The sequence below is a fragment of the Bradyrhizobium stylosanthis genome (assembly GCF_001641335.1).
GTDB lineage: Bacteria > Pseudomonadota > Alphaproteobacteria > Rhizobiales > Xanthobacteraceae > Bradyrhizobium > Bradyrhizobium stylosanthis.
Genome location: NZ_LVEM01000002.1, coordinates 728,379 through 956,404, shown reverse-complemented (window position 1 = coordinate 956,404; position 228,026 = coordinate 728,379). Strand labels below are relative to the sequence as shown.

The window sequence follows — 228,026 nt, the reverse complement described above, 5'->3', positions numbered from 1 at the left end:
AGAACCTCGCGCGCGATCTCGAACGCGGCGAGCTCGACCTTGCGCTGTTCAAGCGCGCGGCCGGCGAGAAGGGCGCGATCGCGGTGTGGCCGGAACGGGTGCACTGGGTCACCAGCAAGAGCCATCCGGTCGATTTCGACGCCGCCTCGGTGCCGCTGATCGGCTTTCCGCTCGGCTGCCTTTATCGCGCCGGCGCCATCCACGCGCTTGAAAGCGCCGGGCGCGCCTGGCACATGGCCTATTCGTCGTCGAGCCTCGCCGGCATCCAGGCCGCGGTCGCCGCCGGCATGGGCTTGAGCATCTTGTCGGAGATGTCGATCCAGTCCGACCATCGGGTGCTGACGGCGAAGGACGGCTTTGCGCCGATCAACAAGACGGAAGTCGCGCTGATGGCCTCGCCCGGCGCGAGCCCGGCGACGCTGCGGCTGGCGGACCGGCTCGCGGAGTTCTGCGAGGACGTGCAGGCGAAGGCGGCGTGACGGGGGTACGTAGGGTGGGCAAAGGCGCGCAGAGCCGTGCCCACGTAACAGATCGTGGGCACGCTACGCTTTGCCCACCCTACGGGAGCGCGCCTCAATAACACCGCGACGCGGCAATCGCATGCACGCGGCGGTCGCCGAGGAGATGCGCCACAAAGCCGTTCTTCGGAAAGATCTTCGCGAACGCGGCGTCGCGGATGCTGAGGCCGCCGGCATAGGCGCCGAAGGCGGGCATCACGGCGCGCATCCCGTCGCTGGCGAAGCAGCGGCGTTCCATGGAACGGCCGCGCGCGGAGACGCGGGCCTTGGGATGCAGATGGCCGGCGATCTCGCCCTGCGCGCCCGTCGGCTCGTGGCGGAAGGTGATCGGTCCAATAGCGACTTCGTCGGCGATGGTGCCGCCGAGATCGCGCGGCAGCATCGGATCGTGATTGCCCGAGATCCAGATCCAGTCGCGGCCGGTCTGGAGTGCCGCCACGGCGTCGCGATCCTCCGCCGAGAGGCGCTCGTGCGCAGTGCGGTCGTGAAAGCTGTCGCCGAGGGCGATGACGGTACGCGGGTCATGGCGGGAGATGACAGCAGCGAGGCGGCTGAGCGTCGCCAGCGTGTCGTAAGGCGGCAGCAGCACGCCGCGCGTGGCGAAGCTGGAGCCTTTCTCCAGATGCAGATCAGAGACGATCAGCAGGCGCTGCTCTTCCCAGAACAGCGCGCCGGAGAGATCGGTGTGGAGCGACACGCCGGCGATGTCCAGTGCCAGCGTTGACGTAATCGATAGAGCAACATTCTCCGTCATGGCCGGGCGCAGCCGTTCGAAGAACGGCGTCGCTTCCGCTCGCCTATGCCCGGCCATCCACGTTCTTGGCTCCGCAAGAAAGACGTGGATGCCCGGGTCAAGCCCGGGCATGACGATGGGGATGGGTTTGCGCGCCTCACTGGCAAATTCTCTACGACATCGCCTCTTTGACCAGCTCGTCGGCGGCTTCCGCCAAAAGCTCGTCTGCAGCTTCGCCATAGACTGACTCGCGGCCGATTTCCAGCATCACGGGGACGGCGAGCGGCGAGACGTGGTCGAGTTCCCGATGGGTGATGCGGCCCTGGATGCGCATCAGCATGTCGCTGAGGCGGCGCAGATCCAGCAGGCCGGTGGCGGCATCGGCGCGCGCGGCGCGCAGCAGGACATGGTCGGCCTGGTGCTTTCGCAGCACGTCGTAGACGAGGTCGGTCGAGAACAGCACCTGCCTGCGGCTCTTGTCCTCGCTGGTGAAACGGCGCTCGATCAGGCCTGAAATCAGCGCACAATTACGAAACGTGCGCTTCATCAGCGCGGATTCGGCGAGCCAGGCTTCGAGATCGTCGCCGAGCATGTCCGGATTGAACAGCGTGTCGAGATCGAGTTCGCCATGGCGGATCATGGAGGAGGCATCGCCGAGCCCCCAGATCGCCACCGCATATTCATTGGCAACGAAGCCGAGCGGCCGAGCGCGGGCGCGCTCCAGCCGCCGCGTCAGCAGCATGCCCAGCGTCTGGTGCGCGAGGCGGCCTTCGAAGGGATAGCAGATGAGGTAATGCTTGTTGCCGCGAGGAAATGTCTCGACCAGCAGCTCGCGCACGCCGGGCACTCTGCTGACGTCCTTTTGCAGCGACAGCCAGTCGCGCACCTGCTCGGGCAGCGCATTCCAGGCGCGCTTGTCATCGAGGATGCGGCGCACGCGCTCGGCGAGATAGGTCGAGAGCGGAAACTTGCCGCCCATATAGGACGGCACTTTCGGGTCCTTGTCGTTGGCGCGGGAGACGTAGACCTGGTCCTCGGCCAAGGCTTCGTAGCGCACCACCTCGCCGCCAAAGACAAAAGTATCGCCGGCGGTCAGGCCTTCGATGAAATATTCCTCGATCTCGCCGAGCACGCGGCCGCCGCGGGCGATGGGGCCGGTCGAGCCGCTGCCGGTGGAGCGGCCGCGCACCAGCCGCACCTTCAGCATCGGCTCCTCGACGATGGTGCCGACATTGAGGCGATAGCTCTGCCGCACCTTCGGATTGGCGACGCGCCAGCGGCCCTGCTTGTCCTGCTTGATGCGGGCGAAGCGTTCGTAGGTCTTCAGCGCGTAGCCGCCGGTGGCGACGAAATCGACGACGTCGTCGAAGTCCTGCCGCGCAAGATTTGAGTAAGGCGCCGCCGTGAGCACTTCCTCATAGAGTTCATCACTGAGGAACGGCTCGCCGCAGGCGCGGCCGAGCACGTGCTGGGCGAGGACGTCGAGCGCACCGGTCCGCAAGGGCGGAGTATCCTGCGCATTCTCGGCGATGGCGTCGATCGCCGCGCGGCATTCCAGCACCTCGAAGCGGTTCGCCGGCACCAGCACCGCGCGCGAGGCCTCGTCGAGGCGGTGGTTGGCGCGGCCGATCCGCTGCATCAGGCGCGAGGATCCCTTGGGGGCGCCGATATTGACGACGAGATCGACATCGCCCCAGTCGATGCCGAGATCGAGCGAGGACGTGCAGACCACGCCACGCAATCGCCCCGCCGACATGGCCTCCTCGACCTTGCGGCGCTGGGCGACGTCGAGCGAGCCGTGATGCAGCGCGATGGCGAGGCCGTCCTCGTTGATGCGCCAAAGATCCTGGAACAGCATCTCGGCCTGGCTGCGGGTGTTGACGAAGACGAGCGTGGTCTTGTTCTGCTTGATCAGCTCGTAGACTTCGGCCAGCGCGTGGCGCGCGCTGTGCCCGGCCCAGGGCAGCCGCTCGCTCGTGTCGAGCATCTCGACCTGCGGCGGCGCTGCGCCGCCGGCAATGACGATGTCGGCGGCGGCTTCATTGCCGCCGGGTTGCGGCACCAGGAAGCGCGCGAGCTGGTCCGGTTCGGCCACCGTCGCCGACAGGCCGATCGCGCGCACCTGCGGCGCAAGACGCCACAGCCGGGCAAGGCCGAGCGAGAGCAGGTCGCCGCGCTTGGAGGTCACCAGCGCGTGCAGCTCGTCGAGCACGATGCGCCTCAGGGAGGAGAACAGGAACGGTGCATCGTCGGAGGACAGCAGCAGCGCGAGCTGCTCCGGCGTCGTCAGCAGGATATCAGGCGGATAGCGCCGCTGGCGCTGGCGCCGCGACACCGGCGTGTCGCCGGTGCGGGTCTCGACCTTGATCGGCAATCCCATCTCGGCGATGGGACGCTCGAGATTGCGCGCGATGTCGACGGCGAGCGCTTTCAGCGGCGAGATATAGAGGGTGTGGAGACCGCCGCTGCGCTGCACGGAGCGACCGGTGGAGACGAGGTTTTTCTTCGTACCCTCGCTGCGTTCGGCCGGCTGCGCCGACAGTTCCACGAGCGTCGGCAGAAATCCGGCCAGCGTCTTGCCGGCGCCGGTCGGCGCGATCAGCAATGCGGAGCGGTCTTCGCGCGCCTTTTCCAGCAGCGCGAGCTGATGCTCACGCGGCGCCCAGCCGCGGCCTGCGAACCATTTCTGGAAGCGGACGGGCAGCAGCAGTGCGGCCGGCTCGGCCGGGGTTTTGAGGATGCGGGGCGGCACGGCATCACAGGTAAGCCGTGGGCGCGGGTTCGTCGAGGGGTGGGCCTTCAGCGACATGCATCTCCGTCGTCATGGCCGGGCTTGTCCCGGCCATCCACGCTCTTGCCGCGGAAGCAAAGACGTGGATGCCCGGGACAAGCCCGGGCATGACGAGTTCGTGGAGGCAGAGCGAGTCCAACTGTCGCCGTCCCCGCGGAGGCTCCCCCTCACCCTACCCTCTCCCCGCAAGCGGGGAGAGGGGAAGAGGCAGCGGCGTTAGCCTCGCCCCTACTCCGACATCGGCTTGTCGGAGATGTCCCAGTCCTTGCCGCTGAAGGTGGAGATGAACAGCGTCTTCATCGGCGTGTAGTCGTCGGGCGTGTAGTCGTAGGTGACGCCGTCGAGGAAATAGGGCGAGTGGAAGCCCTTGAGGTTGGACGCCTGCTTCAGCACGTTGGCGCGGGTGAGGTCGTCGCCGCAGCGGCGCAGGATCTCGCCCATGGTCACCGCCTGGCCGTAGCCGGCGAAGGCGATGGTGTTGTCCTGATCGATGGCCGGCGTGTACTTCTTGCGCAGCTCCTCGAACGCCATCACGTCGGGATCCTTCTCCCATTTGGGCAGGCCGACCTCCTTGTTGTAGCGGATGGCGACGATGCCGGTGGCGTTCTCGAGGCCCGCGGCGTTGAGGATCGAGCGGCCGGTCGAGCCCGCCGACAGCAGCTGCAGCGGCTTCCAGCCGAGCTCGGCCACTTTACGGATCGACTGCGACGTCGCCTTGCCTGTCGTGATGTTGTAGAAGACGTCGGCGCCGGACTTCGAGAGATTGATGAGCTGGGAATCGACCGTGGGATCGGTGAGATCGTAGGTCTGCTCCATGATGACAGATGCGGTGCCGCCGGCATCGGCCAGCACCTTCTTGAACGGCCCCAGGAAGTCACGGCCGAAATCGTCGTTCTGGTAGAGGATGCCGACCTTGGCATTCGGCTTCGTCGCCACGACATGCCGGGCCAGGATGCGCGCCTCGGTCGGATAGAGCGGCAGGCCCGCCATCGTCCACTTGAACTCTTTCGGGTTGTTCCACTTCGAGGCGCCGGTGTTGAGCAGCAGTTGCGGCACGCCCTTGGAGTTCAGGTATTTGTGCACGGAGGTCTGCGGCGCGGTGCCGAGCGAGCCGTACAGCGCAAGCACTTCCTCCTGCTCGACCAGGCGCCGCGTCGCCTCGACGCATTTCGGCGCGCTGTAGGCATCGTCCATGGTCAGGAACTTGACCTTGCGTCCGTTGATGCCGCCCTTCTCGTTCAGCATCTGGAAATAGGCTTCCCCGATGCGGCCGAGCACGCCATAGAGCGAGCCGGGACCGGAATGCGGCACGGTCTGCCCGATCTTGATCTCGGTGTCGCTGGCACCGGCATCATATTTCTTCTCCGCGGCCCAGACATAAGGCGCGGGCAGAGTGGATGCAGCGATGGTGGCGAGCGCGCCGGCGCTGAAATCGCGCCGCGATGGATTCTTGGTCATTTTTGTTTTCTCCCTAATGCGCGCATTGTGCTGGCACGGCCGCACCGCTCGCAAGTGGGAAGTCATCGCTTTGCGACGCAATGACGCTGAAATTGCAGTGAGTTAGCGCCTAGACTCAAGTTTTCTCGGCGACCACGACGAGACCGCGCACCGGCTCGTTGTTCTCGTTGCGCGGCGATGCGGGCTCCAGCGTGAGAAGCTTGAGTCCGGCTTTCGCAATCGCGCCGCGCACATATTCCGCCGAATGGGCATAGCGCAGGCCTTCGCCGAGCACGATGCCATCGCCCGCATGCGTCTCCAGCGTGAAGGCGAGCACGCCGCCCGATACGAGCACGCGCTTGGCTTCGCCGAGCACAGGCGCCAGATCGGAGAGATAGACGAACGCATCCGCCGCGACGACCAGGTTGGCGCTGGCATCCGCCTTGCTGCGCAGGCCCTCGATCATGTCGGCGACCTCGAGCTCGGCATAGAGGTTCGTCGCGCGCGCCTCCTTGATCATGCCGGGCGACAGATCAATGCCGATGAAATGATCGACCTGCTTGGCAAAGGCCGCGGCCGCGAGCCCGGTGCCGCAGCCGAGATCGATGGTGCGCTTGAAGAAGGCCGGCTTCTTCGCGGCGACACGTGCAGCCAGCACCGCCTTGAAGATCAGAGCGGGGGCGCGATAGCCGAGATCGTTGATCAGCGCGTGCTCGAAGCGCGGCGCGTACTGGTCGAACAGCGCCTGCACATAGGCCTTGGGCATCTCGGCCACTTGCGTATCGCCGAGCCGCATCAGATGCAGGCCGGCGCCGTGCTGGTCCTCGGGGTCGCATCGCCGCGCTTCTCGAAACGCCGCGATCGCCTTGTCGCGCTCGCCGAGCTGCTGGCGGATCTCGCCGAGCGTGAACCAGGCCGAAGTGAAATTGGGCGCGAGCTCGAGCGCCTGCTCGATGAGATCGGCGGCGGCGGGCAGATCGCCCTTGAGCTGGAGGTCGCGCGCGAACTCGAAGCGGCGGTCGGCCATGAGATCGCCGGAGGTCACGAACAGGCGGAGCGGCATTGGAGGAACCGATTGTCATTGCCGGGCTTGACCCCGGCAATCCATCAAAAAAGCAACTCTTTAAGAGGATGGGTGCGCGGGTCAAGCCCGCGCATGACGGCTTAATTTGGAGCGGCCCCTGCCTATATGACAACCATGCGCCCGCAAGACATCCTGCTGCCAGCTGCTGCCGGCCTGTGCTGCAAGCCCGGCGGCTTCCATATCGACCCCGTCCGTCCCGTGGAGCGGGCCGTGATCACCCACGGCCATTCCGACCATGCCCGCGCCGGCCATGGCGCGGTGCTGGCGACGCAGGAAACGCTCGACATGATGCGGCTGCGTTACGGAGAGAACTTTGCCGGATCGACGCAGGTCATCAGCTATGGCGAGGAAATCCGGCTGGGCGACGTCAAGGTGAAGTTTCACCCGGCCGGCCATGTGCTCGGCTCGGCCCAGATCGCGGTGACGTGCAAGGATACCTGCATCGTCGCCTCCGGCGACTACAAGGACGCACCCGACCCGACCTGCACGCCGTTCGAACTGGTACCCTGCGACGTCTTCATCACCGAGGCGACCTTCGGCCTGCCGGTGTTCCGGCATGGCGACGCGAGCGACGAGGTGAAGAAGCTTCTCGCCTCGGTCGCGCTGTTTCCGGAGCGCGCGCATCTGGTCGGCGCCTATTCGCTCGGCAAGGCGCAGCGCGTGATCGCGCTGCTGCGGCAGGCCGGTTACGACGCGCCGATCTATTTGCACGGCGCTATGGAGAAGATCACCGAATATTACCAGAGCCGCGGCATCGAGCTCGGCGAGCTCAGGCCGGTGCAGGGCGTGAAGAAAGCGGCGCTCGCCGGCACCATCACGCTGGCGCCGCCTTCGGCCACCTCCGACATCTGGACGCGGCGTTTTCCCGATCCCGTCACCGCGTTCGCTTCGGGCTGGATGCGTGTGCGCGCCCGCGCGCGGCAGCGCGGCGTCGAGCTGCCGCTGGTGATCTCCGACCACGCCGACTGGGACGGCCTCACCGCCACGATCGCGGCGACCGGCGCAGGCGAGATCTGGGTCACGCACGGCCAGGAGGACGCGCTGGTGCATTGGTGCCGGAGCAAGGGCCTCAAGGCGCAGCCGCTCGATCTCGTCGGCTATGGCGACGAGGAGGAGAGCGAGACGCCGGTCGCAGGCGAGGCCGAAGCATGAACCGCTTCGCCGAGCTGCTCGACCGCCTCGCCTACGAGCCCGGCCGCAACAACAAGCTGCGCCTGCTCACCGGCTATTTCCGCGAGGTCGGTGATCCCGACCGTGGCTACGCGCTGGCCGCGCTCACCGGCGCGCTGAGCTTCAAGCACGCCAAGCCCGCGCTGGTCCGCGATCTGATCTCATCGCGCACGGATGAGGTGCTGTTCGGCTTGAGCTACGACTATGTCGGCGATCTCTCGGAGACGGTGGCGCTGATGTGGCCGAAGGCCGAGCTCACCGCCCACAACAACCCGCCGCCCCCTACCCTCACCGAGGTCGTCACCACGCTGCGCACGCTCGGCAAGACCGAGCTGCCGAAGCAGCTCGAGCGCTGGCTCGACGAGCTCGATGAAACCGGGCGCTGGGCGTTGCTGAAGCTCGTCACCGGTGCGCTTCGCATCGGCATTTCCGCGCGGCTGGCCAAGACCGCGGCCGCCGCGCTCGGCGACAAGGATCCGCACGAGGTCGAGCTGATCTGGCCGGGCCTGTCGCCGCCCTATCTCGACCTGTTCGCGTGGCTCGAAGGCCGGGCCGACAAACCGGTCAACCGCGATCCCGCACCGTTCCGCCCGGTGATGCTGGCGCATGCGATCGAGGACGGCGATTTCGCCGCGCTCGATCCCGCCGACTACATCGCGGAATGGAAATGGGACGGCATCCGCGTGCAGGCGGTGGCGGGGCGCGACGAGCACGGCCACATCACGGCGCGGCTCTATTCGCGTACCGGCGAGGACATCACCGGCAGCTTTCCGGACCTCGTGCCGTCGCTGCGCCTGCCCGGCGCCATCGACGGCGAGCTCTTGATCCTACGCGAGGGCCGCGTGCAGAGCTTCAACGTCCTGCAGCAGCGCCTCAACCGCAAGGTCGTCTCGCCGAAACTGATCAAGGAGTTTCCGATCCATTTGCGCGCCTACGACCTGCTCGGCGACGACGAGAACGATCTGCGTGAACTGCCCTTCGCGGAACGGCGCGAGCGGCTGGAAAGCTTCATCGCAAAGCTTGGCGATCCCCGCATCGATCTGTCGCCGACCGTCCCCTTCGCAAGCTGGGAGGCGCTCACCGCCGCGCGCGCCGATCCCGCGAGCGCGGGCGCCGGCGAGGACGCGGACGCCGTCGAGGGCGTGATGCTGAAGCGGCGCGATGCGCCCTATCTGCCGGGACGGCCGAAGGGACAATGGTGGAAGTGGAAGCGCGATCCGCACATCATCGACGCCGTGCTGATGTATGCGCAGCGCGGCCACGGTAAGCGCTCGTCCTATTATTCCGATTACACCTTCGGCGTCTGGACGGCAGGCGCTGACGGCGACGAGCTGGTGCCGGTCGGCAAGGCCTATTTCGGCTTCACCGACGAGGAGCTGTTGCAGATCGACCGTTTCGTCCGCCGCAACACAACGGAAAAGTTCGGTCCCGTCCGCCATGTCGTGCACGAGGGCGACAAGGGGCTGGTGCTGGAGGTGGCGTTCGAGGGCCTGCAGCGCTCGCCGCGGCACAAATCCGGCGTCGCCATGCGCTTTCCCCGCATCAGCCGCCTGCGCTGGGACAAGCCGCCGCGCGAGGCGGACAGGCTGGAAACGCTGGAGCGGATGTTGAAGGAGGAGGCGGCGGAGATCGAGGCGTGAGGCGTGTGCTGAGCCGAACTTTGGCGCCGCCTGGGCGCACGCCTCGTCCTTCGAGACGACCGCTCCACGGCCTCCTCAGGATGAGGTTCATCGGCATCGGTCGTTCGTCGAAACTGCTGCCGCGCACTCCGCCCTCATCCTGAGGCGCCGGCCCAAAGCAGGCGTCTCGAAGGATGGCCGCAAGGGATGAGAGGCCAGTCCGCCGCCCGAATTAAACTCCCGTAACCCGATTGACGCCCGGTTGCGGGTTCCCCATTTGCCTCGCCGTGCCCTATAATGGGGTCGAATCCTCCTGAGGAGTTTGAGATGGTCCAAGACGTCAGAGATTTGCCGGCCGGCCGCAGCGATGGGCTGAACCGCTTTCTCGGCGGCTCGCCGCTGGCGGTCGCGTTTCGCCTGGTCCTGCTCTCGATCCTGGTCGGCGTCGTGCTCGCGGCGATCGGCTTCGATCCCTGGAACATCATCTACAGCATCCGCCTGCTGTTCCAGCGGCTGTGGGATCTCGGCTTCGACACCATCAACTGGCTGTGGCGCTACTTCCTGCTCGGCGCCGTCATCGTGATCCCGATCTGGCTGCTCTCGCGCGTGTTCGGCGCGCCACGCGGCCGCTGACCGGCAAGGAGTTCGGCAGCCGATGCAACTGCGTTTCGTCGGCTGCGGTGATGCCTTCGGCTCCGGGGGCAGGCTCAACACCTGCTTCCATGTTTCCGGGCGCGCCGCGAACTTCCTGATCGATTGCGGCGCGTCGGCCCTGCCGGCGCTGAAACGGCTCGAGATCGAGCGCGACGACATCGACCTCATCCTCATCACGCATTTCCACGGCGACCATTTTGCCGGCCTGCCGTTCTTTCTGCTCGACGCGCAGTTCTCGCGGCGAACGCGGCCTCTGACGATCGCGGGCCCGCGGGGCATCGAGACACGGCTGCGCGAGGTGATGGAAACGCTGTTCGAGCATTCCTCGAAGACCAAGCAGCGGTTCGAGCTCAACGTTGTCGAGCTCGCGCCGGAGCAGAGCCGGAGCTTTGGCGCAGTGAATGTGACGCCCTACCCGGTCGTGCACGGCGAATCCGGCGGTCCGTTCCTCGCCTACCGCGTCGAGGCCGAGGGCCGCACGCTTGCCTACAGCGCGGACACCGAATGGACGGAGACGCTCATTCCGCTGGCGCATGGCGCAGACCTTTTCATCGCCGAAGCCTATATGTACGAGAAGGTGGTCAAGAACCATCTCAGCCTGAAGACCTTGGAACAGCATCTGCCAGAGATCGGCGCGAAACGCCTCGTCCTCACCCATATGAGCGACGACGTGCTGTCGCGCCTGGACGGCATCGCGCACCTCGCCGCCGAAGACGGCATGGTGCTCGTGTTCTGACATGCACGCCCCCGTCCCCCTCAAGATCGGCTCCCGCCAGGTGTTCGCCATCGCCGGTCCCGCGATGGTCGCGAACCTGACGACGCCGCTGATCGGCGTGGTCTCGACCACCGCGATCGGCCGCCTCGACGATGCCGCGCTGCTCGGCGGCGTCGCGATGGCCTCAGTGATCTTCGACTGCCTGTTCTGGCTGTTCGGCTTCCTGCGCATGAGCACGCTCGCCTTCACGGCGCAGGCGCTCGGCGCCGGCGAGACGCGCGAGCAGACCGTGATCCTGGTGCGCGGCTTCATCGTCGCCGGCCTGATCGGCGCTGCGCTGATCGCGCTGCAACTGCCGCTCTCCGTCGCACTGTTCGACCTGATGGGCGGCAGCGAGGGCGTGACGCGTGCGGCAAAGACCTATTTCATGATCCGGATCTGGTCGTCGCCATTCGCCTTCGCCAATTACGTCATCCTCGGCTGGCTGGTGGGACAGGCCCGCGCCAATCCGGCGTTGTTGTTGCAGGTCATCATCAACCTCATCAACATGGCGGCGACGATCCTGCTGGTGCTGGTCTACGACACCGGCATCGCGGGCGCCGCGATCGCTGCATTGCTGTCGGAGGGCATCGGCTTCGCGCTTGGTGTCGTCGTCTGCCGGCGCTTTACCGTTGGCGGCTTTGCCGTTCCCCGCGCGATCCTGTTCAATCGCGAGAAGCTGATGCGGCTGCTGGCTGTCAACACCGACATCCTGATCCGCACCGCGGCGCTGATCACCGTGTTCCTGTTCTTCACCGCCAAGGGCGCGCGCGCCGGCGACGTGACGCTGGCGGCGAATTCCGTGCTCAACAATTTCCTGCTGGTCAGCGCCTTCTTCCTCGACGGCCTTGCCAATGCGGCCCAGCAACTCTGCGGCCGCACCTATGGCGCGCGCGACGCCAAGGGCTTTGCCGATTCGACGCGGCTGGTGCTGCTGTGGGGCCTCGGCTTCGCCATGGTCGTCGCCGTGCTGTTCGCGACGTTCGGCCCTGACATCATCAATTTCATGACCGCGAGCGAGGACGTCCGTCGCGCCGCGCGCGAGTTCCTGCCGTTCATCGTGCTGGCGCCGATCCCCGGCGTGTTCGCGTTCGGCTTCGACGGCATCTATGTCGGCGCCACCTGGGCACGCGAGATGCGCAATTTGATGCTGGTGTCGCTGGCGATCTTCTTCGGCGCCTGGCTGGCGCTGCAATCGTTCGGCAATGCCGGACTGTGGTGCGCGCTGATCGCGTTCTACGTGGCACGCGGCGGATTGCAGGGCACAAGGTATCCGGCGCTGTATCGGGCGACGTTCTCGAAATCGTAGCTCTCGTGTCCCGGACGCGCTGCAGCGTGAAACGCTGCTGCGCAGAGCCGGGACCCAGAATGTCGCCACATGGGCCCCGGCTCTGCAGCGCACCGCTGAAGGAGCGCCGCGCTGCGTCCGGGGCACGAGACCGTCTTACATCCCCGGCCAGTCTTCCGCAGTCAGCGTCGCGGCATCCGCACCGACGATATCCGAGAGCGAATCCCGGCCCGTGCGCAGCAGCGTCGAGGTGAGATCGCGCTTGATCTCATCGACGAGGCCGAGGCCCTTGTAGACCAGCGAGGAATAGAGCTGGATCAGGCTCGCACCGGCGCGGATCTTGGTCAGCGCCGCGCCGCCGGAATCGACGCCGCCGACGCCGATCAGCGGGAAGGCGCCTTCGACGCGCACATAGGTCTCGGCGACCATGCGCGTCGACAGGCGGAACAGCGGCCGGCCGGACAGGCCGCCCTGCTCCTTGGCGCGCATCTCCTCCCGCAGCGTGCTCGGCCGCGCGATGGTCGTGTTCGACACGATCATGCCGTCGACCTTGCGCGAGCGCGCGACCTGCACGACGTCGTCGAGCTGGGCGAGGCTGAGATCCGGCGCGATCTTGAGCAGCACCGGCGTGTCGCCGGCCTTCTGCCTGACACGCTCGCGGGCGTCGATCACGCGCGCGAGCAGATCGTCGAGCAGCGCGCCTTCCTGCAGGTTGCGCAGGCCCAGCGTGTTCGGCGACGAGACGTTGACGGTGAAATAGCTCGCGACCGGCGCAAAGGTCTCGATCAGCTTGACGTAATCGGCGACGCGATCGGGCGAGTCCTTGTTGGCACCGACATTGACGCCGACGATGCCGCCGTGCTGCGCGCGCGCGGCGAGCCGGCGCAGCACGATCTCCGCGCCGTCGTTGTTGAAGCCCATGCGGTTGATCACGGCCTCGTCGCGCTCGAGACGAAACAGCCGCGGCCGCGGATTGCCGGCTTGCGGCTTCGGCGTCACCGAGCCGATCTCGACGAAGCCGAAACCGAGCCGCAGCAGCGCGTCCGGCACCTCCGCGCTCTTGTCGAAGCCGGCGGCCATGCCGATCGGATTGGGAAAATTGAGACCGAAGGCGCGCACCGCGAGCTTGGCATCGTCCGCACGCGGCTTGACCGGCGGCAGGAAGCGCAGCCCCTGGATCGCCAGGCGATGCGCATCCTCCGGATCGAGCCAACGCAGCACCGGCAGCGAGAAAGCGTCGAAAGCGCGGATCACGGGAGAAGCTCCGGAACGTCGTGCCCGCCATCGGAGCGCATGTTGAGGTTCATCACCGAGATGACGGCGCCGAGATCGAGCTCGCCATAGAGATGCGGAAACAGCTCCTCGTTGCGGGAGCGCTCCCAGCGCAGCTCGCTGCCGAGCGCATCGCCGTCGACCTCGACCAGGAACAGCGCGCGCTGCCCAAGATAGTGCTTGCGCAAGGTCTCGGGAACCTGGGCCGCCGTCGAGAAATGGATGAAGCCGTCGCGCGAATCGTCCGCGCTGCCCTGGTACACGCCGTGCCGTTCCGCCTCGCGCCAGGCCGAGGCCGGACAAATTTTGTAGATCTTGACCACCGCCTACGCAGCCCTGTTTGCTCTTTGAGACAGCTCGTTGAGTCTCTTGGGTTTTTCCGTCTCTCGGGGGTCCCTGAACCCCGGCGGCGACCGTAAAGGCCGCCCTCTCCGAACTCAAGACTTAGAGCCAATTCCGCCGCGATGAAATCGGAACGAGCCCCCCAATTCCGGTTTTGCCGCGTTTTCCCTGCGCCGAGCGGTATCCACCGCGCTTGCAAACCCTGTCCCCGGCGCCTCTTGCGCGAAAAACGGAAAACCGGTTGATTTGAGGACAGTTTTCCTGGGTTGCGACGGGCTGGACCTTCCATGGTCAGACAAGCCAAAGCGCAGAGGATACTGACCCACGACCAGATCTGGGTCGCGCTGGACCGGCTGGCGGCGCGCGCCGGCCTGTCGCCGTCCGGTCTTGCCAAGCGCGCCGGGCTCGACCCCACCACCTTCAACAGGTCGAAGCGCGTCACCTCGCACGGCCGCGAGCGCTGGCCCTCGACCGAATCGATCGCCAAGGCGCTGGCGGCGACCGGGGCCTCGATCGACACCTTCGCAAGGCTTGTCGACGACGATCAAGGCGGCGGCCGCTCGGTGCCGCTGCTCGACTTCGCGCTGGCCGGTGCGAGCGGCGCGTTCGACGAGGCCGGCCTTCCATCCGGCAAGGATTGGAGCGAGATCGCGCTTCCGGCGGCCGACGACAGCCAGACTTTCGCTCTGGAGATATCCAGCGATGCGCTTGCGCCGGTCTATCGCGACGGCGACGTCATCCTGGTCTCGCCCGACGCGCCGGTCCGCAAGGGCGATCGCGTCGTGGTGAAGACCACAGCGGGCGAGGTGATCCTCGCGATGCTGAAGCGCCGCACGGCAAAGGCGCTGGACTTGCAGCCGCTCGATGCCTCCCTCGCCGAACGGACGATGGCGACCAGCGACGTCGGCTGGATCATGCGGATCGTGTGGGCGAGCCAGTGACGACGTGACCGGACCATGACACGGGTGCGTGCCGCAATCGCCATTGCGACTCACGAACCCTCTCGCCTAGGTTGCGCGCGCATCACCGATCAAATTGATCTCGAGGGGGACTACGATGAATCGCCGCCACGCATTGAAAGCACTCGCGGGTCTTGCGCTTTGCCCGCTGTGCAAGCCGGCCTTCGCCGCCGAAGGCGTGCATTGGGGCTATGAAGGCGCCGCCGGCCCGGGCAAGTGGGGCGACCTCGACGCGGGCAACAAGGCCTGTGCGGTCGGCCTGCAACAATCGCCGATCGACATCGAGGCGACGGTCAAGTCGCAACTCCCCGCGCTGAGGCTGAACTGGAGCCGGAACGCCGACACAATCGTCAACAACGGGCACACTATCCAGCTCAACTTCGCCGAGGGCAGCACGCTTCTTCTCGGCGACGTCAAATACAAGCTGCTCCAGGTGCACTTCCACCGGCCGAGCGAGCACATGATCGGCGGCAAGAACTTTCCGATGGAGGCGCATTTCGTCCACCGCAACGATGCCGGCGGGCTCGCCGTGGTCGGCGTGCTGATGGCCGAGGGCAAGCCGAACCCGGCCTTCGGCAAGATCATCAAGACGATGCCCGCGGCGGAAGGCCCCGCGGTGAAGGCGGATGCCAGCATCGATCCGCTCTCCCTGCTGCCGCCGAAGCTCGGCTATTACCGCTATTCCGGCTCGCTGACGACGCCGCCCTGCTCGGAAGTGGTCGAATGGCTGCTGCTGACCGATCCGATCCAGGTGTCGGCGGGCGACGTCGCGGCGTTCGCAAAGCTCTACCCGATGAACGCAAGGCCGGTGCAGAAGGACAACCGGCGTTACGTGCTGCGGTCGATTTGAGAAGGCAGCCCGTCGTCCCGGCGAAGGCCGGGACCCATACCGCGTGATCTATCGAAGCACCACAGTCGTCGTACCGACGGAAGCGCAACTGCGAATCTTCGCCTCACTTCTCCCTGTGGTTATGGGTCCCGGCCTTCGCCGGGACGACGGAGAGAGTTGGCGATTGAATAAAGGTCCGTAGCCCGGATGAGCGCAGCGACATCCGGGGCCGCTGGTGCGGCGCGCGAAGACCCCGGATGTCGCCTTGCTCATCCGGGCTACGACGCTACGCGTTCACGACGTGCCTCACGCACTCCGCGCCAGCGCGCCGTCGATCATGTTGACCGCGTTCTGCACGCCGTAGACCGCGACGAAGGAGCCGAAGCGCGGACCCTTCTCCTGGCCGAGCAGCACCTGGTACAGCATGTTGAACCAGTCGAGCGTGACGCCGGGACGGCCGTCCTTGCCCTTCTTGACCTGGTCGAGGAACGGCTCGCGGCGGCCGATCTCGTAGACGACGTTCTGGATGTCCTCCGCGGACGCCTCCTGCGGAAGCTGCGACAGCGCCTCGCGCAGATCCTGCAGCGCGGCGCGCTCGGTATCCGTGGGCACGCGGAACTGCTTCGTCGGCGCGACGAAGTCGCGATAATAGTTGATGGCATAGCCGACCATCGCATCGAGCTTGGGATGCGTCTTGGGGCTCACGCCTGGACGGTAGCGGCCGATAAAACCCCACAGCGTCTCGGCATTCTCCGCATTCGACGACGACACCAGCGTCAGGAGAAGCTGGAACGTGACGGGCATGTCGCCCTGCGGCGGCTTGCCGTTGTGGATGTGCCAGACCGGATTGCCGAGCTGCTGCTTGCCGTCCTGCTTCGCAAAGCCGTCGATGAATTGCTGGTAGTCGTCGACCTGGCGCGGGATCACGTCGAAGAACAACCGCTTCGCCGCCTTCGGCTCGCGGTACATGAACAGCGACAGCGATTCCGGCGAGGCGTAGCGCAGCCACTCGTCGATGGTGAGGCCGTTGCCCTTCGACTTCGAGATCTTCTGGCCCTTTTCGTCGAGGAAGAGCTCGTAGTTGAAGCCTTCAGGCGGCGCGCTGCCGAGCGCCTTCGCGATCGCGCCGGACAGTTTTACGGAATCGATCAGGTCCTTGCCGGCCATCTCATAGTCGACGCCGAGCGCGACCCAGCGCATCGCCCAGTCGGCCTTCCACTGGCATTTTACATTTCCGCCGGTGACGGGCGTTTCGACTTCTTCATTGGTATCGGGGTCGACATAGGTGACCGTGCCGGCCGCGACATCGCGGCGGATCATCGGCACCTGCAGCACGACGCCTGTGGTCTTGCTGATGGGAAGGAACGGCGAATAGGTGGCGCGACGATCGGGCCCGAGCGTCGGCAGGATGATCTCCATGACCTTATCGTAGGCGGCGAGCATCTTGAGCAGCGTCGCATCGAAGCGGCCCGACTTGTAATAGACGGTCGAGCTCGCAAACTCGTAGTCGAAGCCGAAATGATCCAGGAAGGCGCGCAGCCGCGCGTTGTTGGCATCACCGAACGACGGATGCTCGTTCGAGAACGGGTCGGGCACCGCGGTGAGCGGGCGCCCGAGATATTGCGCCAGCAGCTCCTTGTTCGGCACGTTGTCCGGCACCTTGCGGAAGCCGTCCATGTCGTCGGAGAACGCGAGCAGGCGAGTCTTGATCTTGTCCTCGGTCAGCACGCGGAAGGCATGCCGCACCATCGAGGTGCGCGCGACCTCGCCGAACGTGCCGATATGCGGCAGGCCCGACGGTCCGTAGCCGGTCTCGAACAGCACCTCGTCCTTCGGGCTTTTCTTCAGCCGCGCGACAATGGCCTTCGCCTGCTCGAACGGCCAGGCGTTGGATTGTTCGGCGAGCGCACGCAGATCGCTCGGGCTCATGCTGGGATCGATAACGGACATCAAGGGGCCTCCGGGCCGCGGAAAATAGCGATTTCCCGGCAGAATGCAATTTGTGGGGCGACGCGTCGTCTCCACCGTCATTGCGAGCGAAGCGAAGCCATCCGGAATCTTTCCGCGGAAACGTTCTGGATTGCTTCGTCGCGGAGCCTGTCATCCGGCCCGCCGAAGGCGGGACCGGGTGGCTCCTCGCAATGACGATGGAAAGGCAGCGGAATTAGAACGGGCTCACCGAGAAATAGCGCAGCCACAGATCGGTGTAGCGGCCCTTTTCCCAGACGCGGAACAGGGCCCAGTTCAGGGCCTGGCGCAGCACGTCGTTGCCCTTGCGGACGGCGATGCCGATGCCTTCGCCGAAGAAGCGGCTCTCCACGAAGGGGCCGCCGGAGAAGGCGCAGCAATCGCCGGAATCAGTGCCGTTGATCCAGAACGCGAGCGAGATGGCGTCGCCGAAGATGAAGTCGACCTCGCCCTTGCGGAGCGCGGCGCGCATCGCATCGTCGTTGGGATAGGGATGCAGTTCGGCGTCGGTGAACATCGCCTTCAGATACGCCTCGTGCGCAGAGCCGGCGATGGCGCCGACCTTCTTGCCTTCGAGATATTCGGGGCGGATCTCCGGCATCACCGCGTCCTTGCGTGAGACGAAGCGCGCCGGCACCCGGTAATAGGGATCGGTGAAGTCGACGCGGGCGCGCAGCTGCGGGCTCACCGCCATCGAGGCGATGATGGCATCGCCCCGGTTGGAGGTGAGCGCGTCGACCAGGGTCTCGAAGCGGCGCATCTGCACCGTGCAGGTGACCTTGATCTCCTCGCACAGCGCGCGGGCGAGATCGACGTTGAAGCCGGCCGGATTGCCGTCGGCGCCGGTGTAGTTGAACGGCGGATAGTCGGTCTCGGTCAGGAAGCGGATCACGGTCAGGCGCGACAGGTCCGGCCGCTCAGGCCGCCGCCGCGGGTCCCAGAAGCCCGGCACGGCCTGGGGAGCCGCCTGGGGCGCGACCTGCGGGGTCGCCTGCGATGTCCCTTGGGCTGCCGCCGGGGGCTGCTTGGCCGGGGCCTGGGCCTGCGCGCCGGGCAGGCCCGCGAGCAGGCACAGGCCGGCGGCCAGCCCTGCCAGCAAGCCACGGACGGATTTGAACGATTTCGCCTGTTGCGATGGAGCCATCGGCCGGAAAGCAAAGAATTTCGTTGGGATCAGAGGGCCTTATAGACCATCCACCCGGGAACGCGAGGGGGGAATGTTGGCCAGGGTGAAGGTCTCTCAGCCGTCATGCCCGGGCTTGTCCCGGGCATCCACGTGCTTTAGCGCCTACCCCAAGAACGTGGATGGCCGGGACAAGCCCGGCCATGACGATGTGGAGGGTGTTGTGCCCGCGACGGGCCGTCAGAGATACCGCTTCAGATCCGTCGCGGCCTCTTCGGGCGTGCGCTTCAGGTTGAACGGCGAGACGAAGCGGCCGTCGCGGTCCATCAGGTAGATCAGGGCGGTGTGGTCCATGGTGTAGTCACCGTCCTTGGTCGGGACCTTCTTGGCATAGACCCGGTAGGACGTGATTACCTTAGCGGTCTCGGCGGGATCGCCGGACAGGCCCTCCAGATGCGGATCGAAGCTGGACAGATAGTCCTTCATCGTCGCCGGGGTGTCGCGCTCGGGATCGACCGAGATGAAGACCGCGTTGACCTTGTCGGCGTCCTTGCCCAGCGCGCGTAGCACCTCCGAGATCTCGAACAGCGAGGTCGGGCAGACGTCGGGGCAATGGGTGTAGCCGAAGAAGATCAGGGTCGGCTTGCCCTTCAGGCTCTTGTCAGTGACGGCCTTGCCGTTCTGGTCGGTGAGCTGGAACGGGCCGCCGATCGCGGCCGGCTGCGCCACCTTGCTGACCCCGCCCATGGCCCAGAACATGATCAGGAGCCCGAGGACGAGGCTTGCAGCGAAGGCGGTCGCGATCACCAGCGGACGGGCGGCGGAACTCATGAGCGGATAACTTCCTGTCGGAGATCAGAAGCAGGCAGCGAAGCCGGTCCTGATCATTTCGAAGAACACCTGGCTGCCGTAGTGGAACCAGAGCGCCAGCACGCCGAGCACGACCAGCCCGCCGACGCCGGCGCCAGCCAACAGCAGCACGGATGAGGCCCGGCCGGCAGTGGGCGAATTGTCCTGTACGGGATGGGCGGGGTGCAGTGGTTGAGCCATGACAACAATGGGGGCGAAGGCCCCGGTTCCCTGGCTTTCAGATAGGCTTTAGACCGCCTGCGGGCAAGGCGCCGCGGGCACGGAAGGCACCGCGGGCGAGCCAGACGATCTCGTCTTGCCGGGGAACGTCAGTGCAGCAGTTGGCCGCGGGCGGTCTCGAGCTGCTCCGCCTGCGGTAGGGGCCGGCGTGCCGGCTTGATCGCCGACGCCTGTGCGTCCAGGTAGCAAGGCTTGTACATGGCCTGGAGCTGCTTGCCCCGCAGGAACAGCATGTGGGGGGTCAGGCCACCGCGCTGGCTAATCCAGCGCTTCACCTGCGAGGGATACATCGCATAGAGCATCTGGGTGGCTTCGGGATTGGTGACGGCGCGGCCATTGGTGCCGAAATCCCAGGCGGCGTGGAAGCCGAGTGTCGCGCTCGAGGTCACGCAGATGCGGTCGTGCGGGATGGCGCCGAGGACGATCGTGCAGGCCGAGGCGCAGAGCCCGTCGATGATGACGGTCTCACCCGATTGCCTGAGGTCCTGGTATTTGTCGACGTAGGTTCCAATCCGGCCGCCGCGGTCATCCGCGATCCGAACCACCGCGTGAGAAGCCCCCATGCCCGCGATCAGGAGAACCGCCGCAAGCAACCCCGTCAGAAACTTCATTGTCCCCCGCCCCAGTCGAATTCGAATCTGCGTGTCCGGTGGTGATGCACAGCTAGCGTCTGTCGTAACCAAGGTTTTGTCTAGGCAGGCCGGCTGACTCAAAACAAATTCAAATCCAGTGTTGCGTCGGCGCTGCACTCGGACGGACTTAATCCCAAACTGGAACAAGTTAACGAGGTCTTACGCGCCACGCCCTTGATCTCAGTTGCAACCGCTGGCTTCAATCCGGACAACTACAGGGGGGAACCGATGGAGGGGGAAGGACATGGCTGAACAGACCGACGTCATCGTCGTCGGCGCGGGACTGTCGGGCCTCGTAGCCGCGACGGAGATCGCCGATGCGGGCAAGCGCGTGATCGTGGTCGACCAGGAAGGCGAGCAGTCGATCGGCGGCCAGGCGTTCTGGTCGTTCGGCGGATTATTCCTGGTCGATTCGCCGGAGCAGCGCCGGCTCGGCATCAAGGACTCCTTCGACCTCGCAATGCAGGACTGGCTTGGCACCGCCGGCTTCGACCGCGACGAGGATTTCTGGCCGCGCAAATGGGCCGAGGCCTATGTCGCCTTCGCCGCCGGCGAGAAGCGCGGCTGGCTGCGCGCAATGGGCCATCGCATCTTCCCCGTGGTCGGCTGGGCCGAACGCGGCGGCTACGACGCGATGGGCCACGGCAATTCGGTACCGCGCTTCCACGTCACCTGGGGCACCGGCCCCGGCATCGTCGAACCGTTCGAGCGCCGCGCGCGCGAGGCCATGAAGAGCGGCCGGCTCAGCTTCAAGTTCCGCCACCGCGTCGATGCGCTCTCCATCACCAACGGCACCGTGGACGGCATCAGCGGCGCGATCCTCGCCCCCGACACTATCGAGCGCGGCAAGAGCTCGTCGCGCAACGTCGTCGGCGAATTCGCGCTGAAGGCGCAGGCCGTGATCGTGGCGTCCGGCGGCATCGGCGGCAATCACGAGCTGGTTCGGCAGAACTGGCCGAAACGATTGGGCGAGCCCCCGAAGTTCATGATCTCCGGCGTGCCCGAGCATGTCGACGGCCGCATGATCGGCATCACCGAGAAGACCGGCGCGCGGCTGATCAACCGCGACCGCATGTGGCACTACGTCGAAGGCATCCAGAACTGGAATCCGATCTGGCCGCGCCACGGCATCCGCATCCTGCCCGGCCCCTCCTCGATGTGGTTCGACGCCACGGGCACGCGGCTGCCGGCGCCGCTCTTCCCCGGCTCCGACACGCTCGGCCAGCTTCAATACATCATGTCCACCGGCTACGATTATTCCTGGTTCGTCCTGACCCAGAGCATCATCAAGAAGGAGTTCGCGCTGTCGGGCTCCGAGCAGAACCCCGACCTCACCGGCAAGAGCTGGCGCATGACGATCAAGCGCGCCACCAACAAGGGCGCGCCGGCGCCGGTCGAAGCCTTCAAAAGCCATGGTGTCGACTTCATCGTGCGTGACAAGATCGAGGACCTTGTGGCGGAGATGAACAAGCTTGCCGGCAACGACCTGCTCAAGCTCGAGCACATCAAAATGCAGATCGAGGCGCGCGACCGCGAGATCGCCAATCCCTACGTCAAGGATGCGCAGGTGATGAACATCCACAATGCGCGGCGCTATATCGGCGACAAGCTGATCCGCACCGCCTCGCCGCACCGCATCCTCGATCCCGCGCAGGGGCCGCTCATCGCGGTCAAGCTCAACATCCTCACCCGCAAGACACTGGGCGGCTTCGAGACCGATCTCGACTCCCGCGTGTTCGGCGCGGAGGGCAGGGTCATTCCCGGCCTTTACGCGGTCGGCGAAGCCGCGGGCTTCGGCGGCGGCGGCGTGCACGGCTATCGCTCGCTGGAAGGCACTTTTCTGGGCGGCTGCCTGTTCTCGGGCCGCAATGCCGGGCGCGCGGCGGCGAAGGCGGTGGGATGATGATGCGGCGGTGGATTCAGATCGGGGTGTGCCTTGCGGCGTTGACCGCAGCCTCGGTCGCATCCGCCGACACCATCGACGTCAACGGCGTGAAGCGCTCCTATACGTTGCAACTGCCGGCGAAGCGGCTGGTGCCGCTGGTGGTCGTGCTGCACGGCAAGACCCAGCGCGGCGCCGACATGGTCGCGCGCACGGCGTGGCCGCAGGTCGCCAAGCGCGAAGGCTTTGCCGTGGTGTTTCCCGACGGCCTCAACCATGCCTGGGCCGATGCGCGGACCAAGGCGGGCCCCGCGCTCCGCGGCCCGCCCGTGGGCACCGACGATATCGGCTTCATCGCAAAGCTCGTCGAGAAGCTGGTGGCGAACGGCACCGCCGATCCAAAGCGCGTCTATGTCGCCGGCATCTCCAACGGCGGGGCGATGGCGATGACTCTCGTCTGCGCGCGCGCCGACCTGTTCGCGGCCGGCGCCAGCGTGATCATGAACCTCACCGACGAGGCCGCCGTCACCTGCCATCCGTCGCGGCCGCTGCCGATGCTGCTCATGAACAGCACCGCCGACCCGCTGGTCCCCTATGCCGGCGGCCGCGGATCGAGCTATTATGCCGCAGACGGATTCTGGTCGACCGAGGACACGCTGGCGTTCTGGCGCAAGCTCAATGGCTGCGAGACGGACGATGCCGCCACCGTCGACCTGCCCCACAAAAATCCCGCGGACCAGTCCACGGTCACCCGGATCACCTCGCGCTGCCCTGCGGGACACGACGTCGTGCTCTACCGTGTCAATCATGGCGGCCACCGCATGCCCGGCTTTGCGCCGGATGCTCGCTTCCCGCGGGTCGCCACCAGCCTGCTCGGGCCGCAGAACGCCGACATCGACGGCGCCGAGACGATCTGGGCATTCTTCAGCCATTTTCCGTGAGCGGCGCATGCGTTGCCAGCGACGCAAGCATGCCGGGGCAACGCATGCGTGCCCGGCAACGCATGCGTGCCCGGGGTGGCTGATCGCGGCGCGCTGCGCTAGACAGGGCCGCCATTCCAGCAGGAGATCCCCAATGAGCATTCAGCGTTTCGAAACCGGCCCGCGCATGAGCCAGGCCGTCGTGCACGGCAACACCGTCTATCTTGCCGGCGTCGTCGCCAACAATGCGGCCGGCGAAAGCGTGACCAAGCAGACCCAGGACATCCTGAAGACGATCGACGGCCATCTCGCCAAGGCCGGCACCGACAAGTCGAAGCTGCTCTCGGCCACGATCTACATCACCGACATGAAGACCTTCGGCGAGATGAACGCCGTGTGGGACGCCTGGGTCTCCCCCGGCAACACTCCGGCCCGCGCCACCGTCGAAGCCAAGCTGGCGGCCGCGCAATACACCGTCGAGATCATGGTGACGGCGGCGAAGTAATCTAGCGCCGAGTTCTCCGCCGAAGGGCGGCGAGGGTAACCAATGAAGAAGCCTCGTGAAAACGAGGCTTCTTCTCTTTCTTCGTGCCGATCCCCGACAGTTCTTCGATAGAGTGGTTCATTTTCTAGCTAGTGAATTTAGAAAACGCTGAACCCTTTGGCTCAATTCTTTCGCCCGCTTTTTCTCCCTTTCCGACATCTGCAGAAGTTCGATTACATCGCGCATGTTTTGCAACCATCCCGTCTGAACTTCCGGCACAGCCATCTTGTCGGAGAGCACGCGCTCATACACGCACGATACATCGACCCACCCTTGTTGCTTGAGTATCTCCTCGAGATCGACCGGGAAGATGCGCATGGACGCTTTGTCGCCGCCGACTCCCTGCTTGGAGAGAAACTCAGCCGCGAGTTCGGAGCAGAAGAAGCTCCGCAGGAAGAACCGTCGAATACCGGGCAAATTGCGAAATATGAAGACGGAGTTGTATTTTGCTCCGTAAACCGACTGCGCTTCCTCAAACACGGGAAGTCCGAGATAAGTTACCTTTGGCGAACGATATGCCTTCATCCTGCCGTCGCCAAATTGCCTTGCAGCAAAAAGCGTATCCCATCCCTCGATAGTCACGCCCTTCTTGGGAATCGAATGCAGCGCGCCGGCCTGGCTGATCGTAATCATGACATGCGACCATTTCGCCCTGCGGCCCCGAAGCAAAGACTGGGTGGCTAAGACAAGACGATCGTCGGAGGTAAAGATAATGTCGCCGTTAATGGGAAAATCGCGCGGCATCGTCACACCGAAAATGCACAGACTATTTTTGCACGTTTAACACGATTATTTTGTATGAACAATCTAAAGGAGTGGCGCCTCCATGTCGTCGCCGCGCCGAAGTAACGCCCGCATTAGACCGGCGCGCCGATGACCTCCGAGGTAATCGATCCGCGTGCGCGAACCTTCGATAGTGACGGTCAGCCGGACACGGCGTCATCGAAGGAGAGCAACATGACCGACCACATCGCCATCGCCCACTGCTATATCGATCTCTGGAACGAACGCACGCCGAGCCGCCGGCGCGAGCTGCTGAGCGAGACCTGGACGGCCGATGCGAGCTATGTCGACCCGCTGATGAAGGGCGACGGCCCCGATGGCATCGACGCGCTGATCTCGGGCGTGCAGCAGCGTTTTCCCGAGTTCAAGTTCAAGCTGATCGGCGAGCCCAACGGCTACGGTGACCATGTGCGCTTCTCGTGGGGGCTCGGCCCTGACGGTGTCGACAGCCCGATCAAGGGGACGGACTTCGCCGTACTGAAGGACGGGCGGATCAGGAGCGTGACGGGATTTCTGGACCAAGTGCCCGCGGGGGCGTGAAGGGCGGGTAAGCCGCCTCAAATTCAGTGGTCGTCCCGGCGCAGGCCGGGACCCATAACCCCAGGGCGTAGTTTGGCGAAGGTTAGTCGTTCGGTACGCCCGCCTCGGCAACCCGAGAGATCACGCGGTATGGGTCCCGGCCTTCGCCGAGACGACACCTGTGATTGGGCGCGAGCATTGCGCCCAATCACATCATCCCACCGGCAACCGATACGCAGCCTTCGCATTCGCCCCGAACGCCTTCTCGCGCACGGCCGGGCCGAGCTTCGCCAGGCACGCGTCCAGCGCGCCCTTGATCTCGCCGTAGCTGCCTGCCAGCAGGCACACCGGCCAGTCCGAGCCATAGATCAAACGATCCTCGCCGAAACATTTTGTCGCATGCGCGACGAACGGAAACAGCTGATCCGCATCCCAGTCGTTCCAGACCGCTTCGGTCGCGAGCCCGGAGATCTTGCACCAGACATTGCCGCAGGCAGCGAGCGCTGCGATGCGCTCGGACCATTCGGCGCTGCCGCCATCGGCGATCGGCGGTTTTGCCGCGTGGTCGAGCACGAAACGCGCCTGGGGGAAGGCCTGCGCTGTCGCGATCGCGGCCGGAAGCTCGCGGGTGCGGACGAGGAAATCATAGGCGAGATCGCGGGCGAACATCGCGGTGAGGCCGCGCTGGACGTCTTCGCGCAGAAGCCAATCCGCATCAGACTCGTCGTGGACCTGGTGGCGAATGCCGACGAGCTTGTTGCCGCCGGGCGCGGCAAGCAGCCGGTCAAGCGTGTCGCCGAGATCGCCGTCGGTCAGATCTACCCAGCCGACGACGCCGATGACAGACGGCGTCACATGCGCGATCCGCAAAAATCCCTCGGTCTCCTCCAGCGCGGAACGGCACTGCACGACGATGCTCGCGTCGATGCCGTTCGCCTTCAGCAGCGGCGCGAGATCGGCGGGACCGAAAGCGCGGCGGATCGGCGCGAGTTCGGGCGCGTTCATCCAGGGATAGTCGGCGCGCTCGGGATCCCAGAAATGCTGATGGGCGTCGATGATCATGGTCTACGCACCGCCCGGCAGCGGCGCCCGGGCATCGACGAGGTTTCGCGCACGCAGCTCCTGCCAGAACGACGCCGGCACCGCTCTCTCCGACATCGCGATGTTGTCGGCGACCTCGCCGGCGTTGCGTGCGCCCATCACCGCGACCGTCAACGCCGGATGGGCCATGCAGAACTGCAGCGCGGCCGCCTTCAGCTCGGTGCCGTGCTTGCGGCAGAGCTCGTCGAGCGCGAGCGCACGTGCGACGAGTGCTGCATCCGCATCCTGATAGTTGAACTTCGCGCCTGTCTGCGGATTCGCCAGGATGCCGCTGTTGTAGATGCCGCCGAGCAGGATACCGATGTTCTTCGCCTTGCAGACCGGAAACAGCCCATCCAGCGCGCCCTGGTCCAGCAGCGTGTAGCGGCCGGCGAGCAGGAAGCAGTCCACCGGCACGGCCTCCGCAAAGCGGACCAACATCTCCGACTGGTTCATGCCGGCGCCGATCGCCTTGACGGTGCCGTCGGAGCGCAAGCGCTGGAGCGCGCGGAAGGCGCCGGACACGGCCTCGTCGTAATGGTCGTCGGGATCGTGCACCAGGAGCACGTCGACGCGGTCGAGCCCGAGGCGAGCCAGACTCTCCTCCACCGAGCGCATCACGCCGTCATAGCTGAAATCGAACACGGGCCGCTCGCGCGACGTGCCCTTGTAGTGCTCGTCCTCCGCGCCGCCGCTGTCGGGGGCGCGCAGCAGGCGGCCGACCTTGGTCGAGATCGCGTATGACTCGCGCGGCTGTTGCCGCAGGAACGCGCCAAGCCGCCGTTCCGCGAGGCCAAAGCCGTAGAGCGGCGCTGTATCGAAGAAGCGGATGCCGGCCGACCAGGCGCGCGCGACCGTCGCTTCCGCATCGGCATCGCTGACGGGACTGAACAATCCGCCGAGCGGGGCGGAACCGAGCCCGATCGAGGTGACGTCGAGAGTGCCGAGCCGTGCGCGCTTCATTCCCATTGCCTTACTTCATTCCAATCGTCCAAACCATCTCCCCCGCTTGCGGAAATCGCAAGCGGGGGAGGCATGCAGGAGCGCGGGGGCTGGCGAGCGCTCCTACTTCAACATCTGCGCGACGTTGTCCTTGGTCACGAGGTCGAGGCCGGTGTAGACGATCTCCGGCACCTTCTCGCCCTTCTTGATCGCGAGCAGCGTGTCCATCGCCTTCTCGCCCATCTCGAACGGGCGCTGGCCGACCAGCGCATTGGCATAGCCGTCGCGCAGCAGCTCGAGCTGCATCTTCAGCGTATCGGCGACGACCAGCGTGAACTTGCCGGAATCGATGTCCTTCTTGTTCCTGCTGGCGAACGCCTTGAAGCCTTCGGGCGCGAACATCGGCCAGCCGCCGATCGGCACGATCGCGGCGAGATCGGGCGTCGCGGTCCGCATGTCCGTCATCTGCTGGACCGCCAGCGCCGGATCGTCGTTGCAGAAGGTCGGCGAGCCCGCGACCTCGGTCCATTTCGAGCCCTTCAGCGCCTCGCGCACGCCGTCGACGCGCTCGGCGAGGTTCTTGGCACCGGGACCGCCCGAGACCATGGCATATTTGCCGCCGTCGGGCCGCATCTTCAGGAGCTGCTTGCCGAGCGCGACGCCGAACTCCTTGTTGTTGGTGCCGATATAGGCGATGCGCTTGGAGCCGGGCGCATCGGCATCGAAGGTGATGACGGGAATGCCGGCCGCGGTCGCCGCCTCGATCGACTTGGTCATGGCCGCGACGTCGGCGACCGAGATGGCGAGGCCGTCGACCTTCTGGGTGACGAAGTCCTGGATGATCTGCGCCTGCGTCGCCGGCTCGTGCTCCACCGGCCCCTTGTAGATGCACTCGATGTTGCCGAGCTCCTTGGCGCGCTTCAGGCAGCCGTCGCGCGCGAAGTCGAAGAACGGATTGTTCATCGCCTTGGGCACGATCACGAAGCGGTAGTTCGCGGCGAACGCCGGCGTCGCCATCATCGCAACGGCGATGCCGGCCAGCAGAAGTTTCCTCATTGTCTCCTCCACCCTTGTTTGGTGCCTATCCTCTCGAAAGCGCCCGGGAAGCGGACAGGCGGCGTTTTCGTTGCCTCCCCGGGATGATCTCACGTCAGGTCATTCGCGAACGAATGCGGTCGACCAGCACGGCCAGGATGATGATCACGCCCACCAGCGTCTGCTGCCAGTAGGAGGAGACCTGCGCCAGCACGAGACCGTTGCGGATCACCTCGAGCAGCACGCAGCCGACGATGGCTCCGAGCGGGCCGCCGATGCCGCCGGCAAGGTTGGCGCCGCCGATCACGGCCGCCGCGATCACGTTGAGCTCATAGGAGGTCGCCATGTTGGCCGGCGCCGATCCGAGCCAGCCGGAGATGATGATGCCCTGGAGGCCTGCGGCGAGCGCGCAGATCACATAGACCTCGATCTTCACCCGCACCACGGGGATGCCGGTGAGCTCGGCCGCCTTCTCGTTGCCGCCGAGCGCGAAGACATGGCGGCCGAACGCACTGTGGTGCAGGACGACGGCCATCGCCAGCGCGAGGATCACGAGATAGATGAACGGCGCGGGCACGCCGAGCACGTCGCCCGAGGTGAGCGCGTAGAAATAGTCGGCATCCGGCCCGCCCGGGAAACTGCCGCGGCCGTTGGAGACGACGTAGCCGAGCCCGCGCACGATCGAGAGCATGCCGAGCGTGGTGACGAAGGGCGACAGGCCGAGCACGGCGATGCAGAAGCCGTTGACGAGGCCCGCGATCAGCGCGACGCCGAGGCCTGCGAGGATCGAGATCAGCAGGATCAGGCCGGGCACGTTGGCCAGCACCGTCTTGCCGTCGGCGGCCATATGCACCAGCGGCGAGCCCGGCGCCGACAGCTCGGTCATCACCATCGAGGTGATCATGGCGGAGAAGCACATCATCGATCCCACGGACAGATCGATGCCGCCGGTGATGATGACGAAGGTGACGCCGAGCGTGGCGATGGCGATGAAGGAAAAATTCTTCGCCACGTTCTGCATGTTGCCTTGGGTGAAGAAGTAGGGGCTGGCGAAATGCATGATCACCAGCAGCACCGCCAGCGCGAGCAGCACGTAGCCGGTCTGCGAGGCGAAGATGCCGCGCTGCCACCATCTGATCTTGCCGACATTGGAGAAGGTGATCGGGGATTCCATGGGCATGGCCATCACGCCGCCTCCTTCGCGCCGGTGATGAGGGCGGTGACTTCCTCCGGCGAGGTCTCGTGGATCGGCTTGTCGGCGCGCTTCTCGCCGCGGCGCATGACGATGACGCGGTCGCACACCGCGAACACGTCGGGCATGCGGTGCGAGATCAGCATCACGGCGACGCCCTGCTCCTTCAGCCGGTGGATCAGCCCGAGCACCTGCTCGACCTGGCGCACCGAGATCGCGGCGGTCGGCTCGTCCATCATCACCAGCCGCGCATTGGAGAGCCTGGTGCGCGCGATCGCGACCGCCTGGCGCTGACCACCGGACATCTGCTTGACGAGATCGTCGGGGCGCGTCTCCGAGCGCAGCTCGCCGAACAGCTCCAGCGCGCGCGCCGCCATCGCCTTGTGGTCGAGCAGCGCGATGGGACCGAATCTGCGCTTCAGCTCGCGGCCGAGAAACACGTTCGCCGCCGCGGTCAGATTGTCGGCGAGTGCGAGGTCCTGATAGACCACCTCGATGCCGACAGCGCGGGCATCGACGGGGCGGTTGAAATGGACCGCGCTGCCGGCAAAGCGCATCTCGCCATGGGTCGGGCGGAAATTGCCGGCGATGATCTTGACCAGCGTGGACTTGCCGGCGCCGTTGTCGCCCATCAGGCCGACCACCTCGCCCGGAAGGACCTGCATGTCGACATCGTGCAGTGCGCGGATCGCGCCGAACTCCTTGCCGATGCCGGAGAGCTCGAGGACCGGTGTTGCGTCAGCGCTTGCCATCAGCGGCCTTCCTCAGACGTAGCGGTTGACCAGGGATTCCAGATATTCCTGCCGCCCCGAACGCGGCTGCGGATCGAATCCGGCGCCCATCGCGCGGTCGGCGAGATCGGCGAGCGAACGCTGGCCGCCGAGAATGGCGCGGCCCTCGGGGCCGGCCCATCCGTCGTAGCGCGTGGCGAGCGGCGCGGTCAGGGCCCCTGCATCGAGCATGTCGGCAGCGGCGAGGAACGCACGCGCGCAGGCATCCATCGAGCCGACATGGGCGTGGATCAGATCGTCAGGATCGATCGACTGGCGGCGGATTTTTGCGTCGAAATTGAGCCCGCCCGTGGTGAAGCCGCCGCGGTTCAGGATCTCGTGGAACACCAGCGCCAGCTCGCCGACGTTCATCGCGAACTGGTCGGTGTCCCAACCGAGCAGATCGTCGCCGCGGTTGATATCGAGCGAGCCGAACACGCCGAGCGCCTCGGCCAGCGCGACCTCGTGATGGAAGGAGTGACCGGCGAGGATGGCGTGGTTCTGCTCGATGTTGAGCTTGACGTCCTTGAGCAGGTCGTAGCGTTCGAGGAAACCGTAGCAGGTGGCGACGTCGAAATCATATTGATGCTTGGTCGGCTCCTTCGGCTTCGGCTCGATCAGGAGCGGCCCCTTGAAGCCGATCTTGTGCTTGTGCTCGACGACGAGCGAGATGAAGCGGCCGAGTTGGTCGAGCTCGCGCTTCAGATCGGTGTTGAGCAGCGTCTCGTAGCCTTCGCGGCCGCCCCACAGCACATAGTTCTGCCCGCCCAGCCGGTGCGTCACCTCCAGCGCGGCGCGGACCTGGCCGGCCGCGTAGGTGAAGACATCGGGGTCCGGATTGGTCGCGGCGCCCGCCATGTAGCGGCGATGCGTGAACAGGTTCGCGGTGCCCCAGAGCAGGCGGACCTTAGCTGATGCCATCTTCTGCTCGAAGACATCGGCGATGGCATTGAGGTTGGCCACGGATTCGCCGAGCGAATTGCCTTCCGGCGCCGCATCGACGTCGTGGAAGGTGAAGAAGGGCACGTCCAGCAGGCGGAACAGCTCGAAAGCGATATCGGCCTTGGCGCGCGCCATGGCCATCGCATCGGTGCCGTGGTGCCAGGGCCGCAGGAAGGTCTCGCCGCCGAAGGGATCGCCGCCCGGCCAGCACAGCGAATGCCAGTAGCAGACCGCAAAGCGCAGGTGATCCTCCAGCCTGCGGCCGTGGATGATGCGGTCCTTATCGTACCAGCGGAAGGCATGCGTGTTCGCCGCATCCTTGCCGGCAAAGGCGATGGGCGTGGTTGCATCGAAGAATTTGGATGACGCGTTCACTTAAAGAGTCTCCTTCAATGCGGGATAGAGCGCGCGCCAGCGGCGATAGGCGTCGTCATAGGCGGCGGTGACGGACGGGCGAGGCGCGAAGCTCGCAAGCCGCCGCGGGCGGGTGCAGACTTCGGCGGGATCTTCTCCGGTAGCGGCAAGTCGGCCGAGCCTGGCGGCGCCGAGCGCAGCGCCGACCTCGCCTTCCTCGACGCGATGGACGGGAATGCCGAGCACGTCGGCGCAGATCTGCGCCCACAACGGCGAGCGCGAGCCGCCGCCGACGAGATCGACTTCGCCGATCGGCCCGCTCGCCGCGCTCAAGGCTGCCAGATTGTCGCGCGCCGCGAAGGCGACGCCCTCGAGCACGGCCTGGACGAGCTGGTTGCGGGAGGTCGCTCCACGCAGGCCGACGAAGGCGCCGCTGGCGGCGGCATCGTTGTGCGGCGTACGCTCGCCATCGAGATAGGGCAGGAATTTGACCGGGCTCGGCCCGTCGACACGCTCGCCGAGCGGCGCCAGCAGCGCAGCGGCGGGCGTCTCCATCACGCCGGAGAGCCAGGCGAGCGAAGCCGCCGCCGACAGCATCACGCCCATCTGGTGCCAGAGCCCGGGCAGCGCGTGGCAGAAGGCATGCACGGCGGACGCCGGCGCCGGCGCGAAGCGGTCGGTGACGCGGAACAGCACGCCAGACGTTCCCAGCGACAGGAAGGCATCGCCCGGCGCAATCGCACCAAGCCCGATCGCGCTCGCCGCGTTGTCGCCGGCGCCGCCGGCCACCACAACGTTCTTCGCCATGCCCCAGCGCTGCGCGTAGTCCGGCGCGAGCACGGCGCTGACCTCGCTGCCCTCGACGAGGCGAGGCATGTGATGCAGATCGAGGCCAGTCGCGTGCAGCAGCAGCGCCGACCAGCGGCGCTCGCCGACATCGAGCCACAGCGTGCCGGCGGCATCCGACATGTCCTCGACCATCTCGCCGGTCAGGCGATAGCGGACATAGGCTTTCGGCAGCAGCACCTTTGCGACGCGCGAGAAGATTTTCGGCTCGTGTCGCGCGACCCAGAGCAGCTTTGGCGCGGTGAAGCCGGGCATCGCCAGATTGCCGGCGATCATGTGCAGCGACGGACAGCGCCGTTCCAGCGCGACGCATTCGGCCTGCGAACGGCCATCGTTCCAGAGGATGGCGGGACGCAGCGGCCGGCCATCCTCGCCGAGCAGCGTCGCGCCGTGCATCTGGCCCGACAGCCCGATGCCGGCGACCGCAGCAACCTCGCGCGGATGGCGGCTGGCGAGATCGTCGACCGCGCCGATCACGCCCTCGACCCAGGCATCGGGATCCTGCTCGGACCACAGCGGCGCCGGATGCGACAGCGCAAGCTCGCGCGACGCCGTCGCGATCACCGCGCCGGCTTCGTTGACGAGCACCGCCTTCACACCGGATGTGCCGATGTCCAGTCCGAGATACACACCACCCTCCCTTTTGCCTGTCGCGATGGGCGGGCTTGGTGCCGCCTTCCCCGCAAATTGCCGTTCGACATTCCGCCGCTAAGGCAGATTGTCCCGCATCACGATGTCGATCCTGATCTTCTCCTGCTCGCGCAGGATCGGCTCGCCGCGGGCGAGCGCCAGCAGCACGCGCACGGCGGCGCGCGCCTCGTGTCCCGGATTCTGCGAGATCGCGGCATCCATCACACCCTGCAACAGCAGCCGGCGCGTCAACGCAGTGACGTCGTGCCCGACAAAGACGACCTTGTCGCGGCCGGCCTCGCTCAACGCCTGCGCGACGCCCTGCGTGCCGGCGCCGACGTTGTAGAGGCCGACAATGTCAGCATGCCTGCCCAACAACCTCGCCAGCACTTGCTCCGAACGCGAATCCTCGTCGCGCCCTTCGAGCACCGGCAGCACGCTGAGATCGGGGAATTCGGCGGCCATCACCTGGTTGAAGCCGAAGATGCGCTCGGCATGGTCACGCAGGCCCTGCGATCCCGCGACGACGGCAACCTTGCCCGCGCGCCCGCCGGCCAGCCGGCCGACCAGCGCGCCGGCGGTGCGCCCCGCCGCGATGTTGTCGATGCCGACATAATGGTGGCGGCGCGACGACGGCACGTCCGAGACCAGCGTGACCACCTTGGTGCCGGCATCGACGAGGTCGTTGATCGCGGCGCGGACGGTCGGATGATCCAGCGCCACCGCGGCAACCCCGTCGTAGTCGCCGGACAGCGCCTCCAGCGAGGCCGCCAGCACGGACGGATCGAACACGTCGGTGGCGATCATCTCGACCTTGAGGCGGCGGGCCGAGAGCCAGCCCGACATCTCGCCGAGATAGGCCTCGATCTGCTGCATGAACGGGTTCGGACCCGACGGCATCACGAAGGCGAAGCGGCGGGCCCGGCTGCGCGCGAGCTCCGCGGCGGCCACATGCGGCTGGAAGGCGTTGCGGTCGATCGCCTCCCTGACGCGGCGGACCGTGTCCGGCCGTACGCCCGGGCGGTTGTGCAGGACGCGGTCCACGGTCGCGAGACTGACGCCCGCCTCGCGGGCGATGTCCTTCAGCGTCAGCGCGGTGGTGGTGAGCGTCTCGGCCATGGCTGAAGGCTAGCAGAGGTGTTTTGAGGTACGCAACTCATTTTGAGGGACGAGAGAACGTTTTCGTGCCCGGGTTGAATCAGGCCAGCCGGGCCCGCGGATCAGCCCGCGGTCAGGTCGAGCGTCAGGTACAGACTGTTGGGGTCGTCGACATAGCCCGCGAACGGGCCGCAGGGCACAAAGCCATGCGCCTGGTAGAGCGCGTGCGCCGGCTTGAAATAATCCCACGAGCCGGTCTCGAGGCTGAGCCGGCTCAAGCCGCGCGCGCAGCTCTCCGTGATGATGTGGCGTAGCATCTGGCCGCCAAAGCCGCGCCGCCGGGTGGTCTGCAGCGTGTGCATCGACTTCACCTCGCCGTGGCCGGTCGAAAGCGTCTTCAATGCGCCGGTGGCGACCAGCGTCTCGCCGTCCCAGCCGGTCCAGAACTCGACGTCGCTGGCGCGAAGGCCCGCCAGATTGAGCGCATGCGCGCTGCCCGGCGCGGTCTGCGCCCGTGCGGCCGTGACGTGATAATCGAGCAGCGCGATGACGCGCGGATCGAAAGTGTCGCCGGTGCGGATCTGCATCGTCATGGCTTGACGTCACCTGCCAGTTGCTTCTGCATCAAGACCATATCGAGCCAGCGGCCGAACTTGCTGCCGACTTCGGGCATACGGCCGACCTCGGCAAAGCCAAACGAGGCGTGCAGCGCAATCGAGGCGGAATTCGAGGCCTCGATCGCCGCAACCATGATGTGCTTGTTCAGCAGCGTGGCGCGCTCGATCAGCGCGATCATCAGGCTGCGGCCGATGCCCGCCCGGTGGTGCCGCTGGTCGACATAGATGGAGTTCTCGACCGTGTGGCGATAGCCGGGAAAGGGACGGAAATCGCCGAACGACGCGAAACCGACCACGTCCCTGCCCTTCATCGCGACCAGCACGGGGTAGCCGGCCTCCTGCCGCGCGGACATCCATGCGCGCCGCGAGGCGAGATCGGCCGGGCCGTCGGTCCAGACCGCCGTGGTGTGGACCGCGGCGTAGTTGTAGATGGCGAGAATATCCTCCGCATCTTCCAGCGTGGCATCCCGTACGACCAGCGGCATCACATTTTCCCGTAAGAAGTGCCGCGCCGCGTGATGATGACGTAGCGCGCATCCTGTTTGGTTTCGTTCTCGAAGGTCACGGCACGCATCACGTCGAAGTCGAGACAGTCGCCGTCGCGCAGGCGCACGGTCTTGGCGTCGATATGCACACAGACCGCCCCCTCCAGCATCAGGAGCTGCTGGGTGAAGGCGCTGCGGCCCCACGGGCTGTAGGACACGCGCGCGCCGGCCGGCAGGTCGACGACGATGATCTCGATGCCGCTGGCCGCATCCGGCGGCGAGGCGTGACGCCGGCGGTAGCCGCTGTCGGGATCGCGCCAATGCGGCTGGTCGGCTAGCCGCATCAGGCGCTCCGGCGGCTTCTCCGCGAGCGCTACGACGTCGCTGAGGGTCACGTCGAGCGCCGCGCAGAGCTTGTTCAGCAGCGCCGCGGTCGCGCTGCTCTGCGCCCGCTCCACTCGCCCGATCATGGCCCGGCTGACGCCGGAGCGCGCTGCAAGTTCATTCAACGTCATGCCCGCCTGTGTCCGGAGCGTTTTCAAGCGACGACCGATCGCGCGGTCGAGTTTCTGCTGGTCCATGATTGTCATCCGAACATTGCCCGACACGAGGACCGCACCCGTCAGGGCGAGGGCAGCTTAGGCCGGGCGAGGCGCACGTGCCGGGCGCAAGAAGCTAATATATTGGAATCTTAGCGCGACGCGGGACGGCCGCAAGCCGGATGCCGTCACCGCCCGCGCGATTCCAGCGTCGCATTCGGCCAGCGGCAGGCATTCGCAAGCCTGGCGCGGACACTGTCGAGACCGGCGAGGTCGAAGGTCGCGCTGATGGTGCGCCCCGTGCCGTCGGTCACGGCAACCGACATCCGCCCGCCGTCGAGCGCGCGGATCAGATCGACCGGATCGTCGGTCATGAAGGCGGTGCGGCCATCGACCGCCAATCGCCAGCGCAGCGCTCTTGCCGCCGCCTGATCGGAGGACATCACGACCTCGACGTCACCGCCGCGCGCGGCGCGCCAGACGCCGTTGGCGCCGAGCGACATCTCGGTCCGCTGGTTCCGGCATCGCAGGACCAGGGTCTGGGGCGCGTCGGCGGGAACAGGAAGAAGCGCGTACAGCTTCGCCACGAACAGCGGCGAGAAGTCCCGCGGCGACGTGGTCTCGCTGATCAGCCATCCCCGTGCGGCCGGCAATGCTGCGGTCTGATCATCCTGATTGGGACGCGCCGCCGCCGCCGGCGGCTCGGATGCGGCCGGCCCGGGCGGCGCACGGACGCGCGGCTTCGCAGGCACTTCGCCAGTCGGCGCGGCCTCGTCCTTGCCGGCAAACAGACGATCGAGGCATTGCTTCTCCGCGCTGTGCGCCTTCAACCTGCAGGCAAGACGCGCCGCGTTGTCGCTGCCGGCCTGATCGCAGGCAGCCTCGGCGTTGCGCGTCTGCGCGAAGCACTCGTCGAGGCCCTTCAGGGTGCTGGACGCGGATTGACCGTGGGCTTCCGCGATCTCGATCATGGCGAACAGGAGAGCGGCGAGCCGCTTCATGGACGCGCCGTCCGATTGGCCATCTGCGGATCCCGCCAGCTCTCGGCCGCCTTCAGGCGCTGCAGTCCGGGAACACTGGCCTGGGGATCGGCATCCTTCCATTTCGGATCGAAGCCGGACACGCGCAACTCGTCGAGCCTGCCGAACAGCTCGTTCACGAAGGCGGTCACACGATCATGGCGCGGCGAGCCCGGGGTCCAGTTATAGGCGACCAGAACGGTCGGCACCGCGATCGTCTCGATCGTTTCCCCCGCCGGCACCAGTGCCGGATAGTCGGCCGACGTCAGCGCAGCGGGCACGTAATAATCGATCAGTCCAGGGCCAAAGGGTACCGGCAGGAACTTGAAGCCCTCGTCCCATTTGCGCTTCACGAACGCGTCCACCGGCTTGGAGGTGACGAAGACCACGGCCGCCATCTCACCCTTGCGCATCTGCTCGAGTGCAACCGGGTGCGGCACGAAGGTCTTCTCGACGGCGATACCGAGGCGGCTGAAAATGAGCGGACCCGAATAGGCGGCGGCGGTGCCCTGCGTGTTGAAGTTAACCTTCTTGCCGGCGAGGTCGGCGAGCGACTTGATTTCCGGGCGCGCGAAGACGTGCAGCTCCGACGGAAACAGGTTCATCACATGGACGATACGGGTTCCGATTTCCGGCACCTGGGCGCGGTACTCATCGAGCGAATCGCTGTTGATGATCGCGACGTCGATCCCCTTGAGATAGAGCAGATCGTTGACGTTCTCGGTCGGCCCGCGCGTCACGATCGGAAGCACCTTCACCTTGCCGCCTTCGTTGACGACGCGCGAGATCTCGGTGGCGAAACGGAGCGGCGCGCCTTCCAGCAACCCGGCGGCAAGGCCGACCGAGCCGGCATTGACGCGGTCCCTCACCTCGGCTTCCGCGCTGCGCGGTTGAACGGGTTGCGCCGCGCGCCTGACGCGCGCCGGCGCAGGTGCAGCGCGCTCGACGGAGCGTCTTTCACCGCCGGCCCTGTTGGCATTTTGCGCGGAAGCGGGCAGCGCGAGCAACGACAAGGCCAGTATGAACAGAAGCTTGCGCATCATCGCGGCCTCCCATGCTTCGCCTGTCTACGGCCGGACGTAGCTCCAGCCCTTCTCCTGCAACTCCATCATGTGGACGACGCCGGAGGGCACCATGGAGGCCTCCGGCAGCAGCTCCAGCGGCTTGCCTTCCTTCTTTTCCATCCCTTCCCTGGTGACGCCGCATGCGGCGAAGCGGATCTTGCTGGGGAAGGCGAGCTCGTTCATGGCGTGAATGCGGTCGGCGACCGGCGTCGTGTCCTTGCGCAGCATGTGCAGCCCGGGGCCGAACGCCACGATCTCGACATCGGCGTCCTCGCCCTTCTTGCGGTAGTAGTCGAGCACGTTGGTCGCGTTGTTGAGCGCCAGATTCATCACGGCGGGATCGTTCTGGTTGACCTGGATCACAAGCCGGTGCGGCGCCGGCCTGGCCGGGCGGACGGCTTGCTTCTTCGGGACCATGGCCCGCGCCGAGATCGCCGAACCCTGCTGCTGTTGCGTCGGGGTCATCGGATACGCCGGGCTGATCGCGAATGTGGCAATCATGGCTGTGACGATAGGAATTCGTACATCAGGCATGGACCATCTCCCGTCCTGGCTTTTGCGCTTTACATGCGGTGCAACTCGTTCGATCTCGATGCGGCTGTTGTGCCGGCCTGTTGATGCTGCGCGTGGATTTGCGTGGGCGACGCCCGACCACGGACCATGAACTCCGCGGTGGGCCGCCGACAGACTGCAGTTCGTGCTAAGCGCAATGGATTAAGCGCGGGGGACATCAGCGCGACGTGCCGTTGCGCTCGGGTTCAAAGCCGCGAGGAGATTTCAGGTCACAAGACCCAAGGGCCGATCTGGCGATTGCGCCGGAGTAAACGGCTTGGAGCGGGCGAAGGGAATCGAACCCTCGTATGCAGCTTGGGAAGCTGCCGTTCTACCATTGAACTACGCCCGCAGATGCGCTTCGCGCCTGTCCTGATTAGCCGAGACGGCGCGCCTCGCCAAGCGGTTTGGCGCGGGCAGCCGGATGCTTCTTAAGGTTTTGGCAAGATTTTGGGTGCGCCGGATTGTGGCAGTGTTATGATCCAGCCGTCGGGGGAAAAACGTGCACTGAGTGGGGCGTGTGCATGGTGGGGCGCGGCTATACGATATTCAACACGGCGATAGGGCGCTGCGGCATCATCTGGAGCGGCACCGGCGTCGTGGCCGTGCAGTTGCCGGAGGCGCGGGAGATCGATACCCGCCGCCGGATTTTCCAGGTCCATCCCGAGGCGCGCGAGCAGCAGCCGCCGCTCAATACCGAGCTTGCGATCGAGGGCATCGTGGCCTTGCTGCAAGGCAGCGATCCCGATTTCTCCGAGGTCAGCCTCGATGCCGGCGGCGTGCCGGGCTTCAACCGGCGGGTCTATGAATACGCCTGCACGATCCCGCGCGGGGAGACGCGCACCTATCACGAGATCGCCAGGGCGCTGGGCGCCTCCGGCGCCGCGCATTCGGTGGCGCAGGCCATCGCCAAGAATCCCTACATGCTGATCGTGCCCTGCCACCGCGTGCTGGAGGCCGGCAATTACACCGACCGGCTCTCGCCCTATGGCGGGGTGATCTCCAAGCGGCGGCTGTTGTCGCTCGAGGGTGCCCATCCGATCGCCAGCAAGACGCTGTTCGACGTGCTGCTGCCCGTTGCCCCGCCACGCGCGCCCAGCTGAGGCGCGATCCTGATCGCTGGCTTTGATTTTTTGGGCATGATCTTGCCGGACAACCGCTACACACTTGCCCGGATCATCCCTAGATAACGCGGCATGGATGCCACCACGCTGCTGACGACACGATCGATGACCGTCTCCGAGTTTCGCTGCGATGCGGGACCGGACGACACGCCGTTTGCGGAATGCCGCACCGGCCATTCCATCGCCTATGTCCGCTCCGGCAGTTTCGGCTGCCATTGCCGCGCCGGCTTCTTCGAGCTGGTGGCGGGCTCGATGCTGGTCGGCGCACCCGGCGAGGAATACACCTGCACGCACGAGCACGTCTCGGGCGATGTCTGCCTGTCGTTCTTCCTCAGCGAGGACATGGTCGACGCGCTCGGTGGGCGGCGCGACGTCTGGCAGGTCGGCGCGACGCCGCCGCTGCCCGAGCTGATGGTGCTGGGCGAGCTCGCCCAGACGGCAGCAGATGGCAACAGCGACCTCGGCCTCGACGAGGTCGGACAGATCCTGGCCGGCCGCTTCGTCGAAATCGTCTCCGGCAAGACGCGCAAGCCCGCGACACCGACCGCGCGCGACCGCCGCCGCGCTGTGGAGGCCGCGCTGTGGATCGACGACAATTCGCATGCCGAGGTCGACCTCGAACAGGCCGCAAAGCAGGCCGGCCTTAGCCCGTTCCATTTCCTGCGGCTGTTCTCGGCCGTGCTCGGCGTCACCCCGCATCAATATCTGGTGCGATCGCGGCTGCGCCACGCCGCGCGCAGGCTCACCGAGGACGACATCGCCGTCACCGACATCGCCTATGACGTCGGTTTCGGCGACCTCTCCAACTTCGTCCGCACTTTTCATCGCGCCGCCGGAGTGTCGCCGACGAAGTTCCGGCAGGCCTCAAAGGGCGAGCGCAAGATTCTCCAAGAGCGGTTGGCTGTGAACTGACGCTAAGCCTTCGTTGACCAGACGCGAAGGAATAGATCGCCGCTTGCGGCACATGGCGTTAGCGTTCGGCCGGAGTGCACGACGAGACGCAGCGTGGAATGGATCCTCATCATCGGTTTCGGTGCCTTCGCCTGCTATCGCATGAGGCGCGCGCATGAAAAGGCGGACGAATATGCTGCAACCGGTATGGCGCGATCACCGCTGTACTGGTCGACCGCGGCGCTCACCATGACCCTGCTCGGCCTCTCCCTGTACATGGCTCACCTTGGGCACGAAGGGCCGATCCCATGGCCCTATTGGCCGATCGTGGTTGTCCTGTTCATCGTGATCTTGCTGCTGCGCCGTGCCTTGAAATGGCGCTATCCGATCTAGCCCGACCCACGGGCTGGTGTTCACCGGCGAGGATGCGCAAGATTCTCCAAGAGCGGCTTGCCCTCTACTGACTAGGGTCGTCTCCGGCGCGCGCCACGTTCGGCGCGCTTTGCAATGGAGACGATCATGTATGACCACATCGGACTGCGCGTTGCCGACCTCGACGCCGCCACGCGCTTCTACACCGCGGTGCTGGCGCCGCTCGGTTATGTCCTGTGCTCCAGCGGCGACGGCTATGCCGGCTTCGGGCCGAAGGGCGAGCCGGCGCTGTGGCTGCATCTGAACAAGGGACGCAAGGCCGACGGCGCGCATATCGCCTTTCGCGCCAAGGACCATGACGCGGTCAAGGCGTTTCACAACGAGGGCCTCAAGAGCGGCGGCCGCGACAATGGCGGCGCCGGGCCGCGTAGGGATTACAGCCCGACTTACTACGCGGCGTTCCTGATCGATCCGGATGGGAACAATGTGGAGGCAGTTTGCGTGTGAGCCGCAACGGCCGGCCGCCGTCATTGCGAGGAGCTCTTGCGACGAAGCAATCCAGACTGCCTGTGCGGAAAGATTTCTGGATTGCTTCGCTGCGCTCGCAATGACGGTGTTTATTGCGACCACCTGATCAGATCAAAGGACATCTCCATGGCTTCCATCCACAACGACATTCTTCTCAATACCCCAGCCCGCGACGTCTGGGATGCGGTGCGCGATTTCGGCGCGCTGCCCGAGCGGCTTGCGCCGGGCTTCGTCACCGCCTGCACGCTCGATGGCGATGAACGTATCGTCACCTTCGCCAACGGTTCGGTGGCGCGCGAGGTGCTGGTCGATTGCGACGACGCGCGGCAGCGCCTCGTCTATGCCATCAGCAACGAGCGGCTGAAGCACTACAGCGCGTCGGTGCAGGTGATCGCCGAAGGCGAGGCGCGGTGCCGGCTGGTCTGGATCATCGACATGCTGCCGAACGAGCTCGCCCCTTACGTCCAGGGCCAGACGAAGGACGCCGTCGCCGCCATCCACCGCGCGTTCCCGGCGGCGGCTGCGTGATATTTCTCACAGAGCCGCACCCTTCCCGGCCGTAACCATGCCCGCGTGCGTCCGGTTGGCTCTGCTCTCCCGGCAGCGCCACGCACGCGAGGAGCATGCGATGAGAGGTGCGGACAAGGTGATCTGCCAGGCAGCCGCCGTGCTGCTGCTGTTTTCGATTTCGAGCGTGCCGGCAAAGGCGCAGTTCCTCGGCGGCGGAGGTGCCGGCGGCGAGGACATGATGACCCAGATGGCGCCGATGCTGGAGATGATGAAGGCGAAGATGGGCAAGCGCCGCTTCGCCATGCTGATGCAGACCATGGGCCCGATGATGAGCCGCATGATGGAGAACGGTGGCGGCGGGCTCAGTGGCATGATGGGCGGCGGCGGAGGTCTTGGCGGCCTCGGCGGCGGCAATCTCGGCGGCGGCTTCGGCGCGCCCAATTACGGCGGCTACGCGCCGATGGGCGGCGGCACGATGCCGACCGGTTTCGGCGGCATGGGCGGCGGCGATATCATGGGCATGCTCGGCGGCGCCGGTGGCGGCGACATGATGGCGATGATCCCGCAATTGATGCGGCTCGCCAATGTCGGCGGCGGCGGCCATCGCCGTCACAAGCATCGCTAGAACGAAGCATATCGCCGCAAGGATGGATCCCCGGATCGCGCTGCGCGCCATCCGGGCTACGAGACCTGCCGTGCAGACAACGAGGCAACCACCCTTCGCGGGGCACGAAGGATGGCTGCACCTGGCCGGCGAGTGGGGGCGTCGCCGGTATCAGATCCGATCGTTGAGAAGGACGCCGGACACCGACGCGTTTGCAGTCGCCGCATCGGTCGATCCTGCGTCGTAAGTGTGGTCGGCGAACGAGTCCTGCAGCGATTGGAGAAATTGCTGCAGCAGCTCCGTCGCCGACGTGGTGCTGGACGAACCCTTCGTGTTGCTCCCGGTCGTCGTGTCGCTCGATCCGGTCGTGCTGGACGAGGTCGAATCGGTGGACGAGCTCGTCAGCGACTGAAGGAATTGCTGCAGCAGATCCACCAGCGGATTGCCGCTCGACGAGCTGTCCGTGCCGCCGGCCGAAGATCCGCCAGACGGCGGCGGTCCGGGCGGCGGGCCACCGGCTCCGCCGGGTCCACCCGGACCATGGGAGAACGCCGCCTTGAACACACCCTGCAGCTCGGTGGCCTGCTGGTCGGTCAGCTTGCCGCTCGACACTTCCTGCTGGATGAGATCGTCGATCCTGGAGGCGAACTCGTCCGGCGACAGCCGGGTGCCGCTCGACTGATCGCTCGTCCTGCTCGATTGCAGGGCGGAGTCGATGTCCCCGAGCGCAGACGACAACGCCGACTGATCGGTCGAGCTGATCGCGCCGGAATCGACTTCCGCCTGCAGTTCGTCCTGCAATCTTTGCAATGGTGACGCGTGGTGATGAGAGGAGAGCGCCGAAATCGAGGTCATGGTGGCTTTCCGTGCTGATGAACTCGCGGCGAAATTGTCGCCAGGAGCTGGCGCGGAGCCTTCGGCAAGGCACGGCTTCGGTTACCCGGCATTGCCAGGCAGCAAGCAGAAACATTTGGAAACAAAAATCCGGCGAGCGCGTCCTAATCCGCCGCGCTGGATAGGGCCGGCCTGATCGCGGGCTTGCTCACGCGCGGGCCCCAGCGCGTCAGCAGGACGCTGGAGCACGACAGCAAGCCGAGCACGACCATCGAGCTTGCGGCCAGCCAGAAAAAGCTCTGCGCGGTGGCGTCATGCGTCGACAGCCACCAGCCGACCGCAGAGATGTAGATCAGCCGCGCGGTCTGCGCCAGCACCGGGCCGATCACCTTCGCCGCGCCCTGCGAGGAGAAATACATCACCGTCGCAAGGCCGAAGAACGCGTAGAACGGCCCGACCGTCGAGAGATATTGATGGCTCGCCGCGCGCACGGCCGCGCTGTCGGTGAAGATGTTGACCCAGAGATCGGGGTAGATCGCAACGAGGGACGCGGGCGCGCCGACGGCGACGAAGGCGGCAACGCTTGCGGTCCAGGCGATGCGCCGGGCCCGCGCGATGCGGCCGGCGCCGATCGCCATCCCGACCATCGGCACGCAGGCAATGCCGAACGAGAACGCGATCGAGGTCAGCAAAAATTCCAGCCGGGCGCCGACGCCGTAGCCGGCGAGGATCGCCGTGCCGAACTTCGCCAGCATGTGGGTGAAGATCGAGATCGTCAGCACCGATTGCAGCGGGGAGAAGCAGGCGATGGCGCCGACCTTCAGGATGTCGAAGAACATCGCCCACTGGATGCGCAGGCCGCGCAGCTTCAGTGCGATCCGCGCCCGGCCGGAGAACAGGTACCAGCCCATGATCGTGATGTTCATGCAATAGGCGATCAGCGCGCCGGCCGCGACGCCGCGCATGCCGAATTGCGGCACCGGGCCGAGCCCGAGGCCGAGCGTGCCGCCGAGCACGATCTGCCAGGCCGCGGAGTTGAGGATGAGGAACGACGGCAGCTTCATGTTGCCGGTGCCGCGCAGGATGCCGGCCATGGTGTTGAGCAGCCAGGGCAGCACGGCGCCGCCGAAGAACACCTGCGTGTAGGCGATCGCATGCGTCAGCACATCACCGCGGCCGCCGAGCATTTCGAGCACCGTGGGGCCGAAGATCAGCATGCCCAGCATGAAGACGAGGCCGAAGCTGATGCCGATCAGCATGGCGTGCATGGCGAGCGTGCCGGCCCGCTTGCGGTCGCCGGCGCCGAGCGCACGCGCGATGGACGACGCGACCGCGCCGCCCATGGCACCGCCGGACATGGTCATGGTCAGGATCACTGTCGGAAACACCAGCGCCATCGCGGCCAGCGCCTCGACGCCGAGCCGGCCGATATAGGAGGTCTCCGCGATCACCGTGCAGGTGCCGGCCGACAGCGCGATCACGTTCGGCCAGGCCAGCGAGAGCAGCGTGCGCAGGATCGGCCCGTCGGTCAGCGCGCTCCTGATGGGACGCGGCGGCGGCGGCAGCGGGCGCTCTTGCTCATCGACCGGGATCTCGGCGATGTCGGACATGTCCTCTCCCGGGCAGGGACGCCATTCGCGGCGCGGCAATCACTTGGTGTGCCAATAAATCCGTTCGCGCGCAGGGCGCGGTGCGGGCTTGTTAGCACGGCGATTGCCGATTCCTCCTGCGCCGGATGCAGGCGTGCCCTGCGGCAGCGCATTTCAGCCCGTGGAATTGCGGCTCTTCTCCCTCTCCCCGCTTGCGGGGAGAGGCAAAGCTTCGGCCGCATCCGCATCACCCGATCGTCCAGACCAGCGGCGGACGGCCGCCCGCAGCGGTGCGCATCTGCACGCCGATATGCCGGCCGCATCCCGCAGCCAGTCCTTCGAACAAACCCTCCAGCACCTTGGCGCAGGCGCGGTGATAGTCGGCGACGTCGTCCATCAGCTTCCAGCTCTGCTGGCGGATTTCGAACGCGCCTTCGGACTGTATCGTCTCGGCGGCGTCATCCTGCGCGGCGAACAGGGCGTCCAGGAACGCTGCGAACTCGCTCGCGCCACCGCGGCTCATCGACAGCGCCGCGGCAACCTCGTCGAAATATTGCATCCCGATCAGCTTGCCGGTGAGGTGCAGCAAATAGCCGGCATCCTCCGGACCGAACAGCTGCACCATCACAGGCGCGGCGGTGCGGACATATTCCATCGCGTAGTTGCGATACGCCTTTTCCAGCCGAGGCTTCGGCCAGCTCGCGACCGGCAATGCCGGCGCAGTCCTGGCATCGAACAGCGGCGCCTCCAGATGGCGTGCGAACACGAGGCGCTGGTCCGGTTCGAGTGGATGGTCGTACTGGTGATAGTAGCCTTCGAGCCCGTCCTGGCCGTCGACGCTCTGCTTGGTGCAGACGAAGCCGAGCCTGGTATCGCCGAGCGCGACGCCGTTGTTGGCGTGCCAACCGCGCAGCATCGCGCGCGAGACTTCGCCCGGCACGCCGCAGATCGCGGTGCCCTTCCAGATCCAGCGCGGCGGCGGATAGCGGATCCAGGCCTTGGTGTCGCTCTCGTACATGTATTCGACGTGGACGCCGCCGATCCAGTTGGAGAGATAGTGATATTGCGCGGCGGCCACCGCCGGCGGCAGATGATCGATCCCGAGCTTCTTGAGCCCCGGCAGGAAGCGCTCCTGCTGCTGGCGGCGGAACACGCGGAAGACGAATTCGGCGGCATCCGCCGTGCCGCGGCGCGTGACGACGGTGAGGATGAGGCCGGTGAAAAAAGCGTGGTAGAGGTCGGCAACCGCGCGCCAGCGCTTCCATTGGGCTTCCTGCGCGGTGTCGCCTGGCGTGGTCATGTTCGCTCCCGATCGTTGTTGCAATCGAGTGTGTCACCGCCTCCGCCGACAGGCAACATGACGCGCGCGCAAGGCTCTCTGCGCGGCGGCCCGTCAATTCCGCATCACGAATTTTGTGCAGCCTTCGCAGCGCGATCGCGCTCGACGCGTTCGGTGACGTCGCGCGCCATCGCGACCGATCCCTGCACCGCGCCGCCGGCGTCGCGCACCAGCGCGAAGGTCATCTCGATGTAGAGCTTGCGGCCGCTCTTGTGCAGCGCGCGGGTCAGCGTCGGCTTGCCCGCAAGCTTCATCGTGCCGCTCGCGAGCGCAGCCTCAAAACCTTTCCAGTGCGCGGCGCGCAGATGCTCGGGAATGATGAGGTCGAGATTCTGGCCGAGCGCTTCGTCGGCAGCGAAGCCGAACAGTGCCGCCGATGCGCGATTCCAGCGCGTGATCGTGCCAGCGCGATCCGAATAGATCAGCGCGTCCGCGACATCGTCGAGGATGTATGCGTCGAGCTGGGATTGGTCCACCATCTCATCACCCCACATGATGCCGGATTTGGTTAGGCATCCTGCCACACATTCGGTGTCATCGCCCGACTTGATCGGGCGATCCAGTAGTCCGAGGCAGCAGTGATCGAACGCGAGGTCGCGGCGTACTGGATGCCCGGTCGAGCCGGGGCATGACAGTAGGGTGTAGGACTACACCCGGAAATGCTTCGATAGTTTGAGGCCCTGGGCCTGGTAATTGGAACCGATGCGCTGGCCGTACATCGCATCGGGGCGCGCCAGCATCTTCTCGTAGACGAGGCGGCCGACGATCTGGCCGTGCTCGAGGATGAACGGCACCTCGCGCGAGCGCACTTCGAGCACCGCCCGCGATCCAAGCCCGCCCGCACCGGCATAGCCGAAACCGGGATCGAAGAAGCCGGCATAGTGCACGCGGAATTCACCGACCAGCGGATCGAAAGGCACCATCTCCGCGGCGTAATCCGGCGGCACCTGCACCGCTTCCTTGGAGGCGAGAATGTAGAACTCGCCGGGATCGAGGATCAGGCTGCCGTCGGGACGCGCCGAGATCGGCTCCCAGAAATCCTCGACGGAATAGCCGGCGCGCCGATCGACATCGACGACGCCGGTATGGCGCTTGGCACGATAGCCGACGAAGCCGTTCGCCTTCTCGCCGGAGAGATCGACCGAGACGGCAACGCCGCCCGCGAGATCGGCATCGTCGATATCGACGAGACGCTCGGCGGCATGCAGCGCATCGAGCTCGTCGGCGTTGAGGATGGCATCGCCGGTGCGGAAGCGCACCTGCGACAGGCGCGAGCCCTCGCGCACCAGAACCGGGAACGTCTTCGGGCTGATCTCGGCATAGAGCGGGCCGTGATAGCCGGCACCAATCATGTCGAAGCGGCGGGTGCCGTCTGCGATGACGCGGGTGAAGACGTCGAGGCGGCCGGTCGAGCTTTTAGGATTGGCGGCCGCGACGATCTCCGGCGGCAGCGCCAGGCTTTCCAGCAGCGGCACGATGTAGACGCAGTTGGTCTCCAGCACCGCGCCGTCGGCAAGGCTGAACTCGTGCAGCTTCAACTCGTCGATGCGCTCGGCGACGGTGGCACCGGGACCGGGCAGGAAGCTGGCGCGGACGCGATAGGCGATGTCGCCGAGACGCAGATCGAGGCTCGCCGGCTGGATCTGGCTTTCGACGAAGTCGTAGGCGGGCAGGATGAGGCCCGCCTCCGCCATCGCCGCGATCATGCGGTCGGGCAGGATACCATTGGCGTCGGGCGCGACCGTGAACGTCAACCGAGGGTCCTCATCAGGGGTCAAGTACATCCGGACATGCGGGAAATACTAGCCTTTTACGGCTATCCGATGGACGCCTTGACGAAAAGGGCAATGCGGAATATGAGCATCACTTATCCCGTGGTGATTTGAGCCGGCCGGCTTGCAGCCACGTTAAATAAGTCGCTAAACAGGCCGGGGACCTCTGTGATCCCGGCCCGTGGTTTTATCCAGGCCGGTTTTTTTGTGGCCGTTTTCGACGAGACGGTCATATCGGAGGGTCCTATGTCGAAGTCGCCTGCTGCCTACCGCCCCGAAACCCGCCTGGTCCATTCCGGCACCCTGCGCTCGCAATATGGCGAGACGTCCGAGGCGCTGTTTTTGACGCAAGGGTATGTCTACAACAGCGCCGAGGAGTGCGAGGCGCGGTTCAAGGGCGAGGACCCCGGCTTCATCTATTCGCGCTACTCGAACCCGACGATTGCGATGTTCGAGCGCCGGATGATCGAGCTCGAAGGCGCCGAAGCCGCCCGCTCGGCGGCAACCGGCATGGCGGCGGTGACGACCGCGATCCTGGCGCCGCTGAAGGCCGGCGATCACGTGGTCGCCTCGCGCGCACTGTTCGGCTCGTGCCTCTATGTGATCCAGGACCTGCTGCCGCGCTACGGCATCGAGACCACGCTGGTGGACGGTGCCAATCTCGATGAATGGCAGCGCGCGGTGAAGCCCAACACCAAGACGTTCTTCCTGGAGAGCCCGACCAACCCGACGCTCGACGTGCTCGACATCCCCGGCATCGCCGAGATCGCGCACAAGGGCGGCGCTCGGCTCGTCGTCGACAACGTGTTCGCGACCCCGATCTGGCAAAGCCCGCTCGCGCTCGGGGCCGACGTCGTCGTCTACTCCGCGACCAAGCACATCGACGGCCAGGGCCGCTGTCTGGGCGGCATCATCCTGTCGTCGGAAGCCTTCATCGCCGAGCACATCCACAATTTCATGCGCCAGACCGGCCCGTCGATCTCGCCGTTCAACGCCTGGGTCCTGCTCAAGGGCCTGGAAACGCTGGGCGTGCGCGTGCGCGCGCAGACCGACACGGCGGCGCGGGTCGCCGAGGTGCTGGCGAGCCACCCGAAGATCTCGCGGCTGATCTATCCCGGCCGCGCCGATCATCCTCATGCCGCACTCGTGAAGAAGCAGATGCGCGGCGGCTCGACGCTGGTCGGCTTCGAGGTCAAGGGCGGCAAGGCCGCGGCGTTCCGCGTGCTCAACGAGCTCAAGCTTGCGAAGATCTCCAACAATCTCGGCGACGCCAAGAGCCTCGTGACGCATCCGGCCACCACGACGCATCAGCGCCTGAAGCCGGAAGACCGTGCCGCGCTCGGCATCAGCGAAGGTTTCATCCGCTTCTCCGCGGGGCTGGAGCATGCCGACGATCTGATCGAGGATCTGACGGCGGCGCTGGAGAAGGCGTGAGGTGCGCTTCGTAGGGTGGATTAGCCGAAGGCGCAATCCACCTCTTCTGCATCTGCGGAAACAGACAGTGGTGGGTTACGGCTTCGCCTAACCCACCCTACGGCACTTCGCCGGGACGACCCATCACATCGGCCGGTACGTCCGCACATCCGCGGGCACGTTCACCCCGAGCTTGATCTGGCCGACGGAGCGGATGATGTCGTCGCCGAGCAACTGGGCGAAGCAGGCGTAGCCCCAATCGTTCATGTGCAGGCCGTCGGCGATCACGAAGCTCTCGACCGGGATCGACTGGTTCTCGTGCCAGTCGCGCATCACCTCGAAGCGCGGGAAGATGCCGACCTTGCGCAGCTCGGCGACCTTGCCGAGCAGCTTGATCATCTTGCCGGCGCTCTCCGCGCGCTGATTGACGGCCGGCGAATATTGCGGATCGACCAGCACGATGTCGGCGCCGCCTGCGGCCTGGATGCGGGCGATGCCGTCCTCGACGAGCTTGGCGGTGTCGCCGGGATCGAGATTGCGCAGCACGGCGTTGGTGCCGACCTGCCAGATCACCATGTCCGGATGCACGTCGATCACCTGCGTCTGCAGGCGCTTCATCATCTCGGGCGCGTCCTCGCCGCCGACGCCGGCATTGATGACGGTGATGTCGGCGGTCGGATAGTGCCGGCGCAGCTGCGCGGCGAGGCGGTTCGGATAGTTGAAATCAGGCGAGCTCGCGCCGTAGCCGGCGGTCGACGACGAGCCGAACGCGACGATCACGACGGGCTTACCGGCAACGAGCTTGGCGGCGACATGCGGCAGCGAGCCCATCGCCTTCGCACTGCCCTTGTTCGCGTCCTTGGGCGGCAGGCAGGGCACGCGGCTGAAGATGTCGCCGGCGGATTTCGCGACCTGCTTCACCTTGTCGATGGCGCGCGAGGTGATGCCACGCTGCTCGGGCGACGTCGCCGCGACCGTGGTCTGAGAGGACGGTGCGGGCGCGGGATTAGCGGCTTGCGCCGGTGAGGGCGTCGCCTGCGCGGCCTGCGCCTGCGCGCGCGACAGCGAGGCCGGCGTCAGCAACAGCAGCGCGGCTGCTGCCGATACAGTCAGCCATGCCGTCAAGCCAAAAGGGCGGAGAGAACTCATTAACGCTAGACCTCAATTTTGCTGCTGGGCCGGCCCCAGATGGGCTGCGTCGAACACGAACTGCGCCAACGCCCGGCCAAGGCAATCATGGACCTGTTTCGCCAGCTCTGGCCCGCGGGACGGGCTGAACAGGTCGAACTGACCCTGATCATTCCACTGCCGCATGATCGCGAAACGGTCGAACAGCGGGATGTCGTGCTCCTGCGCCACCACACGCATATTGTCGAGGTAAGGCGGCACCGCGATCATGGTCTCCGTACGCGGGCTGTACTGCAAGTTCATCAACACGACGTCAGCCCCTGCCTTTTGCAGCGCAGTAACCCCTTCGGTCACAGCGCCGCGAAAATCATCGGGATCGATGGCTCGGATAGCATCCACGGTCCCGGTCTGCCAGATGACCAAAGTAGGCCTTTTTGCTTCCACCAGCTTAACGAAGGTAGCGGCGGCCTCCTCTGCCGTCTTCTTGCTCTGTATTTCTACGGAGACGTGCAAGGCCTCCGACGGCGGCAGCTTGTCCTTCAGGATGGCCTGCATGCGCGCCGGATAGGAAGCGTCCTCGGAGGCCGGAATCCTCGTCGAACCGCTGCCGATGACCAGAACCTCGAGTGGCTTGCCTGACCTGACGGCCTCGGCGACCCTGGGAAGCTGGCTTTCGCTGGTGAGCAGATAGGACGGCAGTTCGCACGCGGGAGGCACGGCCGGAGCAGCAGGCGCAGCATCGCCCGCGCGCGCCTGGGGCGCGGCGAGGACACCGCATAGCAGGACAAGGCTCAGGAGAACCTTCGCCTTCATCAGCCCCCTCCCGCCAGATCGGCGTTGCCGACGGCGTTTTTCGTTTTTGCACCGCTCTTGTCAGCCACGCGCTTGTACCACGAAATCACCCAGGCCACGCCCCACATGATCAGGATTCCGGAGAGACTAATCAGCGCATGCATGGCTGCGCCGCCTGAGACTTCGGCCAGGATGAAGTGGCCGGCGAAGGCGAGGAAGACGCCGAGGCAGAAGATCTCCAGGGAATGGGAGCCGCACAGGATCAGCGGCCGCAGCCACGGCGACTTCAGGCCCGGCCAGTCGCGCGGCAGGAAGCGCACGGTAAGCGCAGCCAGCGCCAGGAAATGCGTGAAGCGCAGAACGTCGAGGTTGGTCTTGTCGATCGGATACATCCACTGTTCGAGCAACTTCGGCATCAGGTGGGGCACCCGCGGCGCATACCAGGTCAACGTCACGTAGAACGCCGCCACGATATAGGCGATCGCGATCCACATCGTTACCGGCGACGCTAAAATACGCGACATGCGCCGCGCACCGCCGAGCGCACACCATGCGCCGAACACAAACAGCAATTGCCAGGCAAAGGGATTGAACGCCCAGAACCCGTTCGGATAGGCCGACAAATAGAGGTCCCACTCCCAGGTCACCGCATAGAGCACGGTCGAGAGCGCCAGCGTGACGTCGGGCTTCCACTTCATCGACCACAGGATCAGGGGCAGCGCGAGCATCAGGACGATGTAGAGCGGCAGCACGTCCATGTTGACGGGACGGAAGCGCAGCAGCAGCGCCTGCACGATGGTGACGTCGGGCTGCTTGAGGAAGTCCATGATCCCCATCTCTTCGGTGTAGAGCGGGTTCTCGAAACTGGTCGCCACGTAGGAGATCTCGGCGAGGAAGATCGTGAACAGGAAGACGTGCGCGACATAGATCTGCCAGACCCGCCGCAGGATGCGCGCGGTGGCGATGACGAAGCCGCTCTCCAGCATGGCACGGCCGTAGACGAAGGCGGCGGTGTAGCCGGAGATGAAGATGAAGATCTCGGTGGCGTCGCTGAAGCCGTAATTGCGGATCGTGAACCAGGTCAAAAGGCTCGGCGGCAGATGGTCGATGAAGATCAGCCACAGCGCCAGCCCACGGAACAGGTCGAGGCGGAGCTCGCGCTCGCCGATGGCGGGCAGCGAGATGGCCGGCGCGGCCGCACGCGGCTTGGTCTCCGCGGGATTGGCGGTTCCCGCGATGGTCGATCCCGTCACTTGGTCGGCAATGGTCATCGGGGCCTAAAAACCCTCACCCAAATCGCGACGTTACATGGAGTGTACCGGTCCGGCCGTCGTCTCGCAAAGCGGCCGGATCACATCGGGGTGCTTTTCCCTTTGGGGACGCCCTTCCCTTGGGGTGTACTTCCTCGCCAATTCTGGCGGGACGATGTCGCCAAGACCGGCTCCGGCGTTTGGTTCCGGACCGGATTTCGGTATGATGTCGGCCATGTATCGCGCCGTGACCCGCCAGATCGAAGTAACCGTCGAGCCGAACTTTGTTCCGGAGCAGTCGTCGGCCGACCGCTCCCGCTATTTCTGGTCCTACACCATCGTCATCACCAATTCCGGCGAGGAGACCGTGCAGCTCAAGACGCGGCACTGGATCATCACCGACGCCACCGGCCGGCAGCAGGAGGTGAAGGGCGAGGGCGTGGTCGGCGAGCAGCCGACCCTGGCCCCCGGCGAACGGTTCGAATACACCTCCGGCGTGCCGCTGACGACCGCCTCCGGCTTCATGACCGGCCGCTACCAGATGGTCAGCGAAACCGGCGAACGCTTCGAGATCGACGTGCCTACGTTCTCGCTGGACAGCCCGGACAACAAGCGGGTGTTGAACTAGGGGCGCCCAAGCACAGGTGCCGTAGGGTGGGCAAAGGCGCAACGCGCCGTGCCCACCATTCTCGATTGCGGCACGAGGTGGTGGGCACGCTTACGCTTTGCCCACCCTACGATGTCCGGGCTTGTGACGAGCTACGACGCCGATTACGCGTCCTCGACGCCCGCCTCATCCGGCGTGAACTGGTACACCGATGAGCAGAACTCGCAGGTCACGACCACCTTGTCGTCCTTGACCATGGCGGCGCGGTCGTCGGACGAGAAGCTCTTCAGCATCGAGGCGACCGCGTCGCGCGAGCAGGAGCATTGCGCTTTCAGCGACAGCGGATTGAACACGCGCACGCCGCGCTCGTGGAAGAGGCGGTAGAGCAGCCGCTCGCCGGAGAGCTCCGGATCGATCAGCTCGACGTCCTCGACGGTGTCGATCAGCGAGCGCGCCTCGACCCAGGCGTCGTCTTCCGCGACGCTGTGCACCTCGGCGCCTTCGGGCGCGTCGCCGGGATGCAGGTCCGCCTGCCGCGCGCGCTCGGGCGCCTTCGGCAGGAATTGCATCAGCATGCCGCCGGCGCGCCAGCGATGCTTGCCGCCGTCGCTCGATCGCCACTCTTCGCCGACGGCAAGGCGCACCTTGGTCGGGATCTGCTCGGAGCGCAGGAAATATTCGTGGGCGGCGTCTTCCAGGCCGCCACCGTCGAGCGCGACCAGGCCCTGATAGCGGCTCATGTCGGGGCCCTGGTCGATGGTCATGGCGAGATGACCGCGGCCAAGCAGCGTTCCGGAATCCTTGGTCGTGCCGAGGCGCGAGGCATCGTAGCGCGCATAGGCGCGCAGATGATCCGGCGCCTTGTAATCGACGACCAGGAACGACACCGGACCGTCGGTCTGGGCCTGCAGGATGAAGCGGCCCTCGAATTTCAGCGCGGAGCCGAGCAAGGTCGCCAGCACGATAGCCTCGCCGAGCAGCTTGCCGACCGGCGCGGGATAATCGTGCTTGGTCAGGATCTCGTCGAGCGCCGGACCGAGCCGGACCAGCCGCCCGCGCACGTCGAGCGCGTCGACCTCGTAGGGCAGCACGGCGTCATCGATCGGAACCGCGGATGGAGCGCGAACCGGGCCTTCAGGCCCGGTTTTCATGTCAGGGGATTGGGAAACCATGGCGCTTTATCTGGGGTCGGAGGGCGGAAATGGAAGGGGTGCGGGTGGTGTGTGTTCCGGGTGCAGAATGGATCGCACAAAGCACGACAAACTCAGTGTCGTCCCGGGGCGCGCGGAGCGCGAGCCCGGGACCCATAACCACAGGATTCCGTTGTAAGCGGCGATGACAACTCCGAGTCCTCGCCAAACTCAGTCCTGTGGTTATGGGTCCCGAATCTGCGCTTCGCTTGTCCGGGACGACGGCAGCGTGTGCGGCGACAGCCACCCCACCGCACGCGCCGCTACTTCACCGCGTCGAAGCACCAGGCCAGAATGCCCTTCTGCGCGTGCAGGCGGTTTTCGGCCTCGTCGAACACGACCGATTGCGGGCCGTCGATCACCTCGTCCGTGACCTCCTCGCCGCGATGTGCGGGCAGGCAGTGCATGAACAGCGCGTCGGGTTTTGCCAGCGACATCAGCTTCGAATTGACCTGGTAGGGCTTGAGCACGTTGTGGCGGTGCTCGCCCTCCTTGTCGCCCATCGACACCCAGGTGTCGGTGACGACGCAGTCGGCGCCCTTCACGGCGGCCTCGGGATCGCTGCCGAGCACGATCGGCGCGCCGGTCGCCTTGATCCAGTCGCGCATCGCCTTCTTCGGCGCGAGTTCCGGCGGCGTTGCGACGTTGAGCTGGAATTTGAAGCGCTCGGCCGCATGCGCCCAGGACGCCAGCACGTTGTTGTCGTCGCCAGTCCAGGCCACCGTCTTGCCCTCGATCGGGCCGCGATGCTCCTGATAGGTCAGCAGGTCCGCCATCACCTGGCAGGGATGCGAGCGCCGCGTCAGGCCGTTGATGACCGGCACGGTCGCATTCGCCGCAAGCTCCAGCAGCGCATCGTGGTTGAGGATGCGGATCATGATGGCGTCGACATAGCGCGACAGCACGCGCGCGGTGTCGGCGATGGTCTCGCCGCGGCCGAGCTGCATCTCGGCGCCCGTGAGCATGATGGGCTCGCCGCCGAGCTGGCGCATGGCGACGTCGAACGAGACGCGGGTGCGCGTCGAGGGACGCTCGAAGATCATCGCCAGCGTCTTGCCTTCGAGCGGCCTGACCGGCTGATGCGCCTTCTGCTTCGCCTTCATGGCCGAGGAGGCGTCGAGCATGCTCTTGAGCTCCGACAACGGGAGCTCGTTGATATCGAGAAAGTGCTTCGGGGACTTGCTCATCAGCTTGCCGCCCGCTTGTTGCCCGTGAGCGCAGTGCAGGCGCGCTCCAGCCGTCCGACGCTGTCCTCGATCTCGGCTTCGGTGACGATCAGAGGCGGCAGGAAGCGCACGACATTGTCGCCGGCACCGACCGTGAGCAGCTTTTCGTTGCGCAGCGCGGCGACGAGATCGCCGGAGGGCACGACAGCCTTGATGCCGATCAGGAGGCCCTCGCCGCGCACCTCGCTGACGACGTCAGGGTGACGGTCGATCACAGAGGCGAGCTTCTGCTTGAGCAGCAGCGACATCTTCTGCACGTGGTCGAAGAAGCCGGGCTTGAGCATGACATCGAGCACGGCGTTCGCAGCCGAGATCGCCAGCGGATTGCCGCCGAAGGTCGAGCCGTGCGAGCCGGGGCCCATGCCGGAGGCCGCTTCTGCTGTGGCCAGCACCGCGCCGATCGGGAAGCCGCCGCCGAGCGCCTTGGCCAGCGACATCACGTCAGGCGTGACGCCGTAGCGGCGATGCGCGAACAGATCGCCGGTGCGGCCCATGCCGGTCTGCACCTCGTCGAAGGCGAGCAGCAGGCCCTTCTCGTCGCAGAGCTGACGCAGTGCCTTGAGGAACGCCGGCGTCGCCGAGCGCACGCCGCCCTCGCCCTGGATCGGCTCGATCAGGATGCCGGCGGTCTGCGGGCCGATCGCCTTCTTCACGGCCTCGATGTCGCCATGCGGGAGCTGGTCGAAACCGTCCATCGGCGGACCGAAACCTTCGAGATATTTCGGCGATCCCGTCGCGGCCAGCGTTGCCAGCGTGCGGCCGTGGAAGGCGCCTTCGAAGGTGATGATGCGGTAGCGCTCCGGATGGCCCTTGGAGAAGTGATGATGACGGACCAGCTTGATCACGCCTTCCAGCGCCTCGGCGCCGGAATTGCAGAAGAACACGAAGTCCGCGAAGCTCTCGCTGCACAGGCGCGCGGCAAGCTTCTCGCCGTCCGGGCTCTGGAACAGGTTCGACATGTGCCAGAGCTTGGTCGCCTGCTCCTGCAGCGCCTTGACCAGCGCGGGATGGGCGTGACCGAGCGCGTTCACCGCGACGCCGGAGGTGAAATCGAGATAGCGATCGCCATTGGTCGCGATCAGCCAGCAGCCTTCACCACGCTCGAAACCGAGGTCGGCTCTGGCGAAAACGGGGAGCAAATGCGGCGCTGCGCTGTTAGTCATGACGATCACTTGAATGTTGAGGACGGCCCGGGCGCGCTCACGCAGCGCACCATTGACCAGCCCGGAAAACGAAACGTGCCGCCTTTTAAGGGCGGCACGTGACACTATCTTATGCCGGGTAGAACGGGTGTCAATGCCGCCCGAAAGCCTCGCGAAACGCTGAATCCGTAGTCTTGCGGTGCCGAATTAGCGCGGTTTTAGCCACGGAACATGTGGAAGCGAGTCGGCGGACTCTTGCGCGTGAGTCACGCCATATTGTAGCGTTTGGCTTGTCAGATACGACATCTCGTGCAGCAGTTCTGATCCTCTAAGTCCTCATGTACCGGCGTAGACGTTCGGGCGTTCTGGTTACGCCCGGCGAGCCTTAAGGGATTCTGGCGGCACGGGTTTTTCGAGGCTTAGGCATTCGCCGCAGGGCGCCAGGACGGCAGCCGCGCGGCGAGGGAAAGGGTGCAATGACGGTTTTGACCTGGTCCGACGATCGCGTCGAGCAGTTGAAAAAGCTCTGGGAGGCCGGCTTGTCGGCCAGCCAGATCGCAGCCGAGCTCGGCAACGTGACCCGTAATGCCGTGATCGGCAAAGTGCACAGGCTCGGCCTGTCCGGCCGCGCCAAGAGCCCCTCCTCGGCAGCTCCGCGGCCGCGCAAGGCGCGTCCCGCGCAGCACATGATGCGGGTCAGCCGCCCCATCGCCCGCGGCAACACCGCGCTGGCGCAAGCCTTCGAGGTCGAGGTCGAGGCGGAGCCCGTGACCTACGACAACGTGGTGCCGATGAGCCAGCGGCTGTCGCTGCTGGAGCTGAACGAGGCGACCTGCCACTGGCCGATCGGCGATCCCTCGAGCCCGGATTTCTTCTTCTGCGGCGGCAAGGCGCTCTCGGGCCTGCCCTACTGCGCGCAGCACTCGCGCGTGGCCTATCAGCCCGCCGCGGATCGCCGGCGCGCGCCGGCCAAGCCCGGCACGCGCTGAGCACGGTTTTAAGCGACACCGTCCCGACGTGAGGCCGGGACGATGATCGAGGCATAAAAAAGCGCGCCATGTGGCGCGCTTTTTATTTGGCTTGCCTGAAGCCGCTCTCAGGTCTGCTCGGCTTTCGCAAAGCGGTCGTCGAGCGCGTAGCCCGCACCGCGGACGGTGCGGATCGGGTCCTGCTCGCGGCCGAGATTGAGCAGCTTGCGCAGGCGCCCGATATGGACGTCGACGGTGCGCTCGTCGATGTAGATGTCGCGGCCCCAGACGCTGTCGAGCAGCTGCTCGCGCGAGAACACGCGGCCCGGATGCTCCAGGAAGAACTCCAGCAGGCGATATTCGGTCGGACCGAGATCGATCGGCCGGCCCGAGCGCGCGACGCGGCGCTTGTCGCGATCGAGCTCGATGTCGCCATAGGCGAGCACGGTGGCGAGCCGCTCGGGGCTGGCGCGGCGCAAGAGGCCTTTCACGCGCGCCAGCAGCTCCGGCACCGAGAACGGCTTGACGATGTAGTCGTCGGCGCCGGTGGCAAGCCCGCGCACCCGCTCGCTCTCCTCGCCGCGCGCGGTGAGCATGATGATCGGGAGCTGCTTGGTCTCGGGGCGGGTCCGCAGCCGCCGGCACAGCTCGATGCCTGACAGGCCCGGCAGCATCCAGTCGAGCACGATCAGATCGGGAATATGTTCCTTGAGACGGGTGTCGGCATCGTCGCCGCGCATCACCGTCTCGACGTCATAGCCGTCGCCTTCGAGGTTGTAGCGCAGAAGCTCGGTCAGAGCTTCCTCGTCCTCAACCACCATAATGCGTGCGCCCATGGTGTCGTCGCTCCTTAAGTCTTCAGGTATTCGGAACCGTCGTGGCGAAGGTCGTCATGTCGCCCTTCGGCCGCTTGTCGGTGATCGCCTGGCCCTCGATCATGTAGAACACGGTCTCGGCGATGTTGGTGGCGTGGTCGCCGATGCGCTCGATGTTCTTGGCGCAGAACATCAGGTGGATGCAGAACGAGATGTTGCGCGGATCCTCCATCATGTACGTGAGGAGCTCGCGGAACAGCGAGGTGCAGATGGCGTCGACTTCCTCGTCGCCCTTCCACACCGCCATCGCCGCCGGCAGATCGTGCGCGGCATAGGCGTCCAGCACCGACTTGACCTGCTGCTGCACGAGGTCGGTCATGTGTTCCAGGCCGCGGAACAGCTTGAGCGGATGGAAGTCCGTCTCCAGCGCCGCGACGCGCTTGCCCATGTTCTTGGCGAGGTCGCCGATGCGCTCGAGATCGGTCGCGACGCGCATGGCGCCGACGATCTCGCGCAGGTCTACCGCCATCGGCTGGCGGCGGGCGATGGTGAGAACGGCACGTTCCTCGATCTTCTTCTGGAGCGCGTCGAGCTCGGCGTCGATGGTGACGACGCGCTGGCCGAGCGCGACATCGCGGCGGATCAGCGCGCCGACGGAATCGACGATCATGCGCTCGGCGATGCCGCCCATCTCGGCGACCAGGCGGGTGAGCTCCTGGAGGTCGGTGTCGAAGGCTTTTGCGGTATGTTCAGAACCCATGTCCCGTCTCCTCAGCCGAACCGGCCGGTGATGTAATCCTGCGTGCGCCGATCGGTCGGCGACGTGAAGATCTTGCTGGTGTCGTCGAACTCGATCAGCTCGCCGAGATACATGAAGGCAGTCTTGTCGGAGACGCGCGCCGCCTGCTGCATGTTGTGGGTGACGATCGCGATCGTGTAGTTCTCGGACAGTTCCTGGATCAGCTCCTCGACCTTGGCGGTCGAGATCGGGTCGAGCGCCGAGCAGGGCTCGTCGAACAGGATCACCTCGGGCCGCACCGCGACGGTGCGGGCGATGCAGAGGCGCTGCTGCTGGCCGCCGGAGAGCGACAGGCCGGAGGCGTTGAGCTTGTCCTTGACCTCGTTCCACAGCGCGCCGCCGCGCAGCGCCTTCTCGACCCGGTCGTCCATCTCGGACTTCGAGATCTTCTCATAGAGACGGATGCCGAAGGCGATGTTCTCGTAGATCGTCATCGGGAACGGCGTCGGCTTCTGGAACACCATGCCGACGCGGGCGCGCAGCAGGTTGAGGTCCAGCTTGGGGTCGAGAATGTTGGTCTGGTCGAGCATGAGCTGACCGGTGACGCGCTGGCCCGGATAGAGATCGTACATCCGGTTGAAGATGCGCAGCAGGGTGGACTTGCCGCAGCCCGACGGACCGATGAATGCCGTGACGCGGTTGGTACCGAGCGTCAGGTTGATGTTCTTCAGCGCGTGGTGCTCGCCGTAATAGAAGTTGAGGTTGCGCACCGTCACCTTGGCGGGCGCTTCCGGCAGCACCTGCTGCGAAGCCAGATGGGCGTTCGAACTCACGGATACGGAAAGGTCGGTCATTTTGCAGTCCTCTCGGCGCCGAGGATGCGCGCGCCAATGTTCAGGGCAAGCACGGTGATCGTGATCAGCAGCGCGCCGCTCCAGGCGAGCTGCTTCCAATAGGCGTAGGGGCTCTGGACGAAGTTGTTGATGGTGACCGGCAGGTTCGCCATCGTCTTGTTCAAGCCGAGGCTGAAGAACTGGTTCGACAGCGCGGTGAACAGCAGCGGCGCGGTCTCGCCGGCGACGCGGGCGGTGGCGAGCAGCACGCCGGTGATGAGGCCCGAGCGGGCCGCACGATAGGCGATGCGCTTGATCACCAGCGAGCGCGGCAGGCCGAGCGCGGAAGCCGCCTCGCGCAGCGCGTTCGGCACCAGCAGCAGCATGTCCTCGGTCGTGCGCAGCACCACCGGGATGACGATGACGGCCAGCGCGAGGCTGCCGGCGATCGCCGAGAAGCCGCGCATCGGCACCACCACCGCACCGTAGATGAACAGGCCGATGATGATCGACGGCGCCGAGAGCAGGATGTCGTTGATGAAGCGGATCACCGAGGTCAGACGGTCGTTGCGGCCGTACTCGGCGAGATAGGTGCCGGCGAACAGGCCGAGCGGAGCGCCGATGCCGACGCCGATCACGGTCATGATCAGCGAACCGACGATCGCGTTGCGCAGGCCGCCTTCGGTCGAGCCCGGAGGCGGCGTATCTGCGATGAACAGATCCAGGTTCAGGCCGGCGATGCCGTTGTAGAGCAACGTCGCCAGGATCAGCGCGAGCCAGGTGACGCCGAAGGCGGCGGCGGCGATGCAGAGCCCGCGGATCACGATGTCCTTGCGGCGGCGGCGTGCGTAGATCGGGTTCATGTCACTTCCCCGCCTTCTTTTCAAGGCGCAGCAGCATCAGCCGCGCGGCTGCGAGCACGAAGAACGTCAGCACGAACAGCAGCAGGCCGAGCAGGATCAGGCCGGACTGGTGCAGGCCGTCGCTCTCGGCGAACTCGGACGCGATCGCCGCCGAGATCGTGGTGCCCGGGGCGAAGATCGACGATGAGATGCGGAACGAGTTGCCGATGATGAAGGTCACCGCCATGGTCTCGCCGAGCGCGCGGCCCAGCGCCAGCATGACGCCACCGATGATGCCGACGCGGGTGTAGGGGATCACCACGCTGCGGACGACTTCCCAGGTGGTGCAGCCGACGCCGTAGGCGGCTTCCTTCAGCACCGGCGGCACGGTCTTGAACACGTCGACCGAGATCGAGGTGATGAAGGGCAGCACCATGATGGCGAGGATCAGCGCGGCGTTGAACAGGCTGAGATAGGACGGGGGACCCGCGAAGATCGCACCCAGCACGGGGACGCCGTCGAAAATCTTGATCATGAAGGGCTGGAAGGTGTTGGCCAGGAACGGGCCCAGCACGAAGAAGCCCCACATGCCGTAGATGATCGAGGGAATGCCGGCGAGCAGCTCGACCGCCATGCCGATCGGGCGGCGCAGCCATTGCGGGCAGAGCTCGGTGAGGAAGATCGCAATGCCGAGACCGACCGGGATGGCGATCAGCATCGCGATGAAGGAGGTGACGAGCGTGCCGTACATCGGCCCGAGCGCGCCGAGCACGGGCGGATCGGCCGACGGCGCCCAGCGCTGCGTCCACAGGAAGGCGAAGCCGTATTCCTTGATCGCCGGGAAGGCGCCGACGATCAGCGAGAGGATGATGCCGCCGAGAATGAGCAGCACCGAAATCGCGGACAGCCGCGTGATCCAGTAGAAGGTGAGATCGCCGAGCTTGAACGCGCTCAAGGCCTTGGCGCGGTCATACGGTCCGGCAGCATCAATTACGTTGCTCTCGACAGCCATCTCAGCCACGCCGATCCCCTGTAGCCGTTTTATACATGCTTGTTGTTGGTGGCGCGCTCCGGATCTGGCGCGATGCCGATCCGGAGCGGAGGTCTTGGATCATCCCGGCACCCCGTCCGGGACGGGGAGTGCCTTAGCTCTTGATCTCGGCAGCCCAGGTCTTCTCGATCAGGGTCACGACGCCCTCGGGCATCGGGATGTAGTCGAGCTCCTCGGCCGCCTTGCCGCCGTTCTTGAAGGCCCAGCGGAAGAACTTGATGGCTTCCTGCGAGGCCGCCTTGTCGGTGGCGTCCTTGTGCATGAGGATGAAGGTCGCAGCCGTGATCGGCCAGGACTTCTCGCCGGGCTGGTCGGTCAGGATGACGTAGTAGCCGGGAGCCTTGGCCCAGTCGGCGTTGGAGGCGGCCGCCTGGAAGGCCTCGACGGTCGGCTGCACCGGCTTGCCGGCCTTGTTGACGAGACCGGTGTAGGTCAGCTTGTTCTGCTTGGCATAGGCATACTCGACGTAACCGATCGAGTTCTTGGTCTGGCTGATGTTGCCCGACACGCCTTCGTTGCCCTTGGCACCGACGCCGACCGGCCACTCGACCGCGGTGCCCTCACCGACCTTGCTCTTCCAGTCGGCCGAGGCCTTGGAGAGGTAGTTGGTGAAGTTGAAGGTGGTGCCCGAACCGTCCGAGCGGCGGACGACGGTGATCGCCTCCGACGGCAGCTTCACGTTCGGATTGAGCTTCTTGATCGCGGCGTCGTCCCACTTGGTGATCTTGCCGAGATAGATGTTGGCGAGGGTCTCGCCGTCGAACACCATCTCACCGGGCTTCACGCCCTCGATGTTGACGACGGGAACGATGGCGCCCATCACCATCGGCCACTGGACGAGGCCGTCCTTCTCGAGCTGCTCGGCCTTGAGCGGCGCGTCGCTGGCGCCGAAGGTCACGGTCTTGGCCTGGATCTGCTTGATGCCGCCGCCCGAGCCGATCGACTGGTAGTTCAGACCGTTGCCGGTCTCCTTCTTGTAGGCGTCAGCCCACTTGGAATAGATCGGGAACGGGAATGTCGCACCGGCACCCGTGATATCGGCGGCAAAGGCCGCCGTCGTCGTTGCGGCGACCAAGCCGGCAGCGACGATCGTTTTGATGAAATTCATGCTGGTCTCCATACAGGGGAGCGAAGCGCCATCCGCGCCCGATCGCGCTCCCCGCGCCGCCCCTTTAGGAGCAGACGGCTGTGCTTTTACGAAGGTTTCGTGACAGTCGGATGACAGCAACAAGCGATTGAAATCGCTTGAGTTTCAGGCTGCGGCAGGAGCCTTGACCTGGGGAAAACAGGCGGTGAAGGTGGCACCCTGGCGGGGCACACTTTCGATCAAAAGCCGGCCGCGATGCCGGTTAAGAATATGTTTCACCAGCGATAATCCGAGTCCGGTTCCACCCTGCGAGCGGCTGTCGCCGACATCGACCCGGTAGAACCGCTCGGTCAGCCGCGGCAGGTGCTCGGGCGCGATGCCGGGACCGAAATCCCGGACCATGACGCGGATTTCCTGGGTTCCCTCGGTAGCGCCGCCCGAGGTCAGCGACACGATGACACGTCCGCCCGAGGCGCCGTATTTGAGCGCATTCTCGATCAGGTTCTCGAACAGGCGGAGCAGCTCCTCGCGGTCGCCCGCGATCATCACCGGCGGGTCCGGCAGGTGGATCTCGACCTCGACCTGGCGCTCGCGCGCCAGCGGCTCCAGGCCGTCCGCGACCTGGCGGATGATCGGCAGCAGATCGACCAGGGTGTCCGGCCGGACATGGGCCGACAGCTCGACCCGCGACAGCGACAGCAGATCGTCGATCAGGCGCGCCATGCGGGTGGCCTGGTTGTGCATGATGCCCAGGAAGCGCTCCCGCGCCTTGGGATCGTCCTTGGCCTGGCCCTGCAGCGTGTCGATGAAACCCGACAGGGCGGCCAGCGGGGTGCGCAGCTCGTGGCTGGCATTGGCGACGAAGTCGGCCCGCATCTCCTCGACCCGGCGCAGCGGCGTCTGGTCGTGGAAGGTCATCAGCATGCATTTGTCGGCCCCGCCGAAGGTGGTCGGCACCGGCACCGGCGTGATGATCAGCTCCATCCAGCGATCAACCGGGACATGATCGAGATAGGTCGCGCGCCGCGGCTCGGTGGTCGCGATCGACTCGCGCAGCGCGGTTATGATCTCCGGCGAGCGCAGCGCGAACTGGGCGAGCTCGTTCCGGCGCAGCGCCGGCGCGAGCTGGGCCGCGGCAGCATTGAGGTGGATGACGCGCCCGGCGCGGTCGAGCAGCACCGCAGGATCGGGCATGCCGGCGACGACCGCGGCGACCGCAGCGCTCTCGACCGGGTTGATGCGGCGGACATCGTCGCGAGAGGCGGCGGTATCGTGCAGCCGCCAGGGGATCAGCGCCGCGGCGGCGATGCAGAAGAACACCGCAACGGCATGCAGGACCGACAATTCGCCGAGCGAGACCACCACCGACAGCGCCAGCGCCGCGGCGATCAGGATGACGGTCGAGTGCCGCAGCCGGTCGGACCAGGGCGTGGCGGCGGGAGAAGAAGGGGCGTCAATCGCCATCTGGGCGGGCTTCTCCTGGAGGACTTGCCCCGTGAGCTGTGTCTGGGGTCGTGTCCTGGGACTTGTCTTCGGAACTTGTCTTTGGACCTTGGCGCCGGTCAGGCGCCGCTATCGCTGCGCTCTCTCACATAGGCGGCTTCACGGGCCGGACCGGGGTCAAGCTTGAGCGCCGCCTGCTGCAAACGCTTCGATCGGGCCCCGATTATAACTTCGCGAAACGTCAGCAAGATTACAGATATGACGAAGGGGGACAGATAATAGAGCACGCGGAACAGGAGCATGCCGCCGAGCAGCTCCTCGCGGTCCATTTGCCAGAGGCCGACCAGCATGGCCGCGTCGAACACGCCGAGGCCTCCGGGCGAATGGCTGGCGAAGCCGAGCAGGGTGGCCGAGACGAAGATCACGGCGACCACGACGAAGCCGAGATTGGGCTCGTCCGGGACCAGCACATACATCGCGAGCGCGCAGAAGCCGAGGTCGATGATGCCGATGGCGATCTGGAGCAGCGTCAGCGGGCCGCCCGGCAGCACCACGGTCCAGGGCCCGCGGCCGACCACGCGCGGCTGGGTCCAGACCCAGACCACATAGCCGATCAGCGCCACGATGATCATCAGCGCCAGCGTCCGGTTCAGCCATGCCGGGAGCTGGTCGATCGAGGCCGCTGCCTCCGGATGGTAGGAGATGCCGAGGCCGAGCACGGCGGCGTTGCCGAGCCAGAAGGTCAGGCCGGCAAGGAAGCAGATCTTGGCGACGTCGATCGCGTTCAGCCCATAGGCCGAATAGATGCGATAGCGCACCGCACCGCCGGTGAAGACGGATGCGCCGACATTGTGGCCAATCGAATAGCTGGTGAAGGCGGCGAGCGCGTTGATGCGGTAGGGCACGTGGGCGTGGCCGATCGCGCGCACGGCGAACAGATCGTAGAATGTGAGGGTGAAATAGCCTGCGGCGACGAAAAGCCCGGCCATCGCGATCTGGCTCGGCTCGGTGCTCTTGATCGCTTCGAGGACTTCGTTGAAATCGATGCCGCGCAGCATGTGGTAGAGCACATAGCAAGCGATGCCGATGACCGCGACGCTGATCACAACTCCAAGCTTATGCAGGATTTGCTTCTGGCGCAGAAACGTCATCGCCCTGCGTATGGCTTCCAGCATCTAGACCTCGAACAACGCTTCAGCGGCCAGGACGGCCAGCGAACAGGCGGACGACGCACAGGCACTTGACGAACCCTCGCCGCCGGCTCCGGTATCGCGCACGCCCCACGCTCCTCTAGCGCGTTTCGACGCGGAGTGGAATTCGCCAATTCGAACAAAAACACGTGCCTTCAATGTTTTAGGCAGGCTGCGGGCTCCCGGTGCACGGTTTGGCGCTTTCGGCGGCAAGCTTGACGCGAATCTCCGCGGCAATCCTGCGCAGGCGCCATGAAGTTTTGATGATTTCGGCCGCACAATGTTCCGTCACGCCTTAAGCCGAAATCAATCTATGGGCCGCGTCCGCCTCTTGAAAGAGGGGCGGCCCCCCGACCTTGGGTCAACGTATTTGGGATGCGCCGGGGACAACCCCGGACCCCACGGTCTGGGTGCACAGCAACATCACGGAGCGGCGGGCGGCGCGGTGCGCGAGACCACCCGGTCGCGCAACCAGGCGCCGATCGTGCAGCCGACGAGATAGCAGGCGAACATGATCAGGCCGAGGTCGAGCCAGTAGCCGAAGCGGCCGGGGACCACATGCGCGAACGATGCGGCGACCAGCCCCGCGGCAAGCACAGCGAGCCAGCGGGCGGTGACCTTCGAGGTGCCGTTGCCGCGCTGGACCACCGAGATCCAGCCCATGCAGAAGCCGAGCAGCACCGAACCGATCAGCCAGCCCATATGGAACGAGACGAGATAGGGCATGGTCACCTCACCAGAAATTCGATGCGGCGGTTCTGCGCCTTGCCTTCGTCGGTATCGTTGCCGGCAAGAGGCTGCGTGGCGCCATAGCCGACCGCGGTGAAGCGGGCGGCGGGCAAACCTGCCTTGACGAGGTAGTCGATCACCGCCTGCGCCCGCTTTTCGGACAGCGCCTGGTTGAAAGCGTCCTCCCCGTCGGCGTCGGTGTGGCCCGCGACCTCGATATTGGCGTTGGGGCAGCGCAGCGCCGTCTCGATCAGATGGTCGAGCACGCCAGCGGAGTCCGGATCGATGTCGGCGCGCTTGGGCGCGAACCGGATCTTGCCCTTGCCGAGGAGCTCGGAGAACAATTGCTGGCAGACCGTGCCGTCAACCGGGCCTGCCGCCGGCTTCACCGTGATCTCCGGCTTGTACTGCCAGTTCTTCGGAAAGTCCTTGCCGAGACCGGCGCGGATATCGTTGGCGGCCCCTTCATAGAGCGCATCGCCCGACAGCTTCACCTCGCGATCGGAGACGACGAGCGTCCCGGTCGACAGCCGCGACAAAGCACCGAGCGCCGCAACCACGGCGGGGTTGAAGGAGGCGGGTGCGCCAATGCTGGCCTTGAGATTGTCGACGACCTTTTCGCCAAAGAATTTTCGCGAGGCGCTGGTGGCGATCGCCGCGTGGACATTGTTGTCCGGAACGTATCCGGTCAGCGTCACCGTCGCGGCCACCGGATCCTTGTAGGCCTGGAAGATGTAGGGCGGCGCCTTGATCTCGTTGGCGGCGATCGTGAAACCCTCGGGCAGATTCTTCAGCGCGGCCGCAATCGCCTCGCGACCGCCGAGCTCGCGCGCCATGCCCGACAGATTGACCTTGGTGTCCGTGATCGTGATCTTGCCGTCCTTGAGCTTGCCGATCTGGTCGAGCAGCAGCATCGCGGCGGCCTCGAAACGCGGCGGCGCACCCCGGGCGAGACCCATCTGGTCGGCGACCTCGACCCCATTGACCTCCTTGCGCGCCGCCTCGGTCAGGCGTGCCTTCATCGAAGGCAAGGGCGCGGCGCCGGATAGCGTCACCCGCACCACGTCGCGCTCGGCGTTCCAGACGAAGGGTTTGGCTTCGGGAACGAGGCGGGTCCGGTCGTCGACCAGGCGCACGCCCGGGACCAGCTCGACCGCCATCACGGCGTCGCGCCGACCCTCCTCGGAAAAGGCGTCCGCTGCCAGACTGACGTCGCGGCCGTCCACCGCGATCCGGGTCTTGTCCAGAACGGTATCCTTTAGCGCCGCCGAGCTGCGGGCGGACAGGTCCGCCTCGACCGGCAAGGTATTATTCCAGGCCGCAAATCCCCACATGACGGCCAGGGGGATGAGCCCCGGCCACCATTTGCTGGCCCACCTGAAAAGCTTCTGCATTCGACGACCCGAACTCTGGAACCGGAGACAAAACAAACCCTTGGCGGGCTGTCAAACCGGAAATGGCGTCCTTCCGAAGGCCATGCATGGACAATTGGAATAACTTTTTCTTCAAGGGTTCTTCCGTAAGTTGAGGGCGGAATGCCAAGGTCCGCCAGCCGGTCATGAAACAACTGCGCAACAACGTCATCCGTGCCGGGCTGGGAGCACTTTACTTCAGCGGGGCGCACCACCTGCTACGCCCGCTTCTGTCGGGCGTCGGCGCCATTTTCATGCTGCACCACGTGCGGCCGGCCCGAGAGGGCGCGTTTCAGCCCAACCGGCATCTGGAAGTTACCCCCGAATTCCTGCGCGCCACGCTGAGCCACCTGCGCTCGCGCGACATCGACATCGTCAGCATGGACGAGCTGCACGCGCGGATGGTGCAAGGCCGCTTCGACCGCCGCTTCGCCGCCTTCACGCTCGACGACGGCTATCGCGACAATCTCGACTATGCGCTGCCCGTGCTGCGCGAATTTGACGCGCCTCTGGCGGTCTATGTCGCCAGTGATTTCGCGGAAGGCACCGGACGGCTGTGGTGGACCGCGCTGGAGGCTGTGATCGCCAAGGCCGATCAGATCGAGGTCAGCATCGGCAATTCCGTACTACGGCTCGATGCGACGACGCCGGCCGCGAAACAGGCGACGTTCGATCGCCTGCACGACTGGCTGCGTGCGCTGCCCGGCGAGCACGACCTCAAGCGCGAGATCGAGGCGCTCTGTGCTCGGCACGGAGTGGACATGGAAGCGCTGTGCCGCGGCCTCTGCCTGTCCTGGGACGAGACGAAGCTCTTTGCCGCCGATCCGCTCGTCACGATCGGCGCCCATACCATCAGCCATTGCAATCTGGCGCGGCAGAGCGAGGAGATCGCCGCGCAGGAGATGGCGGTGAGCCGCGCGCGCATCGAGCAGGCGCTGGAGCGTCCTGTGCTGCACTTCGCCTACCCCTATGGCGACCGCAATGCCGCCGGCGATCGGGAATTCGCGCTGGCCGCCGCCGCGGGATTCAAGACGGCCGTAACGACGCGCCCCGGCATGCTGTTCGCCGAGAACGCCGGCCACATGACCGCGTTGCCGCGTGTCTCGCTCAACGGCAACTACCAGGACACGCGCATCCTGCCGGTGCTGACCTCGGGCGCCGCGACCGCGATGTGGAACGGTTTCCGCAGGATCGCGGCGGCGTAGGCCACAAACCTAACCGTCGTCGCGCCACACGCCCGCGCTTCCTTGACTCCCCTGCCCGCGCCGCCCACAACGGGCGCCAACCAAGGGAGGCACCATGTTCAACGATCTGTTCTCGCTCAAGGGCCGCGTCGCGCTCGTGACCGGAGGCTCGCGCGGCATCGGCAAGATGATCGCGGCGGGATTCCTCAGCGCCGGCGCGGCGAAGGTCTACATCACCGCGCGCAAGGCCGGGCCGTGCGAAGCGACGGCGCAGGAGCTTTCCGCGCAATATGACGGCGAGTGCATCGCGCTGCCGATCGACATCTCCAACGTGGAAGGCTGCAACAAGCTCGCCGGCGAAATCATCCGCCTGGAGCCGAAGCTCGACATCCTCGTCAACAATGCGGGCGCGGCCTGGGGCGCGGAGTTCGACGAATTCCCGGAGAGCGGCTGGGACAAGGTGATGGACCTCAACGTCAAGTCGCTGTTCTTCCTGACCAAGGCGCTGGCGAAGCCGCTGCGCGCGGCGGCGAGCGCGGAGCGCCCGGCGAAGGTGATCAACATCGCCTCGGTCGACGGCATCTTCGTCAATCCGAGCGAGACCTATTCCTACGCCGCCAGCAAGGCCGCGGTGATCCATCTGACGCGGCGCATGGCGACGAAGCTGGTCAAGGACAACATCAACGTCACCGCGATCGCCCCTGGTGCGTTCAAGTCCGACATGAACCGCGCCGCGCGCGACCATTCGGACGAAGTGGCGAAGCGCATTCCGTCGCGGCGCATCGGCACCGACGATGACATGGCGGGCGTGGCGATCTATCTCGCCTCGCGCGCGGGTGACTACGTGGTCGGCAACACCATCGCGGTGGACGGCGGCGTGGTGTATGCGAATGCGGGGCTGGAGATCGCGGGGTAGGCGGCAGGCTGCGCGGCGCGGACAGCGCGTCACACTCCGGTGTCGTCCCGGCGAAAGCCGGGACCCATACCGCGGAGTCTATCGATCACGGTCGGTATGAGTACCGAACGACCAATCTTCGCCAAACTACTCCCTGGGGTTATGGGTCCCGGCCTTCGCCAGGACGACAGGTGAGTTTGTGGCGCGGCCGTCGCGCCTCGCGAGTGGCTACGACTCGATCTTCACGTACTCGAAATCACCCGGCTTGTTGTCGATGCCGACCTTCGGCGGCGAAATCCACGACGCGAACTTGCCTTGCTCGGTGACGGGCTGCATCAGCGAGGTGATGAAGTCGCCGTCGGCGGTCGAGGGCAGCCACTCGTCCTTGCGCTTCGCCCAGGTCGCATCGTCGATCAGGATCCCGTCGGGCGTGGCGTGGACGTCCTTGAACTCGCCGATGTGGCGGTGGAAGGCGACGTTGGGCAGCTTGAGCTGGAACTGATAGCCGGCGGTCGAGATCACCTTGTTCCAGCGCAGCATGCCCTTGACGCAATCCTGGCTGTAATCGTCGCGCAGGCGCATGTTGAGCGCGGTCAGCGCCGGCTCGTCGACCAGCTTGATCTCGCCGTTGATCAGCTTGAGCACCGGATAGGTCGAGTTCTTGAGCTGGTGATCGTCGTCGATCTGGGTCTCGTGATAGCGGCCCTTGATGCCGGTGTTGAAGGCGTTGGCCGCGTTGGTCGAGACCTCGGAGCCGAACAGGTCCAGCGACAGCGTGTAGTGCAGGTTCAGCTTCTTCTGGATGGTCGGCAGGTCGATCACGCCGAGCGCACGGACCTTGGCGATGTCGGTGGGATCGGTGATGCCGGCCTCGCGCATCGCATCGCAGGTGCGCTGCACGACGCGGGTGATACCGGTCTCGCCGACGAACATGTGGTGCGCTTCCTCGGTCAGCATGAAGCGGCAGGTGCGCGACAGCGGATCGAAGCCCGACTGCGCCAGCGAGTGCAGCTGCATCTTGCCGTCGCGGTCGGTGAAGTAAGTGAACATGAAGAAGGACAGCCAGTCCGGCGTCGCCTCGTTGAAGGCGCCCAGCATGCGCGGCGCATCGGCATCGCCGGAGCGACGACGCAGCAAATCATCGGCCTCTTCGCGGCCGTCGCGGCCGAAATATTTCTGGAGCAAATAGACCATCGCCCAGAGATGACGGCCTTCCTCGACGTTCACCTGGAACAGATTGCGCATGTCGTAGAGCGAGGGCGCGGTCTTGCCGAGATGGCGCTGCTGCTCGACCGAGGCCGGCTCGGTGTCGCCCTGGATCACGATCAGGCGGCGCAGCATGGCGCGATATTCGCCGGGCACTTCCTGCCAGGCCGGCTCGCCATAATGCTCCCCGAACGGCACGACGCGGTTCTCTTCCTGCGGCGCAAGCAGGATGCCCCAGCGATATTCGGGCATGCGGACATAGTCGAACTTGGCCCAACCGCGCGGATCGACCGAATAGGCGGTGCGCAAGTAAACGAGCGACTCCTGGAAGCCCTCAGGGCCCATGTCGCTCCACCAGTCCATGTAGCCGGGATGCCAGCCCTCCAGCGCCTTCAGCACCTGGCGGTCTTCGGCGAGATTCACGTTGTTGGGAATCTTGGTCGAGTAGTCGACGTTCATGATGTTCATGTTCATGGCCGTGCTCCTTGCGATCTCTTTCCGTCATGCCCGGCCTTGTGCCGGGCATCCACGTTCTTGCTTGCTCGAGCGAAGGACGTGGATGGCCGGGACAAGCCCGGCCATGACGCAGTGAAAGTCATCAAACCCGCGTCATATCGAATTTCGGCTTCTGGCCGCTGCCGTAGCGGCGCAGCGCGCCTTCCTCGCCGACGGCGTTCGGGCGCTGGAATATCCAGTTCTGCCAGGCGGTGAGGCGCGCGAAGATCTTCGACTCCATCGTCTCGGGGCCGACGAAGCGCAGGCTCGCTTCCATGCCGGTGAGACTGTCGGGCGAGAAGCTGGCGCGCTCCTCCAGGAACACGCGAACCTCGTCGTCCCAGTCGATGTCGTCGAGGGCGAAGGTGACGAGGCCGAGCTCTTCGGCCTGCTCGGCATCGAGCGCGGTGCCTAGCGTGGCTTCTGCGCGTTCCACATCGGCCGGGTCGGCCTGGAAGCGCGACTCCAGCCGCGTTAGGCCGTGGCTCATCGGATAGGGACCGAAATTCATGGCCGACAGCTCGATCGACGGCGGCGGGCGGTTGTCGCCCTGGCGCGTGCCGATCAGCATGTAGGAGCGGTCGGCGGCGAAGACGAGCTCGGCGAGCGTGCCGGCGAAGCAGGAGCCGGGCTCGACCAGCGTCACCAGCGTGCGCGAGGTGACGTCGATCCGCTTGAGCACGCGCTTCCAATAGTGCCTGATCTCGTTGACCAGCCAATGCGCCTTGTTGACTTCGAGGAAGGCGTCGGACGCCAGCACATGGGCGCGGTCGCCATGGCTCTTGAACACCAGCATGGCGATCTCGAGCTCGTTGATGCGGAGATGCAGGATGGCGTCGTCGATCTCACGCGCCACTTGCAGGGGCCAGAACGAAGCGCCCTGCGCCAGCATGCCGTCGATATCAGCGGGCGGCGCCACTTCCGGAGCCTTGATCGAGATGGTCGCGATGCGGGCCGCGCGGTCGATGTCCACAGTGACAAAACCGTAGCGGATGCTCGTGTCGTCGATGACGCGCTTTATCGGCGTCAGCGCGATGCCCTTGCCGCTGCCCTTGCGCTTCGACGCCGCCGCAAATTCCTTGGCGCGCTCGGCGATCTTGGCCTCCAGCTTCGAGTTCGGCGCGATCTCGTCGACGAGGCGCCATTGCACGGCGCGCTTACCTTTCACGCCTTCCTCGATGGTGCAGAAGAAGTCGGCGTGGTCGCGGCGCACCTTGCGCTTGTCGACGACGCGGGTGAGGCCGCCGGTGCCGGGCAGCACCGCGAGCAGCGGCACTTCGGGCAGCGCGACGGCGGAGGCACCGTCATCGGCGAGGATGATGTGGTCGGTGGCGAGCGCCAGCTCATAGCCGCCGCCGGCGGCCGAGCCGTTCACGACCGTGATGAAGCGCTGGCCGGAATTCTCCGAAGAGTCTTCCATGCCGTTGCGGGTCTCGTTGGTGAACTTGCAGAAGTTCACCTTGTGGGCATGGGTCGAGCCCGCGAGCATGCGGATGTTGGCACCCGCACAGAACACGCGGCTCTTGGCCGAGCGCATCAGCACGACCTTCACCTCGGGATGCTCGAAGCGCAGGCGCTGAATCGCGTCGGCGAGCTCGATGTCGACGCCGAGATCGTAGGAATTGAGCTTGAGCTGGTAGCCTTCGAACAGCCCGCCATTCTCGTCGACGTCCATGGTCAGCGTTGCGACATCGCCGTCGACCGCGAGCTTCCAGTGCTTGTAGCGGGACGGTTCGGTCTGGAAATCGATGAATGTCGCGCCGCCTGCGAGGCGCCGATCTTCCCCGGCCATGGGCCCATCCTTGAGCTTGATTATGCGTTATGGCGTTAACCGTTAGATGCACAATAGTGCATCTTTTGGAAGGCGTCTAGCCCTTAACCGCCAAGGCATGCACTTTGTTTCATGCGAGCCGCTAGGACCGCACTATGGCGCCAAGGGCAATCCAGTCGGCCTTGGAGAGCTGGGGACGACCGAGCTTGGCCTGGAGCAGCGCGGTCAGCGCCGGCACCGGAAAGCTCTCGACAAAACCGTCGCCGCCGGCCGCCGCCTTCCGCGACCTCAGCGCCCGCAGCTCCACCTGGGCATCGCCGAACAGCCGCGCCGCCGAATGCGACCGCTGCATTCGGAGTCGCAGATTCGCATTGGAGACGTGAATGCAGGCGCGCAGCAGAATGCGCTCGCGGCCGCCCTGGGGCGCGGCAGCCCACACGGCCTCGAGCACCTCCTGCGATTCCCAGAAATAGCCGCGGTCGTTCAACGCAAGCCCGTAGCGCAGCGCCGGATGGCGCGCCGGCACGTAGCCGCGGAAGGCCGAGGGCACCAGCGCCTTGGCTTTGTCGAGCGTCTCGTAATCCGCCTCGACCCCGCCGGTCTGACCTGGCACATAAGCCCATCGCGGCCACGGCAGCGGGCCGCTCGCATGTGAAGGCACATTCATGGATGTGCCTCCGCATGTTCATGCGGCGTGGATCTGAAGTCCCTGATCGTCGCGCAGGGCCGCACTTGCAAATTGCTCAATCGCGTCAAGCGTCGCCCCCGGCGCTTCACGATGCGGGGAATGGCCCGCCTCTGAAATGATTTTAATATCGACAGGACAATAGCACTCTTCCTGCGCAATTTCGACCTGGCGCAGTGTCCCATATTGGTCGCCGGCCCCTTGCAGGATCATGATGGGAACGCGGATATAGGCGAGATATTCCGAAATATCCCAGTCGCGGAACTTGGGGTCGAGCCAGGCGCCGTTCCAGCCGTAGAAGGCGTTGTCGACGTCCTTGTGCCAGCGCGCGAGCTTGGGCTTGAGGTCCGTGGTCTCGAAGCTGGTCTTGATCGCGGCGATCGATGCGACCGAGATGTCCTCGACGATGAAATGCGGCGCGATCAGCACCAGGCCCTGCAGCCGGTGATCCTGGTGCGCGCCGGCATAGATCGTGGCGATCGAGGCGCCGTCGGAATGGCCGAGCAGGAGGCCGCGCTTGAAGCCGATCGCATCGAGGACCTTCGGCAGCACGTCCAGCGCCTCGCGCTGCATGTAGTCGAGCGGCCGCGGCAGCGCCGCCGGGCCCGACTGGCCGTAGCCCGTGCGCGAATAGACGAAGATGCCGGCGCCGGTCGCCTGCTGAAGCTTTTCCGGGAAATCGCCCCAGAGGCCGACGGAGCCGAGGCCCTCATGCAGCATGACGATGGTCGGCGCATCGGCTGTTTGCGGCGCGAGCCATTTGTATTCGAGGCTGGCGCTGCCGATGCTGAGGAAGCCGGTGGGGGTGAGGCTGGTCATGCTTGCGCTCTTCTCTCTCCGTCGTCATGCCCGGGCTTGACCCGGGCATCCACGGCTTCCCTCAATGGCGGATACACGTGGATGGCCGGGTCATCTTGCTTAAGACGCGCTGCGCGCTTTTGCCCGGCCATGACGACCTATTGCTAGTTTGCGCCCTCGCGCAGCTTGAACCGCTGGATCTTGCCCGTCGCGGTCTTCGGCAGGGATTCCACCACGTCGATCCAGCGCGGATATTTCCACGGGCCGATCTTCTGCTTGACGTGCTCCTTCAGCATCTCCTGCAGCTCCGTGGTTTTCGCGCCCGGCCGCAACACGACAAAAGCCTTCGGCTTCAACAGGCCTTCCGGATCGGCCTCGGGCACGACGGCCGCTTCGAGCACGGCCGGATGCGTGATCAGCGCGCTCTCGACCTCGAACGGCGAGACCCAGATGCCGGAAACCTTGAACATGTCGTCGGCGCGGCCGCAGAAGGTGTAGCGGCCATCGGTGTCGCGAACATATTTGTCGCCGGTGCGGGTCCAGGGTCCTTCAAACGTGCGGCGGCTCTTGTGGCGCTGGTTCCAGTAGCCTTCGCCGGCCGAAGGCGCATCGACCAGGAGCTCGCCGACTTCGCCGTCGGCGACATCCTGGCCGGCCTCGTTGACGAGCCGCACCGCATAGCCCGGCACCGGCTTGCCTGACGAGCCGTATTTGATGTCGCCGGGCGCGTTCGACAGAAAGATGTGCAGCAGCTCGGTCGAGCCGACGCCGTCGAGAATGTCGACGCCGAAGCGCGATTTCCAGCTGTTGCCGACGGACTCGGGGAGCGCCTCGCCGGCAGAGGTGCAGATGCGCAAGGCCTTGCCGCCGCGCTCGGCCTTCATGGTCTCGTCGTTGAGCATCGCCGCGAACAGCGTCGGCACGCCGTAGAAGATCGACGGATTGTAGCGGTTCATCAGGTCGAACATGCGCGCCGGCGTCGGTCGCTCGCTGTTGAGGATCACGGTGGCCCCGACCGACATCGGGAAGGTCAGCGCATTGCCGAGGCCATAGGCAAAGAACAGCTTTGCCGCGGACAGACAGACGTCGCTCTCGCGAATGCCGAGCACCTGCTTGGCATAGGTGTCCGCGGTCGCCTGCATGTTGGAATGGATGTGGCGCACGCCCTTGGGCATGCCGGTCGAGCCGGAGGAATAGAGCCAGAAGGCCGGCTCGTCCGGATGCGTGGCGGCCGTGGTGAACTGGTCGCTCTCGCTCGAGATTTCTTCGGCGAGCTGCTTGTGGCCGTTCTGCTTGGCGCCCGATACCACGACATGCTCGAGATCGGGCATGCGGCCGACCACGTCCTTGATGACGGGATAGAGCGCCTCGGAGACGAACAGCACGCGCGCACGGCAGTCGGCGAGGATGTAGGCGTATTGGTCCGCGGTCAGCAGCGTGTTGAGCGGCACCGGCACGATGCCGGCGCGGATCGCGCCCAGGAACACGACCGGGAAATCGACCGTATCCAGCATGATCATCGCCACGCGCTCCTCGCGGCGGACGCCGAGACGGCGCAGCATGTTGGCGGCGCGCCGGGTCTGTTGCTGGAGCTCGCCATAGGTGAGCCGCGAGACGGTGTCGTCGAAGACGATCTTGGCTCCCCTGCCCTCCTCGACGTTGCGGTCGAGCAGCCAGGTCACCGCGTTGTAGGATCCCTCGCTCACGGTCGTCTCCCCAGATTTTAGAATTATAATTCATAGAAAGACACTGTGACAGCTTGCTGTCAATGCCAGCAGGCACTATGTTTCATTAAAACGCGCCGCAGGACACCCGTTTAAAGAAGGCTCATGACCGACAGTCCCGACGCCGAATCCCGATTTCTCGAACAGCTCGGCCAGCGTGTGCGCACCATGCGCGCGCTGCGCGGCATGTCGCGCAAGGTGCTCGCCAAGGTATCAGGAATCTCGGAGCGCTACATCGCGCAGCTCGAGAGCGGCAAGGGCAATGTCTCCATCGTGCTGTTGCGCCGCGTCTCCGACGCCATGGGCGCACATCTCGAAGATTTGCTGCCCAGCGCCGACCCGACGCCGGACTGGCAGATGTTTCGCGATCTCCTGCGCAAGGCGGCGCCCGCGCAGATCGCGCAGGCGAAAGATCTGCTGGCCGGCGGCAGCGCGTCGGCGCCGGGGCGCGCGCCGTTCTGCGGCATCGCGCTGATCGGCCTGCGCGGTGCCGGCAAGTCCACGCTCGGGCGGATGCTGGCGAAGAAGATCGGCTGGAGTTTTGGGGAGCTCAACAAGGAGGTCGAGCAGCAGAACGGCCTCTCGGTCGCCGAGATCATCGCGCTGTACGGCCAGGAAGGCTTTCGCCGCATGGAGCAGGCGGCGCTGCAGCAACTGCTCGCGCGCAACGAGCTGATGGTGCTGGCGACCGGCGGCGGCATCGTCTCGGAGCCGCTGACCTTCGACCAGATCCTGACCTCGTTCTACACGATCTGGCTCAAGGCCGAGCCGGAAGAGCACATGGCCCGCGTCCGCCGCCAGGGCGATCTGCGCCCGATGGCGGACGACCGTTCGGCCATGGCGGAGCTGCGCAACATCCTCCTGAGCCGCGAGCCGCTGTATTCGCGCGCGACGGCGGTGGTGGACACTGCGGGGCTGTCGGTCGATGCGGCGGCAGCAAGACTGATCGATGCGGTGCGTCCGGTGCTGCAGAACGAAGCCCGCAGCTTCGGGCTGCGGAGCGTGGCGCTGTAGCTGGCCGTCGCCCCGGCGCAGGCCGGGACCCATAACCACAGGGAGCAGTTTGGCGAAGGCTAGCGTGACGCGATCTGTTCGCGGTATCGGTACCGCGCGTCACAAATAGATCACGCGGTATGGGTCCCGGCCTGCGCCGGGACGACAGTGGAAGTTTGTATGCCGCGTTGGATGATCCTATATCCCAGCCCAGCATCACCACCTCCGGACCCACGATGACCTCCAGCGACGTCACCACCATCTCCATGTTTGAGCGGATCGGCGGCAGTGCCACGATCGACGCCCTCGTCGACCGCTTCTACGACCGCATGGACACGCTGCCGGAGGCCAAGGTCATTCGCGACATGCATGCGGACGATCTCGGGCTGATTCGGGACGTGCTGAAGCGCTATCTCTCCGAATGGACCGGCGGCCCGAAGCTCTATACGCCCGAGAAGGGGCATCCGCGGCTGCGTCAGCGCCATATCGGCTTTGCCATCGGGGACGCCGAGCGCGATGCGTGGCTGCTCTGCATGCGCGGTGCGATGGAGGAGACCATCCCTGACGCCGGCGCGCGACAGGACCTCGACAAGGCAATCTCCGGCCTCGCCGACTGGATGCGCAACCGGCAATGAACAGCGGTCAGTCGAGGCCGAGCGCGCTGATGTCGGCGGCGAGCTTCGCACCGCGAATGCGCGGCACCTGGCCGGTTTTCACCGCGTAGCCGCCGAGCACGATATCCGGGCGGCTCGGCGCCGGCAGAGCCAGCACGCGTTCGACCAGAGCGGCAACCGCTTCACGCTGCTCGGGCAGAGCGATCGAGACGAGCAAGGTCTTTGGCTCGTCCGCAGGGGAAAGTTCGGTCAGCGCATCGAAAAGCGTGCCATCGTCGACATGGCGGATCGGCCATCCCTTGTTGTGCAGCCAGAGGCCGAGAATACGAATCCCGACCACATGGGTGTTGCCGGGCGCATTCATCAGGAGATAGCGGCGATCGCCGGCAGGCCGCTCCGGCTGCGACCACGCCAGCCTCATCCTGGCCTCGACGAGATCGATCACACGCTCGGCGAAAGCGGTGAATTCGTGCTCGCCTTCGACGGTGAGCGTGCCGCGCTCCCAGGCGTCGCCGATCTGGTAGAGCATCGGTGCGATCATGCCGACGAGGATGTCGACCGGCCGGCAATCGGCGGCAATGGCCTGGTCGATCAGCGGCCCTGCAGCATCGAAATCGCTCCTGCGCCCCGCCGAAAACAGCGACTGAAAGATGTCGCGCAGCGCGACCGCGTGGGCATACTCATCGCCGCTGAGCAGATCCGGCCGCTCGCCCGCGCATTTGCGGCACAGGCCGTGCGTAATGCCGTAATCCGCGTGCGGCGGCATCTCGCCGATGAACTGCTGGCAATGGGCACACCATTTCAGCACGCGACCGCTCCCCTCTCCGGTTCCACCCAGCCTAGCGCAGCATCGCCGCCTGCAAAAGCGATAGCGGCTCGACGCAAGCGGTGACGGGGTAGTGCAGCGAGCATGGGCGGCGCGCGACGAACGAAATTGAATGCGGAATTCCCGCTGCTAGGCTTTGGTCATGACCGACATTCTCCCCGACACCATCCGCCGGCTCTACACCGATCCAGGCGAGTACATCGACAGCGACCATCCGGCCGTGCAGCAATTCGCGAACGACGCCGTACGCGCCGATGCGAGCGCGCGCGAGAAGGCGAGCGTGCTCTACAAGGCGGTGCGCGACGGCATCCGCTATAATCCCTACGTCAGCATGCGCGTCGCCGAGACGTTCCGTGCCTCGAGCGTGCTCGCGGCGGGGCAAGGCTATTGCGTCGGCAAGGCTTCGCTCTATGCCGCCGCCTGCCGCGTCCACGGCATTCCCGCGCGCGTCGGCTTCGCCGATGTGAAGAACCACCTCACCACCGAAAAGCTCCGCGCGAGCATGGGCACGGACATCTTCACCTGGCACGGCTTTACCGAGGTGCATGTCGACGGCGCCTGGCGCAAGGCGACGCCGACCTTCAACGACACGCTCTGTGCCAAGGTCGGTGTGGCGCCGCTCGATTTCGACGGCCATAGCGACGCGCTGCTGCACCCGTTCGACGGCGAGGGGCGCGCCTACATGCAATACGTTAACGACCGCGGCACCTATCACGACGTGCCGGCAAAATTCCTGATGCGCGAGATGGCCCGCGATTACGCCAACATGCAGGGCGAGGATCTCTCGGGCCGCGACATGGAGCGCGAGGCGGAAGGGCGGTAAGCCGCGGTGCATAGGGTGGGTTACGCTACGCTAACCCACCCTACGCCCCCCGACTTGATCACTACACGCATCAAACACCGAGCGGTCCAGCGCCTCCGCCACAAGGCCGGCGGCATAGATCAGCGCCAGGATCGCCGCCGAAATCGCTACCGTCTCCGCGTGCCCGACCGCCCACCGCACCAGGCGCTGCAGCAATGTCGGCGGTGGAAACCGGTAGGTCCGCCCCGCCGGCGTGATCAGGTCATACGACCGAACCAACCGCGAGTGCGCGGGGATCTTGCTGGGCAGCATCCGGGACTCTCCTTTCCAGCTCCTCGATCATGCCGCGCGCGATTTCCCGCTCGCCCATGATGACGACATCCGCCCCCAGCCCCTTCAAATGATCGACCTCGGCATCCGCATGCGCCCGCGCGATGATGCGGATATCCGGATTGGCCGCGCGCGCCTGCTGCACGATCTGTCCGGCTTCGAACGCCTCGGGAATCGCGATGACGAGGTGGCGTGCCCGCGACGGATTGGTGGCGCCGAGAATCTCGGGCTGCGCGGCATTGCCCATGACGGTCTCGATGCCGCCCTGCTTCAGCTTCTGAAGCGCGCTCTCGCCGACCTCGGCGACCAGGAACGGCAATTGCCGCTGCTTCAAGGCATCGCCGACCAGCGCGCCCACGCGGCCATAGCCGATCACGATGGTATGGCCGGTGAGATCGGTGGTGCGTATCGGCTCGGGCACGGCGGCCGCCGCCTTCGGCGTGTCTCGCCCGGGATCGAGCCGCGGCGCGAGCCATGTCGCTGCCGCGAACATCAGCGGGTTGAGCATGATGGAGAGGATCGCGCCGGCCATGATCAGGTCGCGGCCCGCGCTGGGCAGCATCTGCGAGGCAACGCCGAGCTCGGCCAGGATGAAGGAGAATTCGCCGATCTGCGACAGGCTCGCCGAGATCGTGAGCGCGGTCGCGACGGGATGCCGGAACAGCACCACGATCAGGAACGCGGCGACCGACTTGCCGAGCATGATGATCGCGAGCGTCGCCAACAGCGGCCAGGGCTCCCGGACCACGCTCATCGGATCGAACATCATGCCGACCGAGACGAAGAACAGCACGGCGAAGGCATCGCGCAGCGGCAGCGATTCCTGCGCAGCCCGCGCGCTGAGCGGCGATTCCCGCAGCATCATGCCGGCGAAGAAGGCGCCGAGCGCCAGCGAGACGTCGAACAGCTTCGTTGCCCCGAACGCGATGCACAGCGCAATCGCGAGCACGGCAAGGCGGAACAATTCGCGCGAGCCGGTGTGCGCGATATAGTGCAGGATCCACGGAATGACGCGGCGGCCCACCACCAGCATCAGGCCGATGAACACGATGATCTTGACGATCGTCACCATCACCACGCCGGCGAGACCAAGACCGAGCTGTGCGGCCAGCGGCTCGAAGGTTGGCTTGCCGTCGGCGCCGCCCTGAAGGCTCGCGATCGCGGGGAACAGCACCAGCACGAGCACCATCGCGAGGTCCTCGACGATCAGCCAGCCGACGGCGATGCGGCCGCGATCGGTCTCCATCAGCCGCCGCTCCTGCAACGCGCGAAGCAGGACAACGGTGCTCGCGACCGACAGAGCGAGGCCGAATACGAGCCCGGCGCCGGCACCCCAGCCCATCACATGCGCAAGACCGAGGCCCATGAGGGTCGCGACCGCGATCTGCACGACGGCGCCGGGAACGGCGATGTTGCGGACGCTGAGCAGATCCTGCAGCGAGAAGTGCAGGCCGACGCCGAACATCAGCAGGATAATGCCGAGCTCCGACAGCTCCGTGGCGAGCGCCTGGTCGGCGACGAAGCCGGGGGTGAACGGACCGACAGCGACGCCGGCGAGCAGATATCCGACCAGCGGCGGAATGCGGAACCGCTGCGCGATTGTTCCGAGTACGAAAGCTAGTCCAAGTCCAACGACGATGGTGGCGATGAGAGGTGTGTCATGCGGCATTTTTTCCTTTTGACACAGCATGCGCAGCCATGCACCGCGACCTGTGCGCGCGGGTCAACGCGCGACGCCGGGCCGCGATCGCGCGATCAGACCGACCAGTAATTTGCGTGTGCGTAGGGCCGCGAACGATCGCCCCAGTCGAATTCGTCGCCGTCGAACTCGCAGGGTCCACTGGCGAGCTCGTCCAGCGTCACCTCGACGCAGAAGGCCTGTCGCGCAGGATCGTATTTCAGCGCGCTCCAGGGCATGGGATAATGGTGGCGCGTGCCGAGCAGCCCGCCGGTCTTGATCACGGCGTAGGCGACCGTGCCGGTCACCTTGTCGAGCATCAGCCGCTCGATCGTGCCGAGCTTGCTGCCGTCGCGCCCGTAGACACCGACATGCTCCACGCGATCACTGGGAACCATGGTGTGTTGCATGGCATCCTCCCTGTTATCTTGCGTGACGCGATTATAGGCCCGTGGACGCACGGCGCCAGCGATCGTTGCTAGAGCAGCTGCGACCGGACGGACTCCGCCCCCTCGCGGAGCAGCGGCAGCAACCGGTCGACCAGCTCCGCGGCCGGAACCCGGTCGACATGGGCGCCCATGTTGATGGCCGCGACGATCGTGTCGTCGTAGCGCCGGACGGGAACCGAGATCGAACGGAAGTGCGGCTCGGCCTCGCGGTCAACCAGTGCATAGCCCTGCGCGCGGTCGGCGGCGATGCGCGCAAGCAGCGCCTTCGGGTCGGTCACCGTCTGCGGCGTCAGCGCGTCCCGCTTCATGATCTGCAGGCGCGCGGCCAGATCGGCATCGTCGAGCTGGCCGAGCATGGCGCGGCCGACGGAGGTGCAGAAGGCCGGCAGGCGGTAGCCGATCTCGAGTCCCCCCGAGAACATTCGCGCCGGGCTGCTGCGTGCGACGAACACGACGTCGTCGCCGTCGAGCACCGCGAGCGAGGAGATTTCGTTCGCCGCCGTCGCGACGCGATCGAGCACCGGCTGCAGCACCGCGACGAGCTGGTTGGAGCGCAAGTAGGACGCCGCCAGCGTCAGCACATGCGGCGTCAGGGAGAACAGCTTTCCATCGCCACTGACGAAGCCGCCGCGCTGCAGCGTGAACAGCATGCGACGTGTGGTGGCGCGCGGCAGATCGGCGGCGCGGGCGAGATCGCTCAGCGTCATCGGGCCCGTATTCGTGCCGAAGCACTGCAGCAGCCGCAGGCCGCGATCGAGGGCCTCGACGAAATCCGTCGGGCGCTCGTCGGTCTCACTCCGTTTCAGCTTGGGCATGGTGCCTGGGACAATCCTGCAAAATAGTGCTTGCTGCCGGTTCAAGGCATGTCATAATTCGCCCATTCGTTCAATAGGCGAACAATCGTCCCTCCACAAAGGATGCACTCGCCATGATGAGCCAGGAGCAGAACGACCTGATCACCCGCACCGGGCCGAAGGATCCCTGCGGCAAGCTGATGCGGAGCTACTGGCAGCCGGCGGCGCTGGTGGATGAGCTGGAGGGTGCGCGGCCGATCCGTCCTGTGCGGCTGCTCGGCGAAAACCTGGTGCTGTTTCGCGACGAGACGGGACGCTACGGCCTGATCGACCGTCACTGCGCGCATCGCGGCGCCGACCTCGCCTTCGGGCGGCTGGAGCACGGCGGCTTGCGCTGCGCCTTCCATGGCTGGCTGTTCGACGCCACCGGCCAGTGCATCGAGACCCCGGCCGAGCCGAAGGATTCCAAGCTCTGCCAGAACATCCGCCAGCGCTCCTATCCCGTGGTGGAGAAGAGCGGCATCCTCTGGGCCTATCTCGGCGAAGGCGCCCCGCCCGCCTTCCCGGAGCTCGACTGCTTCGTTGCGCCCGGCACACATACCTTCGCGTTCAAGGGCCACATGGCCTGCAACTGGCTACAGGCGCTGGAGGTCGGCATCGATCCCGCGCACGCCTCCTATCTGCACCGCTTCTTCGAGGACGAGGACACCTCGACCGCCTACGGCAAGCAGTTCCGCGGCGCCTCGGCCGGCAGCGATCTGCCGATGACGAAGATCCTGCGCGAATACGACCGCCCGATCATCAATGTCGAGCACACCGAATACGGCCTTCGCCTGATCGCACTGCGCGAGATCGACGAGGTGCGCACCCATGTGCGCGTCACCAACCAGCTCTTCCCGCACGGTTTCGTCATTCCCATGAGCACGGAAATGACGATCACGCAGTGGCACGTGCCCGTCGATGACGAGAACTGCTATTGGTACGCGATCTTCACCAGCTATTCGAACCCGGTCGACAAGCAGAAGATGCGCGAGCAACGGCTCGAGCTCTACGAGCTGCCCGACTACGTCTCGCGCAAGAACCGCAGCAACGATTACGGCTTCGATCCGCACGAGCAGCAGACCGCGACCTATACCGGCATGGGCACCGACATCAACGTCCACGATCAGTGGGCGGTGGAATCGATGGGTGCGATCCAGGACCGTACCAAGGAGCATCTCGGCTCGAGCGACAAGGCGATCGTGCAATATCGCCGCCTGCTGCGGGCCGAGATCGAGAAGGTCGGCGGCGGCGAGAAGCCGATGCTGTTCCTGGACGAGGCCAATGCACGCAGCATCCAGGGACCGGCGACCATGGACGGGATCGGCCCGACGCGGGGGTGGGAGACCTACTGGATGGAGGTCGACGTCAAGCGCCGCCGCGGCGCGCCGTGGACCGCGCCGGTGCCGAAGGAGATCGCGGACAACGTGCATCGCCTGACGGCGGCGGAATAAGAGTGACGGCCGATCCTCGTCATTGCGAGCGCAGCGAAGCAATCCAGTCTGCCTCTCCGGAGGGACTCTGGATTGCTTCGTCGCAAGTGATCCTCGCAATGACGGAGAATGTGGCGCATGCTTCGCGCCTCACGACTGGAGGAATAGCAAAGTGACTTTCGTCGCGCGTCATGCGTTGTGGTCGGATGAGCAGAAGGACGCGGCGGCGCGCATGCGCCGCATCGTCGAGGACAAGAACCTCGAAGTCATCCGCCTCGCCTTCCCCGACCAGCACGGCATTCTGCGCGGCAAGACCATCATCGCGACCGAAGCGATCGCCTCGCTGGAGAGCGGCTGCTCCATCACCACCACCATGCTCGCCAAGGACACCTCGCACCGCACGGTGTTTCCGGTGTTCACCGCGGGCGGCGGCTTCGGCATGAAGGAGATGGAGGGCGCGGCCGACGTGCTGATGGTCGCCGATCCCACCACGTTTCGCGTGCTGCCGTGGGCGCCGGCGACGGGCTGGGTGCTCTGCGATCTCTATTTTGGCGACGGCCGTCCTGTGCCGTTTGCGACGCGCGGGCTCTACAAGCGGGTGCTCGACGAGCTCGGCGCGCGCGGCCACGACTTCGTCGCCGGCCTCGAGGTCGAATTCCACATTTTCAGGCTCGACGATCCGCATATGCGCCCCGAGGACGCCGGGCAGCCGGGCACGCCGCCGTCGGTGAGCCTGCTCAGCCACGGCTATCAATACCTCACCGAGCAGCGCTTCGATCAGATGGAGCCGGTGCTGGAGATCTTGCGGCGTGACATCGTCGCGCTCGGGCTGCCGCTGCGCTCGGTCGAGGTCGAATTCGGGCCAAGCCAGTGCGAATTCACCTTCGCGCCGAAGAAGGGCCTCGAGCCCGCCGACAACATGGTGCTGTTCCGCAGCGCCGTGAAGCAGATCGCGCGCCGCCACGGCTACCACGCCACCTTCATGTGCCGGCCGAAACTGCCGAACGTGTTCGCGAGCGGCTGGCATCTGCACCAGTCGATCGTCTCGCGCACCAGCGGCGAGAACCAGTTCATGGCGAAGGACGGCACCGAGCCGCTCAGCGCGTTCGGCAAGTCCTACCTTGCCGGCCTGCTCGACCACGCCCGCGCATCGGCCGTGTTCACCACGCCCACCATCAACGGCTACAAGCGCTACCGCTCCTATTCGCTGGCGCCGGACCGCGCGATCTGGGGCCGCGACAATCGCGGCGTGATGATCCGTGTGCTGGGCGGCGCCAATGATGCCGCCACGCGCCTGGAGAACCGCATCGGCGAGCCCGCCGCCAATCCCTATCTCTACATGGCCTCGCAGATTCTCTCAGGCCTCGACGGCGTCGACCGCAAGCTCGATCCCGGCCCGTCGGCCGACACGCCCTACGAGACCAAGGCGCCGCTGCTGCCGAAATCGCTGCGCGATGCCGTCAGCGCGCTGAAGGACGACCCGTTCTTCCGCGAGAAGCTCGGGCCTGAGTTCGTCGACTACTACACCCACATCAAGAACGCCGAGATCGACCGCTTCCTGGCGGAGGTGACGGACTGGGAACATCGCGAATATTTCGAGATGCTCTGATCTCGTCGATGATGCCCCGCTCCCTGGCGGCTACTGTGCGGGAGTCAGCGGCACAAAGGACCTGGCGCCGTCGAATTGAGCAACCTGCTTGTAGGGCTCGGTCGCGGCTATTCTTTTGCTTCCCTGTCCGCGCGAAGCCATAACCGTTCCGCGCACCCTTGCCTGGCGCGGCTTTTCGGCGGTCTGTTGCAGGTCCGGATATGATGCCTGATCGCCATTTCCAACGTAGTTGGGCTTGAACGAAGCGAACTGCCGTTGTGCGCCGGCGCTGGCAATTTCGTCATTGGTGAGGTTGCACTTGGCCGGGATGTCGGGCTCACCGTAGGTCACCTGCCTGCCCCGGTCATAAGTCAATCCAACGATTCGTCCGGCAAGGGGGTTGATCATGTGCAAGTCCACAGGACCGCCGCGCACCGCGTCGACATTGACGGTTCGGACGATGGGATTGCAGGGGAACCTGTTCGGCGGGTATTCCTCAACGACGTATCGAGGCCACCAAAGAGCTTCGCCGTACTGCGCAATGCGATCGATCGTCAGGCCCTGAACGTTCGCGCGCAATGTCCTTGCATCGATGAGATGCGCACCAGTGACCGGCGACGGATCGAACGCGAACACCCTCCTGATCCGCTTGTTCGCAAGAGCGACAAACTGCGCGAGGCCAGCGCCGAGCGAATGGCCCGTCGAAACGATCCGAGTCGATCGCTGGTAGCAATCAAGCCCCCTGATCTTGTTGACGATGGCATTAATGTTGCGTTGAAGCTGGTGGTAATAATCGTCGTAGGGCGTACCGAACCTCGACGCGTTTGAAGTCCAGTCCCAACGGTCGTAGCCCACGGTGCCTTGAAACGCGATGCTGACCTCGCTGCACGCACCCCGGCCTGCCTGAGGGAAGCTCTTGTGTGCCCAGACGTGGTATCTCGGGCCACTGCCGAACTCCCATCCCCTTTTTTCAAAGGCCGCCTTGCAGGCACTGTCGCTGTCGTCGATGCATTTCAGCGGGGCGCCATCGTTGCCAAACTGATACTGCCATTCCCTGATCGCTTCTCGCGCAGGTACGGAATCGCCGATGGTGCCACGAATCGCGAACTTGGTATCTTCGCCGTATCCGTCGTCGTCGACCTTGATCAGGGCAAGCCCCGTTTTTTTATCAACGGGAAAGTCATTGAACGACAAATAGGCCGCTGCAGATTGCACCGCATAAGGCGCATAATATCGGGAATAGCTACCGAGATCGGACGCGAGGATGTTGAGCGCCGGATCCTTGCTGGATTGTGCTGCGGCGGGGCTCACATGCGCGGCCGCCACCGACACCACGATGAACCCCAGGCGAATTGCTCGAGAATTGGAGCGCATGGTCTAAAATCCCAAAAAATCAATTTATACGTGCAGAACACCACAAACGCGTGCGGTTGACAATCCGTCCCGGCCCCTTCCTTCAGGCCAGAGGGGCGTCTTGCTCCCGCGCCACAGCACGGCGGCGAGAGATCAGATGGGCGGCAACCGCGAAGATGACGAATAGAACAAACGCCACGAAGGCGACCGGCGCCCCGTAGAAGAACTTCCAACCCAACCGGACGGCATTGTGCGCGGCACTGCCGACGTCCCCGCCATAGATTGTGCATTCGGGAGGAACGCCGCCCTCGTTGGGTCGGCATTTGGGATTGACCAGGTGCCCGATCGCCAGGATCGGGCCGAAGTACGGCAGCACTGCAAAGATCAAGGTTACACCAAACGCCAGCAGAAGACGGCTTGCAAGCCTCGACCAGCCAAGGGTGATCACCAGGAAGCAACCAACAAGCCAGGCGATGACGATGTTGTCGTCGGCGAATTTGGTGCCGACCGCATAGGCCACCTTGAGCGCCGCGCGTATGACCCCGCTCGCCGACGGAGGCCCTACCGCACAAGCAAATCCCGCGTCCGCCTGGCAGCCGACGGCCGCCGCGTAGGCGCTCACCGCGAGGATCAGTATCTCCGGGAGAAGCGGCAGCAGGACCAGCAACAGCAAGCCGCCCCTCCATAGCGAGCGGCGGCGGGTATTGCTGACTGTCGGGTCCATTTGCGAAAAAAGCGCCAAGGATGAATGAACAAAACTATAGGTAGAGCATCTCTAATCTCATTTTCATCCTATGGATACGGCATTTTCTCTTCGCTTGTGGAAATGCAGCCGCGGGCGTGCGTCGGGACTGTCCGACATCCAGACCTTGAGTGCGAGACAGAGTCCACGCCGGAGCGAGCGACTGGGCGCCTCGCTATCTCAAAATATTCCGGTACCTGCGTTTGGTCGCCCCCGCTGCCCCGCCCCCTCACACGCCTGTGAGGCGACTTCGTCCCGCTCGTTCCGACGACACGCCGCCGCCTTCGACGAAGCCATTTTCGTCGCCCGGCGAAAACCGCTGGAAAGACGACGGGGCTAGACTGCCCTCGTGATCAACAATGGAGTTCGGTCATGTGGGGTCAATTGGTCAGCCTGATCTATCGCCTGTCCTGCCGGACCACCCTGATCGAGATCGGCCTGCACCGCCTCGCACGCTAGCCGTAGGTAGGCCCCGAATTGGGTAAGACGAACTGACCAGACGATGGAGTTTGCGATGCGCAAGCTGATCCTGATCGCAGCGATCTCGCTGCTCGCAACGGAGGCCTTTGCCGGTGGTTCGCGCAGCCTGAGCCTGGCAGCCGGCAGTGCGAACCAGCAGGTGGAGCAGCCGGCCACGGCGGCACCTGTCCCGCCGCAGGCGACCCAAGCCCCGGCGGCACCGCAGGCGACGAATGTCCAGACGGCAACGACCACCCCGACGTCAACGGCCCCGGCTGCGACGGCGGCTCCCGCTCCGGCAACCGCCGCAGCGCCGGCTTCGCCAACCGCCGCGCCTGTGACGACGAGTGCGACTGAAACGACCAAGGCCAAGCGCCGTCAGCCCTCCACCGAGGCCCGCGTGATCCGCGAGTTGCATCGGCATGGGATTTATTGGTGAGAGTGCACCTGCCCCTCCCCGACGTCGTCCCGGCGGAGGCCGGGACGACACCGAACGAGAGGCGCCAGCATACCGCTGCCCGTCTCACTCTTCGAGACCGCTAAATCCCGAGATATTTGTGCTGCAGATCCGGCTCGGCCATCAGCTCGCTGGAGGTGCCGCTCCATACCGTCTTGCCGCGCTCGATGATGTAATGGCGGTCGCAGATGCGGGCGAGGTGGTCGACGTTCTTGTCGACGACGAGAATTGACTGGCCGCGGCTCTTGAGCAGCGACAGGCAGTTCCAGATCTCTTCGCGGATCAGCGGCGCGAGGCCTTCGGTCGCTTCATCCAGGATCAGCAGCTTCGGATTGGTCATCAGCGCGCGGCCGATCGCAAGCATCTGCTGCTCGCCGCCCGAGAGCTGGTTGCCCATGTTGGCCGCGCGCTCGGCAAGCCGCGGAAACAGGGAATAGATCGCAGCCAGCGTCCAGGGATTGCTGCTGCCGAAGCGGTCGGCCGCCGCCGCGACCAGATTCTCGCGCACCGTGAGGTTCGGGAAGATCTGCCGTCCCTCAGGGACCAAGCCGACGCCGAGCTTGGCGATCCGGTACGACGGAAGCTGGCGCACCTCGGTGCCCGCAAAGCTGATCGTGCCCGCGCGCGCCGGCGTCAGGCCCATGATGGAGCGGATGGTGGTGGTCTTGCCCATGCCGTTGCGGCCCATCAGCGAGACCATCTCGCCCGGCCGGATCGACAGCGACAGGCCGAACAGCACCTGGGAGAGGCCGTAGCAGGTCTCGATGCCGTCGACCTCGAGCAGCGTGTCAGCCATGATGCGTCACCACATGCTGATCGCCGAGATAGGCGCGCTTGACCTCGTCGTTGGCACGGATCGCGGCCGGATCGCCCGACGCAATGACGCGACCATAGACCAGCACCGAGATGCGGTCGGCGAGCGCGAACACCGCGGGCATGTCGTGCTCGACCAGCACGATCGAGACCTCTTTGCGCAGCTCCTGCAGCAGCTTCACCATGCCCTGGGATTCGGTGACGCCGAGACCGGCCATCGGCTCGTCAAGCAGCAGCAATTTCGGCTTGCTCGCGAGTGCGACCGCAAGCTCGATCTGGCGCCGCTCGCCATGGCTGAGCTTCGACACCGGCACATCGGCGCGATGAGCGAGACCGACACGGTCGAGCGCGGCGTGGGCGGCATCGCGCAGGCCCTTTTCCTTGCGCGCGTTGGCGAAGAAGCGGAACGAGGTGCCGGCATGCGCCTGCGCCGCCAGCGCGACATTGTCGGCGGCGGTGAAGTCGAGCAGCAGCGAGGTGATCTGGAACGAGCGGGCAAGGCCCAGCGCGCAGCGGCGATAGGCCGGCAGGTATGTGATGTCGCGTCCCGCCAGCGAGACGCTGCCGGAATGCGGCTCGAGATGCCCGGTGAGCTGGCTGATCAGCGTGGTCTTGCCGGCGCCGTTCGGGCCGATGATGGCGTGCAGCTCGCCGCTGGCGACGTCGAGCGAGACGTTGTCGGTCGCAACGATGCCGCCGAAGCGGCGCACCAGCTTTTCGACGCGGAGCAAGGGTTCAGCCACGGCCAGCCCTCCCGAGCACGCCCATGATGCCGCCGCGTCCGAACAGCACGATCAGCAACAGCAGCGGCCCCATGATCAGCGCCCAGTATTCGGTGATCTGCGACAGGAATTCTTCCAGCAGCAGGAACACCACCGCGCCCATGACGGGGCCGAACAGCGTGCCCATGCCGCCCAGGATCACCATCACCATGAGGTCGCCGGAGCGGGTCCAGTACATCACGGCCGGGCTGACGAAATCGGTGTTGTTGGCGAGCAGCGCACCGGCAAGGCCGCACATCGTCCCTGATATGACGAAGCAGACCAGCTGGTAGCGCTTGGCGGGGAAGCCGATCGCCTGCATGCGCTGCTCGTTGGAACGCAGGCCCTGCACCACGAGGCCGAAGCGCGAGTTGACGATGCGCCAGATCAGCAGCATGACGCCGAACAGGCAGGCGAGGCAGAGATAATAGAACTGCGTGCGGTCCGACAGGTTGATCAGCCCGGAGAAGTCGCTGCGCTTGTAGACGGTGAGGCCGTCATCGCCGCCGTAGCGCGCAAGGCCCGAAGCGACGTAATAGGCCATCTGCGCGAAGGCCAGCGTGATCATGATGAAATAGACGCCGCGGGTGCGAAGCGACAGCGCGCCGATCACGAGCGCATAGATCGCGGAGGCCGCGAGCGCGACCGGAAACTGGATCCAGCCTGAGCCCACGCCTTCCTGCGCCAGCATGCCGACCGCATAGCCGCCGATGCCGAGATAGGCGGCGTGGCCGAAGCTCATCATACCGCCGAAGCCCATGATGAGGTTGAGGCTCGCCGCCGCGAGCGCCAGGATGACGATGCGGGTGAACAGCGTCAGGATGAAGACGTTGCCGGACAGCTGCGAATAGAGCGGCAGCAGCACGAGGCCCGCCAGCATCAGGGCCGAGACGGCCTTGCTCACGCTCAAAGCCTTCATCGACGGTTGGCCGGAAACAGCCCCTCCGGCCGCACCACCAGCACGATCGCCATCAAGAGGTAGATCAACATGGAGGACAGCGCGGGCGCGGCGGTGGAGGCCGCGGCACCGCTCAGCACCTGCCGCAGCAGGTTCGGCAGGAAGGCGCGGCCGAGCGTGTCGATCATGCCGACGAAGATCGCGGCGAGGAACGCGCCTCGGATCGACCCGATGCCGCCGATCACGATGATGACGAAGGCGAGGATGAGGATGTTCTCGCCCATGCCGATCTGCACGGTGAGGATCGGCGCCTGCATCAGGCCGGCAAGGCCGGCGAGCGCAGCGCCGAGGCCGAACACCAGCGTGTAGAGCAGCTTGATGTTGATGCCGAGCGCGCCGATCATCTCGCGGTTGGAGGCGCCGGCGCGGATCAGCATGCCGATGCGCGTGCGCATCACGCCGAGATAGAGCAGGAGCGCAACCAGCAGCGCCACGACGATGATGGCGAGGCGATAGGCGGGATAGTGAATGCCGGGCAGGATCGGCACCGGCACGGTGAGCCAGGCCGGCAGCGGCAGCGCAAGGCCGGCAGGGCCCCAGATCAGCCGCACGGCTTCATTGAAGAACAGGATCAGGCCGAAGGTCGCGAGCACATGGTCGAGATGGTCGCGGCCGTAGAGATGCCTGAGCGCCGACATTTCGAGCACGATGCCGAGCACCAGCGTGGCACCGAGTGCCATCAGCGCGCCGAGCAGGAAGCTGCCGGTCCAGGCCGCGAAGGTCGCGGCGAAATAGGCGCCCATCATGTAGAGCGAGCCGTGCGCGAGGTTGACGAGATCCATGATCCCGAACACCAGCGTGAGGCCGGCGGCGAGCAGGAACAGCAGCAGGCCGAACTGCAATCCGTTCAGGAACTGTTCGACGACGAGCAGCATCAAGACTCTTTCAGGCGCATACGGACGCGCGCCGATGTTCGAACACAGTCGCCATCAGTGAAAGAGCTCCCCCTGCCTCATCAAGGCGGAAAAATGGGTAATGGCAGTATCGTTCCGAGGCAAGAGCGATTCGACACCAAACATGCACTTTGTTGCATGCCAGTGCATGCGATCGATATCGCCCTTGCAAGAAGGTTGCCGCGCAGCATGGGTCAACCTGCCGCACCCGAACGATCATCTGCTGCCACGACGAGGCGATCGCTTCGGACCTGAGAGCTCGAGCGCTGACAACCTCCACGACGTCATGGCCGGGCGTGGCCCGGCCATCCACGTCTCGCCGAGCCGCAGCGAAGACCGTGGATGCCTGGGACAAGCCCGGGCATGACGACCTCTTGTGAATGCTCATAGACGTTTACCCTCCCCCCGTTGCCGGGGAGAGGGCGTGAAGTTCGCTGCAATGTCAGAAGGGATGCGTCTAGTGCGACGTCATCTGGTGGGGAAGGTCGTCCGGCTCGGCGAGCACGGTGTTGGCCGTCGAGGCCTCCAACGCCGCCATCCGGAACAGATAGGCGAGCGTCGTCAGGCCCGAGTCGTCCGCCATCTGTGCGAGCTCGAGCGCCATGTCGGACATGTAGCCGAGATTCTCGTCCTTGATTTGCGCCATGATCTGGCTGTCCCGCATCATGTTCGACATTTCAGGCGCTCTTTCGTTGCGCGGCAGCAAGACCGCAGAGGTTGGCACGGGCGACGGCGTCCAGACGCGGGCCGTCCTGTTGCACGACGGAAGCCATGCCGATGCGATCATGCAGGACATCGAGCGTCTCCCGGCGAATGTCGATGGTGGCCGCCATGGTCCACGCATTCTCCACCAGCTCCGGCAGGCCGAGCGGCGTCACGACGAAGCCGGCTTCGTGGAAGCGCGGCAGCCACCAGGTTTCCATGATCGCGCTGACCTGTGCGATTCCCTGATTGAGGCAGAACTCCTGCACCGCCGCCATCAGTTGCAAGTTGAGCGCGCCGTCGCGGCGGTCGCGAACGACGAAGTAGCGCGACCACTCCCAGACCAGGGGATCCGCGGGGCAGCCGCGAACCGCTGCAAGGTGCGGAAACACCTCGCTCATCATTGAAGGCTTGGTGGTCGGGTAGAGACGATGACCGCCCACGACGCGCCGGCCCTCCAGCGCGAGCAGATAGACGGTGTCCTCGTCGTCATAGGAATCGATCTCGCGGCCATCCGGCCGGCGCAGCGTCTCCCAGCGCCGTTCCTCGACGAAGATGTCGTGGCGCAGCCTGAAATGCTGTTCGAGGACGTCCTCGTAAAGGTGGCGATTGACCGCGGAAATTGCGTGAATCATGAAAACCCCCATTCAGCCTCAATGGGGGAAAGAATCTGCCAAAAGGCGCAGGTTCGATATTGGGAAATTTCCCAGTACGGCGCTTACGGATTGATGATCTTGTTCCGTATCGCCAGCGCAACCGCATGCGTGCGGTTGACGGCACCGAGCTTGCGCGCGGCGGTTGCAAGATGCTCTTCGGCAGTGCGCTGCGTGATGTGCAGTATCTCGCCGATCTCCCAGGCCGACTTGCCCTGCGAGGCCCACGAGATCACCTCGCGCTCGCGCGGGGTCAGACGCGTCGATGGATACGGCGTCGGCTGGAGCAGGCGGCGGATGTGGTCGAAGCCGTACATCGCCATCAGGTGCAGCGCCGGCTTGCTGCGGGGATTGAGATCGAGATGGACGCCGCCGAGCGACACCGCGGCTTCATAGCCGGTGAGTCCATGGATCGGCACGATGAAGCCGCGCGACATGCGAAAATCGCCGGCGCGGTTCATCACCTCGGCCGCATCGGGCTCGAGCTCGGCATCATAGGGGGCTTCCGACCACTCGAACGGGTTGACCGATTGCCGGCACAGCCGCACCACCGGATCGACGCGGTCGTAATTGTTCTGGGTGTAGAGGTTGAACCAGCCCGCAGGCCAGCGTTTGGCGAGCACCATCTGCGCGAAGCGCTGATCGGGATTGGGCAGGCCCGTCACGATGATGGTTTCGAAGCCGAAGCGACCGAAGGCCGATTCAAGCGCATTCATCGCGTCCGGGACCTTGCGATAAGTCCCCAGGCTTTCGATGAAGTCGAGCGCCTCCCGGCCATAGTCTACGGCGGACATCGGTGCGTTTCCTGACCCACGCCGTCGGGTATAGCACGTATTTGGGGACTGCCTCAATTCGCTGGTCCCGTAGTTTACCGGTAACCGCCTGCTCTGAAGCCTTAATCTACTTGTGGAAGAAGTGACGTCAAGTTACACCTGTGACGTACGAAGCGGGAAAACCACGATGGACGACGAGAACATCGCCCTCAACAGCGTGCTCGGCCTGGAATTGAACCGCGTGTTTTTCGCCGTCCGCGAAACGGCAAACAAGCAGAAGATCATCGAGTTCGCGCGCGAGGTACTGCAGAGCGAGCGCGCGGACGTCGCGGACAGCGTCTTGCCCGAGGGCCCGGCCAGCTAGAGCGCAGCCAAAACGCCGATGAAGCACATCGCGCAGCGTCGCAGCACTGCAATTCGAACGGGCTGATATTAGTCGAAACAATCTGACAGCGAAGTTACTTTCCGTTCTCTCCGGCCACGCTCTCGTGCCCCGGATGCAGCGCAGCGTCGCTTCGACGACGCGTAGCACGCTGCAGCGCGTCCGGGACGAGGGTGGCTTACCTCGTCCATTTGTATCGTCTGACACACTTGCCGCTGGATGACATCACGGCTCCCGTGAGATGATCGCCGTCGCAATCGATTTCGGATACCGGAACCATGATGACGCTGCGCCAGGTTGAAGTGATCCGTGCCGTGATGGTGACGGGCACCATTGGCGGCGCGGCAAAACTGCTCAACGTGTCGGCACCGGGGATCAGCCGCCTCGTCAAATACACCGAGCGCTCGCTCGGCATCCGCTTCTTCCAGCGCCAGAACGGTCGCTATTTCCCGACCCCGGAAGCCGAGAACATCTTCGAGCAGATCAACGGCGTCTACAAGAAGGTGGACGATCTCTCCGAGATCATCTCCAAGATCGGCCGCGGCGGATTGTCGGAGCTGCGCATCGGCTCGGTCCCGAGCATCTCGCAGGTGATGGTGCCGCGGGCGATCGAGCGCGTCCGCCGCCGCTATCCCGATCTCGGCATCGACATCAACATCCTCAAGCTCGAGGAGGCCATCGATTATCTCCTGCTCGGCCGCGGCGAGTGCGTCGCGATGAGCTACCGGCTGGAGCATTCCGGACTCGACTTCATGCCGCTCGCCTCGGGCGAGCTCTACTGCATCGTGCCGCCAGGTCACGAGCTCGCCGGACGCAAGCAGGTCTCGGCCGCCGAGATCACCCGCTACCCCTTGATCGGCATCGACCCCAACGACCCCTACGGCCGGATCATGGCCGAGATCTTCGCGCGGCACCGGCTCGACTACAACATCACCATCCGTGCCCGTTTCGGCACCACGGTCTGCGCCCTGGTCAAGGCGGGCCTCGGGATCGCCATCATCGACCAGTTCACGGTCGCCCATGGCGGCTATCCCGGCATCGAGCTGTTGAAGATCACCGAGCCGACGCGGTTCGACACCTATATCGCGGTGAAGCGCGGCGCGCCGCTGTCGCTCCACGTCGAATATTTCATCGAGCAGCTCCGCGCCGAGATGCGCGCGGTCGAGCCGTCCCGCGGCAACGGCAAGGCCGCCGCAGTGCGCGGAAGGAAGAAATAACATTATGTTAGGTTTGCCCGATAAATGGGTAATTGTGTTAGGCAAGGGAAAGGCTATCGTCCCTCTTGGAATTGCGCGGATTTCTCCGCTAATGGCCTGATATCAACGCGCCCCAGCGACGATCGAGAGACGATACTGGACCATGTCGAGCCGCAGCCCCGCCACACCAAAAAAACTGCTGACCGGCCTGATCGGCGCGCCGATCGCGCACTCCGCCTCCCCTGCCATGCATGAGCGCGCCGCCGAGGCGCTCGGCCTGCGCGGCCATTATCAGCTCATCGAGGTCGCCGGCGCCGACGCGGCCGGTCTCGCGATGATGCTCGAAGGCGTACGGCGGCTCGGCTTTGCCGGCACCAATGTCACCTTTCCCTATAAGGAGGCGGTGGTCCCGCTGCTCGACGAACTGGCGCCGACGGCCGCCACCATGGCGGCGGTCAACACGGTGGTCGTGAAGAACGGCCGGCTGATCGGCCACAACACCGACACGACAGGCTTTGCGCGCGCCGTTACGCCCCTGCTGGCGCCCTCCGGCAACGCGGTCGCCGTGATCGGCACGGGTGGCGTCGGCAAGGCGATCGCCTTTGCGCTGGCGAGCCTGAAGGTTGCTGATCTCCGCATCTTCGACAGCGAGCCGGCGCGGGCCGAAAAGCTCGCCGCGCTGCTGGCACCGCATGGCGGCGCGCGCGTGGCCCGGAGTGTAGAAGACGCGCTGGATGGTGCAACCGGCCTCGTCAACGGCACGCCGGTCGGCATGCTGCCGAACCGGGACACCCCCGTCCCGGCCTCGCTGCTGCGCGAAAACCTGTGGGTCGCCGATGCCGTCTATTCGCCGCTGATCACGCCCTTGCTGGCGGCGGCGCGAGCCAAGGGCGCGCGGATCATGACCGGGCGCGAGCTTGCGATCTACCAGGCGGCCGATGCGTTCGAACTGTTTACGGGCCTTGCCCCATCGACCGAGGTCATGGGACAGGCATTCGACGAGGTGATGGCGGCACGAAGCGCAGCCTATCAGTCAGCGTAACCGAAGCGGCCGGACATAAGGCCGCTTGTAAAATTGAAACGGGAGGAGAGGACGATGAAATCGACGCTATTGGTGGGCGCGCTGCTCACGGCAATCACTGCTACGGGCGCGTTCGCGCAGGCGATCAAGCTTGCCGACGTCGCCGAGCTCTCCGGCGGCGGCGCCACCGTCGGCACCAACTGGAAGAACGGCATCGACCTCGCGATCGAGGAGATCAACGCCAAGGGCGGCGTGCTCGGCCGCAAGCTCGAAGTCACGCATGCCGACTCGCAATCCAACCCGGGCGTTGCCCGCGCCCAGGTGCAGAAGGCGCTCGACGCCGAGCCCTACGTGCTGCTCGGGCCCGGCTATTCCGGCTCCGTGAAGGTCACGGCGCCGCTGGCGGCCGAAGCCGGCATCGCGCAGATCATGGGCGGCGAAGCCGCCGAGCTGACGCAAGCCGGCAACAAGTTCCTGTTCCGCACCTCGTTCGGCCAGCAATCCTCGATGCCGAAGGTCGCAAAATACATCCACGACGACATGAAGGCGAAGACGGTCGCCGTGGTCTGGGTCAACAACGACTTCGGCCGCGGCGGACGCGACGTCGTCGTCAAGGAGCTCGACCGGCTCGGCTCCAAGGTCGTCGCCGATCTCTCGACCGAAGCCGGCCAGGCCGACTTCGCCGCCGACGTCGGCAAGATCAAGGCCGCCAATCCCGACGCCGTGTTCGTCTATCTCAACGAGGAGGAGAGCGCGCGCATCCTGAAGGAGCTGAAGCGCCAGGGTGTCACCGCGCCGCTGATGGGCGAGACCACGCTGATCGGCCAGAAGGTGATCGAGCTCGCGGGCGATGCCGCCAACGGCGCGCGCGGCCATGTCGGCCTCACCACCGACGCGCCGGTCGACCTGATCAAGGCGTTCCGCGAGAAGTTTTCGAAGAAGTACAATTACGTCCCCGACCATAACGGCCTGAAGGGTTACCTTGCCGTCTACATGGTGAAGGCGACCACCGAGAAGATGGGCAAGGTCGACTCGAAGAAGTTCGCCGAGACGCTGCATGGCCTGACCATCAAGGCCGCGGACGAGCCGGGCATCCTGATGGACGTCACCTTCAGCGACACCGGCGACATCGACCGCCAGAGCTTCCTGGTCGAGGTGGTCGAAGGCAAGCAGGTCGTGAAGCAGGTGCTGCCGAAAGTGAAGTGAGGCGGGCTTCGCTCTTCTTCTCCCTCGCCCCGCTCTTCGCGGGGAGAGGGTTGGGGTGAGGGGTTGCTTCCGCAGTCACGGTGACAATTGAGTTCGCGGAGACAAGCCCCTCACCCCCGCCCTCTCCCCGTAAGCACGGGGCGAGGGAGACGATAGAGCGGGGAGAGGAAAGAGGGGAACATGTCCAACCTGTTCGATCTACTGGTCGCAGGACTTGCCACCGGCGCGATCTATGCGCTGGTCGCGGTCGGCTTCACGCTGCTGTGGCAGACGTCGCAGACCATCAATTTCGCACAAGGCGAGTTCGTGATGCTGCCGGCGTTCCTGATGCTGGCGGCGATGCATGCCGGCGCGCCGTTCTGGCTCGCGATCATCCTCGGCATCCTGTTGTCGATGATCCTGCTGGGCCTTGCCTTCAAGATGCTGCTGGTCGACCCGATGATGCGCCATGGCGTGCTGCCGCTGGCGATCGCGACCATGGCGCTCGCGATCGGCATCAAGGAAGCCGTCAAGCAGTTCTTCAGCGCAGAAGCCTCGCCCTTCCCCTCGATCGTGCCGACCGGTGACATCTCCATCCTCGGCCACGCGGTATCGCTGCAGAGCATCGGCGTCCTCGTCGTCGCCATCCTCGCCGTCCTCGGCCTGACCACGCTGCTGAACCGCACCTCGCTCGGCCACCAGATGCAGGCCGCGGCGCAGAACCCGACGGTGGCGCGGATCATCGGCGTCCCGGTCGAGCGCATGATCCTGCTGACCTTCCTGATCAATGCCTTCCTGGTCGCGCTCGCCTCGCTGCTGATCACGCCGATTTACCTCGCGAAATTCTCGTCCGGCGAGGTGCTCGGCCAGGCCGCCTTCATCGCGGCGATCGTCGGCGGCTTCAACCAGGTGCGCGGCGCCATCGCCGGCGGCCTCCTGATCGGCGTGCTCGACAATCTCGCGGCCGCCTACATCTCGACGCAGTACCGCGCCGCCGTGCCGATGATCTTCCTGATCGCCGTCATCCTGTTCCGGCCGCAAGGACTGCTTGGCCGCGCCGAGGAGCGCACGGTATGAGCAGCTACGCCAAACCGCTGAAGATCGCGCTCGGCCTTGCCGTCATCGCCGGTCTGATCGTCGTCCCCATGAACTTCAACCGCTACGGCCTGTTCATCCTGAGCCAGTGGGCGGTGATGAGCATCGCCGCGATGGGGCTGAACCTCACGCTCGGCTATGCCGGCCAGGTGTCGTTGGCGCAGGGTGCCTTTGTCGGCATCGGCGCTTATGCCGCCGCGATCATGACCACGCATGGCTGGCCGCTGCCCGCCGCGATCCTGGTCGCGATCGTCTTGAGCTTCGCGGTCGGCTGGGTGCTCGGCTATCCCGCGCTGCGCGTGCAGCACCATTATCTGGCCTTCGTCACGCTGGCGTTCTCCACCCTCGCCTTCCTCGTCTTCCGTAACGAGAGCTGGCTGACCGGCGGCATCTACGGCATCTCCAACATTCCGCGCCCGCACATCTTCGGCATCGCCACCAACAAGCCGCTGCCGTTCTACTATGTCTGCCTCGGCTCGCTCGCGATCGTGTCGCTGGCGGTGTGGTGGCTGATCCGCTCGCCATGGGGCCGCGCCTTCATGGCGCTGCGCGAGAACCCGCTGCGTGCGCAATCGCTCGGCATCGACACGCGGCGCTATACGCTGATGGCGTTCGCGATCGGCTCGGCGCTCGGCGGCGTCGCGGGCGCGCTCTATGCGCCGCTGACGCAATATATCGATCCCGTTCCATTCAACCTGTCGCTCTCGCTCGACCTGCTGATGATGGTGATCGTCGGTGGCGCCGGCTTCTATTTCGGTCCGTTCCTCGGCGCGATGATCGCGGTGCTGTTGCCGGAATGGCTGCGCTTCACCGAAGGCTATTACCTGATGCTCTACGCGGTCGCGGTGATGCTGCTGCTGATCTGGTCGCCGACCGGCATTTTGGGAATCCTCGATCGCTACATGGCCGCGCGGCGCACCAAGGCGGCCTCCGCGCTGCGCGCCGTCGCCAAGTCGCGCCTGGAGACGGTGCAATGAGCGCGGTCCTCGAAGTCACCGATATCAAGAAGAGCTTCGGCGGCATCCACGCCGTCAGCGGCGTCTCTTTCGATGTGCGGGAGGGCGAAATCCTCGGCCTGATCGGTCCGAACGGCTGCGGCAAGTCCACGCTGTTCAACTGCATCCTCGGCCAGCTCACGCCATCGGGCGGCGAGGTCAAGCTCGACGGCCAGGTCGTCACCGGGCTTCGTCCCTCCGAGCTCAACAAGCTCGGCGTGAGCCGCACCTTCCAGCTCCTGCAGGTCTTCCCCAAGCTGTCGGTGCGCGAGAACCTGATCCTCGCCGGGCAGGAGCACCAGGGCAACATGGCCTCGCGCCTGGTCGGCCGCTCCGATGCCGGACTGACCGATGCCGCCAACCAGATGATCGGCTTCTTCAAGCTCGATCATCTCGCCGAAGAGCCCGCCGGCGGCCTCTCCTATGGCCAGCAAAAATTGCTCGACGCCGCCATGGCCTTCATGGGCGGACCGCGCCTGGTGCTGCTCGACGAGCCCGCCGGCGGCGTCAATCCGTCGATGCTGGCGGACCTGAAGGAGCGCCTGGTCGCGATCAACCGCGAGAAGAACGCCACCTTCGTCGTGATCGAGCACAACATGGAATTCGTGATGTCGCTGTGCTCGCGGGTGATGGTGATGGCGGAAGGCAAGGTGCTGGCGATGGGACGGCCCGACGAGGTCCGCAAGAACCCCGCCGTGATCGAAGCCTATCTCGGGCATTGAGGAGGCAACCATGAGCGATCCTATCCTCTCGGTTCACAACCTCGTCGGCGGCTACGGCAAGATGACGATCCTGAACGGCACCAGTTTCGCCGTGCCGCAGGCGACCATCACCACCATCATCGGCCCGAACGGCGCCGGCAAGTCCACCGTGTTCAAGGCGATCTTCGGCCTGCTGAAGCTGCGCGAGGGCAAGGTCAGCTTTGCCGGCAGCGACGTCACCAATTTGAGCCAGCGCGGACTGCTCAATGCCGGCATCTGCTACGTGCCGCAGGGCCGCAACATCTTTCCCGAGCTGTCGGTGCGGCACAACATCGAGCTCGGCGGCGTCGCCGCCGGCAAGGGCCTCGACCTGCCGAACCGCATCGAGGCGGCCCTCGACCTGTTCCCGGCACTGCGCCGCAAATCGACCCAGCAGGCCTCGACGCTGTCAGGCGGCGAGCAGAAGCAGCTCGAGATCGCCCGCTCGCTGCTGCTCGAACCCAAGCTCGTGCTGATCGACGAGCCCTCGATCGGGCTCTCGCCGCTGATGGTGCAGCAGACCTTCGACATCCTCAAGAGCTTGCGCGACCGCGGCGTCACCATCCTGATGATCGAGCAGAACGCGCGATCGGCGCTGGAGATCTCCGACATCGGCATCGTGCTCGAGCTTGGCCAGACCCGGATGGTCGACGACGCCAAGCGCATTCTGAATGATCCCCGCATCGGACAATTGTTCCTGGGCGGCGCGATGGAGGACAACGCAGCATGACCAAGCGCTCGATCGCGACCGTCTCCCTGTCGGGGGCGCTCGACGAAAAGCTCCGCGCCATCGCCGCCGCCGGCTTCGACGAAGTCGAGATCTTCGAGAACGATCTGCTGTCGTTCGGCGCCGGCCCGCGCGACATCGCCAGGCTCTGCGGCGATCTCAACCTGAAAATCTGCGCGTTCCAGCCGTTCCGCGATTTCGAGGGCATGCCGGAGCCGCAGCGTGCGCGCAACTTCGCGCGCGCCGAGCGTAAATTTGATCTGATGCAGGAGCTCGGCACCGACCTGCTGCTGATCTGCTCCAACGTGTCGCCCGCCTCGCTCGGCGGCATCGACCGCGCCGCGGACGATTTTCGCGAGCTCGGCGAGCACGCGGCCAAGCGGGGCCTTCGTGTCGGCTACGAAGCGCTGGCCTGGGGCCGCCACGTCAACGACTATCGCGACGCCTGGGAGATCGTGCGGCGCGCCGACCACCCCGCCATCGGCGTCATCCTCGACAGCTTTCATGCGCTGGCGCCGGGCTTTCCGGTCCGCGCCATGGCATCGATCCCCGGCGACAAGATCTTCCTGGTGCAGCTCGCGGACGCGCCGAAGCTCGATCTCGACATCCTGTCGTGGAGCCGACACTTCCGCTCCTTCCCCGGCCAGGGCGACCTGCCTGTCGGCGAGTTCATGCAGGCGATCGCGGCGACCGGCTATGCCGGGCCGCTGTCGCTGGAGATCTTCAACGACCAGTTCCGCGCCGGCTCGGCCGCGCAGACCGCGGTCGACGGCCTGCGCTCGCTGATCCTGTTGGAGGACCAGCTCGCGCCGGACTGGCCGAAATTTGCCGCCGAGCCGCTGGCGCCGAAGGCCAAGAGCGGCGGCACGGGATTCATCGAGTTCGCCGTCAACGAGACAAAGGCCGGCGATCTCGCCCGCCTGTTCTCGCAGCTCGGCTTTCGCAAGACCGGCAAGCACCGCAGCAAGGCGGTGGAGCGCTGGTCGCAGGGCAAGGTCGAGATCGTCATCAATTGCGAGACCGACGGCTTCGCGCATTCGCACTACGTCACCCACGGCCCCGGCGTCTGCGCCATCGCGCTCGACGTCGACAATGCGGGACTCGCCATGCAGCGTGCCGAGACGCTGAAGGCGCGCACCTTCTACCAGCCGGTCGGGCCGGGCGAACTCGAGATTCCCGCGATCCACGGCGTCGGCGGCAGCCTACTTTATTTCCTCGATCAGGCCGGCAAGAACTGGGACACCGATTTCGAGCCTGTCGCAAGCGATGCAGGCACGGATGCCCTGCTCGCCGTCGACCACATCGCGCAGTCGATGCCCTATGACGAGATGCTGTCCTGGCTGTTGTTCTACACCGGCATCCTCGACCTGAAGCGGCTGCCGCAGATGGAGATCGCCGATCCCCGGGGGCTCGTGCAGAGCCAGGCCATCATCAACGCCGACCAGAGCCTGCGTTTCGTGCTCAACGGCTCTTCCGCCAACCGCACCCTGCCGGCGCGCTTCATCTCCGAGTTCTTCGGCTCCGGCGTGCAGCACGTCGCGTTCTCGTGCCGGGACATCTTTGCGACGGTAGCCGAGATGCGCAAGCGCGGCGCGGACTTCCTGGATATCCCCGACAACTATTACGACGACATCGAAGCCAAATACGACCTCGCCCCCGAGCTGATGGCGCAGCTGCGCGCCAACCACATCCTCTACGACCGCGAAGGCGACGGCGAGTTCTTCCAGGTCTACACCCACATCTTCGACGAGCGCTTCTTCTTCGAGATCGTCGAGCGCAGGAACTATCAGGGATTTGGCGCGGCAAACGCCGGCATCAGGCTGGCAGCGCAGGCCCGCGAAGTGCGCCCGGCGAGCATGCCGCGGGTGTGATCACCCTCTCCTCTGTGGGAGAGGGGAAAGCTCCACCCACATCGTCATTGCGAGGAGCGAAGCGACGAAGCAATCCAGGATCTCTCCGCGGAAAGATTCTGGATTGCTTCGCTACGCTCGCAATGACGGTGTGGAAACAGCTACGGGCCTAACTGCAACCGTCCTCACGGAAACTACCCCCTCTCCCCGCAAGCGGGGAGAGGGAGAAGCAAGACCTCACTTCATCGCGCACTTGTCGTGGAAGCGATCCTGGTCGTTCTCCACGATGGTGGCGACGGTCTTCAGCGCGAGCTGGCCCTCGGCATCCTTGACCACGTCCTGCAGGTAGAAGCTCTGCACGGGGATGTGGTTGTTGCCGTACTTGAACGCGCCGCGCAGCGACTTGAAGTTGGCCTTCTCCATCTCGGCCTTCATCTCGTCCTTCTTGCTGGTGTCGCCCTTCACCGCGACCACGGCGCTGTTGATGAGCTGGGCCGCGTCATAGGACTGCGCGCCGTAATAGGTCGGGCGCAGGTTGGTGTACTTCTTGCGGTAGTCGGCGACGAAGCGCTTGTTCTGCTCGTTGGGGAGGTCGTTGACCCATTCCTGCGCGCCGGGAACCCCTAACGCGTTCTCCTTCTGCAGCGGCAGCGACAGCTCGTCGACGGTGAAGGCGGTGTAGAGCGGCATCGTGCTCTTCAGGCCGGCCTGCGCATATTGATTGAGGAACTGCACGCCGGCCGCACCGGGGTAGAACACGAAGATCGACTCGGCGCCCGAGGCGCGGGCCTTGGAGAGCTCGGCGGAGAAGTCGAGCTGGCTCGGCCAGACCGTGTATTCCTCGCCCTTGATCTCGCCCTTGAAGGTGCTCTTCACGCCCGCAAGCATGTCCTTGCCGGCCGCGTAGTTCGGCCCGATCAGGAACACGCTCTTGACGCCCTTCTGGTTCATGTAGAGGCCCATGGCGGCGGGCGTCTGGTCGTTCTGCCAGGAGGTCGAGAAAACGTAAGGGCTGCACAGCTCGCCGGCGAGCTGCGACGGACCGGCATTGGCCGAGACCAGGAAGGTCTTGGAATCCACCGCGGTCTTGAGCGAGGCCAGCAGCACGTTCGACCAGATATAGCCGACGATGAAGTCGACCTTGTCGGACTGCACCAGCTTCTCGGTCTTCTGCTTGCCGACATCGGGCTTCTGGCCGTCGTCCTCGTAGATCACCTCGACCGGCTTGCCGCCCATCTTGCGGCCGAGATGGTCGAGCGCGAGCTCGAAGGAGTTGCGCATGTCGTTGCCGATCACGGCGGTCGGGCCGCTGAAGGTCGAGACGAAACCGATCTTGATGGTGTCGCCGGCGAATGCCGGGCTCGCCAGCACCAGCGCCGCAGCGCCCGCCAGCCAGAATGCCGTCCTCATAACCACTCCCCTCCTTATTATTGGTCCCGGAAACGGGGTGATCGCCGCCCCGGGCCTGTCTCTATTGAACGCAAAATCTGTCGAGCCGCCAATGGCTCAGCGCCTGCCCCTGCACCATATTTCGCCCCAATCGGGGATGGCAAGAAATATAATTCTACTCACTTCGGCCAAGCCTGCGGCGCTTTTTCGCGCCGGATCGATACATCAGGCCTATGCGGCGATTGATGACGACTATTGGACCACGGCAGCCAATCCGCACTTAAATGAAGGTGAGCAGCAGCGAGATTCGAGGGTGCATCATGGCCGCCAATCCCCACCGCGTCGTCATCGTCGGAGCCGGCTTCGGCGGCCTCGAGACCACCTACCGCCTCGCGGGCGCGCCGGTCGAGATCACACTGATCGACCGCCGCAACCATCATCTGTTTCAGCCGCTGCTCTACCAGGTCGCGACCGCATCGCTCGCGACCAGCGAGATCGCCTGGCCGATCCGCCATCTCATGCGTGACCGCCGCGAGGTGACGACGCTGTTCGCGACGGTCAGCGGCGTCGATGCCGAGCGGCGCTGCGTGCTGATCGACGACGGCAGCGAGGTGCCGTACGACACGCTGGTGCTGGCCACCGGCGCGCGCCACGCCTATTTCGGCCACGACGAATGGGAGGCATGGGCGCCCGGCCTGAAGACGCTGGAAGACGCGACCACGCTGCGCCGGCACATCCTGGTGGCCTTCGAGCGCGCCGAGCGCGAGACCGATCCGAAGCGGCGCGCCGCGCGCCTGACCTTCGTCATCGTCGGCGCCGGCCCGACCGGCGTCGAGCTCGCCGGCACCATCGCCGAGATGGCGCATCACACCCTGCCCGCCGACTTCCGCAACATCGACACCCACAAGGCACGCGTCGTGCTGATCGAGGCAGGTCCGCGCGTGCTCGCGGGCTTTCCGGACGATCTGTCGGCCTATGCGCAGGCCTCGCTGGAGAAGATCGGCGTCGAGGTCGTGCTGGGACAGGCCGTCACCGAGATCAACCGCGAGGGGGTCGTTTACGGCGGCGAGCTGCTCGAGGCCAAGACACGAATCTGGGCCGCCGGCGTGCGCGCCTCGCCCGCAGCCGAATGGCTGGGCGCGCCCAGCGATCGCGCCGGGCGGGTGCAGGTGGAGGACGATCTCACCATTCCCGGACATCCCGAGATTTTCGCGATCGGCGATACCGTCAACATCAATGCCTGGGACGGCAAGCCGGTGCCCGGCATCGCGCCGGCGGCCAAGCAACAGGGACGCCATGTCGCCGAGACCATCAAGGCGCGACTGCGCGGCGAGAACAAGGGAGCGTTCCGCTACAAGCACTCCGGCAGCCTTGCACAGATCGGCAAGCGGCTCGCTGTGATCGATTTCGGCAAGGTCAAACTGCGCGGCACCATCGCATGGTGGATCTGGGGCATCGCCCACATCTACTTCCTGATCGGCCTGCGCCACCGCCTCAGCGTGGCGCTGAGCTGGCTCTGGATCTACTCCCGGGACCAGCGCGCGGCGAGGTTGATCACGCAGGGCTCGAGCAAGGTGGTGTAAGGGCGGGCTATTGCTCTCGCGGGACGGCACAAAGCACAGCTTGATCGCGGCGTCATACTGAGATCGTCAAGTGGCTGACGACGAAAAAATATCCCCGTCGGCAAGCAGCCTATGGCCTTGAAAGCCGGGATCGCCGTCACCTAATCCGCCGCGCAATTCATAACAGGAGGCATCCATGTTCATCATGGAGCTTGTCGCCGCGCATCCTTATCTGACCATTATCGCTTTTGCCGTACTCGTCTATTTCATTGGAAGCATCCGCGTCGCCAATCAATACGAACGCAGCGTCGTGTTCCGGCTCGGCAAATTCAACCGCACCGCCGGCCCGGGCCTCTACCTGGTCTGGCAGTTTCTCGAATGGCAGACCAAGCTCGATTTGCGCACCATCACCGCGAATGTCGAGCAGCAGGAAGGCATCACGCGCGACAACGTGCCGATCAAGGTCGACGCCGTGGTGTGGTATCGTATCGTCGATCCAGAGCTTGCGGTCATGGAGGTCAAGGCCGTCTCCAACGCAGTCGTGCAAGTCTCGCTGACGACGCTGCGCGCCGTGCTCGGACAGCATACGCTCGATGAGATCCTGAAAGCGCAGGACACCATCGCCGAGGTCATGCAGAAGGCAATCGACACGACCACCGAGCCTTGGGGCGTCAAGGTCGAGCTGGTGCAGATGAAAAGCGTGGAGATTCCGCCAAGCATGCAGCGCGCACTGGCGCAAGAGGCCGAAGCCCTGCGCGAGAAGCGCGCCCGCCTGATCAAGGCCGAAGCCGAGCTCGACGCCGCCGAGCAGCTCCGTCAGGCCGCCGAGGTGATCATGCAGAACCCCGCGGGCCTCGAGCTGCGCCGCATGCAGATGATCACCGAGGTCGGCGCCGAGCAGAACACCATGACACTGGTGATGATGCCGAGCGAGTTCGTCTCGATGGCGAAAGGAATTGCGGACATGGCCGCGAAGCGGTGAAGAGAGCAGCAACTGCTGCTCACCCTCTCCCCGTTCCCCAGGGGAGAGGGTGCAGCGGAGCCCTTCGCTCCCTCTACTTCACCAGCTCGCACCCGCCTTCAGCCAGGGGCCGGAAGGCCTGGTCCGCGGGAATCGTCGAGACCAGCTTGTAATAGTCGTACGGGTATTTCGAATCCTCCGGCTTCTTCACCTCGAACAGGTACATGGGATGCACGACCCGGCCGTCCTGCCGGATCGTGGTGTCGCCGAACAGCTTGTCCTTGCCTTTGAACTTCTTCATCTCGGGCACGGCGTCCTTTGCATTGTCGCTGCCGGTGGCGGCAACCGCGTTGAGATAGGCGAGCGTGGAGGCATAGACGCCAGCCTGGTTTCCGCTCGGCATCTTGCCGTTCATGCCCGGCCGCGCTGCGAAGCGTTTTGCGAAGGCGCGGGTGTCGTCGTTCATGTCCCAGTAGAAGGCTTCCATGAGCTGGAGGCCCTGCGCGACCTTGATGCCCATGCCGTGGACATCGTTGATGAAGAGCAGGAAGGCGACGAGTTTCTGCCCGCTCTGCTGGATGCCGAACTCGGCAGCCTGCTTCACCGCGTTGATGGTGTCGCCGCCGGCATTGGCAAGGCCAATCACCTGCGCCTTCGAGCTCTGGGCCTGCAGCAGGAACGAGGCGAAGTCCGACGTGCCGAGCGGATGCTTCGAGGAGCCCAGCACCTTGCCGCCGTGACCCTCGATGTATTTCTGCGCCTCCGCCTCGATGCCCTTGCCGAGCGCGTAGTCGACCGTGAGGAAATACCAGTCCTTGCCGCCGCGCGACATCATCGCCGCTGCGGTGGTGTTGCCGGTCGCCCAGGCGTCGTTGACCCACTGGATGGTGTTGGGCGAGCAGGCCTTGCCAGTGAGATCGGAGCTTGCGGTGGACGACGCCAGGAAGGTCATGCGGCTGTCGCGCAGCAGCGTGTTGATGGACAGGCCGACCGCCGAGTTCGGCACGTCGACGATGGCATCGACGCCCTCGACGTCGAGCCATTTGCGCGCGATGGCATTGCCGACGTCGGCCTTGTTCTGGTGATCGGCATAGACGATCTCGACCTTGATGCCCTTGCCGCCGCCGTTGAAATCCTCCGCCGCCATGCGCGCGGCCTCGACCGAGCCCATGCCATTGGTGTCCTGGAAGATGCCGGAGATGTCGTTGAGCACGCCGACGCGCACGACGTTGTCCGAGATCTCCGCGCTCGCCGCGCCGGTGACCAGGCTCGCGGCCAGCGCGAGCGTCCATTTCAGATGCTTCATCATTCCCTCCCCTGTTTGTTGGCTGCCGGTCGTTGCCGGCACATCGAAATTCAGACCTGCCGCTCCGGCAGCCGCAGCACCAGCCCGTCGAGTTCGGGCGTGATATGGATCTGGCAGGACAGCCGGCTGTTCGGCAGCCGCTCGGCGGCGGTTCCGTCGAGCAGCGCGTCCTCGTCATCGGCGACAGCCGGCAGGCGCGCGACCCAGCTCTCGTCGACATAGACGTGGCAGGTCGCGCACATGGCATTGCCGCCGCATTCGGCCAGGATGCCGTCGAGGCCGAGACGGGTCGCAGCCTGCATGGCGCTCTCGCCGCCCGAGGTCTCGACGCGGTCGGACTTGCCGTCGGGATGAATGAAGGTGATGGCGGGCATCAAGGCTCCTCGTCAGGCCGGGGTGATGGTGACAGGCAGGCTGTCGAGCCCGCGCAGCGTGTTGTTGAAGCGGCGCTTCGGCTCGCCCGTGATCTCGATCTTCGCGATGCGGCGCGCCAGCGCCGTCAGCATCACCTCGCCTTCGAGGCGCGCGACAAGCTGGCCGACGCACATGTGGATGCCGGAGCCGAAGCCGACATGGCCGGAGGTGCGGCGGGTGATGTCGTAGCTGTCGGGGCTGTCCCAGCGCCTGGGATCGCGATTGGCGGCGGCGAGGAACATCAGCACCTTCTCGCCCTCGCCGATGTGAGCGCCTGACAGCTCTACCTCGCGCGTGGTGGTGCGGAAGAAGGTCTGCACCGGGCTCTCGAAGCGCACCGCCTCCTCGAAGGCGCCGCGCCCCAGCGAGAGATCGTTGCGCAGGCGCTGCCACTGATCGGGAAACCGGGCGAGACAATAGACCGCCGCCCCGATGCCGTTGACGGTGGTGTCGAGACCCGCCGACAGCAGCGAGCGAACCAAGAGCGGCGCCTCGGCGGCCGTGATGGCACCCTCGTCGACCTGCGCGTGAATGCAGGCGCCGAAACCGCCGGGCGCAAGGTTGTCGCGCTGGCATTGCTCGGCGACATAGGCCTGGTGCGGCATCGAGCGTTCGATCGCCTCCTGGCGGAGCTGGTTGGGCGGGCCGAACGCGTTGAACACGACGCTCGCATAGGGAATGAGATGCTCGCGGCCCTCGGCTTTCAGACCAAGCGCATCCGGGAAGATCGACAGCGGATAAGCTTCCGCAAGGTCCGTGATCGCATCGAAACTGCGCTTGTCGATCAGCGCGTCCACCCGCTCCTCGGCCGCCGCCGCAAAGCGGTCGCGCACCTGCTTCATCACGGTCGGCGACAGCACCTTCGACAGCACGGCTCGGGTGCGGGTATGCGCGGGGGGATCGGCCTCCAGGATCAGGCTCGGCGGCCGCCACGGCGTTTCCTTCTTGAAATCGGACAGGCCGACGCCGCGGCTGGAGCAGAAGGTGGCGGGATCGTTCAGCACGGCATGGACCTCGGCATAGCGTGCCACGCCGTAGACCTTCCATTTGTCGAGATAGACCACCGGCCCCGCCTCCCGCAGCCGCTCATGCGTGGGATAGGGGTCGGCGAAAAATGTCATGTCGAAGGGATCGACGTCGAGATGCGGGACGCCCGATACGGCGGAGCCGGGTGCGCTCATTGAAGTCCTCCCTCATTTTGATCTTGTGAAAGGGCGGCGCATGCCCTTAGGTCTGCGGGCACGCCGCGAGTCAGAAACCCGATATGCCGCCGTCTTCGACCAGAGCCCGCCAAAAGCCCGCGCCCACGGATGCGGGACCGACGCTCGATCTCGACCGTTACGTCCCGGCGTTCGTCACCTTCATCGCCAACAAGCTGTCGAACAGCGCCACCGCGTTCTATCAGAAGCAGTTCGGCGTCAACGTGACGGAATGGCGGATCATGTCGCTGCTGGCGATCGAGCCCGGCATTCCGGCCTCGCGCATCTGTCACGTCATCGGCTTCGACAAGGGCCCCGTGAGCCGGACGCTCGCGGGCCTGGAGAAGCGCGGGCTGGTCTCGATCCGCACCGACCCCAACGACGGCCGCACCCATTCGATCTCGCTGACCGCAAGAGGCCGCGCCACGCATGACAAGGTGATCGTGGCGGCGTTCGAGCGCGAGCGGCGACTGCTGTCCTGCCTCAGCAAGGACGAGCGCGAGGTGCTGATCGACCTGCTGCGCCGGCTGCACGAGAATCTCGGCGCCGTGACGGACAGCAGCTACACTTGACGCGCCGCGCCGCGCATGCGTCGCGCCGGCATTGCCGGGCATGCGCCAGCGCTTGCCCGCGGCGCCATTCCTGCCGAGCATCGTTTCCTCCAGGATCGGACGCAGCGGTTCGCCCGCCGTCGTCTCTGTCTGGAACGGTTCGCATAAATTAGTTGCTTAGGCAACAAAAGAATCGGCAGGATATTGCGACAGGATGGCTGGCGTATCGGGGGAGCCCCGTCATTGCGAGGAGCAAAGCGACGAAGCAATCCGGAATCCCTCAGCAGAATGAGACCGGATTGCTTCGCTGCGCTCGCAATGAAGGTATGGAAACAGATGCGCCCAACCAAAGGGCTCTCGCGTCCCGGACGCGCTGCAGCGTGAAGCGCTGCTGCGCAGAGCCGGGACCCATGCGGCTTCGTGCAGTTTGAAGGATGGGCCCCGGCTCTGCAGCGCATCACTTACGTGCTGCGCTGCGTCTGAGGCACGAGACGAGTCAATGCGGCGAGAGGTGCTTTACTCGTTAGAGCCCCACCCACTCCCCCGACGCATCGTCATTCAACCGCGCCACCGCATCCGCCCGTCGCGTCAGCACGGCGCGCTGGTTGATGTAGCCCTTGTCGGTGATCTCGCCGTCGTCCACCGATGGCGGCTCGGCCAGCAGCAGGGCGCGCGTGGCGTGGCCGGAGGAGTTCGCGCCCTGCTGCTTCAGCTTTACCAGGCCCTGCGCGATGGCGCTGCGGACTTTGGCATGGGCCAGCACATCGACCACGGCCGCCGTCTCGGGCAGACCGGTATGGGCGCGGCAGGCGGCAATGTTCGGGAATACGAGGAAGCGCACCTCGTCGCCGCCGTGCCCCGCCACGACGATGTCCTGCGCCAGTGGCGCCAGCGCGGCGATGCCGGCGACACGCAGCGTGCTGACGCTGACCCAGGTGCCGGAATTGAGCTTGAAGTCCTCGGCGACGCGGCCGTCGAAGAACAGCCCGCGCTCCGGCCGCGCGCCATCGGCAAGCTTCACCGCATCGCCGATGAGATAAAATCCCTCCTCGTCGAACGCCTGCTTCGTCAACTCGGGCGCCTTCCAATAGCCCGGCGTGACGTTCGGACCGCGCACGCGCACCTCCAGCTTGTCGCCTGAGGTAACCAGCTTCAGCTCGGTGCCGGGAATCGGCACACCGATATTGCCGGAGCGTTCGGCGAGGAAATGGCAGTCGGTCGCCAGCGGCGAGGTTTCGGTCGAACCCCACGCCGAGACCATCGGCAGCGCACGGCCGACGGTCTCGATGGAAAGCTGCTCGAGCGCATCCCAGAGGTTCTGCGGCAGCGCCGCGCCGGCATAGAAGGCGAATTTCACCTCGCTGAAGAAACGTCGGCGCAACTCCTCGTCGCCGCGCAATGCCGCGATCAGCATGTCGAAGCCGCGCGGCACGTTGAAATAGACCGTCGGCATCACGCTCTTCAGATTGGCGAGCGACGTCGCAAACAGGCCGGGGGCAGGCTTGCCGCCGTCGATGTAGAGCGAGCCGCCGTTGCGCAGCACGAGGTTGAAATTGTGGTTGGCGCCGAAGGTGTGGCTCCAGGGCAGCCAGTCGAGGATGACGAGGTCGCGGTCCTGCGCGAGGAAGGTCCAGGTCTGCGCCTTGGCCTGCTGGCTCGAGGTCAGCATGCGCTGGGTGTTGATGACCGCCTTCGGCGTGCCGGTCGAGCCCGAGGTGAACAGGAATTTTGCGATCGTCTCAGGCGTGACGGCGGCGAAGGCCGATGCGACATCGGGAGTCTCCGGCGTCGCCGCGATGGCGCGGAAAGCGAGCGCATCGGCATCGCCGGCATTGCCGCTGATGATCTGCGCGCTGTGCAGCGGCCTGATCGCAGCGAGCGCCGCCGCGAACGGCTTCGTCGCGGAGACATAGATCGCGCCGGGCTGAAGCAGCGCGATCATGCTTTTCAGCTTGTCGAAATCCCTGGACATCAACGAATAGGCCGGCGAGATCGCGGCCGAGGGCACGCCGACATGCTGGGCGGCGAGCGCAAGCAGCGCGTGATCGATGCTGTTGTCGGAGAGAATGACGACCGGACGCTCCGCGCTGAGCTTCTGCGCCAGAATCCACGACGCGGCCGCACGGACCCGCCGCAAGGCACCCGAATAGGTCATGGTAGCCCAGGGCGCATCGGCACCGTCACGCTCGGCGAGGAAGATCGTATCGGGCGTCTGCCGCGCAAAATGCTCCAGCCAGTCCCCGATGCAGCGCGCGCTCTCGCGCAAGGGTTCGGACGAGCGCAGCACGATGCTGCCATCAGCGCGATGCTCGGCGACGGTTTTCGGCACCGCGAACAGATCTGACGCATCGCCGCGTGGGGCTGACGCCATGGTTTCCTCCTCGCCCGGACGTTCCGGATCGGACGCAGCCTCGTTCCGGGCTGCCTTGGCCATAATGTCGTCCACTGCAATTGTTGTCGTCAACAACAATCTTCCACTCCGGCCGTCGAGGCGCTAGGGTTGCGCGGCAGGAGAGACAAATTGACAGCCACCGCAGCCCAGACGCGACCGCGCAAACGATCCGGCAACGGCACCGCGCGGCCGGCCGATGCCGACGAGATCGGCCTGGACGCCCTGGTCGGCCATGCCGGCTACGCGGTGCGGCGCTTCCAGATCTGGATCTTCCAGGACTTCATCAGGACGTTGGGCGACGTCGACATCCGGCCGACGCAATATTCGGTGCTGACGGTGATCGGCGCCAATCCGGGCCTGTCGCAGATGGCGGTGGCGAAACGCCTCGGCATCGAGCGCGCCCGCCTGGTGCATCTGCTCGACAGCCTCGAGCAGCGCAAATACGTCAAGCGGGTCAAGTCGAAGGCGGACCGGCGCTCGCACGCGCTGCACCTCACCAGCCAGGGCGAGACGGCGCTGGCCAAGTTCAAGCGGTTGGCCGCCGAGCACGAACGGCATGTCGAGGACAGGATCGGCAAGGAGAACCGGGAGCAGCTGCTTCGCATCCTCGCGGGCTTCACCTGATCCCACCTGCCCATGATTTGGGCAGATGCCCCGAACCGGGCGCCGACGCAATAGCCTGCCCGCTGCTCGGCGCATCGCTCAAGCCTATGATCTCACGATAATATCCGGAGCGACCGCGCTGCCCGGATAATGTACACAATGGCACATCGCTTGCTTCAATCCGGGTGAGACCTGTTGCCGGAGTTTTGTGACCATGGGGGCTGAGCAGCCTGAAACGATCGCCGCGATTGTGGCCGCGCATCGCGCGGGAACGATGACGCCGGCCGAGACGATCGCGCGGACCTATCAGCGCATCCGCGACCACAACGACCCCGCCGTGTTCATCAGCCTGCGCGACGAGAAGGACGCCATCGCAGAGGCCGAGAAGCTTGCGGCCCGCACGGACGCCGCCGGCCTGCCGCTCTACGGTGTGCCCGTCGCGGTGAAGGACAATATCGACGCGCTGGGTTTTCCGGCCACCGCGGCCTGCCCGGCCTTCTCCTACACGCCCGCACACGACTCGACCGCGGTGCAGCGCCTGCGCGCGGCCGGCGCCATCATCATCGGCAAGACCAATCTCGACCAGTTCGCAACCGGCCTCGTCGGCGTGCGCTCGCCCTACGGCATCCCGAAGAACTCTATCCGCGAGGACCTCATCCCCGGCGGATCGAGCTCGGGATCGGCGGTCGCGGTCGGCGCGGGGCTGGTGCCGCTGTCGCTCGGCACCGACACCGCCGGCAGCGGCCGCGTGCCGGCGATGCTCAACAACATCGTCGGGCTGAAGCCGAGCCTCGGCATGATCTCGACCGCGGGCCTCGTGCCGGCCTGCCGCACGCTCGACTGCATCTCGGTGTTCGCTCTGACGGTGGACGATGCCGCACTCGCGCTCTCCGTGATGGCCGGCCCCGACCAGGCCGATCCGTTCTCGCGCGACCGGCCGCTTGGCGCGATCACGCCGCTCCCCGCAAACCTGCGCCTGGGCGTGCCGCGCAACGGGCAGCTGATCTTCTTCGGCGACAAGAAGGCGGAAACAGCTTACGCCGATGCGCTGAAGCGCTGGACCGCGCTCGGCGCAGAGCTGGTCGAGTTCGACCTCGAGCCGTTCTACGAGACCGCGCGGCTGCTCTATGAAGGGCCGTGGGTCGCCGAGCGCTATCTCGTGATCAAGGATCTGCTGGCCTCGGCGCCGGATTCGATTCACCCGGTGACGCGCGAGATCACCGCGGCCGGCGCGCGACTGACCGCGGCGGAGACCTTCTCGGCGCTCTATCGCCTGCAGGGCCTGCGCAAGATCGCCGAGCGCACGTTTGCGAACATCGACGCGCTGATACTGCCGACCGCGCCGACGGCCTATACGACGGCGCAGGTGCTGGCCAACCCGATCGAGCTCAACAGCCGGCTCGGCACCTACACCAATTTTGTGAACCTGCTCGACCTCTGCGGCTTGGCGATACCGGCGTCGATGCGCAATGACGGAATTCCCTTCGGCATCACGCTGCTGGCGCCTGCGGGGCGCGATGCAATGCTCGCGAGCATCGGCCGCATCTTCCATGCGGACACGAAGCTGACGCTTGGCGCCAAGGGCGTGACGCAGCCTGCGCTCGCGCCGCTCCCTGCAAGCAGCGGTGATGAAATCCCGATCGCCGTTGTCGGCGCGCATCTCTCCGGCATGGCGTTGAACGGTGAGTTGACCGCGCTGAACGCGAAGCTGATCGAGGCGACGAAGACTGCGCCCGACTATAGGCTCTACGCCCTCAAGACCACACCGCCGAAGCCCGGCCTGCTGCGCGTTGCGGCGGGCACGGGCGCGTCGATCGAGTTGGAGATCTGGTCGCTGTCGTCGGCGGCGTTCGGCAAGTTCGTAAATGCGATCCCGGCGCCGATGGCAATCGGGACGCTCCGGCTTGCGGATGGGCGGGGCGTGAAGGGGTTTCTCGTCGAGCCCGAGGTGCTGGGCGAAGCGCGCGAGATCACCGTGTTTGGGGGCTGGCGGAAGTTCATGGCGGAGGGTGCGAAGACGTAGGTCTCGTAGGGTGGGCAAAGCGAAGCGTGCCCACGATCTCTATCCATCACGCAAGAAACGTGGGCACGGCGCGTTGCGCCTTTGCCCACCCTACGGCATCGAGTGCGCGGCGTGGACCGCCCTACACCGACACCGCGTAAATCTCATACTCCCCGCGCACCAGCTCGATATGCGCGCGCATCGCGGCGGCGGCGCCCTGCTTGTCGCCGCGCATGATGGCGACGACGACGCGGTCGTGCTCGGCTTGCGACTTGGCGAGACGGCCGAGGTTGCGGAACTGGGCGCGGCGGAACGGTTGCACGCGGACGCGCGTCGCCAGCGTGATCTCGGCGATGTAGCCGTTCTGCGATCCCGCATAGATCGCGTTGTGGAAGCGCTCGTTGACCTCGTGGAATCGGTCGGGATTGCCGGTGTAGCTCAGCACCCGCAGCTCTTCGTGGATGGCCTCGAGCGCATGGCGCTCGGCGGCCGACATGCGCTCGGCGGCAAGGCCGGCGCACAGCGCCTCGAGTTCCGCCATCGCCTCGAACATGCTCTTGAGACGCTCGATCGACGGCTGCGCCACCACCGCGCCGCGATGGGGCCGCGCCTCGACCAGGCCGCTCGCGACCAGCTGGCGCAGCGCCTCGCGCACCGGGGTCCGCGACACGCTGAAGCGGCGCGCGATGTCGGTCTCGTCCAGCGGCGCGCCGGGCGCCAGGGTTCCACGCACGATCTCGTCGGCAAGCTGAAGCCGCAGCTCCTCGGCGCGCGTTACCTTGTGCACGCTGGGCTGTGCCCGGTCGACCCGTGGCACCACCGGCTCGGCCGGCAGTGTCCCGGGCGGAAGATCGTCAAGCGTCATACGGTCTCTTTCGGCTCGTCGATGATGCTGACATGGGCGGCGACGACGCGCCAGCCCTCCGGGAAGCGAATCCACGTCTGCATCTGCCGGCCGACCTTGCCGGGCGCCGAGTCGCGATAGAACAAGGTGGAAGCCACCGCGGTGTCGCGGCCATAGCTGGAGATGACCGTCTTGGCGGTGCGCCGGTTCAGCCCGACCGGCGAGCGGCCGGCACGGAAGCCGGAGATCGCCTCGTAACCATAGAGGTTCTCGCCGATGCCGTAGCGCAGGGTGCGGGGGTCGTTGCGGAACAGCTCGCCGAGCACGGCGACGTCATTGGTGACGAGGGCCTGCTCATAGCGCTCGAACGCGGCTTTGACTTCCGCGATCACCCCGGGGAGATCGATCTCCATTTCAAAGTCCTCTCGGTGCAGGCGCGGATGCGACGCCCATCTGTTCCAACGCGTAGGCGACGCGGAGCGCGATGTCCTCGCGCCAGGGCGCGCAGATGATCTGCACGCCGATCGGCAGCGGCTCGAGCGGCACCGGAACCGCGACCACGGGCAGGCCTATGAAGGAGATCGGCTGGGTGTGGATGCCGATATTGGCGCGCACCGGCAGCTCGACGCCGTCGAGATTGAAATTGACCTGACCAAGCTTCGGCGCGGTGCAGGGCGTCGCCGGCGCGATCAGCACGTCGACGGTCTTGAAGATCTCGGCGAGCTGCGCGCGATACCAGCGGCGGAATTTTTGCGCGCGGTCGACCAGCGCCGCCGGCACCATCGCGCCGGCGATCAGCCGGTCGCGCACCGCGGGATCGAAGTCGTTCGGCCGCTTGCGCAGGCGATCGAGATGCAGCGAGGCCCCTTCGGTGGTGGTGATGACATAGGCCGCGGCGCGGGCGCGCGAGGCTTCGGGGACATCCACGACCTTCGTCGCACCAAGGGCCTTGGCGACGCGGCTGACGGCTTCGACGGCTTCCGGAAAAACGTTCTTCTGGAAGTGACCGCCGGCGATCGCGATACGCAAATCCGAGACCGGGTTGGCGAGCAGCGGCAGCGTCGGCTCCAGCCCGCGCGTGGTGCAGGCGCCGTCGTCGGCATCCGGCCCCTGCATCGCGTCATAGGCCAGCGCGAGATCGGTGACCGAGCGCGCGAACGGGCCGAGATGATCGAGGCTCGCCACGAACGGGAACGATCGCGCCCGCGAGAGCCGGCCGTAGGTCGGCTTCAAGCCAAAGATGCCGCAGAACGACGAGGGCACGCGAATCGAGCCGTTGGTGTCCGAGCCGAGCGCGATCGGCACCAGCGCGCCGCCGACGGCACTGCCCGAACCGCCCGACGAACCGCCCGTCATCCGCGTCGTGTCGTGCGGATTGCGTGAGGGGCCATCATGAACATTCTCGCCCGTAAAGTCGTAGGCGTATTCGCCCATGTTGAGCGCGCCGACGAGCACGGCGCCGGACGCTTCCATGCGCTCGATCAGCGTGGCGTCGCGCTTGGACGGCGCGAGGTCGCGGTTGATCTTCGAGCCGGCGCGCGTGGGCAGGCCGGCGACGTCGAACAGGTTCTTCACCGCGAAGGGCACGCCCGCGAGCGGGCCGACTTCCTTGCCGGCGGCGATGTCCGCATCGATCGCACGGGCTTTCGCACGCGCGCGATCGGCGGTGACATCGGTGAAGGAGTTGAGGATGCCGTCGTGCTGCTTGATGCGCGCGAGCGCTGCTTCCGTGGCATCGAGCGCGGACATCTTGCGACCGGCGACCGCACTCGCGATCTCGGCGGCCGTCATCTCTGGCTTGGTGGTCATGGCAGCATCAGGCCGTGAAGATCGGCGCCGGCTCGGTCTCGTCCGGCAGCGCGAATTCGTCGACGAGGCGGGCGAGCCGCAGCGAGACTTCGAGATTGGCGCGCACCGCGGGTCGCCAGGCCTCCTCGACCGGCAGCGCCAGCGCTTTCGACACGGCGTCGATATATTCGTCCAGAGGTTCGGCCATCACTCTCTCAAGCTGATCTCAGTGCACCGGCAACGGCGGATGCGGGATCGCCGTCAGCAGCTCCTTGGTGTAGTCGTCCTGCGGATCGCTCAGGACCTTCTCGGAAGAGCCTTCTTCGACGATCCGTCCCGTCCGCATCACAATGACACGATCGCACAACAAGCGCACTACATTCAAATCATGAGAGACAAACAGGTAGCTCATACCTAGCCGCGCCTTGAGATCCTGCAGCAGGTTCAGCACGACGGCCTGCACCGAGACGTCCAGCGCCGCGGTCGGCTCGTCCAGGATCACCAGCTTGGGGTGCAGCGCGATCGCCCTGGCAATGCCGACGCGGGCCTTCTGGCCGCCGGAGAGCTGATGCGGGAAGCGATCGAGCAGATTGTGCGGCAGGCCGACCATGGTCGCCAGTTCCTCGCAGCGGGCGCGGAGCGCGTCGCGCCCCTTGATATCGCCGAGCTGCATGATGGGGTCGGCGATGGCGCGCGCGGCGGTGAAGCGCGGGTTCAGGCTGTCGGTCGGGTCCTGGAACACCATCTGGATGCGGCTGCGCTGCGGCAGCCGGGCGAAGGCGGCAGGCTGGATGCCGCCGATGTCCTCGCCGTCGAACTGGATCAGGCCGGAGGTCTGGTCGAGCAGCCGCATCACCATCATCGACGTGGTCGATTTGCCGCAGCCGGATTCACCGACGAGGCCGACGCTCTCGCCATGGCCGATCGAGAAGCTGATGCCGTCGACGGCGCGGAACACGTCAGGCTCGACCGGCGGCTTGCGACCGAACAGTTTTCCGAGCGTGGCCGTGGCGCCCTGGCGGGGGTATTCTTTCACAAGCTTTTCGATGAGGAGGAGAGGCTTGCCCTTCTCCCTCTCCCCGCTTGCGGGGAGAGGGTCGGGGTGAGGGGGACTCTCCGCGAGCACGGTGCTGGGAGAGCCCCCCTCACCCGCCGCGCTTTGCGCGTCGGCCTCTCCCCGCACGCGGGGAGAGGCGAAGGAAACAGTCTCTTCCTCCGGCAACAGATCCCGCAAGGACACGCCAAGCCGCGGCGTCGCGCGCATCAGCTTCTTGGTGTAGGGGTGCTGCGGGTTGGCGAAGATGTCGGCGGCCTTGGCGGTCTCGACGACGCGGCCCTTCTCCATCACGACGACACGGTCGCAATAGGCGGCGGCCAAGCCCAGATCATGCGTGATCAGGATGGTCGACATCGCGCGGCGCTTGGTCAGCTCGACGATCAGGTCCATCACCGCCTTCTGGGTGGTGACGTCGAGGCCCGTGGTCGGCTCGTCCGCGATCAGGAGCTGCGGATTGCAGGCGAGCGCGAGCGCGATGACGACTCGCTGGCACATGCCGCCCGACAGCTCGAACGGATAGGCGTGGTAACGCTCGCGCGGGCGGGCGATCTTGACCTGCTCCAGTGCCTCGATCGCCTTTTCTCCGTGATCGGCCACTTGCGCCTGCTGCACATGGGTGCGCAGCACGTCCTCGATCTGGTCACCGACCTTGCGGATCGGGTTCAGCGCGGCACGCGGGTTCTGGAAGATCATCGAGACTTCGCGGCCGCGCAGGTCGCGCATCTGGTCTTCGGTCGCGGCCTTGACGTCGATGCCGGAGAACATCACCGAGCCCTCGGCGATCTTGCCGGCGCGGTCGAGGATGCGCATCACCGCGTAGGACGTCACCGACTTGCCGGAGCCGGACTCGCCGACGATGGCCAGCGTCTCGCCTTTGGCAACGGAGATGTTGACGTGCTGCACCGCCTGCACGATGCCGCGGCGGGTGGTGAATTCGACCGTGAGGTCCTGGACGTCGAGCAGGGGTTGGGCGGTCATGCGGGCCTCCCGTCAATCAAAAGGTCGAAAACAACCCCATGCACAGTAGAAGCCGCTCTGAAATCATTGGAGAATTTCTGCCGGACGTTTGTCATCACGTCCTCCGCTGGGGATCGACGATGTCGCGCAGGCCGTCGCCGAGGAGGTTGAAGCAGAACACGGCGATCATCAGGGCAAGGCCGGGGAACAGCGCGATCCACCATTCGCCTGACACCATGAAGCCCGCGCCTTCGGCGACCATGATGCCCCACTCCGCCGTCGGCGGCCGGACGCCGAGGCCGATGAAGGAGAGGCCTGCGGCATTGAGGATGGCGTAGCCCATGGTCAGCGACATCTGCACGATCATGATCGGCATGATGTTCGGCAGGATGTGCACCAGCAGGATGCGGAATTCGCCGTTACCCGAGAGCCGCGCGGCCTGCACGAAGCCGGCGTTGCGGCGGACATTGGCCTCGGCGCGCGCGACGCGGGCATAGAGCGGGAAGTTCACGATGGCTGTGGCGAGGATGATGTTCTGCACGGTGTTGCCGAGCGCGGCGACGATGCCCATGGCGAGCACGAACAGCGGGAAGGCCATGATGGTGTCGGCGATTCGGCCGACGATGCGATCGGTCCAGCCGCCGAAATAGCCCGCCGCGATGCCGGCGAGGCCGCCCATCAGGAACACCAGCACGACCGAGGCGACCGCGATGAAGGTGTCGAGCCTCGTTGCGACGATGACGCGGCTGAAAATGTCGCGGCCGAGTTGGTCGGTTCCGAACCAGTGCGCCGCGGATGGCGGCTTCAATGCAGCCGCAGTGTCGGAGGCGAGCGGATCATACGGCACCACATAGGGACCGAAGACCGCAGCAAGGAGAATGACGATCAGCAGCGCGAAGGAAAAGCCCGTGACCTTGTTCTCGCTGAGAACGTAACGGGTCTGTTCGAGGACGGCTGATAGTCCCGACGTCCGCGCGGGACCAACGGGTTCAACAGCAGGCGCAACGGAGCTCATGTTAGCCCTCCAACCTGACGCGCGGATCGATCACGCCGTACAAGATGTCGATCACGAGATTGAGCAGCACGTACATCACCGCCATGGTGAGGACAAAACCCTGCACCGGCGCGAAGTCCGACGAGATCAGCGCTTCCACGGCGTAGGAGCCGATGCCCGGCCAGGCGAACACCTTCTCGACCAGCACGTTGGCGCCCAGCAGGAACGAGAACACCATGCTGAGCGTGGTGATGACCGGCAGCATGGCGTTGCGGAAAGCGTAGGTGACGATCACCGTCGCGGGCGACAGGCCGCTGGCGCGCGCGGTGCGAACGAATTCGGACGCCAGCACCGCCAGCATCGAGGCGCGCGTCATGCGCGCGATCGGCGCCAGCGAGAAGATCGCGAGCGTCGTCGCGGGCAGGATGAGCTGGCTCAGCGCCGAGCGGAACGCCTCGAAATCGCGGGCGATCAGGGTGTCGATCAAATAGAAGCCGGTGACCGTCGGCGGCGCGCTGTAGAACACGTCGAGCCGGCCAAGCGGCGCCGGCGACCAGCCAAGCCGGAAGTAGAAGACATAGACCAGCACGAGGCCGGTAAAGAACACCGGGAGCGAGACCCCGGCCGTCGTCGTCACCCGACATAAATGGTCGACCCATGATCCTGGTCGCGTTGCCGCCAGCACACCGAGCGGAATGGCAATGACGACGGAGACGATGAGGCCGAGCAGCGTCAGCTCGGCCGAGGCCGGCAGGCGGTTACGGATTTCGGCCGCGACCGGCTGGCCCGTGGTGAGCGAGTTGCCGAAATCGCCATGGGCGAGATCGTTGGTGTAGCGGAAGAACTGCTCGATCAGCGGCCTGTCGAGGCCGAGCTTTTTCCGGATCTGCTCGACGGCTTCCTTCGTTGCGGCGGGGCCGGCGAAGTACGCCGCGGGATCGCCCGGCAGCGCGCGCGTCAGCAGGAAGGTGACGATGACGACGCCGATCAGCGAGGGAATCGCGAACATCAGGCGCTTGCCGATCATGGTCAGCATGGGGCTGCACTCCCAGATGGCGAATGAAGCTCGCTCGCGAACAAAAGCGTTGCCGCGCGCTCCGCTGCGCCCCCTCTCCCCTTGTGGGAGAGAGTTGGGGTGAGGGGTAGCCCCAAGCGAGATCGGAGTTCGTGGCTACCCCTCACCCGTCTCGCTGCTACGCGGCGAGCCACCCTCTCCCACAAGGGGAGAGGGTGAGAGAGAGCCGTGCTCACCTCACCCATTCCCCTCACCCCTTCGCCAGCGCGCGGTAATCCAGCCTGCGGTGGAACCAGTATTGATAGCCGCTGATGTTCTTCTGCATCGCGACGTTGACGAAGGGCTGGTACAGCGGGATGCGCGGGATGTCGGTGAAGGCGAGATCGACGAAGCCCTTCACGTCGGCGTCGTAGGTCGCCTTGTCGCCGATGGCCGCCGCCGTGCGCGCGCCGTCGATCAGCTTGTCCATCTCCGCCGACTTGTAGCTCATGGTGTTGAAGACGGAATTGTTGCCGTGATAGCACCAGTAGAAGAAGTATTCGGGGTAATCGAGCCAGCCCGAGAACACGTTGGTGAAGAGCGGCATCTCCTTCTTGTTCAGCTCGGTGCGCCAGTTGGCGCCGGGCACCTTGTTGATGGTGGTCTTGATGCCGATCTGCGCCAGGCTCTCCTGCACCAGCACGCAGAGCGGCTCGTTGACGCCGGCGAAGTTGAGGTCGAACGAGATCGTGGTCTCGAAGCCGTTGGCATAGCCGGCCTCGGCGAGCAGCGCCTTCGCCTTGTCCATGTCGGTGTTGTATTTGTGCGGCTGCGGCCAGGCGACCTCGGTCGGCTTGTCCTTGGCCGCGCCGAACATCGGGTTGGCGAGGCCGAACATCACGGCGTCGATGATCTTCTGGTAGGGCAGCGCGTAGGCGACCGCCTGACGGACTTTTGGATTGTCGAAGGGCGGCTTGGTGACGTTCATGCCGATATACTGGATGCCGTTGGAGAACGGCAGCGAGACGACGTTGAGCTTGCCGTTCGCCTTCATTTCCTGGAAGTCCTTGTTCGGCAGCTCGTAGGAGATGTCGGCGTCGCCACGCTCCAGCAGCGCGCGTCGGTTGCCGGCCTGCGGCACCATGCGCCAGATCACGCGCTTGATCTTCGGCAGCGGGCCGCAGACCCAGTCGTCGTTGCGCTCCATGATGACTTCGGTGCCGGCGGTCCACTTCGTCACCTTGTAGGCGCCGGAGCCCGCGGTCTGCTGCTTGGTGAATTCGAGGCCCCAGGGATCCTTCTCGCTGGCGTTCTTCTTCACCAGCTCGGAGTTGACGATGCAGGGCACGATGACGGCGAGATCGGGGACCGTCAGCTTGTCCTTCTTCAGGAAGTCGACGCGCACGGTGTAGTCGTCGATCACGACGAACTGCTCGGGCTTGGTGAGCGAGCCCGCGCTCATCTGGAAGGTCGGGAAGCCGCCGACGCTGACGGCGCGGTCGAGCGACCATTTCACGTCCTTCGCGGTGACCGGCGCGCCGTCGTGGAATTTGGCGTTCTTGCGCAGCTTGAAGGTGACCGACATGTCGTCGATCCTAAACTCCTCGGCGAGTTCGCCCTTGAACTTGTCGCGGTCGTAATAGGGCACGCCGCCGGGACCGCTCTTCATCTCGTGGCTGATCAGGCGGTCGTAGCAATTCCAGGACACCTCATAGCCGGGCACGTTGGTGCCGACGCCGTGGATGTCGAGATTGTTGGGCCCGCCTTCCGAGACGATCAGCAGCGTCTCCGAGCGCGCATCGGCATAGGCGGTGGAGATCACGGACGGCATGGCCGGAAGCGCCGCGCCAGCGGCCAATCCGGAAACGGACTTGAGGAAATCGCGGCGCTTCATGAAATCGCTCCAACACAAAAGTTTCTGGTTGGAACTGGATTCGCAAGGTTCGTGCCAAGGCTTAATGCGCGTTTACGAATGGGTTAAGCGACTGAGTTTATTTACAAAAATGTGATTGTGAGCCACGCACGACCTTTGCCGCAAATTGCATACAAAGAGTCGCATTTGCTCATAAAATAAGCTCGTACTGAGCTCGGCCCATTTAGAAGGCTCCGCCGTCGTCCCGGCGAAGGCTGGGACCCATACCGCGTGATCTCTCGGTGACGGGAAGTGGCCGTACCACGAACAGGACGAATAACTGCTCGTTTCCGCCAAACTCCCTCCTGGGGTTATGGGTCCCGGCCTTCGCCGGGACGACGGCGGGGGCGCGAACTCACTCCGCCCAGATCAGCTCCTGCAGCTCGACCAGATCTCCCGCCCTCTCCTGCCAGCGCTCGATGCAGATGTGGCTGTTGAGGTCGCTGGCGTGGTGCAGCAGCATCAGGGCCATCAGGCGGCGCTTGAGGGCGTAATCGAGCCTTGCATAGCCAAAGCCTTCGAGCAGGTTGCGCACCCTGCCCGGCCGGCCTGCGGCCATGAAGGCGCTGGGGCCGAGCAAATCGTAGTCGCGCCAGCCGGCGCGCACGTCGCCGAAATCGAACAGGCCGGCGACCGACCAGGTGCCGTCATCGCAGGCGAGCAGGAAATTTTCCGGAATGTATTCGCCGGTCAGGATCACCGGCGGGGCATCCATCGGAATCAGCGCGGCCGCATCGCGCAGGAGATCGTCGAGACCATCGAGGAATTTCGGCGCGAGACCCAGCCGTTCGTGCCGCGCGCCGCAGCCCTGCATTTGGGCGCGCATGAAGTCGGCCCAGCGCGGCTCGATCTGTGCGAGCGGACCGAGCGGGGCGCGCTGCACCGATGCGATGGTTTCGCCGATCTGGCGCAGCACGCGCTCCTTTTGCTGTTCGGGCAGGTGCGGCCAGGCCTCCGAGCCGAGCGTGCCTGATAGCCGCGTGATGACGAGATAGGGCCAGCCGTCGCGCACCCCTTCCGCGACGATCTCGGGGATAGGCAGGGACAGGCGGCCCGCGAGCTGCGTCAGCGAGCCGCGTTCGGAGAAGAACTGCGAGCGAAGCAGCGGCGGGAAGATCTTCAGGATCAGGCGCTCACCGAGGCCGACCACGAGATTGGTGCCTGTTGCGAAGATGTGCGGCGCGCCGACGTCGAGACCGTGGCTGCGCGCGATGTCGAGCGCGACCGGCAGCCATCGCGCCCGGTCGGCGCGCAAGGCGCGGTAGGCTTCGAGGTTCGTCGACGCGGACAGCCCCCATACGCCCGCGGAATCCGGCAGCATCCCCTCCATCACGGCGTCAACCTATTCCAACACGTCCTTGACGCTGTTCCTGATGGCCGAGGGCACCGCATGTTCGGGGACTTCGATCGTCTGCGCGCCGCGCGTAATCCGATAGCTGAACGCGTCGGCCTGGCCCCTGCGCGCGGCAGGGACCTTGTCCGGCTCGGCAAACAACTGCTCCACCGCCTTCTGGTCGGCAGCGGACAGATCCGACAGCGCCAGTTCACCGCGGCTCTTCAGATGAGGCCCGCCGAAGCCGGCGACCCCTCCGACGCGCTCAATCTTCAAGCGATCCACGCTCGCTCCCTTTCGTGGCGCGCTGCCGGCAACGCGCCGATTAGAGCCCGATCTTCTTCCATCCGGCATCGACGGCCGCGAACACCGCGGCCTCGCCGGGATACAACGTGTGGGCTCCCTGCCGGGTCCTGGCCGCGAACGCCTTCATCGTCATGTTCGGCGTCGGTCCGAAGCCGGTGAGCGAGTGATACCACACCTGGCCGATCCTGGCCCAACTGTATCCGCCGAGCGTGGTGCAGGCCGTGTAGAAGGCGAGGTTCGGCGGGCCGCTGGAATAATGCGGGTCCATGCCCGGCGTGATTTGCGAATATTTGGTCGGCTGCGGCGCCAGGCAGTGCTTGGCGGCGGGATCGGCCATGTCGCGCAGGCAGGTGAACCCCTTCTTCTTGGCGGCCGCCCCCATGATGTCGCGCCCGATCAGCCAGTCGGCCTTCTTGACGTCCTGCTTGGACTCCCACTGCCGGAACATCGAGCCGAAGCAGTCGGAGATGCTCTCGTTGAGGCCGCCGGCATCGCCGCTATAGGCGAGCTGGAGGCTGTGCTGGGTGACGCCGTGGGTGAGCTCGTGGCCGATGACGTCGCTGCCCCTGGTGAAGTCGACGAAGATGCTGCCGTCGCCGTCGCCATAGATCATCTGCGAGCCGTTCCACATCGCGTTGTTGTACTTCTCGCCGAAATGCACCGACGACATCATGGTCATGCCGTGATCGTCGATCGAATTGCGGTTGAAGACCTGCTGGTAGAATTTCGCCACCTTGCCGGTCTGGTTGAAGGCGCGTTTGACGGAGCCGTCCGAGGACGTCTTCGGCTTCGGCACGGGCGTACCCGGCAGCGATTGCGTGTGCTTGCAATCATAGGCGGTGACGGAGGGCGCCGCCGCCAGGGTGACTAGACCTGCGCTCCGGGCCGCGGTGACGCTGGTCAACTTCGCGGCCTGGTTACGCAATTCACGCAGCTCATGACTGACCTGGACGGTGTCGACCAGTTGCTTGCGCAGCGTGGCAGATAGCTTCTTGTCCTGGGACAGCCGGGTCAGAACGTCGTTCGGGATGATGCAACATGTGCAGGGCATCGATGAATCTCCATTGCACGTTTTTGCGAAAATGGACTGCTGAAACGATCTCGGGAAATTCCTGCCGCGAGCGGCAAGCGTCGGCGCCATTCTGGCGTCACGCATGGGGCGATTATCGCAGGCGCGCGAACCGTTGCGTGTGAGATTGCACACACTTCCGGGTTGCGTGATGGAAGATGGGGCTGGCCGGTGGGACGGGGGCCGCGCCTGCGCGGAAGCGGTGCGGCGATGCGCGCTGGCTCTACCGGTCGGGACTTGCGCGCTCGAACTGGCGCAGCAGCTTGTTGCCGCGCTCGACCGCGGAATCGAGCGCTGCCTGCGCGCTCTTCTGGCCGGCGAAGGCCTGCTCGAGCTCGTCCTCGATGGTGCCGCGGATCAGCACGAAGGAGCCGAGCCGGATGCCCTTCGAATTCTCCGTCGGCGCATGCAGCGTGATCTCTTCGAACGAGATCGCCGAGCCCGGATTGCGCTCGTAGAAACCCTGCGCGCGCGTCAGCTCGAAGGCGGCGCGGGTGATCGGCAGATAGCCGGTGTTCTGGTGCCAGGCGGCCTGCACGCCGGGCTGCGACAGATAGGCGAAGAAGCGCGCCACGCCCTTGTATTCCTCGCGCGGCCGGTCGCGCAGCACCCACAGCGTGGCGCCACCGATGATCGAGTTCTGCGGCGCGCCCGCGACATCGGGCCAATACGGCATCATGCCGTAGCCGATCTCGAATTTCGAATTGGCCTTGATGTCGGCGCGCGTCGCCGAGGAGCCGATGAAGATGCCGCATTCGCCGTTCTGGAAGCGCGGCTCGGCCGACTGCCCGCGGCCGCTGTAGTCGAACAGTTTCGTCTTCTGCCACTCGGCGAGCTGGGCGACGTGCTTGACGATGACGGGATTGTTGATGGTCAGCTCGGCGTCGAGACCGGCAAAGCCGTTGGTGCGGGTGGCGAGCGGCAGATTGTGGAAGGCGGAAAAATTCTCGACGTGAATCCAGGACGGCCAGGAGGTGGTGAAGCCGCAGGCCGCGCCGCGGTCGCGCAGCCGCTTTGCAGCGGCGCCGAGCTCCGGCCAGGTCTTCGGCGGCGTCTCCGGATCGAGGCCGGCGTCGCGGAACATGGTCTTGTTGTAGTAGAGGATCGGCGTCGACGAGTTGAACGGGAACGAGAGCAGATTGCCGGCCGCGTCGGTGTAATAGCCGGACACCGCGGGAAGGTAGTCGTTGAGCGAGAACGGCTCGCCCTGGTCCCGCATCAGGCTGAACACCGGATAGATCGCACCCTTGGCCGCGGTCATGGTGGCGGTGGCGACCTCGTTGACCTGGACGATCGCGGGCTGGCTGCGCGAGCGGAAGGCGAAGATCGCCGCCGTCACCGTCTCGGTGTAATTGCCCTTATAGGCCGGCACGATGCGGTAATCGGACTGCGAGGCGTTGAAGTCGGTGGCGAGCTTTTCGAGTTGCTTGCCGAGCTCGCCGGACATCGCGTGCCACCACGCGATGTCGGTGGCGGCGCGCACCGGGGTGGCCGATGCGAGCGCCGCGAGGGCGGCTACGAGCTGCAGGAGGCGCGATGCTGACGTCACGATGGCTCTTCCCGTTCGCACGACGAAAGACGGCTGCCCCTGCTTAAGGCGGCCCCCCGGCGGTTTCAACCGCCAATGCGCGCCGGCCGCGCCGCACAATCGCCCTGGGGCCCGGCACGGGATGGCCTTCCCTTAACCATCTGCTAGATTGCATTGAACCTTTCGGTCCCGCCATAGACTCCATCTCTGAGGGGTTGAGTGTGCCAGTGTTGAACCGTGCCGAGCTCTCGCGGACCGGGGTGATCTTCGTCGCGCTTCTGCTCGCGATCTGCGCGACGAGCGCCGCCGCGCGCGAATTCCGTGCGGCCGACACCCAGACCGAGGACTATCCGACCGTCCAGGCGCTGCGCTACATGGGCGCGCTGATCGCCGAGCGCACCGGCGGCCGGCACGAGATCAAGGTGTTCCACTCCCGCCAGCTCGGCGAGGAAAAGGAGACCATCGAGCAGACCCGGGCCGGCGCGATCGACCTCAACCGGACCAATGTCGCCCTGATCGGCAACTTCGTTCCGGCGATGAACGTGCTCGCCATGCCGTTCCTGTTCCGGTCCATCGAGCACATGCAGAAGGTGCTGGACGGGCCGATCGGCAGCGAGATCCTGAACAGTTTCGAGCCCTATGGCTTCGTCGGGCTCTGCTTCTACGATTCCGGCGCCCGGTCGCTCTACAACGGCGTCCATCCGGTGACCACCATCGCGGACCTCAAGGGGTTGCGGATCCGGGTGCAGCAATCGGAGTTGATGAGCCAGATGGTCCGCGCCCTCGGCGCCGAGCCGGTCGAGATGCCCTATGGGCAGGTGCTTACCGGGCTTGCCAACCATCTGATCGACGGCGCCGAAAACAACTGGCCATCTTTCGTGACGACTGACCATTACAGACATGCCGGCCACTACACGCTCACCGAGCACACGATGAGCCCCGAAGTGCTGGTGATCTCGCTGAAGGCCTGGCGCAGCCTCTCGGCCGAGGACCAGATCATCTTCCGGGAGGCGGCCACCCGCTCCAGCCGGTTCATGCGCGAGAAGTGGCGCGACCTCGAGGAGCAGTCGCAGCGCAAGGCGGAAGCGGCCGGCGTCAGCATCGTCAGGGATATCGACCGCAAGCCGTTCGAGGAGGCGATGGCCCCGATCTACGCCAAGGCGGCGCAGGATCCTGCCGCGGCCGCGCTGATCGAACGTATCCGCAAGGTGGAGTGAGCCCCGTTGGCCGCGCCGGGACATAGCGAGCACGCAGAGAGGGCACCCGGCCCGATCGGGCGACTGCGCGCGCGTCTCGTCGGCGTGCTGCGTGCGGTGCCGATCCGCTGGCGCATCCTGTCGATCGCGGCGCTGAACTCGGCCGTCGTGGTGGTGCTGGTCGCCCTGATCTGGAACGGCTCGGTGGTGCTGAGCTCGGCCTGGGACGACGTGCGCCAGGTGCGCGAATCCGACCGCATCCTGGCGCTGCTCGAGAGCGAGACCGGGCGCCTGCACAATCTGATCCACCGCTACATCAACCAGCCGAGCCCGGACCTGTTCGCCGAGATCCTGCTGCTGCGCGAGGCGGTGCTGGGCACGCTGACCAACCGCGCCGCCAAGGACCCGATGCTGTCAGGCTCGGTCGAGGAGCTGGAGCGCACCACCGACCGCTTCCTCAACGGTTTCGGCGAGCTGCGCAGCGTGCAGGCGACCATCGCCAAGACCTACGAGGATCAGGTGCAGGGACCGGCCAAGGACATGGCGGGCCTCTACTCCATCATCGAAGGCGCCACCGGCCATCGCGACGCGCTGATCTGGCCCTCGCTCGGCAAGTCGCGCGAAGCCTTCACCGCGATGCTGGTCGCGGCCAATTCCTACTATCTGTCGCAATCGGCCGGGGCCGCCGACGACGCACGCCGCAACACCGAGACGATCGAGAAGACCATTCCGGTCATGATCGATCTCGCCGACAACGACCTCCAGCGCATGGCGCTGCAGCGGCTCGGGGCCCGCACCGCCGCGCTGCGCGAGGGCTTTGCAAAGCTCTCCGAGCAGCTGATGAGCCGCACCGAGCTCTTGCGCAACACCATCGACGCCAGCCAGGCCGAGGCGATCGGCGCCATCGACGATCTCTCCACCAAGATGCGCCAGCGCGAGCAGAAGGCGCAGGAGACGTTCGACCGCACGCTGGCCGACATTTCCCGCCGCGTGCTTTCCATCGCGGTCATCTTCCTCGGCATCATCCTCACCGCGGGCGTGCTGATCGCGCTGTCGATCCGCCTGCCGCTGCAGCAGATCATGACGGCGATGCGCGCGATCACGCTCGGCGATCTCGACCGCGAGGTGCAGGGCACCAAGGCCCGCGACGAGGTCGGCGCCATGGCGCGCGCGGTGGAGGTGTTCCGCGAGAACGCGATCGCCAAACGCGAGACCGAGGACGAGCTGCGCGCCTCCAAGGAGAAGGCGGAGAGCGCGCTGCTCGAGCTCAATACCGCACAGCAGAACCTGATCGATGCCGAGCGGCTCGCCGCGCTCGGCGGCCTCGTCGCCGGCGTCGCGCACGAGGTCAACAACCCCATCGGCATCAGCCTCACCGTTGCCTCCAGCTTTGCCCGGCGCACCGAGATCTTCGAGGCCCAGCTCAAGGGCGACGGCGGCCTGCGCCGCTCGCAGCTCGAGGAGTTCGTGCAGTCCTCGCGGGACGCCTCGCAGCAGCTGGTCGCCAACCTGCAGCGCGCCGGCGAGCTGATCCAGTCGTTCAAGCAGGTCGCGGTCGACCGCTCCCATGCCGAGCGGCGGCAGTTCTCACTCAGCGAAGCCACCGACCAGATCATCGCCAGCCTCAGACCCGTCTTGAAGCGCTCGCCGATCACGCTCGCGGTCGACGTGCCCGAGGGGCTGCTGCTGGACGGCTATCCCGGCTCCTACGGCCAGATCCTGACCAATCTATTCCTTAACGCGGCCAACCACGCCTTCGCCGACGGGCGCGCCGGCACCATCACGATCTCGGCGCGGCCGCGCGGGGCCGAGGACATCGAGATCATCTTCACCGACGACGGGGCCGGCATGACCCCCGACGTGCAGCGCCAGGCCTTTGACCCATTCTTTACCACGCGGCGCAACGAAGGTGGCACGGGACTCGGGCTTCATATCGTCTATAACCTGGTCACCCAGCAGCTCGGCGGTCGGATGATGCTGGAATCCAAGCTGGGACAAGGCACCACTTTTCGCATTATCATGCCCCGGGTCGCCAAGGGCGGCGCGCAAAGCACAGAGACTGACGGGACTTCTCAATGGCCGAACAGGACGATGTCCTCCACCTGATCGACGATACCGGCACCGCGTCGGAGGACCAGAACGCACGGAAGTGGAAGATCGCCGTCATCGACGACGATCCGGCCGTGCATGACGGCACCCGATTCGCGCTGTCGGACTACAGCCTCAACGGCCAGAGCCTGGAAATCCTCTCCGCCTATTCCGCGGCGGAAGGCCGCAAGCTGATGGCCGCGCACAACGACATCGCCGCGGTGCTGCTCGACGTCATCATGGAGACGGACGTCGCCGGCCTCGAGCTGGTCGAGTTCATCCGCAACGAGATCAAGAACGAGACCGTGCGCATCATCCTGCGCACCGGCCAGCCCGGCCAGGCGCCGGAGCGGCGCGTGATCGTTCAGTACGACATCAACGACTACAAGGCCAAGACCGAGCTCACCGCCGACAAGCTGTTCACCTCGCTGACGGCGGCGCTGCGCTCCTACCAGCAGCTCGAGCGCATGGTGCAGACCCGGCGCGGCCTCGAGATCATCATCGACGCGGCCTCGACGCTGTACGACTTCAAGTCTATGCAGCGGCTCGCCGAGGGCGTGCTGACCCAGCTTGCCTCGCTGCTGAATGCCGATTGCGCCGGTATACTGGTCCTGCGCGACAATGGCGGCATTGATCCCGAGCTCTCGGTGCTCGCCGGCAGCGGCTGCTACAGCCGCTTCATCGGCACGACCTCCTCGAAGGCGCTCGACCCCGATTTGCGCGCGATGGTGGAAGCCGCCTTCCAGGGCCGCAAGAACGAATTCGCCGACCACCGCAGCGTGATCTACTTGCGCACCGGATCCGGCCGCGAGGTCGTGGTGCTGCTGCAGGCCGAGCGCGAATTGTCCGAGACCGACCGCTCGCTGGTGGAGATCTTCTCCAGCCGCCTCTCGATCGCCTTCGACAACGTCATCCTCTATCAGCAGCTGCAGGACGCCAACACGCAGCTGGAGGACCGCGTCGCCCAGCGCACCCGCGCCTTGATGCAGGCCAATCGCCGCCTCTCGGCGCAATGGCTGCGGCTGCAGCGCGCCAACGGCTTCAAGAACGAGATCCTGGGCACCGTCGCCCACGATTTGAAGAACCCGCTCGGCGTCATCCTCGGCCGCACCGAGATGCTGAAGGAGCTGATCTCGACCGGCGCGTCGGAAGCCGGCGTGGTCGCCCAGGTCGATCACATCCGCGACGCCACCAAGCGCCTGACCACGATGGTCGATCATCTGATCTCGGACGCGATGGCCGATGCCTTCGACATCACCATCCGCCGCGAGCCGGTCGACGTCGCCGCGCTGGTGAAGGAGGTCGCCGAGGCCAACCAGCCGCTCGCGGTCAACAAGCAGCAGGCGATCAGCGTCGTCGCGCCGCCCAACATCGTCACCATGTGCGACACCGACCGCATCCGCGAGGCGATCGACAACCTCATCAGCAACGCCATCAAATACTCGCCGATCGGCGGCAAGATCGGGGTCGACGTCACCCATGAGGGCGGCGACACCATCGTGCGCGTCAGCGACGAGGGCGCAGGCCTGTCACCGGAGGATCTCGGCCGCCTTTTCGGCCGCTTTCAACGGCTGTCCGCCAAGCCGACCGCCGGCGAGAGCTCGACCGGACTTGGACTCTCCATCGTCAAGCGCATCATCGACATGCACGGCGGCGAGGTGACCGCCGACAGCGAGGGCCCCGGCAAGGGCTCGACCTTCACCATCACCCTTCCCGCGACCGAATTGCCGTGACCTAGAGACCATGACCCAAAGCCAGCACATCATGATTGTCGACGACGAGGCCCCGGCCCGGGAGATGGTCGGCGATTACCTCAAGATGCACGGCTTCACCGTGACGCTGTGCGACGGCGGCAAGAGCTTGCGCGCCGCGATCCAGGGCGGCATGCCCGACCTCGTCGTGCTCGACCTCAACATGCCCGAGGAAGACGGCCTCTCGATCATCCGCGACCTCAAGAGCCGCATCAACGTGCCCGTCATCATGCTGACGGCGACCGCGAGCCCGATCGATCGCGTCGTCGGCCTCGAGCTCGGCGCCGACGACTACGTCGCAAAACCCTGCGAGCTGCGCGAGCTGATGGCGCGCATCCGCTCGGTGCTGCGGCGGAGCACACCGGTGAAGGCCGCCGCAAGCGAGACGGCGGCGAAATCCGACAAGGAGCAATTGGTGCGCTTCGGCACCAAATGGCTCGACCTCGAAGCGCAGGCGCTGCGCGACGACGAAGGCAACGAGCATCCGCTGACGGCGTCCGAGTTCGGGCTGTTGAAAGTGTTCGCGGCCAATCCGAAGCGCGTGCTCTCGCGCGAGCGCCTGCTCGAGCTCGCCAATGCGCGCGACGCCGAGGCCTTCGACCGCGCGGTCGACCTGCGCATCATGCGCATCCGCCGCAAGATCGAGCCCGATCCGGCAAAACCCGCCGTGATCCGCACCATCCGCGGCGGCGGCTATCTGTTCTCGCCGCAGGGCGAGAAGGGGTAAGGGGAGAATCCCCTTCGGGGTCGTCCCGGCCTAGTGCGCAATTGCGCACGGGGCCGGGACCCATACCGCGTGATCTCTCGATCATTGCAGGTGCCTATACCCCGTAAACCCCTTCACTCTTGGTCTTCGTCAAACCACTGCCTGTGGTTATGGGTCCCGGCCTACGCCGGGACGACGGCCATATGCGCCGCGCGACCGAACGCAAGACCCCGAAATACGTTCCCGGCGCCACCGTCCGCCCCCAAATCCCCACCCCCGTATTTTCCGTACATTGAAATTCCACGACTTTTTGCCGCGAATGTTTCGTCGCGGCTAACGGGACGAAACAATTTGGCCGCGCACGAAACCATTTTCCGCTTTTCGTGCAGACGTCCCGAAACGTTGGCTGATTAACACTTTGGTCCAAGGAAACGCCGCTCGGTTGCGGCGCTACGGGGAGCCAAGTCCATGCGGAACGTCATCGCCATCAACGCCCAGGCCAGCCAGAGCATCATTGCCGCTCAGGCGACTTCGGACGATATGCTCCTCGAAAGCATCGCCGACGGCAACCGGACGGCCATGCACATCCTTTATTGCCGGCACAATGTGCGGGTGTACCGCTTCATCCTGCGCATCGTCCGCGACGCCACCACGGCGGAAGACCTGGTCAGCCAGGTGTTCCTCGACGTGTGGCGGACCGCCGGCCAGTTCCAGGGCCGCTCGCAGGTCTCGACCTGGCTGCTCTCGATCGCCCGCTTCAAGGCGCTGACCGCGATGCGCCAGCGCCGCTTCGAGGACATCGACCAGGAAGACGTGCGCCAGATTCCTGACGATTGCGATACGCCCGAGACCTCGCTCGACCGCAGCGACACGAGCGCCATCCTGCGCGCCTGCGTCGCCAAGCTGTCGCCCGCGCATCGCGAGATCATCAACCTCGTCTACTACCACGAGAAGTCGGTGGAGGAGGTCGGTCAGATCATCGGCATCCCCCAGAGCACGGTGAAGACCCGGATGTTCTACGCCCGCAAGCAATTGGCTGATTTGCTTAAGGGTGCCGGCGTCGACCGTTTCGCCGCTTAAAATTTAGATATTTCAATGGGATAGGACCTCTGACTTGGCCCCGTCCCGGACACGGAAGCGTTACCGCCCACGAAACAATTGAAACAAACGACAACATCAGGCGGAAAAACTTCCCCTCTATAAAGATCACATACGGTTTCGTTAAACCTCCCAAGACCTCCAGCGACCCGGACGATGCCCCCGTCCGGGTCGTTTTGTATTTGGAGCTGGTGGTCGATGGCTAAGGCCATGTCCTGAGCTACCCTCTCCCCTGCCCTCTCCCGCAAAGGGGGAGGAAGCACATCACCTGCGGGGCTGACGGGATGTCTCGCAAAGCCCCGTGCGTCCCTCGTCACCTCCCCGTCACGAACGCGTGACGCTCCGTAACGACCGCCCCACCCGCTCCGAACTGCCCTCGTGACCTCCATCACGAGTGCCGCATGCTCGAACTTCTCTTCGCCGTCCTTGCCGGTGTCCTCACCATCGCCGCCCCCTGCACGTTGCCGATGCTGCCGATCCTGCTCGGTGCTTCGATCGGGCACAGCTCGCAGCTGCGCCCCGCGATGATCGCGCTCGGCTTCGTCGTTTCGTTCTCCGCCGTCGCGCTGCTGCTCGGCGCGCTGACGAAGGCATTCGATTTCGATCCGAACGTGCTGCGCGAGGCGGCATCTATCCTGCTGCTCTGCTTCGGCCTGTTGATGCTGTGGCCGGCGCCGTTCGAGTGGCTGTCGATCCGGCTCAATGGCTGGCTTGCTCTCGGCAATGCCAGCGCCACGCAGCGCGAGGGCGCGCTCGGCGGGCTCGTGCTCGGCAGTACGCTCGGCCTGGTCTGGACGCCCTGCGCCGGTCCCGTGCTCGGCTCGATCCTGACGCTGGTTGCGACCTCGAAGAACCTGGCCTGGGCCGGCACGCTGCTGGTCGCCTACGCCATTGGCGCTGCCATCCCCATGCTCGGGATCGCCTATGGCGGACAGGCCGCGACCACGCGCGTGCGCAGCCTGTCGCGGATCTCGCCGCGCCTGCAGCAGGGCTTTGGAATCGTCGTGATCGCCTTCGCCGTCGCCGCCTATTTCCAATACGACACGCTGATCGTGGCGTGGCTCACCGGCTTCTATCCCACCGGCCAGATCGGCCTGTGATCATCGCATATCCCAACCGGAGGAATCGTCCATGACCATCAAATTGCTCGCCGTCTCCGCTGCCCTGATCGGCATGGCCGTGACCGGCGCCGTCATCCCCGGCATCTGCGACGAAGCCGCGCGCGCAACACCTGTCGTCGCCACCCCCGCAGCAGCACCGATGAAGGTCGCCGCCGCGAGCCAGCAGACCGCGCCCGACTTCATCGGCATCACCACCTGGTTCAACTCGAAGCCGCTGAGCCTTGCCGATCTCCGCGGCAAGGTCGTGCTGGTCGACTTCTGGACCTATGGCTGCGTCAACTGCGTCAACACGCTGCCGCACGTCACCGACCTCTATGCGAAATACAAGGACAAGGGCCTCGTCGTGGTCGGCGTACACACGCCGGAATTCCCGTTCGAGCGCTCGGCGTCCAATGTCCAGGCGGCGTTGAAGCGCCACGGCATCACCTATCCGGTGGCGCAGGACAACGACTCCAAAACCTGGAATGCCTACAGCAACCAGTATTGGCCGGCACAATACATCATCGACCAGAACGGCAAGATCGTGTTCCAGCACGCCGGCGAGGGCCGCTACGACGAGATCGACCGCACCGTGGGCAAGCTGCTGAACGCCAGCAGCTGATTGCCGACGGCCGTGTCGCGGCGTTGTTGCTTGACTCCACGGACCCGTCCGTGGAGTTTCGCGCCATCGAAATCAGCCGCCCGCAATGGACGACGCGACCATCAGCACCGACATCCGCCTTCGTGAAGGCTCCTCGATCGCGCAGCGGCTGGTCATGGCCGGCTTCGCGGCCGCCGTCGCGCTGTGCTTCACGCCGGGCCTGTTCACGCACGATGCGCTGGAGATCATCATCTCCGTGGTCGCCCTGCTCGTGGGCGCGGGGTTCGTCGCCGGCATCATGCTGGCGCCGGCGGTGGTGTGGATCATCACGGCGAACGAGATCCTGATCGGGCGGCAAAGCCCGTTCGGCAAGCTCCGCACGCGGATCATCGGCAAAGACGACATCACGGCGCTGCAGGTTCCCGGCAGCAAGCGGGTGAAGGCCCGCTTTCAGCTCGTCTTCACGCTGACCTCGGGGGAACGCCTGACATCCCCGCCGATCTCCGACGTCACCCATGTCCGCGACACCGTGGCCCGGATCGCGGCGCAGTTCGAGGTGCCCAATGTCGAGGAGCCGGTCAATCCGCTCGATGCCAGCAATCCCGAGATGCATCTCGGCGAGCCGCTGGAGGCGTTTTCCACGCGCGACATCCGGATCGTCTCGCTGATCGCCGTCGCGCTGTCCGCCGTGCCCTACGCCTACAAGCTCTGGCGCGGATGGCCGCCCACGCATGTCGACATCCTGCTGCTGCCGCTCGGCGTGCTCGCCGCGTTTGCCGTGCACCGCTACGCGAACCTCGTGACCGGCGCCTTCTGGATCATCCGCGAGGGCGACATCCGCGTCGAACGCCTGTGGGGCGACGGCACGCCGCGCGCCGATCATATCGAGGGGCACGACGTGAAGACCATCACCGTCGACCGCCGTGGCCGGTCCGAGGACGAGCACTGCATCGTCACGATCAGGACGCGCGCCGGCCGGCGGTTTCGCAGCCCCCGCATCGGCTCGCGGATCGAGGCCCGTGCCGTCGGGACCGAGATCGTCCGGCGGCTCGGGATCGCGGCGGAGAGCAATAAGATCTGACATCGCGCGGGTGATCAGGACGCCAAAGCTTCCGCATCGTCATGGCCGGGCTTGTCCCGGCCATCCACGTCTGCCACGCCTTACGAAGAACGTGGATGCCCGGGACAAGCCCGGGCATGACGACGTCAATTTCGGCTGCTCCGCCCAGAGAGGTGTCACTGACACTGCTTTTCGCGCCATCCCCTGTTTGTGGCATTGCCCGGTCTCGTCAAAAAACCATAGGCATTCTCGTGACATACCAGCCGGGCGCGCCATCAACTTGCCATGAACATGCCCCTGAGATTTGATGGTTCCGAATGATTTGCGCTGTGGCAGCGGGGAGAGCTTGAAATGACGGATTTTCGTCGCCTGACCGGGATCTTTGTGGCTGCGATCAGCCTCGTCCTGACCACCTCATACGCCTCCGCCCAGCAGCCCGACCGCGGCGACGAGCCGGGCCTGGTTGCCGACGATTCGTACCAGCTCGAGCCGGAATGGCAGAAGCAGGTCGTCTACTTCCGCACCACTGAAGCGCCGGGCACGATCATTGTCTCGACCGCCGAACGGCATCTCTATCTGGTGCAGCCGGGCGGGCGTGCGATCCGCTACGGCATCGGCGTCGGCCGCGACGGTTTCCAGTGGCAGGGGCTGGTGCAGATCACCAACAAGAAGGAATGGCCGGACTGGACGCCGCCGCCGGAGATGATCCAGCGCCAGCCCTACCTGCCGCGCTTCATGGCCGGCGGCCCCGGCAATCCGCTCGGCGCCCGCGCCATGTATCTCGGCACCACCGTCTACCGCATCCACGGCACCAACCGGCCCGACACGATCGGGACCAAGGTGTCCTCGGGCTGCTTCCGTCTCGTCAACAACGACGTCGCCGACCTCTACGACCGCGTCCCTGTCGGGACCAAGGTCATCATCCGGCAGAAGCCCGAGCTCTGAAGGGCTCTGGTTCGGGCATGATCTTCCCGATCATGCCCGGCCCCTCCTCCCCTCATCCTTTTCCCGATTATTTCGAGAGAGAGACATCATGCGCACTTTTCGAGGCGGCCTGCTGATCGGGCTCGCGGTCGCCGTGCTGGTCGGCGTGCTGGCGGTGATCTACGAATTCTACGACACCCGCACCCTGAAGCGCACGGTTCGTCGCGGCGAAGTCTTGTGCGGCGTCAACAAGGGCCTGCCGGGCTTCTCGATCCCCGACGACAAGGGCAACTGGACCGGCTTCGACGTCGATTTCTGCCGCGCGGTCGCGGCGGCGATCTTCAACGATCCGGCCAAGGCGAAGTTCGTGCCGCTCGATGCCGGCGAACGCTTCAAGGAATTGCAGAGCCGCAAGGTGGACATCCTCTCGCGCAACTCGACCTGGAGCATGGCGCGCGAGCTCGACTACGACCTCTATTTCCCGGCGGTCGCCTATTACGACGGCGCGGGCTTCATGCTGCCGCGCTCGCGCAACAAGGAGACCTCGCTGGACCTCAATGGCAGCAAGGTCTGCGTGCAGGCCGGCACCACGACGCTGCTCAACGTCGCCGACTACTTCAAAGCCAACAACATGAAGTATGAAGAGGTGAAGTTCGACAAGCTCGACGATGTGGTGAAGGCCTACGACAGCGGCAAGTGCGACACGCTCTCCGCCGACGTCTCGCAGCTCTATGCGCTCAGGCTGAATCTGTCGAAGCCCGGCGACCACATGATCCTGCCGGACATGATCTCCAAGGAGCCGCTCGCGCCGGTCGTGCGCCAGCGCGACGACGACTGGATGATGATCGTGAAGTGGACGCTCTACGCGATGATCAACGCCGAAGAGCTCGGCGTCACCTCGGAGAACATCGACGAGGCCCTGAAGTCGAAGAAGCCCGAAGTGATGCGCCTCGTCGGCACCGAGGGCAATTACGGCGAGCAGCTCGGTCTCACCAAGGACTGGGTCGTCCGCATCATCCGCCACGTCGGCAATTACGGCGAGATGTACGAGCGCAACATCGGCGAGAAGTCCAAGCTGAAGATCCCGCGCGGGATGAACCAGCTCTGGAACGCCGGCGGTGTGCAGTACGCGCCGCCGATGCGGTAGGACTCTCCGTCGTCATTGCGAGGAGCGAAGCGACGAAGCAATCCAGAGTCCGTCAGCGGCGACAGTCTGGATTGCTTCGCTCCGCTCGCAATGACGATGTTGACACCGATGCGCGTCATACTCTCCATCGTCATGCCCGGGCTTGTCCCGGGCATCCACGTTTTGGAGCCGCTCAAGAACGTGGATGGCCGGGACAAGCCCGGCCATGACGGCTACGCACGACTGCCGTAGTCCGTAGCCCGGATGGAGCGCAGCGCAATCCGGGGCGGTCTTACCGCGCTGATCGAACCCGGATTTCGCTGCGCTCCATCCGGGCTACAAGTTCAATACCCGCGCGCCCGCGCCAGCTGCTCGGTGTGGTAATTCGCATCGCCGAACAATTCCTCGCACACACGCGCGCGCTTCATGAAGAAGCCGATGTCGAACTGGTCGGTCATGCCCATGCCGCCGTGCATCTGCACGCCTTCCTGCACCGCGCGGGTGGCGGTGGTGCCGGCGCGGGCCTTGGCCACGGCGACGGCCGACGCAGCCTTGGCAACGTCAGTGTCCAGCGCCTGCAGCGCCTTCATGGTGGCGGCGCGGGTGATCTCGATGTCGACATAGAGCTCGGCGGCGCGGTGCTGCAGCGCCTGGAATTCGCCGATCAACTTGCCGAACTGCTTTCTGTTCTTGAGATACTCGACGGTGCGGTTGAAGACTTCGTCGCTCAGGCCGACCATTTCGGCGGCGACCGCACCGCGGCCGATGTCGAGCACGCCGTCGAGCAGGTTTGCTGCCTGATCGACCTCGCCGAGCACGCTGTCGGCATTGACCTCGACATTGGCGAATTCGATCCGCGCCGCGTTATGCGCGTCCACCATGATGGTGCGCTCGACCGTGATGCCCTTGGCCTTGGGGTTCACAAGGAACAGCGTCAGGCCCTCGCGTTCGCCGGCGGAGCCGGATGTACGCGCCGCGACGATGAGGAGGTCGGAGACATGGCCATCAACGACCAGGGCCTTGGCGCCAGAGAGTTTAAAACCGTTGCCGGCGCGCACGGCCTGCAGGCTGGTCTGCAGCGGGCGATGCTTTGCGCCCTCGTCGATCGCCAGCGTCGCCAGCAGCGAGCCGTTGGAAATCTTCGGCAAGAACTCCGACTTCTGCGCGGCATTGCCGCCGCGGTTCAGCGCGGAGGCCGCCACCACGCTGGTGGCGAGGAAGGGCGACGGCATCAGCGTGCGGCCGATCTCCTCCATCACGACACCGGCTTCCATGAATCCGAGGCCCGAGCCGCCGAATTCTTCCGGCACGAGCAAGCCAGCGAATCCCATCTCGGCGAAGGAGTGCCAGAGCTCCTTGGAGAAGCCGGTGGGATCCTTGCTGTCGCGCAAATGGCGCAGATGCGACACCGGCGCCTTGTCGCTGATCAGCCCGCGCGCGCTGTCGCGGAGCATGGATTGTTCTTCGGTGAGGACGAGGGCCATGACGGGCTCCAACAAAGTGCTGTTCGATTGAATACGGTGGGTGACCCTCATGGTGAGGAGGCGCGTAGCGCCGTCTCGAACCATGCAGGCCATCCTTCGAGACGCGGCCTTACGGCCGCTCCTCAGGATGAGGACCTTCCTTAGGCCCCCGGCAGATCCAGGATGCGCTTGGCGACGATGCCGAGCATGACCTCGGTGGTGCCGCCTTCGATCGAGTTGGCCTTGGTTCGCAGCCAGGCGCGCGGACGGGCGCCCTGCTTCGAGCGCTCGCTTTCCCATTCCAGCGCATCGACGCCGCCGGCCGACATCAGGATCTCGTAGCGGCGCTTGTTGAGCTCGGTGCCGTAATATTTCATCGCCGAGGAGAACGCCGGATGCGCCTGCCCGGCCTTGGCGAGATCGACCGCGCGTTCGGCGCAGGCCGCAAGCGCGGCCTCGTCCACGTCGAACGTCGCGATCCGGCCGCGCAGCATCGAATCATCCAGCTTGCCTTGCGCATCGCTGCCGACGGAATCCGCCGCGATCTGGCCGAGCGGACGGCCGACGCCGCGCTCGCCCATGCCTGAGATCATCGCACGCTCGTGCTGGAGCAGATATTTTGCGACGTCCCAGCCGCGGTTGACGGTGCCGACCACGTGCGATTTCGGCACGCGGACGCCGTCGAAGAAGGTCTCGCAGAACGGCGAATAGCCGGAGATCAGCAGGATCGGCTTGGTCGTCACGCCCTTCGAGGTCATGTCGAACAGGATGAAGCTGATGCCGTCGTGCTTCTTGGCCGCGGGATCGGTACGAACCAGGCAGAAGATCCAGTCGGCGTAATTGGCGTAGGAGGTCCAGATCTTCGAACCCGTGATGACGAAATCATCGCCATCACTCTCGGCGCGGGTCTGGAGCGAAGCGAGATCGGAGCCGGCGTTCGGCTCGGAGTAGCCCTGGCACCAGCGGATCAAGCCCGCGGCGATCTTCGGCAGGTGCTCCTTCTTCTGCGCCTCGTTGCCGTATTTGAGCAAAGCCGGCCCGAGCATCCAGATGCCGAAGCTCGACAACGGCGGGCGCGCGCCCATCCTGGCCATCTCGGCGCGCAGCACCTTGTGCTCGGCGGCGCTGAGGCCACCGCCGCCATATTCTTTCGGCCAGTCCGGCACGGTCCAGCCCTTGTCGCGCATGCGCTCGAACCAGATGCGCTGCGGCTCGGACGAGAATTTTGCGTTGCGCCCGCCCCAGAACACGTCGCCGTCCGACGTCGCGGGCTTGCGCATCTCCGGCGGGCAATTGGCTTCCAGCCAGACGCGCGTCTCGTTGCGGAATGTCTCGAGCTCGGCGGTCTCAGTGTCGCTCATGGTCGTTTCCATCAATCAAAAAGACTTGTTGCCGATGACTCTGGGCCAAGCACCTGCGGAATTCAACCACTTCCGTTGACACATTCCGCTATAGTCGCCGCGACGACGGTGCTTGAAAACAAAGAGGAAACGACAATGCGCCTGAAACTTCTTTCGCCTGGCGAAATGAACGAGAGCCAGCGGCAGACCTACGACGAGTCGATTGCCGGCAAGCGCGGCAAGCCGCCGGCCCCGATGATGGCCTGGCTCAACAGCCCCGACATGGCGCGCCACGCGACGCGGCTCGGCGAGGTGCTGCGCTACGACACGATCTTCCCGGCAAAGCTCTCGGAGATCGCGATCCTGGTGACGGCGCGGCACTGGACCGCACATTACGAATGGTATGCGCATAAGCGCCTCGCGCTCACCGGCGGCATGGACCCCAAAATCATCGAGGCGATCCGCGACCGCCGCACGCCCGAGTTCGACGATCCCAAGGGGAAGATGATCTACGACGTCGCGAAGTCGCTGCATGAGGGACACGGCGTCGAGAAAGGTCTCTATGACGAGGCGGTGAAGGTGCTTAGCGAGCGCGGCGTCGTCGAGGTGATCGGGCTGTGCGGCTACTACACCATGGTGTCGATGACGCTGAACACGTTCGAGTTCGAGCTGCCCGAGGGCGAGGTGAAGGAGCTGTCCTGAAGAGCGCGATGACCTTTCAGGACAAAGCGAGGCAGTGGACTGCCGTCGTTCGGCAACTCGCAGCCGACAGGGATAGGCCGATCCGCTGTCCGTTTTGCGGGCAGGCGGACCTTGGCGTCACCGACGTTCCGTTTTCCGACCAGGCCATGGAGCGTCGGATTGTGTGCCCCGGCTGCAAGGAAGGCACGGCGCTGCGCATGGCGAGGGGGACCGGGCCGTAGTCCGTTCCCTTTCCGGAAACGCTGGGTTTCAGGATAGGCCGGTAGCGCAGCCCCGGGGCCCGGCCTATCTGGAGGTCAGCAACGGAGCATTCACATGTCGCAGACTCAAGCCGTCCATGCCGGGACCAGGATCGGCCACGTCCATCTCAAGGTCGCCGATCTCGATCGCGCGCTCGGCTTCTATTGCGGCGTGCTCGGCTTCGAGCTGATGCAGCGCATGGGCTCGGGCGCGGCCTTCATCTCGGCCGGCGGCTATCACCACCACATCGGGCTCAACACCTGGGAGAGCAAGGGCGGTTCGCCGCCGCCGCCGGGCTCGACCGGGCTCTATCACACCGCGATCCTCTATCCGACCCGCCCCGCGCTAGGGGATGCGCTGCATAGGGTGCTCACGGCCGGGATTGCGCTCGACGGCGCCAGCGACCACGGCGTCAGCGAGGCGCTGTACTTGCGCGATCCCGATGAGAACGGCGTGGAGCTGTATTGGGACAAGCCGCGGGAGCAATGGCCGTTCGGGCCGGACGGCAAGCTCGCGATGGTGACGAAGCGGCTGGATGTGGAGGCGTTGCTGAAGCAGCGGGAGGGGTGATGCCGTAGGGTGGGTTAGGCGAAGCCGTAACCCACCATGCCTCAGCGCATGCGGGACAAAGTTGGTGGATTACGCCTTCGGCTAATCCACCCTACGAGACCTTTCTCCCCCGCACCATGATCAGCGCCGCGGCCGCCACCTCCAGCGCGATGCAGAGATAGAACGGCAACGAATATCCGCCGGACCAGTCGCGCAAGGCGCCGACGACGCCGGGGCCGAATGCATAGGTCACCTGGTTGATCGCGGTGTTGAGGCTGATCAGCACGCCGAACGCGGCGCTGTCGAATTCCTGCTGCACGATCAGCGACGGCAGCGTGATGAGATTGCCGACCGAGAAGCCGAACACCGCGCAGGCCGCGATCAGCACATAGTCGTTGTGCAGGTTGATGACGACGAGGAGCGCCGCGGCCTGGCTGAGGAACGACAGCGCAGATGCGAGACGCTGGTTGAGGCGGTCGATCACCATCGAGAACAGCACGCGGCCGACCACCGCCATCGCCGTCAGCACCGCGACCGCCACTGCCGCACGCTCGCGCCCGATCACGGGATCGAGGAACGAGATCAGGTGCACGATGAAGCCGACTTGCGCGAACAGCACCAAGGCGAATGCAATCGTCACCGTGAGGAAGCCGACATCGCGGAGCGCCCAGGAGCGGATCTGCGTGGACGATTGCGGCGCCGCCTTGGCTGATGCCTTCCAGCCGTGAAGATCGGGCGGGCGGCCGACCAGAAGCAGGATCACCGGCACGAGCAGCACCAGCATCGCACCGGCGGCGGCATACATCGCGCTGGCGAAGCCGACATGGCCGATCAAGGTCACCAGCAGCGGCACGCCGACGATGCCGCCGAAGCTAGCGCCGTTGAGCGCGAGGCTGATCGCCATGCCGCGCTTGTGGTCGAACCACAGGCTGATCGTGTTGGTGATCATGGCGAGACTGGTGCCGGCCCAGCCGAACGCGAGCACGGCGTCGGCGAGATAGAGCTGCCATGGCTCGCGCACCGCGCCGATCGCGACGCTCGCTGCCGCCATCGCCAGCGTGCCCGCGATCAGGCAGATGCGCGGGCCGTATTTCCGCACGGCTTCGCCGACGAACACGACCAGCAGCGCGCCGAACAGATAGAAGAACGTGGTGCCCGAGGAGATCAGCGAGGCCGGCCACCCCCGCGCGCGCTGCAGCTCGGCGACATAGACGCTCTGGCCGTAGAAGCCGAGCCCCCAGCCGAAGGTCGCGAGCAGGAAGCAGACCACGACGATGCGCCAGCCTTCGTAGCGGAGGGAGGATTCGTCGATGGGCGCGGCGGGACGGGGATTGTCGAGCATTTGCGCTGGTCCTTCGTTCCCCCGCGAGCGCTTTTTGACGTCACGCCCGCCTGTTGATGACGAGCATCATGTAACAACCGGGCCGCCGAAAATCACTTCGACCTGGATCGAAGTATCATCGCTGCTGACAGCCTCCTGCCAACTCGGACAACTCAAATCGCATCCGGGAACTCGCCCATGGCCGCCTCGAGCCGCGCCTTGCGGCGGCGGGCCCAGGACGCCAGCGAGAGCACTGCAAGGCCGAGCACGACGGGCGGGAACACCACCATGTTCACCGCCGACCAGCCGTAATTGGCGAGCAATTGGCCCGAGGAGAACGAGCCGATCGCCATCATGCCGAACACGAGGAAATCGTTGAAGGCCTGCACCTTGTTGCGCTCCTGCGGGCGGTGCGTCTCCAGCACCAAAGCGGACGCGCCGATGAAGGAGAAATTCCAGCCGACACCGAGCACGATCAGCGTCGCCCAGAAGTGCATCGCGGTGATCCCGGACAGGCCGATGCCGGCAGCGCCCGCCTCAAGCAGCAGACCGGCCGCAACGACCTTCGGCGCGCCGAAGCGCGTGATCAGCGCGCCGGTGAAGAAGCTCGGTCCGTACATGGCGACGATGTGCCATTGGATGCCGAAATTGGAATCGGACAACGACAGGCCGCACATCTTCATGGCGAGCGGCGCCGAGGTCATCACAAGGTTCATCATGGGATAGGAGATGACGCCGCACAGGGCCGCCGCGATGAAGCGCGGCTGGGTCACGATCGTCAGCAGCGGCCGGCCGCCATGCATGTCGGCCGGAGCGGGCTTCGGCATGTCGACGCCGGCGACGATGCCCATCGCGACCAGCGCGACGGCCGCCTGCACCAGGAAGCTGAAGGCGAACAGATAGGGCTGCCAGACGTCCATGGTCCATTGCACGAGCTGCGGACCGAGCACACCGGCGAACACGCCGCCCGCCATCACCCAGGACACCGCCTTCGGGCGATACGCGGCGCTGGCGCCGTCGGCCGCGGCGAAGCGATAGGACTGCGCCACCGCGCCGTAGAGGCCGCCGAGGAAGGTCGCCAGGCAAAACAGCGCGAACGAGCCGTGCAGGATCGCAAAGCAGCCGCACAGGCCGGTGAGCGCGCCGAGGCCGGTGCCGACGATGAACGCCGCACGGCGGCCGAAGCGGCGCGAGATCGCGCCGGTCGGCAGCGTGCCGGCGGCAAGGCCAACCACATACATCGAGATCGGCACGGTCGCGAACGACATGTCCGGCGCGAGCGTGGCGCCGACGATCGCGCCGGTGGCGAAGATCACCGCCGAGTTGGCGCCGGTCAGCGCCTGCGCGGCGGCAAGGCGCACCACATTGGCACGCACGCGGGCGTCGGAGGCGATCTCGTTGGCTGCAGTCGCGTCAAGCATCGGCATTTCCGTCCGGGGGGCCTTGTTGATTCGCGGCACTATGGAGGGGAGCACCAAGGCGGGCAACCGGCGCAAACGGGCGCGGGCCATGCCCCTGACGCAATCGGTGAGATGATAGCGGAGCGTGCCCTTGACGGCTTGCGCCCGATCAAATCCTATCCCCGCAGTTTTCCGGAGTTTCGTTCATGTCCGTCGACGACAGGCCCACGCTCAGCGCTCCCGATGACGATCCCTGGCTGTGGCTGGAGGAGATCGAAGGCACGCAGCCGCTGGATTTCGTCGAGCGGCAGAATCAACTGACGCTCGCAGCGTTCGGGGGCGCGGCCTTCGAGCGCGACCGCGACATCCTCGCGGCGATCTACGACCGTCCCGACAACATTCCCTATGTCAGCCGGCGCGGCTCCGACCTGCACAATGTCTGGAAGGACGCCACCAATCCGCGCGGCCTGTGGCGGCGGACGACGCTGGAGGAGTTTCGAAAGCCGCATCCGGCGTGGGAGACCATCCTCGATATCGATCAGCTTGCGGCGAGCGAAGGCGAGGACTGGCTGCTGAGCCAGATCACCACGATGCCCGGCAGTTCGCGCGCGATCCTCAGCCTGTCGCGCGGCGGCAGCGACGCCGTCACCTTGCGCGAGTTCGACCTCGCCACGAAAAGCTTCGTGGCCGACGGCTTCGCGTTGCCGGAAGCCAAGGGCGGCGCCGATTGGCTCGATGCCGACACGCTGCTGCTGTCGAGCGCGCATGGCGAGGACATGGCGACGAGCTCCGGATATGCGCGCACCGTCCGCCTGTGGCGACGCGGCCAAAAGGTCGAACAGGCTTCGGTGCTGTTCGAAGCATCGGTGAGCGACATGGCGGCGTATTGCTACGTCGATCGCATCACGTCGAACCGAACGATCTGGTTCGGCCGCATGCTGGATTTCTTCAACTTCAGCGTCTCGATCGGAGATCAGACCGGACCGCTCGCAAGGCTGGACCTGCCGACCGACATAGAACTGCAGGCCCATGGCGACTGGCTCGCGATCAAGCCGCGCTCGGTCTGGTCCGTGGCCGGACGCACGTATAAGGCGGACGCGGTGCTCGGCATCTCGCTCTCGGCTTTCCTCAAAGGTGGCCGCGAGTTCGCGGTGCTGTTCGAGCCGGCGCCGCGCCGGGCGATCCAGGGCTTCTTCTGGGTAGCAGGCAGACTGGTCCTCTCGATCCTCGACGAGCTCAGGCCGCGTTTCGAAATCTGCACGCCATCCGCCGCGACCTGGAGCCGCGAGACGCTTCCCGGCCTGCCCCAGATCGGCGTCGTCGACGTCTGGGCGCTCGATCGGCATGCCTCCGAGAGCAATGGCGACCTGCTCGCGAACGTGCAGGACCCGCTCACACCGCCGTCGCTGCTGCTGATGGAGCGCGGCGTCGCCAGCCCGACCGTCTTGAAGCAGGCACCGAAGACGTTCACCGCCGACGGCCTCGTGGTGACGCAGCACGAGGCGATCTCTGTTGACGGCGAGCGCATTCCCTATGTGCAGACCGGCCCCGCCGGTGAGAGCGGCGATGCGCCGGTTTACATGACCGCCTATGGCGGCTTCGCCGTCTCCGTGAAGCCGTATTACCACGCCTCGCTCGGCAAGCTGTGGCTGGAGCGCGGCGGCACCGTTGTGCAGGCGAATTTGCGCGGCGGCGGCGAGTTCGGAACGCGCTGGCACGATGCCGGGCGCCTCGCCGGCAAGAAGCTCTCGCATGACGATTTCGCCGCGGTCGCCGCCGATCTGGTCCGCCGCGGCGTGACCACACCAAAACGCATCGCCGCGCAGGGCGGATCGAACGGCGGCATCCTCATCACCAACATGCTGGTGCGCTATCCCGAGCGCTTCGGCGCGCTGTTCTGCACCATCCCGCTGATCGACATGCGCCGCTACACAAGACTGCTCGCGGGCGCGAGCTGGATCGCGGAGTACGGCGACCCCGACAAGCCCGACGAATGGGAATGGCTGAAGACCTACTCAGCCTATCACAACGTGAAGGCCGGCCAGGCCTATCCGCCGATCCTGATCGCCACCACGCGGCGCGACGACCGCGTCCATCCCGGCCACGCGCGTAAAATGGCGGCCAAGCTGCAGGCGATGGGCTTTGAGGCCTGGTTCTACGAGCCCGCGGCCGGCGGCCACGGCTACGGCAAGGACAACAAGGAGCGCGCCGGCTTCGAGGTACTCGGCTATCGATTCCTGAAAGAGAAGATCGGGTGGACGGATGGCTAGGGAGCAGCGCTCCCTAGCTTGTGGTGGCGCCCTGAAAGGGGGTACTCACATGCCGCCCACGCAGACGACCAGGCTTCCTGGCGCGATCAATCCCTCTTACTCTGATCGGCAGCATCATCGGTTCTGGAGATGCCCTCAATGCAATTCATTGCGTCCGGTCGCGCCCGACTTGCCACAGAGGTCGTAGGCCGCGGCACCGCCGTTGTCTTTCTTCATGCCAATGTGTGCGACCGGCGCATGTGGCGCGCCCAGCTGGATGCGATCGGCGCCACCCAAAAGGCGGTCGCCTATGACCGGCGCGGCTTCGGCGAAACACGCGCCGAGCCGGAAGATTTCTCCGCCCTCGCAGACCTCGTCGCGGTGCTGGACGCGACCGCGGACGGCAAGCCCGCAATTCTCGTCGGTTGCTCCCTCGGCGGCCGCATCGCGCTCGACGCAGCGATCCGATACAAGTCGCGCGTTCGCGCCCTCGTCCTGATTGCCACCAATGTCGCGGGCGCGCCCGATCCGACCTACACGCCCGACATCGAGAAACTGATGACGCAATCGAAGCAAGCCGAGGCGTCCGGCGACCTCGATCGGGTGAACGCGATGAAGGCGCGTCTCTGGCTGGACGGCCCGCTGGCGCACGAAGGCCGCGTCGCGGGCGCTGCGCGCGATCTGTTCCTCGAGATGAACGGTATCGCGCTTCGCTCCCCGCCGTACGGGGCTGACGTCGACATTCGGCCCTTCTTCGACCGGCTCGGCGATGTCGCGGTGCCGACACTCGTGGTGTGGGGCGACCTCGATTTCCCCTACGTCCAGGAACGCTGCCGCCATGTCGCCGCGGTCGTACCGGGCGCGGAGAAGCGCGAGATGTCGGGCGCCGCGCATGTCCCAAGCCTGGAGCGCCCGGCGGAGGTTACGGCTCTCATTTCCGAATTCATCGCACGGCATGCGGGATAAGGCGGCGAGACGCGACAGCGCTGCTGCGCATGTGAGGAAACGCGGCGGCGAGCTTGCCTGCGGCCATCCTTCGAGACGCCCGCCTTTGGCGGGCCCTCAGGATGAGGACGGAGTGTGTGGCAGTAATTTCACCGGGCAAAGCTGCCACTCAGCCTCATCCTGAGGAGACCGCGTAGCGGTCGTCTCGAAGGACGAGGCGCTTGCTCAGCCCCGCCAAGTTCACATGCGATTGCCCTGCCCTGCTGGGAGGGAGCGCACCGCGATCTTGGCTCAGCGCGCAAACACCAGCGTCAGATTGTTCGCAGGCATCTCGATCGTATCGATGAGGCTGAGGCCTGCCGCCTTCGCCAGCGTCTCGACATCGCCGATGTCGCGCACGCCCCAGTCGGGATTGCCTTCGCGCAAGGAGGTGTCGAACACGGCGTTGCTGAGCGCCGTGTGCTTGCCGTCGCGCTTGAAGGGGCCATAGAGAAACAGCTTGCCGTCGGCGCGCAAATAGCGGCCGGCGCCGGCGAACAGGCCTTCGGCCACGGACCATGGCGCGATGTGGATGACATTGGCGCAGAACACGGCGGCAAGGCTGGCCGGCCCCTGCCCGCTCTTCATCTCCGGGCACCAGTCGGGATCGGTGAGATCGATCCGCAAGGGCGAGCGGACGTTCTGCAGGCCCGAATGGACCCGCCAGGCCTCGATGCTCTTCACGTGCCGCTGGTTGAGATCGCTCGGCCACCAGACGAGGCCGGGCGTATGCCGGGCGAAATGGACCACGTGCTGGCCGGTTCCGCTGCCGACCTCGACCACGTTCCCGGTCAGCCCGGCGAGATGCTTCTCCAGCGCCGCCCAGATCGGCTCGTGATTGCGATGGAAGGCCGGCGCATCGAGGCGCCCGTCGGGCTCGACCCGTCCGCCGTCCCTGCCAAATTCGACGACATATTCAGCCAAGTGAGGTCCCCTTAAAAAAACGAGAACGCGATGAAAACAGCATGAGCGCCCAAACGCCCCGTAAACGGCCGGCCCGCACCCACTCCTCTTAACGCCCGGGCCAAATCGGCCGTACAAATAATCTCTTTAGTTGCAATGCGGAAGATATTAACTCCATTTTGCCGCGTGCATAGTCTTGATTGTCAGGTGCGGCCCTTTGTGCTTTGGAACGCTTATATTTCCGCGATCGAGACCATCGCCGCAACGCCTCGGAATGACGCATTGACCGCCCTTTCCCGGATGCCCCTCCTGTTCCTCCTGCTGGCCATCACAGCCGGCCTTGCCGGCCCGGCACGGGCGCAATCCGCTGTTGCCGACGGCCAGAAGCTCGCCTTCGACCGCGGCAAGGGCAATTGCCTGACCTGCCACGTCATCAAGGGCGGCGACCTGCCGGGAACGATCGGTCCGGAGCTGAAGGACATCAAATCAAAATACCCTGATCGCAACGAGCTGGTCGCGATCATCTTCGACGAGACCAAGCGCAATCCCCAGACCATGATGCCGCCGTTCGGCCGCAACAGGATTTTGACCGAGCAGGAGATCAGCGCGATCGTTGATTTCCTGCAGACCCTGTGACCGCCGGCTGCCAAGAGATCGTCCAGGAGATTTGAGATGACCACGACCACCGGCCCTCTTCCGACGCGGCGCCTGATCCTTCAGGGCGCAGCCGGCGTCGCGCTGCTGGGCCTCGGCAATCTGCCGTTCGGCGCGAGCCCTGCGCTTGCGGCGGCGAACGACAAATATCCGGAAGAGGCCTTCAAGCAGAAGAACGAGGCCGACGCGATCAAGGCGCTCTATGGCAAGACCGCCGAGCCGTCCGACAAGATCAAGCTCGATGCGCCCGAGATCGCCGAGAACGGCGGCGTGGTGCCGATCTCGGTGACGACGTCGCTCGACAAGGTCACCTCGATCTCGTTCTTCGTCGCAGAGAACCCGTTCGCGCTCGCGGCGAGCTACAGGATTCCCGACGGCACCGTTGCGGCTGTCGCCAACCGGCTGAAGATGGCCAAAACCACCAACGTGGTCGCGATCGTCGAGGCCGACGGCAAGCTCTACAGCGCGACCAAGGAAGTGAAGGTCACCGTCGGCGGCTGCGGCGGCTAGGGAGAACCGAGATGGCATCCAGCATTCGCGTCCGCGCGACCGCCAACGGCGACATCACCGAGGTGCAGGCGCTGATCCAGCACCCCATGGACACCGGCCTCGTCAAGGATTCCAAGGGCGAGCTGATTCCGGCGCACTACATCCAGCAGCTGAAATTCGAATGTAACGGCAAGGACGTGTTCGTCGCCGATTGGGGCACCGCGGTCTCCAAGGACCCCTACATCAAGTTCAGCTTCAAGGGTGCCAAGAAGGGCGACGAGCTCAAGATCTCCTGGACCGACAACAAGGGTGGCTCGGACACGACCACGGCGAAGATCGCGTGATGACGGCCCGCATCCATCTCCTGCTTGGCTCGCTCAGCGCCGCGCTGGTCGCGTTCGCGCTGACCTCCCCGCGCGTGATCGCGGCCGACAAGGTCGACCCCGTCGCTGATGCCAAGGCGTTCCAGAACTTCTTCTTCCAGAAGTTTCCGAACGTGAAGCACGAGGATTTCGTCAACGGTCCTTATTCCATGAACGAGGACATGAAGCGGCAGTGGCAGGAGAAGGAGGAATTCCCGCCCTACGAGTTCGCGCTCGACGCCGGCAAGGAAATGTTCGCGACACCGTTCAAGAACGGCAAGACCTATGCCGACTGCTTCCCGAACGGCGGCATCGGCATCCGCCAGAACTATCCCTATTTCGACGAAAAGGAAGGCAAGGTCGTCACGCTGGAGCTCGCGCTCAATCGCTGCCGCGAGGCCAATGGCGAAGCGCCCTATTCCTACGTCAAGGACGAGATGGCCTCGCTGACCGCGTACATGGCCTACACCTCGCGCGGCGAGCTGATGGACATCAAGATTCCCGATGATCCCCGTGCGCTCGCGGCGTTCGAGAACGGCAAGCGCTATTTTTACACCCGCCGCGGCCAGATGAATTTCTCCTGTGCGAGCTGCCACGTGCAGAGCCCGGGCGAGCGTATCCGCGCCGAGATCCTGGCGCCCGCGCTCGGCATCCTGAACGCGATGCCGATCTACCGCTCCGAATGGAGCGGCATGGGTACGACCAGCCGCCGCTTCGTCACCTGCAACAGCCAGACCCGCGCGGTTCCGCTGGAGCCGCAGGCGGATGAATATCGCGACGTCGAATATTTCCTCTCCTACGTCGCCAACGGACTGCCGATTTCGGGCCCGGGAGCGCGGCCATGAAGCGGTCACTTCTCCTCGCGATGCTGCTGACCTCGAGCCTTGCGCCGTCCGCGCGCGCGGCAAACGAGGCGGACTACAAGGCAGCCTATGCGGCTGCCGAAGCCGCCTCCAAGGAGGCAGCCGGCATGCGCAATCAATGGACCGTGACCGTTTCCGCGCTGGCGGCGGCAAAGAAGGCTGCCGACGGCGGCGACTTCGACCGCGCAACCGCTGCGGCGAAGGAGGCCGAGGCACTGGCGAAGGCCTCGATCTTCCAGGCGACGTCTGAAAAAGACGCCTGGAAGGCGATGGAAATCCGCTAGACTTGCTGCCGTGGAACTGTCGGACCGTTAGTTAGGGGCGCGGAGAATTCGAGATGGGCATCCGCCGCCGCGATTTCCTGAGAGCTGCAGGCCTTGCCGCCGCTTCGCTCAGCCTGCCCCGGCTTGCGCGCGGCACGGAGACCGCAAGCATCTACGAGCTCGAACGGTTCGGCAACGCGCGAATCCTGCACATCACCGACGCGCATGCGCAGCTCAACCCGGTCTATTTCCGCGAGCCCAGCGTCAATATCGGCATCGGCGAGATGGCGGGACGACCGCCACATCTGGTCGGGCGCGCCTTCCTGGAGCGGTTCGGCATCCGGCCCGACAGCGCCGATGCCTATGCCTTCACCTGCTTCGAGTTCGAGAAGTCCGCGGGCCGTTTCGGCAAGCTCGGCGGCTTCGCCCATCTGAAGACGCTGGTCGACCGCCTGCGCGGCGACGTCGGCGAAAAGGATTCGCTGCTCGTCGACGGCGGCGATCTCTGGCAGGGCACCGGGCTTGCAAACGTCATGCAGGGCCGCGACATGGTGGAGGTCGCCAATTTGCTCGGCATCGAGGCGATGACCGGACATTGGGAATTCACCTATGGCGAGCAGGCGCTGCGCGACAATCTCGAGCGCTTCAAGGGCGAATTCCTGGCGCAGAACGTCTTCCTGACCGAGGAAGCCGCGTTCAACGACGCCCGCGCCTTCGACCCCGCGACCGGGCGCGTCTTCAAGCCGTCCATGATCAAGGAGCTCGGCGGTCATCGGGTCGCAATCATCGGCCAAGCCTTTCCTTACGTGCCGATCGCGCATCCCAAGCGCTTCACGCCGGATTGGACTTTCGGCATCCGCGAGGAGGAACTGCAGAAGCATGTCGATGCCTTGCGCGGCACCGACAAGGTCGATGCGGTCATCCTGCTGTCGCACAACGGCATGGATGTCGACCTCAAGCTCGCCAGCCGCGTCACCGGCATCGACGTCATCCTCGGCGGCCATACCCATGATGCCGTGCCGCAGCCGATTGCCGTGAAGAACGCCGGCGGCACGACGCTCGTCACCAATGCCGGCTCCAACGGCAAATTCCTGGGCGTGCTCGACCTCGCGCTCGACAAGGGCAAGGTCAGCGACGTCCGCTATCATCTGCTGCCGGTCTATTCGGAGCTGCTGAAAGCCGATCCCGGGATGGCCGAGCTGATCGGCCGGGTTCGTGCGCCGCACGTCTCCGACTGGTCGGAGAAGATCGCGACGCCCGACCGACTGCTCTATCGCCGCGGCAATTTCACCGGGCCGATGGACGAATTGATCTGCACCGCGCTGCGCACCGAGCTCGATGCCGAGATCGCGCTGTCGCCCGGCTTCCGCTGGGGCGTCACCGCGCTGTCGGGCCAAGCGATGACCATGGAGGACCTGCTCGCGGAAACCGCCATCACCTATCCCGAGACCTATGTGCAGGAGATGACGGGCGCAGAGATCAAGACCGTGATGGAAGACGTCTGCGACAATCTCTTCAACGCCGATCCCTATTACCAGCAGGGCGGCGACATGGTGCGTGCCGGCGGGCTCAGCTACACCTGCACGCCGACGAATGCGATCGGCAGCCGCATCTCGGAGCTGAAGCTCAACAACGGCAAGGCGATCAGCGCCGGCCATCGCTACAAGGTCGCGGGCTGGGCCTCGGTCAATGGTCAGCAGGGCGCACCGGTATGGGACGTGGTCGGCAAATATCTGCGCTCGGGTCGGATGCTTCAGGAGCGCCTTGGCTCCGGCGTCGCGCTGCAGGGCGTCGACGGCAACCCCGGCATTGCGGGATAGGCGTGATGCGGTCGAAGGTCTTTTGCGCGATGCTGCTGGCGCTGCTCGCCTGCGCGGCGATGCCACAGGCCTTTGCCCAGCAGGTGCCGCTCCAGGACAAGCCCTTCGCCGAGCACAAGATCGTGCTGCAGCTCTCCGACGGTGATGCCAGGAAGCAGGCGCTGGTGCTGAGCGTCGCCAACAATTTGTTGAAGGCCTACGATCCCGACAAGATCGCGATCGAGGTGGTGGCGTTCGGCCCCGGCATCGATCTGCTGCTGTCCGGCAGCGAGCGCCGCAAGCAGGTCGAGAGCCTGATCGCGCAGGGCGTGCGTTTCGACATCTGCCTCAACACGGTCGACACGCTCGAGCGCGAGACGGGCAAGCGGCCGGAATTCATCCCGGCGGCAACGCCGGTGCAGGTGGGCGTCGGGCAGATCCTGTTCCTGACGGAGAACGGGTACACATTGGTGCGGCCGTAAGGGCTGTCGGGAGTTTGTGACAGGCCACAGCCCTCCTCGTCGTCCCGGCGAAGGCCGGGACCCATACCGCGTGATCCTTCTAGACGAGCGGTAGGAGTACCGGACGACTAGTCTTCGCCAAACTCCTCCCTGGGGTTATGGGTCCCGGCCTCCGCCGGGACGACACCGAATTTGTGGAGCAGCCATCGGCCACACCCAGCCCTCACCCCGCGGAATAAAAATCTTCCAAATTACCTCTCAATCTCAGTGAATTACTTCTCCTTATGGCCCGCAACGTAGTAGAATCCTCGAGATCAGTTCCAAGCCGCCGGGTCCTGCCATGATCTTCCGCCAGCTCTTCGACAGCGTTTCGGGCACCTACAGCTATGTCCTCGCCAGCCGCCCCGGCGGCGAGGCGCTGATCCTCGATCCCGTGCTGGAGAAGGTCGACCGCTATTGCCAGCTGCTGCGCGAGCTCGACCTCAAGCTGGTCAAGGCCGTCGACACTCATCTGCATGCCGACCACGTCACCGGGCTCGGCGAGCTGCGCGACCGCACCCATTGCATGACGGTGATGGGCGACCAGACCAAGGCCGACGTGGTGGCGATGCGGGTTGCCGACGGCGACAAGGTGACGATCGAGGGCCTGTCGCTCGACGTGATGTACACGCCGGGCCACACCGACGATTCCTATTCCTATTTGATGGGCGACCGCGTCTTCACCGGCGACACGCTGCTGATCCGCGGCACCGGCCGCACCGATTTCCAGAACGGTTCGTCGCGCGCGCAGTATGAATCGATTTTCAACCGGCTCTTGAAGCTGCCGGACGAGACGATGGTATTCCCGGCGCATGACTACAAGGGCGACACCGTCTCCACCATCGGCGAGGAGAAGCGCTACAACCCGCGGCTCCAAGTGCGCTCGGTCGACGAATATATCGAGTTGATGGCGAACCTGAAGCTGCCCAATCCGAAGATGATGGACGTGGCGGTGCCCGCCAACATGCATGTCGGCCTGCATCAGGAGGCGCTGGAGAAGGAAGGCCGCGCGCTCAGCGCCGTCGACGCGATCCGCAGCCTCGGCCGGCCCGACATCCTGCTGGTCGACCTGCGCGAGACCAATGAGCGGATCAAGCACGGCATGCTCGAGGGCGCATTGCATACGCCCTATCCCAGTGTCGAGGAGAGCCTGAAGCCCGGCGGCATGCTGCGCGAGGTCGCGGCCGCAACGGGACGCCGCGTCGTGTTCTTCTGCGCCTTCGGCGAGCGCTCGGCGATGGCGGTTGCGGCGGCCAAGGACGCCGGCCTGCTCAACACCGCCCATATCGCCGGCGGCATCGATGCCTGGAAGAAGGCGGGCGGCCCGGTCTTGCACTGACGGCCGGGTCTCACCCCCCTTGAGATAAGTCAGGTTCCGCTCATATTTGGCGGATAGATTCGGATGCAGCATCACCATCCGGGACCAGCCATGGCCAAGACCGCCAAAAAGACCGGGATTAAGAGCTCCAAGCCGAGCGGACCGCCGAAGACGGCGGACGACAAGGCGAAGAAGCCCTTGCCACCGCGCGAGAGCGACGACGATGACGAAGACGGCGACTTCGCCACGCCGAAGCGCGATCGCGAAGGAAATGATGACGAGCCGTTGTAGAGACGGCTAGCGCTTCAAACTCCGCCGTCGTCCCGGCGAGGATGGAGGCCCCTCATTCCCCCACCCGCGTTACCTGCCATGCGCCTGCGTTCATGGACAAATAACCGCTGTCCCCGATAGTTTGCGCGTCCATCGGGAGTGAAACGGAACTGCAATGGTCGACGTTCTCGCCGCACCGCAGCAAGGCAAGGCGGACAGTGCGCTGCGCACGCTGACGGGGATCTCGATCGCGCACTGGGTCAGCCATTTCCATCTGCTGGTCCTGCCGATGCTGTTTCCGTTCCTCAAGGAGAGGCTCGGGGTCGGCTATATCGAGCTCGGCTTCGCGCTGACCGTGTTCGCGGTCGTGTCCGGCCTGACGCAGGCGCCGACCGGCTATCTCGTCGATCATTTTGGCGCGCGGAAGATCCTGCTGGCCGGGCTCACACTCGGCGGCCTTGCCCTGATCCTGCTCGGCCTGCACCTCAGCTACGTCTCACTGATCGCCTGCGCCGTGCTGCTCGGGCTCGCCAACAGCGTCTATCATCCCGCCGACTACGCCATCCTCGCCGAGCACATGGACGAGGCACGGATGGGCCGCGCCTTCTCGATCCACACATTCGCGGGCTTTCTCGGCGGCGCGGTGGCGCCGGCAATCGTCGCGGCGCTCGTCACGATGTCTGGTGGCACCGGCGCGCTGATCGCCTCGGGGGCGATCGCGGTGCTGGTCGCGCTGCTGCTGATCGCCATGAACATTCCCGATGCCGGCGCCCACAAGAAGAAGCCGGGCGCGGAGAACGCGCCGAAGCAGGCCGTCATCACGCCGGCGCTGATGATGCTGACCGCGCTGTTCATGCTGCTCAGCCTGTCGGTCGCCGGCATCAACAATTTCGGCGTGGTCGCGCTGATGAGCGGCTATGGCGCCTCCTATTCCTCGGCCAACGTCACGCTGACGGCGTTCCTCGGCTGCAGCGCCGCGGGCGTGCTCGCGGGCGGTTTCCTCGCCGACTACACCAAACACCATGGCTATGTCGCCGCGGCCTGCTTTGCCGTGAACGCGGCGATCGTGCTGATGATCGCGCTGGTGACGCTGCCTGTCTGGGCACTGACCGCAACGATGGCGACCGCAGGCTTCCTCTCCGGCGTGATCGCGCCCTCGCGCGACATGCTGGTGCGCAACGCCGCGCCCGCCGGCGCTGCGGGCCGCGCCTTCGGCATCGTCTCCACCGGTTTCAATCTCGGCGGCATCGTCTCACCGCTGCTGTTCGGCTGGATCATGGACCAGAACGCGCCGCATTGGGTGTTCGGCGCGTCGGTGATCTTCATGGTGGCGACGGTGGTGCTGTCGCCGTTCACGGAACGGAAGCCGGCGAAGGCGTAGCGACGAATAACGATGTCGTCCCGGCGAAGGCCGGGACCCATACTCACGAACTTAGTTGTGGCGCGAGCTGGTCATTGCCAGTCTTCGCCAAACTCAAGGTGGTGGCTATGGGTCCCGGCCTTCGCCGGGACGACAAGAAACAACAACAAAACGGGAAGAAACACCATGAGCACCCCTGATCTCGTGATCCGCGGCGGCACCGTTGCGGACGGCCACGGCGGCGAGCTGTTCGAGGCCGACGTCGCCATCACCGGTGGCAGGATCCGCGAGGTTGGGAAGGTCTCGGCTAAGGGCCGCGAAGAGATCGACGCGCGCGGCAAGCTGGTGACGCCAGGCTTCGTCGACGTGCACACCCATTACGACGGCCAGGTCACCTGGAGCCAGGACATCACGCCGTCATCGCAGAACGGGGTTACCACCGCGATCATGGGCAATTGCGGCGTCGGCTTTGCGCCGTGCAAGCCCGCCGACCACACCCGCCTGATCCAGCTGATGGAAGGCGTCGAGGACATTCCCGAGCCGGTCTTGAGCGCCGGCATTCCCTGGGCCTGGGAAAGCTTTCCGGACTACATGGACTGGCTCGCCAAGCGCGATTTCGACATCGACGTTGGCGCGCAGCTGCCGCATGCGGCGCTCCGCGTCTATGTCATGGGCGAGCGCGGCGCGCGCCGTGATCCATCGACCGCCGAGGACAATGCGGCGATGGCGAAGCTCGCGGGCGAAGCGGTGCGCTCCGGCGCGCTCGGCTTCTCGACCTCGCGCACGCTCAACCACCGCACCTCGACCGGCGACTTCACGCCGACCCTGAAGGCCGGCGAGGACGAGCTCACCGCGATCGCGGGCGCGATGCATCGGCAGGGCCGCAGCGTGCTGCAATTCGTGCTGGATCTCTCCACCATCCACGAAGATCTGCCGATGATGTTGCGGGTGGCGGACCAGACCAAATGCCCGATCTCGTTCTCGATCACGCAGAACGACAAATCGCCGAACCGCTGGCGCCAGACGCTGGACGAGATCAATGCGGCGGCGAAGCGCGGCCTTTCCATCACCGCGCAGATCGCGGCGCGGCCCGTCGGCCTGCTGCTGGGGCTCGAGCTGTCGCGCAATCCGTTCCAGACCCATCCGAGCTACAAGGCGATCGCGCATCTGCCGCTGAGGGAGCGGCTGGCCCGGCTGCATCAAGCCGATGTGCGCAAGGCAATCCTGAGCGAGACGGCGACCGCGACCGACGATCCGCTGTTCTTCCGTCCCAACTACGACAAGATGTTCCTGCTCGGCGATCCCCCCGACTACGAGCAGCCGCCGGAGAACGCGCTGGGACCGCAGGCGCGCAGGCAGGGACGGCAGCCGGAGGAGCTTGCCTATGACGCGATGCTGTCGGACGATGGCCGCGGCATGCTCTACGTGCCCTTCCTCAACTATTCCGACGGCAATCTCGATGCGACGCGCGAGATGCTGATCGATCCGCAATCGGTGCCGGGCCTGTCCGACGGCGGCGCGCATTGCGGCATCATCTGCGATGCCAGCTTCCCGACCTATCTGCTGACGCACTGGACGCGCGATCGCAAGCGCGGCGAGAAGCTGACGATTCCGTTCGTGGTCGCGGCGCAGTCGCGCAAGACCGCGCTTTCGGTCGGCCTCACCGACCGCGGGCTGATCGCGCCCGGCTACAAGGCCGACGTCAACGTGATCGATTACGACCGCCTGCATCTGCATCCGCCGAAGGTGCATTACGATCTGCCGGTCGGCGGACGGCGGCTGCTGCAGGACGTCGACGGCTATGATGCGACGATCGTGTCGGGCGTGGTGACGCGGCGGCACGGCGAGGCCACCGGACAGCGGCCGGGGAAGCTGATTCGCGGCGCGCAGGGGGTGAACTAGGGCGAATTGGGTCTGAGGCGCAAAGGCGCTTCAACGCGTTCAGTGTCGTCCCGGCGAAGGCCGGGACCCATAGCCACGAAAGGGAGTGGGATCGCAAAACGCCCACTCCGAGTCTTCGCCAAACCACTTCCTGTGGTTATGGGTCCCGGCCTTCGCCGGGACGACGGTTGTGTTTGTGGCGGGCTTTTAGGCCCTTACGTCGGCGAGACCGCGCCCTTCAGCGACGTTCCTTGCGGAGCCGCACCGCGCGTCAGCCTGGCCTTTTCCGTGTTCGGCCACAGCAGCAGCAAGCCGATGACGCCGGAGGCGGCCATCACCACCGCGTTGATGGTGAAGCCGGTCATGTAGCCGTCGAGCATGCTGCCGGAGCGCTGGATCACCGTGCCCATCACGCTGGGCGCGATGATGCCCGAGAGCGTGTAGAGCGCGCCGTAGATGGCGATCACCGCGCCGCGCTGCGAGGCCGGAGTGAACTCGCCGAGCATCGGCGGGCAGACCACATAGATCGCGCCGCACAGGCCGGAGCCGACGACCAGCAGCGCGATCTGCAGGCCCGGGCCCTGCACATGCGCCATCCCGGCGAGGATCAGGCCGCCGATGATCAGCGGCACCGAGCCGAGCACGCCGCGCGAGATGCGCGTGGTGTAGCCGCGCGCCATCATCACCTGCGAGATCCAGCCGGTAAGGATGACGATGGTCGCACCGAACACCCAGGGCAGGATCGAGATAAAGCCGGCCTGGCTCTGCGAGAAGCCGAGGCCCTTGACGATGAAGGGCGTGAACCAGGTGAGGCCGAGCGACAGCGCCCAATAGGCGCCGAAGGTCGCGACGACGCAGCCGACGAAGGTGCGCGAGGTCAGAAGCTGCACATAGGGAATCTTCGCCTCGGTGGCGGCGAGAACCTGGGTGTCCTCCAGCGGGCCTTCCTTGCCGAGCGCGAGCCAGGCGCAGACCCAGATCAGGCCGACGACGCCGAGCGCGCCGAAAGCGTAGTGCCAGGAGTGGTTGACGATGACCCAGTTCAACGCCGGCACGGCGAGGATGACGCCGAAGGCCGAGCCCTGCGACAGGATCGCGGTCGGCAGCGTGCGCTTCTCGTCGGGGAACCATTTGTAGATCGCGTGCGCGGCGACCGAGAAGGCCGGGCCTTCGCCGGCCCCCAGCACGATGCGGCAGATCAGAAGCGTGGTGAAGGAGACGGTGCCGACCATCGGAAACTGGGCCAGCGCCCAGATCACCGCCAGCGTCAGCAGCACCCAGCGCGTCGGCACCTTGTTGACGATGAAGCCGACCACGATGGCCGAGATCGAGAACAGGAAGAAGAACGAGGACCCGAGCAGGCCGAATTGCTCGGCGCTGAGCTTCATGTCGGTCATGATCGGCACGCCGGCGAGGCCGACGACGATCTTGTCCGCGAAGTTCACCACCATGAAGAGAAAGAGGAGAAATGTGACGGTCCAGGCGCCCTTCGGCGTTGCCTTGGAATCCCCTGCCGTCCGGCCCATTTCGGGCGTTCCCTGAGCGCTCATCGTTCTCCCCGTATGTATTTGGTCGGCCTTTTTGATTTGGCCGTCTTGGGAGCTAACAACGGCTTGAAAGCCAACGCAACCCCGGCATTTCCACGGCAGGTGTGCTACGCAGCATTGAGTTAATTCCGTCCGGCGCATCAATCTTGCTGAGCATCCGAAACCTCTCGAAGACCTTCTCCTCCGCCGGCGAGCCGGTCCATGTGCTGCGCGGCGTCGACCTCGACCTCAGGGCCGGGGAGCGCGTCGCGCTGACCGGCGAATCCGGCAGCGGCAAGAGCACCCTGCTGCACCTGATCGCCGGGCTGGATGCCGCCGATGGCGGCTCGATCCGGCTGGAGGATACCGAGGTCACAAAACTCTCGGACGCGGGGCGCGCCGGCTTGCGGCGCGACCGGATCGGGCTGGTGTTTCAACAGTTCAACCTGATCCCGAGCCTGTCGGTCGCGGACAATCTGGCCTTCCAGGCACGGATCGCCGGCCGGCACGATGCGGCCTGGAGCAAGGAGCTGATCGAGCGGCTCGGGCTCGGCAGTCTCCTCAAGCGTTATCCGGAGCAATTGTCGGGCGGCCAGCAGCAGCGGGTCGCGATCGGCCGGGCGCTGGCGACAAAGCCTTCGCTGCTGCTCGCGGACGAGCCGACCGGAAATCTTGACGAAGATACCGCCGAGGACGTGCTGGCGCTGACGCGCGACCTCGTCGCGCGCACCGGCTGCGGCTTCCTGATGGTGACGCACAGCCTGCATCTGGCCGGCACGCTCGACCGCCACCTCACCCTGCATGCGGGGCGGATCGCATGAGACGCGCGCTCTGGGTGCTCGCCGTGCTCCTGAGCCATTGGCGGCGGCACAGGATGCAGTTCGCGACGCTGCTGATCGGGCTGATCGCGGCAACCGCACTGTGGAGCGGCGTGCAGGCCATCAACCAGCAGGCCCGCAACGCCTATGACCGTGCCGCGGCGACCTTTGGCGGCGCGCGCACCGCGATGTTGGTGGCGCCAAATGCGGCGACGTTCCCGCAGGAGCTGTTCGTCAAGCTGCGCCGGGCGGGCTGGCCGGTGTCGCCGGTGCTGGAGGGACGCATCCAGGTCAATGGCCGCTCGGTGCGGCTGCTCGGCATCGAGCCGGTGACGATGCCGGTCGATGTCGGCAACGCGCCGCGCCTCGGTGCCTCGGATTTGCGCAGCTTCGTCGCGCCGCCGGGCCAGACATTGGTGGCGCGGGAGACACTAAGCGATCTGCAGGAAACCGAAGGCGCGGCGCTGCCGATCAGCAGCGGCGCCAAGCTGCCGCCGCTACACGTGCTGCCGCAACTGGTGCCTGACGTGCTGGTGGTCGATATCGGCGTGGCACAGCGGCTGCTGAACAAGCCGGATCAGGTGTCCCGACTTCTGCTCGGCAAGCCGAAGGGCAAGCCGGCGCCGCTGCAAAGCGTCGTCGGCGAGCAGCTGCAGCGGGTTGAGCCGAATGCGGAGACGGAGCTGGAGCGTCTCACCGACAGTTTCCATCTCAACCTCACCGCCTTCGGCTTGCTGTCGTTCTTCGTCGGCCTCTTCATCGTCAATTCGGCCGTGGGCCTCGCCTTCGAGCAGCGGCTGCCGATGCTGCGGACCTTGCGGGCCTGTGGCGCCTCGGCGCGGCTGGTGAACACCGTGCTGGTGGTCGAGCTGGTGGCGCTGGCGCTGGTCGCAGGCCTGATCGGGCTGGTCTGCGGCTACTTCATCGCGGCCGCGCTGCTCCCCGACGTCGCGGCGTCACTGCGCGGGCTCTATGGTGCACAGATCCCGGGGCAGCTCAGCTTGCGCAGCGAATGGTGGCTCGCCGGCATCGGCATCAGCGTTGCCGGCGCGCTCGTTGCGGCGGCGACTAGTCTGATCAAGGCGATCAGGATGCCGGTATTGGCCACCGCGCAGCCGCGCGCCTGGCAGCAGCGGCAGCGCCGCTGGCTGGTCCTGCAGAGCCTGGCGGCGTGCGCCGTATTCGCGGTCGCGCTGCTGCTGCTCCATTACGGCGTGTCGCTGATCGCAGGTTTCGGCGTGCTGGCGGCGCTGATGCTGGGTGCGGCTCTGATCCTGCCGGCCTTCCTCGAGATCATTCTGCTGATCGGCCAGCGCACCGCGCGCGGGCCGCTCGCGCTATGGTTCTGGGCCGACAGCCGGCAGCAGCTCTCCGGCCTGTCGCTGGCACTGATGGCGCTGCTGCTCGCGCTTGCCGTCAATGTCGGGGTGTCCACCATGGTGGAAACGTTCAGCCGCACCTTCATTGGCTGGCTCAACGGGCGGCTTGCCGCCGATGTCTACATCAGCGCCTCCGACAACGCGCAAGGCGTCGCGATCCGCAATTGGCTGAAGGAGCGCGGCGACGTTCAGGCGATCCTGTCGGGCGGCCGCGCCGAAACGCAAGTGCAGGGCCAGCCGGTGGAATTGCTCGGCCTGCCCGATCATGCGCTCTATCGCGAGCGCTGGCCGCTGCTGGAGGCCGCACCGCGCGCCTGGACGCAGCTCATACCGGGCAACGCCGCCTTCATCAGCGAGCAACTGAGCCGGCGGTTGAATGTGCGCGTTGGCGACGTCATCGCGGTGCCGGCGCCGGGCGGGACCTGGGAGCTCGACATCGTCGGCATCTATGCCGATTACGGCAATCCCAAGGGGCAGCTCGCGGTGAACGTCGCGGCGCTGATCCGGCAATTCCCGCAGACGCCGCAAACGCGGATCGGGCTGGTCGTCGCGAAGGAGAACATCCCCGGCCTGATCGCGGCCCTGCAGAAGCAGTTCACGCTCGACGACCGCAGCGTCGCCGACCAGGCGACGGTGAAGGCGGAGTCGATCCGCATCTTCAACCGCACCTTTGCGGTGACCTCGGCGCTGAATGCGTTCACGCTCGGCGTCGCGGGCATCGCGCTGCTCACCAGCCTGCTAACGCTGGCGAATTCGCGCCTGCCGCAGCTTGCCCCGTTGTGGGCGATCGGGATCACGCGACCGCGCCTTGCCGCGATCGAATTGACCAAGACGCTATCGGTGGCGCTGTTCACTGCACTTCTGGCGGTGCCGCTCGGACTGCTGGTGGCGTGGTGCCTGATCGCGATCGTCAATGTGAAGGCGTTCGGCTGGCGGCTGCCGTTCCATGTGTTTCCGCTGCAGCTGATCGAGCTGGTCGCGGTGGCGCTGCTCGCCTCGCTGCTGGCCGCGCTGCTGCCGATGCTGCGGCTGGCGCGGATGCAGCCGGCGAACCTCGTCAAGGTGTTCGCCAATGAGCGCTGACCGGATCTCGCGGCGCGCGTTCGCCGGCGGCATCGCCGCACTCGCGCTCGCGCGCCGTGCGCAAGCGCAAGGCTATGCCGGGCTCGGTGAGACCGCCGACGGCTTTGCGAAGGTGACGCCGGGAAAAACATTCAGCTTCCCCGGAGATCACGGACCGCATCCGGAGTTCCGCATCGAGTGGTGGTATCTCACGGCGAACCTCATGGACGCCGGCGGCGCGGCCTGCGGCCTGCAATGGACACTGTTCCGACAGGCGGCACAGCCGGGACCGCAAGGCGAAGGCTGGGCCAATCAGCAGATCTGGATGGCGCATGCCGCGGTGACACGCGCCGGCACCCATCGCTTCAACGAGCTGTTTTCGCGCGGCGGTATCGGGCAGGCCGGCGTCACGGCAAAACCGTTTGCGGCTTGGATCGATGATTGGGAAATGAAAGGCTCCGAGCGCACCGACGATCGCACGCTCGCACCGCTGACACTGAAGGCATCCGGCACGGACTTCAGTTACGCGCTGACGCTGGAGGCCGATCGCCAGGTGGTGCTGCAGGGCGACCGCGGCTTCAGCCGCAAGTCGGAGCGCGGGCAGGCGTCGTATTATTATAGCCAGCCGTTCTACCGCGCGCGCGGCACGCTCACCATCGACGACAAGCCGGTCGATGTGACAGGGCAAGCCTGGATGGATCGGGAATGGAGCAGCCAGCCTCTCGATGCCGACCAGACAGGCTGGGACTGGCTGTCGCTGCATCTGTCATCCGGCGACAAGCTGATGCTGTACCGGCTGCGGCAGAAAGACGGCAAAGACTATCCATTCGGCAACTGGATCAGCGCGAGCGGCGAGACGCAGATGATCGCGGGCGGCGACATCCAGATGATGCCGAAGGCCACAGTCGAGATTGCCGGGCGCAAGCTGCCGGTGGAATGGCAGATCGCGATCCCCTCGCGATCATTCTCGATCCTGTGCCGGCCGCTCAATCCGAACGCCTGGATGGGAACCGGCTTCTCCTATTGGGAAGGTCCGATCAGCTTTGCCGGCACGCATGACGGCGTTGGCTATCTCGAGCTGACCGGCTATTGAGGCGGCTTCTGCAAGGGAGCTACCAATGCATCACCTCACCGCCCTCGTCACGCTGCTGGCGATTGCATTTTATTTCTTCACCTCCATCAACGTCTCGCGCGCACGGACCAGGACGGGCGTCAAGGTACCGGCGATGTCGGGCCATCCGGATTTCGAGCGCGCTTTCCGCATCCAGATGAACACACTGGAATGGATGCCGATCTTCCTGCCGGCACTCTGGCTGTTCGCGATCTATATCAGCGACGCCATCGCCGCGGGGATCGGCGTGGTGTGGATCATCGGCCGCATCGTTTATTTCATCGGCTATTCGCAGGCCGCCGCCAAGCGCGGCCCCGGCTTTGGGATCCAGGCACTGGCCGCCGTCGCGTTGTGGGCGGGGGCGCTCGGAGCGGTGGTGTTGCGGATGGTGTGAGCCCGAGGCGCCGGCCACACACTCGGTGTCGTCCCGGCCTAGTGCGCAATTGCACACTAGGCCGGGACGACATTGGAGTTTGTTGCGCTAGCTTTGGCTCAATGCCTCACTTCGTCAGCGGGCAGCCGCTTTCCTTGGCGGTGAAGAAGGCCTTGTCGCCGGGGACGGTGGCGAGCAGCTTGTAATAGTCCCAGGGCTTCTTCGACTCCGAGGGCTTCTTGACCTCGAACAGATACATGTCGTGGACCATGCGGCCGTTCTCGAGCACCTTGCCGCCCTGCGCGAAGTCGTCGTCGACCGGCAGCTCCTTCAGCTTCTTGGCGACGGCATCCGGATCCTTGGTGCCGGCGGCCTTGACGGCCTTGAGATAGCTCAGCGTCGCCGAATAGGTGCCGGCCTGGATCATGTTCGGCATCCGGCCGGTGCGCTTGAGGAAGCGTTCGCCGAGATGACGCGACTTGTCGTTGACGTCCCAGTAATAGGCCTCGGTCAGCACCAGGCCTTGCGCGGCCTGCAAGCCGAGTCCGTTCACCTCGGCGAGCGTCATCAGGAGGCCCGCGAGCTTCTGGCCGCCGGAGACGATGCCGAATTCCGACGCCTGCTTGATCGAGTTGGTGGTGTCGAGGCCGGCATTGGCGAGGCCGACGATCTTCGCCTTCGAGCTCTGCGCCTGCAGCAGGAAGGAGGAGAAGTCCGAGGAGTTGAGCGGCACGCGCACCGAGCCGACCACCTTGCCGCCGTTGGCGGTGACGATCTCGCTGGTGTCCTTTTCCAGCGCGTAACCGAAGGCGTAGTCCGCGGTGAGGAAGAACCAGGTGTCGCCGCCGGCCTTGGTCAGCGCGCCGCCGGTACCGACGCCGAGCGCGCGGGTGTCATAGGCCCAGTGGAAGCCGTAGGGCTGGCAGGCATCGCCGGTGAGGCGCGAGGTCGCAGCACCGACGACGATGTCGATCTTCTTCTTTTCCTTGGAAAGCTCGTGGATCGCGAGCGCGACCGAGGAGGTCGTCAGCTCCGTGATCATGTCGACGTTCTCGACGTCGTACCAGCGCCGCGCGATCGAGGTGGCAAGATCAGGCTTGTTCTGGTGATCGGCGGTAACGAGTTCGATCTTCTGGCCGAGCACCTCGCCGCCAAAATCCTCGATCGCCATCTTGGCCGCTTCGACCGACCATTTGCCGCCGTAATCGGCATAGACGCCGGACTGGTCGTTGAGGATGCCGATCTTGACGCCTTGCGCGAAGGCCGGCGCTGCCAGCAGCAGGGCCGAGGTTGCGACGGCGGCCAAAAGGGCTGATTTCATCTGTGAGCTCCCAGCAGTTTTCTGTTTTGAAATCGCGCGGATACTAGTGAACAACCCCGCCCCTGCCCATCCATTGCATGTTGGTCGTTAGTATGAAGTGAGCCTGCCACAAAGATGGTGTCGTCCCGGCGAAGGCCGGGACCCATACGCCGCAGCAAGGGTTTTACGAAGGCTTGGAGTTACCGGCTCGCCCCACACCTCTCCCTGGGGTTATGGGTCCCGGCCTTCGCCGGGACGACACCGAGATTTTGGATACGTCGAGGCTCACCAACTACGCCACCGCCTCCGGCTTCTTGTCCTGCCGCCCCTCGGCCAGGTTCCGCACCACCACGTAGAAGATCGGGGTGAACAGCAGCCCGAACAGGGTGACGCCGATCATGCCGAAGAAGACGGCAACGCCGACGGCCTGGCGCATCTCCGAACCGGAGCCGGTCGAGACCACCAGCGGCAGCACGCCGAGGATGAACGCGAACGACGTCATCAGGATCGGCCGCAGGCGCAAGCGGCAGGCCTCGATCACGGCCTCCAGCCGGGGCTTGCCTTCCTTCTCGATGTCGCGCGCGAACTCCACGATCAGGATCGCGTTTTTCGCCGCGAGGCCCACCAGTACGACGAAGCCGATCTGGGTCAGGATGTTGACGTCCTGCCCCATGATGCGAACGCCGACGGTGGCGGCCAGCAGGCACATCGGCACGATCAGGATGACCGCGAATGGAAGCGTCCAGCTGCCATATTGCGCGGCAAGCACGAGATAGACGAACAGCACGCAGATCGGGAACACGAGCAGGCCCGCATTGCCGCCGGTGATCTGCTGGTAGGACAGATCCGTCCATTCGAAGGTGAAGCCGCTCGGCAGCGTATCGTCCGCGAGCTTCTTGATGGCGTTGAGCGCGGTGGTCGAGCTGGTGCCCGGCGCCGGTTCGCCCTGCAGCTCGGACGCCGCATAGAGATTGTAGCGCGCGACGCGGTCGGGGCCCGAGACGTCCTTGAACTCGACCACGCTGCCGAGCATCACCATGTCGCCGTTGGCATTACGCGTGCGCAGGCGTGAAAGGTCGCTTGGCTCCTTCCGGAACGGGAAGTCGGCCTGTGCGGTGACGTGGTAGGTGCGACCGAACAGGTTGAAGTCGTTGACATAGGTCGACCCGAAATAGGTCTGGATCGTGTCGTTGATGTTGGCGATGGGCACGCCGAGCTTCTGCGCCTTGGTGCGGTCGATGTCGACGAACAGCTGCGGCGTGTTGGCCGAGAACGGCGAGAACACCGTGGGAGCGAGCAGCGCGTGCGATTTGCGCGCGGCGGCGACCAGCTCGTCGGTCGCAGCGGCGAGCATTTCGGGGCCGCGACCCTGCCGGTCCTGGATGCGGATGGTGAAGCCACCGCCGGTGCCGATGCCGGGCACGGCCGGCGGCGGGATGACGATGATGAACGCGCCCTGTATCGCGGAAAGCCGCTTGCGCAGCTCGGCCGTGATCGCGTTCGCCGTGAGGCCTTTCTTGATCCGCGCCTCGGGCTCCTCGAACACCGGGAACAGCGCCGCCGCGTTGCCGGCCTGCGTGCGGGTGGCGCCGGAGAAGCCGGCGAAGGCAGCGACGCGGATAATACCCGGCGTATCCAACGAGATCCGCTCGATCTCGCGCACCACCTCGGTGGTGCGCGCCAGCGAGGCCGCGCCGGGCAATTGCACGGAGATGATGACGTAGCCGCGATCCTGCGCGGGGATGAAGCCCTGCGGCGTGGTCACGATCAGCCAGCCGGCGCTGCCGATCAGCACCACGTAAGCCAGCAGCATCACCACGGAATGGCGGATGACGAAATTGGCGAGGCCGGCATAGCCGTGCGAGAGCCGGTCGAATATGCGGTTGAAGACACCGGTGAAGGCATTCCAGCCGCGCGCGACAAGATTCCAGGCGGCCGGCGGCCGCTTCTCCTCGTGCGGCGTCAGGATCAGCGAGGCCAATGCCGGCGACAGCGTCAGCGAGCAGAAGCAGGAGATCGCGGTCGCCACCGCAATGGTGACGGCGAATTGCTGGAAGAACTGCCCGGAGATGCCGCCGAGGAAGGCGGTCGGCACGAACACCGCGCACAGCACCAGCGCGATCGAGACCAGCGCGCCGCCGACCTCCTCCATGGTCTTGAGTGCGGCATCGCGCCGGCTCAAGCCGTGCTCGAGATGGCGTTCGACATTCTCGACCACGACGATGGCGTCGTCGACGACGATGCCGACCGCGAGCACGAGGCCGAACAGCGTGAGATTGTTGATGGAGAAGCCGAGCGCCGCCATCACCGCGAAGGTGCCGACCAGCGAGACCGGGATCGCGATGATCGGAATGATCGCGGGCCGCCATCCCTGCAGGAACACCAGCACCACGATGACCACCAGCAGCATGGCCTCGTAGATGGTCTTGATCAGCTCATGGACCGACTGCGCGATGAACTCGGTCGGGTTGTAGCCGATATTGTAGTCGAGGCCTTTCGGAAAGCTCTCCTTCAGCCTGGTCATGGTGTCGGAGATGTTCTTCGCGGTCGCGAGCGCGTTCGACCCCGGCCGCTGCGTCACCAGCATGGCGACCGCCGACTTGCGCAGCAGGAAGCTGTTGGTGGAATAGGCGAGCGCGCCGAGCTCGATGCGGGCGACGTCGCGCAGGCGTACCGTGCGGCCGTCGGAGCCGGCCTTGATCAGGATGTCCTCGAACTGCTTCTGGTCCTTCAGGCGTCCCGTGAAGGTGAGGTTCGGCTGGAAGGCACGGTCCGCGATCGGCGGTTCGGCGATCTGGCCGCCCGCGATCTGCACGTTCTGGGCCCGGATTGCGGCCAGCACCTCGGTCGAGGTCAGGCCGAGATTGGCGATGCGGTCAGGATCGAGCCACAGCCGCATCGAATAGTCGCGGGCGCCGAAGATCTGGATGTCGCCGACGCCGTCGATGCGCAAGAGCTGGTCGCGAACCTGCAGCAGCGCGTAGTTGGAGATGTAGAGCTGGTCGAAAGTGTCGTCCGGCGACAGCATGAACACGACCATCAGGATGTCGGGCGAGTTCTTGCGGGTGGTGACGCCGTTGCGCTGCACCTCCTCGGGCAGGCGCGGCTGCGCGATGGCGACACGGTTCTGCACCAACACCTGGGCCTTGTCGAGGTCGGTGCCGAGCTTGAAGGTGACGGTGATGGTGAGCTGGCCGTTCGAGGTCGCCTGGCTGTAGAGATACAGCATGTCTTCGACGCCGTTGATCTCCTGCTCGATGGGAGCTGCGACCGTGTCGGACACGGTCTGCGCGGAGGCGCCGGGATATTGCGTGGTGACCACAACGGTGGGCGGGACCACTTGCGGATATTCGGACACCGGCAGCGTGGTGTAGGCGAGCGCACCGACGATCAGCAGCACGATCGACAGCACCATCGCCAGGATGGGCTGATTGATGGAGAGACGGCCGAGATTCATGACTTGCCACCAGCCGGCGCGGTCTGCGGAGCAACCTTGGCGCCGACGCGGGCGCGCTGGATGCCGTTGACGATGACGCGATCGTCCGGCTTCAGGCCTTCGCGGATCACGCGCAGGCCGTCGTCGAGCGGCCCGAGCACCACGGGGCGGGCCTCGACCGTGTCGTCAGGCTTGACCACGAAAACGATCTTGCGGGACTGGTCGGTCGCAACGGCGACGTCGGGGATCAGCAGCGCCTCATAGGGCGCGCTGCCGATCAGGCGGACGCGGCCGAACTGGCCGGGCAGGATCGACAGATCGGTGTTCTTGATCACGGCGCGGCTGCGCAGCGTGCCGGTGGAGACGTCGAGGCGGTTGTCGAGGAAGTTGATGGTGCCTTCGCGCGAGGCCTTGGTCTCGCCGGCGAGCGTCACCTGCACCGGGTTCGCGGTGTCGCGCGAGCTCGGCCGCTTACCCTCGAACCAAAGCTTGCTGTATTTGATGAAGGTCGCCTCATCCATGTCGAAATAGACGTAGATCGGATCGAGCGTCACGATCGAGGTCAGCAGCGTCGAGGCGCCGTTGTCGCTGCCCTGCACGAGATTACCGGGGCTGACGAGATGGCGGCTGACGCGGCCGGTGAGCGGCGCGGTCACATGGGTGAACTCGATGTTGAGCCGCGCGGCCTTCAGCGCGCCTGCGGCCTGCACTTCCGCGGCGTGCGCGGCCTGCAGGGCCTGGCGGCGCTGGTCGACGACCTGCTCGGAGACGGCGCTGGTCTGAACCAGGTTCAGGCCGCGGTCGAGCTCGCGCTTGGCAAGCTCCACCTTGGCGCGGGCATCGGAGAGCTGGCCGTCCGCCTGCTCGGCCACCGCCTCGAACGGACGCGGGTCGATGACATAAAGCAGATCGCCCTGGCGCACGATGGCGCCGTCCTGGAATTCGACGGAGTTGACGAAGCCGCCGACGCGCGGGCGCACCTGCACCTCCTCGACCGCCTCGAAGCGTCCCGTGAACTCGTCCCAATCGGTGACAGTGCGCTTGACCGGCTGGGCGACCGTCACCGGCGCAGGCGGCGGCGCGGAGGCTTGCGAAGCCGGCTGGCCGCAACCTGCGAGCGCGAATGAAGCAGCGAGGAGGCCCGCTATCGCGTAATGCCGCAACTGAACGAAATCGTGCTTTTTGACATATGGCTCGCTTCCGTCCGGTCCGATCATCCCAAGTCCTCGCATCAAAAGCCGCGGAAAATGCAGGGTATTCGCCTGTTCGCGGGTCCTACAGGATGGGCGGCAATGATGAACTCTTCAAGACCCATGCACGCGCAATGCTTGGACAGACGCCCTGACCGGATGGCGGGTTGACAAGGGGTATAGCCGGCTTCGCACGCGATGATGAGTGGGCGAGACGTGCATGGACTTATTCGCGGGGTTCATGAATGACGGGGTCGTTGAGCGCCTCCATTTCCGTCATGCCCGGGCTTGTCCCGGGCACCCACGTTCTTGGTGCCACGGGACAAGACGTGATGGCCGGGACAAGCCCGGCCATGACGGTGCGGAAGCTTGAGACGAGGGAACGAAACGGCCAGCGTCTTCGCGCATGACGGGCGCGGCGGGCTCGGCTAGACTTCCCCTCACAAAAACAAAGACGAATTGTCCGGGGAGGACAGGCGTGCACCAGGGACGTGTCGTTTACGGCGCGATCGAGGAGGTCGTGTTCGGCCAGCCTGCGGCCGGCGCGATCGTGGCGCAGATGGACCGGCTGGGAACGCGCCGCGCCTTCCTGATGGTCTCGGGGACGCTGAACCGCCAGACCGACGAGATCACGAAAATCAGGGATGCGCTCGGCGCACGCTGCGCCGGCCTGTTCGACGCCATGCCGGCGCACACGCCGCGCGAAGCGGTGATTGCCGCCACCAATGCGGCGCGCGAGGCCGGCGCCGACCTGATCGTCACCGTCGGCGGCGGCTCGATCACCGACGGCGCCAAGGCGGTGCAGCTCTGCCTTGCCAACGGCATCGACACGATCGACGGCATCGACCGCATCCGCGTGCACAAGGGCGTCGCACCCGAGATGAAGGCGCCGGCCGTACGCCAGGTCAGCGTGCCGACCACGATCGCCGGCGGCGAGTTCAGTTCAATCGCGGGCGTGACCGACCGCAACACCAACGTGAAGCAGATGCTGCGGCATCCGCTGGCCGTGCCGCGCGCGACCATCCTCGATCCCGCCATGACCGTGCACACGCCGGAATGGCTGTTCCTCTCCACCGGCATCCGCGCCCTCGATCATTGCGTCGAGGCGATCTGCTCGCGCGAGACGCACCCTTACGCCGACGCGCAATCGGTCAAAGGACTTGCCATGCTCGCCGATGCGCTGCCGCGGGTGAAGGCCGATCCTTCCGATCTCGCCGCGCGGATGGACGCGCAGATCGGGACCTGGCTGTCGATGGGGGCGCTCGCCGCCGGCGTGCCGATGGGCGCCAGCCACGGCATCGGCTATGTGCTGGGGGCGGCCTTCGACGTGCCGCACGGCTACACCTCCTGCGTCATGCTGCCGGCCGTGATGCGCTGGAATGCGCGCGACAATGCCGAGCGGCAGATCATTGTCGCGGCCGCAATGGGCTTCCCCGGCCGTGACGCCGCCGACGTGCTCGATGCCTTCATCCGCTCGCTCGGCATGCCGCGCAGCCTCGCGGACGTGGGTGTCTCGCCGGAGCATTTCGATGTGATCGCCGAGCAGGCGATGCGCACGAACTGGATCCCGCGCAACCCGCGCAAGATCGAAAGCCCCGCCGATATCCGCGAAATCCTGTCTCTCGCCGCATGATCCAAGCCGGAGGATAGATGTACACTGGTCACCACGCGCGCCTGCGTCCGCTGCAGCCTGCCTTCATCATGGCCGCAACGGGCGAGACCGTCACCTATCGCGAGCTGGACGCGCGCAGCAATCGCCTCGCGCAGCTATTTCGCAGGCAGGGCCTGAAGCGGCTCGACCACTACTCGATCTTCATGGAGAACAATTCGCGCTATCTCGAGGCCTGCGGCGCAGGCGAGCGCTCCGGGCTGTACTACACCTGCATCAACTCGTTCCTGACGCCGGGCGAGCTCGCCTATCTCCTCGTCAACAGCCAGTCGAAGATCCTGATCACGTCGATGGCCAAGCTCGACATCGCGCGCGAGGCGATCAAGGCCTGTCCCGACATCAAGCTCTGCATCGTCGCCGACGGTCCCGGCGAGAGCGATCGCATCGTCGGCCTTGCCGAGGTGACAGCCGACTTGCCGGCGACGCCGATCGCGGATGAATGGCTCGGCACGGCCATGCTTTATTCGTCGGGCACGACGGGGCGGCCGAAGGGCATCCTGCGGCCACTGCCGGAGGAGCCGCCGAAGCACAATCTGCCGCTGTTCGATTTCCTCACCAAGCTCTGGCGCTACCGCGAGGGCATGGTCTACCTGTCGCCGGCCCCGCTCTATCATTCGGCGCCGCAGGCGGCCGTGAACCTCACGATCCGCATGGGCGGCACCGTGATCATCATGGAGAGCTTCGACCCCGAGTGCTATCTCCAGCTCGTCCAGCAATGGGGCATCACCCACACCCAGCTGGTGCCGACGATGTTCTCGCGGATGCTGAAGCTGCCGGAGGAGGTGCGACGCCGCTACGATTTGTCGTCGCTGGAGATCGCGATCCACGCCGCCGCGCCCTGCCCGGCGCTCGTCAAGGAGGACATCATCAAATGGTGGGGACCGATCATCCACGAATATTACGGGGCGACCGAAGGCCTCGGCTTTACCGCCTGCAACAGCGAGGAATGGCTTAGTCACCGCGGCACGGTCGGCAAGGTGCTGCTCGGCGACCTCCACATTCTCGACGAGAACATGCAGCCGTGCCCGACCGGCACGCCCGGACAAGTCTGGTTCAAGACCGGATCGCCGTTCGAATATTTCGACGACCCCGAGAAGACCAGGGAGGCGCGCTCGGCCGACGGCAGCATGAGCACGGTCGGCGATGTCGGCTATGTCGACGACGACCGTTTCCTCTACCTCACCGACCGCGCCACCTTCATGATCATCTCCGGTGGCGTGAACATCTATCCGCAGGAATGCGAGAATCTGCTGATCACACATCCGAAGGTCGCCGACGCCGCGGTGTTCGGCGTGCCCAATCCCGATCTCGGCGAGGAAGTGAAGGCGGTGGTGCAGCCGATGCCGGGCGTGCTGCCCGGCGAGGCGCTCGCCGAGGAGCTGATCGCGTTCTGCGGGCAACATCTGTCGCGACAGAAGGTGCCGCGCTCGGTTGACTTCGAGAAGGAATTGCCGCGGCTGCCGACCGGCAAGCTGTACAAGCGGCTGCTGCGCGACCGGTATTGGGGGAACAAGACGTCGCGGATCGTGTGAGGGCTTGTTCCGTCGGGTGGTTGACGCAAGCTGCGCGCCGCAACACTCCATGCCGTCCCGGCCTAGTGCGCAATCGCGCACGGGGGCCGGGACCCATACCGCGTGACCTATCGATTGTAAGCGGTCGCCGTACCGGACGACTTTCTTTGCCAAACTCCTCCCCGGGGTTATGGGTCCCGGCCTTCGAGGGACAACGGCGGAGTTTTTGGATGCGACTGCGCATTACACACCACAGGAACCGCCTTCGCACCTGCACTCTCACATTATGAAAATGTGAAAGGCCTGCGGCCTTCCGTCATCCGAATTGCGGAGAGTGCCGCCGCGCTTGCGGGTTGCCTCGCCGTGCTTGCCTCGGCTATCGTCCTGACAAACAGGCCACAAAGGCCGATTGTCCAGGGAGGACGAGGATGCGGAGCGTGCGGGCGCTCGCCGCGACGGCGGCGCTATCTTTGCTGGCGTTTTCGACCATTGCATTCGCCGGCGAGCCCAAGCAGGGCGGTATTCTGCGGATGTACCATCGCGACAGCCCCGGCAATGCCTCGATCCACGAGGGCGCGACCTACTCGCTCAATGTTCCCTTCATGCCTGTCTTCAACAACCTCGTCATCTACAAGCAGGACGAGGCGCAGAACAGGATGGACAACATCATGCCCGAGCTCGCCGAGAGCTGGGCCTGGGTGAACGACAACAAGACCCTGACCTTCAAGCTGCGCCAGGGCGTGAAATGGCATGACGGCAAGCCGTTCACGTCGGCGGACGTCAAATGCACGTTCGACATGCTGATGGGCAAGTCGCAGCAGAAGTTCCGGCAGAACCCGCGCAAGACCTGGTACGAGCAGGTCAATGATATCTCCACCAACGGCGATCTCGAGGTCTCGTTCAACCTGAAGCGGCCGCAGCCCTCGCTGCTGGCGCTGCTGGCCTCCGGCTATACGCCGGTCTATCCCTGCCACGTCTCGCCCGGCGACATGCGCACGCATCCGATCGGCACCGGTCCGTTCAAGTTCGTCGAGTTCAAGGCCAATGAATCGATCAAGCTGACGCGGAACACGGATTACTGGCGCAAGGGCCGTCCCTATCTCGACGGCATCGAGTTCACCATCATTCCGAACCGCTCGACCGCGATCCTCGCCTTCGTCGCCGGCAAGTTCGACATGACCTTCCCGACCGAGGTGAGCATTCCGCTGCTGAAGGACGTGAAGTCGCAGGCGCCGAACGCGGTCTGCGTGGTCGAGCCCAACAACGTCGCCACCAACATCATCGTCAATTCGAGCGCCCCGCCCTTCGACAACATCGATATCCGCCGCGCCATGGCGCTGACGCTCGACCGCAAGGCCTTCATCTCGATCATGTTCGAGGGCCAGGGCGACGTCGGCGGCACCATGCTGCCGCCGCCGAACGGCCTGTGGGGCATGCCGAAGGAGATGCTCGAGACCATTCCGGGCTACGGCCCCGACGTGAAAGCCAACCGCGAGGAAGCCAAGAAGCTGATGCAAAAGGCCGGCTACGGCCCGGACAAGCATCTCGCCGTCAAGGTCTCGACCCGCAACATCCCGGTCTACCGCGATCCCGCGGTGATCCTGATCGACCAGCTCAAGAGCATCTATATCGACGGCGAGCTCGACGTGGTCGAGACTGCGAACTGGTTCCCGAAGATCGCGCGCAAGGACTACATGCTCGGGCTCAACCTGACCGGCAACGCCGTCGACGATCCCGACCAGTCCTTCTACGAGAATTATTCCTGCGGGTCGGAGCGCAACTACACCAACTACTGCAACAAGGAGATCGAGAAGCTATTCGACGTGCAGTCGCAGGAGACCGACATCGCCAAACGCAAGAAACTGGTGTGGGACATCGACAAGAAGTTGCAGGAGGACGTCGCACGCCCGATCATCTTCCACGCGCGCACCGGCTCCTGCTGGCAGCCCTACGTCAAGGGCGTGACGATCATGTCGAACAGCTCGTATAATGGCTATCGCTACGAGGACGTCTGGATGGACAAGTAGCGCAGGCTGACGGGTTCGGCAGGAGGCGAAGGATGTTTGCCTATCTGGTGCGACGCCTGTTCCTGATGCTCGTGACCCTGTTCGGGATCTCGATCGTCATCTTCTTCCTGCTGCGCATCGTGCCCGGCAACATCGTCGACATCCTGTTCGCCGCCGCCGGCTATGTCGATCCCGCCGACAAGGCCAATCTGGAGAAAGAGCTCGGCATCGACCAGCCGCTGATCGTGCAATATTGGCACTGGATCAGCGGCTTTCTGCGCGGCGATTTCGGCTACTCCTACGTCTCGGAGAAGCCGGCGCTGCAGGAGATCCTGCCGCGGATCCCGATCACGGCGCGGCTCGCAGGCCTGGCGCTGCTGTTCTCGGCCTCCATCGGCATTCCCCTGGGCGTCATCAGCGCCGTCAAGCAGGGTACAAAGCTCGACTACGCGCTGCGCGTGGTCAGCCTCAGCGGCTTGTCGCTGCCCTCGTTCTGGCTCGGCCTGCTCATCCTCACCGCGGCGGTGGCGATGTTCGGCCAGATCCCGATCTTCAATCCGAACCCGCAGACCTGGCTGGAGGCGTTCACCACCTACGCCGTCCCGGCCGCCGCCGTCGGTTTCCGCAGCGCCGCGCTGACCATGCGCATCACGCGATCATCGATGCTGGAAGTGCTGCGGCAGGACTATATCCGCACGGCGCGCGCCAAGGGCGCCTCCGACGCTGCCGTGAATTATCACCACGCGCTGAAGAACGCGATCCTGCCCGTCATCACCGTGATCGGCATCGAGGCGGCGTTCCTGATCGGCGGCCTGATCGTCACCGAGACCGTATTCAACATTCCCGGCGTCGCGCGCTTCCTGGTCGAGGCGATCCGCTGGCGCGACTATCCGATCGTGCAGAACCTCGTGATGTTCATTGCCGTCGTGGTGGTGTTCGCGAACTTCACCGTCGACATGCTCTACGCGGTGTTCGATCCGCGCATCAGATACACCGATTAGGAGAGCTGTTTGGCCGCGATCGACTTCGATGTTGAACTGAGACGCGCCGGGGCGCATGCGACTGGCGGGTGGCGGCGCGTGCTGTTCATGGCGCAGCGGCACGTGCTGGGCGCGGCCGGACTCATCATCATGACGGTGTTCGTGCTCACCGCGATCTTTGCCGACTTCATTGCGCGCTACGATCCGCTCACGGTCGATTCCGCCCGCGCGCTGGCCCGGCCGAGCTGGGCACACTGGATGGGGACGGACTCGTTCGGCCGCGACGTGTTCAGCCGCATCATCCACGGCGCGCGCATCTCGCTCGCGGTCGGGATCGGATCGACCGCGCTCGGCGGCACCATCGGCGTCATCGTCGGTTTGACCTCCGGCTATCTCTCCGGCTGGGTCGACCTCGTGTTTCAGCGCGTCTCCGATGTGCTGCAGGCACTGCCGCTGCTGGTGCTGGCCCTGATCATGACGGCCGCGCTCGGACCGTCGCTGCCGAACGTCATCATCGCCATCGCCATTCCGCTGATCCCGACCGTGTCGCGCGTCATCCGCGCCAACACGCTGGCGCTGCGCGAGCAGCCCTTCGTCGAGGCCGCCAAATCGATCGGCATGAGCGAGGTCCGCATCGCGCTCCGCCACGTGCTGCCGAACACGCTGGCGCCGCTGATCGTACTCGCCACCGCGCAGCTCGGCTCGACCATACTCACCGAAGCCTCGCTCTCCTTCCTCGGCCTCGGCATTCCCGAGCCTTACCCGTCATGGGGCCGCATGCTCTCCGAATCCGCCGCCGAGTATGTCCGCACCGCGCCGTGGCTGGTGATCTTCCCGGGCATCGCGATCAGCCTCGCCGTGTTCGGCGCGAACCTGTTCGGCGACGCCCTGCGCGACATCCTCGATCCCCGGCAGCGCGGCTGATGGCGAACAAATCCGATCTCGTGCTCGACGTGAAGAACCTGAAGACGGTGTTCTTCACCAATTCCGGCCTGTTCAAGGCCGTGGACGACCTGTCCTTCACCGTGAAGCGCGGCGAGACGCTGGCGATCGTCGGCGAATCCGGTTGCGGCAAGAGCGTCACCGCGCTGTCGCTGATGCGGCTCGTGCCCGATCCGCCCGGCCGCATCGTCGGCGGCTCCGTCACGCTCGAAGGCACCGACCTGCTGGCGCTGGACGAAGCGCAGATGCGCGCAGTCAGGGGCAACCGCATCTCCATGATCTTCCAGGAACCGATGACCTCGCTCAATCCGGTGATCCGGATCGGCGACCAGATCGTCGAGGCGGTGCGGCTGCATCGCAACCTGTCGCGGAAGGAGGCCGGTGAGATCGCGGTCGAGATGCTGCGCCTGGTGCGCATTCCCGAACCGGCGCGGCGTGCGCGCGAGTATCCGCACCAGCTCTCCGGCGGCATGCGCCAGCGCGCGATGATCGCGATGGCGCTGGCCTGCCGGCCGGCGCTGCTGATCGCGGACGAGCCGACCACCGCACTCGATGTCACCATCCAGGCGCAGATCCTGGCGCTGATCCTCGACCTGCAGAGGGAGCTCGGCACCGGCCTCGTGCTGATCACGCACGATCTCGGCGTCGTCGCGCAGACCGCGCAGCGCGTGATCGTGATGTATGCGGGGCGGAAGGTCGAGGAAGCCGGCGTCGAGGCGCTGTTCGCCGCGCCAAAGCATCCTTATACGCGCGGATTGATGGCCTCGATCCCGGCGGTGCCGGCCTCCGGCGCTCCCGCGCAGGCGCGGCTGAACGAAATTCCCGGCACCGTGCCCTCGCTGGTGCGGCTGCCGCAAGGCTGCGCCTTCGCACCGCGCTGCAAGCTCGCGGTGAAACGCTGCGAGGCCGAATATCCGCCGCTGGCGGATTGGGGCGGCGGCCATCTCGCAGCCTGCTGGCGCGCGGAAGAAGTGGCGGAGGTGGCATGACCGAGGCGCTGCTCGAGGTCACCGACCTCACGAAACACTATCCGGTGCGCGCCGGCGTGCTGCGCCGGCAGGTCGGCACCGTGCATGCGGTGGATGGCGTCTCGTTCTCGCTCGGCACCGGCGAGACGCTCGGGCTCGTCGGCGAATCCGGCTGCGGCAAGTCGACGGTGGCACGCAGCGTGCTGCGGCTGGTCGAGCCGACCTCGGGCCAGATCCGGCTCGAGGGCGAGGACATCACGCATCTGTCCAAGACCGCGCTGCGCCCGCACCGCCGCTCGATGCAGATCGTATTCCAGGATCCCTTTGCCTCGCTCAATCCGCGCATGACCGCGGGCGACATCGTCGGCGAACCGCTGGCCGTGCACGGGCTCGCGAGCGGCAAGGAGCTGGAGGCGCGGGTCGCAAGACTGTTCGAGCAAGTGGGCCTGCGGCCGGACCAGATGCAGAATTTCCCGCACCAGTTTTCTGGCGGCCAGCGCCAGCGCATCTGCATCGCCCGCGCGCTCGCGCTGGAGCCGCGCCTGATCGTCTGCGACGAGCCGGTGTCCGCGCTCGACGTCTCGATCCAGGCGCAGGTGATCAACCTGCTGATCGACCTGCAGCGCCAGCACGGCTTCTCCTATCTCTTCATCGCGCACGACCTCGCCGTGGTCGCACATATCAGCCATCGCGTGGCCGTGATGTATCTCGGCCGCATCGTCGAGATCGCCGACAAGGACGAGCTGTTCCGCAACCCCAGGCATCCCTACACGCAGGCGCTGCTCGCCTCGGTGCCGGTCGCCAATCCGCTCGCAAAGAAGCTGGTGCCGCTGGTCGATGGCGATGTGCCGAGCCCGGTCAATCCGCCGTCCGGCTGCGCGTTTCACACCCGCTGCCGGTTCGCGATGGAGCGCTGCAGGACGGAGCGCCCCGCGCTGCTGGATGCCGGCGACGGGCACCAGGTGGCGTGCCTGCTGAATGAGGGGACGGGGCGAAACAACGCGGTTGCGTAGGGCTCGTAGGTGGGCAAAGCGACTTGTCCGCCGTAGCTCGAAGAGCGAAGGCGGAAGCGCGCCCACCATTCCAAACTGCGATCACCACACGATGGTGGGCACGGCGCTATGCGCCTTTGCCCACCCTACGATCACGGAGCGTGCTAATCACCGGCCACGCAGCCAGCGCGGCGGCGAGATGCTTGAGCGTATGACCCGAGACAAGATGCCCCGTCGCTTCGAACACGGTCGCATCGCCGAGCTCGAAGAGCTTGGCCAGCACATAGAAGAAGATCACGCCGCCGAGCGGCACGCCAAGCGCACCGGGGCGAGGTCGTGTCAACGCCAGTCCCACCGCGAGCGCCATGCCGCCGAACTGCACGACGGCCCATGGCGTGATGTTGTCGCGCGCCACCCAGGCCGCGAGCGGACCCGCAACCATCATCAGCAGCACCAGCACCCGGCCGGCGCGCATGCTGACGCGCTCGCTGGCTGCGATGCCGAGAAGGCCCGCGAATGCCACCGCCATGCCGAGGCGATCTGCCACGAGGCGCTGCGGCACGTCGGGAGCGAGATGATAGAAAGTCGAGCCCACGCAAGTGAGGATCAGCCCCACGAAGAGCCAGCCTGTGCCCGCGGGCGCATCGGGACGGGCGCGCAGCAGCACCAGGCCCCAGACACCCAGCGCGAGGAAGGCGAGGTTGCTCAGCACATCGCCGGCATTGGGCAAGCCGAACCAGCTGCGACTGTCGACGTAATGCGGGATCGGCCAGGCGGAGGCAGACAGAGCCGGCGCGAAGATTGCCGCCAGCACCAGGAGGAGGACAGCGGCGCTCAGGTATGTTTCGCCGACCTGTGCTCCGGCGAGGGGAAGCCGGGACGGCAGGAAGCGGGACGTAGCATTGGTCTCTGGAGGGGAATCAGTTGCGCGCTGCATGCGGGCCTCCCGACAAAATGAACAATGTTCAATATAGTTCAAGATTGAACGTTGTTCAACGGTCACCCTGCGAGGCCATTATGCGCCGAAACTTCATTGAAATCATTGAAATTCTCGCCGAACGGCAGGTTCCGTAGGGGGCCAAAGCGAAGCGTGTCCACCACCCCGGGTACGCTTGACCTCCCTGGGCAGGGCGCTTCGCGCCTTTGCCCACCCTACGGTACCGCCTTAGCCGGCTCCGATCTCCGCGACGATCCTGCCCGTCGTGACCTGCTCGCCCTCGGCGACGTCGATCGCGGCGACGATGCCGTCGATGCCGGCCTTGTGGACGTGCTCCATCTTCATCGCTTCGAGCGTCATCACCGGCTGGCCGATGGTGACGCGATCGCCCGGCTTGACCAGGACGGCGACGATGCGACCGTTCATGGCGGCGCGGACCTTGCCGTCGCCGCCGTTGCTCGCAGCGGTCTTCGGTGCTGCGAGGGTGAGATCGGTGACCGCGGCGGGGATGCCGCGGTGCTGCACGTACAGCCGATCGCCATCGCGCAGGAATTTTGCGCTGTCCATCACGCCATCATGGCGGAAGCGGATCGCGTCAGCGTCAAGCTGATCGATCTCGAACTTGTCCTGACGGCCATCGGCAGCGACGGTGTAGCTGCCATCGCGCTCGCGCGTGACTTCGAGTTCGTGCGTGTGGCCGGCGATCTCGATCTTCGCAGGCAACGGAAAGGTGGCGGCGAGACTGCGCCCGCCCTGCCAGGACGGCGCGCGCGGGTTGGTGACGTAGAGCAGCAGGCCCGCCAGCGCCGTGTCGAATGCGGCATCCGCGCGCGGCGCCAGCAGCTCGTCGCGATGCGCGCCAATGAAGGCGGTCGTCACCTCGCCCCCGGCAAAGCCCGGATGGCGCAGGCAGGACATCAGGAAGGCCTGGTTGGTCGTCACGCCGAACGCGGTGAGCTGCTCGAGGCCGACGATCAGCCGTCCCCTCGCCTCCTCGCGCGTGGCGCCGTGGCTGATCACCTTGGCGATCATGGAATCGTAGAACGGCGGGATCTCCGAACCCGGTTGCAGCGCATGCTCGACGCGGATGCCGTCAGGCACCTGCCAGCGCGTCATGCGGCCGGACTGCGGCATGAAGTCCTGTGCGGCATCTTCCGAGCACAGCCGCACCTCGATCGCGTGACCCGAGAACTTGATGTCCTGCTGCTTCACCGGCAATGGCTCGGCGCGCGCGACGCGGAGCTGCAGCTCGACAAGATCGAGCCCGGTGATCGCCTCGGTGACGGGATGCTCGACCTGGAGACGCGTGTTCATCTCCATGAAGTAGAACTCGCCGCTGGCATCGAGCAGGAATTCCAGCGTGCCGGCGCCCTCGTAGCGCAGTGCCTTCACCGCGGATACCGCGACCTCGCCCATCTTCGCGCGCAGCTCCGGCGTGACCGCGGGCGACGGCGCCTCCTCGATCAGCTTCTGGTGCCGCCGCTGCACCGAGCAGTCGCGCTCGCCGAGATGGATGGCGTTGCCGTGGCTGTCGCCGAACACCTGGATCTCGATATGGCGCGGATTCTGGATGGCGCGCTCGAGGATGACGGTGGCATCGCCGAACGCCGCCTTGGCCTCCGATCGAGCGCTGCGCAGCGCATCGGGGAACGAGGCGGCGTCGGCAACCAGCCGCATGCCGCGGCCACCGCCGCCGGCGACCGCCTTGATCATCACAGGGAAGCCGATCTTCCTGGCTTCCGCGAGCATGATTTCGTCGCCCTGATCGGCGCCTTGATAGCCGGGCACGACGGGCACGCCGGCCTTCTTCATGATCTCCTTGGCGCCGGCCTTGTTGCCCATCGCCTCGATCGCCTGCGGCGACGGGCCGATGAAGACGAGCCCGGCATCCCTGCAGGCTTGCGCAAAATCTTCGTTCTCGGCGAGGAAGCCATAGCCGGGGTGAACGGCATCCGCGCCGCTCGCCTTGGCCGCGGCAATGATTGAGGGGATGTTGAGATAGGATTGCGCCGGCAGCGCTTCGCCGATGCGCACGGCCTGATCGGCCTGACGCACGTGGAGCGCATCGCGATCGGCGTCCGAATAGACTGCGACGACGCCGAGGCCCAGCTGCCGCGCGCTGCGCATCACGCGCAGTGCGATCTCGCCGCGATTGGCGACCAGGATCTTGAAGAAAGGGCGGTGATGCACTGATCCGTTCCTCATGGGCGGGCCACCGAGAATTGCATGCGCTGAGGCGTGCGCGTGTCACCCTCGCGGCAGATCGCGAGCACTTCGGACAGGACCGCGCGGGTGTCGCGCGGATCGATCACGCCGTCGTCGAGCACGCGGGCGCTGGTCGAGAACACGTCCATCTGACCGTCGAACACGCCGACGATCTGCGCCTTCATGGCATCGAGCTTCTCTTTCTCGACCGGCTTGCCGCGGCGCGCGGCGGCGGCTTCCGTCACGATCGCCATGGTCTCGGCCGCCTGCTCGCCGCCCATCACCGCGGTCTTGGCGTTGGGCCAGGAGAAGCAGAAGCGCGGATGGAAGCCGCGTCCGCACATGCCGTAATTGCCGGCACCGAAGGAGGCGCCGCAATAGATCGTGATCTGCGGCACCGTCGCGGAGGTCACCGCCTGGATCATCTTGGAGCCGTGCTTGATCATGCCGGCTTCCTCATAAGCCTTGCCGACCATGTAGCCGGTGGTGTTGTTGAGGTAGAGGATCGGCGTGCGGGTCTGGCAGCAGGCCTGGATGAAGTGCGTCGCCTTGTTGGCGCCGGCGGGATCGAGCGGGCCATTGTTGGTGATGATGCCGATGGCCTGCCCCTCGATGCGGGCATGGCCGCAGACGGTGGCCGGGCCGTAGTTGGGCGCCATCTCGGTGAAGTCGGAATCGTCGATGATGCGCGCGATCACCTGCTTCATGTCGACCGGGCGCTTGTGGTCCATCGGCATGATGCCGAGCAGTTCGTCCTGGTCGTAGCGCGGCGGCTTGAACTCGGGAGCCACCTTGTTCGGCCGTTCCCACTCCAGCGCGGCCATGATCTCGCGGGCGATGCGCAGTGCGTCGCGGTCGTCCTCGGCAAGGTAGTCACCGAGGCCGGAGACCTGGGTGTGCATCTCGGCGCCGCCGAGCTCTTCTTCGGTCGCGATCTCGCCGGTCGCGGCCTTCAGCAGCGGCGGCCCTGCGAGGAACGCGCGGGTGCGGCCGCGCACCATGACGATGTAGTCGGAGAGGCCCGTTTGATACGCGCCGCCCGCGGTCGAGGAGCCATGCGTGACGGTGACGACGGGCAGGCCTGCCGCCGAGAGCCGCGCGAGGTTGCGGAAGATGTTGCCTCCGCGGACGAAATCCTCGACGCGGTAGCGCAGCAGATTGGCGCCGGCGCTTTCGACGAGCTGCACATAAGGCAGCTTGTTCTCCAGCGCGAGCTCCTGCACGCGCAGCGTCTTGTCGAGGCCATAGGGCTGCAGTGCGCCGGCATCGATGCCGGCGTCGTTGGCGCTGACCATGCAGCGGATGCCCGAGACGAAGCCGATGCCGGCGATGACGCCACCACCGGGCACACTCTTGTTCGCGTCCGGCACGTCGAACATGTAGCCGGCAAGCGTCGACAGCTCAATGAAGGGCGCACCGGGATCGAGCACCAGCGCGACGCGCTCGCGCGGCAGCAGCTGGCCGCGCTTATGGAAACGATCCTTCGCGGCAGCGGACGCCGCGCGCGTGCGCTCTTCCAGCGCACGCATGCGGTCGATCAGACCGAGCATGCCGTCACGGTTGGCGTGATAGGCCGCGCTGCCGGGGGAAATGGTGTTTTCAAGAATGGACACGTTCAACTTGCTCCGTCGTTCCGGGGCGATGCGCAGCATCGAACCCGGAACCTCGAGATTCCGGGTTCACGCTTCGCGTGCCCCGGAATGACAGGATTTGAGTTACCGATTCGTCCCAAAGATCTTCCGTGCCTCGGCCGGTGACGCGACCTCGCGGCCGGCGCGCCTTGCACAGGCGGCGATGGCTTCGATCAGCTGGCCGTTCGACGTCACCTTCGTGCCGTCGGCGAGATAGAAAGTGTCCTCGAGGCCGGTGCGCAAATGGCCGCCGAGCTCGGCGCAGCGCTGATGCAGCGGCCAGATTTCTTCGCGGCCGATGGCGGTGACCTGAAACTTCGCTTCGGGCCGCTTCAGCTTGATCAGGATCGGCAGCAGCTCGGGGTCCGACGGCATGCCGGACGCAACGCCCATGACAAAATTGTATTCGAGCGGGCCTTTATACATGCCGACCTGGTGATACATGCCGACGCAGCGCACGATGCCGACGTCGAAGCATTCGAACTCGGGGATGGTACCGACCGCGTTCATGACGTCGAGATAGTCCTTCACCTTCTCGACCGCGTTATCGAACATCATCGGCGGCCAGGCCCAGGTGTTGTCGGCCTTCACCTTCAAATAGTTCAGCGAGCCGGCGTTGCAGGCGGCGATCTCCGGCTTCGTTTCCCGGATGCAGTCGAGTGCGCCGGAGTAATTCGGCCCTGACACGCCGGAGGTGTGGTTGATGATCACGCCCGGGCAGGCCTCGCGGATCGCCTGCTGGATCTCCTTGCTGACCGCGACCTCCCAGGACGGCAGGTGTCCCTTGCCCGGCGCCTGCTGGCGCAGGTGGATGTGCATGACGGACGCACCGGCATCGAACGCAGCCTTGGCCTCGCGCGCCATCTGCTCGGGCGTCACGGGCACGTTGTGCTGCTTCGGATCGGTGAGCACGCCGTTCAGCGCGCAGGTGATGACGGCCTTGTCGCTCATGCCAAAAATATCTCGCACGTTGAGAATTCAACGTGGGCGATCATGTGATGCGGGGCATGCGGCTTCTTGCGCGGAGAAGCTGAGACAGGGCGCGCTTTCGTAGGGTGGGCAAAGCGAAACGTGCCCACCGCCTTTGCCAATTGCCGAGAGGTGGTGGACACGGCGCAAGAGCGCCTTTGCCCACCCTACGAGAGCGGTGCTAGCCCGCCTCCGCCAACTCCCGCACCGTCTCGGTGCTGCGATAGATCGCAAGGTCGCGCGAGCCGACGAAGATCGCGCGCGGCTTCAATCCGTAGAAGCGGCGGATCGAATGGCTGAAATGGGTGCTATCGGGATAGCCGATGTCCTGCGCGAGATGGGCGAGGTTGAGGTCCTGGTTGGCGAAGTGCAGCAAATGCCGCGCGCGCTTCCAGGCGCGGAAGGAGCGGAACGAGATGCCGGTCTCTTCCTTGAACAAATGCAGGAAGCGCGAGGCGGAGAGGCCCGCTTCGGCCGCGCATGTATCCGCCGTCACCGGCTCGCCGGAGAAGCGCTCGATGCGAGCGACCGCGCGCGTCACGCGCGGGTCGAGCACGCGGCGCGGCAGAGCCTCGCCGAAGCACATCTCGTCGAATTCGGCGGTGGTGATGTCGCCGTAGCGGCGCTGGCGCAGCAATGCGTAAGCGGCCAGGATCTTGCGGGCATAGGCCGCGCGGTCCGGTCCCATCAGTCGCTCGGCCAGGGCTTCGAGCACGCCATCCGGCATGCTCTCCGGCTCGAGCGTCACGCTGATGGCGGTGCGATAGTCGCTGGCAATGGAATGCCGCTGGTTCGGCAGGGTGACGAACAGCTCGCCGGAGGCGAGAGCGTCATCGATGGTCAGGTGCAGATTGCCCTTCACCGCCACGTAGACATGGCAGCAGCCCGGGGTCCGCTTGCGGGGGCGGCCGAGCAGGCCGGCATAGAACACCCGCTCCGGCGTGATCAGCATCAGATGGTCGGATTCGCGACCGTTATATTCCATTGGGCTCCTCCTCGCGCGGCTCTCTGGCCGCTGCGGACGGAGGTCACCTTAGCGGAAATTTGGGCGCTGTCACGACGGGATAGCGCTGTCATGGACGCGCGAAAGGTTACCATTCCGGGACTGTTGGGAGACGCGCCCGGAACTCTCGTTCACTGTCGTCCCGGCGAAGGCCGGGACCCATAACCACCGCACACAGTTTGGCGAAGGCACGTCGTTCGGTACAACGACCATCCGCAATCGAGAAATTCCGCGGTATGGGTCCCGGCCCCCGTGCGCACTTGCGCGCTAGGCCGGGACGACCACTACGCCCTCACGCGCGGCGCAACATTCTGCTCCTGGCCGGCCTTTTGCTCCGCAGCAACGGCGCGCTTGAAGCCGTCGCGTTGCTGCAGTCGCGCCCAATAGGCTGCGACATTTGGCCCAAAATCCTTGGCGAGCCCGATATTGTCGGCGAGGCGAAGCGCGTAACCGATGACAATGTCAGCGGCGGTGAAGCGGCCCGCGCACAAGGTTTCGGCATTCGCGGTTGCTGCCTCGACAGCGCGCAGCCGGCCCAGGAACCATTTTGCATAGTCGGTGGCGACTTGCGGATTGCGCCGCTCTTCCGGCTCGAGCTGGGTGTATCTGAGCACCAGCGTCTGCGGGAAGGTTAACGTGGCATCGCTGAAATACATCCAGTTCAGGAACGCGCCATAGGCGGGATCGGCGACATCAACCATCAGCGGCGTCGGGGCGTATCTGGTACCGAGATAATGACAGATGCCGGAGGACTCCGTCATCTTCGTCTCGCCGTCGACCATGAAGGGGATCGTGCCGAGCGGATTGAGCGCAAGGTATTCCTTGGCGAAGACGCGCGGCGGGAACGGCAGCATCTTCAGCTCATACGGCAGCCCCATCTCCTCCAGCATCCAGAGCGGACGGAACGAGCGCGCGGCGTCGCAGTGATAGAGCGTGATCATCAAGCGTTCCCCTTACCACTGCCGGTCAGCGTGCCCATCATCTTGCACAAAACCATCAGCATGACTTCGTCGGCGCCGCCGCCGATCGAGGTCAGGCGGCTGTCGCGATAGGCGCGGCTGACCGGCGTCTCGTTGGTAAAGCCCATTCCGCCCCAGAATTGCAAGCAGGCGTCGGTGAGCTCGCGGCCGAGCCGGCCGGCTTTCAGCTTGGCCATCGTCGCAAGCCGCGTCACGTCCTCGCCGGCGACGAGCTGCTCGGCCGCGCGATAGATCAGCGCGCGCAGCAACTCGACCTCGGTCTGCATCTCCGCCAGCTTGAAGTGGACGACCTGATTGTCGAGGATCGACTTCCCGAAGGCCTTGCGATCGCGCGTGTACGCGATGGTCTGGTCGATGATGTATTCGTGCGCCTTGAGGCAGGCCGCCGCGCCCCAGAGCCGCTCCTCCTGGAACTGGATCATCTGGTAGGTAAAGCCCTTGCCCTCCTCGCCGATCCGGTTGCGCTTGGGCACGCGGACATTGTCGAAGAAGATCTGCGCGGTGTCCGAGGAGCGCATGCCCATCTTGTCGAGCTTGCGCGCGACCTGAACGCCCTTGCTCTTCATGGGCACGCAGATCAGCGACTTGTTGCGGTGAACGGGCCCATCGCCGGTGTTGGCGAGCAGGCAGATCCAGTCGGCCTGCGTGCCGTTGGTGATCCACATCTTGCCGCCGTTGATGACGTAATCGTCGCCGTCGGAGCGCGCGTTGGTCTTGATCGAGGCCACGTCCGATCCCGCGCCCGGCTCGGAGACGCCGATGCAGGCCACAAAGTCGCCGGAGATCGAAGGCGCCAGGAATTCGCGGCGCACCTCGTCCGAGCCGAAGCGCGCCAGCGCCGGCGTTGCCATGTCGGTCTGCACGCCGATCGCCATCGGCACGCCGCCGCAGGTGATGGCGCCGAGCTCTTCCGCCATCATCAGCGCGTAAGAATAGTCGAGGCCCGAGCCTCCGAACTCGACCGGCTTGTTCAATCCGAGGAATCCGAGGCTGCCCATCTTCTTGAACAGCGCATGCGCCGGGAAGATGTCGGCTTTCTCCCATTCATCGACATGAGGGTTGATCTCGTTGGCGATGAATTTTTGCAAGCTACGGCGGATGTCGTCATGGTCGGCGGTGAATAGCATTTTGTCAGCTCAGCCCTCGGTATCTCTGATGTGCTCGTCATGGCCGGGCTTGTCCCGGCCATCCACGGCTTGGTCACCCGGCAGAAAGAACGTGGATGCCCGGGACAGCCCCGGGCATGACGGAGAACGCGGCTACAACCCCATCTGCCGGCTGGCCAGATCCTTCATGATCTCCTCGGTGCCGCCGCCGATGGCGTTGACCTTGACCTCGCGGTAGATGCGCTCGGCCTTGATGCCGCGCATGAAGCCGGCACCGCCGAAGATCTGCACGGCTTCCGAGGCGCAGAACGCCATGGTCTGGGTCGCCTGGTTCTTCATCATGCAGATCTCCGCGACCGGGCTCTCGCCCTGCTCCAGCCGCCAGGCCAGCATCTCCAGCATCGCTTGGCTGGCTGCCACTTTCTGCGCCATGTCCACGATCTTGTGGCGGATGACCTGATGCTGGGCGAGCGGCTTGCCGAAGGTCTTGCGCTCCTTGGCATAGGCAATCGCCTCGTCGAGGCAGACGCGCGCGAAGCCGGTGCAGCCCGCAGCCATGCCCATGCGCTCGCTGTTGAAATTCCGCATGATGATCTTGAAGCCCTGCCCCTCCTCGCCGATCAGGTTCTCGGCCGGCACGCGGCAGTCGTCGAAATGCAGCGTCGCGGTGTCGGAGGCCCACCAGCCCATTTTCTTCAGTTTTGTCCTGGACAGGCCGGGCGTGTCGCCCTCGATCAGGAGCAGGCTGACGCCGCCGGCGCCTTCGCCGCCCGTGCGCACGGCAACGGTCAGATAGTCCGCGCGCATGCCCGAGGTGATGAAGGTCTTTTCGCCGCTCACGACGTAGTGATCGCCGTCGCGTCGGGCGCGGGTACGCAGGTTCGCAACATCGGAGCCGCCGCCCGGCTCGGTGATCGCGAGCGCGGAAATCTTCTCGCCGGCCAGCACCTGCGGCAACACGCGCGCCTTGACTTCAGGGCGCGCCGCCCGCGCGATCGGCGGCGAGCCGATAGTGTGGCTCATCAGGCTGGCGCTGACACCGCCGGCGCCGGCCCGCGCCAATTCCTGGCTGGCGACGATCTTCATGAACTGGTCGGCGGCGATCCCGCCATATTCCTCGGGGAATCCGAGTCCCAAAAGGCCGATCTCAGCCGCCTTGCGATAGAGCACGCGGGGGAATTCGCCGGCTTCGTCCCAGTCGTGGGCGAACGGCGCGATCTCCTTTTCGACGAAGCGGCGCATGACGTCCCGGAAGGCGTCGTGCTCGGCGGTATAGAATGGGCTCTTCATCGCAACTCGCCCTCTGGCGGATTCGTCCGGTCCACCATGGCCGGAACGACAGCCGTCCACTTGCGCAGAGTGGCTGACTGGGGAACCGCTCCACGGCAGCTCGCGGCCTAGCAACTCAACGCAAGACGATTTTCACCCCCCACAGGCCAACTCCAAATCAAAAAAAGACGTGGTGCACAAACTCCGGCTGGCCCCAGGGCCACGCCGGGCACGGTGCACAGCGACGGGAATGCAGGCGGCAAAAGACCGCCGAGGGAGGGATTTTTGGCCGTTCGTTACTACGACTGGATCGCCCACCATGGCCGCCGCACACCCGACAAGGTTGCGGTGATCGATCTCGCCAGCGAGCGCCGCTTCAGCTATTCGCAGCTCGACGCCCGCGTCTCGCGGCTCGCTTCGTTCCTGCGCCACAAGTTGAAGGTCTCGCGCGGCGACCGCGTCGCGGTTCTGGCGCTGAACACGACCGATACGCTGGAGGTGCAGTTCGCCTGCGGGCGGCTTGGTGCGATCTTCGTGCCGCTCAACACCCGCCTCACCGTTCCCGAGCTGCAATTCATCACCGGCGACTGCGCGCCTGTTGTGATGATCCACGACACCGATCTCGCCGAAACGGCGCTTGCGGTCGCAAAGCTCTGCAACATCCCGACAAACCTGCTGCTCGGGCCAGGCGGGGCCTATGAGGCCGGCATCGCCGCAGCAAAGCCGCTCGACCGCGCTGAAGAAGTCACGCTCGATGACGTCTCGACCATCATGTACACGTCGGGCACTACGGGACATCCGAAGGGCGCGACCATCACCCATGGCATGACCTTCTGGAATTGCGTCAATCTCGGCGGCCCTGCCTGCATCGGGCCGTCCTCGGTGCTGCTCACCGTGCTGCCGCTGTTTCATACCGGCGGCCTCAATTGCTACACCAATCCGGTGCTGCATGCCGGCGGCACCGTGATGATCATGCGCGCCTTCGATCCCGGCACGGCGCTCGGCCTGATCAACGATCCCGCCCAGGGCATCAACGTGTTCTTCGGCGTGCCCGCGATCTACCAGTTCATGGCGCAGCATCCGGCTTTCGCCACGACCGACCTCGGCAGGCTGATCGTCGGCGGTGTCGGCGGCGCACCGATGCCGGTGCCGCTATTGAAGGTCTGGGAAGCACGCGGCGTCGCGCTCCAGCAGGGCTACGGCATGACCGAGACCTCGCCGGCCGTGCTGGTGCTCGATCGCGAGGATGCGGCGCGCAAGGCCGGCTCCGCCGGCAAGCCGGTGCTTCACACAGAGGTGCGCATCGTCCGGCCCGATGGCAGCGATGCCGCTGTCGGCGAACTCGGCGAGCTCTGGGTCAAGGGTCCCAACATCACGCCGGGTTACTGGAACAGGCCGGAGGCGAACAAGACCTCCTTCACCGACGGCTGGCTGCACACCGGCGATGCCACACGCATCGACGAAGAGGGCTTCTACTACATCGTCGACCGCTGGAAGGACATGTACATCTCCGGCGGCGAGAACGTCTATCCGGCCGAGGTCGAGAACGTGCTGCATCAGTTGCCCGCGATCGCGGAAGCCGCAGTGATCGGTATCTCTGATCCGCAATGGGGCGAGGTCGGCCTTGCCATTGTCGCGGTCAAACCGGGCGAGCGGCTGACCGAGGCGGACGTGTTCGCACATTGCGCCGCAAATCTGGCGCGCTTCAAGTGCCCGCGGCAGATCCGCTTCGTCACGGCGCTGCCGCGCAACGCCACCGGCAAGATCCACAAGCCGACCCTGCGCAAGGAATTCTCCGTCGCTTCGGAGGTCGACAAGAAAGTCGCCAACGCCTGATCGAAGCGCCCCTTGCGGGCGCTTTTCTTTTTTGAAGTGCCTGCCAACCCACAAGAAACCCAAGGAATTTCCATGAAGAACAAGAAACTCTCCCTGCTCGCCGCAGCGGCGGCCCTGACATTGCTCTCGGCCCAGGGCGCCCAGGCGCAGAAGAAATACGATACCGGCGTCACCGACACCGAGATCAAGATCGGCAATGTCGAGGCCTATTCGGGTCCGGCCTCCGCCTATGGCGTGATCGGCAAGACCGAGGAAGCCTATTTCAAGATGATCAACGATCAGGGCGGCATCAACGGCCGCAAGATCAACTGGATCTCCTATGACGACGGCTATTCGCCGCCGAAGACCGTGGAGCAGGTCCGCAAGCTGATCGAGAGCGACGAGGTCTTCCTCGTGTTCAACGCGCTGGGCACGCCGACCCAGACCGCCGTGCAGAAATATCACAATTCGAAGAAGGTGCCGCAGCTCTTCCTCGCCACCGGCGCCAGCAAGTGGAACGACCCGCAGAACTTTCCGTGGACCATGGGCTTCCAGCCGAGCTACCGCGTCGAGGCGCGGATCTTCGCCAAGTACATCCTGAAGGAGAAGCCGGACGCGAAGGTCGCGATCTTCTATGCCAACGACGATTTCGGCAAGGATTATGTCGCGGGCATCAAGGACGTGTTCGGCGACAAGGCATCGAAGCTGATCGTCGCCGAAGAGAGCTACGAGACGTCGGAGCCGTCGATCGACGCGCATATCGTCAAGCTCAAGGGCACCGGGGCCGATGTCTTCGTCAACATCGCGACCCCGAAATTCGCGGCGCAGGCCATCAAGAAGATCGCCGAGCTGGAATGGAAGCCGATGCACCTGATGACGGACGTCTCGGTGTCGATCGGCGCCGTGATGAAGCCCGCCGGCCTCGAAGCCTCCGAAGGCGTGCTGTCGGCCGGCTATTTGAAGGACGCGTCGGACCCGCAGTGGAAGGACGACGAAGGCATGAAGAAGTTCATGGCCTTCATCGACAAGTACATGCCCGGCGCGAACATCTCGGATGCGAATCTCGTCTACGGCTATGCGGCTGCCCAGACGATGGTTCAGGTGCTGAAGCAGTCGGGCGACAATCTCACGCGTGAGAACGTGATGAAGCAGGCCGCCAGCCTGAAGAACTTCGTGCCGGACACGCTGATCCCGGGGATCACGATCAACACCTCGGCCACCGACTTCGCGCCGATCGAGCAGCTCAAGATGTGGCGCTTCAAGAAGGGCCAGTGGGAGCTGTTCGGCGACATCATCAGCGCCGAGCCGAGCGGCTAGCGCGCCGCCGACGGTCCATGCACGGAAGATGGCGGCTGAAAGGCCGCCATTTTTTTATCCATGTCCTTCAAGATGAAGCTATTTCAAGATGAAGCTATGCCGGCAGGAAGAGTGCGAACGGCTCTTCCACCGTGCGGCGCAGATGCTTCCGATACAGGGCGTAATTGGCGTCGTCGGCCGCGACCCGCCCCAGCGACGGCTTCGGAATGTTCTTCAGCGGCACATAGGCGATCGGCGCGGCGATCGGCGTTAGCTGCGAGCCGGGCCCGGCGCGAAGCGTCGAGATGATGCCGTACATCTCGCCGGCAACGGTCGGCCGCGACACCGTGATCACGCGATGCTGGCCGTGCTTGATGATGACGAGATAGATGAAGCCGGACTGGTGGGGAACGGCGACCTCGCCGGTGTGCTCATAGGCGGTATCCGTCCGCTCACCCTCGCGGAAGACCAGCGATGAGACCTTCGGCTCCCAGACGATCTCGGTGCGGTAGGCGAAGATCGCGTCCTTGTCGCCGAAGGACGGGCGCAAGGTGATGTAGACGTCCTCGAGCCAGGTCACCGCGCGATGCGCATAGGAGCCCAGGCTGTCGGGCGCGACGTCGTTCGCGGCCGGCGGCGGCGCCACAACGGCGGGACTTTTGCGCAAGGATACCCCCAGCGCCTGCTCGAGCCGGACCGTGGTCGCCAGCGTGAACGGCCGGCGGCCGCCGAGCACCTTCTCCAGGGTCGACAGGCTGAGCTTGGCCTGCTCAGCCAGGGCCTGCCGGGAGATCCGGCGCCTGGCCAGCTCCTCGCGAATGGTCTCCGCGATCTCGCGGCTCTGCTCGTCCGAAAGCTGCTTGTCGGCCTGCATCTGCATCGTCAACCCTGCCTGGGAGCACCATTCTAGCAGGCCGGACAAAGCAGCACAAAACCGCACATGGCCGCCCCCGCGGCGGGCCCGTCCGGCCGGCGGCGGCGGAACATTGCCGATCATTCTGCTCGCGAAATCCGGCCCTCCCGACCGATGCTGAGGACCAGCAAACATGCTCCGGGAGCAGACCAAATGAGCAGCTACGACACCACCGACAGCGACGAACACCCTCTGCTCAGGGGGCTGATCAAGGTCGGATTGTTTCTCCTCGCGCAGGGCATCGCGGTGCTGCTGGTCGCCTTCGTGGCCCTGCTGGTGAGTTTCGGGACCGGCTGGTCGGCAACGACCGAGCAGGCCGGCCTGCTCCAGCCCGGCGAGGCACGGTCGGGCAGCCTCCTGCTGAAGGAGGACGGCGCCACCACCGAGGCGATCCGCCTCGGGACCGACATCGACATCACGGTCTCCGGTCCGACGCTGCGCGCCCGCGTGACGCAGGTGTTCCGCAACCCGACCAAGGACTGGGTCGAAGCCACCTATGTCTACCCGCTCGCGACCAACGGCGCCGTCGACACGCTGAAGATGGTGGTCGGCGACCGCGTCATCGTCGGCGACATCAAGGAGCGGCAGCAGGCCCGCGTGATCTACGAGCAGGCGCGCAGCGCCGGCCAGAAGGCCGCACTCACCGAGCAGGAGCGGCCCAACATCTTCACCAATTCGGTTACCAATATAGGTCCCGGCGAGACCGTACTGGTGCAGATCGAATATCAGGAGCCGGTCCACCAGTCCGGCAATGAATATTCGCTGCGCCTGCCGCTGGTGGTTGCCCCACGCTACAATCCGGCGCCGATCGTGCAGAGCGTCGACTTCCGCAAGGACGGCTCCGGCTGGGGCGCAACGAATTCGGATCCCGTGCCGGATCGCGACCGCATCTCGCCTCCCGTGCTCGATCCCGCCAAGGCTGCGCCGGTCAATCCGACCAGCATCACGGTGCGCCTGAAGGCCGGCTTTGCGCTCGGCGAGGTCAAGAGCCACCACCACAACGTCAAGATCGAGAGCCCGGACGCGTCGACGCGTGTCGTCACGCTCGCCGATGGCGCTGTCCCCGCCGACCGCGATTTCGAACTGACCTGGAAGCCGGCCGCCGAGAAGGCGCCGTCGGTCGGCCTGTTCCGCGAGCATGTCGGCGATGCCGACTATCTGCTCGCCTTCGTCACCCCGCCCAGCGCCGAGCAGGCGACGCAGAAGCCGCTGCCGCGCGAGGTCGTGTTCGTGATCGACAATTCCGGTTCGATGGGCGGCACGTCCATCGTGCAAGCCAAGGCGAGCCTGCTCTATGCGCTCGGCCGCCTGCAGCCCAATGACCGCTTCAACGTCATTCGCTTCGACGACACCATGGACGTGCTGTTCTCAGCCTCCGTGCCGACCGACCCCGCGCATCTCGGCGAAGCACTCGGTTTCGTCAATGGACTGCAGGCGCGCGGCGGCACCGAGATGGTGCCGGCAATGCGCGCCGCGCTGACCGACAAGCTCGCTGACACCAACATGGTTCGCCAGGTCGTGTTCCTGACCGACGGCGCGATCGGCAACGAGCAGCAATTGTTCGAGACCATCACGGCGATGCGCGGCCGCTCGCGCATCTTCATGGTCGGCATCGGCTCTGCGCCCAACACCTATCTGATGACGCGCGCCGCCGAGCTCGGCCGCGGCGCCTTCACCCATATCGGCTCGGTCGAGCAGGTCGAGGAGCGCATGCGCGGCCTGTTCGCCAAGCTGGAAAACCCTGCCGTGACCGGCCTCAGCGCAAAATTCTCCGACGCCAAGGCTGACATCACCCCAGCGATCATTCCGGACGTCTATCGCGATGAGCCGCTGGTGCTGGCGGCGAAACTCGACAAGCTCGCGGGCTCGCTCGAGATCAAGGGCCGCGTCGGCGACCGCCCGTGGTCGGTCACGCTGCCGCTGCAAAGTGCCGCCGAAGGCAAGGGGCTGTCGAAGCTCTGGGCGAGGCGCAAGATCGGCGATGCCGAGGTGGCGCGCACGCTGCGCGAGATGACGCCCGACGACTCCGACAAGGCGATCCTGGCGCTGGCGCTCGACCACCAGATCGTCACGCGGCTCACCAGCCTCGTCGCCGTCGACAAGACGCCGAGCCGGCCCGCAGGCGAGCCGCTCAGGCTCAGCGACCTGCCGATCAACCTGCCTGCGGGGTGGGATTTCGAGAAGGTGTTCGGCGAACGGCCGCATCTGACGCCGACGCAGCTGCGCGAACGTCATGCCGATGCGCGCAATCTGCCGGCGACGCGACGGCCGACCCCCGCCGCACAAGACGCAGTCCGCCTGCCCAAGACCGCAACCTCGGCCGAGCTGAAGATGATCGCAGGCCTCGTCCTGATCGTGCTCGCCCTGGTCCTGTTCGTGTTCAGTCGGCGTCGGCCCTTGCTCACCGACGCCGCTTGAGAGAGGAGCACCCCGAACTCCTCTGTTAGCGCGCGCGGCTGCCCGTCCCTTTCAACGGCCGCGCGCGCCTTTTTCTTTGACGGATGCAGAACGAATGTCCCGCCTGATCTCTCCGCTCGTCCTTGCCATCCTCGGCCTCATCCTGTTCGGCGACGGCGCCTACATCCACGCCAAGGCATGGCTCGCGCAGGCGCTGCTGGAGCGAGCGTTCGACCGAAGCATCGCGACGGGACAGGCGGTGAAGCCATGGTCATGGGCCGACACCTGGCCGGTGGCGCGAGTGGAGGTCAAGCGGATCGGCGCCAGCGCCATCGTGCTGGAAGGCTCGAGCGGACAGGCGCTGGCTTTCGGACCCGGCCATGTCGACCACACGCCGGAGGCGGGCGAACGCGGGATTGCCGTCTATGCCGCCCATCGCGACACGCATTTCCGCTTCCTGCGCAACGTTGCCATCGGCGATGTCATCGACGTCACGCGCAGCGACGGTCAACATTTTCGTTATCGCGCCGATTCGTCGGCCGTGGTCCGTTTCGATGCATCGGGCATCGAGGCCACGGCGCAGGGTTTCGAGCTCGTTCTCGCGACCTGCTGGCCATTCGACGCCGTCAGTTCCGGCCCCGAGCGCTACATCCTGCACGCAACATTGATCGAAGCCGACAGATAGATCGCCCGCGATCCAGCGAGACGCACCGAAGCGTTGCTCATTCCACCACACGGCATGCCAACTCGCATGGTTGCCACTCCGAAGAACTCCCCATAGAACAGAGTGACGCGCCACCAATAAGAACAACAGGTGAGGTCACGCCATGGAAGCCCATGTGTCTGCTGCGTCCGCGTCCCGTCCATGGTCTCCGCCGCCGGGCGCCAGCGACATCGTCAAGCGCATCCATGCCATGCTGCACCCGCACAACATCGTACTGGTGGGCGCGACCGACAAGCCCGGCAATTATGCCGAGCGCATCTGGAACAATCTGGTCAAATACGGTTTCGAGGGCGGGCTCTATCCGATCAACGCCAAACGCGAAAGCATCTGGGGCGTCACCTGCTACAGGGACTTCGCGAGCCTGCCGGAAAAGCCGGATCATGTGCTGGTGCTGGTGCCCGCACGCTTCGCCGTGCAGGTGATCCGCGACGCGGCAGCGGCCGGCGCGCGCTCGGCCACCATCGTCACCTCCGGCTTCAGCGAACTGCAGGATGACGAGAGCCAGAGGCTCGCCGCCGAATTGCAGGCGGCGATACGCGAGACGGGCCTCGCCGTCACCGGGCCGAACTGCCTCGGCAATCTGAGCGCCGGCGAGAAGCTTTTCACCAATATCGACGACCGCATCGTCACCATGGAACAGGGCGCGGTGGCGATCGCGGGCCAATCCGGCGCCATCGTCATGGCGATCCGCCAGGCGCTGGAGGATCGCGGCGTCGGGGTCGGCTACATGGTGACCACAGGCAACGAAGCCGGGCTCGAGACGCCGGATTTGATGCGCTATTTCGCAGAAGATCCAAGCGTCAGGGTGATCGTCGTCTACCTCGAAGGCGTGCGCAACACCAAGGCGTTCCGCGATGCCTGCAAGGCGGCACGCGCCGCCAGCAAGCCGGTGATCGCGCTCAAGCTCGGGGCGTCCGAGGGCGGCCGCGCCGCGGCGATGGCACACACCGGCGCGCTGGCGGGCTCGATCGAGACGTTCGACGCCATCGCAACGCGTGAGGGCGTGATCCGCGTCGGCGGGCTCGACGAGCTGATCGAGACAACGGAATGCTTCGTCCACTCGGCCGTGCCGAAAGGCGACCGGCTTGCAGCCGTCACACTATCAGGCGGCAAGCGCGGCATGCTGCTGGATGCCTTCTATGCCGAAGGCCTGAACTTCGCGCCGCTGAGCCCCCATGTCGGCTCGGAGCTCGCAAAAATGCTCGGGCCGGGCTCGATCGTCGGCAATCCCCTCGACGCCGGCTTTGCCGCGGTGGTCGATCCCTCCGTCTACATGAAGTCGATCAAGCTGATGATCGATGATCCCGATATCGACATCGTGATCGTCGATGCCGAGCTGCCCAAGGCGCCGCACGAGCTGCGCGAGCGGAACTTGCGCATCGTCAACGACATGGCGAGCGGGGCCGGCAAGCCCGTGATCTATATCAGCGCGATGTCGATCGGCTTCACCGACTTCACCAAGGGCTTGCGCAAGTCACTCCCTCATCTCGCGGTGATGCAGGGCATGGACCGCGCGGTTACCGCGATCAAGTCGCTGCTCGAGTACGCGAAGCTGCGCAAGGAAGTGCCCGACATCGTCTCCTCATCGAAGCCTGCCGCACGTGCCGTACTGGAGAAGGCTCTGAAATCGGCGAACGGTGCGGCGCTCGACGAAGTCGCCTCGAAGAAGCTGCTGAAAGCCTATGGCATCCCGATCTCCAAGGAGGCGATCGCGCAGACCGCGGCAGAGGCCGCGAAGATCGCCAAGCAGATCGGCTTCCCGGTCGTGGCTAAAGTGGTCAGCGCCGAGATCCTGCACAAGTCCGACATCGGCGGCGTCGTGCTGAACCTCAACAGCGCGGCCGAGGTGAAGAAGGCCTTCACCGACATTTCCGCGCGGGTGGCCAAGCTGAAGGGCAAGCCGAAGCTCGACGGCATCCTGGTCGCGCAGCAGGTCAAGGCCGATCTCGAGCTCGTGGTCGGCGCCTCGCTCGACGCCGAAATGGGTCCGGTCGTGCTGTTCGGCACGGGCGGCATCGACATCGAGCTGATGAAGGACGTCGCACTTGCCGGCGCACCGCTGGACGAGGCCGAAGCGCGGCTCCTGATCGGCCGCACCAAGGCCGGCATCAAGATGCGCGGCTATCGCGGCAAGCCGGCCTTGCACGAGGCCTCCGCGGTGAAGGCGCTGGTCGGCCTGTCCAACCTGATCGCGGATGCCGGCGACCGGATTGCATCGATCGACATCAATCCGTTCCTGATCAACACCAAAACGGGCGTGGCCGTCGATGCGCTGATCGTGCTGAACAATGCCGCGGCGAAACGCGCGGCGGGACATTGAGACCGCAGGGCGTAGGGTGGATTAGCGCAGCGTAATCCACCAATCCGGTTCATCCGCGCCAGAGGGGTTGGCGGGTTACGCTTCGCTAACCCGCCCTACGTACCATTGCGGCCTTCTTCCAACTTCCCCACTTTGGCCGTAGACTCAGCCCCATGGCACGCGCGAGCAATCTTGTGATCGGTACGGCGACGCTGGCGGTGATCGCCGTGGCGTTCGGCGGCGTGCTTGGCGTGCAGAAATGGCGCACCATCCAGAGCCGCAGCCAGTTGCGCGTGGTGTTCGAGGGCGGCTCCGCCAGCGGCCTGCGCCGCGGCGGGCCGGTCAATTTCGACGGCGTGCCTGCGGGCCAGATCCTGTCGATCAAGCTGGACAGCCCGCGCCGGATCGTGGCGTTGGTGATGCTCGACAACGCCGCGCCGATCCGCAAGGACACCGTCGCGGGCATCGAGTTCCAGGGGCTCACCGGCGTTGCCGCGATCTCGCTGATCGGTGGCGCGCCTTCCGCGCCGCCTGTGCCGCTGGATGTGGACGGCATCCCCGTGCTGACCGCCGATCTCAGCGACGCCGAATCCATCGTCGACACCCTGCACAGCGTCGACCGCACCATCGTCAGCAACGCGCCCGCCATCAAGGAGGGCCTGCGCACGTTCGAGACCTACACCGCCGATCTCAGGAGCAAGGGCGGCGAGATCGATTCCGTGATGGCCAAGGTCGACAGCGCCTTTGCGGGATTCGACAAGGCGGTCACCAAGATCGAAAGCGTGGTCCCCGGCTTCGTCAACGGCAAGGCCGACGAGCTGTTCGAGAAGGTGCAGGACCTGCACGAGCTCGCCGACACCATGAAGAAGAAATCGGCGACCTATCTCGAGGAGATCCGCCGCTCGCTGCTCGACGTCAGCGAGACCGCGAACAAGATGGCCGGCACGCCCCTGCCGCCGCGGCCACCGCGCCAGCCCGAGCAGAAGAAGCGGTGATGCTCACCCTCCCCTGGAGGGAGAGGGTCGATCGCATATCAACGTTGGCAACGTCTGACTGCACGCCTCGTCCTTCGAGACGACCGCTTCGCGGTCTCCTCAGGATGAGGCTAAGCGGCATCGTGCTCCTCAAAACTGTTGCCACACATTCCGGCCTCATCCTGAGGAGCCCGCCAAAGCGGGCGTCTCGAAGGATGGCCGCAGGAACCGTAACGCTCCTCACCACGCGTAGCGGAGGACGCCCTTGCCGGCGTAGGAGCGCGTGACGTTCGAGAACTCGCCCTCGAAGGTCGCCGACGCGGACCAGCCGTTCATCCAGTTCATCTGTACCGACGCCGTGGTCAGCGCGGAATCGCGCGCCTGGGCGGCGCCGTTCACGACGAAGACCGAACCCGGCAGCGTCTGGAACACCGCGCCGACGGTGCGATCCGGATTGAAGTCATGCGCCCAGGCAAGGCGTCCGCGCAGCGTCATCACGCCGCCCGCCGCCGCGAATGACCTGTCCGCACGCAGGCCGAGCTCGGTGCGGGTGCTGGTCACGTCCTTGGCGGCATAGTTGAGCGCAAAGGTGTTGTTGCCGACGACGGCGAACTCCGAATAGTTCGGAAGGCTGAACATGGTGGCCTGGGCGGCGGCATAGGTCGTCAGGCCGATCCACTGGGTCGCATAGCGATAGCCGCCCTCGACGCGGCCCGAGAACGCGTTGGCGTTGAACTGCGCGCGAAGCTGATCAGTGCCGGCGGCGGTGACGATGCGGTTGGTCGTGACATCCTGCCAGCCATAGGCGAGCGCGGCGGTGATATAGGCCGGTCCCGCATTGTGACGCACGAAGGCGCCGGCCTGGAACAGGTCGGAGCGGCCCCAGCCGAGCCCGTTGACGTTGAAGCCGGTGCCGCCGCCGGCCAACGCAAAGCCTGCGATCGTCGACGGCGAGAAGCGATAGTCGAGGCCGACGGCCGTACCGTAGACGCTGCTGCTGCTGGCGTTGGAGCCGAGGGCCGTGTTGCCGTCCGTGGTCTGCGAGCCGCCATAGCCGGCCGCCCACACATCCCAGCGTTGATCGAATGTCGCAGCCGGCGCCTTGCGGTAGATCGAGGCGAACGCATCGCGCGCGCTTCCGTCACGTGCACGCTTGCCGGTCGACGCATAGGCATCCGCCTCGTCGGCCAGCGGCGTCGCCCCGGATGCACCGCTGCGCCCCGAACCGAAGACGTCGGTCAACAGGCTCATGAACAGGTTCATCGCATTGAACGTCGTCTGCTGCGATCCCGTGCCGGATTCGCCGGAGGCCTGCGTGAGACCGGCCGGCGAGAGATTGGCGAGCGCCACCGGCAGGCTGCCGGTGCTGTTAAAGTGATTGGTCAGGACGTTGGCGACGTTCTGCTGGTTGACGTTGAGGCCGGTGCCGTAGCTCAACGACAGATCGAGGAAGACGTTGCTCGGATCGTAGCTGAGGACCGCCTTCAGGTTCGGCGAGAGCCCGGCAACGACGGGATTGAACGTATCGGGGAGCGTCGTCGCCGTCAGGATCGTGTAGTGCTTCGCGATCGAGCCGGTCGGCACGACCACGACCGTTGCGCCGCCGAGCGTCGCCGTACCCGTCACGACCGCGAGGCCGTTGCTGGCGCCCGAAACCTGCACCATGTAGCTCGACGCGGACGTGAAGCTGAGATCGCCCGATACGGTGAGCGTGCCGGTCGGATTGCCCGGCGCCAGCGTGCCGCCATTGACGCTGGTGGTGCCGACCGTGCCGACGCCGCCGAACGTGCCGCCGCTCGCGATGGTCACCGTGCCGTTGATGGTGCCGGCGAGCAGCAGCGTGCCGCCGAGCACGTTCCAGTCCTGATTGCCGGTGCCGGTCACGGTCCAGGTCGAGCTGTCGACCTTGTTGAAGGTCGAGAAGCCGTCGTACTGGAGGGCGGTGCCGATCAGGTCGAGACTGAACGTGTCCTTGCCGGTGCCGCCGAGCTGGAACGTGTCCGTGCCGGCGCCGAGCACGGCGCCGTTGATGACGCTGCCCGGGCCGAGCGTGAGCGTGTTCGGACCGCAGCTGCAGAACTCGATCGCGGCGAAGCCGGTCGCAGCGTTGATGGTGCCGGAATTGAAGACGCTGCCGCCGCCGCTCACGGTGATGCCGATACCGCTGGCCCCGACGGTGATGGTGCCGGTGTTGACCACCTGATTGGTGGTGCTGAAGTTACTCACGTCGATGCCGACGCCGGCAGCGCCGACGGTGATCGTGCCGGTGTTGGTGACGACGTTGGAATCGCCCAACGCCAGGATGCCTTCGGCAAAATCGCCGCCGGTGATCCGTCCGCTGTTGGTGACCGTGGCGGACGATCCGTTATAGGCGATACCGGCGCCGCCGACACCGACATTGATCGTGCCGCTCTGGCTGATCACCGCCCGGTCGCCCTGTGCCGAGATGCCCGCCGATCCGCTGTCACCCGCGGTGATCGTGCCGCCGTTGGTCACCTTGGCATCGTCACCCTGCACGGCAATGCCGACGCCAAGATCGCCGGCCGTGATGGTGCCGAAATTACTCGCGGTCTGGGCGTCGCCAGCCATGAAGATGCCGGCTGCATTCTGTCCGACCGTAATCCTGCCGGTGGCCGTGTTGGTGACCGTGTTGTTGTTGCCGACGACGAGAATGCCGCCGGAGAAGCCGCCGGAATCGCCGACCGTGATGGTGCCGGCATTGATCACGGTCGCGCCGCCTACCGCAAAAATGCCGCGTGCATCGTCGCCTCCGGTGATCGTACCCGTCGCGGTATTGGTGATCGTGTTGTTCTGACCCGAGAAGACACCCGCGCCCCCCGCGCCGACGGACAGCGCACCGCTGTTGGTGACCGTGTTGTTGTCGTTGACCCAAATCGCGGCGCCGTTATCGCCGGTCGTGATCGTTCCGGCATTGGCGACCGTGTTGTGGTCGATCACCTGGATGCCGAGGCCGCTGTCGATCACGGTGATGATGCCGTTGTTCGTCACCGTGTTGAAATTTCCGGCGCCGATGCCGGTCAGGCCTGAGCCGGCGGAGAGCGTGCCGTTGTTGGTGACCGTGCTGGAATCGTTGACGCCGATCGAGACCGCCCCGTTATCGTTCACGATCGCGCCGGAGAGCACGTTGACATTGAGGCTGTCGACGCCGACCCCGGCCTGAAAGCCGTCCGTATCAGTGCCGCTGCAAGTGACGGTCTGGCCGCTGGTGGCGGGATCGGGCGCGCAGAGCGCGTTGGCCGGTGTCGTGCAAAGGCAGAAGCCGACGAAGACGGCCGATACGCCTGCAATCGACGCAGCAACGGATCGGTGCAATCGATCCTGCCGCCACCATGGCCCCACGCCCTGCACCTCGCACCCCCAATTCCCAGCAATTTCGCCGGGGAACTTAGGTCATGACGAGGTTCCGTAAAACTACGGCGCCTCCGAAATGCGTCCGTTTGGCGCACAACCGAGGCAGAATCCGACGGCCATGTTGCAACCGGGCCACGTTTTGCGGCGACACTCGTTGCAACTTTTTCCTGAATTAATGCGTCCTGGGTCTCGCCATGACGACGGTAGAGCGTAGGGCGGTCGCAGCCGCCCTACACAATACTTCCTTCAGCCGTAGACGAATGCCTTGTCGTCCAGGTCCGTCTTCGGGATCTCGTCCTTCTCGGTCCAGTAGTCCTGGCTGTGCTGCCATTCCGGCTTGTCGCCGCGCTTGGGCAGCAGGTTCATGTCGCGCATGATGTAGCCCGGATTGAAGTTTTCCGGATCGATCCAGGGCAGGATCGGCATGTTGTGGTCTTCGGAGCGCAAGCTCACCTCAACCTTCTTCTTGCCCTTCGCCTTCATGTGGCCGAGCAGCCGGCAGACGAAATCGGCGACGAGATCGACGCGCAGCGTCCAGCTGGCACGGAAATAGCCGAACACCCAGACCATGTTCGGCACGCCGGTGAACATCATGCCGCGATAGGTGACGGTGTCGCCGAAAGCGAGCGGCTTGCCGTCGATCTCGAACGCGATGTCGCCGAGCGCTGCAAGATTGAAGCCGGTCGCGGTGACGATGACATCCGCTTCCAGCACATGGCCCGATTTGAGCTGGATGCCGTTCTCGACAAAGCATTCGATCTCGTCGGTGACGACGGAAGCCTTGCCGCTGGCGATGCCCTTGAACAGATCGGCATCGGGCACGAAGGCGATGCGCTGCCGCCACGGACGATAGCTGGGCGTGAAGTGCTTCTCGACGTCGTAGTCCGGACCAAGCACCGCGCTGATCTGGCCGATCAGCTCCTTCTTCACCCCTTCCGGATTGGACAGGCAGAGCTTGGTGAAGGCGTCCTGCTCGAACAGGATCTTTCGCCGCACGATCTCGTGGATCCAGGCATCGTCGACCTGGAGCCGGCGGAGTTCCTCTGCGATCTCGATGGCGTTGCGGCCGAGCCGGAAATAGGTCGGCGAGCGCTGCAGCATGGTGACGTGCGCGCATTTGTCGGCAATGTTCGGCACCAGCGTCGCCGCGGTCGCGCCCGAGCCGATCACGACGACCTTCTTGTTCGTGAGATCGATGTCATCCGGCCAGGTCTGCGGATGGACGATGCGGCCCTTGAAGCGATCGGTGCCCTTCCATTCCGGCGTGTAGCCTTCCGAATGGCGGTAATAGCCCTGGCACATCCAGAGGAAGTTCGCGGTGAAGGTTTTTGCTTCGCCGGTGTCTGTCGTCGTCGCCTCGATCGTCCAGAGGTTCTGCTCGCTCGACCAGCTCGCCGAATTGATCTGATGCTTGTAGCGGATGTGCCGGGCGATATCGTTATCGTCGATCACCTCCTTCATATAGGAGAGGATTTCTTCCGCGGTCGCGATGGGGGGCCCGACCCAGGGCTTGAAGCTGTAGCCGAAGGTGTGCAGGTCGCTGTCGGAGCGAATGCCGGGATAGCGATGTGTGGACCAGGTGCCGCCGAACGTTTCCTGCGTCTCCAGGATCACGTAGCTCGTGCCCGGAAGCTGCTTGTTGATGTGGTAGGCGCTGCCGATGCCGGAGATGCCGGCGCCGACGATCAGCACGTCGAAATGTTCCGAGGCCTGCTTGGTGGTGGCGTGACTGCGAACAGCGACATTCATTGTTGCTTCTATGCCTTGCTTGTTTTTTGTGGCCGTCCTTGACCGGACGGCGCGTTTCCTCCGCGACGGGCATGATCACCCATCGCGCTTCCGCTTCAAAATGACATAGATCAAGTCGCCGTCAAATCACAGCGCCGCACCCCAGCTCCGCGCGGTCTGCAAAATCCAGTCGCGATAGAGCGTGAGTGGCGTGACACCGGTCAGGCCGCCGCAACCTGCGGCGCCATTCGGTCCAGTGGACCAACTGATGAGGCCGACCAGCATCGTGCCGTTCGGCTTGTCTTCGAACACGGGCCCGCCGGAATCGCCGGTGCAGGCGCCAATTCCATCACGAACTCCGTTGGTTACGGGATCGACCAGACGGATCTGGAGCGTGCCGGGCTGCCCTGTGGCGACGAGACCGGCAACACGCGTCGCGCCGCCGCTCTTGCCGTCGCCGCGCACGGTGACGCCGATACCGGCGATGACGAACCGGCTGCCGACCTGGATCGGTATGGCCGGTGTACCGACCGGCACTGTCGATTTTCCCTTCAGTGGAATTTCCAGTTGCAGCAGCGCCACGTCGGCGGTGGCGCGATGCGCCTGCATCGCCTGCATGTTGAAGCTTGGATGAATCGCGACCGTGCGCACATTCAGCAATTGCGGTGCGCCGTCGGCGCCGCGATCGACGATCTTGTAGTCGGCGCCGGGCTGCACGCAGTGGGCGACCGTCAGCACCAGTTTTGGCGCGATCAGCGTGCCGGTGCAGAAATTGCCGCGCGAGCCGACGATGGTGACGACGGCACGCGCGACGCCATCGGCCTGCGGCGTGCCGCCGCCGACGATGGCGTAAGCGGGGGTGGCGAGCAGCAGCGCGGCTGCGACGAGCATTGCAGGCTTCTTCATGGGAACACGCTTCGGCCTCGGTGGAAACGACGGGCTGCTTCGGACTGGCCCTTGCCGATAGCGCATGCTAGCCCTCTTGGAAAGGAATTGACGGGGACAGGATTGTGGCGACCGAGGCGGTGATCTTTGATTTTGGCGGCGTGCTGACGAGCTCGCCGTTCGAGGCGTTCACACGGTTCGAGACCGAGCGCGGCCTGCCCGCCGACATCATCCGGCGCACCAACGCCGCCAACCATCTCGAAAACGCCTGGGCCAAGTTCGAGCGCGCCGAGGTCGACATCGAGACCTTCGACAAGCTGTTCGCGGCGGAATCACTCGCGCTTGGCGCCGAGGTCCGCGGACGCGAGGTGCTGCCGCTGCTCCAGGGCGATCTCCGCCCCGGGATGGTCGAAGCCTTGAAGCGCATCAAGGCGCAATTCAAGACCGGCTGCATCACCAACAATCTGCCGGCCAACGCGATCGGCAGCATGACCGGGCGCTCGCTCTACGTGGCCGAGGTGATGGTGCTGTTCGACCACGTCATCGAATCCGCCAAGATCGGCCTGCGCAAGCCCGATCCGCGCATCTATCAATTGATGGTCGAGACACTGAAGGTCGATCCGAAGAACTGCGTCTATCTCGACGATCTCGGCGTGAACCTGAAGCCCGCGCGCGAGATGGGCATGACCACGATCAAGGTGACGAGCGGCGCGCAGGCGATTACGGAGCTCGAGGCGGCGACGGGGCTGAAGCTGACCTAGTTCGCAAATGCCGTAGGGTAGGCAAAAGCGCAGCGTGCCCACCACTAGCATATGGCGGGCACGGCGCTTCGCGCCTTTGCCCACCCTACGAGACCTACTTCGCCGTAGCAGTGACTCGCTCGGGAAAGGCCGCCGCCAGCGCGGCGCGATCCGGCTTCAGGACACCGCGCTCCGTAATCAGGCCGGTGACGAGACGTGCCGGCGTCACGTCGAAGGCGTAGTTCGCGACCGGCGAGTTCTCCGGCACGATGCGCACCGTCTCCAGCCTGCCATCCGCGGTACGGCCGGTCATATCCGTGACCTCGACGCCGCTGCGCTGCTCGATCGGAATGTCGCGGATGCCGTCATTCACGGCGAAGTCGATCGTCGGCGACGGCAGCGCGACGTAGAACGGCACGCCGTTGTCATGCGCGGCGAGCGCCTTGAGATAGGTGCCGATCTTGTTGCAGACGTCGCCATTGGCGGCGACGCGGTCGGTGCCGACGATGGCGAGATCGACCATGCCGTGCTGCATCAGGTGTCCGCCGGTGTTGTCGGGGATTACCGTGTGCGGCACGCCGTGATGGCCGAGTTCCCAGGCGGTGAGCGAGGCGCCCTGGTTGCGCGGGCGGGTCTCGTCGACCCAGACATGGACCTTGATGCCGCGCTCATGTGCCAGATAGATCGGCGCGGTGGCGGTGCCCCAGTCGACGGTGGCGAGCCAGCCGGCATTGCAATGGGTCAGCACGTTGACCGTCTCGCCCGGCTTCTTCGCCGCGATCGCCTCGATCAGCGCAAGGCCGTTGCCGGCGATGCCGCGGTTGATCTCGACGTCCTGCTCGACGATCTCGTCGGCGCGCGCATAGGCGGCTTCCGCCCGCTCCAGCGGATCGATCGGCGCGAGCGCCGTGCGCATCTCGTCCAGCGCCCATTTCAAATTGATCGCGGTCGGCCGCGCCACGACGAGCGTCTCGTAGGCGCGCTTCAGGCCGGCGTCGGAGGAATCCTCGCGCATCGCAAGCGCCATGCCATAGGCCGCGGTTGCGCCGATCAGCGGCGCGCCGCGCACCAGCATGTCGCGGATCGCGACGGCGGCATCTTCGCACGAGGTCAGGCGCGCGATGACGAACTCATGCGGCAGCCGGCGCTGGTCGATCGCACCGACCGACCAGCCGTCGCGCTCGCGCCAGATGCTGCGGAAATGCTTGCCGTCGACCTTCATGGCATTCTGCCTTTTTGTCTCTCTTGCGTCTCAACCGCGTAGGATGCGCCCGGCCACCGCATCGAGCTTTTTCAGCAGCTCGGGATCGCGCGCCTCGGGCGCGGTGATCAGCGCGGTGTCGAGCGCGCGGTCCGAGCCGATGGGGCACGGTTCGTGCTCGCGCGGAAAATCCTTCGCCAGCCGCGCCACCAGGGCCTTGGCCTTGTCGGCGTTCGAGGTCAGCACGCGGATGATGTCCTGCACGGTGACGGCGTCGTGGTCGGGATGCCAACAATCGAAGTCGGTCACCATCGCGACGGTGGCGTAACAGATCTCGGCTTCGCGGGCGAGTTTTGCCTCGGGCATGTTGGTCATGCCGATCACGGAATAGCCCGATGTCTTGTATGTCATGCTCTCCGCATAGGTGGAGAACTGCGGCCCCTCCATGCAGACATAGGTGCCGCCGCGCGCGATCGCGAGGCCTTCGGCTTCGGCGGCCGCGGCGAGGTGAATGCGCAAGCGCGGCGACACCGGATGCGCCATCGAGACGTGCGCGACGCAGCCTCGGCCGAAGAACGAGCTCTCGCGCTTGTGCGTGCGGTCGACGAACTGATCGACGAGAACGAAGGTGCCGGGCGGCAGCTCTTCCTTGAACGAGCCGCAGGCCGACAGCGAGATCAGGTCGGTGACGCCGGCCCGCTTCAACACGTCGATATTGGCGCGATAGTTGATGTCGGAGGGCGACAGCCGGTGGCCCTTGTCGTGCCGCGGCAGGAACACGATCGGCAGGCCGGCGATGGAGCCGCGCCGCAGGGGAGCCGACGGCTCGCCCCAGGGGCTCTTGATCACCTCTTCGTGTGCGCCCTCGAGGCCCGGCAGATCGTAGATGCCGGATCCGCCGATGATGCCCAATACCGCCTGCGCCATGCCTGCTCCACCCTGTCCGTCACGTGCGACATGGTTAAGCTATGCCAGCTTTGGGGCAGATTTGGAACGGGGGTGCAGGGATGTGGGGTGCGCAGATGCGCTGCCACCCACTCGTTGTCGTCCCGGCGGAGGCCGGGCCCCATAACCACAGGGCGTAGTTTGACGAAGAGTGGTCGTTCAGTACTGCTACAATCCGCGATCGATAAATCACGCGGTATGGGTCCCGGCTTCCGCCGGGACGACAGCCGAAACTACGCCGCCGTCGCCAGCCGCAGCTGCGTCGCGACCATGCGCTCGAGCGTCTCGACGGATTGGAAATTCTCCGGCGTGATCTCGGACTGCGGGATGGTGAAGTCGAACTCGGCTTCGACGCCGAGCATGAGATTGACCATGTCCATCGAGGTCAGGCCCGCGTCGACCAGCTTGGCGGACGGGGTGACGTCGGCCGGCAGCGAGTTCTGCGTGAGGATGCCCTTCACCAGCTTGATGACGCGATTGCGCAATTCGGTATCGAAGGCCTGCATCGGTAAATTCCCATTTGTTTGGTCGGACCGAACTGCCGGTTACGATGGGCAGGGACGGCCGATCCCGCAATGGGCGTCACCATTAACTCGCGTTTCTTAGTAAACGATGACTCAGATTGTCTGGAATTCCGGCTTCTTCCAGATCCCTAACGCGATCGCGGAAAATCCTGCGGTGCGAAAAACCGGGCTTTAACTGTCCATTTGGAATTGGACTTCGTTTACCCTCTATTTGATCGACGAATTTGAATTAAATCCGTAGCCTCGTCTCACAAGCAAAGATGGCCGGAGATCGCTTGCGCGCATCGCGAATGATGCCGGCGGTCCTGAACGGCGAACCGGAGGCGGACGAGTATGAACGTGCGTGAAGCGGTCCTCACTGTCGACGAAACGCAGACGAGTTTTCTCGAGCAGGGTCCTTCCCTGATCGAGCGCGCCGCCCGGACCGCCGCCGCGGCCGCAGCCGACGCAGACGGCGTCGATCGCGACGCCCGCTTCCCGCATAAAGCCTTCGACATCGCACGCGAGCAGAAGCTGCTCGGCGTGATGATCCCCGTCGAGTTCGGCGGCTTCGGCGCCTCGATCCACGACGTCACCGACATCTGCTACACGCTCGGACGCGCCTGCGCTTCCACGGCGATGATCTACGCGATGCACACGACCAAGGTCGCTTGCGTCGTCAGGCACGGCCACGGCATTCCCTGGATGGAAACGATGATGCGCCGGGTCGCGCGCGACCAGTGGCTGCTCGCCTCCTCCACCACCGAAGGCCAGAACGGCGGCAACATCCGCGCCAGCGCGGCCGCGGTCGACCATGCCGGCGACACCGTCTCGCTGGTGCGCGACGCCACCGTGATCTCCTACGGTGCCCAGGCCGACGGCCTCGTCACCATCGCCCGCCGTGCCACCAGCGCCGCGGCTTCCGACCAGGTGCTGCTGGCACTCGCCAAGGACGACTATTCGCTGAAGCAGACGCAGGGCTGGGAAACCTTGGGCATGCGCGGCACCTGCTCGACCGGCTTCGAGCTGAAGGTCGACTGCCCCGCCGACCGCGTCTTCCCGGAGGCCTACGACAAGATCCACGCGCAGACCATGACGCCGTTCGCGCATCTGTGCTGGTCGTCGGCCTGGGCCGGCATCGCTGCCGCCGCGGTCACGCGCGCGCAGGCTTTCATCCGCAAGGCGGCCCGCACTTCGGGCGGGCAGATGCCCCCGGCCGCCGCGCATTTCACCGCCGCCAAGATGTCGCTCGCCAAGCTGCGTGCGCTGATATCGGCCAATATCGACGCCTTCTCCCGCGCCGAGCATGACGAGCGCGCGCTGAGTTCGCTCGACTTCCAGTCCTCGATCACCCTTCTGAAGGTGCAGGCCTCCGAGCTCGCGGTCGAGACCGTGATGCATGCGATGCGCACCGCCGGCCTGTCCGGCTACCGCAATGACGGCGAGTTCACGATGGGCCGTCACCTGCGCGACGTGCTGTCGTCGCCGATCATGATCAACAATGACCGCATTCTGGCCAACGCCGCGACCTCGACGCTGATGAGCGGCGTGCCGTCGAGCCTTCGTGACTAAAACAACAAGAACAGATTTTCAGATAGCAGGACATCATCCCATGAATATTGCCGTCCTTCCCGACTCGCCGACGACCGCGCCGCAGATCGTTGATCCGCTCGATCATCTCGCCGACAAGCTGTTCCACCGCATGGGCTCGGATGGCGTCTACGCCCGCACCGCGCTCTATGAAGGCATCGTCGAGAAGCTAGCCGCGCTGATCACCAGCCATCGCGAAGCCGGCACCGAGGCGCTGCGCTTTCCGCCGGTGATGAGCCGCGCGCAGCTGGAGAAGTCCGGCTATCTCAAGAGCTTTCCGAACCTGCTCGGCTGCGTCTGCGGCCTGCACGGCACCGAGCGCGAGATCAACGCCGCCGTGAGCCGCTTCGATGCCGGCGGCGACTGGACCACGTCGCTGTCGCCGGCCGACCTCGTGCTGTCGCCCGCCGCCTGCTATCCGGTCTACCCCATCGCGGCGAGCCGCGGCCAGCTGCCGAAGGGCGGCCTGCGCTTCGACGTCGCGGCCGACTGCTTCCGCCGCGAGCCGTCCAAGCATCTCGACCGGCTGCAATCGTTCCGGATGCGCGAATATGTCTGCATCGGCACGCCCGATGACGTCGCCGATTTCCGCGAGCGCTGGATGGTGCGTGCGCAGAAAATCGCGACCGACCTCGGCCTGACCTTCCGCGTCGACTATGCCAGCGATCCCTTCTTCGGCCGCGTCGGCCAGATGAAGGCGGTGAGCCAGAAACAGCAGCAGCTCAAGTTCGAGCTCCTGATCCCGCTGCGCTCGGAAGAGCAGCCGACCGCCTGCATGAGCTTCAACTATCATCGCGAGCATTTCGGCACGACCTGGGGCATCCAGGACGCCAATGGCGAGCCGGCTCACACCGGCTGCGTCGCCTTCGGCATGGACCGCCTGGCCGTCGCCATGTTCCACACCCACGGCACCGACCTCTCCGCCTGGCCCGCCAAGGTGCGGGACATGCTGGGCCTGCAGCCGCAGGTCGCGGCCGACGCCCATGGCGAAGGCTGGCGCTAGCGCATTCGGCGGACCGCATAGCGAAACGCGCGAAGCGGTCTTCCGGAAACATAATGCTGAAACGTTAGATCAGACGAGGCCGACCATTTCCACGGGCAAGACGAGCGTGATCCATACCAAGGTCCGTTGCCGCGAGATCACCGAGTCCGACGTCGAGAAGATCGCGGACTTGCTGACGCGCGGCTTCGTCGGCCGCTCACGCGAATACTGGATGCAGGGCCTGCGCCGGCAGGCCTTCCGGCCTGTGCCGGAGGGTTATCCGCGCTTCGGCTACATGCTCGACAATGACGGCGAGCCCGTCGGCGTGCTGCTGCTGATCTACACGACGCGGAAGCACGGCGAAGAGACCGCCATCCAGTGCAATCTGTCGAGCTGGTATGTCGACCCGGCCTACCGCAACTACGCGCCGTTCCTGACCAAGGTCGCGCAGCGGCACAAGGACGTCACCTATCTCAACATCAGCCCGGCGCCGTGGACCTGGCCGATCATCGAGGCCCAGGGTTTCCGCAATTACTGCCGCGGCATCTTCTTCTCGGTGCCTGCGCTGGCGCGCGCCCCGCGCTGGAGCAAGATCGAGGTGATCTCCCAGCACGCCAAGACGATCGACGGGCTCTCTCCGGACGAGACCGAGATCCTGACGCGGCATGCGCGCTACAACTGCCTCAGCGTCGTCTGCCGCACGCCGAAGGGAACGTTCCCCTTCATCCTGCAACCGGTGCGCATCCGCCGCGGCTTCATCGCGCCGCCCGCGATGAAGCTGATCTACTGCCGCAGCGCCGCCGAATACGCCGAGTGCGCCGGCCGCATCGGCCGGCTGCTGCTGCGGCTCGGCAAGATCGCGGTGGCCGTCGACGCCAACGGCCCAATTCCCGGCCTCGCCGGTATTTATACGGAGCGGCGCGGCCGCAAATATTTCAAAGGCCCGCACCGGCCGCAACTCGGCGATCTCACCGACACGGAGCTGGTGCTGTACGGGCCGTAGGTTATCCCATTGTCTCCGTCGTCCCGGCGAAGGCCGGGACCCATACCGCGTGATCCATCCTTCGGTACAGGTGTTGGTACCGACGGAGAGCCTCTTCACCAACAGTCTTCGCCAGACCTCTCCCTGTGGTTATGGGTCCCGGCCTTCGCCGGGACGACACCGAACTTGTTGCGCACTTCAGCCAACTCTGGCTTGCAGGCCGCGCAGCACTCGCGCGCGCGAAGCGATCTCTCTCCATCGCAAGTCACCCTCCGTAAACTAACGCGCTTAAGGGAATTTTCCCGCCTCTTCGCTACGCTCGGTAGAGGAATTACGTTGCGTTAAGTCTATTGCCCGCCGAGATCACGCCGATCCCATGACGTCGACCTGCGACAACGAGCTTGGTGCAAGCCGCGAGCAGGGCCCGCAGGCCCTGGTTGCGCTGAGTCAGCTTGCGCTCGATCGCATGGAGCAGGGCGTCTGCGTCTACGACGCCGACAACAGGATCGTGCTGGTCAACCAGCGTTACCTCAGCCTGTTCGACATGTCGGACGATGTTGTGCACGTCGGCACCAGCTATCGCGAAGTGCTGGAGCACAGTGCGATGCGCGGCAACTTTCCGGAGAGCGAGATCGACGCGCTGTATTCGGCGCGGATCGCGCAGATCGCTGGCGGCAAACCGTTCCGAACCGAGCAGCGACTGGCGAGCGGCCTCGTGATGTCGCTGGAGTTGAAGCCGCTTCCAGGCGGCGGCTGGATGACGATCTGCGACGACGTCAGCCGCCTTGCCCGGCTCGAAGCCGAATTGCGCGTGCAGACGGAACGCAGCCAGCATGCGCTCTCCAACATGTCGCACGGCCTCATCATGTATGACGCCGATAGCCGCGTCGTGGTCTGCAACGAGCGCTTCCTGAAGCTCTACAATCTCGACCCCGCGATCGTGAGGCCCGGCATCACGCACGATGCGGCCATCGAACACTGGCTCTCGCGCGGCAACCTGCCGGGCGTACCGGCCGACGAATTCCGCAGCACCAGGCTCGAGGACGTGCGCGACAGGAAGGCGAAAACCCTCCTGGTCATGCGCTACGACGGGCGGATGGTACAGGCGGTCTCCCGCTTCCTCCCCGACGGCGGCTGGGTGACGGTGCATGAAGACGTCACCGAACGGCTGCAATACGAGGAAACGCTCAGGCAGCAGAACTTCATCCTCGACGCGGCGCTGGAGAACATGGCGCACGGGCTCGCCTTCTACGACAGCGACATGCGCCTGCGCGTCTGCAACACCACCTACCGCACGATCTACCACCTGTCGCAGGAGGAGACCCGGCCCGGCACGCATCTCGGCGAGCTGATCGAGCGCTCGATGACAAACGGCGCGTTCGCTTCGGAATACAGCCCGCAGCAGATCCTCGAAGCCGCCCGCGCGCGGATCGCGAGCCGCGACAGCTCGCCGATGCGCCGGCGCATGTCGAACGACACCGTGATTTCGGTCCGCTATTGCGCGCTGGCCGAGGGTGGCTTCGTCGCCACCTACGAGGACATCACCGAACGCGAGCACGCGGTCGAGGAGCTGAGTGAGCAATATCGGCGCTTCGACGCCGCCCTGAACAACATGAGCCAGGGTCTGTGCATGCTCGATTCGAGCCTGCGCGTGATCGTCTGCAATCGCCGCTATATCGAGATGTACGGGCTGTCGCCCGACGTGGTGAAGCCCGGCGTCTCGATGCGCGAGATCATGGAGCATAGCTGCGAGCTCGGCATCCACCCGAACACCACGGCCGCGAAGATCTATGCCGACTATGTCGAGCGGCTGCGCGAGGGAGAGCACACGCTGCACCGTCACTTGAGCGACGGCCGCATCATCAAGCTCAATCACAAGCGGATGGAGCATGGCGGCTGGGTCGTCACCTATGAGGACGTCACCGAGCGCCACAAGGCCCAGGCCCGCGTCGCGCACATGGCGCGGCACGATTCCCTGACTGACCTGCCCAACCGCACCCTGTTCCGCGAGAAGATGGGCGAGGGGTTGAACCAGGTCGCGATCGCCGGCGGCGCGATGGCGGTGCTGTGCTTCGACCTCGACAATTTCAAGACCGTCAACGACCGCCTCGGCCATGCCGCCGGCGACCGGCTGCTGCGCTGGGTCGCTGCGCGCTTGAAGGAAAATGTCGGCGAGCACGACACCGTCGCGCGCCTCGGCGGCGACGAATTCGCGGTTCTGCAGCGCGGTCCGCAGCCGCAGTCGGCCGAACGACTCGCCCGCCGCTTGGTCGAGATCATCGGTCATCCGCCGCCGCTGGAGAGCCAGGCGATCCATGTCGGCGTCTCCGTCGGCATCGCGATCGCACCCGATCACGGCCTGGACGCCGACGAACTGATGAAGTGCGCCGATCTCGCGCTGTACCAGGCCAAGGCCAAGGGGCGCGGCGCCTACCAGCTGTTCGAGCCCGAGATGGAGGAAGAGGCGCGCAGCCGGCACGCGCTGGAGCACGATCTGCGCGGTGCACTGGAGTCCAACCAGTTCCATCTGGTGTTCCAGCCGCAGATGCGGCTGGATTCGTCCGAACTCACCGGCTTCGAGGCGCTGCTGCGCTGGAAGCATCCGTCGCGCGGCTTCGTCTCACCCGCCGAGTTCATTCCGATCGCGGAAGAGAACGGACTGATCGTCCCGATCGGTGAATGGGTGCTGCGCACGGCCTGCGCCACCGCGGCCTCCTGGCCCGACGTCACCGTCGCCGTGAACCTCTCGCCGGTGCAATTCCGCTCCCGCGGGCTGGTGGCGCTGGTCACGAGCGCGCTGGCGGAAGCCGGCCTGCCGCCGCAACGGCTCGAGCTCGAGGTCACCGAGACGGCGCTGCTCGACGACAGCGAGGCGACCATCGAGATCCTGCACCAGCTCCGCGCGCTGGGGGTGCGCGTCAGCCTCGACGATTTCGGCGTCGGCTATTCCTCGCTGAGCTATTTGCGCAAGTTTCCGTTCGACCGCATCAAGATCGACCGCTCCTTCGTCGGCACGCTCGGCGAAAGCCCGGAGAGCGTCGCCATCGTCCGCACCATCGCCAGCCTCGGCTCCGTGCTCGGCGTCGAGACCACGGCCGAGGGTGTGGAGACCGAGGAGCAGCTCGACTTCGTGCGCGAATGCGGCTGCACCGCGGTACAGGGCTATTATTTCGGCAAGCCCTGCCCGACGGCCGAGGTCGGCCGCACCATCGAGGCGCTGAGCGCGGTCCGGCGCGTGGCGTAAGGTCTTTCGGGCCTCAAATTCCGCCTCTCGGCACGTCTGCAAACGACCAATTGTCGCACGTCGCGTTTCCGCGGGGATCGGCGCCGCACTCCTGCGCGCGACCTGCGCAATGCGCTTTTCTTCCCCGGTGATTTCGGGGACAATCCCCTCATAACAATGAGAAACGGCGGTCCAGCGAGACCGCTGCGAGGGAGGTGTTTAGATGTCGCGATACGGGCTGAAGACGATTGCCTTTGCCGCCATGCAAGCCGCGGGCATATTGCTCGCAACGGCCGCCGGCGCGCAGGACTATCCCAGCAAACCCATCACGCTGATCGTGCCGTGGCCGGCCGGCGGATCGACCGACATCTCCATGCGCGCGATCGCCGACAGCGCCTCGAAAGTGCTGGGGCAGCCGATCGTGATCGACAACAAGGCCGGCGGCGGCGGCACGGTGGGTCCCGCGACCATGGCGGCGGCTGCCAAGCCCGACGGCTACACCATCGCGCAGATCCCGATCACGGTGTTCCGTCTGCCCCTGATGCAGGAAGTGTCGTGGGATCCGGCCAAGGACTTCAGTTACATCATTCACCTCACCGGCTACACGTTCGGCGTGACCACCAGCGCGGAGTCGCAGTTCAAGTCCTGGAAGGACGTGGTCGACTTCGCGAAGGCCAATCCGGGCAAGGTGACCTATGCGACGCCGGGCACCGGCACCTCGCTCCATATCGGCATGGAGCAGATCGCGGCGATGTCCGGCATCAAGCTCACGCAGGTGCCGTTCAAGGGTGGCGCCGAGACCAACGCTGCGGTGCTCGGCCAGCACACGATGTTGCAGGCGGATTCGACGGGATGGCGGCCGCTGGTCGATGCCGGCAAGCTGAAGCTGCTGATGGTGTGGACGGGCGCGCGGTCGCCGAACTATCCTGACGTGCCGACGCTGAAGGAGCTCGGCTATCCCATGGTCTACGATTCCCCGTTCGGCGTCGCGGGCCCGAAGGGCATGGATCCGAAGATCGTCGCCAAGCTGCACGACGCCTTCAAGAAGGCCGTCGAGGACCCCGCGGTGATCGCCACGCTCGCCAAATACGACATGGTGCCGAACTACAAGAACACCGAGGACTACAAGAAGTTCGTCGTCGAGGTCACCGAATCCGAGCGCAAGGTGATCGACACGCTCGGGCTGGCGAAGAAGTAGGGGCCGAGCTGCTTGTGTCCCGGACGCGCTGCAGCGTGCAACGCTGCTGCGCAGAGCCGGGACCCATCTGCTTCGCCCCCACTGATGGGCCCCGGCTCTGCAGCGCACCGCGATAGCACGTCGAAGACGTGCGTGAACGCACTTAGGGCGCTGCGCCGCGTCCGGGGCACGAGAGAGAATCGATGACCAACCAAACCAACGTCAAACTCCGCCTCAACAATTCCGAGCTCTGGGGCGGGCTGATCGGGCTGGCGCTCGGCGGCTTCGTGATCTGGCAGGGGCTGAAGCTCAAGCTCGGCACCATCAACGATCCCGGCTCCGGCTACGTGCTGTTCTACACGGGCATCCTGATGTGCGTGTTCGCGACCTCCATCATCGTCTCGGCGATCACCGAGGGCGGGCCGACGTTGGCCTCGCGCTGGGAGAATGTGCGCTGGAGCAAGCCGCTGCTCGTCATCGCGTGCCTCACGGCGTTCTCCTTCGCGCTGGAGCCGTTGGGCTTCCTGCTGTCGTCGATCCCGCTGATGCTGCTCCTGCTGCGGCTGATCGATCCCGTGCGCTGGACGCTGGCGATCCCGATCGCCGTGCTGGTGCCGACGGGCATGTGGTGGGTGCTCAAGCGGCTGCTGCTGATCCAGCTGCCCTCCGGCCTGTTCGGGATCGGCTGACCCATGGATACGCTCGCCAATGTCGCCCATGGTTTCGGCGTCGCGCTGACCGGGATCAACCTGCTTTATTGTTTCATCGGCGTCTTCATCGGTACGCTGGTCGGCGTGCTGCCTGGCATCGGGCCGATCTCGGCGATGTCGTTGCTGTTGCCCGTGACGCTATCGGGCACGCCGGAATCCGGCATCATCATGATGGCCGGCATCTACTACGGCTCGATGTATGGGGGATCGACGACCTCGATCCTGGTCAACATTCCCGGCGAAGCGGCCTCCGTCGTCACCTGCATCGACGGCCACCAGATGGCGAAGCAGGGCCGCGCGGGCCCCGCGCTCGGCATCTCCGCCTTCGGCTCCTTCATCGCCGGCACCTTCGCGCTGGTCGCCTTGATGCTGGTGGCGCCAAGACTTGCCAGCATCGCGATCGCGTTCGGCCCGGCCGAGTATTTCAGCCTGATGGTGCTCGGCCTCGTGGTGCTCACCTTCCTCACGCAAGGCTCGATGCCGAAGGCGCTGCTGATGGCCTGCATCGGCGTCGTGCTCGGGCTGATCGGGCTCGACAGCATCACGGCGCAGCCGCGTCTCACCTTCGGCCGCATGGAGCTGATCGACGGTATCGGCCTCGTGCCGGTGGTGATGGGCCTGTTCGGTGTCGCCGAGGTGCTGCTCAACACCGAGCAGGCGATCAAGCGCGACATCATCAATGCCAAGATCACCCAGCTTCTGCCCAATAAAGAGGACTGGCAGGCGAGTGCCGGCCCCGTGACGCGCGGCACCCTGCTCGGCTTCCTGCTCGGCATTCTGCCGGGCGGCGGCGCGGTCGTCGCCTCGTTCGCGTCCTATGCGCTCGAGAAGCGGCTGTCGAAAACGCCGGAGCGTTTTGGTCACGGCGCGATCGAGGGCGTCGCGGGCCCCGAATCCGCCAACAACGCCGCCGCCGGCGGCGCGTTCATTCCGCTGATGACGCTGGGCATCCCGCCGAACGTGGTGATGGCGCTGCTGCTCGGGGCCTTCGTCATCCACGGCCTGCAGCCGGGCCCGCTGCTGATCACGCAGAACCCCGGCCTGTTCTGGGGCATCGTCGCCAGCATGTATATCGGCAACGTCATGCTGCTGATCCTGAACCTGCCGATGATCGGCATGTGGGTGCAACTGCTCAAGCTGCCCTACAACATCCTCTTCCCCCTGATCATCCTGTTCACGATCCTGGGCGTCTATTGCTCCAGCAACAACGTGTTCGACGTCTATGTGATGATCGCCTTCGGCATCATCGGCTATTTCATGCGCAAGCTCGGCTACGAGCCGGCGCCCCTGGTGCTCGCCTTCGTGCTCGGGCCGATGCTGGAGAACAATCTGCGCAAGTCGCTGATCCTGTCGCAGGGCGACCTCTGGACCTTCGTGCAGCGGCCGATCTCGGCGGCGTGCCTGGCGCTCGCGCTGGTGCTGCTGATCGCGCCGCTGCTGCCGTCGCTGCGCAAGAAGCGCGAGCTGGTGGCATTGGACGAGGGGGCGTAGCTTCGTAGGGTGGATTAGCCTGCGGCTGCGCGAAGCGCAGTCCGCTGGTGTAATCCACCTCTTCTCTCCATGCGGATAGCAAAGTGGTGGGTTACGCCTTCGGCTAACCCACCCTACGGCGCCTGCGCGAGGAGCGCGGGCGGCGCAATCACCCCTCGCCGCTCCCCTCAAGCCGGCCGCGCAGCGCGCCGATCACGCGATGCGCCGTCTCGATCTCCTTCACCGACAAGCCGTCCGCGAGGCCGTTGACCCATGGGGACTGCAAGCGGCCGGCGGCATCGTAGACCTGCCTACCCCTGTCGGTGAGCACCACGAGTTGCGCCCGGCGGTGATGCGGATTGGTCTCGAACGCGACGAGGCCATCGCGCTCGAGGTCGTTGACGATGCGCTGCACGTTCTGGCGGTTGGCACCGAGATTGCGCGCCAGCCAGGCCACCGGCTCCGGGCGCTCGGCATCGACGATCGCCCCCAGGATCTGCCAGCGCGCGCTGGTGAGGCCGAGCGAGGCGACCAGCCGGTCGCCGGCGGTCAGCAGCAGGCCGTTGGCCCGGAACAGGTCGAGGATGAAGCCGGTCAGGGCCTCGCCGGCCGGGGTCCGCTTGGTTCTGGTCATTTGTAATGATTGCCCTATATTGACATCATAATGTCAATTATCTATGTCACACCGTGTCGAATTGACATGATAATACCAACTTACACGGAGTGATGCCATGCCCCAGATGCGTCCGCTCGACCCCGCCTTCCCGATCGACCGTCAGATCGCGCTCGATGCCGGCCCCGTTGTGCTGGTGAACCTGTTCACGCTCGATGCGACCGACGAACAAGCCTTCCTGAAGGGATGGCAGGACGATGCCGCCTTCATGAAGCGGCAGCCGGGTTTCATCTCGACCCAGCTCCACCGCGCCGTCGGCGACAATCCGACCTATCTCAATTACGCGGTGTGGGAATCCAATGCGCTTTTCCGAGCGGCGTTCACGCACCCGGAATTCCGCGCCAAGATCGCGGACTATCCGGCGTCGGCCGTCGCGAGCCCGCATCTATTCCAGAAGGTCGCGGTGCCCGGGATCTGCGTGGCGTAGCTGCCGCATCGTCATTGCGAGCGCAGCGAAGCAATCCAGCCTGCCACCGCGGAAAGTTTCTGGATTGCTTCGCTACGCTCGCAATGACGGAGGGGACAGGCGACCCCACACTCGGAATCGTAGGGTGGGCAAAGGCGCACTTGCGCCGTGCCCGCGATCTGCCTGAGTTGGAGAGAGATGGTGGGCACGGCGCTTCGCGCCTTTGCCCACCCTACGGCATCTCAGCTCGCCGCTGGCAGCGCATTCTCGGCCAGCGCGCCCCACGGGCGGTCGGCTGAGGCGAGACCGATCAGGCGGCCCTGGATGTAGTCGCAGCCCCAGTCGCGCAGCATGTTGGCGGCATCATCGTCCTGTACCCATTCGGCGACGGTCTTGATATCGAGGCGACGTGCGAGATCGATCAGGGTCTGCACGAAGGCGCGGTCGTCGGCGGAATGCGTGATGTTCTGCACGAAGGCCCCGTCGATCTTGACGATGTCGACGCCGAGCTTGCGCAGGTTCCGGAACGAGGTGTAGCCCGCGCCGAAATCGTCGATGGCGATGCGGCTGCCGAAATTCTTCAGCCGCGTGACGAAGCCGCGGACGTCGTCGATATCCTGGATCGCGACGGTCTCGGTGATCTCGACGATCAGCCGCTCGGCAACGCCCGGATGCGCGCGCATCAGCGATTCGATGCTCGCCCACCAATCCGGATCCATGGTGGTATCAGGCGAGATATTGAGGCTGAGGCTGACGTCGGGCGCGGCCGCGAGCTCGGCGACCACAAGCTCGAGCACGCGATGATCGACGAGGCGGATCAGGCCGAGCCGCTCGGCGACCGGCACGATGTCGGGTGCGAGCAGCACCTGGCCGTCGCCCTGGTCCATCCGCACCAGGCATTCGTGGAAGGCGCGCTCGCGCGAGACGGCCGACACGACAGGCTCATAGGCGAGCTTGATGCGGCGCTCGTTCAGCGCGGTGACGATCTCGTCGGTGACGCGGATGTTGACGCGGCGCTGCGCATCGCGCGTGGCATCCGGACGCCACGCAGCAAACGAGCCGGCGCGGCGGCGCTTGGCTGCGTCGAGCGTCTCATGGGCGCGATTGACCGCTTCGTCGGTGTTGCGGGCATAGCGCGGCAGGCTGACCGCGCCGATCGACGCGGTGACCGAGACCGGACCGGATTTGGTCGGCACCACCTCGTCGCGGATGCCGGCGAGGAAGCGCTCGGCGGCGACGTTCATGTCGTCGGTGGTGCAGTTCTTCAGGATCAGGCCGAACTTGTTGCCGGAGAAGCGTCCGAGCACATCGCCGCCGCGCAGGCGCGCACGGATGCGCTTGGCGATGTCGAGGATCACGGCATCGGCGACGTCGAAGCCGAAGGCGTCGTTGACGCGGGCGAGATGGTCGATGCCGACCAGCATGAAGGCCGCTGTCGAGCGGAAGCGGGTGGTCTCCTCGATTGCCTCGGCCAGCGCCGCGACCAGATGCGAGCGGTTGAGCTCGCCGGTCAGCGGATCGAGCCGGGCGAGCTTGGACAGCTCCTCGTCGCGGGCGTGGCGCTCATTGTTAATGCGGACGGAGCCGATCGCGCGCGTGGGGCGGCCGTCGGGGCCGGCGAACCAGCGGCCGGTCTCCTCGACCCAGACCACGGCGTCGGAGGCGCTCATGCGCACGCCGTATTCGACCCGGTAGGCCGTGCCGTCGGCGCCGTGGACGGCGGAGGTCTGCGCCAGGGCGGCGGTCCGCAGCGACTGCGCAGGCTCGATCAGCTTGGCGAATTCGGCCCCGGTCGCGAGCCTCTCGGCAGGAATGGTGGGGAAGACGGCGCCGACCTGCTCGCCCCAGACGATGACGTCGCTGGCGATGTCCCAGGCGAACACGGCCTGACCGAGCGCGGCCAGAATGTCGGAGGCTTGCGGCAATGCGGGGGTCAAAATCGCCTCGTTTCGGGACAGCGGGGAGTCCTGAGCCGGCACAGAATACGGCTAGATTCGCCCCCGACCCTAGGCAAAGTTGATAAACAATTTGGAAACCACGTTGTGAAGTGACGGGGGAACCAAACCGGCCCGCCCGGCATAGGCCTTGCGAGTACTGACACGCAACCGGCGCCCGCGTCCCGAAACGCGACACTATCCGCCGGATCAACGGTGATCGCGATGTTGAGTACTGATCGATCGGACGAATTGGCAGGCAGCATGGGCACGGCCCTGGTGCCGCTGATCCCGACTGTGCAATGGCTCCACAAGGTGCCGCTGCCCCGCCCCGATCCGAGCTTCGTCACCCAGCTGATCGCCAATGCCGAGCACGTACCGCAAACCAGCCGGCTCCGCCGCGCCTCGTCCGAGGACGCGCGCATCGCCTATGGCAGCAAGCTCCCGCTTCCGAGCGTCAGCGCCCGCACGCGGCAGGTGGCTTGAGCACAACGAATTTTACCGACAGAGGCCGCTGCCCTTACCTCGCCCCGCTTGCGGGGAGAGGTCGGATCGCCCTTGCGATCCGGGTGAGGGGGTACAGGTCTCGCGGCCATCTCGCGTGTGGAGACAGGCCCCTCACCCCAACCCTCTCCCCGCGAAGGGCGGGGCGAGGGAGCACACCGACGTCGCCGTGGGGCTAAGTTAAACTCACAGAAGTCAGCGCGGCGTGTCGGGGGAAGGCGGCGTGCCGTTGCCCGGCTGCAGATGCGGCGAGGGAATTTCCGGCGACGGCGGAATGCTCGGCACAGGCTTCGGCGCCGGATGATCCATCAAAACGGATTCGGCGACCGACTGCGCGGAAGGTGCGGGCGGCACCACCGGCTCCACCTTCGTCAAAGGCTCGAACGTGGGTTCGGGAGCCACATCGTCCGCCGGCGGGTCAGCCCGGCGTTTGGCCTTGCGCGGCGCCGGCACCGTGGTCTCGGCGACATAGGTGACGCGGCGGCGCGTGCGCTGGGCGATGCCGCCGAGGAAATCGGCCATCGAAAGCAACACCAGCAGGAAAAAGGTGGAGTTGCCGAATTTGGGCCACATCACGAATTCGGCCGCCGCCGCGCCGAAGATGATCAGCGACAGCAGATGATCCATCAGGAATTTCGAGCCGGGCCGCGCGCCCTTGACCACCTCAAGCAGCAGCAGCACCACACCGAGCGCAAGCAGGAGGTCGGCGAGCGTGACCGGCCAGGTCTCGCCCGTGATCATCGGCACCTTGAACAGCACGTCCGTAAAGGACACGCTGGGCATCAGGAAGGCGATGATGTTGTAGACCGCGAGCGGAATCAGGAGCAGCGGGAAACCGACCATCGGCAAAACGCCTTCTCGATCAAGATATGCAGACAGGACAATGCGGCGGCGAAGCATTAGCTCCGCCGCCGTCACTGTCATATCTCATGGGTTGGCCGAAATCAGGCGGGTCACGTCATCCTGATTGAGGATAACCCGCCCAAAGAAACAGTCCGTTCTCAGGACTCTTTCTTCTTCAGGACCTGCCGGCCCTTGTACATGCCGGTCTTGAGGTCGAGATGGTGCGGACGACGGAGCTCGCCGGAGTCCTTGTCTTCCACGTAGGTCGGCTTCTTGATGGCGTCTGCCGAGCGGCGCATGCCACGACGCGACGGCGAGGTTTTTCTTCTCGGAACGGCCATTTCAATATCCTCTAGGGATTGGTGTCATCAGGGCATCGTCCCCGGGGGACGGCTCAGCACCCGCAATACGGGGCGAGCTGAATGCCGATCAAGGCCGCGCTTATAGAGGAAGGCCGACCGTAAAGCTAGGCTCTTGGGCCGGAAAATGCGCCCGAAAAGGGCCCGAAATCAGCGATTTTCGCGCCAACAGGTGACCAGCGAGCTGGCCTGCCCCCGCGCCATATAGGTGGCCGCCAGCCGCCGGACGCCTGGTCCCGGGGTCCGGGCGCTGCGTTTGACCGGATTCGGCAGGATCGAGGCCAGAAGGGCGGCCTCCCGGGGGGAGAGGTTCTCGGCCGACTTGCCGAAGGCATAGGCGCTGGCGGTCTCGACCCCGAACTGGCCCTGCGGGCCGAGCTCGGCGATGTTGAGGTAAATTTCCAGGATCCGGGGCTTCGGCAGGACCAGGTCGATCCACAGCGCCAGCGGGAATTCCAGCGCCTTGCGGACGAAATCCCGCCCCTGCCAGAGGAACAGGTTTTTCGCCACCTGCTGGGTGATGGTGGAGGCGCCCCGGAACGGGGTGCCATCCTCCTTCGCATCGTCGATCGCCTCGCGCAGCGCGCCCCAATCGATACCGTGATGCTTGCAGAAATGGGCATCCTCGGCCGCCACCACCGCGCGCGGCAGATAGGGCGACATGTCGGCCAGATCGATCCACTCCCGCTGCATCGGTGCGCCCCGCAAGCTGCGCCAGGCCATCAGCGTCGAAACCGGGTGGC

Annotated in this window: 207 protein-coding genes, 1 tRNA gene and 1 riboswitch (2 of these 209 cut by a window edge); of the genes, 95 read left to right on the top strand and 113 right to left on the bottom strand. The window is 65.4% G+C overall.

Going from position 1 to position 228,026, the window contains the following annotated elements; all coding sequences use genetic code 11:
• Positions 1–479, top strand: partial view of a LysR family transcriptional regulator gene (locus A7X65_RS16440; protein WP_063686473.1) — the 3' portion only. Its footprint begins 385 nt before the window's first position; the window shows 479 of its 864 coding nt (coding positions 386–864); its start codon lies beyond the left edge, outside the window; the stop codon is at positions 477–479.
• Positions 480–573: 94 nt separating this feature from the next.
• Here A7X65_RS16440 and pdeM read toward each other — a convergent pair whose 3' ends face one another.
• The 4 genes from pdeM to A7X65_RS16420 form a co-directional block, all read right to left on the bottom strand.
• On the bottom strand, positions 574–1,272 hold the full coding sequence (gene pdeM, locus A7X65_RS16435; protein ID WP_063687737.1) for a ligase-associated DNA damage response endonuclease PdeM: 699 nt from the start codon (positions 1,270–1,272) through the stop codon (positions 574–576).
• A 151-nt stretch (positions 1,273–1,423) separates the two neighbouring features.
• Entirely contained in the window at positions 1,424–4,003 is a 2,580-nt protein-coding gene (locus tag A7X65_RS16430; RefSeq protein WP_063686472.1) for a ligase-associated DNA damage response DEXH box helicase, read from the bottom strand.
• A gap of 267 nt (positions 4,004–4,270) precedes the next feature.
• Positions 4,271–5,500: an ABC transporter substrate-binding protein gene (locus A7X65_RS16425; protein WP_063686471.1), complete on the bottom strand. Its 1,230-nt coding sequence runs from the start codon at positions 5,498–5,500 to the stop codon at positions 4,271–4,273.
• Positions 5,501–5,615: 115 nt separating this feature from the next.
• Positions 5,616–6,542 carry a class I SAM-dependent DNA methyltransferase gene (locus tag A7X65_RS16420; protein WP_063686470.1) on the bottom strand — a complete coding sequence of 309 codons (927 nt, stop codon included), beginning with the start codon at positions 6,540–6,542 and terminating at the stop codon, positions 5,616–5,618.
• Between the two features lie 135 nt (positions 6,543–6,677).
• Between A7X65_RS16420 and A7X65_RS16415 the strand changes: the two genes are divergently transcribed.
• From A7X65_RS16415 to A7X65_RS16395, 5 genes are all read left to right on the top strand, one after another.
• A complete protein-coding gene (locus A7X65_RS16415; protein ID WP_063686469.1) occupies positions 6,678–7,715 on the top strand; it encodes a ligase-associated DNA damage response exonuclease in 1,038 nt (345 codons plus the stop codon).
• Complete coding sequence (locus tag A7X65_RS16410) at positions 7,712–9,373, top strand: ATP-dependent DNA ligase (RefSeq protein ID WP_063686468.1); 1,662 nt, start codon at positions 7,712–7,714, stop codon at positions 9,371–9,373. Before A7X65_RS16415 ends, A7X65_RS16410 begins: the two co-directional genes overlap by 4 nt.
• A 306-nt stretch (positions 9,374–9,679) precedes the next feature.
• On the top strand, positions 9,680–9,985 hold the full coding sequence (locus A7X65_RS16405) for a DUF6460 domain-containing protein (protein WP_018644944.1): 306 nt from the start codon (positions 9,680–9,682) through the stop codon (positions 9,983–9,985).
• A gap of 22 nt (positions 9,986–10,007) precedes the next feature.
• Entirely contained in the window at positions 10,008–10,742 is a 735-nt protein-coding gene (locus A7X65_RS16400; protein WP_063686467.1) for an MBL fold metallo-hydrolase, read from the top strand.
• 1 nt (position 10,743) lies between these two features.
• Positions 10,744–12,069: an MATE family efflux transporter gene (locus A7X65_RS16395; protein ID WP_063686466.1), complete on the top strand. Its 1,326-nt coding sequence runs from the start codon at positions 10,744–10,746 to the stop codon at positions 12,067–12,069.
• A gap of 135 nt (positions 12,070–12,204) precedes the next feature.
• On the opposite strand, the gene A7X65_RS16390 is transcribed toward A7X65_RS16395, so the two are convergent.
• Together A7X65_RS16390 and A7X65_RS16385 are read right to left on the bottom strand one after the other, a co-directional pair.
• On the bottom strand, positions 12,205–13,302 hold the full coding sequence (locus tag A7X65_RS16390) for a quinone-dependent dihydroorotate dehydrogenase (RefSeq protein WP_063686465.1): 1,098 nt from the start codon (positions 13,300–13,302) through the stop codon (positions 12,205–12,207).
• Complete coding sequence (locus tag A7X65_RS16385; protein WP_063686464.1) at positions 13,299–13,643, bottom strand: DUF952 domain-containing protein; 345 nt, start codon at positions 13,641–13,643, stop codon at positions 13,299–13,301. The genes A7X65_RS16390 and A7X65_RS16385 overlap by 4 nt, the downstream gene beginning before the upstream one ends.
• Positions 13,644–13,949: 306 nt before the next feature.
• Between A7X65_RS16385 and A7X65_RS16380 the strand changes: the two genes are divergently transcribed.
• Entirely contained in the window at positions 13,950–14,603 is a 654-nt protein-coding gene (locus tag A7X65_RS16380; RefSeq protein WP_063686463.1) for a S24 family peptidase, read from the top strand.
• A gap of 115 nt (positions 14,604–14,718) precedes the next feature.
• Positions 14,719–15,471 carry a carbonic anhydrase gene (locus A7X65_RS16375; RefSeq protein ID WP_063686462.1) on the top strand — a complete coding sequence of 251 codons (753 nt, stop codon included), beginning with the start codon at positions 14,719–14,721 and terminating at the stop codon, positions 15,469–15,471.
• A 285-nt stretch (positions 15,472–15,756) separates the two neighbouring features.
• Here the strand turns inward: A7X65_RS16375 and A7X65_RS16370 are convergent, their stop codons facing one another.
• The 5 genes from A7X65_RS16370 to A7X65_RS16350 all read right to left on the bottom strand — a co-directional run bounded on the left by A7X65_RS16370 (position 15,757) and on the right by A7X65_RS16350 (position 20,241).
• Positions 15,757–17,400 carry a lysine--tRNA ligase gene (locus A7X65_RS16370; RefSeq protein WP_063686461.1) on the bottom strand — a complete coding sequence of 548 codons (1,644 nt, stop codon included), beginning with the start codon at positions 17,398–17,400 and terminating at the stop codon, positions 15,757–15,759.
• A gap of 214 nt (positions 17,401–17,614) precedes the next feature.
• The gene (locus A7X65_RS16365) at positions 17,615–18,562 is read right to left on the bottom strand and encodes an ABC transporter substrate-binding protein (protein ID WP_063686460.1); all 948 of its coding nucleotides are present in this window, start codon (positions 18,560–18,562) and stop codon (positions 17,615–17,617) included.
• Between the two features lie 219 nt (positions 18,563–18,781).
• A complete protein-coding gene (locus A7X65_RS16360; RefSeq protein ID WP_063686459.1) occupies positions 18,782–19,372 on the bottom strand; it encodes an SCO family protein in 591 nt (196 codons plus the stop codon).
• A gap of 24 nt (positions 19,373–19,396) precedes the next feature.
• Complete coding sequence (locus A7X65_RS16355; RefSeq protein WP_063686458.1) at positions 19,397–19,591, bottom strand: hypothetical protein; 195 nt, start codon at positions 19,589–19,591, stop codon at positions 19,397–19,399.
• A gap of 128 nt (positions 19,592–19,719) precedes the next feature.
• On the bottom strand, positions 19,720–20,241 hold the full coding sequence (locus tag A7X65_RS16350) for a hypothetical protein (RefSeq protein WP_063686457.1): 522 nt from the start codon (positions 20,239–20,241) through the stop codon (positions 19,720–19,722).
• A 265-nt stretch (positions 20,242–20,506) separates the two neighbouring features.
• On the opposite strand from A7X65_RS16350, the gene A7X65_RS16345 reads away from it, so the two are divergent.
• The 3 genes from A7X65_RS16345 to A7X65_RS16335 all read left to right on the top strand — a co-directional run bounded on the left by A7X65_RS16345 (position 20,507) and on the right by A7X65_RS16335 (position 23,569).
• Entirely contained in the window at positions 20,507–22,165 is a 1,659-nt protein-coding gene (locus A7X65_RS16345) for an FAD-binding dehydrogenase (protein WP_063686456.1), read from the top strand.
• A 2-nt stretch (positions 22,166–22,167) separates the two neighbouring features.
• A complete protein-coding gene (locus tag A7X65_RS16340; RefSeq protein WP_156527841.1) occupies positions 22,168–23,085 on the top strand; it encodes a CE1 family esterase in 918 nt (305 codons plus the stop codon).
• 133 nt (positions 23,086–23,218) lie between these two features.
• The gene (locus A7X65_RS16335) at positions 23,219–23,569 is read left to right on the top strand and encodes a RidA family protein (RefSeq protein WP_063686455.1); all 351 of its coding nucleotides are present in this window, start codon (positions 23,219–23,221) and stop codon (positions 23,567–23,569) included.
• A 117-nt stretch (positions 23,570–23,686) separates the two neighbouring features.
• Here the strand turns inward: A7X65_RS16335 and A7X65_RS16330 are convergent, their stop codons facing one another.
• Positions 23,687–24,352 (bottom strand): hypothetical protein, encoded by a 666-nt coding sequence (locus A7X65_RS16330; RefSeq protein WP_063686454.1) that lies wholly within the window; start codon positions 24,350–24,352, stop codon positions 23,687–23,689.
• Between the two features lie 213 nt (positions 24,353–24,565).
• Here A7X65_RS16330 and A7X65_RS16325 point away from each other — a divergent pair, with 213 nt between their 5' ends.
• Positions 24,566–24,931: a nuclear transport factor 2 family protein gene (locus tag A7X65_RS16325; RefSeq protein ID WP_063687735.1), complete on the top strand. Its 366-nt coding sequence runs from the start codon at positions 24,566–24,568 to the stop codon at positions 24,929–24,931.
• Between the two features lie 192 nt (positions 24,932–25,123).
• On the opposite strand, the gene A7X65_RS16320 is transcribed toward A7X65_RS16325, so the two are convergent.
• The 15 genes from A7X65_RS16320 to A7X65_RS16250 form a co-directional block, all read right to left on the bottom strand.
• A complete protein-coding gene (locus A7X65_RS16320) occupies positions 25,124–25,972 on the bottom strand; it encodes an amidohydrolase family protein (protein ID WP_063686453.1) in 849 nt (282 codons plus the stop codon).
• Positions 25,973–25,975: 3 nt separating this feature from the next.
• Positions 25,976–26,953 (bottom strand): aldo/keto reductase, encoded by a 978-nt coding sequence (locus A7X65_RS16315; RefSeq protein WP_063686452.1) that lies wholly within the window; start codon positions 26,951–26,953, stop codon positions 25,976–25,978.
• 102 nt (positions 26,954–27,055) lie between these two features.
• A complete protein-coding gene (locus tag A7X65_RS16310; protein ID WP_063203761.1) occupies positions 27,056–27,988 on the bottom strand; it encodes a sugar-binding protein in 933 nt (310 codons plus the stop codon).
• Between the two features lie 94 nt (positions 27,989–28,082).
• Complete coding sequence (locus A7X65_RS16305; protein WP_063686451.1) at positions 28,083–29,153, bottom strand: ABC transporter permease; 1,071 nt, start codon at positions 29,151–29,153, stop codon at positions 28,083–28,085.
• Complete coding sequence (locus A7X65_RS16300) at positions 29,153–29,911, bottom strand: ATP-binding cassette domain-containing protein (RefSeq protein ID WP_063686450.1); 759 nt, start codon at positions 29,909–29,911, stop codon at positions 29,153–29,155. Before A7X65_RS16300 ends, A7X65_RS16305 begins: the two co-directional genes overlap by 1 nt.
• 12 nt (positions 29,912–29,923) lie before the next feature.
• Positions 29,924–31,246: a xylose isomerase gene (gene xylA, locus A7X65_RS16295; protein WP_063686447.1), complete on the bottom strand. Its 1,323-nt coding sequence runs from the start codon at positions 31,244–31,246 to the stop codon at positions 29,924–29,926.
• Positions 31,247–32,701, bottom strand: coding sequence for a xylulokinase (xylB, locus tag A7X65_RS16290; RefSeq protein WP_063686444.1), 1,455 nt, complete (start codon positions 32,699–32,701; stop codon positions 31,247–31,249).
• A 78-nt stretch (positions 32,702–32,779) separates the two neighbouring features.
• Positions 32,780–33,820 (bottom strand): LacI family DNA-binding transcriptional regulator, encoded by a 1,041-nt coding sequence (locus tag A7X65_RS16285; RefSeq protein WP_063686442.1) that lies wholly within the window; start codon positions 33,818–33,820, stop codon positions 32,780–32,782.
• Positions 33,821–33,921: 101 nt separating this feature from the next.
• Complete coding sequence (locus tag A7X65_RS16280; RefSeq protein WP_063687733.1) at positions 33,922–34,386, bottom strand: GNAT family N-acetyltransferase; 465 nt, start codon at positions 34,384–34,386, stop codon at positions 33,922–33,924.
• Between the two features lie 2 nt (positions 34,387–34,388).
• Complete coding sequence (locus tag A7X65_RS16275) at positions 34,389–34,901, bottom strand: GNAT family N-acetyltransferase (protein WP_082884960.1); 513 nt, start codon at positions 34,899–34,901, stop codon at positions 34,389–34,391.
• Positions 34,901–35,482: a helix-turn-helix domain-containing protein gene (locus A7X65_RS16270; protein ID WP_063687732.1), complete on the bottom strand. Its 582-nt coding sequence runs from the start codon at positions 35,480–35,482 to the stop codon at positions 34,901–34,903. Before A7X65_RS16270 ends, A7X65_RS16275 begins: the two co-directional genes overlap by 1 nt.
• 146 nt (positions 35,483–35,628) lie before the next feature.
• Positions 35,629–36,441, bottom strand: coding sequence for a type VI secretion system-associated protein TagO (locus A7X65_RS16265; RefSeq protein WP_063686440.1), 813 nt, complete (start codon positions 36,439–36,441; stop codon positions 35,629–35,631).
• The gene (locus tag A7X65_RS16260) at positions 36,438–37,502 is read right to left on the bottom strand and encodes a TAXI family TRAP transporter solute-binding subunit (RefSeq protein WP_082884959.1); all 1,065 of its coding nucleotides are present in this window, start codon (positions 37,500–37,502) and stop codon (positions 36,438–36,440) included. Before A7X65_RS16260 ends, A7X65_RS16265 begins: the two co-directional genes overlap by 4 nt.
• A gap of 24 nt (positions 37,503–37,526) precedes the next feature.
• A complete protein-coding gene (locus A7X65_RS16255) occupies positions 37,527–38,057 on the bottom strand; it encodes a DsrE family protein (protein ID WP_167358252.1) in 531 nt (176 codons plus the stop codon).
• 296 nt (positions 38,058–38,353) lie between these two features.
• Positions 38,354–38,427, bottom strand: a tRNA-Gly gene (locus A7X65_RS16250).
• Positions 38,428–38,599: 172 nt separating this feature from the next.
• On the opposite strand from A7X65_RS16250, the gene A7X65_RS16245 reads away from it, so the two are divergent.
• The 6 genes from A7X65_RS16245 (at position 38,600) to A7X65_RS16220 (ending at position 42,125) form a co-directional block, all read left to right on the top strand.
• Positions 38,600–39,178 carry a methylated-DNA--[protein]-cysteine S-methyltransferase gene (locus tag A7X65_RS16245; protein WP_063686435.1) on the top strand — a complete coding sequence of 193 codons (579 nt, stop codon included), beginning with the start codon at positions 38,600–38,602 and terminating at the stop codon, positions 39,176–39,178.
• 93 nt (positions 39,179–39,271) lie between these two features.
• Entirely contained in the window at positions 39,272–40,111 is an 840-nt protein-coding gene (locus A7X65_RS16240) for a helix-turn-helix transcriptional regulator (RefSeq protein ID WP_063686434.1), read from the top strand.
• A 93-nt stretch (positions 40,112–40,204) separates the two neighbouring features.
• A complete protein-coding gene (locus A7X65_RS16235) occupies positions 40,205–40,483 on the top strand; it encodes a hypothetical protein (protein WP_167358251.1) in 279 nt (92 codons plus the stop codon).
• A gap of 126 nt (positions 40,484–40,609) precedes the next feature.
• Positions 40,610–40,969, top strand: coding sequence for a VOC family protein (locus tag A7X65_RS16230; RefSeq protein ID WP_063687729.1), 360 nt, complete (start codon positions 40,610–40,612; stop codon positions 40,967–40,969).
• 147 nt (positions 40,970–41,116) lie between these two features.
• Positions 41,117–41,518 carry an SRPBCC family protein gene (locus tag A7X65_RS16225; RefSeq protein WP_063686432.1) on the top strand — a complete coding sequence of 134 codons (402 nt, stop codon included), beginning with the start codon at positions 41,117–41,119 and terminating at the stop codon, positions 41,516–41,518.
• Between the two features lie 100 nt (positions 41,519–41,618).
• On the top strand, positions 41,619–42,125 hold the full coding sequence (locus tag A7X65_RS16220; protein WP_063687728.1) for a hypothetical protein: 507 nt from the start codon (positions 41,619–41,621) through the stop codon (positions 42,123–42,125).
• Positions 42,126–42,275: 150 nt separating this feature from the next.
• On the opposite strand, the gene A7X65_RS16215 is transcribed toward A7X65_RS16220, so the two are convergent.
• From A7X65_RS16215 to A7X65_RS16195, 5 genes are all read right to left on the bottom strand, one after another.
• Positions 42,276–42,959 carry a hypothetical protein gene (locus tag A7X65_RS16215; protein ID WP_063686430.1) on the bottom strand — a complete coding sequence of 228 codons (684 nt, stop codon included), beginning with the start codon at positions 42,957–42,959 and terminating at the stop codon, positions 42,276–42,278.
• 143 nt (positions 42,960–43,102) lie between these two features.
• Positions 43,103–44,548 (bottom strand): MATE family efflux transporter, encoded by a 1,446-nt coding sequence (locus A7X65_RS16210; protein ID WP_063686428.1) that lies wholly within the window; start codon positions 44,546–44,548, stop codon positions 43,103–43,105.
• A gap of 226 nt (positions 44,549–44,774) precedes the next feature.
• Complete coding sequence (locus A7X65_RS16205; protein ID WP_063686426.1) at positions 44,775–45,827, bottom strand: hypothetical protein; 1,053 nt, start codon at positions 45,825–45,827, stop codon at positions 44,775–44,777.
• 104 nt (positions 45,828–45,931) lie between these two features.
• Positions 45,932–46,345, bottom strand: coding sequence for a PAS domain S-box protein (locus A7X65_RS16200; protein WP_063686423.1), 414 nt, complete (start codon positions 46,343–46,345; stop codon positions 45,932–45,934).
• A 168-nt stretch (positions 46,346–46,513) separates the two neighbouring features.
• Positions 46,514–47,650, bottom strand: coding sequence for a 2'-deoxycytidine 5'-triphosphate deaminase (locus A7X65_RS16195; RefSeq protein WP_156527835.1), 1,137 nt, complete (start codon positions 47,648–47,650; stop codon positions 46,514–46,516).
• Between the two features lie 80 nt (positions 47,651–47,730).
• Positions 47,731–47,810, top strand: a riboswitch (SAM riboswitch).
• A gap of 74 nt (positions 47,811–47,884) precedes the next feature.
• On the opposite strand from A7X65_RS16195, the gene A7X65_RS16190 reads away from it, so the two are divergent.
• On the top strand, positions 47,885–49,072 hold the full coding sequence (locus tag A7X65_RS16190; protein WP_063687727.1) for an O-succinylhomoserine sulfhydrylase: 1,188 nt from the start codon (positions 47,885–47,887) through the stop codon (positions 49,070–49,072).
• A 123-nt stretch (positions 49,073–49,195) separates the two neighbouring features.
• Here A7X65_RS16190 and A7X65_RS16185 read toward each other — a convergent pair whose 3' ends face one another.
• Genes A7X65_RS16185 through A7X65_RS16175 form a run of 3 tightly spaced genes read right to left on the bottom strand, consistent with a single transcriptional unit; the run spans position 49,196 to position 52,242 of the window.
• Positions 49,196–50,200 carry an SGNH/GDSL hydrolase family protein gene (locus tag A7X65_RS16185; protein WP_063686419.1) on the bottom strand — a complete coding sequence of 335 codons (1,005 nt, stop codon included), beginning with the start codon at positions 50,198–50,200 and terminating at the stop codon, positions 49,196–49,198.
• Positions 50,201–50,212: 12 nt separating this feature from the next.
• The gene (locus A7X65_RS16180; protein WP_063686416.1) at positions 50,213–50,992 is read right to left on the bottom strand and encodes an SGNH/GDSL hydrolase family protein; all 780 of its coding nucleotides are present in this window, start codon (positions 50,990–50,992) and stop codon (positions 50,213–50,215) included.
• A complete protein-coding gene (locus A7X65_RS16175; RefSeq protein WP_063686415.1) occupies positions 50,992–52,242 on the bottom strand; it encodes an OpgC domain-containing protein in 1,251 nt (416 codons plus the stop codon). The genes A7X65_RS16180 and A7X65_RS16175 overlap by 1 nt, the downstream gene beginning before the upstream one ends.
• A gap of 214 nt (positions 52,243–52,456) precedes the next feature.
• Here A7X65_RS16175 and apaG point away from each other — a divergent pair, with 214 nt between their 5' ends.
• Positions 52,457–52,849 carry a Co2+/Mg2+ efflux protein ApaG gene (gene apaG, locus A7X65_RS16170; protein ID WP_063687726.1) on the top strand — a complete coding sequence of 131 codons (393 nt, stop codon included), beginning with the start codon at positions 52,457–52,459 and terminating at the stop codon, positions 52,847–52,849.
• A 143-nt stretch (positions 52,850–52,992) separates the two neighbouring features.
• Here the strand turns inward: apaG and A7X65_RS16165 are convergent, their stop codons facing one another.
• The 3 genes from A7X65_RS16165 to A7X65_RS16155 form a co-directional block, all read right to left on the bottom strand.
• On the bottom strand, positions 52,993–54,000 hold the full coding sequence (locus A7X65_RS16165) for an Hsp33 family molecular chaperone (protein ID WP_063686413.1): 1,008 nt from the start codon (positions 53,998–54,000) through the stop codon (positions 52,993–52,995).
• A gap of 281 nt (positions 54,001–54,281) precedes the next feature.
• Positions 54,282–55,205 carry an ornithine carbamoyltransferase gene (argF, locus tag A7X65_RS16160; protein WP_063686410.1) on the bottom strand — a complete coding sequence of 308 codons (924 nt, stop codon included), beginning with the start codon at positions 55,203–55,205 and terminating at the stop codon, positions 54,282–54,284.
• Entirely contained in the window at positions 55,205–56,407 is a 1,203-nt protein-coding gene (locus A7X65_RS16155; protein WP_063687725.1) for an aspartate aminotransferase family protein, read from the bottom strand. The genes argF and A7X65_RS16155 overlap by 1 nt, the downstream gene beginning before the upstream one ends.
• Positions 56,408–56,862: 455 nt before the next feature.
• On the opposite strand from A7X65_RS16155, the gene A7X65_RS16150 reads away from it, so the two are divergent.
• Positions 56,863–57,375 carry a GcrA family cell cycle regulator gene (locus tag A7X65_RS16150; protein WP_063686408.1) on the top strand — a complete coding sequence of 171 codons (513 nt, stop codon included), beginning with the start codon at positions 56,863–56,865 and terminating at the stop codon, positions 57,373–57,375.
• Between the two features lie 107 nt (positions 57,376–57,482).
• Here A7X65_RS16150 and phoB read toward each other — a convergent pair whose 3' ends face one another.
• The 10 genes from phoB to A7X65_RS16100 form a co-directional block, all read right to left on the bottom strand.
• Positions 57,483–58,190, bottom strand: coding sequence for a phosphate regulon transcriptional regulator PhoB (gene phoB / locus A7X65_RS16145; protein WP_008143479.1), 708 nt, complete (start codon positions 58,188–58,190; stop codon positions 57,483–57,485).
• A 22-nt stretch (positions 58,191–58,212) separates the two neighbouring features.
• A complete protein-coding gene (gene phoU, locus A7X65_RS16140) occupies positions 58,213–58,929 on the bottom strand; it encodes a phosphate signaling complex protein PhoU (protein WP_063686406.1) in 717 nt (238 codons plus the stop codon).
• Between the two features lie 11 nt (positions 58,930–58,940).
• Entirely contained in the window at positions 58,941–59,762 is an 822-nt protein-coding gene (pstB, locus tag A7X65_RS16135) for a phosphate ABC transporter ATP-binding protein PstB (RefSeq protein ID WP_063686404.1), read from the bottom strand.
• The gene (gene pstA / locus A7X65_RS16130) at positions 59,759–60,604 is read right to left on the bottom strand and encodes a phosphate ABC transporter permease PstA (RefSeq protein ID WP_063686402.1); all 846 of its coding nucleotides are present in this window, start codon (positions 60,602–60,604) and stop codon (positions 59,759–59,761) included. Before pstA ends, pstB begins: the two co-directional genes overlap by 4 nt.
• Before the next feature lies 1 nt (position 60,605).
• Positions 60,606–61,595, bottom strand: coding sequence for a phosphate ABC transporter permease subunit PstC (gene pstC / locus A7X65_RS16125; protein ID WP_063686400.1), 990 nt, complete (start codon positions 61,593–61,595; stop codon positions 60,606–60,608).
• Positions 61,596–61,728: 133 nt separating this feature from the next.
• The gene (gene pstS / locus A7X65_RS16120) at positions 61,729–62,742 is read right to left on the bottom strand and encodes a phosphate ABC transporter substrate-binding protein PstS (protein ID WP_063687724.1); all 1,014 of its coding nucleotides are present in this window, start codon (positions 62,740–62,742) and stop codon (positions 61,729–61,731) included.
• A 144-nt stretch (positions 62,743–62,886) separates the two neighbouring features.
• A complete protein-coding gene (locus A7X65_RS16115) occupies positions 62,887–64,185 on the bottom strand; it encodes an ATP-binding protein (protein ID WP_063686398.1) in 1,299 nt (432 codons plus the stop codon).
• A 98-nt stretch (positions 64,186–64,283) separates the two neighbouring features.
• Complete coding sequence (locus A7X65_RS16110; RefSeq protein WP_063686396.1) at positions 64,284–65,339, bottom strand: putative bifunctional lysylphosphatidylglycerol flippase/synthetase; 1,056 nt, start codon at positions 65,337–65,339, stop codon at positions 64,284–64,286.
• 438 nt (positions 65,340–65,777) lie between these two features.
• A complete protein-coding gene (locus tag A7X65_RS16105) occupies positions 65,778–66,080 on the bottom strand; it encodes a hypothetical protein (protein ID WP_063686394.1) in 303 nt (100 codons plus the stop codon).
• A gap of 2 nt (positions 66,081–66,082) precedes the next feature.
• Positions 66,083–67,477, bottom strand: a complete 1,395-nt coding sequence (locus tag A7X65_RS16100) for an OmpA family protein (protein ID WP_063686392.1) — start codon at positions 67,475–67,477, stop codon at positions 66,083–66,085.
• Positions 67,478–67,641: 164 nt separating this feature from the next.
• Here A7X65_RS16100 and A7X65_RS16095 point away from each other — a divergent pair, with 164 nt between their 5' ends.
• Positions 67,642–68,700: a polysaccharide deacetylase family protein gene (locus A7X65_RS16095; RefSeq protein WP_063686390.1), complete on the top strand. Its 1,059-nt coding sequence runs from the start codon at positions 67,642–67,644 to the stop codon at positions 68,698–68,700.
• Between the two features lie 94 nt (positions 68,701–68,794).
• Positions 68,795–69,595: an SDR family NAD(P)-dependent oxidoreductase gene (locus A7X65_RS16090; protein ID WP_063686389.1), complete on the top strand. Its 801-nt coding sequence runs from the start codon at positions 68,795–68,797 to the stop codon at positions 69,593–69,595.
• Positions 69,596–69,802: 207 nt separating this feature from the next.
• Here A7X65_RS16090 and boxB read toward each other — a convergent pair whose 3' ends face one another.
• The 5 genes from boxB to A7X65_RS16065 all read right to left on the bottom strand — a co-directional run bounded on the left by boxB (position 69,803) and on the right by A7X65_RS16065 (position 76,235).
• Positions 69,803–71,254 carry a benzoyl-CoA 2,3-epoxidase subunit BoxB gene (gene boxB / locus A7X65_RS16085; RefSeq protein WP_063686387.1) on the bottom strand — a complete coding sequence of 484 codons (1,452 nt, stop codon included), beginning with the start codon at positions 71,252–71,254 and terminating at the stop codon, positions 69,803–69,805.
• A 124-nt stretch (positions 71,255–71,378) separates the two neighbouring features.
• Complete coding sequence (boxC, locus tag A7X65_RS16080; protein ID WP_063686385.1) at positions 71,379–73,067, bottom strand: 2,3-epoxybenzoyl-CoA dihydrolase; 1,689 nt, start codon at positions 73,065–73,067, stop codon at positions 71,379–71,381.
• 121 nt (positions 73,068–73,188) lie between these two features.
• A complete protein-coding gene (locus A7X65_RS16075) occupies positions 73,189–73,713 on the bottom strand; it encodes a DUF309 domain-containing protein (protein ID WP_063686383.1) in 525 nt (174 codons plus the stop codon).
• Between the two features lie 18 nt (positions 73,714–73,731).
• A complete protein-coding gene (locus A7X65_RS16070; protein WP_063686381.1) occupies positions 73,732–74,550 on the bottom strand; it encodes an alpha/beta fold hydrolase in 819 nt (272 codons plus the stop codon).
• Positions 74,551–74,693: 143 nt separating this feature from the next.
• Complete coding sequence (locus A7X65_RS16065) at positions 74,694–76,235, bottom strand: benzoate-CoA ligase family protein (RefSeq protein WP_063686379.1); 1,542 nt, start codon at positions 76,233–76,235, stop codon at positions 74,694–74,696.
• Between the two features lie 123 nt (positions 76,236–76,358).
• On the opposite strand from A7X65_RS16065, the gene A7X65_RS16060 reads away from it, so the two are divergent.
• Together A7X65_RS16060 and A7X65_RS16055 are read left to right on the top strand one after the other, a co-directional pair.
• Complete coding sequence (locus A7X65_RS16060) at positions 76,359–77,267, top strand: helix-turn-helix transcriptional regulator (RefSeq protein WP_063686377.1); 909 nt, start codon at positions 76,359–76,361, stop codon at positions 77,265–77,267.
• Positions 77,268–77,482: 215 nt separating this feature from the next.
• Positions 77,483–77,881 carry a group II truncated hemoglobin gene (locus A7X65_RS16055; RefSeq protein WP_063686374.1) on the top strand — a complete coding sequence of 133 codons (399 nt, stop codon included), beginning with the start codon at positions 77,483–77,485 and terminating at the stop codon, positions 77,879–77,881.
• A gap of 7 nt (positions 77,882–77,888) precedes the next feature.
• Here the strand turns inward: A7X65_RS16055 and A7X65_RS16050 are convergent, their stop codons facing one another.
• Positions 77,889–78,668, bottom strand: coding sequence for a B12-binding domain-containing protein (locus tag A7X65_RS16050; RefSeq protein WP_063686372.1), 780 nt, complete (start codon positions 78,666–78,668; stop codon positions 77,889–77,891).
• A 160-nt stretch (positions 78,669–78,828) separates the two neighbouring features.
• On the opposite strand from A7X65_RS16050, the gene A7X65_RS16045 reads away from it, so the two are divergent.
• Positions 78,829–79,509: a transglutaminase-like domain-containing protein gene (locus tag A7X65_RS16045; RefSeq protein WP_063686370.1), complete on the top strand. Its 681-nt coding sequence runs from the start codon at positions 78,829–78,831 to the stop codon at positions 79,507–79,509.
• 30 nt (positions 79,510–79,539) lie between these two features.
• On the opposite strand, the gene A7X65_RS16040 is transcribed toward A7X65_RS16045, so the two are convergent.
• The 4 genes from A7X65_RS16040 to A7X65_RS16025 all read right to left on the bottom strand — a co-directional run bounded on the left by A7X65_RS16040 (position 79,540) and on the right by A7X65_RS16025 (position 82,760).
• Positions 79,540–79,800 carry a hypothetical protein gene (locus tag A7X65_RS16040; RefSeq protein WP_145657033.1) on the bottom strand — a complete coding sequence of 87 codons (261 nt, stop codon included), beginning with the start codon at positions 79,798–79,800 and terminating at the stop codon, positions 79,540–79,542.
• Positions 79,751–81,487, bottom strand: a complete 1,737-nt coding sequence (gene ybaL / locus A7X65_RS16035) for a YbaL family putative K(+) efflux transporter (protein WP_063686366.1) — start codon at positions 81,485–81,487, stop codon at positions 79,751–79,753. The genes A7X65_RS16040 and ybaL overlap by 50 nt, the downstream gene beginning before the upstream one ends.
• Positions 81,488–81,573: 86 nt before the next feature.
• On the bottom strand, positions 81,574–81,906 hold the full coding sequence (locus tag A7X65_RS16030; RefSeq protein ID WP_063686363.1) for a PRC-barrel domain-containing protein: 333 nt from the start codon (positions 81,904–81,906) through the stop codon (positions 81,574–81,576).
• A 68-nt stretch (positions 81,907–81,974) separates the two neighbouring features.
• Positions 81,975–82,760, bottom strand: a complete 786-nt coding sequence (locus A7X65_RS16025) for an IclR family transcriptional regulator domain-containing protein (RefSeq protein ID WP_063686361.1) — start codon at positions 82,758–82,760, stop codon at positions 81,975–81,977.
• Between the two features lie 113 nt (positions 82,761–82,873).
• On the opposite strand from A7X65_RS16025, the gene A7X65_RS16020 reads away from it, so the two are divergent.
• Together A7X65_RS16020 and A7X65_RS16015 are read left to right on the top strand one after the other, a co-directional pair.
• Positions 82,874–84,232 (top strand): aromatic ring-hydroxylating dioxygenase subunit alpha, encoded by a 1,359-nt coding sequence (locus A7X65_RS16020; RefSeq protein WP_063686359.1) that lies wholly within the window; start codon positions 82,874–82,876, stop codon positions 84,230–84,232.
• A 151-nt stretch (positions 84,233–84,383) separates the two neighbouring features.
• Positions 84,384–85,820 carry a glutamine synthetase family protein gene (locus A7X65_RS16015; RefSeq protein ID WP_063686356.1) on the top strand — a complete coding sequence of 479 codons (1,437 nt, stop codon included), beginning with the start codon at positions 84,384–84,386 and terminating at the stop codon, positions 85,818–85,820.
• Between the two features lie 30 nt (positions 85,821–85,850).
• On the opposite strand, the gene A7X65_RS16010 is transcribed toward A7X65_RS16015, so the two are convergent.
• Positions 85,851–87,173, bottom strand: a complete 1,323-nt coding sequence (locus A7X65_RS16010) for an alpha/beta hydrolase family protein (RefSeq protein ID WP_063686354.1) — start codon at positions 87,171–87,173, stop codon at positions 85,851–85,853.
• Between the two features lie 82 nt (positions 87,174–87,255).
• A complete protein-coding gene (locus A7X65_RS16005; RefSeq protein WP_063686352.1) occupies positions 87,256–87,825 on the bottom strand; it encodes a hypothetical protein in 570 nt (189 codons plus the stop codon).
• 583 nt (positions 87,826–88,408) lie between these two features.
• On the opposite strand from A7X65_RS16005, the gene A7X65_RS16000 reads away from it, so the two are divergent.
• Complete coding sequence (locus A7X65_RS16000; RefSeq protein WP_063687723.1) at positions 88,409–88,792, top strand: hypothetical protein; 384 nt, start codon at positions 88,409–88,411, stop codon at positions 88,790–88,792.
• Positions 88,793–88,892: 100 nt separating this feature from the next.
• Here the strand turns inward: A7X65_RS16000 and A7X65_RS15995 are convergent, their stop codons facing one another.
• The 7 genes from A7X65_RS15995 to A7X65_RS15965 all read right to left on the bottom strand — a co-directional run bounded on the left by A7X65_RS15995 (position 88,893) and on the right by A7X65_RS15965 (position 94,384).
• On the bottom strand, positions 88,893–89,606 hold the full coding sequence (locus A7X65_RS15995; protein ID WP_063686350.1) for an ABC transporter ATP-binding protein: 714 nt from the start codon (positions 89,604–89,606) through the stop codon (positions 88,893–88,895).
• Positions 89,599–90,366 (bottom strand): ABC transporter ATP-binding protein, encoded by a 768-nt coding sequence (locus tag A7X65_RS15990; protein WP_063686348.1) that lies wholly within the window; start codon positions 90,364–90,366, stop codon positions 89,599–89,601. Before A7X65_RS15990 ends, A7X65_RS15995 begins: the two co-directional genes overlap by 8 nt.
• A complete protein-coding gene (locus A7X65_RS15985; protein ID WP_063686346.1) occupies positions 90,359–91,303 on the bottom strand; it encodes a branched-chain amino acid ABC transporter permease in 945 nt (314 codons plus the stop codon). The genes A7X65_RS15990 and A7X65_RS15985 overlap by 8 nt, the downstream gene beginning before the upstream one ends.
• Positions 91,300–92,217: a branched-chain amino acid ABC transporter permease gene (locus A7X65_RS15980; RefSeq protein ID WP_028139755.1), complete on the bottom strand. Its 918-nt coding sequence runs from the start codon at positions 92,215–92,217 to the stop codon at positions 91,300–91,302. The genes A7X65_RS15985 and A7X65_RS15980 overlap by 4 nt, the downstream gene beginning before the upstream one ends.
• Positions 92,218–92,692: 475 nt before the next feature.
• Positions 92,693–92,911: a hypothetical protein gene (locus A7X65_RS15975; RefSeq protein WP_063686344.1), complete on the bottom strand. Its 219-nt coding sequence runs from the start codon at positions 92,909–92,911 to the stop codon at positions 92,693–92,695.
• Between the two features lies 1 nt (position 92,912).
• Positions 92,913–93,572, bottom strand: a complete 660-nt coding sequence (locus A7X65_RS15970; protein ID WP_063686343.1) for an acyl-homoserine-lactone synthase — start codon at positions 93,570–93,572, stop codon at positions 92,913–92,915.
• Positions 93,573–93,655: 83 nt separating this feature from the next.
• Positions 93,656–94,384: a helix-turn-helix transcriptional regulator gene (locus A7X65_RS15965; RefSeq protein WP_063686342.1), complete on the bottom strand. Its 729-nt coding sequence runs from the start codon at positions 94,382–94,384 to the stop codon at positions 93,656–93,658.
• A gap of 166 nt (positions 94,385–94,550) precedes the next feature.
• Here A7X65_RS15965 and A7X65_RS41745 point away from each other — a divergent pair, with 166 nt between their 5' ends.
• The 9 genes from A7X65_RS41745 to A7X65_RS15920 all read left to right on the top strand — a co-directional run bounded on the left by A7X65_RS41745 (position 94,551) and on the right by A7X65_RS15920 (position 103,575).
• Complete coding sequence (locus A7X65_RS41745; RefSeq protein ID WP_063686341.1) at positions 94,551–94,727, top strand: hypothetical protein; 177 nt, start codon at positions 94,551–94,553, stop codon at positions 94,725–94,727.
• Positions 94,728–95,023: 296 nt separating this feature from the next.
• Positions 95,024–95,962 carry a LysR family transcriptional regulator gene (locus A7X65_RS15955; RefSeq protein WP_063686340.1) on the top strand — a complete coding sequence of 313 codons (939 nt, stop codon included), beginning with the start codon at positions 95,024–95,026 and terminating at the stop codon, positions 95,960–95,962.
• A 142-nt stretch (positions 95,963–96,104) separates the two neighbouring features.
• Complete coding sequence (locus A7X65_RS15950) at positions 96,105–96,983, top strand: shikimate dehydrogenase (RefSeq protein ID WP_063686339.1); 879 nt, start codon at positions 96,105–96,107, stop codon at positions 96,981–96,983.
• Between the two features lie 54 nt (positions 96,984–97,037).
• A complete protein-coding gene (locus A7X65_RS15945) occupies positions 97,038–98,168 on the top strand; it encodes an ABC transporter substrate-binding protein (protein WP_063686338.1) in 1,131 nt (376 codons plus the stop codon).
• A 180-nt stretch (positions 98,169–98,348) separates the two neighbouring features.
• Entirely contained in the window at positions 98,349–99,224 is an 876-nt protein-coding gene (locus A7X65_RS15940) for a branched-chain amino acid ABC transporter permease (protein ID WP_063686337.1), read from the top strand.
• On the top strand, positions 99,221–100,219 hold the full coding sequence (locus tag A7X65_RS15935; protein ID WP_063686336.1) for a branched-chain amino acid ABC transporter permease: 999 nt from the start codon (positions 99,221–99,223) through the stop codon (positions 100,217–100,219). Before A7X65_RS15940 ends, A7X65_RS15935 begins: the two co-directional genes overlap by 4 nt.
• Positions 100,216–100,959 carry an ABC transporter ATP-binding protein gene (locus A7X65_RS15930; protein WP_063686335.1) on the top strand — a complete coding sequence of 248 codons (744 nt, stop codon included), beginning with the start codon at positions 100,216–100,218 and terminating at the stop codon, positions 100,957–100,959. The genes A7X65_RS15935 and A7X65_RS15930 overlap by 4 nt, the downstream gene beginning before the upstream one ends.
• 10 nt (positions 100,960–100,969) lie before the next feature.
• Complete coding sequence (locus A7X65_RS15925) at positions 100,970–101,707, top strand: ABC transporter ATP-binding protein (RefSeq protein ID WP_063686334.1); 738 nt, start codon at positions 100,970–100,972, stop codon at positions 101,705–101,707.
• On the top strand, positions 101,704–103,575 hold the full coding sequence (locus tag A7X65_RS15920) for a bifunctional sugar phosphate isomerase/epimerase/4-hydroxyphenylpyruvate dioxygenase family protein (RefSeq protein ID WP_063686333.1): 1,872 nt from the start codon (positions 101,704–101,706) through the stop codon (positions 103,573–103,575). The genes A7X65_RS15925 and A7X65_RS15920 overlap by 4 nt, the downstream gene beginning before the upstream one ends.
• Before the next feature lie 216 nt (positions 103,576–103,791).
• On the opposite strand, the gene A7X65_RS15915 is transcribed toward A7X65_RS15920, so the two are convergent.
• On the bottom strand, positions 103,792–104,964 hold the full coding sequence (locus A7X65_RS15915; protein WP_063686332.1) for an ABC transporter substrate-binding protein: 1,173 nt from the start codon (positions 104,962–104,964) through the stop codon (positions 103,792–103,794).
• 299 nt (positions 104,965–105,263) lie between these two features.
• Between A7X65_RS15915 and A7X65_RS15910 the strand changes: the two genes are divergently transcribed.
• Positions 105,264–106,526 (top strand): NAD(P)/FAD-dependent oxidoreductase, encoded by a 1,263-nt coding sequence (locus A7X65_RS15910; RefSeq protein ID WP_063686331.1) that lies wholly within the window; start codon positions 105,264–105,266, stop codon positions 106,524–106,526.
• A 175-nt stretch (positions 106,527–106,701) separates the two neighbouring features.
• A complete protein-coding gene (locus A7X65_RS15905) occupies positions 106,702–107,487 on the top strand; it encodes an SPFH domain-containing protein (RefSeq protein ID WP_245323570.1) in 786 nt (261 codons plus the stop codon).
• Between the two features lie 73 nt (positions 107,488–107,560).
• Here the strand turns inward: A7X65_RS15905 and A7X65_RS15900 are convergent, their stop codons facing one another.
• Genes A7X65_RS15900 through A7X65_RS15890 form a run of 3 tightly spaced genes read right to left on the bottom strand, consistent with a single transcriptional unit; the run spans position 107,561 to position 110,367 of the window.
• Complete coding sequence (locus A7X65_RS15900; RefSeq protein WP_063687721.1) at positions 107,561–108,772, bottom strand: ABC transporter substrate-binding protein; 1,212 nt, start codon at positions 108,770–108,772, stop codon at positions 107,561–107,563.
• 50 nt (positions 108,773–108,822) lie between these two features.
• Positions 108,823–109,146 carry a 2Fe-2S iron-sulfur cluster-binding protein gene (locus A7X65_RS15895; protein ID WP_063686330.1) on the bottom strand — a complete coding sequence of 108 codons (324 nt, stop codon included), beginning with the start codon at positions 109,144–109,146 and terminating at the stop codon, positions 108,823–108,825.
• Between the two features lie 12 nt (positions 109,147–109,158).
• On the bottom strand, positions 109,159–110,367 hold the full coding sequence (locus tag A7X65_RS15890; protein ID WP_063686329.1) for a cytochrome P450: 1,209 nt from the start codon (positions 110,365–110,367) through the stop codon (positions 109,159–109,161).
• An 83-nt stretch (positions 110,368–110,450) separates the two neighbouring features.
• Here A7X65_RS15890 and A7X65_RS15885 point away from each other — a divergent pair, with 83 nt between their 5' ends.
• Positions 110,451–110,957 carry a MarR family winged helix-turn-helix transcriptional regulator gene (locus A7X65_RS15885; RefSeq protein ID WP_063686328.1) on the top strand — a complete coding sequence of 169 codons (507 nt, stop codon included), beginning with the start codon at positions 110,451–110,453 and terminating at the stop codon, positions 110,955–110,957.
• Between the two features lie 502 nt (positions 110,958–111,459).
• Here A7X65_RS15885 and A7X65_RS15880 read toward each other — a convergent pair.
• The gene (locus A7X65_RS15880; protein WP_063687720.1) at positions 111,460–113,307 is read right to left on the bottom strand and encodes a feruloyl-CoA synthase; all 1,848 of its coding nucleotides are present in this window, start codon (positions 113,305–113,307) and stop codon (positions 111,460–111,462) included.
• A gap of 150 nt (positions 113,308–113,457) precedes the next feature.
• Here A7X65_RS15880 and A7X65_RS15875 point away from each other — a divergent pair, with 150 nt between their 5' ends.
• On the top strand, positions 113,458–113,952 hold the full coding sequence (locus A7X65_RS15875) for a MarR family winged helix-turn-helix transcriptional regulator (RefSeq protein WP_063686326.1): 495 nt from the start codon (positions 113,458–113,460) through the stop codon (positions 113,950–113,952).
• 193 nt (positions 113,953–114,145) lie between these two features.
• Complete coding sequence (gene atzF, locus A7X65_RS15870) at positions 114,146–115,954, top strand: allophanate hydrolase (RefSeq protein ID WP_063686324.1); 1,809 nt, start codon at positions 114,146–114,148, stop codon at positions 115,952–115,954.
• A 121-nt stretch (positions 115,955–116,075) separates the two neighbouring features.
• Here atzF and A7X65_RS15865 read toward each other — a convergent pair whose 3' ends face one another.
• The 12 genes from A7X65_RS15865 to ugpB form a co-directional block, all read right to left on the bottom strand.
• Positions 116,076–116,798: a GntR family transcriptional regulator gene (locus A7X65_RS15865; protein ID WP_063686322.1), complete on the bottom strand. Its 723-nt coding sequence runs from the start codon at positions 116,796–116,798 to the stop codon at positions 116,076–116,078.
• On the bottom strand, positions 116,795–117,190 hold the full coding sequence (hpxZ, locus tag A7X65_RS15860) for an oxalurate catabolism protein HpxZ (RefSeq protein ID WP_063686320.1): 396 nt from the start codon (positions 117,188–117,190) through the stop codon (positions 116,795–116,797). Before hpxZ ends, A7X65_RS15865 begins: the two co-directional genes overlap by 4 nt.
• A gap of 1 nt (position 117,191) precedes the next feature.
• The gene (locus A7X65_RS15855; protein WP_063686318.1) at positions 117,192–118,586 is read right to left on the bottom strand and encodes an AtzE family amidohydrolase; all 1,395 of its coding nucleotides are present in this window, start codon (positions 118,584–118,586) and stop codon (positions 117,192–117,194) included.
• 7 nt (positions 118,587–118,593) lie between these two features.
• On the bottom strand, positions 118,594–118,773 hold the full coding sequence (locus tag A7X65_RS15850; RefSeq protein ID WP_063686316.1) for a DUF4089 domain-containing protein: 180 nt from the start codon (positions 118,771–118,773) through the stop codon (positions 118,594–118,596).
• Positions 118,774–118,791: 18 nt separating this feature from the next.
• Positions 118,792–120,600, bottom strand: a complete 1,809-nt coding sequence (locus A7X65_RS15845) for a dipeptide ABC transporter ATP-binding protein (protein WP_063686314.1) — start codon at positions 120,598–120,600, stop codon at positions 118,792–118,794.
• Between the two features lie 94 nt (positions 120,601–120,694).
• The gene (locus A7X65_RS15840) at positions 120,695–121,594 is read right to left on the bottom strand and encodes an ABC transporter permease (protein WP_063686312.1); all 900 of its coding nucleotides are present in this window, start codon (positions 121,592–121,594) and stop codon (positions 120,695–120,697) included.
• Between the two features lies 1 nt (position 121,595).
• Positions 121,596–122,609 (bottom strand): ABC transporter permease, encoded by a 1,014-nt coding sequence (locus A7X65_RS15835; protein WP_063686310.1) that lies wholly within the window; start codon positions 122,607–122,609, stop codon positions 121,596–121,598.
• A 229-nt stretch (positions 122,610–122,838) separates the two neighbouring features.
• A complete protein-coding gene (locus tag A7X65_RS15830) occupies positions 122,839–124,461 on the bottom strand; it encodes an ABC transporter substrate-binding protein (protein WP_063686308.1) in 1,623 nt (540 codons plus the stop codon).
• Positions 124,462–124,834: 373 nt separating this feature from the next.
• Positions 124,835–125,800, bottom strand: a complete 966-nt coding sequence (locus A7X65_RS15825; protein ID WP_167358250.1) for an aminoglycoside phosphotransferase family protein — start codon at positions 125,798–125,800, stop codon at positions 124,835–124,837.
• Positions 125,801–125,821: 21 nt separating this feature from the next.
• Entirely contained in the window at positions 125,822–126,097 is a 276-nt protein-coding gene (locus A7X65_RS15820) for a protealysin inhibitor emfourin (protein ID WP_156527832.1), read from the bottom strand.
• A gap of 40 nt (positions 126,098–126,137) precedes the next feature.
• Complete coding sequence (locus A7X65_RS15815; protein ID WP_063686301.1) at positions 126,138–127,169, bottom strand: M4 family metallopeptidase; 1,032 nt, start codon at positions 127,167–127,169, stop codon at positions 126,138–126,140.
• 241 nt (positions 127,170–127,410) lie between these two features.
• Entirely contained in the window at positions 127,411–128,736 is a 1,326-nt protein-coding gene (ugpB, locus tag A7X65_RS15810; RefSeq protein WP_430643063.1) for a sn-glycerol-3-phosphate ABC transporter substrate-binding protein UgpB, read from the bottom strand.
• Positions 128,737–128,936: 200 nt separating this feature from the next.
• Between ugpB and A7X65_RS15805 the strand changes: the two genes are divergently transcribed.
• The 10 genes from A7X65_RS15805 to A7X65_RS15760 all read left to right on the top strand — a co-directional run bounded on the left by A7X65_RS15805 (position 128,937) and on the right by A7X65_RS15760 (position 140,386).
• The gene (locus A7X65_RS15805; RefSeq protein ID WP_063686299.1) at positions 128,937–129,932 is read left to right on the top strand and encodes a TRAP transporter substrate-binding protein; all 996 of its coding nucleotides are present in this window, start codon (positions 128,937–128,939) and stop codon (positions 129,930–129,932) included.
• 54 nt (positions 129,933–129,986) lie between these two features.
• On the top strand, positions 129,987–132,017 hold the full coding sequence (locus tag A7X65_RS15800) for a sensor histidine kinase (protein ID WP_063687718.1): 2,031 nt from the start codon (positions 129,987–129,989) through the stop codon (positions 132,015–132,017).
• Positions 131,987–133,732, top strand: coding sequence for an ATP-binding response regulator (locus A7X65_RS15795; protein WP_063686297.1), 1,746 nt, complete (start codon positions 131,987–131,989; stop codon positions 133,730–133,732). Before A7X65_RS15800 ends, A7X65_RS15795 begins: the two co-directional genes overlap by 31 nt.
• A 10-nt stretch (positions 133,733–133,742) precedes the next feature.
• A complete protein-coding gene (locus tag A7X65_RS15790) occupies positions 133,743–134,477 on the top strand; it encodes a response regulator (RefSeq protein WP_063686295.1) in 735 nt (244 codons plus the stop codon).
• A 447-nt stretch (positions 134,478–134,924) separates the two neighbouring features.
• Positions 134,925–135,536, top strand: a complete 612-nt coding sequence (locus tag A7X65_RS15785; RefSeq protein ID WP_063686293.1) for a sigma-70 family RNA polymerase sigma factor — start codon at positions 134,925–134,927, stop codon at positions 135,534–135,536.
• Between the two features lie 419 nt (positions 135,537–135,955).
• Positions 135,956–136,654, top strand: coding sequence for a cytochrome c biogenesis CcdA family protein (locus A7X65_RS15780; protein WP_063686291.1), 699 nt, complete (start codon positions 135,956–135,958; stop codon positions 136,652–136,654).
• Positions 136,655–136,685: 31 nt separating this feature from the next.
• Positions 136,686–137,276, top strand: a complete 591-nt coding sequence (locus tag A7X65_RS15775; protein WP_063686289.1) for a thioredoxin family protein — start codon at positions 136,686–136,688, stop codon at positions 137,274–137,276.
• Between the two features lie 85 nt (positions 137,277–137,361).
• Positions 137,362–138,336, top strand: coding sequence for a hypothetical protein (locus A7X65_RS15770; protein WP_063686287.1), 975 nt, complete (start codon positions 137,362–137,364; stop codon positions 138,334–138,336).
• A gap of 330 nt (positions 138,337–138,666) precedes the next feature.
• The gene (locus A7X65_RS15765) at positions 138,667–139,260 is read left to right on the top strand and encodes a L,D-transpeptidase (protein ID WP_063686285.1); all 594 of its coding nucleotides are present in this window, start codon (positions 138,667–138,669) and stop codon (positions 139,258–139,260) included.
• 88 nt (positions 139,261–139,348) lie between these two features.
• Positions 139,349–140,386 carry an amino acid ABC transporter substrate-binding protein gene (locus tag A7X65_RS15760; RefSeq protein ID WP_063686283.1) on the top strand — a complete coding sequence of 346 codons (1,038 nt, stop codon included), beginning with the start codon at positions 139,349–139,351 and terminating at the stop codon, positions 140,384–140,386.
• Positions 140,387–140,709: 323 nt separating this feature from the next.
• On the opposite strand, the gene A7X65_RS15755 is transcribed toward A7X65_RS15760, so the two are convergent.
• The gene (locus A7X65_RS15755; RefSeq protein WP_063686281.1) at positions 140,710–141,849 is read right to left on the bottom strand and encodes an acyl-CoA dehydrogenase family protein; all 1,140 of its coding nucleotides are present in this window, start codon (positions 141,847–141,849) and stop codon (positions 140,710–140,712) included.
• A 140-nt stretch (positions 141,850–141,989) separates the two neighbouring features.
• Positions 141,990–143,189: an acyl-CoA dehydrogenase family protein gene (locus A7X65_RS15750; protein WP_063687717.1), complete on the bottom strand. Its 1,200-nt coding sequence runs from the start codon at positions 143,187–143,189 to the stop codon at positions 141,990–141,992.
• A 135-nt stretch (positions 143,190–143,324) separates the two neighbouring features.
• Between A7X65_RS15750 and A7X65_RS15745 the strand changes: the two genes are divergently transcribed.
• Positions 143,325–143,870 (top strand): carboxymuconolactone decarboxylase family protein, encoded by a 546-nt coding sequence (locus tag A7X65_RS15745; RefSeq protein ID WP_063686279.1) that lies wholly within the window; start codon positions 143,325–143,327, stop codon positions 143,868–143,870.
• A gap of 315 nt (positions 143,871–144,185) precedes the next feature.
• Complete coding sequence (locus tag A7X65_RS15735) at positions 144,186–144,680, top strand: VOC family protein (RefSeq protein WP_063686275.1); 495 nt, start codon at positions 144,186–144,188, stop codon at positions 144,678–144,680.
• Positions 144,681–144,771: 91 nt separating this feature from the next.
• Here the strand turns inward: A7X65_RS15735 and A7X65_RS15730 are convergent, their stop codons facing one another.
• Both A7X65_RS15730 and A7X65_RS15725 read right to left on the bottom strand, forming a co-directional pair.
• Positions 144,772–146,001: an MFS transporter gene (locus tag A7X65_RS15730; RefSeq protein WP_063686273.1), complete on the bottom strand. Its 1,230-nt coding sequence runs from the start codon at positions 145,999–146,001 to the stop codon at positions 144,772–144,774.
• A 152-nt stretch (positions 146,002–146,153) separates the two neighbouring features.
• Positions 146,154–147,401 carry an MFS transporter gene (locus tag A7X65_RS15725; RefSeq protein WP_063687716.1) on the bottom strand — a complete coding sequence of 416 codons (1,248 nt, stop codon included), beginning with the start codon at positions 147,399–147,401 and terminating at the stop codon, positions 146,154–146,156.
• Positions 147,402–147,586: 185 nt separating this feature from the next.
• Between A7X65_RS15725 and A7X65_RS15720 the strand changes: the two genes are divergently transcribed.
• Together A7X65_RS15720 and A7X65_RS15715 are read left to right on the top strand one after the other, a co-directional pair.
• Positions 147,587–149,650 (top strand): prolyl oligopeptidase family serine peptidase, encoded by a 2,064-nt coding sequence (locus A7X65_RS15720; protein WP_063686271.1) that lies wholly within the window; start codon positions 147,587–147,589, stop codon positions 149,648–149,650.
• Between the two features lie 129 nt (positions 149,651–149,779).
• Entirely contained in the window at positions 149,780–150,595 is an 816-nt protein-coding gene (locus A7X65_RS15715; protein WP_063686269.1) for an alpha/beta fold hydrolase, read from the top strand.
• Positions 150,596–150,865: 270 nt separating this feature from the next.
• On the opposite strand, the gene A7X65_RS15710 is transcribed toward A7X65_RS15715, so the two are convergent.
• Positions 150,866–151,537, bottom strand: a complete 672-nt coding sequence (locus tag A7X65_RS15710; protein ID WP_063686267.1) for a DUF938 domain-containing protein — start codon at positions 151,535–151,537, stop codon at positions 150,866–150,868.
• Between the two features lie 261 nt (positions 151,538–151,798).
• Between A7X65_RS15710 and soxX the strand changes: the two genes are divergently transcribed.
• The 11 genes from soxX (at position 151,799) to A7X65_RS15655 (ending at position 161,296) form a co-directional block, all read left to right on the top strand.
• A complete protein-coding gene (gene soxX, locus A7X65_RS15705) occupies positions 151,799–152,152 on the top strand; it encodes a sulfur oxidation c-type cytochrome SoxX (protein WP_063686265.1) in 354 nt (117 codons plus the stop codon).
• Between the two features lie 36 nt (positions 152,153–152,188).
• Entirely contained in the window at positions 152,189–152,680 is a 492-nt protein-coding gene (gene soxY, locus A7X65_RS15700; protein WP_063686263.1) for a thiosulfate oxidation carrier protein SoxY, read from the top strand.
• A gap of 11 nt (positions 152,681–152,691) precedes the next feature.
• Positions 152,692–153,003, top strand: a complete 312-nt coding sequence (gene soxZ / locus A7X65_RS15695) for a thiosulfate oxidation carrier complex protein SoxZ (RefSeq protein ID WP_063686261.1) — start codon at positions 152,692–152,694, stop codon at positions 153,001–153,003.
• On the top strand, positions 153,003–153,866 hold the full coding sequence (gene soxA, locus A7X65_RS15690) for a sulfur oxidation c-type cytochrome SoxA (RefSeq protein WP_063686259.1): 864 nt from the start codon (positions 153,003–153,005) through the stop codon (positions 153,864–153,866). Before soxZ ends, soxA begins: the two co-directional genes overlap by 1 nt.
• Entirely contained in the window at positions 153,863–154,168 is a 306-nt protein-coding gene (locus A7X65_RS15685; RefSeq protein WP_063686257.1) for a hypothetical protein, read from the top strand. The genes soxA and A7X65_RS15685 overlap by 4 nt, the downstream gene beginning before the upstream one ends.
• Before the next feature lie 53 nt (positions 154,169–154,221).
• A complete protein-coding gene (soxB, locus tag A7X65_RS15680) occupies positions 154,222–155,967 on the top strand; it encodes a thiosulfohydrolase SoxB (RefSeq protein WP_063686255.1) in 1,746 nt (581 codons plus the stop codon).
• A 2-nt stretch (positions 155,968–155,969) separates the two neighbouring features.
• Positions 155,970–156,428 carry a DsrE family protein gene (locus A7X65_RS15675; RefSeq protein ID WP_082884957.1) on the top strand — a complete coding sequence of 153 codons (459 nt, stop codon included), beginning with the start codon at positions 155,970–155,972 and terminating at the stop codon, positions 156,426–156,428.
• A 319-nt stretch (positions 156,429–156,747) separates the two neighbouring features.
• Complete coding sequence (locus tag A7X65_RS15670; protein ID WP_063686251.1) at positions 156,748–157,785, top strand: MBL fold metallo-hydrolase; 1,038 nt, start codon at positions 156,748–156,750, stop codon at positions 157,783–157,785.
• Positions 157,786–157,875: 90 nt separating this feature from the next.
• Positions 157,876–158,055 (top strand): hypothetical protein, encoded by a 180-nt coding sequence (locus tag A7X65_RS15665; RefSeq protein ID WP_063686249.1) that lies wholly within the window; start codon positions 157,876–157,878, stop codon positions 158,053–158,055.
• A 154-nt stretch (positions 158,056–158,209) separates the two neighbouring features.
• Complete coding sequence (locus A7X65_RS15660) at positions 158,210–159,415, top strand: MFS transporter (protein WP_063686247.1); 1,206 nt, start codon at positions 158,210–158,212, stop codon at positions 159,413–159,415.
• A 165-nt stretch (positions 159,416–159,580) separates the two neighbouring features.
• Positions 159,581–161,296: an N-acyl-D-amino-acid deacylase family protein gene (locus A7X65_RS15655; RefSeq protein ID WP_063686245.1), complete on the top strand. Its 1,716-nt coding sequence runs from the start codon at positions 159,581–159,583 to the stop codon at positions 161,294–161,296.
• Between the two features lie 194 nt (positions 161,297–161,490).
• Here the strand turns inward: A7X65_RS15655 and A7X65_RS15650 are convergent, their stop codons facing one another.
• On the bottom strand, positions 161,491–162,825 hold the full coding sequence (locus A7X65_RS15650) for an MFS transporter (RefSeq protein WP_063686243.1): 1,335 nt from the start codon (positions 162,823–162,825) through the stop codon (positions 161,491–161,493).
• A 143-nt stretch (positions 162,826–162,968) separates the two neighbouring features.
• On the opposite strand from A7X65_RS15650, the gene A7X65_RS15645 reads away from it, so the two are divergent.
• Genes A7X65_RS15645 through A7X65_RS15630 form a run of 4 tightly spaced genes read left to right on the top strand, consistent with a single transcriptional unit; the run spans position 162,969 to position 167,565 of the window.
• Entirely contained in the window at positions 162,969–163,622 is a 654-nt protein-coding gene (locus tag A7X65_RS15645; protein ID WP_063686241.1) for an ABC transporter ATP-binding protein, read from the top strand.
• Positions 163,619–166,081 carry an FtsX-like permease family protein gene (locus A7X65_RS15640; RefSeq protein ID WP_063686239.1) on the top strand — a complete coding sequence of 821 codons (2,463 nt, stop codon included), beginning with the start codon at positions 163,619–163,621 and terminating at the stop codon, positions 166,079–166,081. Before A7X65_RS15645 ends, A7X65_RS15640 begins: the two co-directional genes overlap by 4 nt.
• Positions 166,071–167,153, top strand: a complete 1,083-nt coding sequence (locus tag A7X65_RS15635) for a lipocalin-like domain-containing protein (RefSeq protein WP_063686237.1) — start codon at positions 166,071–166,073, stop codon at positions 167,151–167,153. The genes A7X65_RS15640 and A7X65_RS15635 overlap by 11 nt, the downstream gene beginning before the upstream one ends.
• Positions 167,154–167,178: 25 nt before the next feature.
• Positions 167,179–167,565 carry an MAPEG family protein gene (locus A7X65_RS15630; protein ID WP_063686235.1) on the top strand — a complete coding sequence of 129 codons (387 nt, stop codon included), beginning with the start codon at positions 167,179–167,181 and terminating at the stop codon, positions 167,563–167,565.
• Between the two features lie 106 nt (positions 167,566–167,671).
• On the opposite strand, the gene A7X65_RS15625 is transcribed toward A7X65_RS15630, so the two are convergent.
• The 3 genes from A7X65_RS15625 to A7X65_RS15615 all read right to left on the bottom strand — a co-directional run bounded on the left by A7X65_RS15625 (position 167,672) and on the right by A7X65_RS15615 (position 173,497).
• Positions 167,672–168,865 (bottom strand): ABC transporter substrate-binding protein, encoded by a 1,194-nt coding sequence (locus A7X65_RS15625; RefSeq protein WP_063686233.1) that lies wholly within the window; start codon positions 168,863–168,865, stop codon positions 167,672–167,674.
• Between the two features lie 271 nt (positions 168,866–169,136).
• Positions 169,137–172,301, bottom strand: a complete 3,165-nt coding sequence (locus A7X65_RS15620; protein ID WP_063686231.1) for an efflux RND transporter permease subunit — start codon at positions 172,299–172,301, stop codon at positions 169,137–169,139.
• Positions 172,298–173,497, bottom strand: coding sequence for an efflux RND transporter periplasmic adaptor subunit (locus tag A7X65_RS15615; RefSeq protein ID WP_063686229.1), 1,200 nt, complete (start codon positions 173,495–173,497; stop codon positions 172,298–172,300). The genes A7X65_RS15620 and A7X65_RS15615 overlap by 4 nt, the downstream gene beginning before the upstream one ends.
• 451 nt (positions 173,498–173,948) lie before the next feature.
• Between A7X65_RS15615 and A7X65_RS15610 the strand changes: the two genes are divergently transcribed.
• The 7 genes from A7X65_RS15610 to A7X65_RS15580 all read left to right on the top strand — a co-directional run bounded on the left by A7X65_RS15610 (position 173,949) and on the right by A7X65_RS15580 (position 182,559).
• Positions 173,949–175,103, top strand: a complete 1,155-nt coding sequence (locus A7X65_RS15610) for an iron-containing alcohol dehydrogenase (RefSeq protein ID WP_063686227.1) — start codon at positions 173,949–173,951, stop codon at positions 175,101–175,103.
• Between the two features lie 17 nt (positions 175,104–175,120).
• Positions 175,121–176,671, top strand: a complete 1,551-nt coding sequence (locus tag A7X65_RS15605; protein WP_063686225.1) for an AMP-binding protein — start codon at positions 175,121–175,123, stop codon at positions 176,669–176,671.
• A 407-nt stretch (positions 176,672–177,078) separates the two neighbouring features.
• Positions 177,079–178,677, top strand: coding sequence for an ABC transporter substrate-binding protein (locus A7X65_RS15600; protein WP_063686224.1), 1,599 nt, complete (start codon positions 177,079–177,081; stop codon positions 178,675–178,677).
• A gap of 32 nt (positions 178,678–178,709) precedes the next feature.
• Positions 178,710–179,657, top strand: a complete 948-nt coding sequence (locus tag A7X65_RS15595) for an ABC transporter permease (RefSeq protein ID WP_063686223.1) — start codon at positions 178,710–178,712, stop codon at positions 179,655–179,657.
• 9 nt (positions 179,658–179,666) lie between these two features.
• Positions 179,667–180,560, top strand: coding sequence for an ABC transporter permease (locus A7X65_RS15590; RefSeq protein WP_063686222.1), 894 nt, complete (start codon positions 179,667–179,669; stop codon positions 180,558–180,560).
• Complete coding sequence (locus A7X65_RS15585) at positions 180,560–181,567, top strand: ABC transporter ATP-binding protein (RefSeq protein ID WP_063686221.1); 1,008 nt, start codon at positions 180,560–180,562, stop codon at positions 181,565–181,567. The genes A7X65_RS15590 and A7X65_RS15585 overlap by 1 nt, the downstream gene beginning before the upstream one ends.
• Entirely contained in the window at positions 181,564–182,559 is a 996-nt protein-coding gene (locus tag A7X65_RS15580; protein WP_063686218.1) for an ABC transporter ATP-binding protein, read from the top strand. The genes A7X65_RS15585 and A7X65_RS15580 overlap by 4 nt, the downstream gene beginning before the upstream one ends.
• Before the next feature lie 106 nt (positions 182,560–182,665).
• On the opposite strand, the gene A7X65_RS15575 is transcribed toward A7X65_RS15580, so the two are convergent.
• The 8 genes from A7X65_RS15575 to A7X65_RS15540 all read right to left on the bottom strand — a co-directional run bounded on the left by A7X65_RS15575 (position 182,666) and on the right by A7X65_RS15540 (position 192,659).
• A complete protein-coding gene (locus A7X65_RS15575; protein WP_063686216.1) occupies positions 182,666–183,475 on the bottom strand; it encodes a hypothetical protein in 810 nt (269 codons plus the stop codon).
• Between the two features lie 228 nt (positions 183,476–183,703).
• Complete coding sequence (locus A7X65_RS15570) at positions 183,704–185,680, bottom strand: acetyl/propionyl/methylcrotonyl-CoA carboxylase subunit alpha (protein ID WP_063686215.1); 1,977 nt, start codon at positions 185,678–185,680, stop codon at positions 183,704–183,706.
• Positions 185,677–187,293 (bottom strand): acyl-CoA carboxylase subunit beta, encoded by a 1,617-nt coding sequence (locus tag A7X65_RS15565; protein ID WP_063687715.1) that lies wholly within the window; start codon positions 187,291–187,293, stop codon positions 185,677–185,679. Before A7X65_RS15565 ends, A7X65_RS15570 begins: the two co-directional genes overlap by 4 nt.
• A gap of 102 nt (positions 187,294–187,395) precedes the next feature.
• A complete protein-coding gene (locus tag A7X65_RS15560; protein ID WP_063686213.1) occupies positions 187,396–188,262 on the bottom strand; it encodes a beta-keto acid cleavage family enzyme in 867 nt (288 codons plus the stop codon).
• 199 nt (positions 188,263–188,461) lie between these two features.
• On the bottom strand, positions 188,462–189,265 hold the full coding sequence (locus tag A7X65_RS15555; RefSeq protein ID WP_063686211.1) for a helix-turn-helix domain-containing protein: 804 nt from the start codon (positions 189,263–189,265) through the stop codon (positions 188,462–188,464).
• Between the two features lie 302 nt (positions 189,266–189,567).
• Positions 189,568–190,224: a glutathione S-transferase family protein gene (locus A7X65_RS15550; RefSeq protein ID WP_063686209.1), complete on the bottom strand. Its 657-nt coding sequence runs from the start codon at positions 190,222–190,224 to the stop codon at positions 189,568–189,570.
• Positions 190,224–191,390 carry an acyl-CoA dehydrogenase family protein gene (locus A7X65_RS15545; RefSeq protein ID WP_063686206.1) on the bottom strand — a complete coding sequence of 389 codons (1,167 nt, stop codon included), beginning with the start codon at positions 191,388–191,390 and terminating at the stop codon, positions 190,224–190,226. Before A7X65_RS15545 ends, A7X65_RS15550 begins: the two co-directional genes overlap by 1 nt.
• Positions 191,391–191,522: 132 nt before the next feature.
• Positions 191,523–192,659, bottom strand: coding sequence for an acyl-CoA dehydrogenase family protein (locus tag A7X65_RS15540; RefSeq protein ID WP_063686204.1), 1,137 nt, complete (start codon positions 192,657–192,659; stop codon positions 191,523–191,525).
• Between the two features lie 264 nt (positions 192,660–192,923).
• Between A7X65_RS15540 and A7X65_RS15535 the strand changes: the two genes are divergently transcribed.
• Positions 192,924–194,474, top strand: coding sequence for an acyl-CoA synthetase (locus A7X65_RS15535; RefSeq protein ID WP_063686202.1), 1,551 nt, complete (start codon positions 192,924–192,926; stop codon positions 194,472–194,474).
• Positions 194,475–194,546: 72 nt separating this feature from the next.
• The gene (locus A7X65_RS15530; RefSeq protein ID WP_063686200.1) at positions 194,547–195,770 is read left to right on the top strand and encodes an ABC transporter substrate-binding protein; all 1,224 of its coding nucleotides are present in this window, start codon (positions 194,547–194,549) and stop codon (positions 195,768–195,770) included.
• 94 nt (positions 195,771–195,864) lie between these two features.
• Here the strand turns inward: A7X65_RS15530 and A7X65_RS15525 are convergent, their stop codons facing one another.
• Positions 195,865–196,629: a helix-turn-helix transcriptional regulator gene (locus A7X65_RS15525; RefSeq protein WP_063687714.1), complete on the bottom strand. Its 765-nt coding sequence runs from the start codon at positions 196,627–196,629 to the stop codon at positions 195,865–195,867.
• 186 nt (positions 196,630–196,815) lie between these two features.
• Between A7X65_RS15525 and A7X65_RS15520 the strand changes: the two genes are divergently transcribed.
• The 4 genes from A7X65_RS15520 to A7X65_RS15505 all read left to right on the top strand — a co-directional run bounded on the left by A7X65_RS15520 (position 196,816) and on the right by A7X65_RS15505 (position 203,077).
• Positions 196,816–199,080 carry a marine proteobacterial sortase target protein gene (locus A7X65_RS15520; RefSeq protein ID WP_063686198.1) on the top strand — a complete coding sequence of 755 codons (2,265 nt, stop codon included), beginning with the start codon at positions 196,816–196,818 and terminating at the stop codon, positions 199,078–199,080.
• 94 nt (positions 199,081–199,174) lie between these two features.
• A complete protein-coding gene (locus tag A7X65_RS15515) occupies positions 199,175–199,744 on the top strand; it encodes a class GN sortase (protein ID WP_063686196.1) in 570 nt (189 codons plus the stop codon).
• A gap of 142 nt (positions 199,745–199,886) precedes the next feature.
• Positions 199,887–202,103 (top strand): acetate--CoA ligase family protein, encoded by a 2,217-nt coding sequence (locus A7X65_RS15510; protein ID WP_063686194.1) that lies wholly within the window; start codon positions 199,887–199,889, stop codon positions 202,101–202,103.
• A 152-nt stretch (positions 202,104–202,255) separates the two neighbouring features.
• Positions 202,256–203,077: an MlaD family protein gene (locus tag A7X65_RS15505; protein WP_063686192.1), complete on the top strand. Its 822-nt coding sequence runs from the start codon at positions 202,256–202,258 to the stop codon at positions 203,075–203,077.
• A gap of 219 nt (positions 203,078–203,296) precedes the next feature.
• Here A7X65_RS15505 and A7X65_RS15500 read toward each other — a convergent pair whose 3' ends face one another.
• From A7X65_RS15500 to A7X65_RS15490, 3 genes are all read right to left on the bottom strand, one after another.
• A complete protein-coding gene (locus A7X65_RS15500; RefSeq protein ID WP_245323562.1) occupies positions 203,297–206,389 on the bottom strand; it encodes an autotransporter outer membrane beta-barrel domain-containing protein in 3,093 nt (1,030 codons plus the stop codon).
• Positions 206,390–206,674: 285 nt separating this feature from the next.
• Complete coding sequence (locus tag A7X65_RS15495; RefSeq protein WP_063686188.1) at positions 206,675–208,177, bottom strand: flavin-containing monooxygenase; 1,503 nt, start codon at positions 208,175–208,177, stop codon at positions 206,675–206,677.
• 126 nt (positions 208,178–208,303) lie between these two features.
• Positions 208,304–209,062, bottom strand: coding sequence for a S1 family peptidase (locus tag A7X65_RS15490; protein ID WP_063686187.1), 759 nt, complete (start codon positions 209,060–209,062; stop codon positions 208,304–208,306).
• Between the two features lie 104 nt (positions 209,063–209,166).
• Here A7X65_RS15490 and A7X65_RS15485 point away from each other — a divergent pair, with 104 nt between their 5' ends.
• A complete protein-coding gene (locus A7X65_RS15485; RefSeq protein WP_063686185.1) occupies positions 209,167–209,802 on the top strand; it encodes an HAD-IA family hydrolase in 636 nt (211 codons plus the stop codon).
• 94 nt (positions 209,803–209,896) lie between these two features.
• Here A7X65_RS15485 and mtnA read toward each other — a convergent pair whose 3' ends face one another.
• The 3 genes from mtnA to A7X65_RS15470 form a co-directional block, all read right to left on the bottom strand.
• Positions 209,897–211,003 (bottom strand): S-methyl-5-thioribose-1-phosphate isomerase, encoded by a 1,107-nt coding sequence (mtnA, locus tag A7X65_RS15480; RefSeq protein WP_063686183.1) that lies wholly within the window; start codon positions 211,001–211,003, stop codon positions 209,897–209,899.
• A gap of 30 nt (positions 211,004–211,033) precedes the next feature.
• Positions 211,034–211,909: an S-methyl-5'-thioadenosine phosphorylase gene (locus A7X65_RS15475; protein WP_063686181.1), complete on the bottom strand. Its 876-nt coding sequence runs from the start codon at positions 211,907–211,909 to the stop codon at positions 211,034–211,036.
• Positions 211,910–212,160: 251 nt separating this feature from the next.
• Positions 212,161–212,433 carry a phosphopantetheine-binding protein gene (locus tag A7X65_RS15470; RefSeq protein WP_063686179.1) on the bottom strand — a complete coding sequence of 91 codons (273 nt, stop codon included), beginning with the start codon at positions 212,431–212,433 and terminating at the stop codon, positions 212,161–212,163.
• A gap of 351 nt (positions 212,434–212,784) precedes the next feature.
• Here A7X65_RS15470 and A7X65_RS15465 point away from each other — a divergent pair, with 351 nt between their 5' ends.
• The 7 genes from A7X65_RS15465 (at position 212,785) to A7X65_RS15435 (ending at position 222,585) form a co-directional block, all read left to right on the top strand.
• Positions 212,785–214,002 (top strand): acyl-CoA dehydrogenase family protein, encoded by a 1,218-nt coding sequence (locus tag A7X65_RS15465; protein WP_063686176.1) that lies wholly within the window; start codon positions 212,785–212,787, stop codon positions 214,000–214,002.
• Positions 214,003–214,042: 40 nt separating this feature from the next.
• On the top strand, positions 214,043–215,023 hold the full coding sequence (locus tag A7X65_RS15460; protein ID WP_063686174.1) for an amino acid--[acyl-carrier-protein] ligase: 981 nt from the start codon (positions 214,043–214,045) through the stop codon (positions 215,021–215,023).
• 106 nt (positions 215,024–215,129) lie between these two features.
• The gene (locus tag A7X65_RS15455; RefSeq protein WP_063686172.1) at positions 215,130–216,005 is read left to right on the top strand and encodes a hypothetical protein; all 876 of its coding nucleotides are present in this window, start codon (positions 215,130–215,132) and stop codon (positions 216,003–216,005) included.
• A 355-nt stretch (positions 216,006–216,360) separates the two neighbouring features.
• Complete coding sequence (locus A7X65_RS15450; protein ID WP_063686170.1) at positions 216,361–219,228, top strand: PAS-domain containing protein; 2,868 nt, start codon at positions 216,361–216,363, stop codon at positions 219,226–219,228.
• 202 nt (positions 219,229–219,430) lie between these two features.
• A complete protein-coding gene (locus A7X65_RS15445; RefSeq protein WP_063686168.1) occupies positions 219,431–220,405 on the top strand; it encodes a tripartite tricarboxylate transporter substrate binding protein in 975 nt (324 codons plus the stop codon).
• Positions 220,406–220,587: 182 nt separating this feature from the next.
• On the top strand, positions 220,588–221,073 hold the full coding sequence (locus A7X65_RS15440; protein ID WP_063686166.1) for a tripartite tricarboxylate transporter TctB family protein: 486 nt from the start codon (positions 220,588–220,590) through the stop codon (positions 221,071–221,073).
• 3 nt (positions 221,074–221,076) lie between these two features.
• Positions 221,077–222,585: a tripartite tricarboxylate transporter permease gene (locus tag A7X65_RS15435; RefSeq protein WP_063686164.1), complete on the top strand. Its 1,509-nt coding sequence runs from the start codon at positions 221,077–221,079 to the stop codon at positions 222,583–222,585.
• A 148-nt stretch (positions 222,586–222,733) separates the two neighbouring features.
• Here the strand turns inward: A7X65_RS15435 and A7X65_RS15430 are convergent, their stop codons facing one another.
• Positions 222,734–223,198, bottom strand: a complete 465-nt coding sequence (locus tag A7X65_RS15430; protein WP_063686162.1) for a MarR family winged helix-turn-helix transcriptional regulator — start codon at positions 223,196–223,198, stop codon at positions 222,734–222,736.
• Positions 223,199–223,295: 97 nt separating this feature from the next.
• Here A7X65_RS15430 and A7X65_RS15425 point away from each other — a divergent pair, with 97 nt between their 5' ends.
• Positions 223,296–223,664, top strand: a complete 369-nt coding sequence (locus tag A7X65_RS15425) for an antibiotic biosynthesis monooxygenase family protein (protein WP_063686160.1) — start codon at positions 223,296–223,298, stop codon at positions 223,662–223,664.
• A 221-nt stretch (positions 223,665–223,885) separates the two neighbouring features.
• Here the strand turns inward: A7X65_RS15425 and A7X65_RS15420 are convergent, their stop codons facing one another.
• The gene (locus A7X65_RS15420; RefSeq protein ID WP_063686158.1) at positions 223,886–225,580 is read right to left on the bottom strand and encodes a bifunctional diguanylate cyclase/phosphodiesterase; all 1,695 of its coding nucleotides are present in this window, start codon (positions 225,578–225,580) and stop codon (positions 223,886–223,888) included.
• A gap of 222 nt (positions 225,581–225,802) precedes the next feature.
• On the opposite strand from A7X65_RS15420, the gene A7X65_RS15415 reads away from it, so the two are divergent.
• Positions 225,803–226,063 carry a hypothetical protein gene (locus tag A7X65_RS15415; protein ID WP_063687713.1) on the top strand — a complete coding sequence of 87 codons (261 nt, stop codon included), beginning with the start codon at positions 225,803–225,805 and terminating at the stop codon, positions 226,061–226,063.
• Positions 226,064–226,276: 213 nt separating this feature from the next.
• Here the strand turns inward: A7X65_RS15415 and A7X65_RS15410 are convergent, their stop codons facing one another.
• The 3 genes from A7X65_RS15410 to mtgA form a co-directional block, all read right to left on the bottom strand.
• Positions 226,277–226,924, bottom strand: coding sequence for a hypothetical protein (locus tag A7X65_RS15410; RefSeq protein WP_063686156.1), 648 nt, complete (start codon positions 226,922–226,924; stop codon positions 226,277–226,279).
• 158 nt (positions 226,925–227,082) lie between these two features.
• Positions 227,083–227,265, bottom strand: a complete 183-nt coding sequence (gene rpmF, locus A7X65_RS15405) for a 50S ribosomal protein L32 (protein WP_007598106.1) — start codon at positions 227,263–227,265, stop codon at positions 227,083–227,085.
• Positions 227,266–227,433: 168 nt separating this feature from the next.
• On the bottom strand, positions 227,434–228,026 hold the 3' portion of the coding sequence (mtgA, locus tag A7X65_RS15400; protein ID WP_063686154.1) for a monofunctional biosynthetic peptidoglycan transglycosylase. 82 nt of this gene lie beyond the right edge of the window; the window shows 593 of its 675 coding nt (coding positions 83–675); its start codon lies off the right edge, out of view; it ends in the stop codon at positions 227,434–227,436.

Bases quoted from the DNA above. Each gene is read 5' to 3' on its own strand.
- pdeM (WP_063687737.1), bottom strand. From the start codon at position 1,272: ATGACGGAGAATGTTGCTCTATCGATTACGTCAACGCTGGCACTGGAC.
- A7X65_RS16425 (WP_063686471.1), bottom strand. From the start codon at position 5,500: ATGACCAAGAATCCATCGCGGCGCGATTTCAGCGCCGGCGCGCTCGCC.
- A7X65_RS16420 (WP_063686470.1), bottom strand. From the start codon at position 6,542: ATGCCGCTCCGCCTGTTCGTGACCTCCGGCGATCTCATGGCCGACCGC.
- A7X65_RS16415 (WP_063686469.1), top strand. From the start codon at position 6,678: ATGCGCCCGCAAGACATCCTGCTGCCAGCTGCTGCCGGCCTGTGCTGC.
- A7X65_RS16410 (WP_063686468.1), top strand. From the start codon at position 7,712: ATGAACCGCTTCGCCGAGCTGCTCGACCGCCTCGCCTACGAGCCCGGC.
- A7X65_RS16405 (WP_018644944.1), top strand. From the start codon at position 9,680: ATGGTCCAAGACGTCAGAGATTTGCCGGCCGGCCGCAGCGATGGGCTG.
- A7X65_RS16400 (WP_063686467.1), top strand. From the start codon at position 10,008: ATGCAACTGCGTTTCGTCGGCTGCGGTGATGCCTTCGGCTCCGGGGGC.
- A7X65_RS16395 (WP_063686466.1), top strand. From the start codon at position 10,744: ATGCACGCCCCCGTCCCCCTCAAGATCGGCTCCCGCCAGGTGTTCGCC.
- A7X65_RS16380 (WP_063686463.1), top strand. From the start codon at position 13,950: ATGGTCAGACAAGCCAAAGCGCAGAGGATACTGACCCACGACCAGATC.
- A7X65_RS16375 (WP_063686462.1), top strand. From the start codon at position 14,719: ATGAATCGCCGCCACGCATTGAAAGCACTCGCGGGTCTTGCGCTTTGC.
- A7X65_RS16370 (WP_063686461.1), bottom strand. From the start codon at position 17,400: ATGTCCGTTATCGATCCCAGCATGAGCCCGAGCGATCTGCGTGCGCTC.
- A7X65_RS16365 (WP_063686460.1), bottom strand. From the start codon at position 18,562: ATGGCTCCATCGCAACAGGCGAAATCGTTCAAATCCGTCCGTGGCTTG.
- A7X65_RS16360 (WP_063686459.1), bottom strand. From the start codon at position 19,372: ATGAGTTCCGCCGCCCGTCCGCTGGTGATCGCGACCGCCTTCGCTGCA.
- A7X65_RS16355 (WP_063686458.1), bottom strand. From the start codon at position 19,591: ATGGCTCAACCACTGCACCCCGCCCATCCCGTACAGGACAATTCGCCC.
- A7X65_RS16350 (WP_063686457.1), bottom strand. From the start codon at position 20,241: ATGAAGTTTCTGACGGGGTTGCTTGCGGCGGTTCTCCTGATCGCGGGC.
- A7X65_RS16345 (WP_063686456.1), top strand. From the start codon at position 20,507: ATGGCTGAACAGACCGACGTCATCGTCGTCGGCGCGGGACTGTCGGGC.
- A7X65_RS16340 (WP_156527841.1), top strand. From the start codon at position 22,168: ATGCGGCGGTGGATTCAGATCGGGGTGTGCCTTGCGGCGTTGACCGCA.
- A7X65_RS16335 (WP_063686455.1), top strand. From the start codon at position 23,219: ATGAGCATTCAGCGTTTCGAAACCGGCCCGCGCATGAGCCAGGCCGTC.
- A7X65_RS16330 (WP_063686454.1), bottom strand. From the start codon at position 24,352: ATGCCGCGCGATTTTCCCATTAACGGCGACATTATCTTTACCTCCGAC.
- A7X65_RS16325 (WP_063687735.1), top strand. From the start codon at position 24,566: ATGACCGACCACATCGCCATCGCCCACTGCTATATCGATCTCTGGAAC.
- A7X65_RS16320 (WP_063686453.1), bottom strand. From the start codon at position 25,972: ATGATCATCGACGCCCATCAGCATTTCTGGGATCCCGAGCGCGCCGAC.
- A7X65_RS16315 (WP_063686452.1), bottom strand. From the start codon at position 26,953: ATGAAGCGCGCACGGCTCGGCACTCTCGACGTCACCTCGATCGGGCTC.
- A7X65_RS16310 (WP_063203761.1), bottom strand. From the start codon at position 27,988: ATGAGGAAACTTCTGCTGGCCGGCATCGCCGTTGCGATGATGGCGACG.
- A7X65_RS16305 (WP_063686451.1), bottom strand. From the start codon at position 29,153: ATGGCCATGCCCATGGAATCCCCGATCACCTTCTCCAATGTCGGCAAG.
- A7X65_RS16300 (WP_063686450.1), bottom strand. From the start codon at position 29,911: ATGGCAAGCGCTGACGCAACACCGGTCCTCGAGCTCTCCGGCATCGGC.
- A7X65_RS16285 (WP_063686442.1), bottom strand. From the start codon at position 33,820: ATGGCCGAGACGCTCACCACCACCGCGCTGACGCTGAAGGACATCGCC.
- A7X65_RS16280 (WP_063687733.1), bottom strand. From the start codon at position 34,386: ATGCAGATCCGCACCGGCGACACTTTCGATCCGCGCGTCATCGCGCTG.
- A7X65_RS16275 (WP_082884960.1), bottom strand. From the start codon at position 34,901: ATGCCGCTGGTCGTACGGGATGCCACGCTGGAAGATGCGGAGGATATT.
- A7X65_RS16270 (WP_063687732.1), bottom strand. From the start codon at position 35,482: ATGGACCAGCAGAAACTCGACCGCGCGATCGGTCGTCGCTTGAAAACG.
- A7X65_RS16265 (WP_063686440.1), bottom strand. From the start codon at position 36,441: ATGAAGCGGCTCGCCGCTCTCCTGTTCGCCATGATCGAGATCGCGGAA.
- A7X65_RS16260 (WP_082884959.1), bottom strand. From the start codon at position 37,502: ATGATGCGCAAGCTTCTGTTCATACTGGCCTTGTCGTTGCTCGCGCTG.
- A7X65_RS16255 (WP_167358252.1), bottom strand. From the start codon at position 38,057: ATGCCTGATGTACGAATTCCTATCGTCACAGCCATGATTGCCACATTC.
- A7X65_RS16245 (WP_063686435.1), top strand. From the start codon at position 38,600: ATGGTGGGGCGCGGCTATACGATATTCAACACGGCGATAGGGCGCTGC.
- A7X65_RS16240 (WP_063686434.1), top strand. From the start codon at position 39,272: ATGGATGCCACCACGCTGCTGACGACACGATCGATGACCGTCTCCGAG.
- A7X65_RS16230 (WP_063687729.1), top strand. From the start codon at position 40,610: ATGTATGACCACATCGGACTGCGCGTTGCCGACCTCGACGCCGCCACG.
- A7X65_RS16225 (WP_063686432.1), top strand. From the start codon at position 41,117: ATGGCTTCCATCCACAACGACATTCTTCTCAATACCCCAGCCCGCGAC.
- A7X65_RS16220 (WP_063687728.1), top strand. From the start codon at position 41,619: ATGAGAGGTGCGGACAAGGTGATCTGCCAGGCAGCCGCCGTGCTGCTG.
- A7X65_RS16215 (WP_063686430.1), bottom strand. From the start codon at position 42,959: ATGACCTCGATTTCGGCGCTCTCCTCTCATCACCACGCGTCACCATTG.
- A7X65_RS16210 (WP_063686428.1), bottom strand. From the start codon at position 44,548: ATGTCCGACATCGCCGAGATCCCGGTCGATGAGCAAGAGCGCCCGCTG.
- A7X65_RS16205 (WP_063686426.1), bottom strand. From the start codon at position 45,827: ATGACCACGCCAGGCGACACCGCGCAGGAAGCCCAATGGAAGCGCTGG.
- A7X65_RS16200 (WP_063686423.1), bottom strand. From the start codon at position 46,345: ATGGTGGACCAATCCCAGCTCGACGCATACATCCTCGACGATGTCGCG.
- A7X65_RS16195 (WP_156527835.1), bottom strand. From the start codon at position 47,650: ATGTACTTGACCCCTGATGAGGACCCTCGGTTGACGTTCACGGTCGCG.
- A7X65_RS16190 (WP_063687727.1), top strand. From the start codon at position 47,885: ATGTCGAAGTCGCCTGCTGCCTACCGCCCCGAAACCCGCCTGGTCCAT.
- A7X65_RS16185 (WP_063686419.1), bottom strand. From the start codon at position 50,200: ATGAGTTCTCTCCGCCCTTTTGGCTTGACGGCATGGCTGACTGTATCG.
- A7X65_RS16180 (WP_063686416.1), bottom strand. From the start codon at position 50,992: ATGAAGGCGAAGGTTCTCCTGAGCCTTGTCCTGCTATGCGGTGTCCTC.
- A7X65_RS16175 (WP_063686415.1), bottom strand. From the start codon at position 52,242: ATGACCATTGCCGACCAAGTGACGGGATCGACCATCGCGGGAACCGCC.
- apaG (WP_063687726.1), top strand. From the start codon at position 52,457: ATGTATCGCGCCGTGACCCGCCAGATCGAAGTAACCGTCGAGCCGAAC.
- A7X65_RS16165 (WP_063686413.1), bottom strand. From the start codon at position 54,000: ATGGTTTCCCAATCCCCTGACATGAAAACCGGGCCTGAAGGCCCGGTT.
- argF (WP_063686410.1), bottom strand. From the start codon at position 55,205: ATGAGCAAGTCCCCGAAGCACTTTCTCGATATCAACGAGCTCCCGTTG.
- A7X65_RS16155 (WP_063687725.1), bottom strand. From the start codon at position 56,407: ATGACTAACAGCGCAGCGCCGCATTTGCTCCCCGTTTTCGCCAGAGCC.
- A7X65_RS16150 (WP_063686408.1), top strand. From the start codon at position 56,863: ATGACGGTTTTGACCTGGTCCGACGATCGCGTCGAGCAGTTGAAAAAG.
- phoB (WP_008143479.1), bottom strand. From the start codon at position 58,190: ATGGGCGCACGCATTATGGTGGTTGAGGACGAGGAAGCTCTGACCGAG.
- phoU (WP_063686406.1), bottom strand. From the start codon at position 58,929: ATGGGTTCTGAACATACCGCAAAAGCCTTCGACACCGACCTCCAGGAG.
- pstB (WP_063686404.1), bottom strand. From the start codon at position 59,762: ATGACCGACCTTTCCGTATCCGTGAGTTCGAACGCCCATCTGGCTTCG.
- pstA (WP_063686402.1), bottom strand. From the start codon at position 60,604: ATGAACCCGATCTACGCACGCCGCCGCCGCAAGGACATCGTGATCCGC.
- pstC (WP_063686400.1), bottom strand. From the start codon at position 61,595: ATGGCTGTCGAGAGCAACGTAATTGATGCTGCCGGACCGTATGACCGC.
- pstS (WP_063687724.1), bottom strand. From the start codon at position 62,742: ATGAATTTCATCAAAACGATCGTCGCTGCCGGCTTGGTCGCCGCAACG.
- A7X65_RS16115 (WP_063686398.1), bottom strand. From the start codon at position 64,185: ATGGCGATTGACGCCCCTTCTTCTCCCGCCGCCACGCCCTGGTCCGAC.
- A7X65_RS16110 (WP_063686396.1), bottom strand. From the start codon at position 65,339: ATGCTGGAAGCCATACGCAGGGCGATGACGTTTCTGCGCCAGAAGCAA.
- A7X65_RS16105 (WP_063686394.1), bottom strand. From the start codon at position 66,080: ATGCCCTATCTCGTCTCGTTCCATATGGGCTGGCTGATCGGTTCGGTG.
- A7X65_RS16100 (WP_063686392.1), bottom strand. From the start codon at position 67,477: ATGCAGAAGCTTTTCAGGTGGGCCAGCAAATGGTGGCCGGGGCTCATC.
- A7X65_RS16095 (WP_063686390.1), top strand. From the start codon at position 67,642: ATGAAACAACTGCGCAACAACGTCATCCGTGCCGGGCTGGGAGCACTT.
- A7X65_RS16090 (WP_063686389.1), top strand. From the start codon at position 68,795: ATGTTCAACGATCTGTTCTCGCTCAAGGGCCGCGTCGCGCTCGTGACC.
- boxB (WP_063686387.1), bottom strand. From the start codon at position 71,254: ATGAACATGAACATCATGAACGTCGACTACTCGACCAAGATTCCCAAC.
- boxC (WP_063686385.1), bottom strand. From the start codon at position 73,067: ATGGCCGGGGAAGATCGGCGCCTCGCAGGCGGCGCGACATTCATCGAT.
- A7X65_RS16075 (WP_063686383.1), bottom strand. From the start codon at position 73,713: ATGAATGTGCCTTCACATGCGAGCGGCCCGCTGCCGTGGCCGCGATGG.
- A7X65_RS16070 (WP_063686381.1), bottom strand. From the start codon at position 74,550: ATGACCAGCCTCACCCCCACCGGCTTCCTCAGCATCGGCAGCGCCAGC.
- A7X65_RS16060 (WP_063686377.1), top strand. From the start codon at position 76,359: ATGACCGACAGTCCCGACGCCGAATCCCGATTTCTCGAACAGCTCGGC.
- A7X65_RS16055 (WP_063686374.1), top strand. From the start codon at position 77,483: ATGACCTCCAGCGACGTCACCACCATCTCCATGTTTGAGCGGATCGGC.
- A7X65_RS16045 (WP_063686370.1), top strand. From the start codon at position 78,829: ATGACCGACATTCTCCCCGACACCATCCGCCGGCTCTACACCGATCCA.
- A7X65_RS16040 (WP_145657033.1), bottom strand. From the start codon at position 79,800: ATGCTGCCCAGCAAGATCCCCGCGCACTCGCGGTTGGTTCGGTCGTAT.
- ybaL (WP_063686366.1), bottom strand. From the start codon at position 81,487: ATGCCGCATGACACACCTCTCATCGCCACCATCGTCGTTGGACTTGGA.
- A7X65_RS16030 (WP_063686363.1), bottom strand. From the start codon at position 81,906: ATGCAACACACCATGGTTCCCAGTGATCGCGTGGAGCATGTCGGTGTC.
- A7X65_RS16025 (WP_063686361.1), bottom strand. From the start codon at position 82,760: ATGCCCAAGCTGAAACGGAGTGAGACCGACGAGCGCCCGACGGATTTC.
- A7X65_RS16020 (WP_063686359.1), top strand. From the start codon at position 82,874: ATGATGAGCCAGGAGCAGAACGACCTGATCACCCGCACCGGGCCGAAG.
- A7X65_RS16010 (WP_063686354.1), bottom strand. From the start codon at position 87,173: ATGCGCTCCAATTCTCGAGCAATTCGCCTGGGGTTCATCGTGGTGTCG.
- A7X65_RS16000 (WP_063687723.1), top strand. From the start codon at position 88,409: ATGCGCAAGCTGATCCTGATCGCAGCGATCTCGCTGCTCGCAACGGAG.
- A7X65_RS15995 (WP_063686350.1), bottom strand. From the start codon at position 89,606: ATGGCTGACACGCTGCTCGAGGTCGACGGCATCGAGACCTGCTACGGC.
- A7X65_RS15985 (WP_063686346.1), bottom strand. From the start codon at position 91,303: ATGAAGGCTTTGAGCGTGAGCAAGGCCGTCTCGGCCCTGATGCTGGCG.
- A7X65_RS15980 (WP_028139755.1), bottom strand. From the start codon at position 92,217: ATGCTGCTCGTCGTCGAACAGTTCCTGAACGGATTGCAGTTCGGCCTG.
- A7X65_RS15975 (WP_063686344.1), bottom strand. From the start codon at position 92,911: ATGTCGAACATGATGCGGGACAGCCAGATCATGGCGCAAATCAAGGAC.
- A7X65_RS15970 (WP_063686343.1), bottom strand. From the start codon at position 93,572: ATGATTCACGCAATTTCCGCGGTCAATCGCCACCTTTACGAGGACGTC.
- A7X65_RS15965 (WP_063686342.1), bottom strand. From the start codon at position 94,384: ATGTCCGCCGTAGACTATGGCCGGGAGGCGCTCGACTTCATCGAAAGC.
- A7X65_RS41745 (WP_063686341.1), top strand. From the start codon at position 94,551: ATGGACGACGAGAACATCGCCCTCAACAGCGTGCTCGGCCTGGAATTG.
- A7X65_RS15955 (WP_063686340.1), top strand. From the start codon at position 95,024: ATGATGACGCTGCGCCAGGTTGAAGTGATCCGTGCCGTGATGGTGACG.
- A7X65_RS15950 (WP_063686339.1), top strand. From the start codon at position 96,105: ATGTCGAGCCGCAGCCCCGCCACACCAAAAAAACTGCTGACCGGCCTG.
- A7X65_RS15945 (WP_063686338.1), top strand. From the start codon at position 97,038: ATGAAATCGACGCTATTGGTGGGCGCGCTGCTCACGGCAATCACTGCT.
- A7X65_RS15940 (WP_063686337.1), top strand. From the start codon at position 98,349: ATGTCCAACCTGTTCGATCTACTGGTCGCAGGACTTGCCACCGGCGCG.
- A7X65_RS15935 (WP_063686336.1), top strand. From the start codon at position 99,221: ATGAGCAGCTACGCCAAACCGCTGAAGATCGCGCTCGGCCTTGCCGTC.
- A7X65_RS15930 (WP_063686335.1), top strand. From the start codon at position 100,216: ATGAGCGCGGTCCTCGAAGTCACCGATATCAAGAAGAGCTTCGGCGGC.
- A7X65_RS15925 (WP_063686334.1), top strand. From the start codon at position 100,970: ATGAGCGATCCTATCCTCTCGGTTCACAACCTCGTCGGCGGCTACGGC.
- A7X65_RS15920 (WP_063686333.1), top strand. From the start codon at position 101,704: ATGACCAAGCGCTCGATCGCGACCGTCTCCCTGTCGGGGGCGCTCGAC.
- A7X65_RS15915 (WP_063686332.1), bottom strand. From the start codon at position 104,964: ATGAGGACGGCATTCTGGCTGGCGGGCGCTGCGGCGCTGGTGCTGGCG.
- A7X65_RS15910 (WP_063686331.1), top strand. From the start codon at position 105,264: ATGGCCGCCAATCCCCACCGCGTCGTCATCGTCGGAGCCGGCTTCGGC.
- A7X65_RS15905 (WP_245323570.1), top strand. From the start codon at position 106,702: ATGTTCATCATGGAGCTTGTCGCCGCGCATCCTTATCTGACCATTATC.
- A7X65_RS15900 (WP_063687721.1), bottom strand. From the start codon at position 108,772: ATGAAGCATCTGAAATGGACGCTCGCGCTGGCCGCGAGCCTGGTCACC.
- A7X65_RS15895 (WP_063686330.1), bottom strand. From the start codon at position 109,146: ATGCCCGCCATCACCTTCATTCATCCCGACGGCAAGTCCGACCGCGTC.
- A7X65_RS15890 (WP_063686329.1), bottom strand. From the start codon at position 110,367: ATGAGCGCACCCGGCTCCGCCGTATCGGGCGTCCCGCATCTCGACGTC.
- A7X65_RS15885 (WP_063686328.1), top strand. From the start codon at position 110,451: ATGCCGCCGTCTTCGACCAGAGCCCGCCAAAAGCCCGCGCCCACGGAT.
- A7X65_RS15880 (WP_063687720.1), bottom strand. From the start codon at position 113,307: ATGGCGTCAGCCCCACGCGGCGATGCGTCAGATCTGTTCGCGGTGCCG.
- atzF (WP_063686324.1), top strand. From the start codon at position 114,146: ATGGGGGCTGAGCAGCCTGAAACGATCGCCGCGATTGTGGCCGCGCAT.
- A7X65_RS15865 (WP_063686322.1), bottom strand. From the start codon at position 116,798: ATGACGCTTGACGATCTTCCGCCCGGGACACTGCCGGCCGAGCCGGTG.
- hpxZ (WP_063686320.1), bottom strand. From the start codon at position 117,190: ATGGAGATCGATCTCCCCGGGGTGATCGCGGAAGTCAAAGCCGCGTTC.
- A7X65_RS15855 (WP_063686318.1), bottom strand. From the start codon at position 118,586: ATGACCACCAAGCCAGAGATGACGGCCGCCGAGATCGCGAGTGCGGTC.
- A7X65_RS15850 (WP_063686316.1), bottom strand. From the start codon at position 118,773: ATGGCCGAACCTCTGGACGAATATATCGACGCCGTGTCGAAAGCGCTG.
- A7X65_RS15845 (WP_063686314.1), bottom strand. From the start codon at position 120,600: ATGACCGCCCAACCCCTGCTCGACGTCCAGGACCTCACGGTCGAATTC.
- A7X65_RS15840 (WP_063686312.1), bottom strand. From the start codon at position 121,594: ATGAGCTCCGTTGCGCCTGCTGTTGAACCCGTTGGTCCCGCGCGGACG.
- A7X65_RS15835 (WP_063686310.1), bottom strand. From the start codon at position 122,609: ATGCTGACCATGATCGGCAAGCGCCTGATGTTCGCGATTCCCTCGCTG.
- A7X65_RS15830 (WP_063686308.1), bottom strand. From the start codon at position 124,461: ATGAAGCGCCGCGATTTCCTCAAGTCCGTTTCCGGATTGGCCGCTGGC.
- A7X65_RS15825 (WP_167358250.1), bottom strand. From the start codon at position 125,800: ATGCTGCCGGATTCCGCGGGCGTATGGGGGCTGTCCGCGTCGACGAAC.
- A7X65_RS15815 (WP_063686301.1), bottom strand. From the start codon at position 127,169: ATGCCCTGCACATGTTGCATCATCCCGAACGACGTTCTGACCCGGCTG.
- A7X65_RS15795 (WP_063686297.1), top strand. From the start codon at position 131,987: ATGGCCGAACAGGACGATGTCCTCCACCTGATCGACGATACCGGCACC.
- A7X65_RS15790 (WP_063686295.1), top strand. From the start codon at position 133,743: ATGACCCAAAGCCAGCACATCATGATTGTCGACGACGAGGCCCCGGCC.
- A7X65_RS15785 (WP_063686293.1), top strand. From the start codon at position 134,925: ATGCGGAACGTCATCGCCATCAACGCCCAGGCCAGCCAGAGCATCATT.
- A7X65_RS15780 (WP_063686291.1), top strand. From the start codon at position 135,956: ATGCTCGAACTTCTCTTCGCCGTCCTTGCCGGTGTCCTCACCATCGCC.
- A7X65_RS15775 (WP_063686289.1), top strand. From the start codon at position 136,686: ATGACCATCAAATTGCTCGCCGTCTCCGCTGCCCTGATCGGCATGGCC.
- A7X65_RS15770 (WP_063686287.1), top strand. From the start codon at position 137,362: ATGGACGACGCGACCATCAGCACCGACATCCGCCTTCGTGAAGGCTCC.
- A7X65_RS15765 (WP_063686285.1), top strand. From the start codon at position 138,667: ATGACGGATTTTCGTCGCCTGACCGGGATCTTTGTGGCTGCGATCAGC.
- A7X65_RS15760 (WP_063686283.1), top strand. From the start codon at position 139,349: ATGCGCACTTTTCGAGGCGGCCTGCTGATCGGGCTCGCGGTCGCCGTG.
- A7X65_RS15755 (WP_063686281.1), bottom strand. From the start codon at position 141,849: ATGGCCCTCGTCCTCACCGAAGAACAATCCATGCTCCGCGACAGCGCG.
- A7X65_RS15750 (WP_063687717.1), bottom strand. From the start codon at position 143,189: ATGAGCGACACTGAGACCGCCGAGCTCGAGACATTCCGCAACGAGACG.
- A7X65_RS15745 (WP_063686279.1), top strand. From the start codon at position 143,325: ATGCGCCTGAAACTTCTTTCGCCTGGCGAAATGAACGAGAGCCAGCGG.
- A7X65_RS15735 (WP_063686275.1), top strand. From the start codon at position 144,186: ATGTCGCAGACTCAAGCCGTCCATGCCGGGACCAGGATCGGCCACGTC.
- A7X65_RS15730 (WP_063686273.1), bottom strand. From the start codon at position 146,001: ATGCTCGACAATCCCCGTCCCGCCGCGCCCATCGACGAATCCTCCCTC.
- A7X65_RS15725 (WP_063687716.1), bottom strand. From the start codon at position 147,401: ATGCTTGACGCGACTGCAGCCAACGAGATCGCCTCCGACGCCCGCGTG.
- A7X65_RS15720 (WP_063686271.1), top strand. From the start codon at position 147,587: ATGTCCGTCGACGACAGGCCCACGCTCAGCGCTCCCGATGACGATCCC.
- A7X65_RS15715 (WP_063686269.1), top strand. From the start codon at position 149,780: ATGCCCTCAATGCAATTCATTGCGTCCGGTCGCGCCCGACTTGCCACA.
- soxY (WP_063686263.1), top strand. From the start codon at position 152,189: ATGACCACGACCACCGGCCCTCTTCCGACGCGGCGCCTGATCCTTCAG.
- soxZ (WP_063686261.1), top strand. From the start codon at position 152,692: ATGGCATCCAGCATTCGCGTCCGCGCGACCGCCAACGGCGACATCACC.
- soxA (WP_063686259.1), top strand. From the start codon at position 153,003: ATGACGGCCCGCATCCATCTCCTGCTTGGCTCGCTCAGCGCCGCGCTG.
- A7X65_RS15685 (WP_063686257.1), top strand. From the start codon at position 153,863: ATGAAGCGGTCACTTCTCCTCGCGATGCTGCTGACCTCGAGCCTTGCG.
- soxB (WP_063686255.1), top strand. From the start codon at position 154,222: ATGGGCATCCGCCGCCGCGATTTCCTGAGAGCTGCAGGCCTTGCCGCC.
- A7X65_RS15670 (WP_063686251.1), top strand. From the start codon at position 156,748: ATGATCTTCCGCCAGCTCTTCGACAGCGTTTCGGGCACCTACAGCTAT.
- A7X65_RS15665 (WP_063686249.1), top strand. From the start codon at position 157,876: ATGGCCAAGACCGCCAAAAAGACCGGGATTAAGAGCTCCAAGCCGAGC.
- A7X65_RS15660 (WP_063686247.1), top strand. From the start codon at position 158,210: ATGGTCGACGTTCTCGCCGCACCGCAGCAAGGCAAGGCGGACAGTGCG.
- A7X65_RS15655 (WP_063686245.1), top strand. From the start codon at position 159,581: ATGAGCACCCCTGATCTCGTGATCCGCGGCGGCACCGTTGCGGACGGC.
- A7X65_RS15650 (WP_063686243.1), bottom strand. From the start codon at position 162,825: ATGAGCGCTCAGGGAACGCCCGAAATGGGCCGGACGGCAGGGGATTCC.
- A7X65_RS15640 (WP_063686239.1), top strand. From the start codon at position 163,619: ATGAGACGCGCGCTCTGGGTGCTCGCCGTGCTCCTGAGCCATTGGCGG.
- A7X65_RS15635 (WP_063686237.1), top strand. From the start codon at position 166,071: ATGAGCGCTGACCGGATCTCGCGGCGCGCGTTCGCCGGCGGCATCGCC.
- A7X65_RS15630 (WP_063686235.1), top strand. From the start codon at position 167,179: ATGCATCACCTCACCGCCCTCGTCACGCTGCTGGCGATTGCATTTTAT.
- A7X65_RS15625 (WP_063686233.1), bottom strand. From the start codon at position 168,865: ATGAAATCAGCCCTTTTGGCCGCCGTCGCAACCTCGGCCCTGCTGCTG.
- A7X65_RS15620 (WP_063686231.1), bottom strand. From the start codon at position 172,301: ATGAATCTCGGCCGTCTCTCCATCAATCAGCCCATCCTGGCGATGGTG.
- A7X65_RS15615 (WP_063686229.1), bottom strand. From the start codon at position 173,497: ATGATCGGACCGGACGGAAGCGAGCCATATGTCAAAAAGCACGATTTC.
- A7X65_RS15605 (WP_063686225.1), top strand. From the start codon at position 175,121: ATGTACACTGGTCACCACGCGCGCCTGCGTCCGCTGCAGCCTGCCTTC.
- A7X65_RS15600 (WP_063686224.1), top strand. From the start codon at position 177,079: ATGCGGAGCGTGCGGGCGCTCGCCGCGACGGCGGCGCTATCTTTGCTG.
- A7X65_RS15595 (WP_063686223.1), top strand. From the start codon at position 178,710: ATGTTTGCCTATCTGGTGCGACGCCTGTTCCTGATGCTCGTGACCCTG.
- A7X65_RS15585 (WP_063686221.1), top strand. From the start codon at position 180,560: ATGGCGAACAAATCCGATCTCGTGCTCGACGTGAAGAACCTGAAGACG.
- A7X65_RS15580 (WP_063686218.1), top strand. From the start codon at position 181,564: ATGACCGAGGCGCTGCTCGAGGTCACCGACCTCACGAAACACTATCCG.
- A7X65_RS15575 (WP_063686216.1), bottom strand. From the start codon at position 183,475: ATGCAGCGCGCAACTGATTCCCCTCCAGAGACCAATGCTACGTCCCGC.
- A7X65_RS15570 (WP_063686215.1), bottom strand. From the start codon at position 185,680: ATGAGGAACGGATCAGTGCATCACCGCCCTTTCTTCAAGATCCTGGTC.
- A7X65_RS15560 (WP_063686213.1), bottom strand. From the start codon at position 188,262: ATGAGCGACAAGGCCGTCATCACCTGCGCGCTGAACGGCGTGCTCACC.
- A7X65_RS15555 (WP_063686211.1), bottom strand. From the start codon at position 189,265: ATGGAATATAACGGTCGCGAATCCGACCATCTGATGCTGATCACGCCG.
- A7X65_RS15550 (WP_063686209.1), bottom strand. From the start codon at position 190,224: ATGATCACGCTCTATCACTGCGACGCCGCGCGCTCGTTCCGTCCGCTC.
- A7X65_RS15545 (WP_063686206.1), bottom strand. From the start codon at position 191,390: ATGCTATTCACCGCCGACCATGACGACATCCGCCGTAGCTTGCAAAAA.
- A7X65_RS15540 (WP_063686204.1), bottom strand. From the start codon at position 192,659: ATGAAGAGCCCATTCTATACCGCCGAGCACGACGCCTTCCGGGACGTC.
- A7X65_RS15530 (WP_063686200.1), top strand. From the start codon at position 194,547: ATGAAGAACAAGAAACTCTCCCTGCTCGCCGCAGCGGCGGCCCTGACA.
- A7X65_RS15525 (WP_063687714.1), bottom strand. From the start codon at position 196,629: ATGCAGATGCAGGCCGACAAGCAGCTTTCGGACGAGCAGAGCCGCGAG.
- A7X65_RS15520 (WP_063686198.1), top strand. From the start codon at position 196,816: ATGAGCAGCTACGACACCACCGACAGCGACGAACACCCTCTGCTCAGG.
- A7X65_RS15515 (WP_063686196.1), top strand. From the start codon at position 199,175: ATGTCCCGCCTGATCTCTCCGCTCGTCCTTGCCATCCTCGGCCTCATC.
- A7X65_RS15510 (WP_063686194.1), top strand. From the start codon at position 199,887: ATGGAAGCCCATGTGTCTGCTGCGTCCGCGTCCCGTCCATGGTCTCCG.
- A7X65_RS15505 (WP_063686192.1), top strand. From the start codon at position 202,256: ATGGCACGCGCGAGCAATCTTGTGATCGGTACGGCGACGCTGGCGGTG.
- A7X65_RS15495 (WP_063686188.1), bottom strand. From the start codon at position 208,177: ATGAATGTCGCTGTTCGCAGTCACGCCACCACCAAGCAGGCCTCGGAA.
- A7X65_RS15490 (WP_063686187.1), bottom strand. From the start codon at position 209,062: ATGAAGAAGCCTGCAATGCTCGTCGCAGCCGCGCTGCTGCTCGCCACC.
- mtnA (WP_063686183.1), bottom strand. From the start codon at position 211,003: ATGAAGGTCGACGGCAAGCATTTCCGCAGCATCTGGCGCGAGCGCGAC.
- A7X65_RS15475 (WP_063686181.1), bottom strand. From the start codon at position 211,909: ATGGCGCAGGCGGTATTGGGCATCATCGGCGGATCCGGCATCTACGAT.
- A7X65_RS15470 (WP_063686179.1), bottom strand. From the start codon at position 212,433: ATGCAGGCCTTCGATACCGAATTGCGCAATCGCGTCATCAAGCTGGTG.
- A7X65_RS15465 (WP_063686176.1), top strand. From the start codon at position 212,785: ATGAACGTGCGTGAAGCGGTCCTCACTGTCGACGAAACGCAGACGAGT.
- A7X65_RS15460 (WP_063686174.1), top strand. From the start codon at position 214,043: ATGAATATTGCCGTCCTTCCCGACTCGCCGACGACCGCGCCGCAGATC.
- A7X65_RS15450 (WP_063686170.1), top strand. From the start codon at position 216,361: ATGACGTCGACCTGCGACAACGAGCTTGGTGCAAGCCGCGAGCAGGGC.
- A7X65_RS15445 (WP_063686168.1), top strand. From the start codon at position 219,431: ATGTCGCGATACGGGCTGAAGACGATTGCCTTTGCCGCCATGCAAGCC.
- A7X65_RS15440 (WP_063686166.1), top strand. From the start codon at position 220,588: ATGACCAACCAAACCAACGTCAAACTCCGCCTCAACAATTCCGAGCTC.
- A7X65_RS15435 (WP_063686164.1), top strand. From the start codon at position 221,077: ATGGATACGCTCGCCAATGTCGCCCATGGTTTCGGCGTCGCGCTGACC.
- A7X65_RS15430 (WP_063686162.1), bottom strand. From the start codon at position 223,198: ATGACCAGAACCAAGCGGACCCCGGCCGGCGAGGCCCTGACCGGCTTC.
- A7X65_RS15425 (WP_063686160.1), top strand. From the start codon at position 223,296: ATGCCCCAGATGCGTCCGCTCGACCCCGCCTTCCCGATCGACCGTCAG.
- A7X65_RS15415 (WP_063687713.1), top strand. From the start codon at position 225,803: ATGTTGAGTACTGATCGATCGGACGAATTGGCAGGCAGCATGGGCACG.
- A7X65_RS15410 (WP_063686156.1), bottom strand. From the start codon at position 226,924: ATGGTCGGTTTCCCGCTGCTCCTGATTCCGCTCGCGGTCTACAACATC.
- rpmF (WP_007598106.1), bottom strand. From the start codon at position 227,265: ATGGCCGTTCCGAGAAGAAAAACCTCGCCGTCGCGTCGTGGCATGCGC.